The organism is Rudaea sp. (assembly GCF_047601565.1).
Taxonomy (GTDB): Bacteria; Pseudomonadota; Gammaproteobacteria; order Xanthomonadales; family Rhodanobacteraceae; genus Rudaea.
The window spans coordinates 3,496,705-3,727,390 of the sequence record NZ_JASGIY010000001.1 but is presented as its reverse complement, the minus strand read 5'-3'; the positions used below and the strand labels follow the sequence as shown (position 1 = coordinate 3,727,390).

Genomic DNA, 230,686 nt, shown 5'->3' with positions numbered 1-230,686 from the left:
CCATGCTGGCGCCGCGGCTGCCAGTATTGTCGGAAGAATCCGTCGAACAGGCATCGTGGGGCGAGCGCCGTGGCTGGACGCGCTACTGGCTGGTCGATCCGCTCGACGGCACGCGCGAATTCATCAAGCACAACGGCGAATTCACGGTCAATATCGCGCTGATCGAAGAAGGCGAGCCGATGCTCGGCGTGGTCTACGCGCCCGCGCTCGGCGAGATGTACACTGCCTGGCGCGGCGGCGGCGCCCACGCCGAAACGCCGCAAGGTGGAAGCGTGGCGATTTCCACTCGCGCACACGCGACCCCCCTCGTCGTCGCCGGCAGCCGCTCGCATGCCGATCCGCGCATGTCGGCGGCGCTGGAGAAAGTCGGCGCCCACGAACTGATTGCCCTTGGTTCCTCGCTGAAGTTCTGCCGCACGGCGCAGGGGCGCGCCGACCTCTACGTGCGCTACGGCCCGACGAGCGAATGGGACACCGCTGCCGGCCAATGCGTGCTCGAACAGGCCGGCGGCGGCGTGACCCGGCTCGACGGCACGCGCCTCGCGTACAACACGAAGGAATCGCTGCTCAATCCCGACTTTCTTGCCTTCGGCGACGTGTCCGTGGATTGGGCGCAGCTACTGCGCGCCGAATAATTTTTTCTACCGTCATTCCCGCTTTCGTGGGAATGACGAGCAAAAGCACAGAGAAAAGAAATGGCGAACACGATCGACGACCTGCTGCGCATCATGGCTACGCTGCGCGACCCCGAGCGCGGCTGCCCGTGGGACGTGAAGCAGAACTTCGCCACGATCGCGCCATACACGATCGAGGAAGCCTACGAAGTGGCCGATGCGATCGACCGCAAGGACTACGCCGACCTAAGCGACGAACTCGGCGACCTGCTGCTGCAAGTCGTGTTCCATGCGCGCATGGCCGAGGAAGCGGGACACTTCGCGTTCGCCGACGTGGTCGAGGCGATCTGCGCGAAGATGGTGCGCCGCCATCCGCATGTGTTTCCCGACGCGGACGGCAAGCTGCTCGGCGTCGAGGACGCCGATGCGCAGACCGCCGCGTGGGAAGAACTGAAGCGTCGCGAGCGCGCGGGCAAGGGCGAAGCGGATACGAGCGTTCTCGCCGGCATCGCGCGCGGACTGCCCGAATGGCAGCGCGCGCACAAGTTGCAGAAACGCGCCGCGACGATCGGCTTCGACTGGACCGATCCCGGCCCCGTGCTCGACAAGCTGGAAGAGGAAATCGGCGAGGTGCGCAGCGAACTCGCGGCCGCCGCTCGAATCGCGGCCGACGATGCCGCGGCGCTGGCCGACAACCGCGCGCGGCTCGTGGACGAGGTCGGCGACGTGCTGTTCGTCGCGGTCAATCTGGCGCGGCTGACCAAGATCGATTATTCGCAGGCGCTGCGCGCGGCGAACGCGAAGTTCGAGCGCCGCTTCCGCCGCATGGAGGCGCTGGCGGCGGCGGAAAACACGCAACTCGACGGCAAGTCGCTCGCCGAGCAGGATGCGTACTGGAATCGCGCCAAGGCCGAGGACAAGGCGGGGTTGCTGTAACCTGCGACCGCACTGCCGTGGAAGCCGTTTCGCCCCGCTTATCGAGACTTTCGTAAACAAGTGACGTCATTCCGGCAGTCCCTGCCGGAATGACGAAAAATTCAATCGTCACTCGTTTACGAAAACCTCAATAAACCCTTTCGCTGTCCGTCGCATCCAAGCGTCGGCAATCCATCCGGAGAACACCGATGCGCCCGATTCTGGTTTCACTTCTGCTGCTTTCCTCCCCGTTCGCGCTGGCCGGCGAATGCCGGTTCACTGCCGAGCGCCATCTCGACATCGACCCGGCTGGCGTGCAGGCGCTGCGCATGGAACTCGGCGCAAGCGACCTCGACGTGCGCGGCGACGCCGCGGCGACGCGCATCGAAGTGCGCGCGAAGGCCTGCGCGTCCGAACAGGCGTGGCTCGACGAGCTGCAAATCCAACAGAGCCGCGAGGGCGGCAAGGCGGTGGTGAAGCCCGCGCCGCGCCCCTCGCACGACGGCCTGTTCGGCAAGCAGTACGCCTACCTCGATTTCGTCGTGCGCGTGCCGGCGAATCTCGCGATCGAAGTGGACAGCGGCTCGGGCGACACGCACGCGGCCAACCTCGCCTCGCTCGACTACCATGCGGGCTCGGGCGACCTCAATCTCGATCGCGCCGTGGGTGCGGTCGCCGTCACGATCGGCTCGGGCGACGTCGTCGCCAGCCACGTCGGCGGCTTCAAGGTCGTCAGCGCGGGCTCGGGCGATCTGCGCGTCGAGGACGTGCAGGGCGACGTCGCGATCGGCCACGTCGGTTCGGGCGACCTGTCGTTCTCCGACGTACGCGGCAGCGTGCGCGCGGAGTCGATCGGCTCGGGCGATTTCAGTGCCGAGAAGGTCGGCGGCGATGTCGCCATCGGCACGATCGGCTCGGGCGACGTCAGCGCGAAGACGGTCGGCGGCAATCTCATCGTGCGTTCGGCAGGCAGCGGCGACATCCACCACAGCGGCGTCGTCGGCAAGGTCGAGGTGCCGAAGCGGCACGAGGACGATTGATTCGTTCGAGCGAAGAGCCTTGCCGCAGGTTCCGGCGCATTGCAGAATGTTCGCCTGCATGCCGGCCAAAGTCGCATTGCGACCGCGGCGGCCGTTCCTGCGAGGAAAAGCGTCATGCCCTGGATCGACCTCGTCACCCTGCTCGCCGTGCTCGAATTCCTCGGCATGGTCGTGCTCGTCGGCCGCGCGCGCGTGCGCTACCAGGTGCGCGCGCCGGCGACGACCGGCAACGAGCACTTCGAACGCTGGTTCCGCGTGCAGCAGAACACGCTGGAAACGCTGATCATGTTCCTGCCCGCGTTCTGGATCGCCGCGCACTACTGGCCGGCGATGTGGATCGCGCCGATCGGCCTCGTCTATCTCGTCGGTCGCGTGCTGTATCTCGTCGGCTACGTGCGCGATCCGCGTTCGCGCACGCTCGGCTACCTGCTGAGCGCCCTGCCGGTCGTCGTGCTCGTTGCGCTCGGTCTCGCTGGCGCGATCCGCAGCATGCTCTGACGTTGCCATCCCGATGCAACTCGTTCATCGTTCCGGCGCAGGCGGGGATCGCCTCTGCTCGTCATTCCCGCGAAAGCGGGAATCCAGCTCTTGCTTTTGCTCTTTGCCTTTTCAAAAGCCAAAGCTTCCACTCGCCTTCGGCGAGCGGGTGACTTTTCTTTGCACGTGCAAAGAAAAGTCACCAAAAGAAACACACCCCGGCGCATTGCGCCCTTCGCGCATTCTGCGCTGCGGGTCCGCGCCAGCGGCCGGGTTCCGTTGATGGCACATCCGTGTGCCACAACGGAATGCGCGCGATCCTCGCGCGCACCCCTGCGGGGCCTTGTCGTCCGCTGCCGCCGCAATGCGATGGGGACCCCGGAAGATCAACAGCAGCGCGCTCCTGCGCGCTTTTTCTTCCCTTCTCCCACCGGGAGAAGGTGCCCCGAAGGGGATTTCGAATATGGTTGACAGGTGGTCAAATCGGGTGTTTGCTTACCGCGACGATCTGTTCATAAACGCTTACACGAGAGCCGTGACCAGCGTGGCCAAAGGGATAAACCGGATAGACGGAGGGTTACAGGCTCGAGGTCTTGCGGGCTCATCTCTATACAACCCGAAGGTCCGCGCTGGGATAGCGACGAAGGCTCAGGTGCTCAATGTCGATCGCGAACGGATTGCTTTATTGAATTCACGACGGCTATGACCGACCGCAAGCTCGACACGTGCGATCTATCCAGCGCGCCATCAAGTGAACCGCCCCGGGAACGTCGGAGGCTGGTTGGTGTGAGTCAAGCCGCCATCGGCATCTCACGGTGTTGCTGTTGCTGATGATATATCGCTTCGGCTTCCGCCGGCGGTCGGTGTCCGATCGAGGAGAGTAGGCGGTGGTGGTTGAACCAGTTCACCCACGCCAGCGTCGCCATTTCCACGGCTTCCAGGTTCGGCCAGGATCGGCGGTGGATGACCTCGGCCTTGTACAGCCCGTTGATCGTCTCGGCCAGCGCGTTGTCGTAGGAGTCGCCCACGCGGCCGACCGACGGTTCGATGCCGGCCAGCGCCAGCCGCTCGGTGTAGCGGATCGACACGTACTGCACGCCGCGGTCGGAGTGGTGGATCAGGGCTTGCTGCACCGGTCGTCGATCGTGCAGCGCCTGCTCCAGCGCGTCGAGCACGAAGTCCGTGCGCGCCGATCGCGACACCTTCCAGCCGACGATGCGGCGCGCGAACACGTCGATCACGAAGGCCACGTAGACGAAGCCCGCCCACGTCGACACGTAGGTGAAGTCGCTGACCCACAGCGCGTTCGGACGGTCGGCGTGGAACTGCCGGTTGACGCGATCCAGCGGGCACGGCGTGGCCTTGTCGCTGACTGTGGTCTTCACCGGCTTGCCGCGGATCACGCCTTGCAGGCCCAGCCTGCGCATCAGCCGCTCGACCGTGCAGCGCGCCACGCGCACGCCCTCACGCAGTAATTGCCGCCATACCTTGCGCGCGCCGTACACCTGCAGGTTCTCGGCGTAGACGCGCCGGATCGCCTGACACAGGTCGTCGTCACGACGCGCCCGCGCCGAACGTCGATCCGGATGGCGACGTTCCCGCGCGTGGCGGCGGTACGTCGACGGAGCGATCGGCAGCACGCGGCAGATCGGCTCGACTCCATGGATGGCTCGGTGATCGTCGATGAACGCGATCATGGCTTGAACCGGCGGTCGAGCTCCGCCTGGGCAAAATACGCCGACGCCTTGCGCAAGATCTCGTTCGCTTGGCGCAGTTCGCGAATCTCTCGCTCCTGCGCCTTGAGCCGATCACGCTCGGACGTACTCAACCCCTCGCGCCGGCCTTCATCGACCTGCGCCTGCCGCACCCAGCGCCGCAACGTCTCCGACGTGCAGCCCAGCTTGCCGGCCACCGAGGCGATCGTCGCCCATTCCGAGCCGTATTCGGCTTGGTGCTCGCGCACCATCCGCACCGCTCGCTCTCTCACTTCCGCAGAATACTTCGTGTTTGTCATTGCTCCATCCTCTCAAGAGTGGGAGCCTCCGACAAACCCGGGGCGGTTCAAGTTGGATCGGCCCGCATTCGTGCGAGGCTCCTCCCTCATCCGCCCTTCGGGCACCTTCTCCAGGGGGGGAAGGGATAAAGAATGGGCGCGCGGCTTTTGATCTTCCGGTGCCCGTTTGCCGCGGCGAGGGCAGGACGGAAATGTCCGTAAGGATCGCGCGCACGATGCGCGCGAGTTCGTTGTGCGCACACGGATGTGCGTTCAACGAACCCCGTCCTGACCTCGCGCACCGCCGCAGGCGGCGCGGCATCCGGGGTGTGTTCTCTTTGGTCACTTTCTCTTGCACAAGCAAGAGAAAGTGACCCGCGCGCGGGATGCGCGCGGAAAGGCGAAGGGACGCGATGGCAGACTGCAACGACATTCGTTCAATGGCATCCGTGCAGTCTGGATTGACTCGCAACATCCTGTTGCTCGGCCTTCGGCCCGGCTTCGCCGTTCGCGATTGCTCCTGCAATCGCAGTCGGCAATCCATGCCGGAATGACGAGCAAAAAAAGCGATGGGGCTATTCGAGGAAGATGAAGAACGCCGCCGCGACGATCAGCGCGAATCCGACCATGTGGTTCCACTTGATCGTCGCACCCAGGTACATCGTCGAGAAGGCGACGAAGACGACCAGCGTGATGATCTCCTGGATCGTCTTCAACTGCGCCGGGTTGTAGACGCGATAGCCGATGCGGTTGCCCGGCACCTGCAGGCAGTATTCGAAAAAGGCGATGCCCCAGCTCGCGAGCACCACGATCCACAGCGGCTGGTCGGTGAACTTCAGGTGGCCGTACCAGGCGAACGTCATGAACACGTTCGAGGCGAGCAGCAGCGCAAGCGGGGCGAGATAGTTCGTCATTTCGGAATTCCGGGTCGGCTTCGTCGCATATACTGATGTTTCTTTCCGGACTGCGCCATGCCGTCGTTCTGTTTCCTGGAGTCGTTTCGATGAATCACGCCGCCGCGCCCGTTCTCGTCATCCACGGTGGCGCCGGCGTGGTGAAAAAGGAAATGAGGCCGGAGAAGGAAAAGGCGGCGCGCGCCGGGCTCGAACGCGCGTTGCAGGCCGGCTACGCCGTGTTGCAGGCGGGTGGCAGCAGCCTCGACGCGGTGGAAAAGGCGATCGTGGCACTCGAGGACGATCCGAACTTCAACGCCGGCCGCGGCGCGGTGTTCAACCACGACGGCAGGAACGAACTCGACGCCTCGATCATGGACGGCGCGACGTTGCGTGCCGGCGCGGTCGCCAATGTGCACCGCATCCGCAATCCGATCGAACTGGCGCGCGCGGTGATGGAGAAATCCGAACACGTCATGCTGATCGACGACGGCGCGGAACAGTTCGCGCAATCGATCGGCATGCCACTGGTCGATCCGGAATACTTCTACACCGAGGAACGCTGGCAGGCGTTGCAGCGGGCATTGGAAGAAGAAAAGACGAACACCGCCGAGCCCGGCAAGACGCCGCACCACGGCACGGTCGGCGCGGTCGCGCTCGACGCGCGCGGCAATCTCGCCGCGGGCACCTCGACCGGCGGCATGACCAACAAGCGCTTCGGCCGCGTCGGCGACTCGCCGATCATCGGCGCGGGCACCTACGCCGATGCGCGCTGCGCCGTGTCGGCGACGGGGTGGGGTGAGTTCTACCTCCGCGCCACCGTCGCGCGCGACATCTGCGCGCGCGTCGAATACCGCGGCGATGCCGTGAGCAAGGCGGCCGGCGACGTCGTCCTCGGCGTCATTCCCGAACTCGGCGGCGACGGCGGCGTGATCGCGCTCGACAAGGACGGCAACATCGCCATGCCGTTCAACACCGACGGCATGTTCCGCGGCTGGATCGGCCGCGACGGCAAGGCGCACGTGGCGATCTACGCGGGCGAATGAGTGTTGCATCGCGCCATCGATATGGCTTGCGGGCCTAGCACATCCTCTGTTAGTTTCGCCTGAAATTCTGTCGGCGTTGCGGCATCGGCGCTCGACGGGCGATTTCACCCACCGGCGAAGGATCACCCCGTGAAAATGTCCCGCTCCCGCAATCCCGGTTGGATACTGGCCACTGCTCTCGTGCTGTTGTCGTGCGACGGGGCGTTCGCGGCGGAAGACGATCCCATTCCCAATCCGTACCACAGTGGCGTGTTCGCCCGCACTGCGCCCTCGGACGAGGACTTGGCGGCCTACGCCAAGTCGCTGGAAACCTATGCGCGCAGGCCGCGCCGCGCGGCGGGCGTAGGCGAGCTTCTCACCGACAAGGAAGGCCGCAGCAACGAACTGATCCTGCTGGCCGACGACGACAACGCGGCCTTGCGTGCGCTGGTGCCGGCGCTGGCCGAGTCGAAACCGGGCGAAATCCACGCCGAGGACGCGATCGTGCTCGGCATCGAAAACGGCGACAAGTCCGTCATTGCCAATTTCGCCAACCCGATCGACGCACGCTACGTCGTCGACAACGACCGCGCCGACGAGGCGACGCGCGAGTTGTTCAAGTACGACGATCCCTACCGTGCGCCTGCTGCGCTACGCCGTGCTGCGCTATGCCTCGATCGACGAGGCCTTGAAGGCGTTCGATACGCTGAGCAGGCAATTGGGCAACGGCGTGGTCGGCCTGAATTCCGTCGGCCGGTTTTCGGCGCGGCAAAGTTACGAGCCGGGCGATGCTTATTATGCGTTCGACTCCCTCAACCCGAACTACAACTATCAAGGCCATACTACACCCACCAATGAGGCGCAGTACCAGTGGGGCCTGCAGGCGATGAAATTCCCGTTGGCCTGGCGCACCACGCGCGGGCACGGCTACATCGGCACGCTCGACAGCGGCGTCGAGGAAATTCCAGATCCCGTGCGCTGGGATACGAGCAAGCAGAAATGGCCGCTGGCCAAGCATGCCGACTTGCGCGCGAATTATCGGCCGCAGTTTTCGAATTACGACGTGCCCATTCCACCCGGTAGCGAAACGATTCCCGGTTTCAGCTTCGCTGCGCACGGTACGCATGTCAGCGGCATATTGGCGGCGACGACCAATGGTTCGGGCGTGGCCGGCGCGTGCCCAGATTGCAGTCTTGCGATGATCCGGAGAGATGGGGATTTAGGCGACGACGCGAGTGGAGTTCACAAATTCGCCGAACGTGGAGTGCAAGCGTTCAACATGAGTTTTGAATGGGACGACGATTTAGGAGACGGATACGACAGATGGGATTGCCCTGTAGCAATAAATACCCATCCAGTGTATTCAGTGGGTGTGCAGGCTTTCTGCGACGGGCTGACATTGGCTGCGAACTACGATTCGCTTCCTCTTGCAGCAGCGGGGAATTTTGCCCAGACTGGTCCCGCTTTCCCCGCCCGCGTCGATTCCGTACTTGCGGTGGCTGGTGCGCAATATGAGCCGGCCAATTCCTACGGCTGGCTGCCTTGGGCTTACACGCCCATCCCTCATGCTTATTCGGTCTCCCTGGACGACGGTACCAACTATGGCGGAAAATATGCCGTCACCGCGCCGGCAAAGCGCATCGTTTCGACCTTTCCGTTGGCCGTCGAATGGAGCTCGGAATCCTGGATAAAGTGTTCCGATATCTATCCGACTGACGAATCCGGGCCGCCGCGTACTTCAAACGAGGCCTCGGACGGCTACGGCAGTTGCACCGGTACCTCGATGGCCGCACCGCACGTCACCGCGCTGGCCGGCATCCTGCGCTCGGTCAATCCGCTGCTCAACGCCGGGCAGATCAAGGACATCCTCCGTGCGAGCAGCGACCATTACCACGCCGACCCCAATCAGAACGATCCGGTGATCGGCAGCGGCATGCCCGACGCGAACCTCGCCGTCGCCAAGACGCTGCAGACCAATGCGGACCGGCTGACGCCGCTGTTCGCGTTCTACAGCACCAACCGCCGCGACCGCTTCTACACCACCGTGCCGCAGATGGGCAGCGCCGCGGCAATGGGCACGCTGGAGCCGAGGGGCAGCGGCGCCGCATCCACGATCCGTTATGGCTCGCAGGGCACCACCATCGCCACCTATGGGGGGTTCCCCGGCCTGTCGCAGTTTTCCCCGACGATATTGCCCAAGGCCGAGGCTTGGGTGTTCACCACGCCGCAGAATCCGGTCAACCCGACCGACCCGCTGCTGCCGCTGTATCGCCTGTCGTGGAAATGCGGCGACGACACGCCCGTGCCGCCGACGTCGGTCTGCAACGCCTCGAACCAGCAGCACATCGACGTGGCGTATACCACCAGCGCCGTTGCGCTCGATGCGTTCAAGAGCATCGGCTACGCGCTTGACGGCATCGAAGGCTATGTCTTCCCCAAGACCAGCCCGCAGCCGCCCGGCACGGTGAAGCTGCTGAGCCGCTACAACCCCACTCTCGACGACAACGCGATCTTTCCCGAAACGCTTGCCGCCTCGATGACGGGCTACACGGACAGTTCCGAACCCGACGGCTGGCTCGGCTACGTCTATGTCAATACCGGCACGAAGCCGGTACCGGTCGCACAACCGCACTACGTCAAGCGCACGCTGGCGTTCGCGCCGCAATGGGCCACCGCGGCGCGCGTGGTCTGCAACGATGCGCTCAACAGTTACTGTCGCCTGACCGAGGTCGAGGTACGCGACGACCGCAACTGGGCCGCGGCGGCGAATGACGCCACGGCCAGCGCCTCGAGCACCTACAGCGCCAACTACCCGGCGGCCGCGGCGATCGACGGCGACCGCCTCGGCGCGAACTGGTCCCACGGCGGCGGCTGGAACGATGCGAACGCCGGGGTGTTTCCCGACTGGCTGCAGGTGAGTTTCGCCGCTTCGCACGTCATCGATACCGTGACCGTGTACACCCTGCAGGACAATTTCCCCAATCCGGCCGAGCCCGACGATACGCTGACGTTCAGCGCCTACGGCCTGACCGCGTTCGACGTGCAGGTCTGGAATGGATCGGCCTGGGCCACCGTGGCCTCCGTCACCGGCAACAACCTGGTCAAGCGCAAGGTGGGTTTCGCGCCGGTGTCGACCAGCGCGATCCGCATCGTCTGCAATGCGGGCCAGGCGACCGCCGGCGCGTACAGCCGCATCGTCGAAGTCGAGGCGCGCGACGGCCGCAACTGGGCCGCCGCGGCCAACGGCGCCACGGCCAGCGCATCGAGCGTCTACAACGCCAACTATCCGGTGGCGGCGATCATCGACGGCGATCGCAAGGGCCTGAACTGGGCCCGCGGCGGCGGCTGGAACGACGCCACCGCGGACGTGTTTCCCGACTGGGCGCGCATCGACTTCAATACCACGCACTGGTTCAGCCAGGTCAGCGTCTACACATTGCAGGACAACTACGCGAACCCGGTCGAACCGACCGATACGACGCGGTTCACCCTGTTCGGCATCACGGCGTTCGATGTGCAGGTCTGGAACGGCGCGAACTGGATCAGCCTGGGCACGGTGAGCAATTGAATCGCGGCGCGGGAGAGAATCCGATGTTCACCTTGAGAAAGGTTCTTGCTGCGTGCGCCTTGTTGCTGGCAACCGGTCTGCCGACTGCGGTATTCGCCTTCGATGAAACGCTGACGTTTCGGCTCAATGCGCAGGGCGAGATCGAGGCAATAGTTACAGGGTTGACTCGAGGTTTTGGCTGTAATGGGCAAGGTGCCAGTGTAGAGTTCGATCCACCATCATCGATAGCGGTTTCTGGCAACGAAATACTTATCGTATCGGTATACAAAGGTGGGCTTTGCTCCATACCAAGAGATCCACAGGTATATCAGCAGGTGGCCAACCTCGGATACCTTGAGGGCAGTACCTATCATATAGTCTGGAACGAAGGCTCGCCGCTGCCGATCCGCTTCTTGGAGGCGACGTTGAACACGTCCGACCCATACTCCGTAACCGCACCGGCATTGTCGCCGTGGGGGTTGTGCATGTTGTTGCTGTCGATGGCGGGCGTTTCGCTGTTCGCGTTGCACAGAAGGGTCTCACGGTAGAGCGGCCGGCGAGATCATCGGTGCTTGTTCGTACGTTGCCATCCGTGGCACTGAAATCCCCTCAGCCCGCTGTCGCGGGCTTCGACCCTGCCGGAATGACGACGCTCGTTTACGAAAGGGCGATAACATGGGCGCGGTGAACGATTCGTTGGCGAATCGCCGTCTGGAATTGCTTCACGGAATCCAGTAGCCTCGGACGCCGATTCGTCGGTTGATTTGCGGAAGCGGGACGCGTCCGGCGCAGTGACGGCTACGGTTTGGGGTGGCCCGCCTGCGAGCCGCGACGCGGCGGCGGTTTTTCAATCTGGGGCGGCGGGTGGATTGGCGAAGCGGCAAGTGGTCGGCTGTGGCGAAGGCCCTGGTCACTGCATTGGCTTTGGACCTCGCGGCGCGCGCGGTCATCGTGCTGGCCACTCCAGCGAATCCCTATGCCTTGCTTTGGCCGATCAGCGGCGTCGCCCTCGCGTTCGTCTACTACTGGGGCTGGCCGGCCCTGCTCGGCGTCGCGCTCGGCTCGCTGGCCCACAATCTGCTGTCCGACTGGCAATGGTTCAGCCTGCCGCAGGGCGGGGACGCGGGCGAATCCGCTTTCGCCTCCGCCGCCACGCTGGTGACGATCTGCTTCGCCGGCGTGATCCAGTCGTGGCTGTCGGCGCACGTTCTGCGCTCGCGCATGCCGGCGTTGCGCGAGGGCTCGCTGTCCGTGTCCGGATGGCTGTGGATGTTCGTGCTGGCCGGGCCCGTGGCCTGCCTGCTGAGAGCGGCGATGCTCGGTTTGGCGTTGGGCTGGATCGCGCTGCCGCTGCATGCGGAGAGCCTCGCGTTCGCGAGCGTCATGTGGGTGGCGGGCACGCTGGGGATCTGGATGGCGATGCCGCTCATCGTGTTGCGCGAGCTGCGCGTCGATGCGGCCCACCTGGCGCGGGAGCGGCTGCGCAATCCGTGGATCGTGCTTGCGCTCGTCGCCATTCCGGCCTGGGCGCTGGCGGCCTACATCGGCGCGCAACAGGCGGCGCGCGAGCAGCAGCGTTTCGCCCAGCTCGCCAATGCGCACCGCGGCGAGATGCAGGCGAGCCTGGACCTCGCCGGGCAGAAACTGAGCGCGTTGCGCGCCTACTACCGCGCGACCGGCGAGGTGACGCCCGACCGTTTCGTCCAGTTCGCCGACGAACTGCTCGAGCGCACGCCGTTGTTGCTCGGCATCGGCTGGGCCGCGCGCATCGCCGAGCGCGAACGTGCCGCGGCCGAGGCCACGTTGGCGGAACAGTCGCTGCGTCCGGCGACGTTGACCGAGCTCGATGCCGCGGGCGATTTCGTGCCGGCGGCGCGGCGCGCGGAGTACTGGCCGTTGCTGCGCATCGCGCCCGCCGAACGCATGCCGCTTTTGGGTCTGGACCTCGCCGCCGAACCGCGCGGCCGCGAGGCGCTGCGCGCCGCGCAGGGGAGCGGCCTGACCGCGTCATCCGGGCGCGCGATCCTCGCAGGTTCCGACGGTGCACGCGTGCCGGCGCTGTTCCTGTATCTGGCCACGCTGCGCCCGCCGGGCGCCGTGGTCGCGGCGCTCGAGGTGCAGACGCTGCTCTGCAGCCAGCCGATGGGCCAGCGCCTGCTGGCCGAGGGGCACGGGTTGGCGCTCGACGATGCCGGCGGCGAGGTGGTCGCGCAGATGGAGCCGCAGCCCGGCGTGCTGCACGACGCCGATCCGGCGCTGGCGCAGCGGTTCGACCTGCGGATCGGCGCCGAAGTCTGGCGCCTTCGCGTGACCACGGCGAAGGCCGCGCTGCCGTACCTGAGCGCGCCGTTGTGGTGGTTCGGGCAGACCCTGCCGCAACTCCTGTGCGCGCTGGTCGGCCTGTTCCTCGCGCTGCTCGCGAGCAACGAGCGGCAGGTGGCCGAACTCGAGCGCCACTACTCGGGCTACATCGAGGGGCACCGCCGCGAGGCCGCGCGGCGCACGCGCGCCGCGACGGCGGCCGACGCGGCGATCGCGGCGGCGTGGGATGCGCGCGCGTTCGAGCCGCGATTCCAGCCCATCGTCGACGTGCGCAGCGGCGAGATCCGCGGCATCGAGGCGCTGTTGCGCTGGCACGGCGCGCCGGCGGACATGGCCACGAGCGACGTCATCGACTGGGCGGAGCGGCACGGCCTCATCGGCGAACTCGACCACGACATGTTCGCGGCGACGTTGCGCGCCGCCGCCGACTGGCCGCTCGCGCGCCTGCCGGGGTTCACCATCTCGGTCAACGTCTCCGCCAGCGACATGCAGCATCCGCTCTGGGCCGAGCAGATGCTGGGCGAACTCGCGAGCTGCGGCATCGCCGGGCGCAACCTGTGCGTGGAGATCACCGAGGGCGTGCTGATCCGCGCCGAAAGCGGGCTGCTCGCCCAACTCGGCGCGCTGCGCGCCGCCGGCGTGCGCATCGCGCTCGACGACTTCGGCACGGGCTATTCCTCGATCGCCTACCTGCGCCAGTTGCCGGTGGACCGCATCAAGCTCGATCGCGTCTTCGTCTCCGATCTGCCGGACGACGAGAAGGCGCGGCGCATCGTCGCGAGCATCCTCGCGCTCGGGCATACGCTCGACATCGACCTCGTCGCCGAAGGAGTGGAGGACGCGCGCACCGCACAGGTGCTCGTGGCGCTCGGCTGCCGCCTCGTCCAGGGGCGGTTCTACTACGCCGACGCGCTCGACGCGCGGTCCATGCGCGCATTGCTCGTGCGCCAGGCGGGAACGCAGCCGCAGCGCGCGCGCGCTTGAGTACGACCCTTCAACGCGATTCGCGCACCGGATGCTTGGCCAGCTTGCGTTGCAGCGTGCGCCGGTGCAGTCCGAGGCGGCGCGCGGTTTCCGAGACGTTGCCGTCGCATTCGGCGAGCACGCGGTGGATGTGCTCCCATTCCAGCCGCTTCAGCGGCGGCGGCGCGTGCGGCAGCGCGACTTCGGCCGCGCCCGCGCCGTGCGCCTCGCCGGATCGCGGCGTCGCCAGCAGCGCGGCGACGATGGCGTCGGCATCGACCGGCTTGGCCAGGTAGTCGTCGGCGCCGCGCTTGATCGCCTCGACCGCGGTTGCGATCGAAGCGTAGCCGGTCAGCAGCAGGATGGGCAGTTCCGGGTGCAGCGCCTTCAATTCGGGAATCAGCGCGAGGCCGTTGTCGGCGCCGAGCTTGAGGTCGAGCACCGCGAACTGGAACGGCTGCGTGCGCAGCAGCGTGCGCGCCTGCGCGGCGTCGTGGGCGACGGCGGCTTCGAATCCGCGCGCGGCCAGCGCGCGCGCGAGCACGCGCGTGAATACTTCGTCGTCGTCGACGAGCAGTACGCGTTTGGTGTCGGTCGGATCGGAGGTCATGGCGGGATCGCGAAGGCGGCCCGTACGATTTTAGCGCGCTGCCGCGCGCAGCGCCGCCAGCGGCAGACTCAAGCGCGTTATCGTGCCGCCGCCGGGAGCCGGGTCGGCGCGCAGGTTGCCGTGGAAGCGTTCGATCGTCGCGTTGGTCAGCGCCAGGCCGAGACCGAGGCCGTCGCGCTTGCCGCTGACGAAGCGCATGCCCGCGGCCTGGCGTACGGCCTGCGGCAGGCCGTGGCCGTAGTCGCGCACTTCGACGGCGATGCCGGATTCGGTATATTTTGCGAAAAATTCCACTTTTGCGCTGCCGGCCTGGGCCGAGGCGTCGGCGGCGTTGTTGAGCAGGTTGAGGATGGCGTGGCGCAGCGCGGGCACGATGCGCAGCGGCGTCGCCTGCGCGGGCGGCGCCAGCGTGATTTCGAGATCGGTTGCGGGCCGCAGCAGGCGCAAGCGCGCGGCGCAGTCGGCGACGAAGTCGGCGAGGGTCTGTTCCTGCGCCTGTTCGTTCAATTGCGCGCTGCCGACCTGGACGAGTTCGCGCAGGATGTCGCGGCAGCGTTCGGCCTGGCCTGCGAGCAGGGCGAGATCCTCGGCCAGCGGCGTGCCGGCCGGATGTTCGCGGCGCAGTTCGCCGACCAGCGTGCGGATCGTCGACAGCGGCGTGTTGAGTTCGTGCGCCGCGCCTGCGGCCTGGGTCGCGATCGCGAGGATGCCCTCGTCGCGCAGCGCGCGCTCGCGCTCGCGCTGCGCGGCCGCCGCGCGTTCGCGCAGGTCGCGCGCGAGGCGCCAGATGAAGAAGCCGAGCAGCACGGCGCTGATCGCGAAATTCACCGCCATGCCGAACACGTGCAGGTTGAAATCGCGCGCCGCCTCGGCTTGCGTGCCGTATATGGCGTGGTTGGCGATGTCGGGCAGCGGTTCGTGGCGGAACAGCACGGCGAGATAGGCGAAGCAGGCGATCAGCACGGCGGCCGCGAGATGGCGCGGCGACAACGTCATCGCCGCGAGCGCGATCGGCACGATGTAGAGTGAGACGAACGGGTTGGTCGCGCCGCCGGTGAGGTATAGGAGATAGCCGAGCACGCACGTATCGACGGCGAGATGGGCGACGACTTCGGTTTCGCCGACCGGCCAGGGTTGGCGCAGCCGCCACCATACGAAAACGTCGAACGCGCCCAGCGCGGCGATGCCGGCGAGCAGGGGCCCTTCCGCGATGGGCAGCCTCAGCAGACGCGCGACGGCGAGCACGGTGGCGAGCTGGCCGACCACGGCGCAGACGCGCAGCCATGCCAGCGTTACGGCGAGGGTGCGCGGGCTGTACGGTGCGGGCGCTCGGATCGAAATCGGACTGTGCATGGTCGGATGGCGGTGCGGATGCGTATTTTGCCGCATCCGCGGCGGCAGCCGTGGAAACCGGTTCCGGCGATCCTTTCGCCGGGGAGTGACGATCGGCACTGCGATACCCATCAAATTTGTAGTGCAATCCCACGTTTCGAGGCCGGACTCGGCAAATGCGGCCGCAACCGGTTACATACGTTTACAGGCTTTTGTCCGGACAGCGATGGCGCATTCATGCGCCGCGCGGTAACGTGGCGGCCGTTTTGCTGTCCATAGCCAAAACTTTCGATCCGGCCCAGACTCTTCGATGAAACCGATCACTCCGAACAAACGTCCCCGGCGCAAATGGCTGCCTTATCTGATCGTGCTCGGCGTCGTCGTCGCGGTCGCCGCGGCCGGCTATTTCCTGGCGATGCGCACGCAGTACGCGCAGATGGCGCAGATGATGCAAATGCGCGGCGGCGCGCGTGGCGGCCGCACTGGCGCGTCGGGCGCGCGTCCGACGGGGGCAGGCGGGTTCCAGCCGGCGCCGATGCCGGTGGGCACGGCGACCGCGGTCGTCGGCGACATCAAGATCACCCTGAGCGGGCTCGGCTCGGTCACGCCGCTGCGCACCGTCGCGGTCGGCGCGCAGGTCGCGGGCCAGCTGCTCAGCGTCAAGTTCGACGAAGGGCAGATGGTCAAGCAGGGCGACCTGCTCGCCGAGATCGATCCGCGCCCCTACCAGGCCGCGCTCGAGCAGGCGCAGGGCGCGCTCGCGCGCGACCAGGCGACGCTGGCGAACGCGAAGACCGACCTCGCGCGCTACCAGACCCTGTTCGAGCAGGATTCGATCGCGCGCCAGCAGCTCGATTCGCAGAAGTCGCTCGTGCACCAGTACGAGGGCACGCTGAGCGCCGACCAGGGCGCGGTCGCGGCGGCCAAGGTCAATCTCGTCTACACGAAGATCACCGCGCCGATCGGCGGCCGCGTCGGCCTGCGCGCGGTCGATCCGGGCAACAACGTGTCGAACGGCACGGCGATCGTCACGATCACGCAGTTGAAGCCGGTCAACGTGCTGTTCACGATCACCGAGGACAGCCTGCCCGCCGTGGTCAAGCAGCTGCACGCCGGCAACAAGCTGCCCGTCGACGCCTGGGACCGCGGCCTGAAGAACAAGCTCGCCGACGGCGTGCTCGCGAGCCTCGACAACCAGATCGACACGAACACCGGCACGGTCAAGGTCAAGGCCGAGTTCGCCAACGACGACGAAAGCCTGTTCGCCAACCAGTTCGTCAACGTGCGCGTGCTGCTCGACACGCTGCGCGGCGCCACGGTGATCCCGACCTCGGCGCTGCAGCACGCGTCCAACGGCCTGTTCGTCTACGTGGTCAACCCGGCCGACAAGACCGTCGCGCAGCGCCCGGTGACGACCGGCCCGACCGAAGGCGAGCGCGTCGCGATCACCGACGGGGTCAAGCCCGGCGAGATCGTCGTCACCGACGGCATCGACAAGCTGCGCGAAGGCAGCGTCGTCGAGCTGCCCGCGACCAACGCGTCCGGCGACGCCGGCGCACCGGCGCACGCCGCGGCGCCGGCGCCGAGTCCCGACGCGCAGAAGCGCCAGTGGAGCGGGACAGGGCAGGGCCAGCATCGCCGCAACGCCAATGCCGACGGCACGGCGCAGAACAAGCCGGACGACACGAAGCCGGCTGATGCCAAACCTGCGGAGGCAAAGCCGGCGGAAGAGAAGAAGCAATGAACGACCGAGCGCAAACGCTCTTGCCTCGGCTTTTGATTCTGCCTTTGATTTCGGGCCCCCGTTCGACGCGGCGAGGGCATGACGAAAAGGCCTGCAAGGTCGCGCGCACGATGCGCGCGAGTTCGTTGCTTGGACAGGGACGTTCAATCAACGAACCCCGGCATGACCTCGCGTACCGCAGCGAAGCTGCGGCGCGGCGTCCGGGGCGGCGTCTTTTGGGTTACTTTTTCTTCGCTGGAGAAGAAAAAGTGCCCCGCGCGCTGGACGCGCGCGGAAAGGCGAATGGACGCGGTCAAGAAGAATCAAGAGCAAGATCAAAAGCCCCCCTCACCCTAACCCTCTCCCCCAACGATAGAGCCGTTGGGGGAGAGGGGACAAAGCGAGGCGTGAGATGAATCCGTCGCGCCCCTTCATCCTGCGCCCCGTCGCCACCACGCTGCTGATGGCGGCGATCCTGCTCGTCGGCATCCTCGCCTACCGCTACCTGCCTCTGTCCGCGCTGCCGGAAGTCGACTACCCGACGATCCAGATCACGACGCTCTATCCCGGCGCGAGCGCCGAAGTGATGACCTCGATGGTCACCGCGCCGCTCGAGCGCCAGATCGGCCAGATGCCCGGACTCAACCAGATGTCGTCGACGAGTTCGGCGGGCGCCTCGGTCGTGACCTTGCAGTTCAGCCTGGACCTGAGCCTCGACATCGCCGAGCAGCAGGTGCAGGCGGCGATCAACGCCTCGGGCAACCTGCTGCCGAGCGACCTGCCGCAGCCGCCGGTGTACAGCAAGGTCAATCCGGCCGACACCGCGGTGCTGACGATCGCGCTGATGTCGAAGTCGCTGCCGCTGACCCAGGTGCAGGACCTGGCCGATACGCGCCTGGCGCAGAAGATCTCGCAGATCGACGGCGTCGGCCTCGTCACCCTGTCGGGCGGCCAGCGCCCTGCGGTGCGCATCCAGGCGAATCCGGCTTCGCTTGCATCGTTAGGCATGAGCCTGGAGGACCTGCGCACCGCGATCACCGGCGCCAACGTCAACGGGCCGAAAGGTTCGTTCGACGGGCCGACGCGCTCGTACACGATCGATGGCAACGACCAGATCAAGTCCGTGGCCGAGTACGCCAACATCGTCATCGCCTACAAGAGCGGCGCGCCGGTCTACCTGCGCGACGTCGCCGACGTGGTCGAGGGCGCCGAGAACGACAAGCTCGCGGCGTGGAAGGACGCGACGCCGGCGATCATCATGAACATCCAGCGCCAGCCCGGCGCCAACGTGATCGAAGTCGTCGATCGGGTGAAGGCGATGCTGCCGACGCTGACCGCGTCGATGCCGGCCGCGGTCGACGTGGCCGTGCTGACCGACCGCACCGTGACCGTGCGCGCCTCGGTCGAGGACGTGCAGTTCGAGCTGCTGCTCTCGGTCGTGCTCGTCGTGCTCGTGATTTTCCTGTTCCTGCGCAACCTGCCGGCGACGATCATCCCGAGCTTCTCGGTGCCGCTGTCGCTGATCGGCACGTTCGCGGTCATGTACCTCGCCGGCTTCAGCCTCAACAACCTGACGATGATGGCGCTGACGATCGCGACCGGCTTCGTCGTCGACGACGCGATCGTGATGATCGAGAACATCGCGCGCTATCTCGAGGAAGGCGACACGCCGTTCGAGGCCGCGCTCAAGGGCTCGGGCCAGATCGGCTTCACGATCGTGTCGCTGACGATCTCGCTGATCGCGGTGCTGATCCCGCTGCTGTTCATGGGCGACGTGGTCGGTCGGCTGTTCCGCGAATTCGCGATCACGCTCGCGGTGACGATCCTGATCTCGGCCGTGGTCTCGCTGACCCTCGTGCCGATGCTGTGCGCGAAGATCCTGAAACACCACAAGCCCGAGGACGAGTCGCGTTTCGCGCGCAAGTCGCACGAGTTGATCGATCGCACGATCGAGGTCTACGGGCGCTGGCTCAACTGGGTGCTCGACCGCCAGCGCGCGACGCTGATCGTCGCCGTCGCCACGCTCGTGCTGACGGTGATCCTCTACGTCGTCGTGCCCAAGGGCTTCTTCCCGGTGCAGGACACCGGCGTGATCCAGGGCATTTCCGAGGCGCCGCAATCGGTTTCGTTCGCGGCGATGGCCGAGCGCCAGCAGCAGCTCGCGGCGCTGATCCTCAAGGACCCCGCGGTCGAATCGCTGTCCTCGTTCATCGGCGTCGACGGCACCAACACGACGCTCAACAGCGGGCGCCTGCTGATCAACCTCAAGCCGCACGGCGAGCGCGACGGCGCGGAAGCCGTGATCCGCCGCCTGCAGGACGACGCGGCCCAACTCGCCGGCATCTCGCTCTACCTGCAGCCGGTGCAGGACCTGACGATCGAGGATCGCGTCAGCCGCACCCAGTACCAGTTCACGCTCGCCTCGCCCGACATCGGGGATCTCAATACCTGGGTGCCGAAACTGGTCGAGAAGCTGCGCGCGCAGCCCGAACTCGCCGACGTCGCCAGCGACCTGCAGTCGCAGGGCCTGCAGGCCTATCTCGACATCGACCGCGACACCGCGGGTCGCCTCGGCATCACTCCGGCGGCGATCGACAACATCCTCTACGACGCGTTCGGCCAGCGCCTGGTCTCGACGATCTTCACCGAGTCGAACCAGTACCGCGTCGTGCTCGAAGCGAAGCCCGAATTCCAGAACGGTCCGGACGCGCTCAACAAGATGTACATCCCGGGGTTGTCGGGTGCGAACAACGTTTCGCAAACCTCCTCCAGTTCGTTGTCGACGTCGAGTTCCAGCGCCACCTCCACCACGAGCACGGCGACCACCTCGGGCAGCACGATCAGCACGGCCACGGCCAGCACGAGCACGAACGGGCAGGTGCCGATCACGACCGTGGCCAGGCTCAGCGAGCGCGCCGCGCCGCTCGTCATCAACCATCTCGCCCAGTTCCCGGCGGCCACGGTGTCGTTCAACCTCGCGCCGGGCGCCTCGCTCGGCGCCGCGGTCGAGCGCATCCGGCAGATCGAGCAGGAGCTCGGCATGCCGGCGAGCATCGAGACCAAGTTCCAAGGCGCGGCGGCGGCGTTCCAAGCCTCGCTGACCAACACGGTGCTGCTGATCCTCGCCGCGGTCGTGACGATGTACATCGTGCTCGGCGTGCTCTACGAAAGCTTCATCCATCCGATCACGATCCTGTCGACGCTGCCGTCGGCCGGCATCGGCGCGCTGCTCGCGCTGCTGCTCGCGCGCAGCGACCTCGGCATCGTCGGCATCATCGGCATCATCCTGCTGATCGGCATCGTCAAGAAGAACGCGATCATGATGGTCGACTTCGCCCTCGACGCCGAGCGCGAGCAGGGCCTGGCGCCGCGCGAGGCGATCTACCAGGCCTGCCTGCTGCGCTTCCGCCCGATCCTGATGACCACGCTCGCGGCGCTGTTCGGCGCGCTGCCGCTGATGCTCGGCACGGGCGTCGGCTCGGAGCTGCGCCATCCGCTCGGCGTGACCATCGTCGGCGGCCTGATCGTTTCGCAGGTGCTGACCTTGTTCACGACGCCGGTGATCTATCTCGCGTTCGATCGCGTGCAGCAGCGCCTCGGGCGGCGCCTTGCGCCGCCGGACGAGGCAGCGCATGGCGGCGCGGCGGGCGAGGGGGAGGCGCACGCATGACCGCGCGCGCTTATCTTCTTTGCTCGTTATTCCCGCTAAAGCAGGAATCCAGTGACTTTGCTCTTGATTTGGATGTTGGCGCGTCCGTTCGGTTTTCCGCGCGCGTCCGGCGCGCGGGTCACTTTCTCTTGCTTGTGCAAGAGAAAGTGACCAAAGAGAACACACCCCGGAAGCCGCGCCCTCCGCGCTTCGCGCTGCGGGTGCGCGAGGACAGGCCGGGGTTCGTTGAACGCACGTCCGTGTGCGTACAACGAATTCGCGCGCATCGTGCGCGCGACCCTTCGGGCATTTCCGTCCTGCCCTCGCCGCGGCTAACGGGGGCCCGAGATCAAGAGCCCAAGCAAAAACAGCCCTGCTCCTGCGCTGTTGCTTCTGCGCGCAGGATGCGCGCCGCTCTTGCTCTTCCGGGTCCCCATTGCATTGCGGCGGCAGCGGACGGAAGAGCCCGCAGGGGCGGCGCGAGGGATCGCGCCGATTCGGCTGTCTGCACAGGGATGTGCAGTCAGCCGGACCCGGCCGCTGACGCGGACTTTTCGGGCAGGATGCCCGAAAAGCGCAATGCTTTGGGGCGTGTCTCTTTGGTCACTTTCTCTGCACGAGCAGAGAAAGTGACCCGCTCGTCCGAAGGACGAGTGGAAGCTCTTGCTTTTGAAACAACACAAAGTCAAAAGCAGAAACTGAATTCCCGCCTACGCGGGAATGACGAGCAAAGGGCGAAGCGGGCAGGCGGGCCGGTGACATGAAACTCACGAGCCTGTCCGAACCGTTCATCAGGCGCCCGGTCGCGACGACGCTGCTGACGTTCGGCGTCGCGCTCGCCGGCTTGGTCGCGTTCGCGCTGCTGCCGGTATCGCCGCTGCCACAGGTGGACATTCCGACGATCATGGTATCGGCCTCGCTGCCCGGCGCGAGTCCAGAGACGATGGCGACGTCGGTGGCGACGCCGCTCGAGCGCCAGCTCGGACGCATCGCCGGCGTGACCGAGATGACCTCGTCGAGTTCGGTCGGATCGACGCGCGTGGTATTGCAGTTCGAGTTGTCGCGCGACATCGAAGGTGCGGCGCGCGAGGTGCAGGCGGCGATCAGCGCAGCGCGCGCGCAGTTGCCGAGCGGCATGCCGAGCAATCCGACCTACCGCAAGGTCAATCCGGCCGACCAGCCGATCATGGTGCTGGCGATGACCTCGAAGACGCGCGGCATCGGCCAGATCTACGATGCAGCGTCGACGATCGTGGCGCAGAAGATCTCGCAGGTGCAGGGCGTTGGCCAGGCCAATGTCGGCGGCGGCTCGCTGCCGGCGGTGCGCGTCGACCTCAACCTCAACGCGCTGAACAAGTACGGGATCTCGATGGACACCGTGCGCAACGCGCTGGCCAATGCGAATGCGAACCGGCCCAAGGGTTCGGTCGAACTCGGCGACACGCACTGGCAGATCTACACCAACGATCAGGCGCGCGAGGCGAAGGAGTACCGCAGCCTCATCGTCGCCTGGAAGGACGGCGCGGCGGTGCGCCTGTCCGACGTCGCCGAAGTCACGGAGTCGGTCGAGAACGTGCGCAACCTCGGCCTCGCAGACGGCCTGCAGGCCGTGCTGGTCCAGGTGCTCAAGCAGCCGAACGCGAACATCCTCGACACGGTCGACCGCGTCAACGCGATGCTGCCGCAACTGCGCGCCTCGATCCCGGCCGACATCGACATCACGACGGTGCTCGAACGCACGACGACGATCCGCGCCTCGCTGCACGACGTCGAACGCACGCTCGTCTTCGCGATCGTGCTCGTCGTGCTCGTCGTGTTCGTGTTCCTGCGTTCGTGGCGCGCGACGCTGGTGCCTGCGATCGCGGTGCCGGTGTCGCTGGTCGGCACGTTCGCGGCGATGTACTTGGCCGGTTTCAGCCTCGACAACCTCTCGCTGATGGCGCTGACGATCGCGACCGGGTTCGTCGTCGACGACGCCGTGGTCGTGCTCGAGAACATCTCGCGCCACATGGAGGCGGGCATGCCGCGCCTGCAGGCCGTGCTGACCGGGGCGCGCGAGGTCGGCTTCACCGTGCTGTCGATGAGCCTGTCGCTGATCGCCGTGTTCGTGCCGATCCTGCTGATGGGCGGCATCGTCGGCCGCTACTTCCGCGAGTTCTCGGTGACCCTGTCGGTGGCGATCCTGATCTCGCTCGCGATCTCGTTGACGACGACGCCAATGATGTGCGCCTGGATCCTGCGTCACACGCCGGCGAAGCACGAGGGGCCGGGCTGGCGCGAGCGCCTGTTCGGCGCGAGCGAACGCGCGTTCGCGTGGCTGCTCGCGCGTTACGAGGCGACGCTGCGCTGGGCATTGTCGCGCCCGCTGCTGATGATGTGGACGCTGCTGCTGACCGTGCTGCTCAATGTGTACTTGTATACCGTGATCCCGAAGGGCTTCTTCCCGCAGCAGGACATCGGTATGCTGGTCGGCGGCTTCCGCGCCGACCAGAGTTCGTCGTTCCAGGCCACGTCGGCGAAGATGAAAGAGCTGATGGAGATCGTCAAGGCCGATCCCGCGGTGCAGTCGCTGGCGGGCTTCACCGGCGGCGGCGACAGCAACGGCGGCTTCATGTTCGTCTCGCTCAAGCCGCTTGCCGAGCGCCGGCTCTCGGTGATGGAGGTGATCGGGCGCCTGCGTCCCAGGCTCGCCGCGATCACCGGCGTGAGCCTGTTCCTCGCGCCCGCGCAGGACATCCGCATCGGCGGCCGCCAGTCGAATTCGACCTACCAGTACACCTTGCAGAGCGACAGCCTCGAGGACCTACGCAAGTGGGGGCCGAAGATCGCCGATGCGCTCAAGCTTGCGCCCGAACTCGCCGACGTCGACAGCGACCAGCAGGATCGCGGCCTCGAGACCCTGTTGCAGTTCGACCGCACGACGATGGCGCGCCTCGGCGTGACGATGAGCGCGGTCGACAGCGCGCTCAACAACGCGTTCGGCCAGCGTCAGGTGTCGACGATCTACAACGCGCTCAACCAGTACCACGTGGTCATGGAAGTGGCGGAGCAGTTCGTGCAGAACCCCGACACGCTGCGCGACATCTACGTCGCCAGCACGCGCGGCAAGACGGTGCCGCTGAGCGCGTTCGCCACCTACGGGCCGGGTTCGGCGCCGCTCGAGGTCAACCACCAGGGCCAGTTCGTCGCGGCCACGGTCTCGTTCAACCTCGCCGACGGCTTCAGCCTGTCGGATGCGACCGCCGCGATCAACCGCGAGATGGCGCGCGTCGGCGCGCCGGTGTCGATCCACGGCGGCTTCGCGGGGACGGCGAGCGCGTTCCAGAAGTCGCTCGACAACCAGCCGTTCCTGATCCTCGCCGCGCTGCTCGCGGTCTACATCGTGCTCGGCATGCTTTACGAAAGCTACGTGCATCCGCTGACGATCCTGTCGACGCTGCCGTCGGCCGGCGTCGGCGCGCTGCTCGCGCTGCTCGCCTGCGGCACCGAGTTCAGCGTGATCGCGCTGATCGGCGTGATCCTCCTGATCGGCATCGTCAAGAAGAACGCGATCATGATGATCGATTTCGCGCTCGATGCCGAGCGCAACCAGGGTCTCGACGCGCGCGAGGCGGTGTTCCGCGCCTGCTTGCTGCGCTTCCGTCCGATCATGATGACCACGCTCGCGGCGATGCTCGGCGCGCTGCCGCTCGCGCTCGGCTTCGGCGAGGGCAGCGAGATGCGCCGACCGCTCGGCATCTCGATCTTCGGCGGCCTGCTCGTCAGCCAGTTGCTTACGCTGTACACGACGCCGGTCGTGTATCTGTATCTCGACCGCTTCCGCCTGTGGGCGAAGCGGAAATGGGCGCGTTACTACTCCGCACCGCCCGGAGCGGCGCCGCCGGCGGTCGTATGAGTTCGCATGCCAGGGAGCCTCGAAAAAAACCCGTCATTCCAGCGAAAGCTGGAATCCAGCTTTTGCAACCCTTTGAAAAAGAAAAAGGCTGGATCCCAGCTTTCGCTGGGATGACGAGCAAATGGCGGTTTTTCGAGGTGCCCGCTTGTCATTCCGGCAGTCCCTGCCGGAATGACGGGGACAAGACGATGAGTATCGGTCATGAATGACGCACTGAAAAAAACTGTACTTTTATCATTTGCTGCATCGCTCTGCGCCTGCGCGGCCGGTCCCGACTACAAACGTCCGGACGTGCCCGGCGCCTCGACCTACGCGAACGATGCGTACAAGGAACAGGCCGGCTGGAAGCCCGCGCAGCCGGGCGACGCGATCGCGCGCGGCGCTTGGTGGGAAATCTTCGGCGATCCCGTGCTGAACGATCTGGAACAGCAGGTCGAGGCTGCGAACCAGAGCCTCAAGCAGGCCGAGGCGCAGTACCGTCAGACCGCCGCGCTCGTCTCCAGCGCGCGCGCGAGTTTCTGGCCGATCGTTTCGGCGAGCCTCTCCGCGACGCGCTCGGCAAGCTACGCCACGTCGAGCGGCGGAAATTCCGGCGCGACGATCAGCAAGTCGTACCAGTTGCCGATCGCGGCGACGTGGGAGCCCGATCTCTGGGGCAGCGTACGCCGCGAGGTCGAGGGCGACATCGCCAGCGCGCAGGCCAGCGCGTCCACGCTCGCGAACACGCGCCTGTCGCTGCAGGCGACGCTGGCGCAGACCTATTTCCAACTGCGCATCGTCGACGAGCAGAAGCGCCTGCTCGACGACACCGTAGCCGCGTACTCGAAGGCGCTGCAATTGACCGAGAACCAGTACAAGGTCGGTGTCGCCGCGCGCGCGGATGTGGTCCAGGCGCAGACCCAGCTCAAGAGCGCGCAGGCGCAGGCGATCGACCTCGGCGTCGCGCGTGCGCAGTACGAGCACGCGCTGGCCGTGCTCGTCGGCAAGACGCCGGCGGAATTCTCTCTTGCGCCGGCCAAGACGTTCGCGATCGCGCCGCCGGGCATTCCGCTCGATCTGCCCTCGCATCTGCTCGAACGCCGCCCCGATGTCGCGGTCGCCGAGCGCCAGGCCGCCGAGGCGAACGCCCAGGTCGGCGTCGCGACGGCGGCCTGGTTCCCGTCGCTGACCTTGTCCGCGAGTGGCGGTTATTCCAATTCGGTGTGGTCGCAGCTGCTCGACGCGCCGAGTCGCTACTGGTCGATCGGCCCGAAGATCGCCGAGACGCTGTTCGACGGCGGCGCGCGGCGCGCGCAAACTGCGCAGGCGCGCGCGGCGTGGGACGCGGCGGTCGCGAACTACCGCCAGGTTTCGCTCGCGGCATTCCAGAACGTCGAGGACCAGATCGCCGCATTGCGCATCCTCGAACAGGAAGCGCAGGCGCAGGACGAGGCGGTCAGGTTGTCCGAGCAGTCGCTCAAGATCACCACCAACCAGTACCGCGCCGGCATCGTCAGCTACCTCAACGTCATCACCGCGCAGAACACCGCCTACGGCAACGAGCGCAGCGCGATCACGCTGCTCGGTACGCGCCTCAACGACAGCGTCGGCCTGGTCAAGGCGCTCGGCGGCGGATGGCAGGCGAAGGACTTGCCGGAGGCGGGCGCGATCAACCTGCATTCGCAGGCGCCTGCACCGGAAGCGTCTGCGAAGGAATCGCCGTAAGGCGCGTCGATACGACCGCGCCCGACCTTCGCTCGTCATTCCCGCGAAAGCGGGAATCCAGCTCTTGCTTTTGCTCTTTGCCTTTTCAAAAGCCAAAGCTTCCACTCGCCTTCGGCGAGCGGGTGACTTTTCTTTGCACGTGCAAAGAAAAGTCACCAAAAGAAACACACCCCGGCGCATTGCGCCCTTCGCGCATTCTGCGCTGCGGGTCCGCGCCAGCGGCCGGGTTCCGTTGATGGCACATCCGTGTGCCACAACGGAATGCGCGCGATCCTCGCGCGCACCCCTGCGGGGCCTTGTCGTCCGCTGCCGCCGCAATGCGATGGGGACCCCGGAAGATCAACAGCAGCGCGCTCCTGCGCGCTTTTTCTTCCCTTCTCCCGCCGGGAGAAGGTGGCGCGGCAGCGCCGGATGAGGGAAGAGCCTCGCACGAATGAAGGCCGATCCAATCTGCAAAGCCTTTCCCTCATCCGCCCCTTCGGGGCACCTTCTCCCGGTGGGAGAAGGGAAAGAAACGGCGCTTTTGATCTTCGGGTCCCCGTTTGCCGCGGCGAGGGCAGGACGGAAATGTCCGTAAGGATCGCGCGCACGATGCGCGCGAGTTCGTTGCACGCACAGGGACGTGCGTTCAACGAACCCCGGCATGACCTCGCGCACCGCCGCAGGCGGCGCGGCATCCGGGGTGTGTTCTCTTTGGTCACTTTCTCTTGCACAAGCAAGAGAAAGTGACCCGCGCGCGGGATGCGCGCGGAAAGGCGAAGGGACGCGACCACAAGCTGAACGGCATTCATCGAATGGCATCCGTGCCGTCTGGATTCCGGCAGTCCCTGCCGGAATGACGGCATAGGGCAAGAACGGAGTTCCCGGCAGAAGCACGCGGGAATGACGAGCGAGGCGGATCAAGAGGACCCAATCACACCCCGATATCCTCGTTCCACAATTCCGGTCGCGCGGCGATGAACTTGCGCATCAGTTCGATGCAGCGCGCGTCGTTGACGACGTCGATCATCACGCCCTTGCCGCGCAGCCAGTCCTCTTCGCCGAGGAAGGTCACGTTCTCGCCGACGACCACGCGCGGGATGCCGTAGAGCGCGATCGCGCCCGAGCACATCGAGCACGGCGACAGCGTCGTGTAGATCGTCGAATTGCGATAGACCCTGGCCGGATGGCGGCCGGCGTTCTCGAGCGCGTCCATCTCGCCGTGCAATGTCGCACTGCCTTTCTGCACGCGCCGGTTGTGGCCGCGGCCGAGGATGCGGCCTTCGTATACAAGTACACTCCCGATCGGGATGCCGCCTTCGGCGAGGCCGAGTTCGGCTTCTTCAATCGCCGCGTCGAGAAAAAGGTCCATGTGGGATCCCCGCTAGAATAGGAAATCGCTCGCTGCGATCATTGCAGGCGACGCGCGCGCGGCATCGCGTCGCGCATACTACCGCAGCAAAGGGAGCAGGGTTGAGCGGAGCCATTTCCATGAATGTGCGAATACTGCGGGGGGGCTGGCATAGCGGCGTGATTGCCGCGCTCATGTTGGTGCAAGTCGCCTGCGCGATTTTTTCGTCCACGGCCAGCACGGATACCAACCGCGACATCTATTTCGCGCAGCAGATCGCCTCGGCACGCGAATTCCCGCTGCTCGGGCCGCAGATCAACGGCATGCTGCATCTGGGGCCGGTCTGGTTCTACGTGTTGGCGCCCGCGGCGTGGCTGGTTCCCAATGCGGCCGCGGTGACGGCCTGCATGGCATTCATCGGTGCGCTGCAATTTCCACTAGCCTATCGCCTCGGCATCCGCTTCGGCAGTCCGCGGGAGGGATTGCTGTTTGTCCTGGCGCTCGCCTCGCCGGGGTTCATGGCCGTGTCGCTGGTTTCGCTCACCCACACCATCGCGGTGATTCCGTGCCTGTTGCTCGGAGTCTTCGCGGCAATGGCCTATCGGGCGCGGCCCGATTGGAAACGGGCGTCATGGCTCGGGGTCGTCAGTGCGCTCGCATTGAATGCGCATCCGACCACGTCGATTGCGGTCGCTGCATGGCTGCTCTGGAGCGCGGCCGAGGCAGGGCGCCTGCGCCACGTGCTGCTCCACGGCGCGATCGTCGCCGCGGCGATCGCGCTGTCGTTCGCGCCGATGCTGTACGCGCAATGGCGGGACGGATTCGCCGACGCCGCGACGACGGTGCGATACGCCCGCGCCACGCTGGCATTTCCGTCGCTGTCGAAGGGGCTGTTCCTCGTCTACGCCATTCTCGACTACGGACCGAAGTACATGGCGCGGTTCTGGCTCGACATGCCGGCGGTCGGCGCGCGCCGGCTGTTGGCCGTCTGGGCAGGCGTTGTGGTCGCAGCGGGTATCGGGCTGGTGGCGCGTTTCCTCCGCGAGCCGCACGCGAGGCGGTTGATCGCGCTGCTGCTCGGTTTGCTGGCGTTGCAATCGACGTTCGTCTGCGCCATCCGCACGGACATGCCGCCGTGGATGATCTATGCGCAATGGCCGTTGATCGCGGCCCTGTTGGCGTTGGGGCTCGACTGGTTTTGCAGCAAGGGGCGATACGGCAGAGCCGCCGTCGCCGCGGGGCTGATCGTGACGACAGGCTGGTCGTTCGCCATCTGGGTGCACATGGCCATAGGCGGGTCCGATTTCGTCGAGATGAAACCTGCGCCGGGAAAAATGCCGCTCATGGCGGACATTCGCGAGTACGACAAGGGCCGCGGGTTCTTGCGCATGCCGCGCATGCCGTTCCGGCAGATTTTCGCGATCGGAGCGCCGCTGTGCGAGCCGACGACGCTGTTCGGGCATTACGCCTATTTCGTCGACATCTCCTATGGCATCGGCGCGCTTCAGGCATGCGGCGATCGCGGCAACATCCGGCTCGGCGGACCCGTGCAACCCGGACAAAACGCCGTGTTCGGATTGCGCGACCTGGCCTGGCAACGGCTCGGAATGAAGCCGGCACGCTGGATCGGCGTGCTCGGCCTGGGCACGCCGACGGCGGTCTGGCATAGCACGGTGCCGCTTCGCCCGGAGACGCCGCATCTGTCCACGTTGCCACATCAGTTGACCGCAGTGGCGAAGCGATTCCGCATCGACGGCGAGGCGGCCCCCGATCAGGCCGTTCTGGTCGCCCACAGGGCGCATCGATATCTTCCGTTTTCCATCATCGGTGCGACGGCAAACGGAATCGAGGTCGAGCCCGTCTACGAGGATGCGATGACCGCGGCATACCGATTGCCCGCCGATTTTTCGGCCGACGAGGTGCATTGGCGGTTCGAAATCGATGGCGCGGCCGACTACGTGGACGTGCTGACGTTCGCGTCGGGCGAATGACCCTACAACCGGAACTTCTCGCCGAGATACACCTCGCGCACCTGCTTGTTGGCGAGCACGTCCTCGGGCGAGCCTTTGGCGAGCACGGCGCCGTCGCTCATGATGTAGGCGCGGTCGCAGATGCCGAGCGTTTCGCGCACGTTGTGGTCGGTGATGAGGATGCCGATGCCGCGCTGCTTGAGCTGGAGCACGATGCGCTGGATGCCGTCGACCGAGATCGGGTCGATGCCGGCGAACGGTTCGTCGAGCAGCATGAAGCGCGGTTTCGCCGCGAGCGCGCGCGTGATCTCGACGCGGCGGCGCTCGCCGCCCGACAGCGACTGGCCCTTGGACGTGGCGATGTGCGCGATCTGCAGTTCGTCGAGCAGCGCCTCGAGCTCGCGGCGGCGGCCGTCGGCGTCGAGATCGTCGCGCAATTCGAGAATCGCGAGCACGTTCTCCTCGACCGTGAGGCGGCGGAACACCGAGGGCTCCTGCGGCAGGTAGCCGACGCCGAGGCGCGCGCGCACATGCATCGGCATCGCGGTGATGTCGTGTTCGTCGAGCGTGATGCGGCCGGCGTCGGCGCCGACCAGGCCGACGACCATGTAGAACGTCGTCGTCTTGCCGGCGCCGTTCGGGCCGAGCAGGCCGACGATCTCGCCCTGTTCGAGGGTGAAGTCGAAGTCGCGCACCACGGCGCGACCCTTGTAGCTTTTCTGCAAACCTATGGCGTTGAGCATGCGTGGAGCGGCGAAGTTTCTATCGAGCGGTTTGCAAACCGGGCATCCTGCCGCGGTCTGCAAAAATGGATTCCCGCTTTCGCGGGAACGACGGCATTGGCGTGGTCGGTCAGGGTTTGGCCGGTGCGGCGGGTTTGGCCGCGCCGGCCGGAAAACTGCAGTTGTTCGCGCTCGGCGGCGGCGGGGCTTTCGGCTCCATGACCAGGTGCACGCGGCCGGCCGGGTCGGCCTTGTTGCCCGATTCCATGTCGCCCGTGTCGGTGTTGTAGATCATGTGTTCGCTGCGCGAATCGCCGTGGCCCTGCTGGGTGACGACCACGCCGCCGGTCAGTTCGGCGAGGTTGGTCAGCGGGTTGTAGTCGATCCGGTCGGCGTTCGCGGTCATCAGCGCGCAGTCGCCGTCGTGCACCTGCTGCATGTGCGCCTGCTTGCCGGTGAGGATGACGCGCGAGATCTGGCCCGCGTTGGGGCCGCCTGCGGCGGAAGGAATCCGGTAGACGGTCGCGTGCGCCGAGGTCATCTTGATCGAACCGCGGGTGACGACGACGTTGCCGTCGAGGTCGTAGACGTCGGGATCGTTCGCTGCGCCGGTCTTGCTCTGCGTCGATTTGGAATAGTTCGCGTCGATGTGCGCGGGCTGATTCTTGTCGCTCTTCAGGGCGAATGCCTGGGTTGCGAGCAGCAGCGCGGCGATGCCGCAGGCGACGATGGTTTTCCCCGTTTTCATCAGCGTTTCCCCGGTAGCGAAGTCATGTGCACGTCGGACAGCAGTTCCAAGGTCTTCAGGTTCATGTCGGCCTTCATGCCGATTCCGTAGACCACGTTGTTCGTTTCGATGATCGTCGCCGGTGCGGCGGTTTCCATGCGCTTGTCGCGCAGCGGTGCGTCGGGAACGGGGTGGCCCAGTGCGTCCTTGAGCTTGGGGTCGGTCGTGATGGTCAGGTCGTGCGTGTTGAGGTCGACGCGTTCCACGTTTTCATGCGGCTCGCGATGCATCGCAACGGCGCCTTCGAGCTTCATCACGTTGCCGTCCTTGTCGACCCAGGCCGATTCCGACGTGCCTTTCCAGGTGTTGCTGCTGTTGTCGACGATTTCGTAGGCCGGCGAGGTGACGTAGATCGAACCGTCGTCGCCGCGGCGTGCCATGCGCGGGCCGCTCACGGTGAACGAATGCGCGCCGTCGTTGTCGAGCGCATCGAGAGTGAAGTTGTCGAGCGTGTAGTCCGAGCGTGGCGGCCCGACGAATTCGTCGCCGCCGTTGCGCGCACGCATCAGCCACACCTCCATCCACGCGGCGAGCGCGATGACGGCGAGAACGACGATGACGAGCCAGGTGCGGCGTTCGATCATGGCGCCGCCGGACGATCGAGCTTGCCCTGTGCGGCGAGCAGCAGGTCGCAGACCTCGCGCGCCGCGCCGTTGCCCCCGGTCAGGCGCGTGCGCCACAGCGCGCGCTCCCGCACGCACGGATGTGCGTTCGCCGGCGCGACCGACAGGCCGGCGCGTTCCATCGCGGGCAAATCGACCACGTCGTCGCCGGTGTAGCACGCCTGCTCGGGCGCGAGTTGCAGTGCCCTGAGCAGGTGTTCGAAGCAGGCCAGCTTGTCGGCACGTCCCTGGTGGACGTGGACGATGCCGAGTTCGGCCATGCGCACCGAGACCACGTGGCTCGTGCGCGCGGTGATCACCGCGATCTCGACGCCGGCCGCGGCGAGGCGCTTCATGCCGGCGCCGTCGTGCGCGTGGAACGCCTTCAGCTCGCTGCCGTCGGGGGCATACCACAGCCTGCCGTCGGTGAGCACGCCGTCGACGTCGAACACGGCGAGCCGGATGCGTGCGGCGCGCTGGAGGATGTCGGCGGGAAGGTCGGTGGGCAGCATGCGGGGTCGGGAAGAATCGCAGGGCGCAATTCTACAGCCTGCGCCCGTTAACGCGGGCTGAGGCGCAGCGCGCATTTTTTCTTCCCTTCTCCCGGTGGGAGAAGGGAAAAAAGGCGGTACTTCGATGCGAATCCAGCGCGGGAATGACGGGCGTTCAGACGACGCGCGCGCGAAACAGATCGTGGATGTTGAGCGCGCCGACGAGATCGCCGCCGGCATCGACGACGAGCAGGGCGTGGATCTTGTGCGTCTCCATGAGCTGCGCCGCCTCGACCGCGAGCTTGTCGGCGCGGACCGTCTTCGGCTGCGTGCTCATCAGTTCGGTGACGCGGGTGCGGCGCAGGTCGATGCCGTCGTCGGCGATCGCGCGGCGCAGGTCGCCGTCGGTGAACACGCCGGCGAGCGTGCCGTCCGCGTCGACCACGGCGGTCATGCCGAGACCCTTGCGTGTCATCTCGGCCATCGCTTCGTGGATCGTCGCGTCGAGGCCGATCCTGGGCAGGCGCTCGCCGCTGTGCATGATGTCGCCGACGTGCACGAACAGGCGCCGGCCGAGCGCGCCGGCGGGATGCGAGCGGGCGAAGTCCTCCTCGGTAAAGCCGCGCGCCTCGAGCAGGGCGATCGCGAGCGCGTCGCCCATGACCAGCGCGGCGGTCGTGCTGGCGGTCGGCGCGAGGCCGAGCGGGCAGGCCTCCTCGGGCACGCTGACGTCGAGGTGCACGTTGGCCATCGCCGCGAGCGTGGAATCGGGATTGCCGGTCATCAGCACCAGCGGCACGCCCTGGCGCTTGATCAGCGGCAGGATCGCGAGCAGTTCGTCGGTCTCGCCCGAGTTCGACAGCGCGAGCACGACGTCCTTCTGCGTGATCATGCCGAGGTCGCCATGGCTGGCCTCGCCCGGATGGACGAAGAACGCCGGCGTGCCGGTCGAGGCCAGCGTCGCGGCGATCTTGCGCGCGACGTGGCCGGACTTGCCCATGCCGGAGACGACGACGCGGCCTTCGCAGGCGAGCATCAGTTCGCAGGCGCGCAGGAACCCGCCGTCGATGCGCGCGGCGAGCAGGCCGATCGCGCGCGCCTCGGTTTCGATCACCGTGATCGCGCTGTGCTTGAGGGCGGCGGGGTCGAGTTGCGCCGGTGCCGGATTCGGTGGCGGAATCTTTGCGTTCATCAGCAGGGGATGGAGCAGGGAAATCGGGGGATGCGCAGGTTCCGGGTTTCTGTGCCCGAGGTAATTCGCTACCATACGCAGGTCTCCATTGTAGCCGTCACCCCTGTACCAGCCCAAGCGTCCTCGAGTCGGACCGCGAGAGGCTCTTCGCGGTTCCCCGCCCGCTGTCGCCAGCGCGAACGGGACGCCGGTCAAGACGAGACAACGCAATAGCCGTCGCGCCGATGACACGATCGCGCGCTGCCCGCGATTCGCCATATGGGTTGCCTCGCATGGACACCGAAACGATCAAGAATCTCATCGAACGCGGCCTTCCGGGCGCCAAAGTCGAGGTGCAAGGCGCCGACGGCGTGCACTTCGAGGCCGTCGTGATCGCCGATGCCTTCGCGGGCAGGTTGCCGCTGGCCCGGCACAGGCTCGTTTACGCGGCCCTGGGCGAACTGATGGGCGGTGAAATCCACGCGTTGTCGCTGAAGACGTTGACGCCGCAAGAGGTTGGAAATGCGGAATCGGGAATCGGCGAACGCAGAAGCGGATAGGTGCGCTCCCGATTCTTCCGATTCTCCATTCCCGATTCCCGATTCCCGAAAAATCATGGCCAAAATCGTCATCTCCGGCGGCGAGCCGCTCAACGGCGAAGTACAGATCTCCGGCGCCAAGAACGCCGTGCTGCCCATCCTCGCCTCGACCCTGCTCGCCGACGGCCCAATGTCGATCACCAACGTGCCGCACCTGCACGACGTGACCACGACGATGGAACTGCTCGGCCAGATGGGCGTGAGCCTGGAGATCGACGAGCGCATGCGCATCAACATCGATCCGCGCACGGCCAACCGCTATTTCGCGCCGTACGACCTGGTCAAGACCATGCGCGCCTCGATCCTCGTGCTCGGTCCGCTCGTCGCGCGCTTCGGCGAGGCCGAGGTATCGCTGCCGGGCGGCTGCGCGATCGGCTCGCGGCCGGTCGACCTGCACATCAAGGGCCTGCAGGCGCTTGGCGCCGAGGTCGTGGTCGAGAACGGCTACATCAAGGCACGCGCGAAACGGCTCAAGGGCGCGCGCGTGCATTTCGACATCGTCACCGTGACCGGCACCGAGAACATCATGATGGCCGCCGTGCTCGCCAAGGGCAGCACGGTGCTCGAGAACGCCGCGCAGGAACCCGAGGTGGTCGATCTTGCCCACTGCCTCAACGCGATGGGCGCGAAGATTTCCGGTGCCGGCACCGAGACCGTCGTCATCGAAGGCGTGGAGCGCCTGAACGGCACGCACTACGACGTGCTGCCCGACCGCATCGAAACCGGCACCTTTCTCGTCGCCGGCGCGATCTCGGGCGGACGCGTGCTGGCCAAGCGCGCGCGTCCGGACACGCTCGACGTCGTGCTGCAGAAGCTCGAGGAGACCGGCGCCGAAATCAGCACCGGAGAGGACTGGATCCAGCTCGACATGCGCGGCAGGAAACCGAAGGCGGTCGACATCGTCACCGCGCCGTACCCCGCGTTCCCGACCGACATGCAGGCGCAGTTCACCGCGCTCAACGCGGTGGCCGAAGGCACCGGCGTCATCACCGAGACGGTGTTCGAGAACCGCTTCATGCACGTGCAGGAACTGCAACGCCTCGGCGCCGACATCCGCGTCGACGGCAACACCGCGACGATTCGCGGCGTCACGGCGATGACCGGCGCGCCGATCATGGCGACCGACCTGCGGGCGTCGGCGTGCCTGGTTCTGGCGGGCCTAGCGGCCAAGGGCGACACGACGGTCGATCGCGTCTATCACATCGACCGCGGCTACGAGAACATCGAGGAGAAGCTCGGCAGCCTCGGCGCCCATATCCGGCGGTTGCCGACCTAGCCCGCATTTCTCGCAGCCCTCCTGCTGCGGCTGCCGGCCGTTGCGCGCTCAGGTGCGGGAACGGGAGCGGAGCAGGACCGGGAGTCCGCGCGTCCAGTACCAGTAGACCGGAATGCCTGCCAGCGTGATCAGCACGCCCATGCCGGCGTCGTGCGGGTTCTCCCATACGGTCGTGGCGACGACCCAGGCGACGACGAACAGGAACAGGATCGGCAGCAGCGGATAGAGCGGCACGCGGAACGTTGGCGCGGTTTCGCCGGCGCGCCGGTACCAGAACAGCGTGGCGATGACGGCGGCGATGCCGATCCAGTCGCCGACGGTCGAGTAGTTCAGCAGTTGGTCGAACGTGCCGGTCAGCGCGAGTATGCAGGCCCATCCCGCGAGCATCAGCAGCGCCGCGTTCGGCGAATGCCAGCGCGGATGCAGCGCCGCGGCGAAGCGGAAGAACACGCCGTCCGCCGCCATGACCTGGAACACGCGCGCCGCGCCGATCAGCGAGATGTTGACGAAGCCCAGCGTCGAGACCGCGATGCCGAGCGCGATCAGGCGCGCGCCGGGTTCGCCGAGCACCGCTCGCATCACGTCGGCCGCGGGCGCGGCGCTCGCGGCGAGGCCGGCGTGGCCGAGCACGGCGAGGTAGGCCGCATTCGCGAGCACGTAGCAGGCGGCGACGAGCAGCATGCCGAGCAACAACGAGCGCGGCAGGTTGCGCTGAGGATCGCGGATTTCGCCGGCGATGTCGTTGACGTAGTACCAGCCGCCGTAGGAAAACAGCACCGGCATCAGCGCAACGACGAACGCGAACGGCCGAAACGCGGGCGGCGGTGCGGCGGGCGCGGGCGCGCCGCCCGCGGCGAGGCCGGCTGCGATCAGCAGCGCGAGCGCAAACAGCTTGAGCACGGTCAGCACGTTCTGCGTCCACGAGCCCGCGCGGATGCCGTACCAGTTGACGCCGGCCAGGAACACGATTGTGCCGACCGCCCACGGCGCCGGATTGGCCACCTTGATGCCGAACGCGGCGCCGAGGTATTCGACGAACACCGTCGATACCGCGGCGATCGAACCGGAATGGTTGACGACGAGCAGGTTCCAGCCGTAGACGAAGGCGACGAGGAGGCCGAAGGCCTCGCGCAGGTAGACGTAGCCGCCGCCCGCGTTCGGTCGCCGTGTGCCGAGTTCGGCGTAGGACAATGCGCCGATCAGCGCGATGACGCCGCCGATCGCCCATGCGATCAACTGCTCGGTCGCGGAGCCGGTCTGTTTCGCGACCGCCGCCGGCACGCGGAAGATGCCCGAGCCGATCACGCCGCCGACTACGATCATGCTCGCGTCCCAGACGCCGAGGCGGCGCAGGTAGCCCGGCATCGGTGCGGGCTCGGAGGAGGTCGCGGGCTGGTCGGACATGCGCAGGCTTCCCAATGGACCGGGCGAGCATGGCGAACTTGCGGGCGGCTGTCGAGTGTCGCGCCCGCGCAGGGCGGGAAGCGGACGCTGCGCGCCGGTCAGAACAGCAGCGACGACATCCTGCGCCGGTACGTGCCGACGAGGTCCTCGTCGTCGAGCACGTCGAACGCGGAGATGAGGCGCTTCTTCGCACGGCCCTCGTTCCAGTCGCGCGCGGTGCGCAGCAGGGTGAGGAATTCGTCGAGGCCCTGCGCGGGTTCATCGCCGAGCAGCAGATGCACGCCGAGCAGGTCGCGCGCGTCGTGGTCGGCGGGGTTTTGCGCGAGCCGCGCGCGCAGTGCGGCGACGTCGGGCGCGCCGTTCAGCGCGCGCGAAAGATCGAGTTGCGCGGCGACGCGCCTGGCCTTCGCATCGCTGGCGAGATTCGGCGGCAGCGCGTCGAGTTGCGCTTGTGCGGCGTCGGCCTCGTCCGCGCGCACGAGTGCCAGCGCGAGGTCGAGCCGCAGTTCGGGCTTGTCGGCGTTCGCGGCGATTTCATCCTGCAGGCGCGCGATGGTCTGGCGCGGCGTTTCGTTCGCGGGAGCTTTCGCGGCTTCGGCGGCCGCGGCGGACGCTTGCGGCTTGCCGACGTGTTTTTCGACGAAGGCGCGCACTCCCGATTCCGGCAGAGCGCCCATGAAGCCGTCGACCATCTGGCCGTCCTTCACGAGCACGACGGTCGGCAGGCTGCGGATGCCGAACACGGCCGCGAGCTGTTGCTGCTTGTCGGTGTCGACCTTGGCGAGCCTGAGCTTGCCGCCGTAGCTCTCGACGACTTTTTCGAGAATCGGCGCCAGCGACTTGCACGGCCCGCACCATTCGGCCCAGAAATCGACGAGCACGGGAACGGTCAGCGAGGCCTGGATGACTTCGGTTTCGAAGTTCTGCTCAATCGCGTCGAATGCGTGGGAGGGGTCGGTCATGGGGCAAGCCGGCTTCATTGGAAACGACAAAGTATGATGCAATTCGCGCTTTGCAAGCCCGCCGGCGCGTTTCGCCCAACGCATCCTTCTGGGTCGCGGGGGGCATTCGCCGCGGTTCGATGCTAAGCTGCGGCGCAGGGAATGAGCGGCGATCGTCGCACGACGCAGACGGTCCCGAGCTCATTTGGAGCCCGTGCCATGACCCATGCGACTCTCTCTCCCCAGCCGGCGCAGGAAACCCTGTTCGCGCTGGTATATCAGGAATTGCGCCGCATCGCGCGCGGCCAGCGCCGCATTTCGGGCGCGCCCATGACGCTCGACACGACCGGTCTCGTGCATGAAGTCTATCTCAAGCTGCATGCGGCGCCGGAGATCGAGTCGATCGATCGCGTGCATTTTCTTTCCCTGGCGACGCGCGCGATGCGGCAGATACTCGTGGACAACGCGCGCAGCCGCGGCCGCATCAAGCACGGCGCGGAGTATCGTGCGATCACGCTGCGCTCGGACGCGGGTCTCACCGGCGACACGGTGGACCTGGTGGCGCTCGACGATCTGCTCGAGCGTCTCGCACGCATCGATCCGCGCGCGGCGGAACTGGTCGAATGGCGCGCCTTCGGCGGCCTGGAGTTCGCCGAGATCGCGCAGTTGCAGGGGCTGACCGAGCGCTCGGTGTTTCGCGCCTGGCGGCGTGCGCGCGCATTCCTGATCCGCGAGTTGAACCTCGTGGACAAGGCCCGCGCGTAAGCATTCGTGGGCCGGTCGCCGGCGTAGGCGGACGCGCCGCACATCGCGGCCGGATCGGTGTAAGGTGGCGTGTGGTCACGGAATCGGATACGCAACGCTGGCAGCGCATCTTCGCGGTGTTCGAGGAAATCCTCGACGCGCCGCCCGGAGTGCGCGACGAACTGCTCGCGCGGCTGTGCGCAGGCGACGAGGACCTGCGCCGCGAAGTCGTCACGCTGATCGCAGCCGACGATACCGCACCACAATTCGAAGCGGCGCTCGACGAAGCGCGGCGCGTCGCAGCGACGGATTCCACCAGCGATCGCGGCGTCGGCGCGATGCATGCGGGGGACCGCATCGGGCCCTGGCGCCTGCTGCGCGAACTCGGCGCGGGCGGCATGGGCGTGGTCTGGCTCGCCGAGCGCGCAGACGGACAGTTCGAGCAGCGCGTCGCGCTCAAGCTGATCCGAACCGGCCTCGATTCCGACGCCGTGCACCGGCGCTTCCTGCGCGAGCGCCAGATTCTCGCGCACCTGCACCACCCGCACATCGCCCACCTGGTCGACGGCGGCATCACCGCGAACGGCAGTCCGTACTTCGCGATGGAATACGTCGAGGGCCAGCCGCTGCTGGACTATTGTCGTGGCCGCGAAGTCGGCCTCGAAGGCCGCATCCGCATCTTCCTCGACGTCTGCGCCGCGGTGCAGTTCGCGCACGAGCATCGAATCGTGCATCGCGACCTGAAGCCATCGAACGTACTGGTGACCGCCGACGCCGGCGTCAAGTTGCTCGACTTCGGCATAGCCAAGCTGCTCGGCGACGGCGCCGCCGACGATACGATCACCCATTTGCAACGCGAGCAGCCGATGACGCCGCTCTACGCGGCGCCGGAACAGCTGCGCGGCGGCGAGGCCACCCCGGCCAGCGATGTTTACGCGCTAGGCTGCGTGCTCTACGAACTGCTGACCGGCCGGCATAGCCACGATTTCAGCGGTGCCGTCGGCCGGCGCGACGTGCTCGGCGCGATCGAAAGCGACGATCCGTGCGCGCCGAGCCGTGCCGACCCTGCCGGCGCTCCGGTACCGGCGCGGCAATTGCGCGGCAATCTCGACATGATCGTGTTGACCGCGTTGCGCCGCGAGCCCGAGCGCCGCTATGCGAGCGTCGCGGCGCTCGCCGCCGACCTGCAGAACCATCTTGCCGGCAAGGCGGTCACGGCGCGGCGGGAACATCTTTCGCACCGTGCCGCCGTGTTCGTGCGCCGGCATCGCGCCGGCGCGGCGGCGGCGCTCGCGGTTGCGCTGACCGTCGCGGTCGTCGCCGTCGCCGGCTTGCTGACGCGCGCGTTCGCGCCGGCGCAACCCGCGAATGCGGCACTTGCGATCGTCGACTTCCACAATCTCGCGGCGGACAAGGACGCGGACTGGATCGCTCCCGCGCTCGCCGAAATGCTCGCCACCGAACTGGCCCACGGCGCGCGCATGCACGCGCTGCCCGACGAACTCGTGCGCCCCGCGCGCAGCGATCTCGCCGCGCCGATGGCCGGAGGTTACGCGGAGCAAAGCCTCGCCACGCTGCGCAAACGGCTTGTCGTCGACTACGTGCTCAGCGGCAGCTATCTGGTTTCGGGCACGCCCGGCAATGGCCGGTTGCGCTTCGATCTCGCGCTGCAGGATGCGCGCAGCGGCGCGGCGGTCGCCAACATCGCGCAGAGCGGCGCGCTGTCCGACCTGCCCGAAATGGTCGAGAAGGCCGGCGCGCGCCTGCGCGAACAGGCCGGCTATCCGAGCCTGGCGCCGAACGAAGTGAGCGAGGCGGTCGAGGCGCGGCCGCCGAACACCGAAGTCGCGCGCGCGATGGGCATTGCGCTCGAAGCCCTGCACAAGTTCGACCTCGTGCGCGCCAAGGACGAGCTGCTCGACGTCGTCGCGATGGCGCCGGGTTACGCGCCGGCGCATCTCTATCTCGCCCAGGCGTGGAAGCAGCTCGGCTACGACGCGAAGGCGCTGGCCGCCGCGCAGCAGGCCGCGGCCTATGGCGAAGGGCTGCCGCCCGAACTGCGCATGCGCATCGCGCGCGAAGTCGCGGTGCAGAAAGCCGACTGGGCACACGCGATCGAACTCGACCGGCAATCGCTGGCCGCCGATCCGAACAACGCCGAACTGCACCTCGCGCTGATCGACGATCTCACCCATGCGGGCATGTGGAGCGACGTCGACGCGGCGCTCGCGGAACTGCGCGCACTGCCGGACAGCGCCGACGATCCGCGCATCGACATCGCCGCCGCGACCGCCGCGATGCGGCGCAGCGATCCGGGCGCGCAGGCCGCGTTCGCCGAGGCCGCGCTGAAGCAGGCGCAGGCGCGCGACGAGGGCGCCCTCGCCGCGACGGCGAGGTTCCGTCTCGCCCAGGCGCTCGAAACGCAAGGCGCGCTCGACGCAGCCGAGGCGGCATTCCGCCACCTCGTCGAGGAGAATCGGCGCCTCGGCAACGCGCGCGGCGAAGCCAATGCGCACGTCGAGCTCGCGATCCTCCACGACAAGCGCAATCAGGCCGGCGCGGCGCGCGGCGAATACGAAACGGCGCTGGAAATCTACCGCCGCATCGGCGACGAGCGCGGCCGCGCGCTGGTCTACTACAACCTGATGCTGATGCTCTGGCACGTCGGCGATCGCGACGGTGCGATCGCCGCGGCGAATCAGTCGCAGCGGATCAGGCGCGAGATCGGCGACCTTGCCGGCGAAGGCAAGGTCCTGGTCTGGGCAGCCGGTTTCGCAATGGACGAAACGGCGGACGACGAGACACTCGAGCAGTTCCGCCATGCGCTGAGCGTCAACGAATTGGCCGGAGCGAAATCGCAGCATGTCTACGCGCTCAAGACCTACAGCGAAGCGCTGCGTCTGCGCGGAGATCTGGCGGCCGCCAGATCGGCTTGCGATCAGGCGCGCGATGAGGCGCAGGCGCTCGGCGATCGATCGCTGCGCATGGTCGCGGACCGCCAGTGCGCACAGATCGCGGCCGACAGCGGCGATCTCGACGGCGCCGCGGCGGGTTTCGGCAGCGCGCTCGCGGTCGCGCGCGAAACGAGTGACGACAAGAGCGCGAGCGCGATCGAAACCGAACTCGCGCGCATCGACATGGCGCGTGGAGACCCGGCGAAAGGCCGCGACCGTTTGCTGCGCGCCGTGGAAAAATCGGGCTCGGGCGAATTCGTCACCGGGGAAGCGATCGCGCAGTCGCTGCTTGCGTTGTGCGAGGCGGCGCTGGGCGAACCCGCACGGCGCGACGAGGCGGCGGCGCGCGCGCGCGAATTGCGCAGCCGCATCACGGCGCGCGGCGAAGTCATCGTCGTCGATATCGCACTGGCCGAGGTACAGGGCCTGCGCGGCGAGCGCGAGGCCGCGGTGGCGGCGCTGCGCGCCGCGGCGAAGGACGCGGAAAAGCGGCGCTGGCTGGTGCACTCGTTGGAAGCGCAACTCGCGGAGTTGCGCCTGCTCGAGCGTGCGCCCGTTGCGCCCGGCACAGCAGAACTGCGCCGGCGCATCGCGGCTGTCGCACAACAGCACGGTTTCGGCGGAATCAGCATGCGGCTTGCCGCCGGGCCGCCTTGACGCTCACTTCGACTTGCGCGGTTCCAGCACGTGGCGCGCGCTGTCGGCAAGCAGCTTGAACGCGGCCTTTTCGAGTGCGGCACGCAACTCGAGCGGCTTGTGCGGATCGCGCGCCGCGCTCAGGAACGTTTCGCCGGCGAGCAGCAGCGCCGTCGCGTGCGAATTCAACTGGCCGGGGTCGGCGAGCGCGTCCGGATCGAGCGTCAGGTTCGTCGGGCACGGGCAGTGCGGCTTCAGCATCAATGAGTAGGGGTGATCGTGGTCACCAAAATCGCCAGGCATGATCGTTCTCCAGTTGGTTGATCGACAGGGAACCCAGCAGCATCGAGCGATTTCGTCCCGGCCCGCCTGGGCTACGGACCGGACAAGGCAAATCAAGTTGAAGATACGACAAACAGCCGGCGCGACTGCCATCGCGTGTTTCGCCGATTCCGGATGAACCGGCATATCCCCAAGCGCGCGCACACGGATGTTGCGCAGGTTACATTGCGCGAATCCGGAAAAAAACACCGCCCGCCCGGCCGCAGCCGGAGGGGCGGTGCCTCGTGCGAGTGCCGTCCTGCCCGCACGAATCCGGGTGTGGCCTGATGGGCCGCGTCGCTATCCATGTCGATTTCAGCGAATGGTCGCGGTAATCGAGTAGCGCCGCTGCGGGGCGGCGCTTTCCCAGTTGCGACGCAGCACGAGATCGATGCGTGCCGCGCCGGTCGCGGTGGCCTTGAAACGCAAGGCGCGTTCGCCACCTCGTCCCGTGCCGCTGGCGGGCGCGCCGGTGAAATCGTCCGCTTCGTGCTCGAATCCCCGGGCCTCGACGACTTCCCAGCGATAGCCGGTGGTCGGGTTTTCCGCGAGGCGCAGCACGACCACGTCGCCCGCGCGCAGGTCGAGCGCGGTTCCGTCCTGCGAATCGATCAGCGTATATAGCGACATGGCCCGGCTCCAGCGTGTTTACCAGACGTAGGTCTCGTGGATCATCCCGTCCGCTTCGTCGCGATAGTTGTACACGCCCTGCGATTGTTTCGCATTGGCCGCGAGCACGGTCAGGGCGACGACGGCGCTGTCGGAGTTGTTCGCCAGCTTCTTCCAGCCGACGCCGGCGACGTAGACCCAGGAGTTGCGGTTCTGGTTGATGCTCCACAGCGCCGTGGCTTTCTTGTCGTTGTTCCAGACGGTCTGGCCGCCGTCGCTCAGCGCGGCCGCGTTGGGTTCGAGGGATGGCGCGGCGGTGCCGCTCGCCGCCGTGTTGTCGCTGCCGCCGACGCCGGTACTCGCGGCGCCGGGAATCAAGGTGGGAATGCTGTCGTTCATGGCGCTGTCTCCATTCGTTGCGGTGGTGGTGCCGGTCGGCAGCAGGCTGGGCGCCTGCGCGGCGGACGCGGCGCCGGAGGTCTTGTGGCAATTGCAGTCTTTGTCCTGGCTCATGGTCGTTTCTCCTAGAACACGTAGACTTGTTTGATCACGGCGTTTTCCTGGTAGACGTTCACCGGGCTCTTGCCGAGCTTCGCGCAGGCGAGGTGGGCGAGCAGGTCGAGGAAGACGTTGTCGTTGTCGAACGCGATCCGCCGCCAGCCGATGCCGCCGTCGAGGTAGGCCCAGGCGTTGCGGTCCTGATCGATCGACCACAGGCCGACGACCTTGCCGCCGTTGAGCCAGCCGGTTTCGGCGACGCCGTCGACCGCCCACATCTGCGCATCGATGCCGCATTCGCCGTAGCCGATGCAGAAGAAACCGTTCTCGCCCCAGGCGGCGCCCCAACTGTTCTTGCAAATCCAGAACTTGCCGGCGTCGTCGTAGCCGACGCACGAGACGCAGTGGCCGCCGGCCAACGCGCCCGAGACGTGGCGATAGACGCCGCTCTTGTACGAGAAGAAGTCGTTGTAGACGTTGAATGCGCACGACAGCGGGCCGCGCGTGGAGATCCACGCCTTCATGTCCGCGGTCGAGTCGATCTGGTGCCAGTTGGTGATCTTCGTCAACCGGTTCTGCCAGTCGGCGCAGCGGTTGCTGCAGTTCTGGTCGCCCGCGGTGTACGGATAGCAGGCTTCGTCGACGACGCCGTCGGTCTTGAACGCGTCGAGGCCCTTGTCGCACCACCAGCCGTTGCCGCAGTTGCGGCCTTGCGCGCGCGCGATGCAGTAGAACAGTTCCGCTTCGGACAGATCGACCGCAAGGTTAGGATCGTTGCGCTGGCGGCGGAACGTGCCTTCCACCGTCGCCACGCTGCCGAATGCGACGCAGGAGCCGCAGCCGCCCTGGTCGCGGATCGGCGTGATGAAGTTCTGGCCGCCGACGTTGCGCAGGTCGTACGCTGCCGGCGCGCCGGCAGCGGCCAGCGCCGCGGTCTGCCGGTTCGCCGCGGCCGCGCTCTCGCGCGCCTGCAGCCCTGCTTCGCCGTCGGGCGGCACGGCGCCGAGGCGCAGCCGCTTGTCCTGATCGGAAAGTTCCGAAAGCGCCGTCGCTCCGGCGACCCAGTTTTCTCCGGCCTGTTGCACCGCATTGCGCAGCGCGACCGGATCCATTTTTTCCAGTGCCATGTGATGTCTCCCAATCGATGTGTGATGGACGGCATCCACGGCTACGTCATCGCAGCGGCAGGACTGACATCGGATCGAATCCGTCCGTCGGGCCGCGGCGCGAATGCGGACAAACCGGTGGATTCGGCGAGATGCACGCCGCCATGTCAGTTGCGCGCCCCGAATTGCGTAGCAAGGGGTACACGGGAAATCGCGCCGCGCGGTTCGTGCGGACATGCGGCGACCCGCAACCCCAACGAGAGAGGAACGGTCATGTCTCCGGATCACGTACACGCCTTGGACAAGAAGATCTCCGCGCTCAGCGACGCGCTCGCCAGGCTCGGCCGCGGCACCACGCTGGCGGAACTGCTCAAGATCATCCGCCAGCCCGGCTGGACCACGCCGGCCGAGTTCTCGTTCGCGGTGGCGTTGATCAACGCCCTGCACGCGCACATCGCCGAGATCGAGACGTTGCAGGGCGAACTTCTGGCTGCGAGCAAGTCCGTCGGAATGCGCGGATGACGCGATGCAGGGGCCCCGCGGCCATGGATGGCCGCCGCCGTGGGTTCAGCGTCCGGCCGTGCTGCGACCGGGGGCCGGATCTCGCGTGAAGCAGCCGCGCAGGGTATTCGTGCGTTCCGCCCGTTGCGGGCGGCGCGTTCTACTCGTACCGCTCGCCGGCCTTCATCACGAAGCGGACTTTCTGCAGCAGCGTGACATCGTCGAGCGGATTGCCTTCGACCGCGATTACGTCGGCGAACTTGCCCGGCGCGAGGCTGCCGAGGTCCTTTTCCTTCTTCAACAGTTGCGCGGCGTGCGTGGTCGCCGCCTGGATGACGAACATCGGCGGCATGCCGGCTTCGACCATGTACTTGAACTCTTTCGCGTTCTCGCCGTGCGGGTAGACAGCCGCATCGGTGCCGAACGCGATCTTGACGCCGGCCTTGTAGGCCTTGCCCGCGGTGGCCTGGATGATCGGGCCGACCTGCTTGGCCTTCGCCGCGACCTGCGGCGGGTAGTAGCCCGGCACGTTCGCCTTCTCCTCGACGTACTTGCCGGCGATGATGGTCGGCACGTACCAGGTGCCGTGCTCCTTCATCAGTTTCATGTCCTCGTCGTTCATGAAGGTGCCATGCTCGATCGAGTCGACCCCGCCGATCACCGCGCGCCGGATCGCCTCGGCGCCGTGCGCGTGCGCGGCGACGATGAAGCCGTAGTCGTGCGCGGCGGCGACGACGGCCTTGATCTCCTCGATCGTCATCTGCGCGTTGTCGACGCTCGAGCTTTCGTCGAGCACGCCGCCGGACGGCATGATCTTGATCACGTCGGCGCCGTCCTTGTAGTGCTGGCGCACCGCCTTCCACGCGTCGTCGACGCCGTTGATGATGCCGACCTTCGGGCCGGGGTCGCCGGCGAGATCCTTGCGGTAGCCGTCGGTGCCGTCGGCGTGGCCGCCGGTCGAGCCGATCGCCTGGGCGGCGGTGAAAATGCGCGGGCCGGGTACGATGCCGGCGTTGATCGCATTGCGCAGCGCGATCGATTCGCCGTCGTTGTCGCCGAGATTGCGCACGGTGGTGAAGCCGGCGTCGAGCGTGCGTTTGGCGTAGACCGTCGAGCGGATCGCGTAGTCGGCGACGTTCCAGCGGAACTGGTCGGTGTAGCCGGTCGGGCTCGTTTCGCCGGTCAGGTGGGTGTGGCTGTCGATCAGCCCCGGCAGGCAGGTGCTGGTCGCAAGATCGATGTTCTGCTGCGCACCAGCCACGTCGGCCTTGCCGGAGCGCACTTCCCTGATGCGCGCACCTTCGATCACGATGGTCGATTCGCCGAGCAGCTTGCCCGCCTCGGTGTCGATCAGGTGGCCGCAATGGATCGTCTTGATTTCGGCCGACGTGGACAGTTTGTCGGCTTCGGCGCCGAGGGCGGGCAGCGTGAGCGCGAACGCGACGGCGGCGGCGATGGGCAACGGGCGCATGGGTTTCTCCGGTGGAATTGCCGAATGCTAGTCGTTATGCGCAGCGGAATCCATGGCAGTGGAATCCATGCCCGCCAGGGCGGGCGCTTGTTGCCGCCGTGGCCGGCTTCTATAGTGACTCGTGGCTGCGTCGAGCGTGCGCGGCGCGGTTCGAGGTGAAACGGTTCGCGATGAACAACGAAGCCCACACGCAGGGAACGGATCCCGCAAGCGACTTGTTTCCGCTCGTTTACGAGGAATTGCGGCGCATGGCGCGCAGCCAGCGCCGCGGCGCCGGCAGCCCGGCGACGCTGGATACGACCGCGTTGGTGCACGAGGCCTATCTCAAGCTCAATGCGGTCGAGGCGGCGCGCGGAATCGACCGCGCGCACCTGCTTTCGCTCGCCGCCCGTGCCATGCGCCAGATTCTCGTCGACCATGCGCGCAGCCGCTCGCGCCTCAAGCGCGGCGGCGACTGCGCGATCACCGGGCTGCGCGACGATGCCGCCGCGTCGGGCGAGGTCGTCGACCTCGTCGCGCTCGACGCGGCGCTGTCAGAATCTGGCCGAGTTCGATCCGCGCGCCGGCCGCATCGTCGAGCTGCGCATCTTTTCGGGCCTCGACATCGCCGAGATCGCGCGCCTGCACGATCTCACCGAGCGCACGGTGTTCCGCGACTGGCGCCGTGCGCGTGCGTTCCTCGTGCAGCAGCTCGGCCTCGCAGGCGCCGCCGGATGATCGCGGACGGCCAACATTGGCGGCGCGTCGCCGAGGTGTTCGACTGCGTCGCCGATCTCGCGCCGGAACAGCGCGGCGCGAGGCTGGCCGAACTCTGCGCGGACGATGCGACGCTGCACGCGGAAGTCGAGGCGCTACTGCGAGCCGATGCCGTCGCCGCACGATTCGACCGCGACGTCGACTGCGCGCGCTGCGCGGCGGCGAGCGCCTGGCAGGGCGATGTGCAAACCGAAGCCGCTGGACAACGCATCGGTCCGTGGCGCGTCGTGCGCGAACTCGGGCGCGGCGGCATGGGCGTGGTGCTGCTCGCCGAGCGTGCCGACGGGCAGTACGAACAACAGGCCGCGCTCAAGCTGGTCAAGCGCGGCATGGACAGCGAAGCGATCCTCGCGCGCTTCCTGCGCGAGCGCCAGATTCTCGCGCGGCTCGAACACCCGAACATCGCGCGCCTGCTCGATGGCGGCGTCAACGCGGACGGGCGGCCGTACTTCGCGATGGAATACGTGCAGGGCCGACCGATCCTCGACTGGTGCGCGGAGCGGAATGCGAAGCTCGACCAGCGCGTCGAACTGTTTCTCGCCGTGTGCTCGGCGGTGCAGTTCGCGCACAGCCAGCTCGTCGTCCATCGCGACATCAAGCCGTCGAACATCCTCGTCACGCCGGCGGGCGAGGCCACGCTGCTCGACTTCGGCATCGCCAAGGCGATCGGCCAGGGCGACGCCGGCACGGCCACCGCCTTGTGGCAGGATCGCCCGCTGACGCCGGCCTACGCCGCGCCGGAGCAACTGCGCGGCGAACCGGTCACGGTCGCCACCGACATCCACGGGCTCGGCTGCGTGTTGTACGAACTGCTCGCCGGGCGGCGCGCGTTCGACGTCGGCGACACGCCGACGCTCGATGAACTGCAAAAACTGCTTACCGCGACCGCGCCGCGCGCGCCGAGCGCGGTCGCCGCGGCGGACGCGCCGGTGCCGGCGAAGGCCTTGCGTGGCGATCTCGACACGATCGCGCTCAAGGCGCTGCATCGCGATCCGGTACGGCGCTACGCGACCGTCGACGCGTTCGCGTCGGATTTGCAACGGTATCTCCATGGACTTCCCATTTCCGCGCGGCGCGACAACACGGCCTACCGCGTCGGCAAATTCATCGGCCGGCATCGCGCCGGCGTCGCCGCATCCGCCGCGGTGATTGCGCTGCTGATCGCGAGCGCGGCGTTCGCGTTCTGGCAGGCGCGGCTGAAGTCGCGCGAGGCGCAGGCGGCGCAGCAGGTGACGAACTTTCTCGTCGGCCTGTTCGCCGGGGCCGATCCCGAGCTGACCCAGGGCGCCAAGCTGACGGCCGCGGACCTGCTCGACCAGGGTACGGAAAAGTTGAATGCGCAAACCGACATCGGCCCGACCGTGCGCGCACGCCTGCTGCACACGATCGCGCACACGTACTCGTCGCTGGGACTTTACGAGCGCGCCGCGCCGCTGGAAGAACAGGCGCTTGCCCTGCGCCGTGCGCAGTTCGGCGACGCCGGCCTGGAGACGGCGGAAAGCGCGGACGAGTTCGGGCTGATCCAACTGAAAAAAGGCGCGTTCGACAAGGCCGATCCGCTGCTGCGCGAAGCCTTGCAAACGCGCCGGGCGAAGCTGGGTAAGGATGATCCGGCAATCATTTCGAGCCTCGGGAATGTCGCGTCGTTGCTGCAGGAGCGCGGAGATTTCACCGGTGCCGACGCGCTGCATCGCGAAGCTTTGGCGGCAAGCGGGCGACGGTTCGGCGAGGATTCCGCCGAAACGGCCGAGCGTCTGGATGCCTACGGCGCCAATCTCGACAATCTCGGCAAACGTCCCGACGCCGACGCCGCCTTCCGCCGCGCGCTTGCGATCCGCGAACGCAAGTTCGGCAAGGACTCGGCCGAAGCCGCCGTGTCGTTGCAGAACCTCGGCGTGCATCTGGACGACAAGGGCGAATATGCCGCGGCCGTGGACCTGCTCGAGCATGCGGTCGCGATCCGCACCCGCGTCTACGGCGACGGCCACCCGCTGACCGCGGCGAGCATGCTCGCCTTGTCGCAGGCATACAACGACAACAATCTCGCGGCAAACAAGGCGGCGGCCGTGAAGCTGGCCGAACAGGCGCTGGCGGTATTCCGCCGCACGCTTCCCGAGGATCATCCGAAGATCGACGAGGCGCTCAACGATCTCGCCGTGCTGAAATATTCGCGGCGCGATTTCGCCGGCGCCGCGGAGTTGCTGCGCGACGCGCTGGCGCGATCCCGGCGGAAATTGGGCAACGACCATCCGCAAACGCTGGGCGAGCAGAACGATCTGGCGGCGGTGATCATGCACGATGGCCAATATGCACAGGCCGAACGGCTGCTGCGCGACGTGCTCCAGCGCCCGCAGGCGGACGACGGCCGGATTTCCGTGGTCCAGTCCGAGCAGAACCTAGCGACGACCCTGCAGATGCAGGGCAAAACCGCCGAAGCGGTGGCCTGGACGCGCAAGGCGGTGGGGCTGCTGGCGATGCAGGAAGGCGCATCGGCCAATCTCGCGATCGCGCTGCGCCAACTCGCCACCGCCGAAGAACTGGACGGCCAGACCGCTGCGGCGGAATCGGATTTCCGCGCGATGCTTGCGCTGGGCGAGTATTTCTCGGCGACCAAGGGCATCGATCATTTCAACTGGCAACTGGCCTGGGCCGATTTCCTCGTCGGTCAACATCGATGCGCCGAGGCGATGCCGGCCATCGAAATGTCGTGGAAGGAGCTGGCCCACGCGAATGAGAGCAACGACGTCCGCAAATGGCAGGCGGTATTGCTCAAAGGCTTGTGCCAAACCTCGATGGCGGACATCGCCGGCAAGCGCGACGGCGAGAAATCGGTCGGCGAGGCGCTGAAGAAATTGCACGAGTTGCCGGGCAGCGAAGTCGACGCCGATGCGGTCACGGCGAAATATCTGCTCGACAAGCGCCGGTGACGCGCGCGGCCGAATCTCCGCGCGCTACGTCGGGTTGCCAGCCGGCGGCGCGGCAAGCGAAGGCGTTGCGGCATCGGCTGTCTTGGCCGGTGCGATGAACTCGCGCGCCTTCTGCGTCAGTTCGCGGAACTTGGCCGACATCGATTCGAGCCGGGCGCTCCATTCCGGATTCGGCGTCTGGCCCTGCGTGATCTTGTCGTAGACCTGGATCAGCGCGACGGTCGCGAACGGATCGATCAGCGCGGCCTTCAGGCTCAGCGCCGCGACCACGGCGAGCAGCAGGGTGACGAATCCGGCGTGCACGTGGAACAGGCCGACCGCGGCGGCGATCGGCGCGGCGACGAGGAACAGGATCAGCAAGGTCAGGCCCCAGACCAGGAAGGTCAGGAACACCGCGTTCTTCAGCGCGCCCTTCGCGTTCTGCGCGTAGAGCACGGTGCAGTCGCGCGCGACCGCCCACGGGTTGTCGCCTTGCACGCGCAGGATTCTGCGCGAGGATGACCTGGTCGAGATGGCTCAAGCCCGTATTGACGATCGCATCGACCAGTTTGACGATGGCGTCGAGTCCGGGAATCGGCAGCATAGATGCGATGCTCAGCGTAAGGCGGTTGAACGCTTTCAAAATTCCGCGGATCAGCTGGTTCAGGCCGAATAGCATCGACGAGGTCGCGAAATGTTCCTTGACGATGCCGCTCGCATAGTCGATCTGGCCCTTGCCACCTGGCACGGGCTTGCCGTCCATCAATTCGACCAGCACGGCGATATGGCCGGCCTTGACCATGTAGAGCAGGTATTCGCGCGCCCACCACAGCAGGCCGCTGACGACGCCGAAGCCGATCAGGCCGCCGAACGCCGCGCCGCCTCCGCCGCTGCCACCGATCTTGCCGAACAGCGCGCCGAGGCCGCCACCGACGCCGACGGCGAGGATGTAGGCGAGCGTGATGCCGACGTAGACGACGAGGCGCAGCAGCAGGAACGGCGTCGTGCGCGCGAGCAGGCTCAGGATTTGTCCGGTTTTGAAGTCGACCATGGGAGTCACCGATGGGTTGGGGTTGTGGGCAGGGGATACAGGAAAAGACCGACAGTCCGATAGCTTCGGCGCGTGATTCCCGCTTTCGCGGGAACGACGTCACGAACAAAGGCTCCCGATGTTCGATCAGGTTTCATTGCGGGAAGAATCGGGGATTGCACGGCGTCGGTTTGCCGGAACTGTAGCAACGGTACTTGTCCCGCGCGCAGATGTTGCACGGGCTTTTGGGCATCTCGAACGTCGCCGCATCGGCATCGCGGATCACTCCGAAGGTCGACGAGTACGCCTGTACATCGTCCTTCGCGTATTCGTAGCCGAGGACGCGGAACGACCTCGGATGCGCGCCCGGAAGTCTGACGCCGCGTACATAGGCGCACTGGTTGTCGATGGCCCAATTCCTCGAATCCAGTTCGTCCGCAACCCGGTGAAACGAGGACGCATCGCAAACATGCATCGGCTCGCCTTGCATATAGACGTCGTTCCTGTCGCGGGCGTAGTTCGGATCGATGACGACGAACGAAGCCGGGTCGGCATGCGCGATCGGTTTGTGGCTGTAGTACACCTGCGCGTCGTCCTTGGCATAGTCCGGCGCGATCACGACGAAGCTCGCGGCGTGCGCGCCGGAGATGGCTCCGGATCCTCGATACGCGCGGTTCTTGTCCACGGCGTAATAATTGCCCAGGTCGCGGAAGCTGGCGATGTCCGCGCCCTGAACGAGGGTCTTCACGGTTCCCTGTCCTTCGTTCGCCGTCACGAAAACGATGTGGCCGTCCTCTTGCTGATAATCGCCGCCGCAGGCGCAGACGAGCAGGCAAAGCAGGATGACGATGCAGGGTTTCATGTCACTTGAGCGAGTAGATCAGGCAGTCCGCGGCGCTCATTGCTGCGGCCCTTGGAAATGCCAAAGCGAATCGAAGCCGCGACGGAAGTACCACGCGAGCGCAATCAGCCAGGCCAGATTGAGCGAACCCCAAAGCCAGTCGTGCGTGATGACCAGATGGAAGAAGAAAATGATGATCACCAACGGCGCCAGCACGACGATGCCCAACGGCGCCGTGCGTCGAATGAACAGTGCGCCGCCGCCGGCCAGACACGCCAGGCAAAGCAGGGGATCCATGAACCCGGTTTCCGACAAGGCGCGCTCGAACGGCGTGGCCGCATTGGCAATGTCTTTTGCCCAGTCGCCGAGTATCAACCCAAGCGCACCGACGCCGAAGTAATACAGCGCGAAGATCAGTCGGGCGGCAACGGCAAGATGGGTCATGGACGAAACCATGCTGATACGATCTGCTGACAAAAGCTCTTGAGCCTGGTTCGATTCATCGATCTGCAAAAGCGCCCCCTTCAGTCGCTTCGCGACAGCTTCCCCCGCAAGCGGAGGAAGCGAAGATTTTCCTTCCCCTGCGCGCAGCGCGGGGGGGGGGCGGAAGGGGGCGCTTGCCTGCTCTTCTTCGTGTCGGCGTCTTTCGATCTGCTTTGTCGACCGATCGTATAAGCACGGCCGAAGCCCCGGTGCGCAAGCCGGCGTTGAGGCGACTGCAACGGCTGCGAGAGGATTTTTCATGCGACCTCCGCGAGAGAACGAAGAAATCAGCTCACCAGCGAGCGGGCGAACTGCATCCATACCTGCGTCTTGGCGAACAGATAAGTCAGGTGTTCGGAAAGCAGGAAGATCGGCACGCCCCAGGCGAAGGCCGGGTGCAGGCGCCGATGCCGGATCGTGTCGATGACCGGGCCGGCGAGCACGCAGGCGTCCCAGGCCAGAAACACGCTTGTCGCGTCGGGCAGGAAATCGAAGCGCGAGATCGGCGGGCCGAGCAGGCACAGCGTCGCGAGCAGCATCAGGCGCTTGTGCCAGTCGCCGCGCTTGCGCAGCGCGATCGCTGCGGCGACGAGGCCGCCGAATACCAGCAGAATGACCGGGTCGAAGACGAGCAGAACCAAGTAGAATTGCGCCGTGCGCGAGTCCGGGTCCGCGTGCACTTCGCGCACGGTGCCCGTGAACGTGGTGCACAGGCCGACGACGACGATCAGCACGGCGAGCACGGCGCCGAACAAGCCGAGCCGGCGATGCAGGCCGATGCGGCCCGTTGCGGCGAGCAAGGTCTGGGTCAGGAACAGCGCGATCCACGCGGTCATGATCAGGCCGTGCGCATGCACGAGCAGGGACAGCGGCGGCGTGCCGAACCAGGCTTTCAGATAGTAGGTCGGCGCGAAGCCCGCGAACACGATCGCGGCCACGGCGACGGCGGCGGCGAGGAAAAATCGGCGATCCTCCGAACCGTGCCGGGACATCGAGGGAGGACGTGCGGCGGATGTGGCGGTGTTCATGGCCGGTCTCGCGGTGCTCGACCGATGCAGGTTGCGCGCGGCACAATGCCGGCGGCCGCTTGTCGACAAGAACCGTCGCGAGCGCAGACGAGCCTGCCCGGCAGCATGACGATGCGCGATTTCATGGCGTTCTCCCCGGCGAGGCCAAGCGGCTTTTCATTCGATGGTCCAGTCCGCGGCGTCCGCACCCGACTGGTTGAAGCGGATGTCGATCGGATACGTCTTGCCGGCGCAGGTGACCAGCCATTTCTCGCGCCAGACTTGCGCGCCGGCCGGGCCCTGTGGCTTGGCGACGACGTAGGGCTGACGGGAGTCGATCTTTTCGCAGCCCAGCGTCGCGGCTTTTCCGGCAACGCCCTGCATCGCGTCGCTGATCAGCTTCGGGTTCGCCAGCGAGCCTTTCTGGATCGTTCCGGGCGGCAGCGCGTCGGCGGGAGCCTGCGCGGCAGCCGGGGTGGTCGGCATCATCGACGACGCATCGAGCTGCATGAGCTTCTGCTCGACATCGGCGCCGTTCTTGTCGAGCCAGCGGCTCATCTCATTGCCGACGGCGTTGCCGTGGATGGTGTGCATGTAGATCATCTCGACGCCTTCGCCGCCGACCAGGACGTAGCGCGACGCGCCGAATTGCAAGGCGTCGGGACTCGGTATCACGACGGCCATGAAATGCTCGGCCGGCTTCTGCGCCGAAGCGGGAACCGAGTTCGTGCGCACGATCGTGGCCTTGGTGTCCTTGAGTTTGCTCAACGTCCGGTTGGCGAGATCGGCGAGGGCTTCACCATCCTTGATCCTGGACAAGACGAGCAGCGTCAGCACGTCGGCCGACGGCGGCGTCTGTTCGGCGGGCGTGAAGTCGTATTCATTCCCGCTCGTCCGCGACAGGCGATACGTGGTGCCGCGGAATGTCACCGTCGGCGCAGGCGAATCGGCGACGGCGCTCGTGGACGCCAGAGCCAGCGCAACGAAGATCGCGAAATTTTTCATGCTCGTTGCTCCCAAAAAAAACGCAGGTTCATCGTCTCTTGAAGGCCGCATCGCAGGTCTGCCGGAGGCGGCTATTTCCCGGCGCAGCCCTCCGGAATCTGCTGGCGCAGGTCGACCAGCGGAATCATGTCCTTGAGGCGAACGATAAAGCCCGACGCGGGCACCGGATCGACGTGGACGAGGCCGAGGAAGAAGTTGATCACCTTGGCGACGACCTTCGGAATCGCGTAGCCGATGCCGCCGCCGAGCTGCATGCCGAACGTGCCCTGGCGGCAGTCGACCGCCTGCGAGGCCTGCTTCAGCGCGGTGATGCTGGAGATCAGGTTGACGTAGGGCCCGGCCGCGAAGCCGAGCGCGCCGACGCCGACGAGCAGGCGCTGGTCGATCGCGAACACGAGCGAGTTGATGCCGACCGAGACGCCGCTGACCGCGGCGGCGAGGTTGTTCTTCAGCGTCATCTGCAGCGGCGGGATGTTCCAGCGGCCGTTGACGTAGTCCATCAGGATCGCGCCGTTCGCGCTGAAGTCGCCGACCGCGTGCAGCACGGAGGTCTTCGCGCTGAAGCCGCTGCTCAGGTTGAGGCTCTGCTGGAACATCGCGGTCAGCGGCACGCCCATGCCGCCGAGCGGGATCGTGAGGTCGACCGGGACGACGCCGATCTCCTTGAGGTTGGCCTGCATGTCCTGCGCGGCCAGCGCGTCGAAGCCGAGCGAGAAGCCCACGCCGCCGCGCAATTCGACGTGCGCGTTGACCGAGCCCGAGTTGATGCTCAGATGAAAAACCAGCGTCGGGTTCTGCAGATGGAAGATCGCGTTGATCCATACCTGCACGCCGTTCTTCTTCTGGTACAGCTTCAGGCCGAGGCCGCCGCAATCGAACGAACACGCGTACATCTGCATGCCGTTGACCATGTCGACCGTCGGCGGCGGCGCCTGCGCGGCGATGTCGCCGAAGCCGGGCGGCGCGCCCGGAAAGGCCGCGCCCGGCACACCGGGCACAGGTACGTCGGTGTGGATGAAGCGCGGCGCGGTGCCGTCTCGTCCGATCGCCGGCAACGGCGTCCAGGTGCCGTTCGGTTCGACCACGTAGTAGTCGGCATGCCGCCACATGCCGACGTCGCCGATCGCGGCTTGTCCGTCCTGAGGCATCTGGTTGGCCGTGGCCGAATTCGGCGCGCCGGGATAATCCGGCACGGAATAGACCACGAGCGAATGCAGGTCGAGCGGCTGCTCGTAGCTGAAGTTGCCCTGCTTGACGAGGTCGGTGATTTGCACCGGTCCGAGCAGCAATTTCACTTCGTTGTCTTCGCGCGCGACCGACAGTACGCGGCCGACACAGCGGCTCGTGGCGAAGACGATGTCGCCGGTCTTGAGCGCGGCGACGTGCGCATCGCTCGCGTCGAGCGCCCAGCCGATGCCGTCGTTCGCGGCGGCGCGCACGAGCTTGTCGCCGTTCTCAAGCAGGACGATGCCGTCTTGATAGACGACGCCGGGCGCGCGTTTCGGCGCGATGCCGTATTTCAACTCGGTCGGCGAAAGATCGCCAGGCTTGAGCGCCTGTCCGACGACGACCGGCGCGCCCGCGACAAAGCCGTCCCATGTGGCCGCGGCCTGCGCTGCCTGCGTAGCTGCGCCCGGCGGCGCAGGCGCGTGCGAGCCGCATCCCGTCAGCACGCACAGCGTCGCCGCGAATGCACCGGCGATTCGCACAACGCGCTGTGCCCGGCGCCGTTGCGGCGACACGCCGGCGTTCACGCCTGCGTCGCCTTCTTCATGATGACCACGGCGGTCTTGCCGGTTTTCTGATCGCGCAGGATCAGGATCATGCGCGGGTCGTGCGCGCGGTCGGTCGGCTGGAACATCGTCAGATGCGCTTCGCGCATCCTGTTCAAACCTTCCTGCGCGCCGCGCAACTGCATGTTGGCGATCTTGCCGAACATGCTGTCGAGCGGCGTGCCCTGGATGCCGGCATCGCCGTTCGCACTATGCTGGCCGGCCATCATGCCTTTCATCAGGATTGCCATTGCCGCGGCCTGGCCGCCGCCGCCGGGTTGTTGGGTCTTCTCCATGTCTTTCGCGAGCTGGTCGAAGTCGGCGGCGGGCTTGTCGGTCTGCGCGATGTTCTGATCGACTTCCGCCGCGGACGGCGCGGCCTGCATCTGCCACTTGTCCTGCGGAAGTTGAGTGCGATACCACGCGGCGACCGCGTCGGGCGCGTCGTTGGTCACGATCTCGGCGACGGTCGCATTGCCGTCGGCGACCGCGCCGCCGGGCGGTATCGTCATCGCGCTCGCGACCTTGTCGACGCCGCCCGCGTAGTGCGGCAGACCGCTGCGGTCGTAGCGGAAATCGCGCGCGGCGACGATGCGGCTGCCGGGCGTGTCGGGCCGGAGCTTCATGTCGGGCATGTCGTCCGCGATGCCGTCGTCTCCCGCGCCGCCCGGCGGCACGCCGCCGCCGCCGGAAACGGGTGGCGCATTCGCCTCGACCGGCGCGGAACTGCCCTGTCCCGGCGGAAGTTTCAGCTTGCCGTCGCCGCCGCCGCCGCCGTCGAGATCGTTTTCGCCTGCGCCGCCGCTGGCGTTGCCGTCGCCGCCGCTCGAAATCGTTTTGCCGCTCGCGCTGAAGTCGCCGCCGCCGGAAATCTCGCCGTTGCCGCTGCCGCCGCCGTTGAGCGTCGCCGGAGCGCCGCTGCCGTTGATGCTGCCGCCCGCGCCGACCACGCTGCCGTCACCGCTGCCCTTTGCGCCGATTTGCGCGGGCGCACCGGACGCGGCCGGACTGCCGCCGCCGCCCCCGGCACCGCCGCCTGCGCCGCCGCTGCCCGCAGGCGATGCCGTCGCTGCCGGCGGCGGACATGCCGGCGGCGTGAGCGGCGGCCGCATCAGCAGCGCGACCAGATAACCGAGCAGGAAGGCGAGCACGAGCGCGATCAGCCAGACCAGGTCGCGCTTGAGGGTCGAAGGCGGCCGCGAAGCCGGTGCGGGCGCGGCGGTGTTCATGGGATGGTCTCGCGTTGGCTGTTCGCGCAGTTGGGTGCGATCGATCGCTGCGGACGAATGTCGATTTGGACCATGCCGGCTCTCGCTTGTCGTAAGTGGGTGGAACTGGATTTTCAGAACACGATCAGGTCGAACTCGCCGTCGTCGCGGCCGATGTTGTCGATGGAGCACGTCGTCTTCGGCGGATACTTGCTGTAGTCGGTGGTGCAATTGAGCACGTAATGGCTGAAGGACAGGCCGATCACGTTGGTCGATTGCGGGCCTACCGCGACCGAGTAGTCCAGCGTCATCGGGGTGGCCGCATAGAACCGGTCGTCGACGCGGAAGCCGAAGTCGATGGTGACGAGTCCGGTGGTCGGCTCGCCGTAAGTGAAACCGCAAGGCGGGACGCTGGCCTGGTCTGCCGGCAACTGCGAATTGAAACAGCTGATGATGCCGCTGCCGCCGAGATTGACCGGTTTTGCGTGCACCATCGCCTTGACCCAGCCGTTCTGGCTGCGCGCCTGCTGCACCGGGCCGTCCGTCGCCATGCCGTAGCCGGAGTCGCTGTGCCCGTAAATGCCGGGTCCGGTCTGGGTCGTGCCGAATACCCCGTTGCCGTTCGCGCTGATGCCGGCGATGCCGTTGTTGTAGCCGTCGCCGAATCCGGCCACGCCGCTGGTGTTGCCGGTGGGATTGCTGGTGTGGCCGTGGATGGCGTCGTAGCCGGTGCTCTCGCCCCAGATGCCGGCGCCGGCGCTGGTGCCGAATACGCCGCTGCCGCTCGTGCTGATGCCGGCGACGCCGTTGTTCTTGCCGTCGCCGAACCCGGCCACGCCGCTGGTGGTGCCGGTGGGATTGCTGGTATGGCCGTGGATGGCGTCGTAGTTTTTGCTTTCGCCCCACACGCCCGCGCCGGTGTTGCTGCCACCGAACACGCCGGACTGCGAATCGCTGTCGCCGTGCACGCCGTGGTAGGTTGCACTCGTACCCCATACGCCGTAGTAGTCGTGGCTGTCGCCCCACACGCCGGCGGCGCCCGATTGCCCGCTCCTGCCGGCCGCGACGCCCTTCACGCCGCTGCCGCTCGTGCTGGCGCCTTCGACGCCGTTGCCGGAGTTGCCGACGCCGAACACGCCCTTGCCGCCGCCGGTGTTGAGGCCATACACGCCGCTGTTGTGCAGCTGGCTGGTGAAGCCGTCGAGCGCATCGCCGCCGTCATTCGTGATCGCGAAGGCTGCCGCGCCGTCGCTGATCGTTGCCGCGTAGGGCAACGTGAATGCGCTTCCCGCGCCCGGCAGCGCGACGCAACCCCAAGCGGTGCCGCTCCACTGGGGCACCTGGTTCGTCGCGCAGGTCTGGGGTAACTGGTAGGTCGGTGCGACGGAGAACGTGGAGCCCGACAACGCCAGCCCCGTGCCGGCGGAATAGCCCGCGGGCGAACCGCCGCCGCCGCATGGCCCGAGCAAACCGGCGCCGTTCATGCACAGCGCCGAGGATTGCGTGGTCGCGCCGGGTACGCCCGGCAACGCGACCGCACCGGACTCCTGCACGCGCAGGCGTTCGTTCGTACCGCTCGCGTCGGTGACGACGAAGCCGCTGCCGGCGGCGGGTTGCACGATCACATCGGCGGCAAGCGCGAGCGTTGCGCCTGCGGCGAGAAACGCGGCGATGGCGAACGCGAATGGACGGGTGCGCAAGATCATGGGATTTTCCTGTCGTCGATGTCGAGCGGATCGGCGACGCGGCGATACGCTCGCCGATCGCGGTTCGTTGTGGGCTGGGCGAGGCGCCGCCGGGCGCCGAATGCGGCCAGCAACGCGGCGAGCAGCAGCAGGGCGCAGCGGCCGAGCGCGGGTGCGGGCACGGCGGTGTCGCCCGCCGCTCCGCCGCTGCCGACAGCGTCGAACCAGTGCGTGAGGTCGCCGCCGTCGATTGACTGGTACAGCGACGGCGCGCCCGGCGCGATCGGCGTCGCGCTGGCGAGGTTGTCGCGCGCATCGACATAGGCGACGGTCTGCGTCGCGCCCGTGGCGAGCGCGAGCACGCCTTGCCGGCCGGCGGCGCTGCTGGCGATGCGCAGCAACCGGCCGGCGGCGCCTTGCAGGGTCACGGCGTGGGCGACGCTTTGCGCGAGGCCGACCGGAAAGACCACCTGCTTGCCGGCGCTCGTCGCGATCGACAGCGCGTAGAACGCGTTCGCGCCGCCGAAGGTCGAGGTGCCGCTACCGCAAGCGTCGCCGACCGCGACGCCGCCGGTGCCCGGCGCGAACGCGCCGGCATTGGAAAAATCGCCGCCGAGCGAGAGCGTGCCGGCGCCGAGCGCGAATGCGCCGCCCGCGAGCGAGAAATCCGCCAGGTTGGAAAGCGTCGCTGCGGTGGCGTCGGCCGTGCCGTTCACGTCGAGATTGCCGCAGCCGAAATCGACCTTGGCGTCCGCGAAGTGCACGCTGGAACCGCTGCCGACGATCACGCCGGCATGGACGATCGGCGACAGCAGCGCGGCGACGATGATCGCAATGCGAAGCATCGGAGGATGCGTGACCGTGTTCATGGCCGCGAAATTTTCGGCCATGCCCGCCGGCGCAGGCCGGCGAGCGCCAGCAGCAGTGCGAGCAGCAGCGTGGCGAAGGCGCCGAGTGCCGGGGCGGGGGATGCCGATCCGACCGACGCGGCATTGACGGCAAGGTCGAGCGTGGCGTTCGAGGCCGCGTAGATGCCGTCGCCGGAGTAGGTCGCGGTCACCGAATAGCTGCCGCTGCCGGCGAAGGTGATCGCGCATGCGCCCGTGCTCGTGGTCGCGCTGGCTGCGGCGAGCGCTGCCGTGCAATTCAGCGCGCCGGCGCTGACGACGACCGTGCCGGTCGGCGCCGGAGCGCTCGATGGATCGACGCTGACATTGAACGTCACCGGCTTGCCGACGATGGCCGGATTCGGTGCGGCGGCGAGCGTGGTCGTGCTGGCCAGCAATGGCGCGGGATTCACGAGCAGCGTGGCGCTCGCCGCGACGGTGTTGTCGTCTTCCCCGCCGATGATGGAGGAATCCGGCGGCGAGGTCGTTTGCGTGTGCAGCGCGCCGGCCGCGATCGTATCGATGTAGCTGCCGGCCGCTGCCGCCGTGACCGCGACGCTGGCGGTGCAACTGCCGTCGGCCGGAATGGTCGAGGTGACGCTGCCCGATGAGGCGTTGGACACATCGATCGAGCTGCCGCCCGGCGCGGCGGTCACGGCGGCGTCGGGGCAGTTCGTCGTCGCGGCGGACGGATTGGCGACGACGAGGCCGGCCGGCAGCGTGTCGGTCAGGCCCGCGAGCAGCAGCGGCGTGGCGTTGGCGTTGGCGAGCGTCAGCGTCAGCGTGCTCGTGCCGCCCGCCGCGATCGTCGACGGTGCGAAGGCCGCCGCCACCGTCGGCGGCACCGGTGCGACCACGGTCAGGTCGGAATCCGATTCGGTGACGTTGTTGCCGGCCGACGTCTGCAAATCGTTTTCATCGATGATGAAGCTGTACGGCCCGCCGATCCCCGCGGTCGCGTAGAACGTCACCGTGCAACTGCCCGACGCGGGGATGGAACCGCCGGTCAGGATCAGGTCGCCGGCCAGCGTGCTCGCGCTGCCGCAGGTATTGCCGACATATTCGAATGCGCCGCCGGCCGACATCACTTCCGTGGGAATCTCGATCGTCAACTGGTCGATCGTGGCCGCCGTCGCTGTGGCATTGCTCAGCGTTGCCGTGACCACGTCGCTTGCGCCCTTGGGAATCGTCGCTGCATCTGGCGAGAGCGTCGCACCGACGACGCCGACGCTGATCGGGATCGCGGTTGCGTCCGACGGGTCGTAGACCGTGTCACCGCTATACGTCGCGGTGACGTTGCACGTCGCCGCGCCGCAGTCGGAGATCGGCAACGAACAACTGCCGCTGTTCCTGCGCGCGGCGGGCGCGTCCAGCGTTGCCGTGCAACTCGACGTGCCTTCGCTGACGAGCACGGTGCCGGTCGGCGGGACACTGGGCCCGCCGAGGGAGGCCGTCGGCGAGGTGACGACGACGCTCGCCGTCACCATTTGTCCGATCACGCCGCCGTTGGCGTCGAGCGACAGCGAGGTCGCGCTCGGTGCGCGCGGCGGCGGCGCGGCGCCGATCGCGATCCGGCTTGGGTACGCGCCCGCGGCCAGGGTCGCCGTCACCTTGAAGCTCGCGAGATCGACGACCGAGACCGAACCGTGCGTGGCGCCGGAAACCGGATCGGTGTTGACGACGTAGGCCGTGCTGCCGTCGGCGCTGAGGGTCACGCCGAACGGATTGGGGCCGACGTCGATCGGCGTGCCGACCGCGGCCGGGGTTTTCGAGAAGTCGATCGCGACGAAGCCGCCGATCGTGTTCATGCCGCGGAACAGGCTCGCATACACGGTGCTGCCCGACGGCGCGGCGGCGAGGCTTTCCGGGCCGGTCGGCACGCTGGCGGTCGTCGTACCGCCCGAATTCATCGCCAGGATCTGCGTAGTCCCCGTATTGTTGATGTAAAGGGTATTGCCGTCCGCCGACAACGCGATCTGGTCCGGCGACGCCGCGACCGGAATGGTCGTCACCGACGGCCCTGCCGTGCCGACGATGCCGATCGCGTTCGCATTGCGGCAGGCGACGTAGAGGACGCTTCCGTCCGCGCTCAGGGCGACGCCGCTGGCGCCCTCGCACAGGGAGACGTCCGCCGTGACCTGCGGCGCCGTGCTCGAGCCGACGTCGACGATGTAAACCGAACCCTCGCCGAAGTTCGCGACGTATGCCGTCTTGCCGTCGGGCGACAGCGCCATGCCGCCGAACGGCGCGGAGCCGATGGCGACCTTGCCGAGCACGGCCTGCGGCGGATTCGGGTTCGCGTCGGTCGCATCCGGGTCGAGCACGAGCAGGTAGCCCGCGTTGGCCTGGGCGCCGACGGCGTAGAGCCGGCTGCCGTCCGGCGCGACGGCGAGGTCGGCGACGAGGTAGACGCTGTCGATGTTGCCGAGCGGCGCCGGCGTGGCGCCGGACACGTCATAGGCGACGACCGGTTGGCCGGTGACGTAGGCGCGCTGCGCCACGGCCGCCGACGACGCGGCGAGCAGCAGACCGCAACACGCAAACCGGCGCGCGGCGCGCCGTTGCCTCGATGCCAACGCCATGAACCGCCTCCTCGTCGAGCGCGCCGTTTGCGGCGCTGTCGCAAGGGTTACGTCGTTCGGCGGCGTTTACTGACGCGTCTTCGGAAAAAATGCCGCGCTTTGCTTCGCTCAGCCGCCGCGCGCGGCGAACGACTTGTTGCACAGTGCGCCGAGCTTCTTCGCCAGTTCCTCGCCGCGCGCGGGCGTGATCGCCTTGTCGCCGTCCGCGCCTTTCTTGAAGTGCAGGTCTGCCAGGCACAGCGTTTCGCCCTTGATCGCGATCGTGTCGAACTCGTTCATGCCGGGCACGTTGGAGTCGTGCACGTCGAACCACATCGCCTTGTCGCCGACGCCGGACAACGGCGCGCCCTTGGGGTCGTGCAAGCTCGTCAGAGTCTGGTACGTCTGCTTGTTGTCGCCCTGCATCGGCGGCTTTGCGTGGATCGAAAAGTCGATGAAGGCGTCGCTGCCACCCAGTCCGCACCCGTTCTCATCCTCGCCGAGCGCGGCGTTCATCGCAGAGCGGTTCAATGTCGCCGGGCCGGTAAAGATGTCGGCGGCGTCGCGCGCGGAGAAGTCCGTTTCGCACGGCGTCGGCGGCGCGTTCTTGTCCTTGTTCGTCAGTGCGGTGGCGAGCGCGGACGCGGTGGCGGCATCCTTGGCGTTGGTCGCCGCCGACGCGGCGACGTCGGCGGGCGTGTTCTTCGAGCAGCCGGCCACGAGCAGCAGCGCGGCGATCAGGACTTTCGCTTTCATATGGCCTCCGTGGGATCGAGGTGCGTGGTTCAGCGGCCGAACATTCCGCCCATCGAGGCGATGTACGTGATCAGCGTCTTGCCGTCGTGCGGAGTGATCATGATGTTCTTGTCGGGGCAGGCGTACTTCGCGCTGCCTTGCGCCGTCTGGTGCGCGCAATTCTTCGGCAGGCGTTCGCCGTACCAGGCATCCACCCTGGCCACGGGGTCGGCGGTTTCCAGTTGCGACAAAGGGCCGCCTGCGGGTACGCCCGGCGTCTTGTTCGCAGCGCCAGGATAGACCGGGACGCTTTCGCCCGCGGCGAGCAGCGGTGTCGCGGCGCTGCCGATCAACAGGACGAGAATCGACGAAAGGATCGGGGTTCGGTTCATGTCGGGTCTCCCGGAAGTCACGGTGCGGGCGGCTGCACGTTGGCGTAGTCGTAGCGGATCTCGCGATGGCTCTTGCCGAGCTTGCCGCCGACGTCCATGTCGACGGTCTGGCGCAGCGGCAGGCCGCTGCCGCTCGCGATCCAGATTTGCGTATCCACGGTAGCGGCGTCGCTGGTCTGGTGGACGCGGTAGAGCGCGGCCGGCTGGCCGTCGACGGCTTCGTCGCCGGTGCGCGTGCAGGTCATCTTGACGTTCTCCTCCTTCCACGCCTGCGCGGTATCGGCCGCTTCCTGCTTGCCGTCGTAGGGGTATGAGCTCCACTTGCCGCCGACCTGCAGATAGCGCATGCCGGCCGTCTCGATCGCCTCGCTGTGCGTGATCCGATGGTTCTTGTAGGCGGCGGTTTCGGTGATGTACATATGTTTCGGCGTTGTGGCGGCTTTCGTCTGCGCGTCGATCAGGGCATCGCAATTTGCGCCGCCGGCGGCATGGGCAACGCAAATGGGCGCGCCGAAAAGCAGCGGAAGTGTCGCGAGCATCGGTATCGGCAATGGGCGAAGCATGCTGGGTTCCTCGATATGGGCATTTGCGCAAGCCCCGCTCCGGGGGCGCGGCGGTTCAATGGCCCTCGGCTTTCTCGATCGGCGAGCCCGGGTGCGGCGTCGGCGACAGCGTGCGTCCCGGCGGAATCGGCTGCGGATTCAGTGCTGCCCTTCCGGGCGGAACCGGCTGCGAATTGATCGCGTTCTTACCGCCGACGAAGATGATCCCGTGCGTATTCGATGCGCTGCTCGCATGCTCGATCGGAAGGCCGGGTTGGGGCTTGAGCTTGCTGCGGTCCTGCTGCATCGGCGTTTGGGAATGCGGCTGGGCGGCATGTTCGATATTCGGATTGATCGGGCCGTTGTACCTGGCCACAGACGGTTTCGGTGCCGGGACGCACCGTTGCGGATGCGCTCTCGCGGCCGGGATCGAAGGATCGTATTTCGGATCGGGCATCGTGCCGGGCGGGCAGGCGTGGGTCACCGAAGCGGCGAGCGCGATGCAGAACAGGACCGACGACGCAGTGGCGTATGCCGGGCAGGAACGGAAAGAAAGCGACGACTTCATGACGAACTCCGGTGCGCAAGGACCCTGCACAGGGGTTACGTCATTTCATGCCGATCACTGACAGATTATTTCAAGGTCGGCGCGTGAGCGCGCGGCGCCCGAGCGCGGGATCGTCGGTGAAGAAACCGTCGATGCCGGCGTCGAGGTAGGCGCGGATTTCCGCGACGGCGCCGACGTCGTTGCGCGTGGCCGGCGTACCCGGTGTGTGCAGATCGCCGGGCAGGAATTCATTTTCGGGGCGAAACGTCCACGGGTGCACGAGCAATTTCACTGCGTGCGCGTCGGCGACGAGTGCGGTCGGTGCCGCGAGCTTGCCGTCGGCCGTGCGCGGAATCACCGAAAGCTTGTTCGGGCCGATCGCGTCGGCGTACTTCGCGATTGCGGCAAGCCCCTGCGGCTGCATCATTTGCGCGTAGTCCAGCGGCTGCTTGCCGGCGACGCAATCGTAAGGCCGTTCTTTCGATTCGCCGAGCAACTGGATCAGCTTCACGCGCGGCGCGAGGTCGCCGAGTTTGCTGCGTAGGTATTCCAGGTTGCCGATCTCGAACGACTGGATGAACAGCGGCGCCGTCTTCGCGGTGTAGTCGTGCCTGCGGATCGTAGCGAGCACGACGTCCTCCATCGGCAGGCCGATGCCCTTGAACCAGGTCGAGTGCTTGATTTCGGGATAGATGCCGATGACGCGGCCGCGCTTTTTCGATTCCGCGGCGACGAAGCCGATGATCTCGTCGAAGGTCGGCAAGGCGAACTCGCCGTCGAATTTCGTATTGCCGGGGCGCAATTCGGGCAGGCGTTCGCGCGCGCGCAGGGTTTTCAGCTCGGCAAGGGTGAAATCCTCGGTGAACCAGCCGGCGACCGGCCGGCCGTCGATCGTCCTGGTCGTTTTGCGCGCGGCGAATTCGGGATGCCTGGCCACGTCGGTCGTGCCCGAGATTTCGTTCTCGTGCCGTGCGACGAGCACGCCGTCCTTCGTCATGACCAGATCGGGCTCGACGAAGTCGGCGCCGTCCTCGATGGCCTTGCCGTACGAGGCGAGCGTGTGTTCCGGGCGCAAGGCGCTGGCGCCGCGATGGCCGAGCACGAGGACTTTGTCCGCCAGCGGTTTGGCGGGGGATGCGGCGTCGGCGGTGGCTGCGGTCATGCAGGCGAGGGCGATCAGAATGGCGAGTCGTGGGCTAAGCATACGGATAGATATAGTGCCGGTGCATGAAAGGAATGCGTCATCCCGGCAGGGATTGCCGGGATCCAGTGCCAAGGATGGTACGTTGCAATACATCGAAACGTTCACCTCCCTGTGACTGGATTCCGGCAGTCCCTGCCGGAATGACGAGCCAGGAAATTGGCGCCGAACGCCCTGCTGCGCTACCCTGCGCGGCCAGCCAACGGCGCGCGGACGCGCTTTTTTCGATTCTTCCCATGCAAGAACAAGAACACATCTACGAGCCAGCCGCCGTCGAAGCCGCGGCGCAGAAATTCTGGAACGACACGCGCGCCTTCGCGGTGAAGGAGGATGCGGCGAAGCCGAAGTACTACTGCCTGTCGATGCTGCCGTACCCGTCCGGCGCGCTGCACATGGGCCACGTGCGCAACTACACGATCGGCGACGTCATCAGCCGCTACCAGCGCATGCTCGGCAAGAACGTCTTGCAGCCGATGGGCTGGGACGCGTTCGGCCTGCCCGCGGAGAACGCGGCGATCAAGAACGACACCGCGCCGGCGAAGTGGACCTACGCCAACATCGACCACATGCGCGCGCAGTTGCAGACGATGGGCTACGCGATCGACTGGTCGCGCGAGTTCGCGACCTGCCGGCCGGACTACTACGTGCACGAGCAGCGCATGTTCGTGCGCCTGTTCAAGAAGGGGTTGGCCTACCGCAAGAATTCGGTCGTCAACTGGGACCCGGTCGACCAGACCGTGCTCGCCAACGAGCAGGTCATCGACGGGCGCGGCTGGCGCACGGGCGCGCTGGTCGAGCGGCGCGAGATTCCGCAGTGGTTCTTGAAGATCACCGATTACGCCGATCAATTGCTCGACGGTTTGGACAAGCTGCCCGGTTGGCCCGACGCGGTCAAGACGATGCAGCGCAATTGGATCGGCCGTTCGGAGGGCCTCGAAATCCATTTCGGCGTCGAGGGCGAAAGCGAACCGTTGACCGTGTTCACGACGCGGCCCGACACGCTGATGGGCGTCAGCTTCGTTTCGATCGCGCCCGAGCATCCGCTCGCGCTGAAGGCCGCAAAGAACCATCCGGAGCTGGCCGCGTTCATCGAGGAATGCCGTCACGTCGCTGCGTCCGAAGCTGCGGTCGAAACCGCCGAGAAGAAGGGCGTCGACACGGGCCTGCACGCGATCCATCCGATCAGCGGCGAGAAGCTGCCGATCTGGGCGGCGAACTTCGTGCTGATGGGCTACGGCACCGGCGCGGTGATGGCCGTGCCGGGCCACGACGAGCGCGACTGGGAATTCGCGACCCAGTACGACCTGCTGATCAAGATGGTGATCGTCAGCGATGCGGTGCGCGACGCGATCACCGAACTCGGGCGCGAGGCCGAAGGCAACCAGGATGCGATGTCCGCCGCGCTCGGCCAGAGCCGCGCGATCGACGTGGTCGAGGCGCCGAGCGCGCTGAGCATCGTCGAGGAATTCGAGAACCGGATCATCACCGAAGGCGCGTACACCGAATACGGCACCGTGGTGAACTCGGGCGAGCTCGACGGCAAGAACTACCGCGAGGCGTTCGACTATCTCGCCGAGAAACTACAGCGTGAAGGCAAGGGCGCGAAGCGGATCAACTACCGCCTGCGCGACTGGGGCGTCTCGCGCCAGCGCTACTGGGGCTGCCCGATTCCGATCGTCTATTGCGCGAAGTGCGGTGCGGTGCCGGTGCCCGAGGATCAGCTTCCGGTCGTGCTGCCCGAGGACGTGCAGTTCATGGGCGTTCAATCTCCGATCAAAGCGGATCCCAATTGGAGAAAGACCACGTGCCCGCAATGCGGCGGCCCGGCCGAACGCGAGACCGACACGTTCGACACGTTCATGGAATCGAGCTGGTATTACGCGCGCTACACCTCGCCGGGCGCGGCGACACAGGTCGACGAGCGCGCCGACTACTGGCTGCCGGTCGACCAGTACATCGGCGGCATTGAGCACGCGATCCTGCATCTGTTGTACTTCCGCTTCTATCACAAGCTGATGCGCGACGCGGGCCTCGTGCATAGCGACGAGCCGGCGACGAACCTGCTCTGCCAGGGCATGGTGATCGCGGAGACGTTCTACCGCGAAGACGCGAACGGCAACCGCGACTGGATCAATCCGGCCGACGTCGAGATCCAGCGCGACGACAAGGCGCGCATCGTCGGCGCGATCTTGAAGAGCGACGGCAAGCCGGTGTCGATCGGCGGCATCGAGAAGATGTCGAAATCGAAGAACAACGGCGTCGATCCGCAGGCGATGGTGGCCAAGCACGGCGCCGACACGGTGCGCCTGTTCTCGATGTTCGCCGCGCCCCCCGAGCATTCGCTCGACTGGCGCGAGGCCGGCGTCGAAGGCATGGCGCGTTTCCTGCGCCGCCTGTGGCGCGACCTGCATGCGCATGTCGCGCAGCCCGATCATCCAGCTGTTGATCCGTCCGCGCTCAGTGCGGCGCAGAAGACGTTGCGCCGGCAGATTCACGAGACGATCGCCAAGGTCAGCGACGATTTCGGCCGCCGCCTGTCGTTCAACACCGCGATCGCGGCGGTGATGGAACTGCTCAACGCCGTCGGCAAGTTCGACAACGATCCCGATCAGAGCCGGAGCGACCAGGGCCGCGCCGTGCGCCACGAGGCGTTCGAGGCGATCGTGCTGTTGCTCAATCCGATCACGCCGCATGTCAGTCACGCATTGTGGATCGCGCTCGGCCACAAGGACGCGGTCATCAATGCGCCTTGGCCAAAGGCCGATCCCGCTGCACTGGCGAAGGACGCTGTGACGCTCGCCGTGCAGGTCAACGGCAAATTGCGCGCGCAGATCGACGTCGCGGTCAACGCGGCGCGCGAAGAGATCGAGAAGACGGCGCTCGCCGACGAAACCGTCGCCAGGTTCGTCGCCGGGCAGGCGGTGAAGAAAATCATCGTCGTGCCGGGCAAGATCGTGAATATTGTCGTAGGATGAAGCGCATGCAGACGATCGTTCGTTTCCTCACCGTGTTCGCCGCGCTGTCGCTCGCCGCGTGCGGTTTTCACTTGCGTGGCGAAGTGAAGCTCACGCCGAGCCTGCAGCGCGTGATCGTGACCAGTTCCGATCCGGCCGGTCCGCTCAGGCGCAGCGTCGAGGACGCGATGAAGCGCGCAGGCGCCACGATCGCGCCCGCAGCGGGCGAAGGCGTCGCCGAGATCCGCCTGACCGGGGTCGGCATCCAGACGCTGGTCGGTTCGGTCGGCGGCAACGCGCGCGTGAACGAATTCAACATGGTCTATCACGTCGAACTCGAAGTCGTCGACGGCAGCGGCAAGACCGCGCTGCAAAAGCAGCCGATCGAGCAGATGCGCAGCTTCACCTTCGACCAGACCCAGGCAATCGGCACGGGCGCGGAACAGGACGTGATCCGCCGCGAAATGGAGCGCGACATGGCCCAGGCCGTGATGCGCAAGATCGACGTGCTCGAACGCCGCCTCGCAAAGTGATGGCAAGGCGAAGAAGAAATCCAGCCGCAAAGAGCGCAGATGGCACAAAGAGGATTCCAGCTGCATTTGTGCGTTTTGCGCTCCGTGCGACCCACGACTTCGCTGCTTTTCGTGTTTCCTAGCCAATAATGCCGACACCGTTGCCCGCGCTGCGCAAGCAACTCGCAGCGGGCGAGCTGAAGCCCGTCTACCTGCTCGCGGGCGAAGAACACCTGCTGCTGCTCGAGGCCGCCGACGCGCTGCGCGCGCGTGCGCGCGAGCTCGGCTACGTCGAGCGCGAAGTGTTCGACGCGGAAGCGAATTTCGACTGGAACCAGCTTGCGCAGAGCGCAAGCGCGATGAGCCTGTTCGCGACGCGCAAACTGATCGATCTGCGCCTGCCGAGCGGCAAGCCCGGCAAGGAGGGCAGCGCGGCGATCGTCGAGTATTGCGAGAATCCGCCGCCCGACACGGTGCTGCTGATCACCGCGACGCAATGGTCGAAGGCGCACGAAACGAGCTGGGTCGCCGCGGTCGAGAAGGCCGGCACATTCGTGCCGCTGTGGCCGCTCAAGCCGAACGAACTGCCCGACTGGATCGTGCAGCGCATGGCTATGCGCGGGCTCAAGCCGACGCGCGACGCGATCGATGCGCTGGTCGAACGCATCGAAGGCAATCTGCTCGCGGCCGCGCAGGAGATCGACAAGCTCGCGCTGCTGCAGGGAGACAAACCGCTCGATGCGGCGACGCTCGAAGACCTCGTCGCCGACAGTGCGCGCTTCGACGTGTTCAAGCTCGCCGATGCGGCGCTCGCGGGCGACTGCGCACGCGCGTTGCGCATCCTCGCCGGCCTGCGCGCCGAGGGCGAGCAGCCCGTCGCGCTGCTCGGCTGGCTGCTGAATCAATTGCAATTGCTGGCTCGCCTGTCCAACGCGCGGGTCAATCTCGCCGCCGCGTTCAAGGCCGAGCGCATCTGGCCGGCGCGCGAGGCGGTCTACAGAAAGGCGCTCGCGCGCGCCGATCGTACGCACTGGGACGCCTGTCTGGTCCAGGCCGGCCGCGTCGACCGCATCGGCAAGGGCCGCGGTGCGGGCAATGCCTGGCTCGAACTCGAACGCCTGCTCGTCGCGGTCGCGCAGCCGCGCGCGCGGCTGCTGACTGCGCAGGATTGAAAGGCGAGAGGCGAGGGAGCAGCACAGTCATGCGCACTATTTCCACCGCTGCCGTTCGTCCCTCGCCCCGCGTTCCGCATCCTTTGCCGAAGCCGATCGCGATACTCGGCGGCACGTTCGATCCCGTGCACAACGGCCACCTGCGCGTCGCCTGGGAGGCGGCCGAGGCGCTCGACGCGCAGGTGCGCCTGATGCCCGCGCACGTGCCGCCGCACAAGCCCGTGCCGCTGGCTAGCGCGGCGCAGCGCGTGGACATGCTCGAGCGCGCGCTCGCCGGGCAGTCGCGCCTCGTCGTCGACACGCGCGAGCTGCGCCGCGAAGGCGCCTCGTACACGGTGGATACGCTGCGCGGCCTGCGCGCCGAATTCGGCGAGGCGCAGCCCTTGATCCTGCTCGTCGGCGCAGATGCGTTCGGTTCGCTGCCGACCTGGCGCGAATGGCGGCAGCTGTTCCGCCTCGCCCACATCGTCATGCTGACCCGGCCCGGCCGCACCGAGCCCTGGTCGGGCGAACTGGTCGGCGAAGCGGTGCCGCGCCGCGCGCGCTCGCCGCGCGAACTGCAGGATGCGCCGTCCGGCAAGGTTCTCAGCATTCCGGTCACGCCGCTCGACATCTCGGCGAGCCAGGTGCGCGCGCTGCTCGCCGCGGGCCGCGAGCCGCGCTGGCTGATTCCCGAGGCGTTGCTCGCCGAGCCGGCCATCCTCGCGCCGTATCGGCGTGCGCCGGGATGACGAAACGAATCTTCCCTTCTCCCGGTGGGAGAAGGTGGCGCGAAGCGCCGGATGAGGGAAGAACGTCCAATTTCCAATGGCACTGCATCGTGGGAGGCTTCTCCCTCATCCGCCCTTCGGGCACCTTCTCCCGGTGGGAGAAGGGAAGTAAAAGCGTTCGAACGACACTTCCTTCGTCGCCAAATCGGCGTATATTCTGGCCGCGCGGACCCAGGCTCCGCCCGTGCATTCGACCAAGGTGACAAGTTTTTGCCTATTTCGACCAAAACCCCGTCCGCCCGTGCGCCGCGCAAGGCGGCTGGCGCGAAGCCCGCAGCGAAACGCGCTGCCTCCCAGTCCGCCGCGAAAAAGGCGGCCGTGAAAACGGCGGCCAAGGCAGCGAAGAAGCCCGCGAAGAAAATCGCTGCGACGAAGCCTAAGAAAGTTTCGGCACCGAAACCGAAAAAGACCCAGTTCCCTCCCGATCCCGTCGAACTGCTGCGCGTGCGCGTGCTCGACGCGCTCGACAATCTCAAGGCGCAGAACGTGCAGGAGATCGACGTGCGCGGCAAGACCTCGATCGCCGACCTGCTGATCGTCGCGAGCGGCACCTCGACGCGCCACGTCAAATCGCTCGCCGACGAAGTCGTCCGCTTCGCCAAGCAGGCCGGCATGGCGCCGCTCGGCGTCGAGGGCCAGCGCGAAGCCGAATGGGTGCTCGTCGATCTCGGCGACATCGTCGTCCATGTCATGCTGCCGCGCGTGCGCGAGTTCTACGGGTTGGAGCGGCTGTGGACGGTGGGAGACGATGTGATGCAGGCAGCGAATCGCGCGTAGGAGAATTGCCGTGTGGCACTCGGCTGATTTTTTCTTTTTGTTCGTCGCCCTATATTCGGGATTGCTGATCGTTGCCTGGCGCCGTCGTGACGCGAAAAATGTCCAGTTGATGGCCGCTTGGCTGATTTGGAGTGTGTGCCAGGTATTGGTTCACGCAATTCCGCAGTGGGACACTGTCTTTATGTCAGTGGGCTTGGTTGCGATGCTGGCAGGAACATTTTGCTACTTCCGGAATATCCAGCTTTTCTGGTTTCAGCATGATCGCAAGTAGCTGCTCACCCTTGTGCGCGCCAGCCTGATCGCCGTCGGCGAGAAGATGCCTTCGTGGGTGACCGAAGGCTACAACGAATACGCCAAGCGCCTGTCGCACGAGTTGCCGCTGCAACTCGTCGAGATCACGAGCAAATTGCGCGGGCGCAGCAACGACGCCGCGCGCGTGATTGCCGACGAGGGCGCGCTGATGCTCGCGGCGGTTGCGAAGGGCGCGAACGCGATCGCGCTCGACGGCCGCGGAAAAACGTGCAGCAGCGAACAACTCGCCGAACAGCTCGCGCGCTGGCGCATGGATGGGCGCGACCTCGCTTTCCTCATCGGCGGCCCCGAGGGCCTCGCGCCGGCGGTGCTGGAACGTGCGAACCAGACCTGGTCGCTCGGTCCGGCGACGCTGCCGCATCCGCTCGTGCGCATCCTGGTCGCCGAACAGCTCTACCGCGCGGTGAGCTTGCTCGGCAATCATCCGTACCATCGTGGCTGAATCGATGCATCGATGGCGTCGGCTAGAATCGACGCCATGCTCTATCTCGCTTCCCAATCCCCGCGTCGCCGCGAACTGCTCGGGCAGATCGGCGTGCGCTTCGGCACCGTGCAGCTCGATCTGCCCGAAGTGCGCGTGCCGGGCGAGCCTCCCGAGGACTACGTCAGCCGCGTTGCGCGCGAGAAGGCCGGGGCGGGGCTGTTGAAACTGTCCGGCGTCCGCGACGCCATCGTGCTCGGTGGCGACACCGAGGTCGTGCTCGACGACGAAGTGTTCGGCAAACCGTCCGACGGCGACCATGCGGCCGCGATGCTGCGCAGGCTGTCGGGCCGCACGCACGAGGTCGTCTCGGTGGTCTGGCTGGTCGGCGCGGGGCGCGAGGAGCACGCCATCTCGCGCACTGCGGTCACGTTCGCCGCGCTCGACGAGGCCACGATCGCCGCCTACGTCGCCGGCGGCGAGCCGATGGGCCGTGCCGGCGCCTATGCGATCCAGGGCCGTGCCGCGGCTTTTGTCCGCCGCATCGAAGGCAGCTATTCGGGCGTGATGGGCTTGCCGTTGTTCGAAACCGCGATGTTGCTGCGCCGCTTTGGCATCGTCGCGGGTTCCGCCGGCGAGGAATGAAGCGGTTCGCGATCCCGTGTTTGTAAGGGTTCGATGAGAATCGTCCGCGCGTGCTGGACAGACGCGGCACGCTGCGCAACGCTTGGCTTCCCTCCGACGGAGCCGCCGATGGACACCTCACGAATCGATACCGAAGCACTGGTTGCACTGGGCCGCACGTTGCGCGGCGCGGTGTTGCTGCGCGACTCCGACGAATACGCCGAACGGCGGCGTGTTTGGAATGGCGCGATCGACCGGCGACCGTCGGCGATCGCGCGCTGCGCCGATGCCGACGACGTCGTGCGCGTCGTGCGTTTCGCGGCCGAACGCGCGCTGCCGCTGACCGTGCGCGGCGGCGGCCACAACGTCGCCGGGCTGTCGGTGCGCGACGACGTGCTGCTGCTCGATCTCGGCGAACTCCGCGCGGTCGAGCTGGCACCGGATTCGCGCAGCGTGCGCGTCGGCGGCGGCGCGCTCTGGCGCGAGGTCGACAACGCGCTGCAAGTCCACGGCCTGGCAACGCCGGGCGGCATGATCTCCACCACGGGCGTGGGCGGCCTGACCCTCGGCGGCGGCGTCGGCTGGCTGATGCGCAAGCACGGCCTGACGATCGACAATCTGCTCGAAGCGGAAGTCGTACTGGCCGACGGCCGGCGCCTGCGCGCGAATGCGGCGACGGAACCGGATCTGTTTTGGGCCTTGCGCGGCGGTGGCGGTGGCATCGCCGCGGTCACCGAATACGTGTACCGCGTGCATGCCGTCGGCGAGGTGCTGGCCGGCGCGGTATTTCATCCGGTCGAAGCTGCGCCGGCATTGCTGCGCCGCTTCCGCGACTATGCGTTCGAAGCATCCGATGCGATGACGACGATGATCGCGTTCGTCACCGCGCCGCCCGCGCCGTTTCTGCCGCCCGAGGTGCATGGCCAGCGTGCGGTGATAGTGGGCTATTGTTGGAGCGGCGAGCCCGACGCAGGCCGCAGTGAATTGGCCAGGCTGGTCGATTCCGGCGGGGCGCTGGGCCAGGTCGGCGGCGCGATGCCGTACGCGCAATGGCAGCAGACGCTCGATTCGCATGCGCCGGCCGGCGATCGTTATTACTGGACGACCGCGCATTTCGACATGCTCGACGACGCGCTGATCGACGTGCTCGTCGAGGCGGCGGCACAGTTCGGCGACGCTCTCGGCGTTCGCCAGCGTCAACTCCGGCGGCGCAGCGAGCGCGCGAGCGCGCGCGATCAGGAGCTGGATCGAAGCGACGGACGAGAGCTCGGCCAGCGCCTGCGCGCTGTTCCACACGCGCGTGCCGGGCATGGCGAGCGCGGGCAGCGGATAGATGCGTTCGCCGGGACAATCCAGCCGCCGCTGGCTGGTGACGAGCGCGTGCACGCCGTTGCAGGCCGCGAGCAGGCGGGAGACGAAGCCGCCGAGTTCGGGCGCGATGCGCTCGCAGTTGTCGAGCAGAAGCAGGACGCGGCGCGCCTGCAACAGCGTGATCAGGCGCTGCTCATCGCGCGCGTCGGCGGTGCCGTGCACGCCGAACGCGGCGGCGATCGCGTGTACGGCACCGTCGCCGTCGAGCACGTTGGATAGGTCGACGAACCAGACGCCGTCCGCGAACTTCGCCTGGCGTGCGCGCGCCACTTCGAAAGCCACCGTGGTCTTGCCCATGCCGCCCGCGCCGACGATGCTGAGCAGGCGTGAGGTTTCGATCGCGTCGCCCAATTCGGCGATTTCCCGGTCGCGGCCGATGATTTCGGTCATGCGCGCGGGCAGGCGTGCGTGTTGCGGCGGGGCGAAACGCAGCACCGGTGGCGCGGACGCTTCCGGTTCGGCACCGTCGGGGATGACGAAACGATAGCCTTTGCCGCGAACCGTTTCGATGTAGCGCGGCGCTTCCGGGTCGTCGCCGAGGGCGCGCCGCAGCAGCACAATGATGCGGTTGAGCGTGGCCGGGGTGACGTAGCGGTGTCCCCATACTGCGTCGAGCAGTGCGTCGCGTGTGAGTATCTCGCCCGCGTGCGCGATGAATTCGAGCAGCACGGCGAACGCTTTCGGCTCGAGCGGAATCTCCTCGGCGCCCCGCGTGAGCCGGTACGCACGCGCGTCGACGCGGACGTCTGCGAATTCGAATACCTCGGCATGCGCGAGCATGATGGCTCCCCCCGCGGGCGTGCCGACATATTACGGAATCGGCAGCCGGAAATGACCGGCTGCCGGACGGTTCGGGAGTGCACATCCTTGTGCCGGACCGGATTCCCCCCGCGTTCGCCTCACTCGTCGGCGAAGACGCGGCTGCCGACCAGGTTGCCGACGACCTGCGCCAGCACGGTCGTGCCGTCGGTTGCGTACTGGACGAGGGTGAAGGTGCCGGTGAGCAGCGTGGCGTTGTGGCTGAGCGAGACCGTTTCGTGGATGCTCGTGGGGCCGAGGAAGGCCGACCCGTCGTCGGTCCACGACATCGCCAGATGATTGAGTATGTAGGTGTTCGTGGCGGTGCGCTCCCACACGCCCTGGCAGAAACTCTGCGTCTTCGGTGCCCGGCTGGAATTCATCAGCTCGGTGCCGTCGGCATGCCAGGTGGCGATGGCGGCGTCGAGGACGACGCCGTTCGGGATGTCGGCGTTGCCGTAGGCGAGCATGTTGATCTTCCACAACCCGGTGATGGGGTCGTTGGCAAACAGGCCGTGCGCGAAATTCGTTGTGGAAGACGTTGTCTGTGCGGCGTCCGCCTGCGCCGTGCCGGCGGAAGGTTCGGGGCCGAACGAGGGAATGGGCCAGGCCTGGACCGGGGTTTTGCCGTCGGGAACGGAGCATGCGTGCGCGCCGGGCGCGATCAGGCTGGCGCCGAGCAGGCCGGCCAGCGCGGCGGCGTGCAGGGACTTCGTGCGGAACATCGGATTTGCGGGACGATCGACCATGACATTCTCCTTTCGTTCGCGGGAATGGACGCAACGGCACCATTTCATCGATGCCGGTTCTTGCGGCGGGCGATCCCGTGTGTCGCCGGCCGGCACAGCTTCGCCTCGGGCTTGCGCGTTTGCATGAGGAAGATGTTTGGTTTTGATGAGGGAAAAAATCGGCGGCGCGCGGACGCCAATCGACAGGGCGCCCTTGCGCAAGCTATAAACGCAGGGACGAAAATTGCGGAAGCCGCGGCCGTGTCTGAGGAAATCCTGATCAACGTCACCCCGCGCGAGACCCGCGTCGGAGTGGTGGAAAACGGCGTGCTGCAGGAAGTGCACGTCGAGCGCGCGCTCAGGCGCGGCTACGTGGGCAACATCTATCGCGGCCGCGTCAGCCGGGTGATGCCGGGCATGCAGGCGGCGTTCGTCGAGGTCGGGCTCGAGCGCGCGGCGTTCCTGCACGCCAACGACATCGTGCGCGCTGCGCAACCGGCCGAGGTCGAGAACGGCGAGGCGGCGACGCTGCCGACGCCGCCGATCAGCGAGCTCGTGCACGAGGGCCGGGACATCGTCGTGCAGGTGGTCAAGGACCCGATCGGCAGCAAGGGCGCGCGCCTGACCACGCACCTGTCGATTCCTTCGCGCTACCTCGTGCTGCTGCCGTACGCGAAGATGATCGGCGTGTCGGTGCGCATCGAGGACGAGGCCGAGCGCGCGCGCCTGAAGGAGATCATGCAGGAGTTGACCGTGCCGCCGCCGACGGATTCCGGCCCTCCGCCTGCGCCGTTGGGCTACATCGTGCGCACCAACGCCGAGGGCGCCTCGCGCGAGGCGCTGGCCGACGACGTCGCCTATCTCGGCCGCGTCTGGCGCGTGGTGCAGGAGAACATGCGCCGGGGCGAGCCGCGCACGCGCATCTACGAGGAGCTTGCCCTGCCGCTGCGCGCGCTGCGCGACCTGATGCGCGAGGACGTCGAGAAGGTGCGCGTCGATTCGCGCGAGACCTACGAGAAAACCCTGACGTTCACTCACAAGTTCATGCCGGAACTTGCCGAACGTATCGAATTGTATTCGGGCGAGCGGCCGATCTTCGATCTGTACGGCGTCGAGGACGAAATTCAGCGTGCGCTCAAGAAAGAAGTGCCATTGAAGTCGGGCGGATATCTCATCATCGACCAAACCGAGGCCATGACCACGATCGACGTCAACACCGGCGCGTTCCTCGGCCATCGCAATCTCGAGGAAACGGTCTACAAGACCAACCTCGAAGCGGCGCAGGCGGCCGCGCGCCAGTTGCGCCTGCGCAATCTCGGCGGCATCGTCATCATCGACTTCATCGACATGACCGATGCCGAGCACAAGCGCCAGGTGCTGCGCATGCTCGAAAAATCACTCGCGCACGATCATGCGAAGACGACGGTTTACGAAATGTCGAACCTCGGTCTCGTCGAGATGACGCGCAAGCGCACCACCGAAAGCCTCGAGCGCCAGCTGTGCGAGCCGTGCCCGGCCTGCGACGGACGCGGCAGCGTCAAGACCGCCGAGACGGTGACCTACGAGATCTTCCGCGAGATCACGCGTGCGGTGCGCCAGTTCGAGGCCTCGAGCCTGCTCGTGCTCGCCGCGCAGAGAGTCGTCACCCGCATCCTCGACGAGGAATCGGCAGCGGTCGCGGAACTCGAGGAATTCACAGGAAAAACCATCCGCTTCCAGGCAGAGGAGCACTACGCGCAGGAGCAGTACGATGTGGTGCTGCTGTAAGAGCCGGGATTCGCCATGACCCCCTGGCGCCGCCATCTTCACCGTGCGCAGTGGTGGCTAATCCGACTGCTCGCGGCATTCGCGATCCTGATGGCGATCGTCAGCAGCGTGACCCAGCTCGTCGTGCTGCCGTGGGTGACGAACCATCCCGAGGCGGTCAGCGCTCGGCTTGGCGAGATGCTGCATCGTCCGGTTGCTATCGACCGGCTCGACGCGCACTGGGAACGCACGGGACCGCTGTTCCATCTCGCCGGCGTGCACCTCGGCGTGCCGGCCGGGCAGGCGCCGGGGCAGGCGCTAGATCTCGCCAGCGCGGGGCTCAAGCTCAACTTCTTCGCTTGGGCGCGGCCTGGCGCGAACTGGACCGAGATCCGCCTGTCGGGCATCGAACTCGCTCTCGTGCGCGATGCGCAGGGACAGTGGAAAGTCGCCGGATTCGACACCGGCGCGAACGACGCCGGCGAACAAAGCCTCGACGACAACGCGCTGTTCGGCCTCGGTACGCTGGTCATCCGCGAAGCGAAGCTGAGCATCGACGACTTGCCGAACGACAAGCATTTCCGCCTCGGCGCGGACGAACTGCGCCTCAAGGTGAGCGGCGATTTCCTGCGTGCGCTCGGGCGCGTGCGCAACCTCGACGTGCCCGACGCGGCCTCGGCGGCGCCGGTCGATGCGGTGGTCGAATACGATCGCGGCAAGCGCGATGGCCGCGCCTATTTCGGCGGCACCCGCATCGATCTCGCCGCGGTGCTGCGCAATTATCCGCTCAAGGGCCTCATCGTCGAGCACGGCGGCGGCAAACTGCAGGTCTGGGCGTCGCTGCGCGGCGGCGAGATCGGCGAGGTGCGCGCCGAGGTCGATTTGTCCGATCTCGTGCTGGCCACGAACGCATCGATCAAGCTCGACGACAAGCACGATTTCCTGCCGCACGTCGGCATCGAGCGCCTCGCGTTCGGCGCGCGCTGGCGGCGCAGCGACGACGGTTGGAGCGCCGACGTCGCCGATCTCGCGATCACGCGCCAGGGCGAATCCGCGCTGCCGGCGCAATTGCATTTGCAGCGGCGCAATCCGGCGGCGGATGCGCAGGCGGACGTCGCGCCGGAATACATCGCTAGCGCCGGCGGCATCGATCTCGGCACCGTCGCGAGTGTGGCGATGCTCGTCGAGACGCTGCCCGCCGACCTGCGCCGCTGGCTTTACGCGGGCAATCCCTCGGGCACGCTGGTGCGCGCGACGCTGCGTTTTGCCGATGCGGCGAATTTCGACGCCGCCGCGCAACTCGACGCTCTCGCCGCGCATCCTTTCGGCAAGATTCCGGGTGCGACCGGCCTGTCGGGCGTGTTGTTGGCCGACCAGGACGCGCTTACGTTCGACCTGCCGCAGCACAATGCGTTCGCGTTGCTGCTGCCGAAGGTGTTTCGCGAGCCGCTGAGCTTCGCCGAATTCCATGGCAGCGTCGCGGCGTACCGCACGGAAGGCGCCTGGCGCATCGAGACCGATGCGTTGCATTTCGAGAGCGCGACGCCGGGCAGGAGCTTCGCCGGCGAAGCGCGCGGGGCGGCGGAAATTTTCGATGCGGGCGGCAAGCCGTCGCTCGACTTGTCCGCGGCCGTGACCAGTACCGACGTCGTCGCCGCGAAGCAGTTCTGGCCGGTCAACGTGATTCCACCGCACGGCGTCGAATGGCTCGACCAGGCGTTCGAGTCGGGGCGCGTGGTGGGCGGGCGCGCGGCGTTCCGCGGCAATATCGCCGACTGGCCGTTCCGCAATCATGCCGGGCGCTTCGATGCGGTTGCCGAAGTCGCCGACGTGCGCTTCAGGTATCTCGCCGACTGGCCCGTGATCGAGCATGCGCACGGGATCGTCGAGTTCGTCAATGCGGGCCTGCATGCGGACGTGGACGGGGCGAGTATACAAAATTCAAAAGTGAACAAGGGCAGCGTCGATATCACGGACTACGGCGAAGGTACGCTCGACATTGCCGCCGATGCGCAAGGCGCGGGCAAGGACATGCTCGCTTTCGTCAAGGCCTCGCCGCTGGGCAGGCAGTTCGCGGGGCCGCTGCAGGGCGTCGACGTCGGTGGCCAGGGCAAGGTCGATTTCGCCCTGCGCGCGCCGATGAAGCCGATCGAGAATTTCCAGATCGACGGCAAGGTGCGACTCGACGACGCCGATATCGCCGACGCGCAGTTCGGCCAGAAGCTCGACAACGCCTCGGGGCCGCTGCGCTTCAACCGCACGGGCTTTTCCGCCGATTCGCTCGTGGGCACGTTGCGCGGCAAGCCGGCGAAATTCTCGCTCGCGGTCGGCGGCTATGTGGGCGATGCGCAGCATGTCGTCGAAGGCCGCGTCGATACGCGCCTGCCAGTGAACGAGGTGATTGATGTCTACGCCTCGCCGTTCAAGGGCTACAAGAAATATCTGTCCGGCGAGGCGAACTGGAGCGCGCAGTTCAGCGTCGATCGCGACGATGCCAAGGATAAAACTAGCAGCGGCCAGCGCCTGAGCGTGACCTCGGACCTGCGCGGCGTCGCCATCGACTTGCCCGCGCCGTTGAAGAAATCCGCCGAGGCTGCGCTGCCGCTTAAGCTCGTGCTCGGCCTGCCGTTCCTCGGCGCGAGCATCGACGCAAGCCTGGGCGACGTGCTCAACCTGCGCGGCAGGCTGCCGTCGCCGACCGCGCCGTTCGCCGCGAACGTGATCTTCGGCGGCGAGGCAACCGGCGTGCTGCCCAAATCCGGCATCGCGATCGGCGGCGCGGCACGCGAGGTGGACCTGTCCGGCTGGATGAACTTCGCCGCCGACGGCATGGACGGCGACGGTGGCGGCGACGTGCTCCAGGGCGTCGACATTCGCGCGACGTCTCTCGTCGCCTGGGAGCGCGATTTCGGCGAAGCCAAGGTGCGCGTCGGCCTCGGTGCGGACGCCGTGCGCGTCGACTTCGACGGTGCGCGCATCGACGGCAGCCTGAGCGTACCGCGGACGAATCCGCGCACCAGTCCGATCGCGGCGGATTTCCAGCGCCTGTACTGGCCCGAGTCGCCCGAAGCGCCCGCGAACGCCGCGCCGGTCGGCGAAGTGCGCGACGACACGCTCAATCCGGCGGCGATTCCGCCGCTGCGCATCCGCATCGGCGATTTCCGTCTCGGCAAAGCCAGCTACGGCGCGGCGGAAGTCGTGACTACGCCGACCGTCGACGGCATGAATCTCGAAAAGGTCAACGCGCACTCGAAGGAAATCGACATGCGCGCGCACGGCATCTGGACGCGCCGCAACGGCTTCCATCGTTCGACCTTCGGCATCGAATTGAAGGCGGGCAACTTCGGCGCGATGCTCGATGCGCTCGGCTACGGCGACAAGCTGGCCGGCGGCGAAATCACGGCCTCGATCGACGCGAGCTGGGCCGGCACGCCGTCGGCGTTCGCGCTCAACCGGATCAACGGCGGCGCACTGCACATGAAGATCGCCGACGGCCGCATTCCCGAACTCGATCCCGGCGCCGGACGCCTCGCCGGCCTGCTCAACCTCGCCGCGCTGCCACGCCGCCTCGCCTTCGACTTCGGCGACCTGTTCAACAAGGGTTTCAGTTTCGATTCGGCCACGGGCAGCTTCACGATGACCGACGGCTACGCCTACACCGACGGTTTCGAAGTGAAAAGCCCCGCCGCCGACATGCGCGTCCACGGCGCCATCGGCCTCAAGACCAGCGAATGGAACCTGCGCGTCGAAGTCACGCCGCATGTCGGCGCAACCGTGTTCGCCGGTGCCGGCGCGCTGGTCGGCGGCCCGGTCGGCGCTGCGGCCGGAGCCCTCGTCGGCGGCGTGCTCGGCAAGGCGATCAACCAGGCCACGCAATCCGAATACAAGGTCGCCGGTACCTGGGACAAGCCCGAGATCGTCAAGGTGGCAAGCCGGCGCGTGGCGCCGCCGCCGAAACCGGCGGGCGACAAGACGAAGCCGAAGTCGAACTGAAAGGCGTTGTGATTACCTTGACCAGTGCCACCTTTTCGGGCTGGTTGTTGAGCGAAAAGGGAACAACCTGAAATTCTGGTCATTCCATGGCGCTCTTGATGACACCGGCTAGGATTGTCAGCGGTTACTGTTGAGTTCCATCCAGTAGTGTCCCAACGTTATTCGAACAAAAACAGCTGTTTGCGCAGTTCCTCCGCAAATTCGTCCTCGACGGCTCCGGCAAGCAGTTGATTCAACGACGTTCTCTCGAAAACCGTCAGGCTCAGGATCTGTAGGATTTCGTAGAGGCTGGCGGGAAGCTGCATGCGCTTCTTGACGATAGAGACGATGACGTAGACCGATAGGGCAATCCAGAATCTGCGTCTTGACTGCGTTCTGCGAAGTTCCGAAGAACGCGTTGATCCGAAGATGCTGCTTGATCCACTTGAAGAACCGCTCGACCTGCCACCGGCAGCGATACAGCTGGGTGATGGTCAGTGCGGGCAACGCGAAGTTGTTGGTGATGAACACCAGCGTCTTGTCCGTTTCCGGGTCCTTGAAGCGGATTCTCCGGAGCGGCGCTTGGAAGCCCTTTCGCGAGTAGAAGCCGGTGAGGTGAGCACCACCGTCTGATCGCAGATCAGTCCTGTGGAGCGGTCGACCGGATGCGAATATCGACGTTGAGCCTTGAAGTTCGATTTGGCACGCGTCACGAAGAAACTGTTGGCCTCGTGCAAGTGGAAGAGGCGTTCGAAGTCGATGAATCCGCGATCCATGATGTAAAAGGCACCGGCCTCCGGCAACAACTGGTCGAGCACGTTGACCTCGTGCATCTTGCCGTCGCTGATGTGGATAAACGTCGGGATATTCCCTCGCAAATCCAGCAGCGTGTGCAGCTTCACCGCGGCCTTTGTCGAGCGGAACGGGGCCCACGGAAATACCGAAAGGCACAAGTCGATCGTTGTTGTATCCAGCGCGTAGACCGTCTCCTTCAACTCGACGCCGAACGGCTCGTCGACATACAGCGGCCGCGCGATTGCAATCAGGCTCTGTGCGAAGTCGGCATAGATCTGCCAAGAGCGTACCGCGTTGGCGTTGGCCAGCGTGTTGCGGGAAACCGTCGAGCGCATTCCCAGGGATAGAGCTTGGAGCGCTGTGCGCGCAGGCAGGTTTCGATGTCGCGCAGACTCTCGCGAAAGGTCAGTTGTGCGAACGCCATGCACAGAAACTGATCCAGGCAGGAAAACGACTTGACCTTGCGCTCGCCCGAATAGCGGGCGACGATCCTTCGAAAGCTGTGGAGCGGGAGATGTTCCATGACCTGTGCGAGAACCAGCTTGCCTTCGTACATCGGACGCTCCAGCGATGGGTCTCATCGCAGGGTCGCAAGCCGGGAAGTCGCACCGGCGACATCGTCCATGTGGATGAAGGACCAAACGCCTTTCCCGTCACCTACGACAGGGAACTTGCGGTTATCGAGCCTTACGTAGCTGAAGCACAACAAGCAAGATCGCAACTTCAAACGGCCAAGGGAAGGCCCGAAGAAGTTCTTTCCGGCATGGCGCAACAAACGCTGGACATCCTGACGGCACGACAAAGCGAGCTCCGAATCTTCTGGCGCGATCTGGAGCAATTCCCTAAGCTCCAGTCCAAGGTTCGGCGCGAAATTATGCAGCATTCGTACCGAGTATTGTCGGCGTGGCTGCTCGAACGGTCGCAGCAAGGTGAAATCCGAGAGCATGACAGCGAAGCCGTTGCAGTGGTACTCCTTGGCAGTCTGACAATGTTCAAAGTGTTCGAAGCCCTGTGGGGAGAAAAGACGATGCCAATCAGCGACCGGAGGTTTCACGAGGCGTGGCGTGACATTGTGCTGACCGGTCTCGGTCTGCAAGCATCGACGGCGGTGGATACTGAGGTCTCGCCCATCCCATCTGCCCGAGAGACCGTTAGAGCGAAGAGACGCCGTCAATAGCCCCTTGCATCCAATCGAATTCGGCGCAGGCCTACGTTGCCGCGCGCGACCAGATAGGGTGGGGAGATGTCGTGTGTCCTCGATCTCGATTTGGACTACTTTGTCAGTCCGATAGCCCATTTCGTCTCTGGGTCCCGACGTCTCAAAGACTCGATCTTCGCGCTCGCACGCAGTTCCGCCGACGTGCAGAAAGTCGCGGCGCAGCTCGATGCGGACTACGTGTTCGGCGGCGGCATCACGTTGAAGGACGACCGCTGGAACTTGCATGCTGCGCTATGGCGCCGAGACGCGCTCTCGCCGGTATGGTCGGTCGCGGAGAGCGCGGCGCGCCAAGACCTGGTTCAACTGGAAGCCGCGCTTTCGGAGCGGCTGGGCGCATCCTTCACCACCGAGCCCGAACTTCCGGCCAAACCCGTTTCGGCGGCGGCGCGGAACCTGTACTGGCTCGGCCGCCACGAATGGCAGAAGCGCACGCCCGAGGCGCTGGTGCGCGCCCTGGGTTATTTCCAACGTGCCTGCGGCTGAAGCGCAGACTACGCGCTTGCCTGGTGCGGCGTTTCCGATGCCTACATGCTGCTGTTCGTGTATGCCGACCTGACCCTCGACGAAGCCGCGCGCAAGGCCAGGGCGGCGATCGCGAAGGCGCGCGCGATCGCCCCGAACTGGCCGACATCGACGTTTCGGAAAGCGAAATTCTCGTCGAGACCGACCATGTCGACGAGGCGATCGCGAAACTCGAAAAGGTGCTGCACGCGCATCCGGATCATCCGCTCGCCATGACCTGGTACGGCGATGCGCTCGAGCGCGCGGGCCGCATGCGCGACGCGTTCGAATGGCATGCGAACATCGTCGACCGGGATCCCTACAACATCGCCCTGCGCAACAATTTCGGCACCGCCTGCATGATGACGGGCCAGGCGCAAAAGGCGGCCGAGGAATTCCGGCGCGCGCTCGAGATCAATCCGGATTTTTCCGACGCGCACTGGAGCATTGCGCTGCTGCATCGCCTGCACGGCGAGATCGCTGTTGCGCTCGACGTCTACGGGAAGATGCAGAAGGGATCCGCGGCGAACGGCTGGACGGCGGTCGACCAGGCCTATGCGTGGCTGGAAATGGGCGACGCGCAAAAAACCGTCGACGCGCTGGACCGCATGCCCGGGGCACCGTTGATCGAGAGCATCGCGTCGAGAAGCCGCGCGTTGTGCCTGCTCGACCGCTGCAAGGAGGCATTGCGCCTGATCGAGTCCTACAGTCCGCAGCCGGCCCAACTCAACGACTATCTCGCCGTCCAGGCTGCGACCCTGTTGCTCGAACGGCTAGGCTGAAGCCGCGCGCCGCAGCTACGCCAGGTTGTTCGCGGAAAAGGGCGACAGCGCCGGGCGGTTCATCCGCGTGTGGCTCGCAGACATGAACCTGGCCGTCTATTCCTCCTGGGTGGGCGCGCAGGCCGAGCATTCGAAGGAGCGCGCCGAAGCGCTCGACGTCAGTCGCGCGTTGCTTGCACGCCTGTCGGCTCAGGGCGGCATCGTGCTGCCGTTTCTGACCTATCGCAAGGCCGTGCTTGCCGCGCTGGACGGCGATGCGGCGCAGGCGCAGCAACTACTCACCCTCGCGCTCGACGGCGGCTGGCTCGACGCGTCGGCGCTGGAAAGCGACGTCGCCTGGCGACGCTACCGCGATGCGGCGTGGCTGGAGGCGATCCGCGCGCGGATCGCCGAGCGCACGGCGCAGGAGCGGGAGAAATTGCGCGACGTCGCCACGCCATCGGGCGATTGAGCGCGGGCGCGCGCCGCGGCACACGCGCGGCCTTTTCCGGCTAAACTGCGCGCTGATGAGCGAGCAACTGACCATCCTGTTTGCCGACGTCAGCGGCAGCACCCGGCTGTTCGAAACGCGCGGCAACATCGAAGCGCGGCGCCTCGTCGCGACCATGCTCGGCGCGCTCGGCGAAGTGACGCGCGGCCACGGCGGCCGCGTGGTCAAGAACATCGGCGACGAAATCCTGTGCACGTTCCCCGGCCCGATCCAGGGACTGCTCGCCGCGGTCGACATGCAGAAGCGCATCGCCTCGGACGACGAGTGCGCGCGCGAATTCCTCGCGATCCGCGTCGGCCTGCATCACGGCGAAACGCTGCTCGAGGACAACGACGTCTACGGCGACGCGGTCAACACCGCCGCGCGCATGACCGCGCTGGCCAAGCGCGAGCAGATCATCGCGACCGCCTCGACGGTGATGCTGCTGACCAACGCGGGCATGCTGCGCGTGCGCTCGATGGGGCAGACGCGCGTCGCCGGCAAGCTGCTGCCGATCGATACCGTCGACGTGCTCTGGCAGGAGGATACGTCCGACGTGACGATGGTGCAGCGGGCGATCTCGACCGGAAACTTCAGCGTGCCGCGCGTGCATCTGCAACTGCGCTATCGCGGCCGCGCGATCGATCTCGACGAACTCGCACCGCCGTTCACGCTCGGCCGCGATCCATCGTCGAGCCTCGTGGTCGATGCGGAGTGGGTGTCGCGCAACCACGCGCTGATCGAATACAAGCGCGGCTACTTCGTCGTTTCCGACCGCTCCACGAACGGTTCCTGGGTGAAGTTCGGCGACGACGAGGAACTGCCGTTCCACCGCGACGAGGTGCGCCTGCTGCGCAGCGGCACGCTGAGCCTCGGCCAGACCGCCGCGCGTAATCCGGAGCATCTGCTGTATTTCCAGTGCAGCGATTGAGCTGCGACCACAGCAGGGGGCTGCGGGAAATACGCGGTAAGATGCGCACATGAGCGACACATCGATTCCGACTCGCCCCCGCATCGTCGTCTACGGTGCCGCCGGGCGCATGGGGCAGGCGGTCGTCCGCTGCGTGCTCGAATCCGAGCGGGCCAGGTTGGCCTGTGCGCTCGTGCGACCGGGTTCGGGGCTGGCCGACGAACCGTTGTCGCGCGTCTACGGCGGCGAGGCGCCCGACGAGGACTTCGTCAATTCGCTCGATCCCGACGTCGAGGCCGACGTGCTCGTCGACTTCAGCGGCATCCACGCGTTCGACGCCGCTCTGGCCCTCGCGCTCGAACGCAAGATAGGCTTCGTCAGCGGCACGACCGGACTCGGCGATGCGCAGTTCGACGCGCTGGACCGGGCGGCGCGATCGATTCCGGTGCTGTGGGCGTCCAATTTCAGCCTCGGCGTGGCGATGCTCGCGCGGCTCGTGCGCCGCAGCGCCGCCACGTTTCCGGATTGGGACTGCGAGATCGTCGAGATGCACCATGCGCGCAAGCAGGATGCGCCGTCGGGCACGGCGCTGACCCTGGGCGAGGCCGCTGCGGCCGGCCGCAACGTCGCCCTCGCCGGGCATGCGCGCTACGAGCGCCACGGCGCCATCGGCCCGAGGCCGGCCGGCGAAATCGGTTTTGCGACGTTGCGCGGTGGCGACGTGGTCGGCGAGCACACGGTGGTCTTCGCCGGTCGCGGCGAACGCCTCGAACTGACCCATCGCGCAACCGATCGCGACATCTTCGCGCGCGGCGCGCTCGCCGCGGCGATCTGGCTCGCGCACCGCGCGCCGGGCCGCTACCGTTTCGACGAGATTCTGGCGCCGGTCGAGGCGCAGTGAGCCGGCCAGACGCGAGCGGAATCCGTTCGCCCCGAGCCCTTCGACCACGCTCAGGACAGGCCACCCGCCGAACGCAAAGCCGACATGGCAACGGTGTGTGGGTTTCGCTCGCTGTGCGAGCTGCGTTCAGTGCGGACGGTCAGAAGTCGAGTTGACTGCCTTCGGGCTTCATCAGTCCTGGTACGTGGCATTCTGGTTGGACACCCGCCGAATTTCCGGTCGAGCGCAGCAAACGGTTTCTTGAATGCGCGCGACAGCTTGCCGACGAGTTCGGTTATCGTGCGTCGGGCTTTGGCGCCGCGAGCGGCAAGACCAGCCGCCCCGGATGCCGGCCGTCGTGGAACAGCTTGATGTGCGCCACACGCGCATCGGCGATGTTCTCGTAGCCGATGCGGCCGCCGGTGTTGTAGTTTTTCTGATAGTTCGGCGAGTTCAGCGGCGCGACGACGACGCGCAGGCGCGCACCGGCGGGGATGCGCCGCGCGCTCCAGTAGAACTCGAACGGCAGCGTCGCGATCTGGTCGGGCTTCAGCAGCTCCTGCTTGAACGGGCCGTCGCGGAATCGCGCGCGGCGGATGTCTTCGCCGAGCCGCACGGCGCAGCCGTCGGGCATCACCATCATCACCTGCGCCCACAGGTCGAAGTCCGGCGTGTCCGACTGCACCGGCAATTCAAGCTTCATGTGCCCGGCGATTTCGATGGGCATGTCCAGAGGTGCGGAATGGAACACGACGGCGCGCTTCTGGAACGCGCGGAACTGGCTCGTGAGATTTTCGTCCGCGGCGTAGTCGGCGACGTCGAGTTCGGGCAATTCGTGCGGATCGGACACGATGACGGCGGGTGGTTGTTCGCCGGGCATTTCGCGCGTCAACGCGCCGGAACGGAACGCGCTTTCCGGCGTGCCTTCGGGTACGGAAAGGAAGAAGTCCATGCTGCCGCTCGTCGCCGCTTCCAGCGACGCCGCATGGCGCCATTCGTTCGCGCCGAGCATGAAGTAAGTCACTCTGTCGCTGAGCAGCGTGGGCCGCGCGCCGCGGCCGAGCACCCAGTCGTACCAGTCGGCGTGCAGCTTGTCCATGTCGAGCACGGCCGAGTCCGGAATGGCGAGGCCATCGATCGTCTTTTCCGGCCGCTGCGTGCCGCCGTGGTCCCACGGGCCGATGACGAGAAGGCTTTTGTCCTTCTGCGCCGCCGCTGCGTTGGCGATATAGCCGCGGTAGTAGCGCAATGCGCCCGGCTGGTCGTCGTCGAAGAAGCCGGTCGCGGCGAGGATCGGAAATTTCATCGCCGCGTAGTCCTGCGCCTTCGGCTCGGCGGCGAGATTGAACATCTCGTCGCCGACGTGATCGAGCCAGGTTTTCATGAACGATTTCTTTTTGCCGCGATCGTTCATCCACCAGTCGTCCTGCGCGATGCCGATCGCCTCGTCGAGCGTCGCGAACGAACCGTAGGCCGCGTAGTGTTCGAGCATCTTGCCCTGCCAGTAAGGCGCGTTGGCGATGAAGCCGGTATTGAGCCCGCGGCCGGCCGTATAGCCGAGGATCACCGCCGACCAGGATTGCGGAATGCCGTTGGTGTTCGGCACGTCCCAGCCCGGATAGATCGGTACGTAGGGCGCGATGCCGGCGAGATGCGGCGGATGCTGCGCGGCCGTGCGCCATTGGGTCATGCCGACGAACGAACCACCGTACATGAAGACGCGGCCGTCGCACCATGATTGCCTGGCGATCCATTCGACCAGATCGTAGCCGTCGCGGCCGACCTGCAGGCCGAGGCTGTCGTTCTTGTCGCCGCCGGAGCGGCCGCGGCCTCGCGTCAAGGTTTGCACGAACACATAGCCGCGCGCGACCAATGCGGTCGCTTCGTGACGCCGCGAACCGTCGATGTCGTACTGGGTCAGTTCGAGCACGGCCGGCGCCTTGGCGGCGAGAGGCGAAGGCTTGGTGATCCAGGCTTCGAGCGCCGCGCCGTCGCGCATCGGGATCATGCGGCTCATTTCGATGTCGTAGCCGGGACCGGCGTGCGCGGCCGCGGCGGCGGCGTTCGATCCGGGTTGGGCAATCGCAACGGAAGCCGCGAGCAGGCTTGCGAACATCGTCGAACCAATGCGGATCATATGAGTCAGTCCTTGTGTCAGGAGCACGAATGCAGGATGTCGAGATAGACGCTTTGTGTCGCAGCCGATGGCGTTACCCCCAATTCGTCCGCGATGAGCCTGCGGCAGCGCTCGTAAGCCCACAGCGCTTCCGCACGATTGCCGGCGGCGGCATGGGCGGCGCATCGACCATTGATAGCCCGTTTCGCGAAACGGCTGCGCGGCGATCGCCTGGACGGCAAGATTCGCGGCGATGACCGGCTCGCCATTCCAGACGTAAGTCTCGGCCAGGGATTCGCAGGCCCGCACGAACAACACCGTCAATCGCTCGCGTTCCGTGCTCGCCCGAGAGCCGTTTGCGCCGGAAAGAAACGGCCGTTTGAAGATATGGTAGGCCACCTGCGCGGCGCACCACGCCTCGCGCTGGCGGCCAGCCTGCAACAGACCTCCGGCCTGGTGCAGCGAATCGTATCCAGCCTCCAGGTCTATCCAGGTCTGCCGCGGCAATCTCAACTCGTAGCGGCCCACACTCGCCGCTAGCGCATCGCGCCTGTCCAGGGCCGCCTTCGCCAGCAGCACGCGCAGCTTGCTGGCGAGGGCGTCCAGCGCGGCGTTCCACGCGCGGCGGCGACTGCGGCCACAGCACCGCCGCCAGATCCTCGCGGGCTACTGCGGCGTCGCGCGCGATGGCCAGACGCACGAAGGCCAGTACCGGCTGCTTGCCCGGAAACGCGTTCTGGTCCACCGTGCGCCCGTCCGCCTCGAGAAGCACATGTCCCGTCAGGTAGATTCGCAGCCCCATCGCCACGTTTGTACTCCAGCGCGCCAAGGTTTGTCCAAGGTCATTCCCGGACAACCGGACTACGTTGCAGCCACCGGGAGACAGCCATGATCAAGTTCGTGAAATGCGATTGCGGTTTCATCGTCCGTTCCGACAACGAGGATGTGCTGGTCGCCGGTCTGCAGAAGCATGCGCGGGATCATCATCATATGGATTTTTCGCGCGAGCAGGTGCGGGCGATGGCGCAGGTCGAGCCGGACAGGACGACGCCTGTCCCCACGAATGCTGATCGGCTTCGCCCGCGATTCGTCCACAACGAGGAGCAGGCAATGGCAACCGCGCAGACTGCGGCAACGTTCGATGTCGCCAAGTACAAGCAGACCACACGGGCCCAATGGCAGGACGCCGCACATGCGTGGAACGCGTGGGGAACGTTTCTGCGCCGCTGGCTGGGGCCGGCCTCGGAAATCATGCTGGACATGGCCGGCGTCGGGCCCGGCGCGCGCGTGCTGGACGTGGCCGCGGGCGCGGGCGACCAGACCTTGCAGATAGCCGCTCGCCTCGGCGCGCACGGGCGCGTGCTGGCGACCGACATCGCGCCGGCGATCCTCGAGTTCGCCGCGGCCAACGCGCGAGCGGCGGGCTTCCGCAACGTCGAGACGCGCGCAATGGACGGCGAGGAACTGGACGTGCCTCCGGCAAGTTTCGATGCCGTGGTTTCACGCGTGGGCCTGATCTATTTTCCGGACAAGCAGCGCGCCTTGGCCGGCATGAAACGGGCCCTGAAACCCGGCGGCCGCGTCGCCGCGATCGTCTATTCCACGCCGGAGCGCAACGGGTTCTTTTCCGTTCCGGTGTCGATCATCCGTCGTCGCGCCAATCTGCCGTCGCCCCTGCCAGGCCAGCCGGGACCTTTCAGCCTCGGCGCGCCGGGTGTGCTGGAGGCGGCATTGCGGCAGGCCGGATTCCGCGATGTGCAGGTGCGTGCCGTGGCAGCGCCGCTGGAAATGGAGAGCACGGAAGAATGCCTGCGTTTCGAACGCGAATCGTTCGGCGCGCTGCACCAGATGTTGTCTTCGCTGGACGAGAGCGCCCGGACTGCGGCATGGCAGGAAATCGCCGCGGCGCTGCGGCAATTCGAAAGCGGCGGACGATTCGTCGGCCCTTGCGAGCTGCTGGTCGCGGCGGGTACGCGCTGAAAAATGCGGCTTCCCACATGCTTCAGTTCCGTGCCTGCGACCGCAGCCATTCGATCAGCGTGGCCACCGCATGTCGCGGCGGCCGCGACGACGCCGGTCGCACGATCCAGTAAGCCTGCGGCAAACACACTTGCCGCTCTCCGAATGGCCGCACCAGGCTGCCGGCCGCCACCTGCGGCGCTGCCAGCCGGTGCCGCACCAGCGCCACGCCTTGTCCCTGCTGTGCGGCACGCAGCAACAGGTCGGGCGAATCGAAGCGCGGTCCGGGACTGCAAGGACAGCGAAGTCGGGCCGAAGGCCCGACGCCAGCGGTCCCAGCCGGCTTGCCGATCGCGATCGTGCAACAAACGCATCGTCGCCAGCGCTGCGACGCCCGTCGGGCCGCCGGGCGTCACGTCAGTAGCCCGGGCTCGCCCACCGAATACAAGGCAGCGTCCATCGCCTGCACGCCCGGCCACGGTCCCGCGCCCATGCGCAAGGCCAGGTCGATGCCCGCTGCCGCCTGGAACAGGGTGAGAGCATCCGTCCACGACTACGCTGCCCTCGCGGCTGATCCTACAGACCTTGCCGATGTGCCTGCCGTCCGGTGGGGAGTGATCGCACCAGCCGGATCGCGCGGACCAGTACCGCTGCGGTGCACGCCCGCGCTGCCGGCGGCGGCGTTCGATCCGGGTTGGTCAATCGCAATGGAGGCCGCGAGTGGTCTTGCGAGCATCGCCGAACCCATGCGTTCAGTCCCTGTGCGCCGCGTTCTTGTCGCGCCCCGCGCCGAATTTCCTGTCGAGCGAGCCGAACAGTTTCTTGAACGCGCGCGACAGCTTGCCGCGCTGGGTCTTGCGCAGCTTTTCGTCTTCGCTCGTAAGCCAGGCGATCTGGATCACACGGCGCTCGCCTTCGTGCGGCAGGTGGCCGTGGAACGAGTTTTCGGCGCGGCGGAACACGACGAAGTTGCCGTACACCGGCTTGATCTCGGGCGCGACGAGGTCGTCGATGTCGTCGATGCGGTTGAGAAAGCGCAGGCAGCCGCAGCTAGTGTCGGGCCACGACGGCTCAAGATAGAGCAGGGCAGTGGCGATCTTCGAGCGGCTGTCGGTGTGGATCGTGCCGTGGCGCTTGTTCAGATGCCGGCACAGCGTGATCAGCGTGGGATGTTGGCCGAGATCGTGGATGCCGAGCCTCGCGCCGACCGCGCTCGCGACCGCGGGATCGGTGAGCTGGCGAATAAGCGCGTTGACGCTCGGGCCGCAGTCCTTTTCCTCGTAGGGGAAAAATCCTGCGCTCGGATACTTTGGGAAATCGCGGTCGAGTTCGGCTGCCGCGTCGCCGGGCAATTGCTCGCGCGCGACGAGGAAATGGAACGGCGTCGCGCATACCAGCGTGTCGGCGCGGTCCAGACGCGAAGGGTCGAACAGCGTGGACGATGCGATGGCGGAAGGCGCAGCGGACATGGCAAACACTCGCTTCGGTTCGCCCGATTCTAGCGCCACCGGCGTAAAGATTCCTTCGCGAAACGTTTCGTCGCGATGGACACGAAGACCCTCGCGCCGGTATCATTCGCACTCGCCCGCAACCGCATCCACGGTCCCGAGTCCGCTCAGGCCCGCAGGTCGTTGTGTATCCGAGCGAGCATTCGTGCCCGCGAGAATCGAGAAGCGGCCGCTCATGGCCGCACTTTCCAAAAGCAGGCGACGCAGCACATGACCCCAGCCATCCTCGCCCTCGCAGACGGCACGATCTTCCGCGGCATCGCCATCGGCGCCGAGGGCGAAACCGTCGGCGAAGTCGTGTTCAACACGGCCATGACGGGCTATCAGGAAATCCTGACCGATCCGTCCTACGCGCGGCAAATCGTCACGTTGACCTATCCGCATATCGGCAACACCGGCGTCAACGCGGTCGACGAGGAATCGGACAAGGTTCAGGCGGCGGGACTCGTGATTCGCGACCTGCCGCGTCTCGCCAGCAACTGGCGTTCGAGCGAAAGCCTCGATGCCTACCTGCGCCGCCAGAACATCGTCGCGATCGCCGACCTCGACACGCGCGCGCTGACGCGCCTGTTGCGCGACAAGGGCGCGCAGAGCGGCTGCATCCTTGCCGGCGACGCTATCTCCGACGAGTGCGCGCTTGCCGCTGCGCGTTCGTTTCCCGGGTTGGCGGGCATGGATCTCGCCAGGATCGTCAGTACAAGCACGTCGTATCGCTTCGATGCGGGCAGCTACGACCTCGATCGCACCGCGTTCGCGGCGCCGGTGGCAACGCACCACGTTGTTGCCTACGACTTCGGCGTGAAGAAAAACATCCTGCGCATGCTCGTCGACCGTGGCTGCGCACTCACCGTCGTGCCGGCGCAAACGCCGGTCGCCGAGGTGTTGGCTCTCAAGCCCGACGGCGTTTTCCTCTCCAACGGCCCCGGCGATCCCGAGCCGTGCGACTATGCGATTGCGGTCGCGCGCGAGACGATCAAACGCAAGATGCCGCTGTTCGGCATTTGCCTGGGCCACCAGATCATGGGCCTCGCCGTCGGCGCGAAGACGCTGAAGATGAAGTTCGGCCATCACGGCGCCAACCACCCGGTCAAGGACCACGACGACGGCCGTGTGCTCGTCACCTCGCAGAACCATGGCTTCGCCGTCGATCCGGCCACGCTGCCGGCGAATGCGCGCATCACGCATACCTCGCTGTTCGACGGTTCGCTGCAAGGGTTTGCGCTGACCGACGCACCGGCCTTTTGTTTTCAGGGACACCCCGAGGCGAGCCCCGGACCGCACGATATCGGCTATTTGTTCGACCGATTCGTCAGTTCGATGCAAGCGGCAGCCAAAGCGGCATAACGCACTCTGGTCTCCGCTTTTGGTTTTCGGGCCCCGTTTGCCGCAGCGAGGACATGAAGCAAACGCCCGATGAGTCGCGTGCACGAAGCGCGCGAGTTCGTTGGTACGGACTGGGGGTGCGTTCAACGAACCCCGGCGTGCGGAAAACTGAATGGACGCGCATCGAATTTTGAAGACATTGGCTGCATGGCATCCATGCAGTCTGGATTCTGGCAATCCATGCCCGAATGACGAGCACAGAGCGAAGACATGCCCAAGCGGACCGATATTCAATCCATCCTCGTCATCGGCGCCGGCCCGATCGTCATCGGCCAGGCCTGCGAGTTCGACTACTCGGGCGCGCAGGCGTGCAAGGCGCTCAAGGCCGAAGGTTTCCGCGTCATCCTCGTCAATTCGAATCCGGCGACGATCATGACCGACCCGGAGACGGCCGACGCGGTCTACATCGAGCCGATCAACCGCGCCACGGTCGAGGCGATCATCGCCAAGGAAAAGCCCGACGCGCTGCTGCCGACGATGGGCGGGCAGACCGCGCTCAACTGCGCGCTCGATCTGGCCGATGCGGGCATTCTTGACAAGTACAAAGTGGAACTGATCGGCGCGTCGCGCGAAGCGATCCGCATGGCCGAGGACCGCGAGCTGTTCCGCGTCGCGATGAAGGAGATTGGCCTCGAATGCCCGCGTGCCGAAGTTGCCAGGACCTTCGAACAGGCGCTGGAGATCCAGGCGCGTGTCGGCTATCCGACGATCATCCGTCCGAGCTTCACTCTCGGTGGTTCGGGCGGCGGCATCGCCTACAACCGCGAGGAGTTCGAGGAGATCATCAAGCGCGGCCTCGATCTCTCGCCGGTACACGAAGTCCTTGTCGAGGAGTCGGTGCTCGGCTGGAAAGAGTTCGAGATGGAGGTCGTGCGCGACAAGGCCGACAACTGCATCATCGTCTGTTCGATCGAGAACTTCGACCCGATGGGCGTGCACACGGGCGACTCGATCACCGTCGCGCCGGCGCAGACGCTGACCGACAAGGAGTATCAGCGCCTGCGCGACGCCTCGATCGCGGTGCTGCGCAAGATCGGCGTCGACACGGGCGGCTCGAACGTGCAGTTCGGCATCAATGCCGAGAACGGCCGCGTCGTCGTCATCGAAATGAATCCGCGCGTGTCGCGTTCCTCGGCGCTGGCCTCGAAGGCGACCGGTTTCCCGATCGCCAAGGTCGCGGCCAAGCTTGCCGTCGGCTACACGCTCGACGAATTGCGCAACGACATCACCGGCGGCGCGACGCCGGCTTCGTTCGAGCCGACGATCGACTACGTCGTCACCAAGATCCCGCGCTTCGCGTTCGAGAAGTTTCCGGCGGCCGACGCGCGCCTGACCACGCAGATGAAGTCGGTCGGCGAAGTGATGGCGATCGGGCGCACGTTCCAGGAGTCGCTGCAGAAGGCATTGCGCGGACTGGAGACGGGCAAGGACGGTCTCAATCCGACCGGGCTCGACGCGGCCAATGCCGACGACATGGCGGCGCTCAAGCGCGAGCTGCGCGAGCCGAAGCCGGACCGCATTTTCCACGTCGCCGATGCGTTCCGCGTCGGCATGTCGCTGGAAGACATCTACGCGCTCACGCACATCGACCGCTGGTTCCTCGACCAGATCGGCGAGCTCGTCGAAATCGAAACGGCCGTAAAGGTGTCCGGATTGAACGGCATCAATGCCGCGCAGATGCGCACGCTCAAGCGCAAGGGCTTTTCCGATGCGCGTCTCGCCGCGCTGCTCGGCACCGACGAAACGGCGATGCGCACGCTGCGCCGCGCGTTCGACGTGCGGCCGGTGTACAAGCGCGTCGATTCGTGTGCGGCCGAGTTCGCGACGACGACCGCGTACCTGTACTCGACCTACGAGGAACAGTGCGAGGCCGCGCCGACCGCGCGCGAGAAGATCATGGTGCTCGGCGGCGGCCCGAACCGCATCGGCCAGGGCATCGAGTTCGACTACTGCTGCGTGCACGCCGCGCTCGCGCTGCGCGAGGACGGCTACGAGACGATTATGGTCAACTGCAATCCGGAGACCGTTTCGACCGACTACGACACCTCGGACCGTCTGTATTTCGAGCCGCTCACGCTCGAAGACGTGCTCGAGATCATCGACGTCGAAAAGCCCAAGGGCGTGATCGTGCAGTACGGCGGGCAGACGCCGCTCAAGCTCGCGCGCGCGCTCGAAGCGAACGGCGTGCCGGTGATCGGCACGACGCCCGATTCGATCGACCTCGCTGAGGACCGCGAGCGCTTCCAGCAGATGGTGCAGAAGCTCGGCCTGACCCAGCCGCCGAACCGCACGGCGCGCACGCCCGACGAGGCGCTCGCGCATGCGCGCGACATCGGCTATCCGCTCGTGGTGCGCCCGAGCTACGTGCTCGGCGGGCGCGCGATGGAAGTCGTGCATTCCGACGCGGATCTGAAGCGCTACATCACCGATGCAGTGAAAGTGTCCAACGATTCGCCGGTGCTGCTCGACCGCTTCCTCGACAACGCGGTCGAGGTCGACGTCGACGTCGTCGCCGACGCACAGGGCAACGTGCTGATCGGCGGCATCATGGAACACATCGAGGAAGCCGGCGTGCACTCGGGCGACTCCTCGTGCTCGCTGCCGCCGTATTCGCTGAGCGAAAAGGTGCAGGACGAACTGCGCGCGCAGGTGACGCAGATGGCGCGCGAACTGAAAGTCGTCGGCCTGATGAACACGCAGTTCGCCATTTCCCAGGAAAATGGAACCTCGACGGTCTACATTCTCGAAGTCAACCCGCGCGCCTCGCGCACGGTGCCGTTCGTATGCAAGGCGACCGGCGTGTCGCTGGCCAAGATCGCCGCGCGCTGTATGGCGGGCAAGAGTCTCGCGCAGCAGGGCGCGACGCGCGAAATCGTGCCGGACTACTTCTCGGTCAAGGAGGCGATTTTCCCGTTCGCGAAGTTCCAGAACGTCGATCCGATCCTCGGCCCCGAGATGCGCTCGACCGGCGAGGTCATGGGTGTCGGCCGCAGCTTCGGTGCCGCATTCGCGCGTGCGCACGAGGCAGCGAACATCGCCGCGCCGAAGCTCGGCAAGGTGTTCGTCTCGGTGCGCGACGCGGACAAGCCGCGCCTGCTGCCGGTCGCGCAGGAGCTGCTGCGCCGTGGCTACCGCCTGATCGCCACGGCCGGCACGCATGCCTACCTGACCGGACAGGGCGTCGCCTGCGAGTACATCAACAAGGTGCTCGAAGGCCGGCCGCACATCCTCGACGCAATCAAGAACGGCGAAATCGTCTTCATCGTCAACACTACCGAAGGGCGCCAGGCGATCGCCGATTCGTTCTCGATCCGGCGCGAGGCGCTGCAGCAGCGCATCACCTATTCGACCACGGTTGCGGGCGCGCGTGCGCTCGTGCATTCGCTCGACTTCCGCAATGGCGGTGAGGTATACAGCTTGCAAGAACTGCATAGGGAATTGACCGCATGAAACGTGCCCCGATGACCGCCAAAGGCGCCGAGCGCCTGCGCGGCGAGCTGGAACGTCTGAAGTCCGAAGACCGCCCGCGCATCATCGCGGCGATCGCCGAAGCGCGCGCGCACGGCGACCTGCGCGAGAACGCGGAATACCACGCCGCGCGCGAACAACAGGGCTTCGTCGAGGGCCGCATCAAGGAACTCGAAGCGGGCCTGAGCTTCGCCGAGGTGATCGACGTCTCGCGCCTGAATCCGAACGGCAAGATCGTCTTCGGCGCGACCGTCGATTTGGTCGAGGAAGCGAGCGGCGCCGAAACCACTTACCAGATCGTCGGCGACATGGAAGCCGACATCAAGCTGCGCCTGATCGCGGTCAACTCGCCGCTCGCGCGCGCGCTGATCGGCAAGAGCGAAGGGGACGCCTTCGAATTCCAGGCGCCGAACGGCGTGAAGGCGTACGAGATCGTTGCGGTTCGCTACACGGGCTGAGTCTTGCCGCTGCACCGCGGACGCTGGCGTTTCCCATGCGATTGAGTCTGTTGTTGCCTGCGCGAAAACACGTCGAGAGCGCGACCGCCGTTGCGCGCTGGCTCGCGCGCGGCGATCGCATCGACGACGGCGCGGTAGGGCGCGACGCCGCGTTGCGCGAGTGCTTTTCGACCGGCGCCGCGATTCTGCCGACGGCGGCATTGACGCGCAGCCTCGATGCGAACGACGCGGCCGATGCGCTGTGGCTGCGCGCCGACCCGGCTTTCGTGATGGCCGATGCGGTGACGCTGCGTCTGCTCGCCTGCGGCAAACTCGGCCTCTCGGCCGACGAGACGGCAGCATTCGCGCAGACTTTGAAGCCGCTGTTCGGCGATGCGGGATTCGCGTTCGACGCGCCGCATCCCGAGCGCTGGTATCTGAGCTGCGCGAGCGGCGCGCCGCTGCCGAAATTCTCCGCGCCCGCAGACGCGCTCGGCGACGACCTGGCCAATCATTTGCCCGAAGGCGAACAGGCGCGGCGCTGGCGCGCCCTGCTCAACGAGGCGCAGATCGCGCTGACCCAGCATCCGCTCAATGCGCGGCGCTCGCAGCGCGGCGTACCGCCGGTAAACAGCCTGTGGTTCTGGGGGGCGGGCATGTTGCCGGCGCGGGTGCGAAGCGAGTTTGATCGCGTCGTCAGCGACGATCCCGTCGTCGTTGCGCTTGCCGGTTTGGCCAACGTTCCGTCATCCCAGCTCGAATCGAATTTGCGCTGGGATGACGGGAAAGAGCGCGTTCTGATCGACCTTGCCGACCGGCGCGACATCCCCCGGCTCGATGCCGAATGGCTGCGGCCCATCGATGAAACCTTGAGGCGCCGACGGATCGAGCGACTCGAACTGCGTTTCGAAAGCGGCGAACGCCATGTCGTCAGGCCCGCGCACCGCTGGCGTTTCTGGCGCCGCGCGAAGACGAGCGCGTGAAGGTCCGTCCGCGCATCCAGCGCCGCGCGGCGCCCTCCACCGGCACCGATTGGCCGGCGTCGCTGCATCCGGTCCTGCGCCGGGTCCTTGCCGCGCGCGGCATCGTGTCGGCGGGCGAAATCGAACACCGTCTCGCCTCGCTGCTCGCGCCCGCGCCGTTGGACGGCCTCGTGCGTGCCTGCGAGCTGATCGAGGACGCTCTGCGCAGCGACGCGCCGATCGTGATCGTCGGCGATTTCGACGCGGACGGCGCGACCGGAACCGCCGTCGCCTTGCGCGGCCTGCGCATGCTCGGGGCGAAGCGCGTCGAATACGGCGTGCCGAATCGTTTCACGCACGGCTACGGCTTGAGCCCGGCGCTGGTCGACGAACTCGTCGCGCGCAGCCCGCAACTCGGCGGCGGGTTGCTGATCACGGTCGACAACGGCGTCGCCTCGATCGCAGGCGTCGCCGCGGCAAAGGCCAAGGGGTTGCGCGTGGTCGTGACCGACCATCATTTGCCGGGCGACGCGCTTCCCGAGGCCGATGCGATCGTCAATCCCGCACTCGTCAACACGGCACTGCGCAATCTCGCCGGCGTCGGCGTCATGTTCTATTTGTTGATCGGCTTGCGTGCGCATCTGCGCGAGCGAGGCTGGTTTGCCGAAAAAAGCGTCGCCGAGCCGGACCTTTCCTCGCTGCTCGATCTGGTCGCGCTCGGCACGATAGCCGACCTGGTGCCGCTCGATCGCAACAACCGCATCCTCGTCGACGCAGGGCTCAAGCGCATTCGCGCGGGCCGCGCCTGCGCAGGCATCTGTGCGCTGCTCGAAAGCGGCAAGCGCGACCCGGCGCGGGCGGTGGCAGGCGATCTCGGCTTCGTCGTCGGTCCGCGTATCAACGCGGCCGGACGGCTCGAAGACATCCGCCTCGGCATCGAGTGCCTGCTTACCGACGACCGGACGCGTGCGCGCCGGCTCGCGGAACAATTGTCCGCGATCAACCACGAGCGCCGCGATCTGCAAGCCGGCATGGTCGAGCAGGCCGAAAAGATCGTCGCGCGATTGCTGGAAAACGAACAAATTGAAAAGTGCGGGCCGGGAAGCCCGCTGTTCGATGCTTGCGTGCAGGACGATCGAAAAAGCAACTTGCCGATCGGCATCGTGCTGTTCGAGCCCGACTGGCATCACGGCATTGTCGGGCTGGTCGCTTCCAGGCTCAAGGAACGCTTCAATCGCCCGGTGATCGCCTGCGCGCCCGCGCAGGAAGGCAGCGACGAACTCAAGGCTTCGGGACGGTCGATAGCGGGTTTCCACCTGCGCGACGCGCTCGCCGAAGTCGACGCGCAGGCGCCGGGCCTGCTGCGGCGATACGGCGGCCATGCGATGGCGGCCGGGCTGAGCCTGCGGCGCGCGGACGTCGCCCGCTTCGGCGAACTGTTCGACGCGGTCGCGCGCGAACGCATCGCGCCCGAGCAGCTCGATTCGGTGCTGCTGACCGACGGCGAACTCGGCACCGACGATTTCACCCTGGAACTCGCCGAACAGTTGCGCTACGCCGGGCCGTGGGGACAGGCGTTTCCCGAACCGCTGTTCGACGGCGAGTTCGCCCTGGCCGACTGGCGCGTCGTCGGCGAAACCCATCTGCGCCTGCGCCTGCTCTGCGCCGGTCTCGGCGCGCCGGTCGAAGCGATGTGGTTCGGCGGCCACGACGGCACGCCGCCGCCGTCGCGGCTGCGCGCGGTCTACGCGCTCGACGTCAACGAATGGAACGGGGCGCGCAAACTGCAATTGCTGCTGCGCCATGTCGAGCCGCTTTGAAGGCGCCGCGCCTGGTCAGGATCGACGGCATCCGGTCCGTCCCGCGCGTGAATTTGCTATCCTTGCCGGCCGATATTTTGATTGCCCGGACCATGATCGAAACCAACCCCATCCATGCCCGCATTGCGGACCTGCGGGCGCGCGTCGCCTCGCTTAGGGGGTATCTTTGACTACGAGACGAAAGCCGAGCGTCTCGAAGAGGTAAGTCGCGAACTCGAAAACCCCAACGTCTGGGACGATCCGGAGCGCGCGCAGAATCTCGGCCGCGAGCGCGCTGCGCTGGACAAGATCGTCACCGGCATCCGCGAGCTGACCGAAGGCCTGGGCGGCGCCGACGAACTGCTGCAGCTGGCCGAGGCGGAAAACGACGAAAGCACCGTGCTGGCCGTGTCGGCCGACGTCGACAAGCTGAGCAAGCAAGTCGAAGCGCTCGAATTCCAGCGCATGTTCTCGGGCAAGATGGACTCGCACAACGCCTTCGTCGACATCCAGGCCGGCGCGGGCGGCACCGAGGCGCAGGACTGGGCCGAAATGCTGTTGCGCATGTATCTGCGCTGGGCCGAGCACAAAGGCTGGAAAACCGAGCTGCTCGAAGCCTCCGCGGGCGAAGTCGCCGGCATCAAGAGCGCGACGTTCCGCGTCGAGGGCGAATATGCCTACGGCTGGCTCAAGACCGAGATCGGCGTGCACCGCCTCGTGCGCAAGTCGCCGTTCGACTCGGACAACCGCCGCCACACGAGCTTCACCAGCGTGTTCGTCTCGCCCGAAGTGGACGACGACATCGATATCGAGATCAATCCGGCCGACCTGAAGACCGACGTGTACCGTTCCTCGGGTGCCGGCGGCCAGCACGTCAACAAGACCGAATCGGCCGTGCGCATCACCCATGTGCCGTCGGGCGTCGTCGTCGCCTGCCAGACCGAACGTTCGCAGCACGCCAACCGCGACCGTGCGATGAAGATGCTCAAGGCCAAGCTGTACGAGCTCGAAGTGCAGAAGCGCAACGCCGAGAAGGACAAGCTCGAAGCGACGAAGTCCGACATCGGCTGGGGCAGCCAGATCCGCAACTACGTGCTCGACCAGTCGCGCATCAAGGACCTGCGCACCGGCATCGAGCGCAGCGACACGCAGAAGGTGCTCGACGGCGATATCGACGAATTCATCGAGGGCAGTTTGAAGGCCGGTCTCGAGGCCGGCGCGAAACGCGTGGATGCCTGAAGTTGTAAATGCTGACGGCAGGCACTACGATATGGGTACCCATATCGGATTGGTTTCGCATGAAAACCACGATAGACATTGCAGACGACCTGATTGATCGCGCCAAGCTCATCCAGAAACGCCAGGCCATCACGTTGCGCGCGTTGGTCGAGGAGGGCTTGCGTCTCGTGCTCGATAAGCATGCCAAGCGCGTCAAGCCGTACAAGTTCGAGCCGGTGATAGTGGGGGCGCCTTGTCACGAAGGCATGGCACGGACCGACGTCAACGCCTTGATCGCGGAAGCCTACGCGGAGCGCGATGCAAAAACCTTTGCCGTCGCCGAAGAATCGGCAGCTTACGAAGTCGCCAAATCCCGTATGACGCGGCGCAAGCGCAAATGATTGCGCTCGATACGAATCTGCTCGTGTACGCGCATCGCGCCGACATGCCGCAACATCGCGTGGCGAAAGTGGTGCTGAGCGAACTGGCGGAAGGACCCCGGCCTTGGGCGATCGCATGGCCCTGCATCCACGAATTTTTCGCAGTGATGACCAGCGGCAAATTCAAAACCCTGTCGCCGCCGCACGTCGCATGGTTGGCGATTGAAAGAATCGCAAGCTCGCCAAGCCTGCATTTGATCGGCGAAGGTTCGAATCATCTGCAATGGCTGGCGCGTTTTGTCCGGCGCGGCGACGTATCCGGTGGCGCGATACACGACGCGCGTATTGCGGCGATTTGCCTTGCGCATGGTGTCAACGAATTGTGGACGGCCGATCGCGATTTCGCGCGCTTCCCAGAATTGAAAACGTACAATCCACTGGACTCATGACCGATATCGTCAATCCTTCCATCGATGAAGCTAAGCCCGACGAAAACAAGCTGATCGCGGAGCGCCGCGAAAAGCTGCGTGCGATCCGCGCGCGAGGCGTGGCGTTTCCTAACGACTTCGCGCCGGATTCGTTAGCGGGCGATCTGCATGCGGAATTCGAGGGCAAGACGGCCGAAGATGTCGCTGCTGCCGCGCGCGCGGTGAAGATCGCCGGTCGCATCATGAGCAAACGCGACACCGGCAAGCTCGCGTTCGTCCACATCCAGGACATGAGCGGACGCATCCAGTTGTTCATCCAGATCAACGCGGTCGGCGAGGAAACCTACAAGGCGTTCAAGACATGGGACATCGGCGACATCGTCGCGGCGGAAGGTGCGCTGATGCGCACCAAGACCGGCGAGCTCAGCGTCAAGGTGGAGAAGCTGCGCCTGCTGACCAAGTCGCTGCGCCCGCTGCCGGACAAATGGCACGGCATGGCCGACGTCGAGCAACGCTATCGCCAGCGCTACGTCGACCTGATCGTCACGCCCGAGTCGCGGCGCGTGTTCGAGCTGCGCTCGCGCGTCGTGCGGCATATCCGCAACCTGCTCGATGCGAAACGCTTCCTCGAAGTGGAAACGCCGATGATGCACGTGATCCCCGGCGGCGCGACCGCGCGTCCGTTCGTCACGCACCACAACGCGCTCGACCTCGACTTGTACCTGCGCGTCGCGCCGGAGCTGTACCTCAAACGTTTGACCGTCGGCGGCTTCGAGCGCGTCTACGAGATCAACCGCAATTTCCGCAACGAGGGCGTGTCGACGCGGCACAATCCCGAGTTCACGATGCTCGAGCTGTACCAGGCCTATGCCACGTACAACGAGATCATGGACCTCACCGAAGAGATGATCCGCACCGCGGCGCGCGACGTGGTCGGCAGGACCGCGCTGACCTGGGAAGGGTGCGAGATCGACGTCGGCCCCGCGTTCCGCCGCTGGTCGATGATCGACGCGGTGCTCGAACACAATCCGCAGATCGCGCGCGCGGACGTGCGCGACCGCGCGAAGATCGCCGCGCATGCCGATAAGCTCGGCGTCCACGTCAAGCCCGGCTACGGCTGGGGCAAGATCGTGCTCGAGATTTTCGAGAAGACGGTCGAGCAGACGCTGATCCAGCCGACCTTCATCACCACGCATCCGACCGAAGTCTCGCCGCTCGCGCGCGCGAACGATTACGACCCCGAAGTCACCGACCGCTTCGAGCTGTTCATCGGCGGCAAGGAAATCGCCAACGGTTTTTCCGAGCTCAACGATCCGGAAGACCAGGCCGCGCGCTTCAGGGCGCAGGTCGAGGCCAAGGACTCGGGCGACGACGAAGCGATGCATTTCGACGCCGACTACATCCGCGCGCTCGAAGTCGGCCTGCCGCCGACCGGCGGCCTCGGCGTCGGCATCGACCGCCTCGTGATGCTGCTCGCCGACGTGCCGTCGATCCGCGACGTGCTGCTGTTTCCGTACATGCGTCCGAATCCTCAGTAATACCCCGATCTCCAACGACTCGACTTGGCCGAAGGGTGAATGGCCGAGTTGCGGGACGACGATCGTGGTGTCGATGGTGTCAGTAGTCGTGGACGATGCCGGTGCAACGACATCCGATGTGCCTGCGGCTGATCCCGTGCTCCATGCAATCAAGGCAACGACGAACACGGCAGATCGGGCGAGAGTGCGGGTTCGCCGAATGGTGCCTATGAGGTGCCGCGCCGTGCGAAAAACGTAAGAGCGTAAACCGAACGGGAGAAGATTCATTGTATTCGTCTCTGCAGGAGGCACAAAGTGCCCAACCACCCGCGGCGGCATGGAAAAGTTCAGTGGCACGAGGACATTGACGGACACGAGCGCGAAATGTCAGGCACCGCGGAGGTCGTGCCGCTCATTTGCTCGTGGTACGCGATCCATCGAGCAGCACACCAACGCATGCGCGCGACCGCGGAGGTCGTGCCGCTCATTTGCTCGTGGTACGGGCCAGTCCGTCTCGAACTCGACAGCCGGGGTTCGTTGAGAAGCGAATTTAGCTCGCACACGTTGGAAAGCGTGCGCGGCGATGCGTTGCGCTAGCAGAGAGCGCTGCTCGCCGGTGCTTGAATAGCTCAATTCACCCCAGCACCCTCGACTGAGCGCCACGAATCACCTAATTTACCGACAAACCGCCATCGAATCGCATAAAATACCGACACAATCAGGCACGCGCGCATGGCAATCCAGCAATTTCCCGACAAACCACTGCCGGAGCTGTTGTTCGCATCCGAAGATGATGCGAGCGGTGCCCGCCGAATTCAGCGTCTCGCGCGGGAAGGCCGCGCCCGGCGATTGTATGCCGGCATCTACACCTCGAATCTGCAGAGCCCGATCGAGACGATCGTCCTGCGTCATTGGCGGAGCATCGTCGGCCACCTGCTGCCCGGCGGTGTCGTGTCCTACCGTTCGGCGTTCGATGGAAGTCCCAAGGACGACCAGTTCTTCGTCACGCGCGGCAGAACGCGACGAACGCTGACGCTGCCGGGACTGACGGTAGCGGTCGTACCGGGCGCCGGGCCGGTTCACTCGACGCCCGCGCAAACTGACTCGCCACTCGGCGATCTCTTTCTTGCGAGTGACCCGCGCCGCTTTCTCGAAAACCTGCGACAGGGGCGAGGCTGGCCTGCGCGTGTGTTGCCCCAGACGGAGCTGGAAGCACGGCTCGACCGCATCCTGATGCTGGGCGGCGAGCGACGGCTGAACCAGTTGCGCGATGACGCACGCTCATTGGCTTCGCAGTTGCAAATGGAAGCTGAGTTCCAACGACTGGACGGATTGATCGGCGCGTTGCTCGGCACCCAGGAATCCAAACGTCTGACTGCAGCGCAGGCCTTGGCGCGCGCTGCCGGACGGCCATATGACCCGAATCGCCTCCACCTCTTCGACGCCTTGTTCGAGAAGCTGCACAACACCGAGTTCGCCGACATCCCCGATCCCGCCGCGAGGGGCACGGCACGCGAAGCTTTTGCGTTCTTCGAAAGCTACTTCTCCAATTACATCGAAGGCACCACGTTCACTGTCGAGGAGGCGAAAGACATCGTCTTCCACGGCCGCATCGCGCCGAACCGCAGTGAGGATTCGCACGACGTGCTCGGCACGTTTCAGGCCGCCTTGAATTCGCCGTGGCGTGATCAACCGGCACAGTCGCCGGAAGCGTTTCTCGACTGGCTCCGAAAAGTCCACGCGCTGGTGATGCAAAAGCGCCCCGACAAAAACCCGGGCGAGTGGAAAGACCGCGCCAACCAGGCTGGCAACACGTTGTTCGTGTTACCGGAGCTGGTACCGGGCACGCTACGCGAAGGCTTTGAGCGTCTGCGCTCCCTGCGTCATCCCTTAGCGCGCGCGATCATGGCCATGTTCGTCGTCGCTGAAGTCCATCCCTTCATCGACGGCAATGGGCGCACCGCGCGCTTGGCCATGAATTGCGAGCTGAGCGCGGCCGGACAGTGCCGCATCCTCATCCCGACGGTGTACCGCGAGGATTACCTGCTGCCGCTGAAGGCGTTGAGCCTCAACGCGGACGCCGAGCCGATCATGCGTGCGATGACGCGCATTCAACGATGGTCGGGAGCGTTCGACTACGCGCTTCACTTTGAGGAATTGCGTTTCGCCCTCGAACGCTGTCACGCGTTCGAGGAAGACCTGCGCAATTTCAAGCTCGTGTTTCCCGAGCGGATCGAGCGATCCTGAAGCGCATGGCCAAACATACCGCCGGCAACGCTTGTGGGTCGCCAATGGTTTCCAGCTCCTACGCAAGTCAGAAAAGTGCTTCGACGACCCAAGACTTCGATAACCAACTGATTTTGAAACTTGTTTAACCGGGATGTACTGATAAATCTATTTGACGGTATATTTTCTTCCCTGTCACTGGGCCAACAAAAGTTGCCACAACACTGAGTTTTTTGCCTCAATACTGATGTTCACCAGCCGTATCCCCAGTAGCGGGGCGATTCGTGGTCGCGTGCTCCAGGCGCGCTGCGCCTACTTGCCGGCGGGCAGGAAACGTACCTGCACGCGCTGGCCGATCTTGAGGTCGTTGTTCGGCAGTTCGAGCAGGCATTCCACGTCGCGCGCGTCGGTTGCCTCCTGCGCGCTTTCGTTGAGCTTGCTCGGACCGAACACTTCGCCGATGCGGATGACGCGGGCCGTCTGCGGTTTGCCTGGATCGGTTTCGCTCGAGATTTCGGCGCTCATGCCGACCCCGACCTTGTTGACGAAGCCTTCGTTGAGTTCGGCGCGCACGACGCGCGGCGCGTCTGGCAGCAGTTCGATCAGTTCGCCGGAAGACGGCGACACCACGTCGCCGATGTGCGTAGCGCATGCGATGACGCGCCCGGCCACCGGTGCGCGCAGCGTGCGTGCGTCGATTTCGTATTCGGCCTGACGCACTTTTTGTTTCGCCGTTTCGACATTGGCGTCGGCGACGGCGATCTCGGCGTCGAGTTCCGCCAGCGCCTGCCTTGCATCGTCGGCCGATTGACCCGTTGTGGCGCCGGCGGAGGCAGCCTCGGCGACGCGCGCAGCGCGCAGCTTGAGGCCGGGTTGTTTGGCACGCAACATCATGGCCTGGGCGGTGGCGGCATTGTGCTCGGCGCGGGCGGCGTCGAGCGCGATCTTGGCCTGTTTCGTATCGAGCACGACGAGCGCGTCGCCGGCCTTGACGTCGTCGTCGATCGCTTTCGGCAGTTCGGCGACGATACCGTCGCGTGCGGCGGCGACGTGGACGAGTCCGCCTTGCACGTCGACGCGGCCGCGTGCGATCGCGACGTATGTCGAGACGGATGTTGCTGCAGGCGCCGCACTTGATGGCGTCGGCGTTTTGGAGCAGGCGCCGAGCAACAGCAATATCGTCATTCCAGCGAAAGCTGGAATCCAGTTTTTTCTTTTCATGCTTTTGGAAAAACGTGAAAGCAAAGGCTGGATTACAGCCTGCATCCGCAGGCTGCCCTTGGGGCCATTCGCTACGCGAATGTTCGCTTCGGCATCCTGCCTTCGCAGTCCAGCTTTCGCTGGAATGGCGAAATGAGAGGTGTTCGGGCGGCTCATGATTTTGCTTCCGCAGAAAGTGTACGCGACGGCGCCGACGCGCTGATCTGCTTCACGTCGGACAGGATACGCCCGTCGGCCATGTGGACGATGCGGTCGGCGTCGGCGGCCAGGCGCGTGTCGTGGCTGACGCAGACCACGGTGGCGCCGTAGACGCGCGCGACGCGGTGCAGCGCGTCGATCACGTTCTTGCCGTTGACCGAATCGAGTGCGCTGGTCGGCTCGTCGGCGAACAGGAACTGCGGTTTCTTCGCCAGCGCGCGCGCGATCGCGATGCGCTGCTTCTCGCCGCCGGACAGTTCGAGCGGGCGCAGATGCGCGCGCGAGGCGAGGCCCACTTCCTCGAGCGAGGCCAGCGCCATGTTGCGCACCTTGTGCGCGGGCAGGCCGAGATAGTCCAGCGGCAGCATGACCTGCTCGAGCGCGGTCAGCGCGGGGAACAGGTTGAAGCCCTGGAACACGAAGCCGGTGTGTTCGAGGCGGAATTTCTCCAGGTCCGCGCGCGATTTCTTCCACAGGTCCTCGCCGAGGGCTGCGACGTGGCCGCCGTCCGGCTTGAGCAGGCCGGAGAGGATCGCGAGCAGCGTGCTTTTGCCCGAGCCCGACGGCCCGAGCACGAGGGTCAGATCGCGCTCGTCCAGGGCGATCGACATGCCTTGCAGCACGGGCGTCTCGAGGCGCCCACTCGTGTAGCTTTTCGTGATGTTTTCGGCGACGAGGGCGGTCATGGTCAGCGCAGCAACGTCGCAGGTTCGAGATGATTGATCGCGCCGACCGCGAGGAAGCCGGAGATCAGCGCGATCGCCATGACCAGCGCGCCGCAGGCGATCGCCGCGATGTAGTTGAACGAGATCGGCACGTCCTGCCCGTGCGCGAGCAGCGCCAGCGCGAGGCTGACGAGGCCGCCGACGATCACGCCGATCGTGCCGACCCAGAACGCCTGCTCGAGGATCACGCGGCGCAGCGCGCCGATGCCCGCGCCGAGCGCGTTGAGCATCGCGTACTCGCGCACGGAACTGGCCACGGCGGCGAACAGGGTCTGGCTGGTGATGACGACGCCGACGAGGAAGACGACGAAGGACAGGAAGATGAAGCCCAGACCCGCACCGGTCTCGAACATCCAGTAGGTCGCCGCGTTGTAGGCGAACTCGTCGTGGGTCCACACGGCGAAGCGGTGCGCTGCGGCGACGGGGACGAGGCGGTTGCGCACGGCATCCGGGTCTGCGCCGGGCGCGAGGCGGGCGACGTAGTAGGCGACCTTGTCGCGTTCGGCCGGATCGCCGACCAGCGTGCGCGCGGTCGCGATCGAGGTGACGATGTTGACGCCGCCGAGCGTGCGCAGGCCATTCGCGGCGGCGACGATCCTGACGCGGTGGCCGTTGAGGAAAGCCGTGCCGCCGATGCCAAGGCCGAGTTTGGACAGGTCGGCGGCATCGACAATGACCGCATCCGGCTCGAACAGCAGGGCGCGCTCGGTCGCGCTCAGCACGCGCGAGAACATCAGGCCGTTCGGGTTCGGGTCGATGCCGGAAATGAACACCGAGACGCTGCCGCGCTCGGCCGGTCCGCGCCAGTCGCCGTCGAGCCACTGGAACGGCTCGACCTGGACGACGGCCGGGTCCATGTGCAGCCAGACTTCGGTGTCGCGCGGGATCGGCCGGCCGAGTTCCACCGTCTGCGTGCCCGGGTAGCCGGCCCAGATGTCGCCGCCCGAGCGGCTGACGTAGACGCCGGCGCTCGAGAAGATGCCGAACATCAGCGCCGTCATCATCAGCAGCAACAGGCCCGAGAACGCGACCGCGAGCGCAGCCGGCAGGAATTTGCGCCATTCGTAGATCAGGGTCTTGCGCGCGAGGGCGACCACTACGGCAGCCCTTCGTTCTTCGCATCTTTGGCCAGCGGCGGAATCGTACCGCCGAAAGCCTTGTACAGCGCGATGTAGGCGAGCGAGCGGTCGCGCTCGGCGAGGTTGCGCGCGAGGCGCGCCTGGCTTGCGGCGAGTTCCGCGCTCGCCGTGTCGAGGCCGTCGCCGAGGCCGATGCGCTGCATCGTTTGCGCGGATTTCGCGCTGCGCTGGTTCAATTCCAGCGTCTTCTGCGCGTTCTGCGCGAGCGCGCTTTTCGCATCGAACTGGGCCAGCGCCGTCTGCGCTTCGGCGACGCCTTCGATCACGGCTTCGCGATAGGCGAGCGTGGACGCGTGCAGCGCGCGTTCGCGCGCGTTGGCGATGCTGCGGCGCGCGCCCCAGTCGACGAGGGGAATCGTGATCGACGGGCCCGCGATCGGCACGAAGTCGTTCTGGAACGTGAAATCGCCGGTCAGCGCCGTGGAGGAAATGAACGTGCCGGCCAGGCCGAGCTTCGGCCACAGGTCGGCGCGGGCGATGCCGAGCTCGCCGGCGGCGTGCAGCACGTTCTGCTCGGCGCGGCGGATGTCGGCGCGCGTGCGCACCAGGTCGGCGGGCGTCTGGCGGAAATCGATGGCCGGCAACTGCGGCGACGGCGCGACGTTGCGCAGCGACGGGTCGGGCGTCGTCGTGCCGAGCAGGACGGCGAGCGCCTGCATGGTCTGGGTCACGGTCAGGCCCGGCTCGGCGGCGTCGCCGAGCGCTTGCTGCAGGTCGGCTTGCGCGCGGTCGAGTTCGAGCTGCGTGCCGAGGCGAAGGGCGAGACGCTTCTGCGCGAGTTCGACCTGCCTGCGCCGCGTTGCGACGGTGTCGTCGAGGACCTGCGCGCGCGCCTGCGCCGCACGCAGTTCGATGTAGTTGCGCGCGACTTCGGCGGTGACCGAAACGCGCGCGGCCACCTCGTCGATGATCGCGAGGTTTTCGTCGGCGAGGTTGATGCGATTGTTACCCGTGTCGCGGCCGAAGAGGCCGAATTCCCAGATCGAATCAAGCCCGACTTCGAGATAGCCCGTGCGCGCGTTCGGCGCGGTTTCGACGTAGGTGCGGAAGTTGAGGTTCGGCCAGAACGCGCTGCGCTGGGCATGGCGCACGGCGCGCGCCGCCTGCAAACGCTCGCCGGCGATCCGCACGTTGAGGTTGTCCTTCAGCGCGCGCTCGATCAGCTCGTCGAGAACCGGATCGTTGAACGCGCGCCACCAGCGCTCGAGGTCCGGCGCAAGACCGCCTGCCGCGGCGTTGCGCGCTTGCCAGTCCGTGGGCGTGTCGTGCACAAGATCGGGAACCGTGGTGTGCAGCGGTCCGCAGCCGGCAAGCGCCAGCGCGCACGCCAGCGCACCGGCGCACGACTGCACAACCGTTGGCAAATGTAACGGCGCGCGGCCGAGCAAAAACATCAAGCGCCGGACCGGGCCGCGAGGCATGCCTGCGAAGATCATCCCCTATTGTCGCTTGGAACGCGGCGAATATGCGAGATGCGGTGGAATTGCCGCCGATTGTCCGGCTGTGCAACCGATCCGGTTAGAATCGAGACCTGCATTCGCGTGGAGCCGCCGTGACCCAGCCTCGTATCGCTTTCGTCGCCAGTCGGGCCGAGGAGGCGCAATCCGCGCTGGCGCAGGTTCGCGCGCAGTACGCGGAGGTGCCGTTGGAGCAGGCCGACGTGATCGTCGCGCTCGGCGGCGACGGTTTCATGCTGCGCACCCTGCATCGCCACCTTGCCCTGGAAAAGCCGGTGTACGGCATGAAGCTCGGCACGGTCGGCTTCCTGATGAACCAGTTCCGTCTCGATGGCCTGGCCGAACGCATCGTGCGCGCGCAACCGACCGCGCTCAAACCCCTGGTGATGGAAGCGGTCGGCGAATCGGGCGGCACCGCGACCTCGCTCGCGTTCAACGAAGTCTCGCTGCTGCGCCAGACCAAGCAGGCCGCGCACATCCGCGTCTCGCTCAACGGCGCGGTGAAGATTGACGAGCTGATGTGCGATGGCGTGCTCGTCTCGACGACCGCGGGTTCGACCGCGTACAACCTTTCCGCGCATGGGCCGATCCTGCCGCTCGGCGCCGACGTGCTCGCGTTGACGCCGATCAGCCCGTTCCGTCCACGGCGCTGGCGCGGCGCGATCCTGCGCGCGGCCACGCGGGTCAAGCTCGAAGTGCTCGATCCGTACAAGCGCCCGGTCAGCGCGACGGCCGATTCGAACGAGGTGCGCGACGTGATCGAAGTCACCGTGTACGAATCGCGCGACCGCACCGTCGACCTGTTGTTCGATCCCGAGCACAATCTCGAAGACCGGATATTGAACGAGCAATTCGCCTACTGAGACGGCCTGCATTTTGCCCGTCGTTCCCGCGCAGGCTGCAACGACGGGCGCAGAGCCGGGCGCGAAACTACTTCGGCCTATGACCCGTTTTCGCGGCGGCGGTCGCCGCGCGGGTCTTCGGATAGCCCGGAATGCGCGAGAGCAGCCATGTCAGCGGGTTCTGCGTCCAGGCCTGGGTGACGAAGTCGTTGTGATGGGTCCAGTCCAGTCCGCTGTCGACGAAGGCGACGGTGCCGGAACGAAGCAATTTCGGCGGCTTGGTCGTGTAACGCAGGTTGGCGTCGTCGAGTTCGGCTTGGAGCGCCTCGTTCTGCTCCCGCGTCGATTCGGTGCTGGCGCTGAAGAAGAACGCGGAGCCGTGCATGCGCTCGATCCATGCGGTGAATTTATCGATCTGGCCGTACAGCGCGTCGAGCAGGATCACGCCGTGCAGGCGCGAACCGATCTGGCCGACCGCGAGCGACCAGGACGCGGGCAGATAGCCGCCCGAATAGGCGACGAGCACGACCTTCGACGGCTTGAACGCACTCTCGACGCGCCTGTCGTGGTATTGCTGCGCGAGTTTTTGCGCGGCTTCCTCGACGAATTTCCTGAACACGCCGCGCTGCCAGAAGCGACCCGCACTCGAATCGGCCGCATCGACCGCGAACTGCGGCGCGACGAGCACGGCGTTGAGGCCGCTGGCGGCGAGCTGGGCGGCGACCTGCTGGCGGTCGAGCACGTCGCGCGACAAGGTCGCGCCGTTGCCGTGGAAGAAGACGACGATCAGCGCCGGCTTGCGCACGTCGAAACCCTGCGGCAGGTACAGCAGCACGCGGTTGTCGTTGAACGTTTCGTCTTCCCAGTGCACCGAGTTGTCGCGCGGCGAGACGTGGCCCTTGCGGCTGCCGTCGACCTTGTCGAGGAATTTCTTGCCGGAATCAGGAATCAAGCCGCGGAACGGGAACGGCGCGTAGTCGAACGGCACGAAGGCGGTGATCGGAGTCTTGAGCGGTGCGGTTGGCACCTTGGGCGCGGCCGGCTGCTTGATCGATGCCACGGGTCTGCCATTGCTTGCCGAGGCCAAGGCAGGAACCGATGATGAGAGGAAGCTGACAAGCATCGTCATTCCGGCGAAAGCCGGAATCCAGCGTCTTGGCTTTGCATTGCGATGGCCACAAAAAGAAAAAAAGACGCTCGATTCCGACTTTCGCCGGAATGACGAGCAAATGCTTTCGCGTATCTCCGAGGTCATTCAAGCTGTCGCGATTTTGCGTTCATTGCGCAGCGGCAAAAATATCGCAAAAAACGCCGGCGCGGCGATCAGGTAGGCGATGCCGCTGATCTGCAGCGCGGTGGCGAGGCCGAACGAGGTGGCGATGATCGGCACGAGCGCCGCGCCGATCACCGAGAACGAGCCGTTGATGCCCCAGGCCCAGAGGAACATCGCGTTCTTGCCGAGACGGCCGAGCCAGGTCATCGCGGTCGACATCGGGAAGCCCATCAGGAACGCGGGCGGCGCGATCAGCAGGAAGCAGCAGACCAGGCGCAACGCGTAGGGCAGGCGCCCGATCGCGTCGAGGATCGGATCGATGACGAAGCCGTACGCGATCAGCAGCGCGCCGATCGCGACGAAGATGATCGGCATCGTCACCTTCGCGCGCTCCATGAAGCGTTCCGAGGTGAGGCTGCCGAGACCCGAGAACACGAGCATGCCGGTGATCAGGATCGAGGCGGACACGGTCGGATTGCCGAGCGGCAGCACGAACTTTGCGATCAGTGCGACCTCGACCATGATGTAGCCGAGGCCGAGGCAGGCGAAGTAGGCGATGACGCGCAATTGGCCCGGCGTGCGCGAAAAGATTGTGCGCCAGCCGACCAATACAGGAATCGCGACGAGCACAAGCGCGGCGATCGCGGCGATGCCGAGCGTGGCCCAGAGCAGCAGATAGCCCCATTCGTCCTGGAAGATTTCGAGGCGGTCGGTCGTGCGGGCAAGGTCGCCCGGCTTCACGTACGCGGCGAAGTAGGGGCGGTTGTTGGTCAGCGGCCGCGCGTCGAACACGTAGCTGGCGAGGTCGGTGCCGTTGCCGTGCAGCAGCGAATGCCAGGCGAGCTGGCCCATGACGATCGCGGGAACCGGAGCCGGTGCGGCGTCGGCCACGGTGGTGTTCGCATCCGGCCCGGTGGGGTCGACGGTCGGGCCGGCGGGATCGGATGCCGGTCCGGTGGAATCGGCGCCGGTGGTCGGCGCGGTCGGATCGGCCTGCGCCGCCGCCGTCGGCTCCGTGGCCGGCACGATCGCGGTACTCGCCTTTGGCTTCGCGTCGCCGCTGGCGATGCCGGCCGCGGCGGCGGATTTCGCGGTTTCGTCTTCGCCGAAGATGCTTTCGCGGTAAGACTTGAGACTTTCGGCGATCTGCTTGGTGTCGAACTCGAAGCCCGGATAGGTGAGTTCATCCCAGCTCATCGCATGCGTGTAGGCATGCAGTTTTTCGATGTCGTCGGCGGAGAAGCCGCCGCGCTTGTATAGCACGGTCGCGGTCGAAAGATAGCTGGCGACGGCGTAGAACTCCTTCGATACGTCGGCTTTGGGATCGACGTCGCGCGCCGCGTCGACCATGGTCGCGTAGAGCTTGAGCACCGACTTCGGCGGCTCTTCCTTGTTCCACAGCGTCACCGAGAGCACGCCGCCGTCGGCGAGCGCGCGCATGTAGGCGCGCATCGCTTCGCGCGTGTAGGCGTATTTCTCGACGATCGCGAAGCCGCCGGGACTCGACAGGCCGGCCGAATCGGCGAGCGACAGGTCGATGACGTCGTAGCGCTGGTCGGTGTTGGCGAGGTAGAGGCGCCCGTCGTAGTCGATCACGTCGAGCTTGGGATCGTCGAGGATGTCGCCAGAGAAATCGCGCAGGCCCTTGTCGTTGCGGAACGCGTTGAGGATTTCCGGATTGCCCTCGGCCACGGTCACGTGCTTCGAGTCGTGCAGGGCGACGCGCGTCGAGATGCCGCCGCCGAACTGCACGACGAACGTGACCGGGTCCTTCTTGACGACGTACGGATAGTTCATCGGCAGATAGCGGAAATAGGCGCTTTCCGTGTCGTCGAGCTTGCGCATCACGCCCATCGGGCCTTCGCTGTCGATGTACATGCCGAGGTAGGCGTTCGCCGGCATCTCGGGCAGGTTGAATCCGGCGTTGTCGGACAGGCCCGGCGCGAAGTGCAGGTACGAACTCGAATAGACCTCGAGATAGCCGAATGGCGACGCGTTCTCGTAGACGCGCTGGTTGTCCGGGAACTTGCGCGCGTAGGACACGCCTTTGTAGTCGGATACGGCGAGCTTGGGGATCGCAAGCTGCTGCGGCAGCCAGAAATGACCGGCGATGCAGAGCGCGGCAAGCACGAACAGCGTGATGAGAGAGCCGCTGCGTTTCGCCTGCGCAAGAAACCAGACGATACCCGCCGTGAACCACAGTGCCAGCGGCACGACGACAAGATTTTCCGGACGGAACAGGTACAGGCAGCCGAGCAGCAGCAAGCCGCCCGCGCCCGCGCCGACGAGATCGGCGAAATAGATGCGGCCGAACGTCTCTTTCATGCGCAGGAACACCGCGCCGAGGAAAAACGCGCCGGCGAGGAACGGTGTCAGATACAGCACGAAGTTGCCGAACAGCTTCCACTTCTGCACGGGGTCCGAAATGAGGAAGATCGCGTTGAACGGAATCTGCTGCGCGAGCAGGTTCGCCGCAACGATCAGCGGGCCGAATGCGAGCAGCGAGACGTTGGCGACGCCCTGCCAGTGTTTGTCGAACCAGTCGTTCGCCGCGCACATGACGACGGAAGTGAGGCCGAAACCCATCATCGCGAGGCTGACGACCATCGAGCCGAAATGCGCCCACGAGGCGACACTGAAGATGCGCATGATCGAAATCTGCAGCGCAATCACGGCGCCGGCGATCAGGGCGACGGCGAGGTAGAAAAGGAAGTTGGTTTTGGCGCGGGGCGCGCCCAAAAGAAAAGCCGATCGCGGTGGCGCGGTCGGCGTGGAAAGCGTGGACGTTGTCATGCTGTTGTTTGCTCTGGCTCGTCATTCCCGCGAAGGCGGGAATCCGGTTCTTGATCTTCTTCGTGGCGGAATAGAGCCAAAAAAAGAACTGGATTCCGGGCTCCGCCTGCGGCGGCCCCGGAATGACGAGCGGGAGTGCTTATTTGGTGTCTTTGGCATCACCGTTGTGCGCGCCCTTGATTTCGCCGTCGACGAGCTTGGTGAACGGCACGAACGGCACGACCTTGTTGAAGATGTCGCTGCGCGACACCGTGATGCTGCCGTCGGCGCCCTGGTGCTTGATCACCTTGAGCACGCGCTGCGCGCCCGGCGGGCCGACCGGGATCACCATGACGCCGTTCGGCTTCAACTGCTTGAGCAACGGCGGCGGAATGTGGTCGATGCCGCAGGTGACGACGATCTTGTCGAACGGGCCGTTCTCCTCCCAGCCGTAGTAGCCGTCGGCCTGCTTGCTCGTGATCGCCTTGAACTCGGTGTAGCCGTCGCCGATGAGCTCGTCGTAGACGCTGCGCGTGCGCTCGGCCAGCGGCTTGATGATCTCGATGCTGTAGCACTTGTCGGTCAGGTGCGAGAGAAAGGCCGACTGGTAGCCCGAACCGGTGCCGATTTCGAGCACCTTCTCGCCGGTCTGCACGTTGAGCACCTGGGTCATGCGGCCGACCGCGTGCGGGCCGGAAATCGTCACGCCGTAACCGATGTCGAGGAAGGCGCTTTCGTAGGCGTGCACGCGGTTGACCGGGCGGCAGAAGTCCTCGCGCGGGGTCAGCAGGAACGCGCGCTTGTTGCGCTCGTCGGTCAAGTCCTTGTTCTGCACCATCGCGTACATGCGGTTCCAGCGCTGGGCGAGGAACTTCGCATCCTCGCCGCGGTTCTTCACCGCCCACTCGACGAACGCCTCGCGATTGTCGATCGGCACCTTCATGTCCCAGGTGAACGGCACCGGCACCTTGTTTTCCGCGCCGGAAATGCTGGCGCGGGCGATTCCGGCGAGCGGGGCGGCGGCAACCGCGGCGATCGAACCGAGGACGAATTGGCGTCTATCCACTGGGGCAAGCTCCTGAAAAGAAAGGCGGAAGGTCGATGCCATAGGATACGGGAAATGGATCGCGAATGCCGCTGTCGCCGTGGCCGGAGCGGGTCCGTTCAGAGGCGGTTTGCTGGCAATCGGACACGTCGTCGCGGCAGAATCGAGCTTTTCCGTGGAGCACTCGCACATGAATTCCGTTACGTCCCGCCGCAGCTTTCTTTCTGCCGCAGGAGCAATCAGTGCGGCTGCGATGTTGCCGCTTTCCGGTCGATCCGCGACGGCAACCGCACCGCTGCCCAAGCCCGCTTGGGGCGGATATGACGACGCGATCGTCATCGATTCGCTTGGTACTCCCGGCATCTATGGCAGTGAAGATCTTGCACCGCTGACTTCCACCGCGATCGACGATGTTCGCAAATCGGGCATTAGCGCCGTGAATCTGACCGTTGGCGAGGTTGGCAGCTATAGTCAGAATTACAACGAGACGATAAAAAACATCGCCTATTGGAATGCCGAGATTGCGACTCACGCAGATGCGCTCGTACTCGTGCGCAACTTCAGGGATATTGTCGAAGCCAAGCACAGCAAGAGACTCGGCATCATCTACGGCTTTCAGGATTCGACGTCCCTCGGTGAAGATATCGACCGTGTCGATATGTTCGGCCAGCTTGGCGTGCGCATCTACCAGCTCACCTACAACAAGCGCAATCTCGTCGGCGACGGTTGCCTGGAGCCGGCCAATGCCGGGCTCTCCGTGTTCGGTCGCAAACTCGTCGAGAAATTGAACGAGCGCAAGGCGCTGGTCGACCTCTCGCACGCGGGCCAGCGCACAACGCTCGACGCGGCAGCGGCATCGAAGGCGCCGATCGCGATCACGCACACCGGCTGCGCCGCGATCGCGCCGTTTCCGCGCAACAAGACCGACGAGGAACTGAAGGCGGTTGCCGACAAGGGCGGCTACGTCGGCATCTACCTGATGCCGTTCCTGCGCAGCAAGGGTCAGCCGATGGCCGTCGACCTGATCGCGCACATCGAGCACGCGATCGACGTCTGCGGCGAGGACCATGTCGGCATCGGCAGCGACGGCGTGATTTCACCGGTCGCGGTCACACCCGAATTCAAGAAGAAGTTCGCCGACGAGATCGAGGACCGGCGCAAACGCGGCATTTCGGCGCCTGGCGAGGATCCGAACGTTTATACGTTCATCCCCGACCTCAACTGCGCCAACCGTTTCGAGCGTGTCGCCGAGCTGCTTGCCGCGCGCAAGCACCCGGATGCACGCATCGCGAAAATCCTCGGCGGCAACTTCGCCCGTTTGTTGAACGATGTATGGGGAACCTGAAGATGAATCTTGCGAACACGATGAAATCGGTCGTCCTGAGCGTTTCGATCCTGGCGGCTTCGGTTGCGGCGGCCGTCGAACCCGAATATTTCCCGCGCAAGGCGGCACCGGGACAGAACTATCCGTTCTCCGAAGCGGTGCGCGTCGGCGACATGCTGTATCTGTCCGGCGATATCGCCGTCGGTGCCGATGGCAAGCTCGTCTCCGGCGGCATCAAGGCGGAGGCGAAGCAGGTGATGGACAATATCGGCGCCAACCTCGCGCGCCACGGTTCGTCGTTCGACCGCGTCGTCCAGTGCACGGTCGCGCTGGCGGATATCGCCGACTGGCCGGCATTCAACGAGGTTTACAAGGGTTATTTCGGCAAGCACTTCCCGGCGCGCATGGCATACGCCACGGGTGGCCTCGCGCTTGGCGCGAAGGTCGAGGTGCAGTGCAATGCCGTCGTGAAGTAGGGGCGCGATTCATCGCACCCGCTCCAGCTCGTCATTCCCGCGAAAGCGGGAATCCAGCTTTTGCTCTGGCTTTTGATTCTTACGCGGCCGCGTCCCTTCGCCTTTCCGCGCGCGTCCGGCGCGCGGGTCACTTTTCTTTGCTTGCCCAAAGAAAAGTAACCAAAAGAAATGCACCCCGGATGCCGCGCCGCCTACGGCGGTTCGCGAGGCCATGCCGGGGTTCGTTGATTGTACGTCCGTGTGCGTGCAACGAACTCGCGCGCATCGTGCGCGCGATCCTTGCGGGCATTTCCGTCCTGCCCTCGCCGCGGCAAACGGGGACCCGAAGATCAAAGGCAAGATCACGAGCGCCCCTTTCAGTCGCTTCGCGACAGCTTCCCCCGCAAGCGGGGGAAGCAAAGACTTTTGCTTTTCGCCGTTGCTCTTTGCTCTTGATTTTCCTCCCCTTCACCGCACCGAGCATCGCAGGTGGCGGCGGGGGAAAGGCGCGCATGTCCGAGCGCAGGGATGCGCGAGTTCGCGCCGGCCCGCCGGCGCCGAGAAGCGCAGGGCACCTCGCGGCTCTATCGCGAGGTGCGGTGTCGGGGGTGGCGTCTTTTTGGTTACTTTTTCTTCGCTGTTGAAGAAAAAGTGACCCGCTCGTCCGCAGGACGAGTGGAAGCTTTGGCTCTAAAAACACAACATCAAAAAAGATGCTGGATTACACGCGGCAGCCCTGCCGCGTACCCTCCGGGCCATTCACCCCACGAATGTTCGCTCCGGCATCCCGCCTGCGCAGCCCCGTCAAGAGCATGCGGGAACGACAGGCCATAGCCGCATGGCTACAACTTGTCGTAGTTCAGGATCGCGTTGAACACCAGTCCATAGGTGCCGATCGTCTGCCCGCGCCAGATCGGATTGGTCGCGAACAGGACGACGTGGCCGCGGCCATAATGCGCCTCGACGACAGCCGCGTGCTCGGCGAGCGAGCCTGCGCCTTGCAGCAGGCCGGCGACAAGCAGGTCGTCGGCGTCGCCGAAGCGCACGATGGCGTGCGGGCGCTGGTCCGTGGGGATCACGGTGGACGGGAAGAACGGGTTCGGCCGCGCCTGGTCGACGTTGAGCGGCGTGGCCTCCCATGCCTTCGGCGCGGGCAGTTCGGGGGCTTCCGCGACGATGCGGCCTTCCGGAGCGTCCGCGTCGTGCGGACCGCCGCGGCCGGTCGGGCGCTTGAAATCCTTCGCGGTCGGCAGGCCGTCGTCGCCGGTAAGCAGGTTGCTGAGCTTGAACGAGAGTCCGTCGGCGCTGTACATCGCGAATTCCTTGCCGTAGCCGTAGGTCACCGGATGCGTTTCGTCGACGGCCACGCCCTGCAGGATGCTGCCGACGACCCGGATATCCTTCGCCGGCGCGACCGAGACGCCCGGCGCGAGGCCGACGTCGATCGCGAACTTCGCCGCGTCGCCCGCGACGAGCAGCAGGCCGCCCTGTTCGACGAAACGCTGCAAGTGCGCGAGGCCCGATGCGCCGAGGCCGGGACGGATGTCGTCGGTTTCGTCGATGCCCATGTTCGGCGTCAGCGCGGTCTTCTTCCACGGCATTGGATTGCCCCAGAGCGGAAGGCCGTTGAGCACGAGCTGCGAGTTGTCGGCACCGATCGGCGCGAACAGGATCACGTCGTACTTGCCGCGCAGGTTGTCGCTGCGCGCGGCGGTTTGGGTCGAGATGTAGTCGTAGGGGACGCCGAGCTTGTCGAGCGCCTGGCGCCACCAGCCTTCGGTCTGGGTCGACAACCATGTGTGCATCAGCGCGATGCGCGGCGCGGCCAGCGCGTGCGTCGACACGCCCGGCGCGGAGGCGACGGCCCAGGCGTCGAGACCGAGTTCCTGTAACTTTTTGGAAAACGCCGCATTGTCCACTTTGCGCACGATCCACGCGCCGGCGCCGAAATGGCGGCTGGCGGCGTCGAACGGCTTTTCGGCGACGGCGACGTCGGCGCCCTGGAGCGCGTAGCGCAGCGTCATCAGCGCGGTGTCGGCGTGGTTGTCGATCAGGTAGACGTTGCCGCTGCCTTGCACGCCGCCGCGTGCGGGCACGGGTTCGCGCAGCGTTTCCATCGGCGCCTTGAGAACGGCGTTTTCGGCGACGCGCACGACTTCCGCGCCGAACATGTCGCCGAGCGCCCAGGCCGTGTCGTCGTAGGGATGCTTCTGCGGATCGTCGGGCGACCAGTACTGGCGGTCGAGCAGCGTGTCGGCGATGCGCGAGTAGGGCTGGTCCATGCGCACGACGTAGCTGCCGGCAGGGAAGGTGCGCGCGATCGTCTTCGGTTTGGCGTCCTGCGGTGGCTTGTCGTCTTTCTTCGCCTCGTCCTTGGCGTCGTTCCTCGCCGGCGCCGCCACCTGCACCGTGACCGGCGCCGTCGTGCGGCTCACTTCGGCGTGCTGCAACTGGAGCACGCGCAGCAGTTGGCGTTGCGCGTCGCGGTGCACGTCGTCGGCGGACAACATGTAGGCGGCGGGGCCGGCTGTCTGCGGCTTCTCGATCGAGCGCTTGCCCTTGAGCCAGAAGTTGCGCAGAAACGTCTTTTCGTTGTCGGCGAAATAGTTGAGCGTCGCGAGCAGCGCGCTCTGCTCGTAGTTGTTGTTGTCGCGCTGCGACCAGAGCACCTTCGGCAGCGGCGGATTCGGCCGGTACCAGGTGCGCGCGTACTCGGACGGATCGAGGATGCGCTCGACCGTGTCGGCGCCGGAATTGCCGAAGGTTTCGTAGAGCCGGCTGATGCCGTTGTGCATCGCCGCCATGAACATGAGATAGCCCGGACTCCAGGTGTCGAAGTCGCCATGCGTGAATGCGCCCGGCATGCCGAACTTGGTCAGCTCCTGCACGTTGCTCCAGCCGAGCTGCTGCCACTCGCCGACGAGGATCGGATCGACCCAGGCGTTGTACGGGCCGTCGCCGACCGTGTTGTCGTAGAGGAACGGCACCGACTCGTGCAGGTCGTGCAGCACCTGCGCGTGCCAGCCCAGGTACGTGTCGAGCACGTTGCGGCTGAGGTTGAGCGTGAGGCCCATCGCGTCGCGGTTGTTGTCGTGGGCGACGTAGTGGCCCCAGTACAGGAGCGGTGGCGGCGTCTTGTCGGGATTGGCGCGGTGCCAGTTGTAGAGGTCGACCATGCGGTCGCGGCCGTCGGTCTCGACCACGGGCGTGATCAGCGTGATGACGTGCGAGCGTATTTTCTTGATGTACGGCGCATCGTCGACGGCGAGGCGGTAGGCGAGCTCCATCAGCGCGGTCGGCGCGCCGGTCTCGGGCGAGTGGATCGTGCCGGTGATGTAGTAGACCGGCGCCGTCTGCGCGATCAGCGCGTCGGCTTTGGCGTCGTCCATTTGCATGCTTCGCGGATCGGCGAGCTGGGCGAGGCGCGCGTCGTTGTCCTTGAGGTTGGCGAGCAGCGATTCGTCGGCGACCGCGGCGGCGATCATCTCGCGGCCTTCCTCGCTCTTGCCGATGCGGAACACTTTCACGCGCGGCGTGGATGCGGCGAGCAGGTCGAAATAGCGCGTCACGTCCTTCGTGTAAGGCAGCATGTTCGGCGCGCCGGACACGTCGCCGAGCACCTTGGCCGGCGTCGGCACCGTGCTCGAGGCGGGCAGATAGTCGGTCAGCGGCGAATTGAATTGCGGGGCGGTCGTGTACTCGGCGATTTTCTTTCCGTAGGCCGCGTCGAGCGCCTGCTGCGGATCGCGGCCGTACATGCCGGCATGGGCCGGCGTCGCCACGACGAGCGATGCGGCCAAGGCGAGGGCGAAAACGAAACGGTCGGACATGTTGGATTCCCGGGCGAAGGAGTGCGGAGCATAGCCGGATTGGCTGCGGATGGGAGGGTGCGGTCGGCAAGGTCGTTTGCGTTCGCGCAGGATCGCCGGCATGACTCGATCGCGTTCGTGACGTTTGGCATATGACGAACGGCGCCGACTTTGCGAAGGTTCCACGGATGGCATTCGGCGTCGTGCCGCGCATCCAACCGGGAGAGACGATGGACAGACGAGATTTCCTCAAGATCACCGGCGTGGGCCTCGGCGGCCTGGCGCTGCCTGCGTTCTACGGGCGTGCGATCGCGGCCGAGGAACTGATCGGCACGATCGACGTGGCGACGAAGAAGAAGCTCGCCGACGTCGCGCTCAACGCGGCCAGGTCCGGCGGTGCGACGTACTGCGACGTGCGCATCGGCCGCTATCTGCGCCAGTTCGTCATCACGCGCGAGGACAAGGTGCAGAACGTCGTCAACACCGAATCCTGCGGCATCGGCATCCGCGTGATCGCCAAGGGTTCGTGGGGCTTCGCCGCGACCAGCGATCTGTCCAACGACGCCGTGGCCAAGGCCACCGCGCAGGCGGTGGCGATCGCCAGGGCGAACGGGCGCCTGCGCAGCGAGCCGGTGCAGCTTGCGCCGGTGAAGGGCGCCGGCGAAGTATCGTGGAAGACGCCGATCGTCCGGAACGCGATGGAAGTGCCGATCAAGGACAAGGTCGACCTGCTGCTCGGCGTCAACGCCGAGGCGATCAAGGCCGGCGCGAGTTTCGTCAATTCGATGCTGTTCGCGGTCAACGAGCAGAAGTACTTCGCCTCGACCGACGGCTCCTACATCGACCAGGACGTGCACCGCATCTGGGCGCCGATGCGCGTGACCGCGGTCGACAAGGCCACCGGCAAGTTCCGCGTGCGTGCGGGCCTGTCCGCGCCGCGCGGCATGGGTTACGAATATCTCGACGCGAAGCCGGGCGACAAGGTGGAACTGCCCTGCGGCGCGCTCGTCTACCGCGACTCCTACGACATGAAGGCCGACGCGATCGCGGCGGCGAAGCAGGCGAAGGAAAAGCTCACCGCCACCTCGGTCAAGCCGGGCAAGTACGATCTCATGCTCGATCCTTCGCACCTGTGGCTCACGATCCACGAATCGGTCGGCCACCCGACCGAACTCGACCGCGTGCTCGGCTACGAGGCCAACTTCGCCGGCACCAGCTTCGCCACGCTCGACAAGTGGCGCGACAAGTTCAAGTACGGCAGCGACAAGGTCACGATCACCGCCGACAAGATCGAGAAAGGCACGCTCGGCGCGGTCGGCTACGACGACGAAGGCGTCAAGACGCAGAAGTGGGACCTCATCAAGGACGGCGTGCTCGTCAACTACCAGGCGATCCGCGACCAGGCGCACATCCTCGGCCTCAAGGAATCGCAGGGCTGCTGCTACGCCGACAACTGGTCCAGCGTGCAATTCCAGCGCATGGCCAACGTCTCGCTGCAGCCGGGCAAAACGAAGCTTGCGCCGGCAGAGATGATCAAGGACATCGAGAACGGCATCTACATCGTCGGCGACGGTTCGTTCTCGATCGACCAGCAGCGTTACAACGCCCAGTTCGGCGGCCAGTTGTTCTACGAGATCAAGAACGGCAAAGTCACCCAGCCGATCGAGGACGTCGCCTACCAGATCCGCACGCCGGAGTTCTGGAACTCGTGCGTCGCCGTCTGCGACGGGAGCGATTTCCGCTACGGCGGCTCGTTCTTCGACGGCAAGGGCCAGCCGGGCCAGGTTTCGGCCGTTTCGCACGGCGCGAGCACGGCGCGCTTCAACGGCGTCAACGTCATCAATACCGCGCGCAGCCTCGGCTGAGAAGCGGGGCCGAGCGCTGGGGGCCGGGGGCTGAAAGCCCGCACGCCCATCGCTTTTCGGCCCTCGGCCCCTCGATTCAAGGAGCACCGCACCAATGAGCATCTACACCGAAGAACAGGCCCGCACCATCCTCGACAAGGCGATCAAGGCCTCGAAGGCCGACGAAATCACCGCGGCGCTGTCGGGTTCCAACGGCGGCAACATCCGTTACGCGCTCAACGAGGTTTCGACCAGCGGCTACGTCAGCGACTGCGATCTCGTCGTCGAAGTCGCGTTCGGCAAGCGCGTCGGTACCGCGACGATCAACGCGTTCGACGACAAGTCGATCGAAGCCGTCGTGCGTCGCGCCGAGGAGCTTGCCAGGCTCGCGCCGGAGAATCCCGAATTCGTGCCGGCGATCGAGAGGCAGGCCTACAAGCCCAGCAACACGTTCGCGCAGAAGACCGCCGACGTCACTCCCGAATACCGCGCCGGCGTCGCCGCCGCGTGCATCGAACCGTGCCGGAAGGAAAAGCTCGTCGCGGCCGGATTCTTCACCGACGACCACAGCTTTTCCGCGATCGCCAACAGCAAGGGCAATTTCGGCTACCAGAAATCCGCCTCGATGGATTTCACCTGCACCGTGCGCACCGACGACGGCAAGGGTTCGGGCTGGGTCGCGCGCAACCTCGCCGACGTGTCGAAGTTCGACGCCAGGAGCGAGATCGTCACGGCGATGCAGAAGGCAAAAGGTTCGGTCGGCGCCAAGGCGCTGGAGCCGGGCAAGTACACCGTCATCCTCGAACCCGCCGCCTCGGCGCACCTCATCTCCGACATGATGGAGGGTTTCGACGCGCGCCAGTCCGACGAGGGCCGCAGCTTCCTCTCGAAGAAGGGCGGCGGCAACAAGCTCGGCGAGAAAGTGTTCGACGAGCGCGTGACGATCTACGCCGATCCGTGGGACGAGCAGGTGGCCGTGCTGCCGTGGGACCGCGACGGCCTCGCGCGCGAGAAGACGCCGATCGTCACCAAGGGCAAGGTCGAGTACCTGCACTATTCGCGCTACTGGGCGCAGAAGAAGGGCAAGAAGGCGGTCGGCCTGCCGGGCAACTTCATCATGCTCGGCGGCGACAAGTCGACGATGGATCTGGTCAAGTCCACGAAGAAGGGCATCCTCGTCACGCGCACCTGGTACATCCGCATGGTCGATCCGCAGACCGTGCTGCTGACCGGCCTCACGCGCGACGGCACGTTCTACGTCGAGAACGGCGAGGTCAAGTACCCGATCAAGAACTTCCGTTTCAACGAGTCGCCCGCGATCATGCTCAACAACATCGAGGAGATCGGCAAGCCGGTGCGGGTCACCGACGACGAATCACCGTTCGTGATGCTGGTTCCGCCGCTCAAGGTGCGCGACTTCACCTTCACCTCGTTGTCGGATGCGGTGTAAAGAGAGGAGCGAGCGAGAGGAGTGAGAAACGAGTGAAGCAGGTATTGCAAACTCGTTTCTCACTTCTCTCCACTGTTTTCTCCAAATGACCCGCTCCGAATTCCTCCGTCTGATGTTTGCCGGCGTTGCGTTGGCGCCGTTCGCGCGGCGCGCGCGTGCGGGGGAGCCGGCTTACGACTTCTGGTTCACCCGCCTGATGTACGAATCGGGCGACTGGGACGTCGATGCGCGCATGCCGTCGAACATGATCGACGCACTGATCCAATACACGACCTTGCGCGTCGACACCAAGGAGAACGTGCTGCCGCTGGCCGATCCGCGCATGCTGACGCAGCCGTTCTGCTACATGGCCGGGCACAAGCTGGTCGAGTTCAATCCGGATGAGCGGCGCAACTTCGAACGCTACGTGCGCAACGGCGGCTTCATCCTTGCCGACGACTGCAACCACGACATCGACGGCTTGTTCGCCAAATCGTTCGAGCGCGAGATGGTATCGATTTTCGGCGAGGGCGCGCTGAGGAAACTGCCGAAGAAGCATCCGTTGTTCGACGCGTTCTTCAAGTTCGACGGGCCGCCGAACACCGCGTTCGAGCTCAACGGCTGGGGCGACGACATCGTCCACGAATACTTGAAGGGCATCGAGATCGGCGGCCGCCTCGGCGTGCTCTACAGCAACAAGGATTACGGTTGCGAATGGGATTACGACTGGCACAACAAGCGCTTCCTCGCCGAGGACAACACGAAGTTCGCGGTCAACGTGGTGATCTATGCGCTGACGGCCTAGTTTTCCCCTTCTCCCCTCGGGAGAAGCCGCGTCACCAAAGCGCCGGATGAGGGAAGAGCATTGCGGATTTCCCCGGTGCTGCCAAACTCCAGTGTCTTTCCCTCATCCGCCCTGCGGGCACCTTTTCCCGAGGGGAGAAGGGAAGCGAAGATAAACTCATGAACGATACGATCACCGAACAATCCATCCAGCGGCAGCTCGCCGGACTCAGCGCGCTGCGCGAGGCCATCGCGCAAGTCATCGTCGGCCAGCGCGACGTCGTCGAACAGCTCCTGATCGGCTTGCTCGCCGGCGGGCATTGCCTGCTCGAAGGCGTGCCCGGTCTTGGCAAGACGCTGCTCGTGCGCTCGCTCGGGTCTGCGCTCGCGCTCGACTTCCGCCGCATCCAGTTCACGCCCGACCTGATGCCGAGCGACATCGTCGGCACGGAAATCCTCGAAGAGGACCACGGTACCGGCAAGCGCTACTTCAAGTTCCAGCAGGGACCCGTGTTCACCAATCTGTTGCTCGCCGACGAACTGAACCGCACGCCGCCGAAAACGCAGTCCGCGCTGCTCGAGGCGATGCAGGAGCGCACGATCAGCTACGCCGGCACCACGCACGCGTTGCCGAAGCCGTTCTTCGTCCTCGCCACGCAAAACCCGCTCGAACAGGCCGGCACCTATCCGTTGCCCGAGGCGCAACTCGACCGCTTCCTGCTGCATATCCGCGTCGACTATCCGGACGAGGCCGAGGAGCGTGCGATCCTCGCGCAGACGACCGGCGGCGCCGCTGCCGACCTCACCGCGGTCATGGGCGGCGAGGAAGTGATCGCCCTGCAGAAGCTGACGCGCGAAGTGCATATCGGCGATGACGTGCTGACCTGGATCACGCGCCTCGTGCGCGCCTCGCGCCCGCAGGCGAGCGCGGTGCAGGCGGTGCGCGACTGGGTGCGCTGGGGCGCGGGTCCGCGCGCGGGCCAGTCGCTCGTGCTCGCGGCCAAGGCGCGCGCGCTGATCCACGGCCGCCTCGCCGCCACGCGCGAGGACGTCGCCGCGCTGGCCGCGCCGGTGCTGCGACATCGCCTGCTGCTCTCGTTCGCGGCCGAAGCCGAGCAACGCAGCAGCGACGACGTGGTCGCCGCGTTGCTGAAGTCGGTGCCGTTCGCCGCCTAGGCGCGCGTCGATGGCGCCGCTGATTCCGCCCGAGTTGCGCGCGCACCTGCGCGAGTTGCGTCTCACCGCGCGCCACGGCGCGGGCGGCGACGGTCTTGGCCAGCATGCCAGCCGCAGCCGCGGCGCCGGTCTCGAATTCGCCCAGTATCGCGCCTACGAGCCCGGCGACGAGCTGCGCCGCATCGACTGGAAACTGTACGCGCGTTCGGACCGCTACTTCGTGCGCGAGGCCGAGCGCGACAGCCCTCTGACCGCATGGGCGATCGTCGACGCGAGCGCATCGATGCGCCAGCGTGATAACCCGAGCGCTGGCTCTGATCAGCCACGATTCTCCAAGCTCGGCGCAGCAAAAGCTCTCACTGCCTGCGTGTTCGAACTCGCGCTGCGGCAGGGCGATCGCTTCGGCCTGCTTGCGCTCGCCGGCGCCGCGCCCGCATTCGTGCCCGCCGGCGCCGGGCCGCGCCAGCGCGATCGCTGCCTGCTCGAACTCGCACGCATCGAGGCTGCCGGCGGCTGGCCCGACGCGGCGACGCTGACGCCGCTATGGGAACGCATCCGGCCGCCGGCCGTCGTCGTCATTTTCTCGGATTTCTTCGACGATGCGATCGCCGGGCTTGCGCTGCGCCTAGCCGCCGCGCGCCGCGAAGTGCTGACCGTGCAACTGCTGAGCGCGGAGGAACGCGATTTCCCGTTCGCCGGCGGTCACCGTTTCCGCGATCCCGAATCGGCCGCGGAACGCCGTGTCGAAGCGGCCGCGGTGCGCCGCGACTATCTCGAACGCTTCGCCGCGGCGCGCACCGAACTCGCGCGCCGCTTCGGCGTGGCCGGGATCCGCCACGTGGAATACGTGCTCGATCTCCCGCTCGTCGAGTCGCTGCGCGCGCTGTTCGGGGCCGATGCCGCGCGCGCCGACGGGGCGGGCAGGGCGGCATGAGCCTCGTTCTGCTCGCGCCGCTCGGCCTCGCCGCGCTGGCCGCGCTCGCGCTGCCGCTGCTGATCCATCTGGTGCGCCGGCTCGAATTGACCACGACCGAGTTCGCCGCGCTGCGCTGGATCTCCGAACGCATGCGTCCGCAGCGGCGCCTGCGCTTCGAACGGCCGTGGCTGCTGCTGATCCGTCTCGCGCTGCTGGCGCTGCTCGCCGTATTGCTCGCGCGGCCGGTGTGGCGCGGCGATGCGTTGCCGGCGCGGGCATGGGTCGTCGTTGCACCGGGCGTCGCGCTGGCCGACGCGCGCGCCGCGGCTGGCGTCGTCGACGCCGAATGGCATTGGCTCGCGCCGGATTTTCCGCGCGTCGAGGAAGCGCCGCCCGCGGCGTCGGTCGCGGTCGCCAGCCTGTTGCGCGAACTCGACGCAACCCTGCCGCCCGCCGCCGCGCTGACCGTCGTCGTGCCGGAGCAACTCGCCGGACTCGATGGCGAACGGCCACGCCTGTCGCGCGCGGTGGATTGGCGCATCGTTCCGGGCAGCACGTCCGATACGGTCGCGTCGACGCCGGAACCGGTGCGACTCGCGGTGCGCTACACGCCGGAGTCCGAACCCGCCCTGCGCTATCTGCGCGCCGCCGTCGCCGCCTGGAACCAGCGCGAACGCGGGCACTACGAACTCGACGCGCAACCGGCCGATGTGCCGGTCGCCGATACGACGAGCTGGCTGGTCTGGCTCGCCCCGCCGTCGCCCGCGTTGGCGCGCTGGCTCGACGCCGGCGGAACCGCGCTGGTCTCGCACGATGCCGATACGAACGGCGAACCGCTATGGCGCGACACGGGCGGTCGCGTTCTCGCCCATCGCGTGGCAAACGACAAAGGCTGCCGCATCGCGTTGCATGGCGGCTTCACGCCTGCCGATCTGCCGGAACTGCTCGACGCGGATTTTCCGGATCGCCTGCGCACCGCATTCGATCCCGCGCCGGCTGCGCCGACGCGTGCCGCGGCGGCAACGATGCGTCCGCGCGTCGAAGCGGGGCCTGAGGCGATGTCCTTGCGTTCGCCGACGTCCGCACGCGCCCTCGATGTCTGGCTGGCGTTGCTGATCGCGATCCTGTTCCTGCTCGAGCGCTTCGTCGCGACACGCGTGCGTACGCAGGGTGCGGCATGAACGCCGACGCATGTCTGCGCCGGCTTCGCCTCGCCGCGGTGAGGCGCCGCATGGCGATCGTCGCGGCCGGTGCGGTTCCGATCGCGGTCGCCGGGGTCGTTCTCGCGGCGCGAATCGGCGGAGCGCCCACGGCGTACGCCATCACATTGTCGACGTTGGCAGTTGCCGCCGTGATCGTGTACGTCGCCCGGCGTCGTATCGATGGGGCGTGGCTCGCGCGTCGCCTCGATACGACGGAGCCGGGCATGGAGGACAGCGCGGCACTGCTGTTGCGCGGCGAGGATTCGCTGACCGATCTGCAGCGTCTGCAACGCGCGCGCCTGCAAGCGCGCCTGACGGCATCGGAGTGCGATCTGCGCGAGCCGTGGCCGAAACGGCGTCTGCTCGCGGCATCCGCGGTCGCGCTTGCGTTGCTGGTCGCCGCCGCCTGCTGGCGCGCGCCTGTATCGAACGGGATCGCGGCAGACTCCAATGCTGGATCGCGCAACGCGAACGCCACCGCGCTCACCGGCGCGCGCATCGACATCGAAGCGCCCGCGTACACGCGGCTCGCGCCGCGCAGCGAAGCCGCGCTCGACGCGAAGGCGCCCGAAGGTTCGCGGCTGCGCTGGAGCCTGCGCTTCGATTCCGCGCCGAAGTCGGTGACGCTGGCGTTCCACGACGGCAGTCGGCTCGAGTTGACGCACGACGGCGCCGACTGGCGCGGCGAGCGCGCCCTCGCCGCATCGGCGCTGTACCGCGTCGTACTCGACGGCGTGCCGCCGCTCGCCGACGATCGCCTCCACCGCCTCGACGCGATTCCCGATCGCGCGCCCGAGGTGCGCGTGCTCGAGCCCGAGAAGACGCTGACCCTGCTCGACGCACAACAGAAAACGTGGGACCTCGCGTTCGAGGCCGACGACGACTACGGCATCGCCAGCGCCGAATTGCAGATCACCTTGGCGCAGGGCACCGGCGAGAACATCAAGTTCAAGGAGCAGAGCGTCGCGCTTTCGGGCGAGCCGGTCGGCGCCGAGGGCGCGCGGCATCAGCGTTTCCACCACAGCCTCGACCTCGCCGCGCTCGGCATCGCGCAGGGCGACGACGTGATCGTGCGCGCGGTCGTCGCCGACAACCGCGAACCGCAGGCGAACACGACGCGCAGCGCGAGCTTCATCCTGCGCTGGCCGGCCGAGGCGTCGAACGACAGCAGCGGGCTCGAGGGCATCGCGCAGAAGACGATGCCGGCGTACTTCCGCAGCCAGCGCCAGATCATCATCGACAGCGAGGCGCTGCTGGCCGAGCGTGCGACCCTGGCCGACAAGGTTTATCTCGGCCGCTCCGACGCGATCGGCGTCGACCAGAAGATCCTGCGCTTGCGCTACGGCCAGTTCCTCGGCGAAGAGGCCGAGTCGGCCGCCGCGCACGACGCGTCACAGCCGCACGGGCATGAGCGTGCGGCGCCGGTGCGGTCGTTCAACGAGGCGCTGCACGATCCGGCCGCGGAAGCCCGCGTCGATGCGCTCGCCGAAGCGCACGAGCGGCACGCGCCAAACCAGGCCGCGCCGAAGTTCGGTCAGGAAGGCGACACGGTGGCCGAATACGGCCATGTGCACGACATCGCCGAGGCGGCGACATTGCTCGATCCGGAAACCAAGGCGACACTCAAATCCGCGCTCGCCGAGATGTGGCAGGCCGAACTGCATCTGCGCCAGGGCCGGCCCGACGAGGCGCTGCCGTACGAACATCGCGCGCTCGAGTACATCAAGCAGGTGCAGCAGTCCACGCGCATCTATCTCGCGCGCGTCGGTTTGGAACTTCCGGTGCCCGACGAGACGCGCCGGCTCAGCGGCGAGCGCAAGGGCGTGGACGACCGCATCGGCACGCTGGCCGCGACGACGGCGGACGATGATGCGGCGATCGTTCGGCTGTGGCAGTCCCTGTCCGGCGACACCGCGCCCGACTGGGACGCGGCAGGAGCGTGGCTGCACGCGCGCGAGGCGCGTCTGCCCGATGCGCTGGGCGTGCTCGCGGCGGTCGATCGCGCGCGCCGCGATCCGGCCTGCGTCGCGTGCCGGAACGAGTTGCGCGATCTGCTCTGGCCGCTGCTGCCGGTGCCGGCTGCGGCGAGCGCACCGCGCGCAGCGGCGGATGCGGGCGGCCGCGCCTATCTCGATGCGTTGCAGGCCGGCGAGGGAGCGCAGCGATGAACGCGCCGACCCTCGTCATTCTCGCGCTGGGGTTGGCGGCCGCGTTCGGCGTCTGGCGCACGCACGGCAGGCACCGTGTGCTGCGCGCGGTCCTGCAGCCCGTCGCGGCGTTGCTGCTGTACCTGTGCCTGTTCCCGCCGACCGCGAGCGAGCATTTCGCCGCGGACGAACTCGTCGTGTTGACGCCCGGCGTCACGGCCCGGCAAGTGGCGGCGCTGCCGCTGGCGGCCAACGTCGTCGCGCTGCCCGGCGTCGAGGCGGGCGGGGCGATCGAACGCGCGCCCGATCTTGGCACCGCGCTGCGCCGGCATGCGGATGCGCGCCGCCTGCGCATCGTCGGTGGCGGCCTGCCGGATCGCGATCGCGACGCCGCGCGCGGCCGTGTCGCGCGGTTCAACGCGGCACCGTTGCCGCGCGGCCTGGTCGAACTCGACGCGCCGGCGTTCGTGCTCGCCGGCCATCGCTGGCGCGTCGGCGGTCGTGCCGAAGGCGTCGCGGGCGGCCGCGCCGAACTGCGTGATCCGGCCGGCGCGGTCGTTGCTGCCGGGCCGCTCGACGCGCAGGGTCGCTTCGCCCTCGGGGCGACGGCAAAAGGCGAGGGCGACGCATTGTTCGCGCTGCAGTTGTTCGACCAAAAGGGTACCCGTGTCGAGACGGTCTCGGTGCCGCTGGCGACGCGCGTCGGTGCGCCACTGAGGGTGTTGCTGCTCGCGGGCGCGCCCGATCCGGAATCGAAGTATCTGCGCCGCTGGGCGGTCGATGCCGGCGTCGCGCTGGACAGTCGCATTGCGCTGAGCGAAGGCATCGCCTTGAACGAAGGCGCGGTCGCGTTGGATGTGGATGCACTGCGCAACGCCGATCTCGCGATTCTCGACGAGCGCGCCTGGGCCACGCTCGATGCGTCGCACCGGCTGGCGCTGATCGCCGCCGTGCGCGACGGTCTCGGTCTGTTGTTGCGCGTCAACGGGCCGGTGCCTGCGGCGGTCGCGGCCGATTGGGCGGCATTCGGCCTGCGCGTACAGGCGGCCGAGGCCATGCCGCCGGTCGTGCTCGACAAGACGCTGGGCCTTGGCGATCCGGGCGTCACGTTCGCGCCTCGTGCGTTCGCGGTCGAAGCACCGCGCGCCGCGCCGTTGCTGCGTGCCGACGACGGTTCGCCCGTGGCTTGGAGTGTCGATGCCGGTCGCGGGCGCGTCGTGCTATGGCTGCTCAGCGACAGCTACAAGCTCGTCCTGCACGGCGAGGCGGCCGCGTTCGGCAGCGTGTGGAGCGACACTTTCGCCGCGGTCGCGCGGGCGCGTGGCGAATCGGTGCCAGCGCTGCCGGATACGGCGCGCGTCGACGAACGCGCGGTATTGTGCGGCCTCGCCGCCGATGCGGCCGTCGTGGACGAAACGGGAACGCGCACGCCGCTGCTCGTCGGCGCCGATCGCTGCGCCGGCTACTGGCCATCGGTGTCGGGCTGGCACGTCTTGCTGAACTCGGGCGAGCGCTGGCCATTCCCTGTGCGTACCGATGGCGAAGCCGCGGGGGTTGCTGCGGCGCACGCCGCGCGCGCGACGCGCGGGTTGCTCGGTGCGGCCGCATCGCCGGCGGGCATGGCGACGCGCGGCGTGCCGCTGCCGCGCTGGCCGTTCTTCCTCGCCTGGTTGGCCGCGGCCGCGACGCTGTGGTGGTTCGAACGCAGAGCTATCGCGGACGACGGCGCAACCGGCGGGTAGGGTAGCGCTGCGTCAGAACCGGTAGTTGCCCTCGACGCCCCACGTGCGCGGCGCGGTGATGCCCGCACTGGTCACGCCGAGCACGTTGGTCACGATCTGGTTGAGGCCGCCGACGTACTGCACGTCGAACACGTTGTTGACGAATAATGCGACGCTCCACGGCACGCCGGGCGAGGACCAGCCGACGCGGAAATCCACGCGCGTCTGGCTGCCGCCGAGCTTGAACGGCGTGGCGAGGATGCACGTGCCTTGCAGCTCGGAATCCGCATTGCAACGCGGCTTGCCGGTGTACGCGCCCTGCAGGGTGAAGTCGAGGCTGCCGCCGGCGACGTCGTGCACGACGTAGTCGGCGCCGAGCGTGGCGGACAGATACGGCAGGCCGGTGGCCTGGCCGTCGAGATTCGTGCCGGCCGAGGTCACGTAGTTGCTGTAGGTCTGGTCGATCCAGGCCGCGGCGGCGTTGAGGCGCAGGTTGTCGGTCGCCTGCCAGCGCGCCTCGAATTCGAGGCCCTTGGCTTCCTGGTCGCTAGGCAGGATCTGGTACTGCGGCAGGTCGCCGTTGCCGCCGCCGTTCGAAACCAGGACCAGGTTCGGCAGATTGGAATATTTGTAATAGTATACCGAGGCGTTGAACAGCAACCGGTAGTCGGCGAACCAGCTCTTGATGCCGGCCTCGTAGTTCTGGACGGTCTGCGGTTTGTATACGGTGCCGACTTCGAGCGCGTTGAAGCCTCCGGCCTGGTAGCCCTTGGCCGCGGAGGCGTAGAGCATTACGTCTGGCGTGAGCTTGTAGTCGAGCACGAGGCGAGGACTCGTGTTGTTCCAACTGCGATCGAGGCCGACCGGCTGGCTCTGCGTCTGCGGCGTGGTGAAGTAGATGTTCTGCTGGAAGGTTTCGATCGGCACGCCGAGCGCGTCGAGCAGGCCGAGCGACTGCAGGCCCGCCAGCGTCGCGTCGAGCTCTTTGGCGACGCGCAGCGGCGTGTACCAGCTGAAATCGCGTTCGTCGCGCGTGAAGCGCACGCCGGTGGTGAGGTTGAGGCGGTCGTTGAGGTGCCAGATCACGTCGCCGTAGACCGCGCTCGCCTTGGCGACGTTGCGGTTGATCATGTTCTCCTGCCACGGATCGCCGAGCAGCGAGTACTGGAATCCCGCGGCCTGCAACCCCTGCGTCAGCGGGCCGTAGAGTCCGCCCGGCGCGATGCCGAGGTTGTTGAGCAGGGTGTCGATGCTGTCGGTGAAGAAGTTGATCTGGCTGGTCTGGTGGCCGTCGTCGCGGTACCAGCTTGCGCCGGCGACCCAGTCGGCGAGGTCGGTCTTGCCGGCGAGCTTGAATTCCTGCGACCAGGTCTTGTGCCGCTCGATGTTGACGTCGTCGAAGTAGAGGTCGATGCGGTCGGTGCCTTCCTGCGCTTCGCGGTTGTAGGTGTGGAAGCGTTGGAACGAGGTCAGCGAGGTGAAATCGCCGAACGGCAGCGGGTGCTCGATGCGCAACGCGAACGAATCGTAGGTGCGCGATTCGCCGGCGTCGGTCACTTCGTTGTACAGCGGCGCGTGGCGCGGATCCATGAAACTCGCGTAATCGGGCTCGATCGACGGCAACTCGGGATACGCCGGCAGCGGCGTGACGTCGATCGTCGGACGCGGCGGCTGGTCGAGGCGTTCGTGCTCCCAGGCGAGGTTGACGCTGGTGTCGGCCGGGCCGTTCCAGCGCAACTGCATGCGCGTGCCCCAGTCGTCGTTCTTGTAGAAATGCTGGCCGGTCGCGGCGTCGCGCAGCCAGCCGTCGCTCTGATTGTCGACGAAGCTGAGGCGGAACGCGAGGCTCTCGCCGAGCGGCGCGTTGAGCACGCCGTCGCCGTAGCGCATGCCGTAGTTGCCGAGGCGCAGGCGCGCATTGGCCTCGAACTGGTCGCTCGGCGCATTGGTCGCCACCGAGATCGCGCCGGCCGCGCTGTTGCGGCCGAACAGCGTGCCTTGCGGGCCTTTGAGCACTTCGACGTGGTCGATGTCGTTGAACATCAGCAGCGCGCCGCCGGTCTTGCCCTGGTAGATGCCGTTCTCGTAGACGCCCACGGGTGCGTCGGTACCGATGCCGAAATCGCCCGTGCCGATGCCGCGCAGGCTGAAGTAGGGCTGGGTCGGCTGATCGCCGCTGACCGAGAGGCCGGGCACGTACTTGTCCATCTTCGACAGGTCGGTCGCGGCGAGCGTGTCGATCTGCGTCGAGGTGATGACCTGCATCGCGATCGGCACTTCCTGCACCTGCTGCGTGCGGCTCTGCGCGGTGACGGTGACGTTGCCGAGCTGCATCGCGGCGTCGTCGGTTTTCGCCGGAGCGGCGGGTGCGTCCTGCGCGTCCGCTGCGGCGAACGCGACCGGGCCGGCGAGCAGGGCCGTTGCGCCGGCGAACAGCGCCAAGCGCACGTGGTTGGTCAGTCGTGTCGTTTGAAATGTTTTCACTGCATCCTCCCATGCCGAAAGTTCGTCACTCCGGCAGGGACTGCCGGAGTCCAGTTCCATGGACGGAAACGTTTCGTTTTCGTATCGGTCCACGTCCGTGTGACTGGATTCCGGCAGTCCCTGCCGGAATGACATTAGCAAGAAAAACCGGGTGTCGCTTCAACCTATGCCCCGCATGTTCCCTGCATCGCGGCGATCCAATCGCGGATCAATTCGACGCCCTCCCTGTGCGTGGTGCTGCGCCCCATCTCGGGCATCATCACGCCGGGCTCATGCGAGGTGATGCGGTAGAGCAGGATCGATTCGTCGGGCTTGCCGGGAACGATGTCGAACAGGCGGTCGCCGGTGCCGCGGCCGGCCGCGACCGGCGGCTTGCATTCGCCGAGCAGGCGCAGGTTGGCGTTGGCGCTGCGCAGGTCGAGCGCGGTCGTGTTGGCCGGGCCGGTCGGACTGTGGCACATACTGCAATTGACGTCGAGATACGCCCGCGCGCGGTCGGCGACGGGCGCTTTCGCATCGTGCCAGTCGGCGTCGCGCGGCGCCTGCGCGGGTTCGGGCGCGCCGGCGAGAGTGCCGAGCTTCGTCCAATGCGCGAGTTGGTTTTCCGTGCCGCCGGCGTAGGAATAGTCCTTGTTGAGATGGCGTGCGCGCGGGCCCAGCGGTTCGATCTGTTTCGCACTGACGTTGGTGACATGGCAGCCTGCGCATTGGGCTTCGTTCGGCACGACATAGGTGAACGCTTCGCGTGCGTTCTTGTCGTCGACGAGTTCGAGCGGGATCGCATCGCCCGTGCGTGCGAGCTCGGCGTCGGTCTGCGCGGCGTTCCAGACGTAGGGGATCGCCTCCCATCCGTGTTCGCGGCGCACGAGGATGCGCGTTTCGATCAGGCGCACGTTGGCGAGATCCAGCGCTTCATCTGCCGAGCCCGCGGCGAAGTCGCGCGAAACGTCGTAATTGCGGGCGACGGCCTTCGCATCGCTCGCCGCGCTCGCCGCATGCGGATAAAAGAACGTCTTGGTCAGCACCGTGCCGACCGGGAAATCGAACGGCCCTTCGGCGTCGTACTTCGCCGCCGCGCCGTTCGGCATCCAGACGGTGCGGAACTTGTGCGCGTAATCGCTGAACAGAGGCGTGTTCAGATCGTAAGGCACAACACCGGCATTGGCGACGAGCTTGCCGCCGCGCGCTTCGACGAGGTGCCAGTCGCTGAGCTTCTCCGGCTTGCCCTCGGCGAAAAAATGCACGTCCTTCGGCGCTTGCGTGCAGCCCACGAGCGAGGCGAAGGCAAGTAGCAGGCTGGCAAAAACAAGAGCGCCCTCTTCCGCCTTCGGCACCTTCCCCCGCTTCGCAGGGGAAGGGAAAGAGGAAAGCGATGCAGCCTGAAACCCTTCCCCTGCGAAGCGGGGGAAGGTGGCGGCAGCCGGAAGGGGGCGCTTTTTCAACGACGGCCGATACGGAAACTCGCACATCGCGATTTACGCCTTGCCCTTCAACTCGACCGCCGCGAGTGGCGGCAGCTCGCAATGGAATTCGTCCTTGAACACCTTCGGGTTGGAAAATTTGTTCGGCCCGTCGACGTCGAGCACTTCGGCATCGCCGTTCTTCACGCAGATGCGCTGCTCGGCGGGATATTGGCCGTTGACCTGTGCCTTGGTATCGACGAAGCCGTCCCAGAGCACATCGGGAAAGTGGCCGCCGATGCCGAACATTGACACCTTGAGCGCCTTCCAGTCGAGGCCGTCGGGCGAGTCGCCGCCGCCCGAGAAGCGGTTGTCGTGGATGTAGATGGTCTTCGGATACGGATCGTAGCCTTCGCTCGGCTTCTTGTCGGCGAAGTTGGTGATGTAGTAGCTGGCGATGATCACGTTCGCGGTGCGGTTGTCGGCGATGTCGTTGTCGAACAGTTCGACCTTAGGGTTCGAGGTGACGATGAAGCCGGAGCCGGCCGGCACGCTCGCGACCGCGGTGCCCTTGGCGGCGAAGTTGCCGAGGTTGTTCGCGACGATCCTGTTCTTGAACACGCGCGCATGCTCGCCGTGCTGGGTCAGGTCGGGCATGTTGAAGACGAGGATGCCGCCGGAGTTGTTCGTCGCGGTGTTCTCGTAGACGTCGGCGCGCACCGAATTCTCGATCTCGATGCCGGCGACGTTCTTCTCGGCGCGGTTGCGGCGCACGACGATGTCCTGCGACTGGCCGACGTAGATGCCGGCGTCGCGCGAGCCGATCGCGACCGAATCCTCGACCAGCACGTTCTTGCACTTGACCGGATAGATCGCGTAGGCGCCGTTGTCCAGCGAGGGGCCGCCGGTCCATTCCACGCGCACATCGCGGATGGTGACGTTCTCGCCGTCGTTGATCTTGAGGCCGTCGCCCTTCGAGTCCTCGATCGCGAGATGCTCGATCGTGAAATCGTTGGCGTAGACGAGCATGCCTTCCGGGCCGGAAATCTGGTTCTTGAACGAAAGGATGCTTTTGTCCGAGCCCGCGCCGCGGATCGTCACGCCGTTCGCGCGCAGCGTCAGCACGCGTTGCAGCGGGTGCTTGCCGGCGGGAATCTCGATGATGTCGCCGGGCTTGGCGTCGAGAAACTGCTGCTGGATTTTTTTCTCGAACGCGAGGTCGGCTTCGCCCGGCGGCGGTGGCGGCGCCTTGCCGCAGCCGGCGACGAGGGCGCACAAGGCGGCGATGGCGAGTCTGCGCATGGAGCTTTCTCCCTCAACGTATAACGCGCAATGTACTCTCGAACGAACGTTTGAGGGAGGGGCCGCCGGCTGCGCTTGGGGGGCAATTCGGCCATCGTGCAATGGCCGGTTATGCCACGGGCCCGGCCTATGGCGTGCGCATCGCGGTCGGCGGCTTGCCCGTCCAGCGTTTGAATGCGCGGCGGAATTCGCGGGCGTCGGAATAGCCGACCTCGTTGCCGATGTCGGCGATGCTCAGCGCGCCGGCGCTGAGCAGTTCCAGCGCGCGTTCGGTGCGCAGTTGGTCGTGGATGTCGCGATAGACACGTCCGGCTGTAGCCAGATGGCGGCGCAGCGTGCGCTCGGAGAGATTGAGGTGCGCGGCGACCTCGCCCAACGTCGGATGTTCGGCGAGATGGCGGCGCAGGATGCGCTCGACCGAGGCGACGATCTCGCTCTGGCGCTTGATGTGCGCAGCCTGCTCGCGGCAGATCGCGAGCGCCTGCTGCGCGCTGACCGGATGGTGCGTCGGCAGGCGCACGTCGAGCCAGCGCGAGGCGACGACGAGGCGGTTGCGGTTCGTGCCGAAACGGATCTCGCAATCGAACAGCCGGCGATAGTCGGCCGCGTGCGACGGAGCGGGGTAGGTGAGTTCAAGCCGTTCCGGTTTGAACGAAGCTCCGACCAGGCCGCGCGCGAGCTGCAAGGTGCTCGCGAACAATTCCTCGCAGAGAAAGACGAGGATTTCCTCGTCGGCGAAGCGTGGCCGCGCGACCAGCGCGACTTCGCGCGCGTTCAGCGTCTCCAGTTCGACATCCATCAGGGCGCCGGTGATGTCGGCATGCTCGACGCCGATGTTCACCGCGTCGCCGAACGTGCGTGCGGTCATCATCGCAAGCCCCATGATGCCGAACGTGCCGTTGGACTGGTGCGCGCCGACTTCGAGGCCGAAGCCGCTGCGCGGAATCGCGCGCAGCGCGCGCTTGATGATGAGACTGGCCTGCCGGTACGAGACGCGCACCGAGGCGTCGTCGATCTGCGCACGCGTGATGCCGAGCCCGGCGAGCCAGGGCTCGATCGCGACGCCTTCGGCATCGGCGATCTGCGCGAGCACGGCGAGGATCGTCGTCGGGATCACCGCCGCCGTATAGCGGGGGTCGGCCGGCGCGTGCCGCGCGAGCGTTTTCGCGTTGCCTGGCTTGCGTCGCGCAGTGGCGGTTTTATCGGCTGGCGTCATGCGCGCGATGGTAGCGGCTTGCCGGCGGCAAGTCGCGGCGCGCTGCGCAATCAATGCCTGGCATCGGTTGTCCAGTTCACGTAGACCGGATTGCCGACCACCACGAGCTTGCCTTCGGCGTTGCGCACGTTCGCGCGCAGCCAGTGGCGCCGCCCGTCCGAGGTCCAGGCGAAGGCAAAGGCTTGAGCGGCGCTACCGATCTTCGGCGAATCGATCACGTTGGCGAGCTTGCCGTCGATGACGATTTCGACGCTGCCGCCGGCGACGTTGCCGGTTTTGACCGAAAAATCCACCTTGGCGTCTTCCGGCGCGGCGATCTTGTCGCCCATCTCGGCGTCGATGCCATCGCCTTTCGCGGTGAATTCGAAGTGGCGGTCCTTGCTGCCGAAGACGTCGACGAAGACGTGGCCTGCGCGCAGCGCGTCGAGCAACGCGCGCTGCGAAAGTTCGGCCGCATGCACGACCGTCGTCGGCGTGCCGATGCCGACGTGGCCGCGGCTTTCGCTCCACTGCTTGGCGTTGTGGTCGTCGCTGCCGCCGATCGCGGTGAGGCGGAATCCCTTGTCGAGCTGCGCCTGCCAGAACGGAATGCCGGAGATCACCGTGTCGGCGTCGTTGCCGTTGACGACTTCGATCGCCTGCACGAGACGCATGTCGACGGCGGGCGTGGCCGTCCAGCCGCAGCCCATGCAGATTTCGCCCGAGAGGCGGATCGGATGGTTGATCGAGACGAAACCGCCCAGTCTGGCGGCGTTGCGGAAGAGGGTGCTCCAGTCCGGCACATCGGCCGAGCCGACGCGGAAATCGAGCGGCGCCCAGGTGCCGATCAGATTGGCATGGCCGGTGAACGTGGTCAGCTCGCGCCCCGCAATCAGCAGCAGGCGGTCGAAATACGGCTGCAGCTCGCGCACCGCGTCGGCTTGCGACACCGTGTTGTGATCGGAGAGGGCGATGAAGTCGAGGCCGCGGTCCGCAGCGGCCTGCGCGCTGAGGAACAGCGGGCATGGCATCTTGCCCTTGCCGCTCTGCGGCGTGCACGAGCCGTCGCTGTGCGCGCCGTGCATGTGCAGGTCGCCGCGGTACCAGCCGGGCCCGGCGCGCAGCGGCTCGTCGAGCAGATCGGGAATTTTTCCATTCCTGGAGAAGTACACCTTTGCCGTGTACTCCGCGTGCGCTCTTTCGCGGATGTTCGGGATGCCGAGCAGCAGGTTCCAGCGGCCCGGCGCGATCGGGCCGGGCAGGTAGGATGGCGTCGCGTCGGTCGCCGACACGGTGAAGCGGCTCTTGTTGCCGCCGCTCCAGCCGCGGAACGCGTTGTTCCTGAAGCCGCCGGGGCCGAGCAGGCCGAGGTCGATCGTGGTCTTCTCGTCGCGGCCGGTGTAGGCGAAGTCGACGGTGATGCGGTCGACGCCGGCCGGCACGTCGAACGGCACGAGCTTGTAGGTCTGATCGTCCTTGCCGGAAAGCTTGCCCGTCAGGGTCAGGTCGGGCTTGTCGGCGGCGAGCGCGTCGCCAAGGATAAATGCGAAAGCCACAAATGCCAGAAGGCGAACGGTCACGGCCGGATCTCCACGTTGGCGTCATTCCCGCCTTCGCGGGAATGACGGGCAAAAAATCATTCGATGGGCGTGCCGGCGCATTTTCCCGCCGCGCGCACGGGATTGCAGTGCGCGATCGCGCCGTCGTCGAAGCGTACGCGATACGGGCCGAAGCGCGGGTCAGGTTCGAAATAGTCGGTCGAGACGAATTGCGCGCCGCTCGCGAACGCGGCCTCGCGGCGCGCCGTGTCGTTGCGCCGCGCTTCGAACGTGTCGGCGTCAGCGCGCGTGCGCACGAGCAGGCCGGCGGCGACGTCGGCGCGGATGCGCGCCTGGTCGGCGATCGGCTCGTTGAGCGTGAGGTAAGCCGCCGCCGGGGAATCCTCCTTGATCGTGGCGAACATCGCGCGGCCTTCGAGCGAACGACGCGCGCCGCGGTAGATGGCGATCTTGTCGTCGCTTTCGTCGAGCACGAACAGCGCGCGTCCGCGCGCCCGCCCGAGCGTGGGCCAGTTGTCCGCGCGCGCCGCCTCGCGCAGCGTCGCGTATCGGCCTTGCACTTCGTCGGGCGTGATCAGCCGCGGGGGCGGGAACACGCTGCGGATCTCCGCGTCGAGGCGGTCGAACGCGGCCGCGTCGAACTTGAGCGCAGCTACCGAATCGGGGCCGAGTTTCCCGTCCTTGGCGTTGATCAGGATCATGATCGGCGCGTGCTGCGGATGCGCCGCGGACCAGTCGCGCACGATCGTCAGGCAGGCGACGAAGGTCGCACAGATCGAGCGGAAATCGATGTCGGCCAGGTGCATGACCTTGAACCCCGGTTTCGCCATCTGCGCGGCGGCTGCGCGCGGCCAAGGCGGCGACGCAAAGCCTTTGCGCAGAGCGCCCGGCGGGTGCAGCCAGCGGCCGCCCTGCGGATCGTCCCAGACGTCGAGTTCGAGCTCGCGCATGCCCGCGTCGAGCTGCTCGTCGAGCGGACGATGGCCGTAGTCGAGGCCGTCGGCGCCGTGCGCGTCCACGGCGTGGTGCGCGGCAAATTCTTCGGGCGGCATGCGCCGCTTGTAGCTGTTGTGCGTGCCGATCACCTGGATGTCGTCGAGGCGCAGGTTGGCATCGATCCAGGCGCGCGCGCAGTCCTTGCCGCCGGCCTCTGCGGCGTTCTTCGCGGAAAGACTGCAGTTCGTTTGCGCCGCTGCGAAGCAGAGCGAACACATGCCGACGGAGAACAGCGCAGCAGCAAGCCTGCGGGCGGGTCGACGCGGAGGGCGCATGCTGCGGAAGAGCGTTTCGGAAACCCCTCCTCCGATGTCGGCCGGGGGAGAGGGCACTTGCGGGCGCATGTTATTGGCTCGGGGCGTCGATCGCAGGGCACGATCAGAACTTGTACATGAACGACAGACGATAGGCGCGGCCGAGCAGCGGGCGGGCGAGGAACACGGTCTTGCCCGCGTCGGTCGAGATCACGTCGCCGGAGCGCGGATTGCCTTCGGTCAGGCCGACGGAGTTGGTGAGGTTGTCGACGTAGCCGAAGACGCTCATGCGCTCGTTGATGTCGTATTCCGCACTCGCGTTGATGACGTGGTACTGGGGCAGCACCGACAGATTGGCCGTGTCGGAATAGCGCTTGCCTTCGTATTCGTACGACAACTGCAACTGCAGCTTGTTGTCGAGCAGCATGAGACGCGGCGCCAGGCGATAGCTCACCTTCGGCACGCGGATTAGTTGATTGCCGCTGAAGTCGGAAATCGTCGGAACCAGATTGCCGCTGGAATCCTTGCTGTAGCTCACCGCGCGCAGATTCCGGTACTTCGGATCTTCGAGCGTCGCCGAGAAATGCAGGTCGAACCAGGCGGTCGGGGTGATGTCGCCTTCGAGTTCGAAGCCGGTGGTCTTGGTCTGGGCGACCGCGGTCTGGGTGAGCAGGGTCACGTTGTCGGAAGCGAGTATCTGGCTGCTGAAGGTGACGTTGTCGTATTTGGTGTAGAACCAGGTCGCGTACAACGTCGCCCATTCGCTGCCCCACTTGGCGCCGACCTCGCCGAGGTCCATCGTCTGCGTGATCGGCAATGCGAGCGAGTTGGCGATGAACGTGCTGAAATTCGGCAGGCGATACGTCGAGGTGTAGCGTGCGAACAGGCCCGCGCGATCGGTCAACTGGTAGTTCGCGCCGACTGTCCAGCCGCTCTTGCTGAAGGAGTGGTCGGTCGTGGTGAACGGATTGCTCGGGTTCGCGCACGCGACCTGGGTATCGGCGAACAGGCCGTCGTTGAGGTTGCAAAGATAGTTGCCGCCCTGGTTGTAGTAGGTCACTCCGTTGTAGACGAAGCTGCTCGTCGCCGGCAGGCGCGTCGTGTTGGTGTTGTGCATTTCGTTCCTGTCCCAGCGCCAGCCGAAATCCAGGCGGAAATCGTGCGTGATCTGCCATTCGTCGCCGAGATAGAACGCGTAGCTGTCCTGCTTGCCGGTATCGCGCTCGAACTCCGAGCCGTTGCGCAGGATGCCGTTGTAGGTCAGGTTGCCAAGCGCGTTGCCGTTCGCATCGACCGCGACCACGTCGAGCAGGCGCGCATTGCCGCGCACATCGGTCAGGACGAGCGATGACACGCGGTTGAAGTCCATGTTCTGATGCGAGTAGTAGACGCCGGCCGTGAAGTCGTGCGCGCCGAGGAAATCGAACTTGGTCGACACGTGCGCGTCGTTGCCGTATTCGTACTCGGGCATCCACAGCGCGCGCAGTTGGTTGACGAGGACGAGACCATTGCCGTTCTGGCCGTTGAGCGTGCCCGATCCCGACAACGCGAGCGAACCGAGATCGAAAACCTGGTTCGGGTTGTCGGTATAGCGCAACTGGAAGCCGGCCGCTCCTGGGAACAAGGCGAGGTTTGCGGCCGTGCTGAGCGAAGCGAGTTCGGCAATGCCCGACAGCACCGAGTTCGAAAACGTGCCGTTGCGCTTGGTATTGGTCGTGCTGTAGCGGAAACTGTCGGAGAATTTCCAGTCGTCGCCGAACTTCTGCTCGAACTTGGCCGTCACCTGGGTGCGGTTGACGTAGGTGCCTTGGGTGCCGTCCCAGTCGTACGCGCCTTCGCTGGTGTGGAACGTCATGTGCGCGGTTTCCGGGCCGGCGACGGTATCGTAATTGCCGTCGAAGCCCGGTACCGCGACGATGTCGCCCGAAGAGTCGCGATGCAGCGGAACCGGCACGAAGAAATCGACATGGTCGTTCAGATGCTTCAAGTCGACGCTGAACTTGCCGTCATCCCATTCTTTGAAGAGTGTGCCGCGCAGCTGTCCGCCCTTGTCGCCGGTGTAGCCCGGATCGCGCACGCCCTCGGCCTGGCGAAAAAAGCCGCCGACTGAATACTTCCAGCCGCTGTTGCCGATCGGCGCGCCGTACCAGAAGTCGGTGCGGTTGTAGCCGTAGTCGCCCCACGTGTATTTGAACAATCCCGAGGCTTCCTCGCCGACCTTGCGCGGGATGTAGTTGACCGCAGCCGCAGGCGCGTTCGGATAGAACAGGAACGACGGGCCGCCGCGCACGACTTCGACGCCGTCGATCGTCTCGTCGAGGCGGAACACTTGGTCGACGTTGTACCAGGTCAAGCCCGGATCGTGCTGGATCGGTACGCCGTCCTCGAGCAAAGTGATCGAGCCAAAGCCGTCCACCGGAATACCTCGCGCGCGGACATTTCCGCTGGCCTCGCCGCCCGACGCTTCGACCCAGAACCCAGGCACGGATTTCAAGGATTCGGTCACGCTCGTCGGTGCCTGCAGGCGCAGTGCTTCCTCTCCGATCTGCGTGATCGAGTAGCTGGTCTGTTCCTTCGTGCGCGCATCAACGCCGGCGCGGCCGGTGACGACAACCGACTCCAAGTTTTGCGTCGTCTTCGCTGCATCGTTCGTCGTCGCGTCGGACGGCGAGGCTTGCCAGTCAGGATCATCTGTTGATGCCGCGACCTTCGGATCGGCCGGTGCCGGAGTGGCTTCGGCCGCGCGGCTCGTCGGCATCAGGGAACACGATAGCGCGAGCACGCTGCACAGAGTGAAAATACGAGGATGGCACATGGACGAATCTCCGCAAGTAGAAAGACTTCGCAACGGGGAAGGAGATGAGTGCGTGGTGCACGCCGGCTTGCGACGCCAGGCGAGCATAGGCACCTAGAAACTCTATTGCAATTTGCATTGCAACATTGTGGCAATTAGAAAAAAAATTCCATTCGTGCGCGTAAACCCGCTTCCGGCACCGCCGTGGCGGGGCGTGCGGAACGCAAATCTAGCCCGGGTTTGTGTCGCGGGAATGTCAGCGACGCGGCTGCCGCCGAACGCAATCGGCTCAGGCGATTTCGAGGTCGAAACGAAAGCGCAGCGTGCCTTCGCACCACATCGGGAAGTTCGTGCCCCACTTGTTGTTGTGCAGGTTGAAGCGGATGCCGGCGGAGAAATCCGGCGCTGCGCCCGCAAACGTCATGAAGGGCGCGTCCGCGGGTGCGACCAGCGGCGCGTCGAGCGGCTCGATCCGCAGCGCCACGCCCGCATCGAGCTTCGCGCGCACGCACGACGCGGCCTGCAGCGCGCCGCCGCCGTTGCGCACGATGTCCGTCGCGCGCAGCCACAGGCCGAGCTTGTGCAGTTCCCAGTCGCTTGCGCCGGCGGGGGCGAAGGCGAGGAAACCCGCTTCCGGCATGCGGTTGGCCGGTTTGTCGCGCAGCACGAGTTCGATTCGCAGTCGGGTCGCGTCCACGGCGCGCAGCGACAATAGGACGCAGGCCGGCGCGCCGAGCTGCGCATGCGCGCGCTCCGGCATTCGCCAGTGCAGCAGCACGCGATCGGCGTGCGATTCGACGCCGGCGAACTGCGTGGCGAAGCGCGCCGACTGCGCCGTGCGCGCGTTTTCGAGGCCGGGCTTGCCGTGGTCGAGCAACGCCCAGCGCACGCGATCGGTCAGGTAGGTGCGCATGTGCGTCGCCACGTCGTTCGCGTCGTAGCTCTCGTGCGTGTACGCGATCAGCGGATCCCCGGCGATGCGGGCGCCGTTCGGTGCGACGAGCGCCGTCGGTGCGCCCGATGCGCGATCCAGCGCAACGCGCCAGCCGTCGAATTCGATCTGCGCCGGCGGGTCTGCCGGCGCGTGTCCGCTGGCGTCGAGGATGCGCGGCGTCGCATCGGCAAGGGGGGCGAGCGCGACTGTCCGGTCTTCGCCGTCGAGCGCCTCCACGGCGGCATCGAGATAGGCGCTTTGCTCGCTCCACGACGATTCGCAGAACGCGAAGCGGGGATCGTCGCGGCGCGCGCGCTCGAAATCGGCGCGGTCCCAATGCGTCTCGTCGCGCAGGTAGGTTTTGATGTCGACGCCCCAGGTGTGTTCCGGCACGAGGCAGAGGCGGCGGCCGAATGCGGCGCGCGACGGCGTGAGGCCTTCTTCGTCGAACCGGTCGTAGAGCCGCTGCAGCTCGAGGAAGCGCGACAGCTTGGCCGGATCGGTGCCGACGCCGTGGATCCACGAATCGCCGATCTCGCGTTCGAGCAGCGGGAAGCGCTCGCGCAGCGGCCAGATCGCTTCGGCGAACGCGTCGAGCGTGGAGGCGCGGATTTCCGCGTCGGGATATTCGTCGCGCAGGTCGCGGTGGCAGTCGATCGTCTGGCCGACATTCTGCGGGCCGAGGTTGTCGTTCGTGTGCGCGAAGCTCAGGGCGACGTTGGCGCCTTCGACGAAATGCGTCGAACCGTAATTCTTCTGATAGGCGACGAGGATTTCCTCGCCGCCGGGCGCGCGCCAGCGGAACAGGTCGGGCACGTCGGGCGGCGTCGACGCCGAGTTCACGCCGATGTGCAGGAACTTCACGCCGGCGCGCGCGAGCAGCGGCACGATGCCGAGCGTGTGGCCCGGCACGTCGGTCATCTTCGCCGCGATCGTCTTCACGCCGAAGCGGCGGTCGAGTTCCTGCGCGTAGAACAGGCCGGCACGAAACAGCGACGGCGACATCAATTCGGTATGGGTGGTGAACGGCAGTGCGTGCCAGCGGATCAGGCCGTGTTCGATCGCGCGTTCGAGGCGGCGCACGCGCTCCGGCGATTGCGTTTCGAGGTGGTCCCGGATCAGCCAGGCGCCCGTGGTCCAGACGAACAGACGCTGCCGCGGATCCTCGCGCAGGAGATGTTCACCGGTATCGATCGCGCCGGGAATGAAGATATCGTGATACTGCCGCCGCACGCGTTCGGCGAGCTGGGTGAAGCCGATATCGAGATGCGTCTTGAAGACGAGATGGATGATGGGCGAGGGCATGGCCGTTCGATATATGGAATTAATTTTCCAAATGTTTAAATTTTGCAATGCAAATTGCAATAGCGTTGCGGCATGCTTAAGCTCGGCTTCCCCGATCCCGTTCTACGCCTGGAGCCAAGAATAGCAATGCCGGCGAGGCCGCACATCCGCTTGACGCGCCGCGCCCCGATCGTGCGCGCCTGCGCGCGCGTCGCGGTGCTGTTGCTCGTGGCGGCGTGCGCGGTCGCGCAGGCCGCTGCGGTCGAAGTGTCGATCGCCTGCCGCTGCGTCGAGGGCGGTGTGAACGGTTCCGAGGCGCGCTGGATCAAGCAATACGTGATCCCGGAATATGCCGCCGCGGCCAGGGCGCAGGGCCGCGACGTCGCGGTCAGGCTGCGCGAATTCGCCGGCAGCGCCGAACAGATGTCGCAGCAGCTCGCGCTCGATTTCGCCACGGGGCAGGGCGCCGATCTCGCCGAGTTCGACGGCTTCCAGATTCCGGGTTTCGTCGACGCGGGCCTGCTCAAGCCGCTTGCCGAGGTCGCGGGGCCCGAAGCCGACGCGTGGGAGGGCTGGTCGCACATTCCCGACGGCGCGCAGGCGCTCGTGCGTTTCCGCGGCAAGCGCTACGGTGTGCCCGAGCAGACCGATGTGCGCATGATCTTCTACCGCCGCGATCTGTTCCGTGCCGCGGGGCTCGATGCCGATCATTGGCAGCCGCGCTCGTGGGACGACATTCTCGCCGCCGCGCGCGCGTTGAAACGTGCCAATCCGGCGGGTTTCCCGCTGCAGATCAACGCCGGCGTCGCGATGGGTGAGGCGACGACGATGCAAGGCTGGCTGATGCTGCTCGCCGGCACGGGCGAGGAGCTGCAGGATGCGCAAGGCCGCTGGATCGTGCGCAGTCCCGGCATGCTCGCCGCGCTCGACTTCTACAAGACCGTTTATATCGACGAGAAGCTCGGCGAGGCGCGCACGCAGCGCCTGGTCAGCGGGCGCAATCGCAGCTTCACCGATTTCCAGCGCGGCCGCAGCGCGATCCTGATCGAGAGCAACTGGTTCTACTACGCCGCGATCGATCCGCAGGGCGATTTTCCGATCGCCGATCGCGATCAACTCGTCGGCTGGGCGAAGATGCCCGCGCGCGTGCCCGGTGGCGCAGTGCGCGGGCAGGACTTCGTCAGCGTCTCGGGCGGCAACGGCTTCGTACTCAATCCGCATTCCAGGAATCCGCATGAGGCATGGACGCTGCTCGCGTTCATGAACTCGGCGCCGGCGCTGCGCCGCTACCAGGAGTACAACGAGCATCTGTGCGTGCGCGACGACGTGCTGCCGCCGCACTCGCAGTTCCTGCGCGACAGCGGGCGCGAACTGCTGCCGTTGACGACGATCCGGCCGATCGACGCCGACTACGAGAAAGTCTCGGCCGAGATCCAGCGTATGACCGAGAGCGTGATCGCCGGCAAGCTGCCGCCGCGCGCGGCGATGGCCGAATACGCGGCCGCGGTGAAGCAGATCGTCGGCGCCGACAAGATTGTCGCGCTGGGCACTTCCGCCATCCCTGGAGTCTGGGTCCCGGCAATCCCTGCCGGGATGACGAGCGTGGACCGTCATGCGAAATAGAAGCGCCTTTTCATCCCGAATCGGCATCGCCTTCATGACGCCTGCTGGTGCGCTCGTCACCTTGTTCGTCGTGTTCCCGTTCTTCTGGATCATTGCGATCAGCTTCACCGACCGCAGCCTGCTCGGCGCGAGCGCGCTGCATCCGCAGTTCGTCGGTCTGAAGAACTACCTCGACCTGTTCGATCCGGCGACGTTCCGCAGCCTGGGCGGCTTCGGCCCCTCGCTGTGGCTGACGATCCAGTTCGTCGTGCTCTCGGCGCTGTGCGGACAGGTGCTGCTCGGCCTCGTGCTCGCCTGGATTTCGCGCGAGCTTTCGCCACGCATGAAGTCGGTGCTGCAAGGCATCGTCATGCTTGCCTGGATCCTGCCCGACGTCGTCGTCGGCTTCGCCTGGTTCGCCTATCTCGACCGCGACGCGGGCACGCTCAACCAGTTGCTGCGCGGGCTCCACGTTCCGGCCGCCGATTTCCTGATCGAGCATCCGTTCCTGACCATCTGCGCGTTCAACGCCTGGCGCGGCGCGGCGTTCTCGATGATGCTGTTCGACGCGGCGCTGCAGTCGATCCCGCCGAGCTATCTCGAGACCGCCGACGTCGTCGGCGCGTCGGGCTGGCAGAAGCTGCGCGACATCGTCCTGCCGCTGATCCGCGGCCATATCGTCACCGACCTGATCCTGATCACGATGTGGACGTTCAACGTGTTCACGCCGTTCCTGCTGACCGCGGGCGGGCCGTCGTTCGAGACCGACATCCTGCCGATCTACACCTACCGCATCGCGTTCAAGAGCTTCGAGTTCGGCAAGGGCGCGGCGATCGGCGTGATCGTGATGCTGATCAATCTGGCCTTTTCGCTGGTTTATCTGCGGCTCGCGCAGCGCGGCTTGCGCAAGAAGGGGAAGGCCGCATGAACCGCCGTACGCTGGTTTCGCGAATCGTCTTCAGCGTCTGCGCGGCGCTGCTCGGCGTCGCATTCGCTTTGCCGCTGATCTGGTTCGTGTTCGCGCCGTTCAACGCGCAGGCCGATCTCGATCTGGCATTACCGGCGCCGCCGACCTTGGCAAACTTCGCGCGCGTGTTCGCCAACGGCGCGGCTGTCGGCGCGCTGCTCAACTCGCTGCTGCAGGCGTTCGGCACCGTGCTGCTCGTCGCGACGACGGCCACGCTTGCCGCCTACGCGCTCGCGCGCACGACGCTGCGTGGCAAGCGCGCGATCGAATACGTGCTGCTGCTGTTTTCGTCGGTCGTATCGGGCTCGGCGGCGATGGTGCCGATCTTCCTGATCGTCAACGCGCTCGGCCTGATCGACACGCAGCTCGCGGTGATCCTCGTGTTCGCGGGCGGCCTGCTGCCGACGGCGATGTTCATCCTGCGCGACTTCATCGCGAGCATCCCGCGCGGCTACGAGGAATCGGCGCTCGTCGCCGGCGCCTCGCCGTGGCGCGCCTTCGTCGACGTCGTCGTGCCCGTGCTGCGGCCGGGAGTGACGATCGCGGCGGTGTGGGCCTTCGTCCAGGTCTGGGGCGGTTTCCTGATCCCGTTCGTGCTCCTGCGCAGCGAGCAGCGCATGCCGGCGTCGGTCGAGATCTATTCGTTCTACTCGCAGGCCGGCACGCCGATCGTGCCGCTGCTCGCCGCGTACTCGGTGCTGTATTCGCTGCCGGTGATCGCGCTGTACTGGTACGTCAACCGCAAATACGGATTCCGCTTCTTCGGCGGGATCAAGTCCTAGGGTTCTCCATGGCATCGATCCGACTCGACAAGATCGGCAAGAGTTTCGGCGCGGTCGACACGATTTGCGAGATCGACCTCGCGATCGGCGACGGCGAATTCGTCTGCCTGCTCGGCCCGTCGGGCTGCGGCAAAACGACGACGCTGCGCATGATCGCCGGGCTCGAACAGCCGACGCGCGGCAACATCCGCATCGGCGGGCGCGACGTCACGCGCGCGCAGCCGAAGGACCGCAACGTCGGCATGGTGTTCCAGGACTATGCACTCTATCCGCACATGACGATCGCCGACAACATCGCCTATCCGCTCAAGGTGCGCGGCATGGCCGAGGCGCCGCGCCTCGAAAAGGCGCGCGAGATCGCGAACGTGCTGCATATCGGCGAGCTGCTCGATCGCCTGCCGGCGCAGATCTCGGGCGGCCAGCAGCAGCGCACCTCGCTCGCGCGCGCGCTCGTGCATCCGGCCGATGCGTTCCTGTTCGACGAGCCGTTGTCGAATCTCGATGCGCGCATGCGCGTGGAGGCGCGGGCGTTCCTGTACCACCTTCAGCGCAGCCGCGGCATGACCGCGGTCTATGTGACCCACGACCAGGCCGAGGCGATGGCGCTGTCGACGCGCATCGCGGTGATGTGCGCGGGCGACATCGTGCAGTACGCGCCGCCGCTCGAAATCTATCGCCGGCCGGCGACGACGTTCGTCGCCGGTTTCGTCGGCGATCCGCCGATGAATCTGGTTGCGGCGCAGGCGACGCGGCACGGGCAGTGCGTGGCGCTGCATGGGGCCGGACTGGAGGTGTCGCCGTTCGCGAGTTGGCCCGCGCTCGATCAGGCGCTCGAGCGCGGCGATCGCGTCACCGTCGGCATGCGCCCCGAGCATCTGCGTATCGCGACCGGCGATGCCGGGCCGAACCGTCTGTACGGCAAGCTGTTCGCCAACGAGGCGATGGGGCCGGAAAGTCTCGTCACTCTCGACCTCGACGGAGGTGCGCGCGTCACCGCGCGCCTGTTCGGCGATGCGCCGGTGCGCATCCACGGCGACGCCGCGTTCGCGTTCGACCCGGCGCAGATCACCTTGTTCGACTCGTCAGGAAACAGAATCGACAAGCCGGAATGACGAGCGGGGACAGTTTCCGCAATTTTCGGACTCAACTACTACTTAAAGGCAACATCATGCTATCGATCGGCAACGCCCCTTGTTCCTGGGGCATCTACTACCCGAAGGACAACCGCTATACGCCAGACCAGTACCTCGACCAGGTGCGCGAGGCGGGCTATGCGACGACCGAGCTCGGCCCGCTCGGCTTCCTGCCGACCGACGCGGCGCAGCTCAAGGATGCTCTCGCAGCGCGCGGCCTGGCGCTGACCGGCGCGACGCATGTGCACACGCTCGCCGATTCGTCCACGCGCGGTGCGCTGCTCGCGATGATCGACCAGCTCGGCAGGCTCGTCAGCGATGCCGGTTCCCGCCACGTCGTCATCATGGACGAGGGCAACTGGTATCCGCCCGGCAAGCGCGGTGTCGTCGACGAGGCCGGCTGGAAGACCGTCGTCGGCATGGTGCGCGACGCGCAGGAGCGGCTGGCCGGGGAATACGGCATTGCGATGACGTTCCACCCGCATCTCGGCACCTGCGTCGAGCGCGAGGCGCAGATCGATCGCCTGCTGCAGGACACCGCGGTCAATCTTTGCTTCGACACCGGCCATCACGCGGCCTGGGGACAGGATCCGGCGGCGTACATGCGCAAGGTGTGGACGCGCATCGGCTATGTGCATTTCAAGAGCGTCGACGCGAAGGTGCGCGAGCGCCTCGTGCGCGGCGAGATCGACACGACGCAGGCGTCTGAGGCCGGGATCTTCGCTCCACTGACCGACGGCGTGGTGGACATGGCCGCCGTCATGGCGCTGCTTGCCGAAAAGCACTACGCGGGGCCGTGCATCATCGAGCAGGACTGGAGCCCGACCCAGACCGAAGAGCCGGTCGTGCTTGCGCGCAAGAACCTTGTCTATCTGCAAAGCCTGCAGTGAACATCAACGTCGTCTTGAATCGAAGGAAGTTCGCATGACCATGAGAGTTGGATTGATCGGCCTGGGCGAAGTCGCCCAGCTCATGCACCTGCCGCTGCTCGCGGACGATGCGCGCTACAGGATCGCGGCGGTGAGCGACGTCTCGCCGAGCCTGACCGCGCACGTCGCGCAACGCTACGACGCGCGCGCGCATGCCGACGCCGAGGCGCTGCTCGGCGACAACGAGGTCGACGCGGTATTCATCCTCACGCCCGACCACCTGCATGCCGATCTGCTCGCGCGCGCGATGGATGCGGGCAAGCACGTCTTCATCGAAAAGCCGGTGTGCCTGAACGTCGAGCAGTTGCTGCCGCTGATCGAACGCGCGCGCGGCTACGACAAGACGATCTTCGTCGGCTATATGCGCCGCTTCGCGCGGCCGTTCCTCGAACTCAAGAAGCGTCTGCCGGCGTCGAGCGAAGTCCAGCATGTGCGCGTGCGCGATCTGATCTGCGAGGCGCCGTTCTTCGTCGCGCAGACGCGGCCCGTGTTCAAGCCGATCGACGTGCCGCAGGCCGTGATCGAGGAGGGCAGGGCGCGCACGCAGGCGATGCTGCGCAGCGTCGTCGGCGCCGACGCGCCCGCGGCGGCCGTGCGCGGCTACCAGGTGCTGACCGGCCTTTCCTCGCACAGTTTCTCGGCGATGCGCGAGCTGTTCGGCGTGCCGCGCGTGTTCGCCGCGCGCCAGCGCAACGGTGGCGAGGCGATCGCCGTGCTGTTCGACTACGGCCACTTCACCGCGGTATACGAAGCGGTGACCAACCATATCGCGCGCTTCGATTCGGGTATCGACGTGCTCTGCGACCGCGCGATGTTCCGCATCAACTACGACACGCCGTACATCCGCCACTTGCCGACGCGGCTCGAGATCACGCGCTCGGGCGATCGCGAAACCGTCACCGAGATCGTCGGGCCGTTCCACGAGGATCCGTTCCGCGGCGAACTCGATGCGTTCTTCGATGCCGTCGTCAATGGCGGGCCGGTCAAGACCACGCTCGAAGACTCGCTGGCCGATCTCGAGCTGTTCGCGCAGGTCGGCAAGCTGTTCGCGCAGGAGGCGCGGTCGGCGTAGCGGTCGAGGCGTCCCAGCCGGTATCCTCTGGCGCGCGGAGGAGCTCTGTCGCCGGTTCCTCGATCGCGCCCATTCCAGGAGTCCCGCCCTTGGCCGTCAGCAATGCAGTGGACCAGTTCATGCAGCGCGTCGCCGACGAGTTCGAGTCGTTGCCGCGCCAGTTGCAGGGCGTTGCGCGTTACCTGGAGCAGCATCGTTCGAGCATCATGCTGCAGAAGGTCAACGACGTCGCGTCCGGCTCCAGCGTGCATCCTTCCGCGGTGGTGCGCTTCGCCCAGCGTTTCGGCTACTCCGGCTTCAGCGAGATGCAGGCGGTGTTCCGCGACGCCTACCGCGAGCGCGCCGAACCGTCGGGCAGCTACCAGCACCGCATCCGGCGCGTCATTGCCGAGCGGCCCGAGAAGCTCGACGAGACGCAGATCGCGCGCAGTTTCATCGACGCGTGCCGGGTCGGCCTTGACGAACTGGTCGAACGCTTCGATCCGGTGCGTTTTCGCGCCGCGGTCGATCTGCTCGCCCAGGCCGAGCACATCTACATCGTCGCCGTGCGCCGGTCGTTCGCGATCGCGAGCTACATCGCCTATGCGCTCGGCCATACGCAGAAACGCGTGCATCTGGTCGACGGGCTCGGCGGCATGCATCGCGAGCAGATCCACAGCATCGGCAAGGGCGACGCGCTGATCGCGATCAGCTTTCCGCCCTACGGCAAGGAAACGCTGTTCTGCACGCGCCTGGCGCGCCAGCGCAAGGCCAAGGTGATCGCGATCGGCGAGTCCGACCTCGGGCCGTTGGGCGCGCTCGCCAACGTCCTGCTCAAAGTCGACGAAGGCAGCGTGTTCGCGTTTCGCGCGCTGACCAGCACGATCTGTCTGTGCCAGGCGCTGTTCGTCGCGCTCGCCTACCGGCTGGAGCTCAAACCGAACGAGGCCGCCCACAGCGGCGACTACGACGCGTGATCCCGCATGGGGTCGCGAATAGCGTCCGTTCACAGTAGCCGATCCCGGATTTCGAAGCTGCCGCGGCACTGCCGGCCAAACTTGCATCGAAAAGCGGCATGGGTCCCTCCGGTTCTCGCCGGGAGATTTTTTCGTCGCAAACGGCGTTCTTGTGCGGTTGCCGGCTCTAGGGTAGGCTTTGCCGCATCAGTCGAATGAAGGCGGCGTGCGGGCAACCGGCAGCCGAGTGTGCGACATGAGCACTAGCGCGATTCACACTTGAAAACTCCTTGGCTGGGGCCACCTTTCTGACAGGCGCTCGGCGCCTTTTTTGTTGGATTGTTTTTGCCGCCGTAGGTAGCGGCGGAAGCCGAAAGGCGGCCGTTCATCGCCGCATTTTTCACGAAGAACCATCATGATCAACATCACTCTCCCCGACGGCAGCCAGCGCCAGTTCGAGCACGCCGTGTCCGTGGCCGATGTCGCCGCGTCGATCGGCGCCGGTCTGGCCAAGGCCGCGCTGGCCGGCAAGGTCGACGGCCGCCTCGTCGATACGAGTTATCCGATCGAGTACGACGCCAATCTCGCGATCGTCACCGACAAGAGCCCCGAGGCGCTCGACATACTGCGCCATTCGACCGCGCACCTGCTCGCGCAGGCGACGCAGCGCCTGTTCCCGGACACGCAGGTCACGATCGGCCCGGTGATCGACAACGGCTTCTACTACGACTTCGCGCGCAAGACGCCGTTCACGCCGGAAGACCTCGAAAAAATCGAGGCCGAGATGAAGAAGATCGTCGCCGAGAATTTGCCGGTTTCTCGCAGCGTGATGTCGCGCGACGACGCGGTGAAGTTCTTCCGCGGCAAGAACGAGGAATACAAGGCGCAGATCATCGAGTCGATTCCGGCGAACGAGGAGCTGTCGCTGTATTCGCAGGGCGAGTTCGTCGACCTGTGCCGCGGCCCGCACGTGCCGAACACGAACAAGCTGCGCGCGTTCAAGCTCATGAAGGTCGCCGGCGCGTACTGGCGCGGCGACTCGAACAACGAGATGCTCCAGCGCGTCTACGGCACGGCGTGGCTCAACGACAAGGATCTCAAAGCCTACCTGACCCAGATCGAGGAAGCGGAGAAGCGCGACCATCGCAAGATCGGCAAGCAGCTCGACCTGTTCCACGTGCAGGAAGAGGGGCCGGGCCTCGTGTTCTGGCATCCGAAGGGCTGGTCGATCTGGCAGGTCGTCGAGCAGTACATGCGCCGCGTGTACCGCGAATCGGGCTATCAGGAAGTGCGCTGTCCGCAGGTGCTCGACGTATCGCTGTGGCAGAAGTCCGGCCACTGGGACAACTACAAGGAGAACATGTTCTTCACCGAATCGGAGAAGCGCACCTACGCCTTGAAGCCGATGAACTGCCCGGGCCACGTGCAGATCTTCAACCACGGCCTGCACAGCTATCGCGACCTGCCGATCCGCTACGGCGAATTCGGCGCCTGCCATCGCAACGAGCCGTCCGGCGCGCTGCACGGCATCCTGCGCGTTCGCGGCTTCACCCAGGACGACGGCCACATCTTCTGCACGGAAGACCAGATCGAGTCGGAAGTGACGGCATTCCACAGGCAGGCGCTCCAGGTCTATTCGGATTTCGGCTTTACCGATATTTCGGTGAAACTCGCCCTGCGCCCGGAAAAGCGCTTGGGTTCCGATGAGTTCTGGGACCGTACCGAGGAAATGCTGCGTCGCGCACTGCGCGCGACAGGCGTGGCGTGGGAGGAGCTTCCGGGCGAGGGCGCGTTCTACGCGCCGAAGATCGAATACCACCTGCGCGATTCCATCGGCCGCTCTTGGCAGTTGGGCACGATGCAGGTCGATTTCTTCATGCCAGAACGACTTGGCGCCGAATACGTGGACGAACGTTCGCAACGCCGCACGCCGGCGATGCTGCACCGGGCCATCGTCGGTTCGCTGGAACGCTTCATCGGCATCCTGATCGAGCATCACGCCGGCCAGTTCCCGGCCTGGCTCGCGCCGGTGCAGGCGGTGGTGATGAACATTACCGACGCGCAGGCCGGTTTCGTCGAGGAAACGGCGCAAGCCCTTGTCCGGCAAGGTTTCCGCATCGAGGCGGATTTGCGCAACGAGAAAATCGGCTATAAAATACGCGAACACACGTTGCAGAAGATTCCGTACCTTCTCGTGGTCGGCGATCGCGAAAAGGAACTCGGGCTCGTCGCCGTGCGTGCGCGGTCGGGCGAGGACTTGGGATCGATGACGATTTCCGGGTTCGCCGACAGACTGCGAAACGAATTCAAGAATTCTTGATATCTCTTTGAATTCCTTTAATTAATTACCGGAGACACATTTATAGCCACTGAAAAAGCTAACCGCAAGAACACGGAGATTCGTGTTCCGCGGGTGCGCGTCATCGGCGCCGAAGGAGAGCAGGTAGGCATCCTGTCGCGCGACGAAGCGCTGACGATGGCTTCCGATCTGGGTCTGGATCTGGTCGAAATCCAACCGACCGCCGATCCGCCCGTTTGCCGCATCATGGACTACGGCAAGTTCAAGTTCGAGCAGCAGAAGAAGGCGCACGCGGCCAAGCGCAAGACTAAGCAGGTCGAGATCAAGGAGCTGAAGTTCCGCCCCTCGACCGAGGACGGCGACTACAACGTGAAGCTGCGCAACATGAAGCGCTTCCTCGAAGAAGGCGACAAGGTCAAGGTCGTCGTCCGCTTCAAGGGCCGCGAAATGGCGCACACGGAGTTGGGCGAGCAGATGGTCAAGCGCATCCAGGCGGACGTTGCCGAGGAAGCGGTGGTCGAAAGCTTCCCGCGCTTCGAAGGCCGACAGATGGTGATGATGGTGGCGCCGAAGAAGAAGCAGTAGCTTTTCTTCCCTTCTCCCGGTGGGAGAAGGTGCCCGAAGGGCGGATGAGGGAAGCGCCTTTCAGGTTGTCGTGGAATAGCGAGCGTGCGAAGCTTTTCCCTCATCCGGCGCTTCGCGCCACCTTCTCCCGGTGGGAGAAGGGAAGCAAAAAGATTGGAACCCGCCTGCGGCGACGCAGGCTTAAACAAGCTAAGCCGGAGCAGGATGGAAAGTGCAGCGACGCTGCCGCTCGGGCGAGTATACAAATCAACCCAAGGAGACTGGGCCATGCCCAAGATCAAGACCAATCGGGCCGCCGCCAAGCGGTTCCGCAAGACGGCGTCCGGCAAGTACAAGGCCGGCCATGCCTTCAAGAGCCACATCCTGACCAAGAAGTCGACCAAGCGCAAACGCGGTCTGCGCGGTCCCAACATCGTGCGCAAAGAAGACTCCGGTCGCATCGCGCGCATGCTTCCCTACGTGTAAGGAGACGAAACCATGGCACGAGTCAAACGTGGTGTCGTCGCCCGCCGTCGACACAAGAAGATCATTTCCCGCGCGAAGGGCTACTACAACGCCCGCCGCAAGGTTTTCCGCGCCGCCAAGCAGGCGGTCATCAAGGCCGGCCAGTACGCCTACATCGGCCGCAAGCAGAAGAAGCGCCAGTTCCGCGCGCTGTGGATCGTGCGCATCAACGCCGGCGCGCGCCAGTTCGGCCTGTCCTACAGCCGCCTGATGAACGGCCTGAAGAAGGCCAACATCACGGTCGACCGCAAGGTGCTCGCCGACATCGCCGTGCACGACATCGCGGCATTCGGCGCGCTGGCTGAAAAAGCGAAAGCCAGCCTCGCGGCGTAATCAGCCACGCAGCATCCGCAGCGCTTCCGCGTGCTGCGATGATTACTCGGGAGCGGGCCTTCAGGCTACGCTCCCTTGTTTTTTGCAAACGGGAAAAACGTGAGCGAACTCGATATCCAAGTCGATCGGGCATTAGGCCAGATCAAAGACGCCGCTTCACTCGACGCGCTCGACGCATTGCGCGTTTCGCTGCTCGGCAAGACGGGCCTCGTCACCGAGCAGTTGAAGTCGCTCGGCAAGCTGCCGCCGGACCAGCGCAAGGCGCATGGCGAGAGGGTCAATCGCGCGAAAGAAAGCCTCAACGACGCCATTCTCGTGCGTCGCGAAATGCTGGAGCAGGCTGCACTGGATGCGCGCCTCGCGTCGGAATCGATCGACGTCACCCTGCCGGGCCGCAACGGCCAACGCGGCACGCTGCACCCGATCACGCGCACGTTCGAGCGCATGATCGACATCTTCTCGCGCCTTGGCTACGAGGTCGCCGACGGCCCCGAGATCGAGGACGACTGGCACAACTTCGAAGCGCTGAATTTCCCGCCGCACCATCCGGCGCGCGCGATGCACGACACATTTTATTTCCCCGACGGCCGGCTCCTGCGCACGCATACGTCGCCCGTGCAGATCCGCGCGATGACCGGCCGTACGCCGCCGCTGCGCGTGATTGCGCCAGGCAAGGTCTATCGCTCCGATTCCGACCAGACCCATAGCCCGATGTTCCATCAGCTCGAGGGCCTGCTCGTCGACGAGACCTCGACGTTCGCCGACCTGAAAGGCACGCTCGCCGAGTTCGTGCGCGCGTTCTTCGAGCGCGATTTCGAGATGCGTTTCCGACCGAGCTACTTCCCGTTCGTCGAACCGGGCGCCGAGGTCGACATCCGCTGGAACCGCGAGGACGGCTCGACCGCATGGCTCGAAGTGCTCGGCTGCGGCATGGTCCATCCGAACGTGCTGCGCGCCTGCCGGATCGATCCGGAGAAATACACCGGCTTCGCCTTCGGCATGGGCGTCGAGCGCTTCGCGATGCTGCGCTACGGCGTCGACGACCTGCGCGCGTTCTTCGAGAACGACGTGCGGTTTCTCAAGCAGTTTGGATAACACCACAGACATCGTCATTCCCGCCTGCGCGGGAATGACGATCAAAAGAAACGGCGAGCCCCAATGAAATTCTCCGAAAACTGGCTGCGCGAACTCGTCTCCGTCGATGCGACGCGCGACGAGTTGTGCCACAAGCTGACGATGGCCGGCCTCGAAGTCGAGGGTGTCGAAGCGATCGGTTCCGCGCTCGAAGGCGTGGTCGTCGCCGAGATCGTCGAATGCACGCAGCATCCGAATGCGGACAAATTGCGCGTGTGCAAAGTGGCGATCGGCGAGGAAGTCGTGCAGATCGTCTGCGGCGCGCCGAATGCGCGGGCGGGGTTGAAAGCGCCGCTGGCGACCGTCGGCACGACGATGCCGAACGGCATGCCGATCAAGAAGGCCGCGCTGCGCGGCGTCGATTCGTTCGGCATGCTCTGTTCGGCGAAGGAGCTCGGCATCGACGCGGACGCTTCCGGCCTGCTCGAACTGCCCGGCGATGCGCCGGTCGGCAAGCCGCTCGCGGAATATCTGCAACTGCCCGATGCGGCGATCGAAATCAAGCTGACGCCCAATCGCCCCGACTGCCTGTCCGTGCAGGGCGTCGCGCGCGATGTGGCGGCGATCTTCGGCGTGGCTGTCGCCGCGCCCGCGATCGCGACTACCGCCGCGACGACAACGCACGAGCGCAAGGTCGAACTGCAGGCCGGCGCCGACTGCCCGCGCTACTGCGGCCGCCTGATCGAAGGCATCGATGCGAACGCGCGCACGCCATTCTGGATGGCCGAGCGCCTGCGCCGTAGCGGCTCACGGCCGATCAGCCTGCTCGTCGACGTGACCAACTACGTGCTGCTCGAAATGGGCCAGCCGCTGCACGCGTTCGATGCGGCGACGCTGACCGGCGCGATCGGCGTGCGCCGCGCGCGCGGGGGCGAGAGCCTGAAACTGCTCGACGAGTCCGAAGCCAAGCTCGATCCCGAATTCCTCGTCATCACCGACGCCGACAAGCCGGTCGCGCTCGCCGGCATCATGGGCGGCTACGAGACGCGCGTGACCGACGCGACGCGCGACGTGTTCCTCGAAGCCGCGCATTTCGCGCCGACCGCGATCAGCGGCCGCGCGCGCAAGCTCGGCATGCACACCGACGCCTCGCACCGTTTCGAGCGCGGCGTCGATCCCGAATTGCCTCGCCGCGCGCTCGAACGCGCGACGCAGCTGATCGTGGAGTTCGGCGGCGGCAAGGCGGGGCCGATCACCGAGGCGATGCTGCCGCAGTTCCTGGTTCCGCCGGCGGCCGTGACACTGCGTCGCGCGCGCCTGAAGCGTGTGCTCGGCATCGACGTCGCCGATGCGGACGTGGCGCGTATCCTGACCGCGCTCGGCATGCAGATCGAAGCGGTGGCGGAAGGTTGGCTCGCCACGTCGCCGACCTGGCGTTTCGATATCGCGATCGAGGAGGATCTGATCGAGGAAGTCGCGCGTATCCACGGCTACGAAAAAATCCCGACGACGACGCCGGCTGGCGAGATCCGCGTCGCCGAGCCATCGGAAACGCGCGTCGACGAGGCTGCGCTGCGCCGTCAGCTCGCCGCTCGCGATTATCGCGAAGCGGTCACCTACGCGTTCCTCGATGCGGAGTTGCTCAAGCGCTGGCGGCTCGACGTCGGTGCGATCGCGCTCGCCAATCCGCTTGCCGCCGACCTCGGCACGATGCGCACCTCGCTGCTGCCGGGCTTGGTCTCGGCGCTGATCGCCAATCGCCGTCGTCAGCAGGAGCGGGTGCGGCTGTTCGAGGTCGGCAAAGTGTTCAGGCACGGCACTGAGGGAGCGGTCGAAACCGTCCGCATCGCCGGCGTCGTCTGTGGCAACGCACACGAATTGCAGTGGGCCTCGGACCGGCGCGCGGTCGATTTCTACGACGTGAAGGGCGACGTGGAGTCGCTGTTCGCGCTGAGCGGCGATGCGGGCGCGTTCCTTACCACGGCATCCGCGGCATGTTGGTTGCACCCCGGGCGTTCCGCGGACGTGCTGCGCGGCGGCGCGGTCGTCGGCAGTTTCGGTTCCTTGCATCCCCGACTGTTGAAGACGCTGGATTTCGATGTCGACGTCTACGCCTTCGAGTTCGACATGGAACCGCTCGTCGCGCGTGCGCTGCCGCGCTGTGCGGCGGTGCCTAGATTCCCTCTGGTGCGCCGCGATTTGTCGTTCGAGCTACAGGAAAATGTGAGCTACGCCACAGTCGAGGCAGCCGTGCGCCGCGCCGTCGGCAGGATTCTGCGCGAAGTTTTCGTATTCGACCGTTATGCCGGGCCAAATCTCGCACAAGGACTAAAAAGTGTCGCCATCGGCTTGATTTTGCAGGATGATTCGCGCACTCTTACCGATGCCGATGCGGATCATGGCGTCGGTTTGGCAGTCGCGGCGCTGGAACGCGACTGCCAGGCGAGATTGAGGGGGTAGGATGACGGCACTCACCAAAGCGGAAATGGCCGAACGTCTGTTCACGGACGTCGGCCTGAACAAGCGCGAGGCGAAGGAATTCGTCGACGCGTTTTTCGACGTCGTGCGCGAGGCGCTCGAACGCGGCGAACAGGTCAAGCTCTCCGGCTTTGGCAATTTCGATCTGCGCAAGAAGAACCAGCGACCCGGACGCAACCCGAAGACCGGCGAGGAGATCCCGATCTCCGCGCGCCGAGTGGTAACGTTCCGCCCCGGACAGAAGCTCAAGCTCAAAGTCGAGTCCTATGCTGGATCAAGGCAGTAACAACGAACTGCCGGTCATTCCGGCCAAGCGCTACTTCACGATCGGTGAAGTCAGCGAGCTGTGCGCGGTCAAGCCGCACGTGCTGCGTTACTGGGAGCAGGAATTCTCGAACCTCAAGCCAGTCAAGCGCCGCGGCAACCGCCGTTACTACCAGCGCCACGACGTGCTGATGATCCGCCAGATCCGCGCGCTGCTCTACGACCAGGGCTTCACCATCACCGGCGCGCGCCAGCGCCTCGAAGGCCAGCAGGCGCGCGCGGAGACGAGCATCTCCAACCAGATCGTGCGCCAGGTGCGCATGGAACTGGAAGAAGTGCTGCATATCCTCAAGCATTGATCCATCGACATCTGTTAGAATTCGGCTGTTATTGAAAAGTGCGGCCCAAGGATGGCCGCTTCGTGATTTTCGCGATCAGGGACGATTGCAAAAACAACGTCGGGGCGTAGCGCAGCCTGGTAGCGCATCTGCCTGGGGGGCAGGGGGTCGTGGGTTCGAATCCCGCCGCCCCGACCAACGATCCAAATAAAAAGCCACCGCGTGCGGTGGCTTTTTTCATTTCATCTTCGTGCTATCAAGGATCCGCGACGGAACGTCGCCGAGAGTCAAACGAACCCGAGATTCCGCATCGTGAAATTGGCGAGATTGGGAAACAGCAGCGCGATATCGCTGGCACCGAGGCCGAACCAGCTCGCAAGGGTCGCCGAGTATTGGTCCACCGACGTGGTCGGAATCATCTGGCCGTAGCCGGCGTCGTTCGGATTGGACGCCGACAGCGCCAGGCTCGGCATCGCCGCGGTGCCGGTACCCGCGAGGTTGTCGCCGTAGAACTTGCCGCCCTTGACCGCGCCGCCGACGACGAGATGGTGTGAGGCCCAGCCGTGATCGGTGCCGTCTTCGTTGCAGGACAGCGTGCGGCCGAAATCCGAGGCGGTGAACGCGGTCGCGGTCGATGCGAGACCGTACTTGTTCAGCGCGTTGTAGAAACCGGCGAGCGATTTCGACAGCACGCCGAACAATCCCTGCTGCACCGGCAACTCGTTGTCGTGCGTATCGAAGCCGCCGGTGGAAACGAAAAACACCTGCCGCTTCTGCCCGGTGTAGCCGGTGACGTTGTTGTTTGCCGCCCAGATCAGCTTGGCCACGGTGCACAGCTGGCGGTCGAGATCGCCGTCGCTGATGTTCGGGAAGAACGATTCGAACGGCGGCTTGGCCGGGGGACTGGTCGCAGCGCTGGTCGCAGCATTGATCGCCGCATTGATCTGCGCGGCCGTTTCGATCGAGTGGTTCATCTGCGCGGCGTAGGTGCGCTCGAGCGCATTGGCCTGCGTGCCCGAGGCGCGCAGCGCATCGAAGGCGCTCTGCAGATTGTTGGCATTGTCGTCCCACGAGTCGGGCGCGTCGATCGTCGCCGCGCTGTCGGGGTTCATGATGTAGTTGTTGCCGCTGTCGCCGCGAATGAACGCGTCTTCGCCGGCCAGCGAATTGAGCATCGGCAGCGCCGAAGTATTCACGCTGGCGAGCAGGTCGCAGATGCGTCCGCCCCAGCCCGTGCTCGGCGCGTTCGACGGCGGCGAGGATTGCCAATAGGCCTGCTGGTCGTTGTGCGAGAACAATTGCGGTGGCAGGGCGACGCTGCCGCCCTGATATTGCGCCTTGGTCACCGGCCGCACGAGCGTGCCGACGTTGGCGACGATGCCGACCGGGCTGTTCGCCTGGTTGAACAGCGCCTGCAGTTCGGGCATCGAGGAATGGAACCCGTAGCTGCCGCCGTCGCCCGGCGAGCCGGCACCCGACGCGGGCGCGTTGAGCGCGAGCAGCGTGTTCTTTGCCAACGCGATTGTCGGCCGCACGGCCTGGTATTGCGCGTAGTGCGTGGCATCGGTCGGCACGACCAGGTTGAAGGCGTCGTTGCCGCCGTAGAGGAAGACGCAGACCAGCGCCTTGTAGTCGCCGAAGCTGTAGTTCGCCTGCGCGGCGGCGCGCACGAGCTGCAGGTTGCCGAAGGCGGAATAGACGCTGGCGCCGAGCGCGGCCTGCACGGTCCGGTTGAGGAATTTGCGACGGTCAAAGTTCATGGGTCACTTCTGGATCGCGTATTCGGGGGAGGTGAAGATCAGATACAGCGCGCGCTGGATGCGCGCGATGCGCCAGTCCTGGGTGCCGTTGTTGTCCCACCAGTGGTCGATGCGGTTGAGGTAGTTGATCAGCGTCGTGCGCATGTACGCGGACATCTGCCCGCCCAGGAAGCGGACGTTGTAGGCGTCGACGAGCCGGTCGGCGGGGTCGGAGGGGCCGCCCTGGCCGCTGCCGGCGAGCGCGAGGTCGCGCGCGTGGTCGATCGCGACGTTGCCGTAATCGTCGTCCGCGTCGCAGGTGTCGTTGACGTCGAGCCACATCGCGCGCGGCAGCACGTCGTTGGTGACTTCGGCGACCTGCGAATCGGTCGTGATCTGGAATTCCGGTCCGTACAGCTTCTTCGTCGTCATCTCGCCGGGCGGCACGAATCCCGGCGTGAAGAAGTTGAACACGGAATTGGCGTACAGCGGCTGCTGGTTGAACAGGTAGTTGGTCGCCCAGGCCGAATACCAGCCGGCGTAGCGATACGGGCGGTTGGCGTAGTGCTCGGTATACGAGCCGCTGTCGGTCTGCCGCAGCGTGTCATGGCCGCAGCGATGCTGCGCGCCCATCGCCCGCCAGATGTGCGAGAGGCGCAGCAGCGGCTCGCGCAATTTGCCGAAGGTATCCGGATATTTCCTCGCGCCGTTGCGCGCCTCGTCGTCGAGCAAGATCGCGCTGACCACAGCCTTGAGGTCGCCGCGCACGCCCGAACCGTTGTCGTTGAACGCCGCGGCGACGCGCTGCGCATAGGCCGGCGAAGGATTGCTCGTGACCAGACGCTGGATCAACTGCCGTGCGATGAATGGCCCGACGTTCGGATGATTGAAGATGTTGTCGAGCGCGAACTTGAGATCGCTCTGCGGCGTGCCGCCGTCGACGAGCAGACCGCCGTTCGCCGCGCCGGCGTAGTTCAGCAGTTGCTTGCCGGAGAGGTCGTCCGGCGCGCGCGTGCCGTTGTCGTGATAGTCGGCGAACGCGGCCATCGGCTGTTGCATGTTCGCGCCGGTGTCCCAGTCGACCTCGCAGTCGCTGAAATTGTCGTGATCGGCCGGCACGCAGTCGGACCAGTTCCAGCCGGTGAACACGTGGGCGAAGGCCTTGACCGTGTCCTGCGTATAGGTCGGCACCGGCTGTCCGTCGACGAGTTGCTCGCTACCGTCCTGGTTGAGCATGGTCAGTCCCACGCTGAACAACTGGTTGGATTCGCGTGCGTAGTTCTCGTCCGGATGGATGTTCTTGGTCGAGTCGGCGCGCTGGTTGCTCAGCATGTTGAGGTAGACGCCCATCGCCGGGCTCAGAGTCACGTCTTCGAGCAATTGGCGATAGTTGGCGAACGCATCGTTGACGAGAACGTCGTAGAAGTAGGCCTGGCCGTTGGGAAACTCGTCGATCAGGGTGTTCTTGGTCGAGACGACGAAGATTTCCGACAGCGCGAAAGCGACGCGCTGGCGCAACTGGTCGCGGTGGATCACGCCGGGATCGGCCGGATCGGGGCCTCCTAGCGCGCCCAGCCACCAGGCCTCGAGCATGTGGTCGGTGGTGAAGGGCTCGTGCAGCGTGTTTTCGACCCAGTTGCGGTAATCCATGCGCCGCGTGGCTGGCGCGGTGAACTGGTCGGCGAGCCATGCCGTATAACCCATCGCCTGCAACTGCGTTATGTCGGCGTCGGTGGGGCCGAACGTCACCTGCGCGAGGAAACGCGAGGCTTCGGCGGCACTCGGCGCCGCGGCCTGCTGCGGCGGACGCGGCAGGACGGGACGGCCGGGAGTGGGCGAAACCCGCGGCGGCCCGGCCGCGGATGCAACGCAACCGAGGGCGAGCCCCATGCCGAGCGCCAGCGCACGCAGAAAACACGGGATTGCCGCGCTGGATGGAGAAATTCGCATGAACTGCCTTGCTGCCCCAATTCGAACAGCATAGCGCAGCGACGCGACGGAAAATGTGCGCGATTAGGCGGGATCAGTACAGTACGCGCGTACGCAGCGTGCCGGGGATGGCCGCCAGCGCGCTCCGCAACTTGTCCGCATCCGCCGCCGTGGTCGACACGTCGATGACCACATAGCCCAGCTTTGCGTCGGTCTGCAGGTACTGCGCGTCGATGTTGATGTTGTCGCGCGAGAACACCTCGTTGAGGCGCGAAAGGATGCCCGGCGTGTTGCGATGGATGTGCAGCAGGCGCTGGCTTTTCGGATGCTCGGGCAGCGACACCTCGGGAAAATTGACCGCTGACAGCGTCGAGCCGTTGTCGCTGTAGCGCACCAGCTTGGCGGCGACTTCGATGCCGATGTTGTCCTGCGCCTCGAGCGTCGAACCGCCGACGTGCGGGGTGAGGATCACGTTGTCCATGCCGCGCAGCGGCGAGGTGAACTCGTCGCCGTTGCCTTTCGGCTCGACCGGGAACACGTCGATCGCGGCGCCGCCGATATGGCCGGATTTGAGCGCGGCGGCGAGCGCGTCGATGTCGACGACGGTGCCGCGCGCGGCATTGATCAGCAGCGCGCCGGGCTTCATCCTGGCGAGCTCTTTCGCGCCGATCATCCATTTCGTCGACGGCGTTTCCGGCACGTGCAGGGTGACAACGTCGGCGCGCGCGAGCAGGTCGTCGAGGCCCTGCGATGCGCGTGCGTTGCCGAGCGCGAGCTTGGCCTCGATGTCGTGGTAGACGACGTGCATGCCGAGGCTCTCGGCGAGCACGCCGATCTGCGTGCCGATGTGGCCGTAGCCGATCACGCCGAGCGTCTTGCCGCGCACCTCGACGCTGCCAAGCGCCGATTTCGACCAGCCGCCGCGGTGGCATTCGGCGTTCTTCTGCGGAATGCCGCGCGCGAGCATGATGGCCTCCGCTATCACCAGTTCGGCCACGCTGCGCGTGTTCGAATACGGCGCGTTGAACACCGGAATGCCGAGCGATTCCGCAGTCTCGACGTCGACCTGGTTCGTGCCGATGCAGAAGCAGCCGACCGCGATGAGCTTTCTCGCCTGGGCGAACACGTCGGCGGTCAGGTTCGTGCGCGAGCGGAGGCCGACGATGTGCGCATCGGCGATCGATTTCTTCAATTCGTCCGTCGGGATCGACTTCTTGTGGTATTCGATGTTCGTGTAACCGGCCGCCTCGAACGTATCGAGCGCCGTCTGGCTGACGCCTTCGAGCAGCAGCACCTTGATGTCTTGCTTGGGGAACGAAGTCTTGATCATGGGGCGTGGCGGCGGTGCGGAGGTGGGCGAAGACCCGTCACTATGCCAGAAATCGCCGCGCCGTGTTGCGGTGCGACACACTGCCTCGGCCTTGCTAAAATGCGTGCGAAACCACTGGGAAACGGCATGTCGGAGAGCACCACGAGCATCGCGGCGCCAGTCATTGCGGCATTGGACGAGTTGCGGCGCACTCAGTCCGATGTGAGGCTGCTGACCGATCCTGCCGATCTCGAACACTACGGTAGAGACTGGACGCGGCGCTGGACGCCCGCGCCGCTCGCGATCGCGCTGCCCGCGTCGATCGAAGAGGTGCAGACCATTGCGCGTTGGGCCAGCGCGCACGCCGTCGCACTCGTGCCTTCGGGCGGGCGCACGGGCCTGTCGGGCGGCGCGGTCGCCGCGCGCGGCGAACTCGTCGTCAGCTTCGAGCGCATGAATCGCGTGCTCGAGTTCAACGCGGTCGATCGCACATTGACCGTGCAGCCCGGCATCGCCCTCGAGACGGTGCACAAGGCCGCCGCAGAGCACGGCCTGATCTATCCGGTCGACTTCGCCGCGCGCGGCTCGTGCTCGATCGGCGGCAACATCGCGACGAACGCAGGCGGCATTCGCGTGATCCGCTACGGCAATACGCGCGAGTGGGTCGCGGGCCTCAAGCTCGTCGCCGCGAACGGCGACCTGCTCGAACTCAACCGCGGCCTGATCAAGAACTCGTCGGGCTACGACCTGCGCCAGCTCGTCATCGGCGCGGAGGGCACGCTCGGCCTTGTCGTCGAGGCGACGCTGCGCCTGACCGATCCGCCGCCGGCGTCGCAGGTGATGCTGTTCGCCGTGGCGGAGATGGCGGCGCTGATGCGCGTGTTCGCAGTCTGCCGCAGGCGCCTGAACCTGTCGGCATTCGAGTTCTTCACCGACCGCGCACTGCATCACGTGCTCGCGCACGGCGCGCAAAAGCCGTTCGACGACGTCTCGCCGTACTACGTCGTCACCGAATTCGACGCCGCGGACGAGGCGCAGCAGCAGGCCGCGCTCGAGGTGTTCGAGCAGTGCCTCAACCAAGGCCTCGTCAACGACGGCGTGCTGAGCCAGAGCGAAGCGCAGGCCGCGGCGCTGTGGCGTTTGCGGGAGGGCATCACCGAATCGCTTGCTTCACACAGGCCGTACAAGAATGATATTTCGGTACGCATCTCCGCCGTGCCGGCGTTCCTCGACGAAATGCAGGCGTTGCTGGCGCGCGAATACCCGCAGTTCGACATGGTCTGGTTCGGCCATATCGGCGACGGCAACCTGCACATCAACGTGCTCAAGCCCGCCGAGCTGGGCGACGCCGAATTCGTCGCGCAGTGCGAGCGTGTGACCAAGCTGCTGAGCGGAGTTCTGGCGCGACACGGCGGCAGCATTTCCGCCGAGCACGGCATCGGCCTGGTCAAGAAGCCATACCTGTCCGGCACGCGCAGCGCGGCGGAAATCGACCTGATGCGCGGCGTGCGCCGGGTCTTCGATCCGCAGGGACTGATGAATCCCGGCAAGCTGTTCGATTGATGCGGCTCGAGTAGAGGGCTACTGCGCGAACCAGCCGACCACGTCGACCACGAGGTGGGTGCTGCCGGACGAATTGAACAGCGAAACCTTGCCGCCGGTGCCGACGCGCGCGATCACCGCGTTCGGCACCACCTGGCCCGCCACGAAGTTGAGGCTCGAGGCGAGCGGCTTCGTCGATCCGGTCGGCCATACCGTGATGTAGCCCGGTGCGCTGGCGCCGGCCACGGTCACGTTGAGCACGACCGCGCCGACGCCGCTTGCCGGCACGCCGCCGCGGTTCAACACGGTCAGGTTGACGCTGCCGCCGGCCGCCAGCGCGCCGGTGCCGGCGAACGTGCCGTCGACCGTCGTCGCGCCCGATCGCGTGTCCATCAATCGCGCCGGCACCAGCGAGGCCAATTCGGAGCTGGCCGGGAACCAGCCTTCGAGATCGGCGATCACCTCGGTGCTCCCGGCGGAGTTGTATACCGCGACCTTTCCGTCCGTGCCGACCTTGCCGATGACGAGATTCGGCACGGTCAGGCCGGCGACGAAATTCAGGTTCGAGGTCGGCGGCTGCGCGCTCGTGTTTGGCCAGACGGTGAGATAGCCCGGCGCGGTCGGGCTGGCCACCGTGAAATTGAGGATGGCGGCACCGAGTCCGCTGGCCTGGGGCATGCCGGCGCGGCCGGCGAGGGACAGGCCGAGCGTGGCGCCGGCGGTCATCGCACCGCCGCCTTGGAACTGGCCATCGACCGTGGCCGCGCCCGCGCGCGTGTCGAGCAGACGCGCGGGCGTCGTCGCGGTCAGGCTCGAGGTGGCGCCGAAATAGCCGACGACGTCGGCGATTAGATCGGTCAGCCCGGCCGAATTGAACAACGAAACCAGCCCGTTCGCGCCGACCTTGACGACGACGAGATTCGGCGTGGTCCTGCCGGTCGTGAAGTTGAGATTCGATGCGAGCGGGCGCGACGCGTCGCCCGGCCAGACGGTGACATATCCCGGCGCACTCGGATTGGTCGCCGTCACGTTCAGCGCGACCGCGCCGACGCCCGCCGCGGGCAGGCCGCCGCGGCCGAGCACGGCGAGATCGATCTGGTTGTCGGCGTAGAGCGCGCCGGTGCCGGCGTACTGGGCATCGACCGTCTGCGCGCCGCCGCGCGTGTCGAGCAGGCGTGCCGGGTTGAGCGCGACGAACGGACTGGTCGTCGGCGTGGTCGTGGCATCGCAGGAGGGCAGCACGGTGCTGTTCCAGTCCGGACAGGTCGCGCTGCCGTTGCCGATTCCCAGCGATCCGGCACTCGGATACAACACGCTGTTGCCGCTGCTGTCCTTGAACGCGAACTGGTAGCGGTGGCAGCCGCTGCCGACGCCGCTGACGCTCGCGTGCCAGGCGCCGTTGGTCGAGCTGCCGCGACTCAGCGTCATGTTGCTGCATACGCCGTCCACGTTGATCTTCGCGCTGCTCGGCCCCGCGCTGTCGTACCAGTTCGCCCAGGCGTCGACCGTCGCCGCCTGCTGCGGGTAGTGCGAACCGGAAGGAATCTTGTGGCCGTCCGATGCCGTGCCGGCGAAATCCATCACCGCGAAGTTCCCGGTGCTCGTGTAGCCCGCGCCCGCCGCCGGACCGTATTCGCCGGTCAGGATCAGGAAGCGATGCCCGTTCCCATTGTTCTGGTCGGGATCGCAACTTGAATTGGCAGCCGGCTCGTATAGCCAAGCGTAGAAACTCGCATTCGGGCCGGAGTAACCGGCGGCGATGATTTCGCCTGCAGAGCTTACGGTGGCCCCGAACATTTGCATACGCGAGTCCCACTTGGTCCAGGCAGTTTGATCGCTACTCAGCGCACCTTGCGTACAGGAACAGGAGGCGGCGCCGGAGCAGGTGTTCGGATACAGGGCCGCAACATTGGAAACCAGCGTGCAGTGCGAGGAATGGTCGAAATAACCGTTGATCCGCATGTGGTCGCCGTGGAAGCGCGCGGAACGTTCGAGATTGAAATCGAGATGGCGCGGCGCCGCGGGCGAACCGTAGCAGGAGGATTCCAGGCAACTGCCGCTCGGGCAGGCAGCCAGATCGGCCTGCGGATCCGAGCGCGCCCGGTTCATCCACTCCAGCAGCACGCGCTCGGCCCAGTTCGGGTAACCGTTGACGGCTTCCCCTTCCGCAGCGGCGCGATCGAGCGGAATCGACAGGGCGGTGAAGTACACGAGAAATGCCAAGGCGCGACGTATCGGGAATCCCGTTAAAATGATCACGGATTCTTCATCCTGTGGCCGAAATGGCCGTGATTGCCCCTTGGCGTCAATTTAGCCTGATGGCGACGATGGAATTGTGTGATGCGGATCACGTCGCGAGCTGCGGGTTTCGCGAATTGCCGCCTGTTCAGGGAAACTCAAGCCAATGTCGGAACTGCGTACGCTGTACCCGGAAATCGAACCCTACGAGAGCGGCATGCTGCCGGTGTCGTCGCTGCACACGATTTACTACGAGCAGTGCGGCAACCCGGACGGCAAGCCGGTCGTCTTTCTGCACGGTGGACCGGGTGCCGGTTGCAATGCGCGTTCGCGCCGCTTCTTCGATCCGAAGCATTACCGCATCGTGCTGTTCGACCAGCGCGGCTGCGGGCGCTCGACGCCGCATGCCGAGTTGGTCGACAACACCACCTGGGATCTCGTGCAGGACATCGAAACGCTGCGTGCGCACCTCGGCATCGGCACTTGGCAGGTGTTCGGCGGCTCGTGGGGCTCGACGCTCGCGCTGGCGTATGCGCAGACGCACCCCGCGCGCGTCACCGAACTGGTGCTGCGTGGCATCTTCATGCTGCGTCGCTGGGAGCTCGAATGGTTCTACCAGCACGGCTGTGATGCGCTCTACCCCGATGCCTGGGAGCATTTCCTCGCGCCGATTCCGCCGGTAGAACGCCACGATCTGATGAGTGCCTACTATCGCAGGCTGACCTCGGACGACCTGAGGATCCGGCTCGAAGCGGCCAAGGCCTGGTCGATCTGGGAAGGTTCGACGAGCTATCTCGCGCCGAGCGTCGACTACGTGAATTCCACCGGCGCGGACCGCTTCGCGCTCGCGTTCGCGCGAATCGAGTGCCACTATTTCGTGCACGGCGGTTTCTTCGAGCGCGACGACCAGATTTTATACAATGCGCACAAGTTGAAAAAGATACCATCCGTGATCGTGCAGGGTCGCTACGACGTGGTCTGCCCGATGCGCAGCGCCTGGGATCTGCACCGCGCCTGGCCCGAGGCCGACCTGCGCATCGTCGGCGACGCGGGCCATTCGGCGTTCGAGCCGGGTATCACGCATGAGCTGGTCGGCGCGACGGATCGGTTTCGCTGAAGTCCATGCTCGTCATTTCAGCTTTTTCTGGAATGACGATACAGAGATTACTGCTTGGTTTCAGCCGAATGCGCGGCCTTGGCTTTGGCGATCGCGTCGGCGACTTCCTTCGGCATGTAGCTCTCGTCGTGTTTGGCCAGCACTTCGCGTGCGACGAAGCGGTCGCCCTGCATCTCGCCGGTCGCGACCACGCTCTGGCCCTCGCGGAACAGGTCGGGCAGGATGCCGGTGTACTCGACCGGCACCTGCTTGAAGCGGTCGGTGACGACGAAATCGACCTTGAGCGATTCCGGATCGCGCCGGATCGAATGTTCGAGCACGACGCCGCCCAGCTTGAAGCTCGCGCCGGCCGGCGCCTTGCCGGCCAGCGTTTCGCTCGGCGAAAACAGATAGGTCATGTTCTGGCTCAGCGCGGTCACGGTCAGCGCCGCGGCGACGCCGACGGCGAGCAGGATCAGGCCGACCGCGATCAGGCGTCGTTTGCGGGTGGGGGTCATTGGCTGGATTGCCTCCTCGTTTCGCGGCGCAGGCGCGCGGCGAGCGCGCGCAGCGTGGCGCGGCGTTGCCAAAGAGGCGCCAGCGCGTCCGCGAGCAGCACGACGGCGAACACCGCGTAGGCCGCCCAGACGTAGGCGCCATAGCCGCCCATGCGCAAGAACTCAGCCATGCGCGCGGGCCTCCCGCGCGGGGTGCGCGAGCGCGATCTCGCGCACCCATTCCTTGCCCGATTCGAGCGCGAGCAGTGCCGCACGCGAACGCGCGAGCAGGCTGGCGAAAAAGTATACGTGCGTGGCGAAGGCCATCGTCAGCAACGGCCAGAGCATGCTCGACGAAATCTTGGACTGCCCCACCAGGCTCACGGTCGTGCCCTGGTGCAGCGTGTTCCACCACACCACCGAATAGTGCACGATCGGCAGGTTGACGATGCCGATCAGGACGAGGAAGGCGGCCGCGCGCGCGGCCTGGCGCGCGTCCTCGATCGCGTGATGGAGGCCGATCACGCCGAGGTAGAGAAACAGCAGAGACGAGTTCGCTGGTCAGGCGCGCGTCCCAGGTCCACCACGTGCCCCACATCGGCTTGCCCCAGAGCGAGCCAGTGACCAGGGTGATGAGCGTGAACGCCGCACCGACCGGCGCGCTCGCCATCGCCAGCGTTTCCGACAGCTTGATGCGCCACACCAGGGCGATGAACGCGTTCGCCGCCATGAACGCGTAGGCGAACAGGCTCATCCATGCGCAAGGCACGTGCACGTAGATCATTCGGAACGAATCGCCCTGCTGGTAGTCGGCCGGCGCGATCGCGAGACCGCCATAGAGGCCGACCGCGGCGGCGGCGAGCGCGATCGCATACAGCCACGGCAGACAGCGCCCGGCAAGCCGGTAGAAGTAGGGCGGCGAGCTGCATTTGTGGAACCAGAGCACGAGCGGATTCATGGCTTCTCGAAGGCCGTCGTTCCGGCATGGGCCGGAATGGCGCGCAGAGCGCCTGGCGTGCGGGCCGCCGACGCCAGCGGGGCGTGAGCATAGCAGAGCGCCGCCGCTGCGATGTGCGGCGCACTGCCGCGGGCGAGGGTTGTCATGGTCTCGGTTGCGCCCATTGCTTCAACCACGCGACGAGTTCGGGCGTGAGTGGGCCGAGCACGCCGCGCCGCCCGGGCGGGATGTGTGTGACCGGATCTTCGCTGCCGAACACGTAGTGGTCGAGCAGCGTTCTCCACGCGGCGCGTTCGGCAGCGGGCATCGACTTGTACGCGAGCAGGCAGTGCATCAGTGCGTGCAGGCCGGATTCGGTGACGCCGTCCGTGCGCCACCAGAAATTGACCAGCGCGTTGAGCCGTTCGAGCGAGGCGACGTGGTGCCACCACACCGGCGGGATGTAGATCGCGTCGCCCGGGCGCAACTCCGCGCTTTGCGCATGGGCGAGGGCAGTATGCAGGCGTGGCCAGCGCGGGTCGTCCGCCGCGTTGAGCGGCGCCATGCCGATCGCGGCCGCGGTCGGAGCGGAATCGAGCGGGCCGACGTAGAGGTTGCCGACCTGGTCGGGTGGAAACAGCGTGAAGCGGCGCCGGCCGCAGGCGACCACGGCGATGTTGTGCGTGCTGTCGAAATGCGCGGGCGTGGTCACGCGGTTGCCAAGCCAGAGCCGCGGCTGCACCGAGGCATCGAGAAATGGCACGCGATGCGTGGCGACGAGTCCGGGCACGCATTGCGCCAGCGGCGCGCTTTGCAGGGCGACCCCGCGTGGCGACGATTCCTCCCGGGCATAGGCGGCGAGGCGTTTGAGCGCATCGGTGACCGACACGCGGAAGTGTTCGTAATTGAAGCCGTCCAGCGCCGCGTCGTAGCCGATCGCGCCGTTCGCTTCGGGAGCGAGCAGCAGCACGTCGACCGGTGTGCCGTTGTCGTGGCGCGCAAGTTCCTGCGCGAAGGCGGTGTCCGACTGCTTTGCCAGCGCGACCAGCGGCCAGTCGCGGCACAGGCCGCGCAGCACGAGCGGCTGCGCGCGCTGCGTGATCTCGCGCAGGTCGAGCGTATCATCTTCGACGCGGATTTCCTCGATGGCGGTGGACATGGTTCGATCAGGTCAACGAAATCTTCAGCGCCGCTGCCGTCGCCAGCGGCGCGAGCACGAGCGCGAGCGCGAGCCACGCGGCCAGCCACAGCAGCGGTGCGCCGTAGGGCAGTCCGGCCTGCGCCGCATTGCAGGCGCCGGCGCCGAAGATCAGCACCGGCACGATCAGCGGCAGCACGAGCAGCGTCAGCAGCATACCGGAACGGCGCAGCGCGACCGTCAGCGCGACGCAGATCGCACCGATCAGGCTCAGCAGCGGCGTCGCCAGCGCGAGCGCGGCGAGCAGCACGGGCAGCACCTTGTCGGGCAGGTGCAGGAAGATCGCCAGCAGCGGCGCGACGACGATCAGCGGCAGCGCCGTGGTCAGCCAGTGGATCGCGATCTTGCACGCGAGCAGCAGCGACAGCGGATGCGGCGAGAGCACGAGTTGTTCGAGCGAACCGTCGTCGAGATCGCTGCGGAACAAGCCGTCGAGCGAGAGCAGCGCGGCGAGCAGCACCGCGACGAACACCGTGCCCGCGGCGATGCGTTCGAGCACCTGCGCCTCGGGGCCGAGCGCGAACGGAAACAAGGCGACGACGATGACCGCGAACAGCAGCGGATTGAGCGCATCGCCGCGCCGGCGCCAGGTCAGGGCGAGGTCGCGCCTGAGCAGGGCGGCGCAGGCGGCGGAAGTGGTGCCGGGTTTCATGTTTGCGCCCCGGCAGTGGTGGCCGTGCGCAATGCGATCCGGCGCGGCGTGCCCGACGTGTACGCATACGCGCCATGCGAAGTGATCAGCGCTGCGCCGCCGCGCTGCGCATGGGTCGTGAGCAAACGATTCACGAGTTCGATGCCTTCGCGATCGAGGTTCGCGTAAGGCTCGTCGAGCAGCCACAGTGCCGCCGGCACGAGCAGCAGACGCGCGAGCGCGACGCGCTTCTTCTGTCCCGCCGAAAGCAGGCGCAAAGGCTGGTCCTCGTAGCCGGCGAGGCCGACGCCGGCTAGAGCGATCGATGGCGTGATGCCGGGCCGGATGCCGCCGAGGCCGACCGCGAAACGCAGGTTCTGCAGCGCGGTCAATTCGAGCTTCATGCCGGGCAGATGGCCGAGCAGCGCAACTTGGTGCGAGAGCCGCGCGAGGGTCAGGTGCACGCCATTGAGCAGCACCTCGCCCGCAGTCGGTTCGAGCAGGCCCGACAGCACCTTGAGCAACGTCGTCTTGCCGCTGCCGTTGTCGCCCTCGATGAGCACGACTTCGCCCGCGGCGAGGGAAAAGTCGAGCGGCCCGAAGATCGGCTCTTCGTTGCGCGCATAGGCGAGCTCGCGCGCTTCGAGCAACGGCGGTTTTTCGTGAAGGTCGGCGTTCATCGGCCGCGCATGCTACCGCATCCGTGGGAGTCGATGCGCGAAGTCAGGGCGCTTGCTCGCGCATTGCGCCGGATTGCCGAAGAAACCGCAGCAGACCGACAGGATCGGCAAAGTGATGACTGCGGATGCCGAGCTGTGCGGCCGCGTCGATGTTGGGCAGCGAGTCGTCCACGTACAGTGCTTCGCCCGGCTCCACAGCGGCTAGCTTCAACGCACTGGCGTAGAACTCCGCCTGCGGCTTCATGACCCGAAACTCGCTTGAGTTGGCGACCGCGTGGAAGCGGTCATCAAGCCTGAGTGCTCGCAAATCAGCAGGAAGGCGCGATGTCGCATTCGTCGCCAGGATCACGCGCAAATCGGGTCGGCATTGTGCGATGACATCGAGCACTTCGCGATTTGTTTCGCCGTGCGAAGCCGACCACTTCGCCACCGCTTCGTCGACATTCGACGCTGGGTGCAAGCGGCGGAGTTCCGTCAGTATGTTTGCCCGCCACACTTCATCCGGGATAACGCCGCAGACGGCAGGCAACAGAAACTCCGGCGCGAACGCAATGCGCCGTATCGCACCAGGAGGCAGGTCGCATGCTGCCTCGATGTGCGAGTCGTCGTTGCTCCAGAAGCGAATGACGCCGTCCAGATCGATAAGGAGCGCGGAAGGGTGCACGAAATGTCAGGTATTGCGCAGCGCCGGATCGTCCCAGCCCGCCTTCGGCGCGAAGCGCGCGCCGTACTTCGCCGCGAGCGCGTCGAGTTGCGCCTTGAGCTTGTCGGCGCCTTCGCTCTTGATGTGCTCGATCGGGCCGCCGCGGAACGGGGCGAAGCCAGTGCCGAAGATGACGCCCGCGTCGAGCAGGTCGGCATCGTCGGTGACGCCGTCGTGCAGACAAGCGACCGATTCGTTGAGCAGCGGCAGGATCATGCGGTCGGTGATGTCGTCGGGCGCTACGTATTTCGGATCGACCTCGGGTTTGACCGGCTTGCCGTTCTCCCACTTGTACAGGCCTTCGCCGGTTTTCTTGCCTTTCTTGCCCGCGGCGAGATAGGCGTCGAGGCTGTCGGGGATGTCGAGGTGGAGGAATTCGCCGACTTCCTTGCCGACCGAGACGCAGACGTCGAGGCCGACCGTGTCGGCCAGCTCGATCGGCCCCATCGGCATGCCGAATTTCTTTGCCGCCTTGTCGAGTACCGGACCCGGCACGCCTTCCTTGAACATGCGCAGCGCTTCGAGCAGATACGGAAAAAGTATGCGGTTGACGAGAAAACCCGGCGTGCCCTTGACCGGTACCGGCAGCTTGTCGATCTTCTTGCAGAACGCGAACGCGCGCGCCTCGTTCGCCGCATCGAGATGATTCTGGCGCACGATCTCGACCAGCGGCATCTGCGCGACCGGGTTGAAGTAGTGCAGGCCGAGGAAGCGGCCCTGCGCGCTGACTGCCTGGCGCAGTTCGTCGAGCGGGATGCTCGAGGTGTTGGTCGCGAGCAGCGCGTCGGCCTTCATCGCCGGCTCGGTCTTGCGGTACAGATCTTCCTTGGCGTCGAGGTTCTCGAAGATCGCCTCGATGACGAGGTCGGCGTTCGCGATGCCCGAGCCTTCGACGTCGGCCTTGAGCCGCGCCGTCGCCGGCGCGATCGCCTCGGGCGTTTTCAGGCGCTTGGCGAAGAGGTCCTGCGCGCGGTCGATCGCGGGCTGGACGTATTTCATCTCGCGGTCCTGCAGCGTGACCTCGAAGCCACGCAGCGCGCACCACGCAGCGATGTCGCCGCCCATGACGCCGGCGCCGACGACGTGCACGCGCTGGACGCCGGAATCGCCGCTGCCGAGCTTCTTCAGCCGTTCCTGCAGGAAGTAGACGCGCACGAGATTGTGGCAGGTCGGCGACGTCGCGAGCTTGGCGACCGCGCGCGCTTCGAGTTTGAGGCGCTGCGCGATGCTCGAACCGCCGCGCCGCCACACCTCGATCAGCGCAAACGGCGCGGGATAGTGCGACGGATTCGCCTTGGCTGCGGTCTGCTTGGCGACGATCGGCGCGAGGATTCTGCCGCACGGGCCAGAGATTCGTCGCCCACGCGGTCGCGCGCTGCGCGAATGGGCGCGGGCGCGGATGCGCGATCAGCTCCTTCGCCTCGGCGACGAGCAGTTCGGGCGAGGTGAGCCGGTCGACCACGCCGAGCGATTTAGCCGCTTCGGCCGACAGCGACTTGCCGGTCAGCATGACCGGCAGCGCCTCGGGCGCGCCGATCAGGCGCGGCAGCCGCGCCGTGCCGCCCCAGCCGGGGATGATGCCGAGCAGAACCTCGGGGAAGGCGAGACGCGTCTTCGCATCGCGCGAGGCGACGCGGTGGCGGCAGGCCAGCGCCAGTTCGAAACCGCCGCCCATGCAGGCGCCGTGGATCGCGGCGACGGTCGGGCAGCGCAGGCGCGCGATGCTCTGGAACACGCGCTGGCCGTTTTCGATGCTGGCGAGCACGCGACCTTCCTTTTCGTATTGCTCGAATTCGGTGATGTCGGCGCCGGCGATGAAGCTGTCGGGCTTGCCCGAGCGGATCACCAGGCCCTTCGGTGGCTCGAACGACAGACGCTCGGCGATCTGGCCGAGTTCGTCCATCGCCGCGCGGTCGAACGTGTTGACCTTGGCGTCGGCGTGGTCGAAGGTCAGCACGAGGATGCCGTCGGCGCCGAGGTCGGTTTTCCAGTGGGCGAAGCGCAGGCCTTCGAACATGACGGTTCCGGGTCGTATCGGGGAAGACGGTTATAATCGACGCTAGCCGGCTCTGGGGTCAATCGGCGTGCGATGCACATCGACGGCGAGGCGGAACTTTCATCGCGAATCCCGGTCTAGCAACGTCATGCTCGATCGGGTCGAATACAAACGGAGTATGGCCCGGATGGGTGAGGCGGACACCGACCGCGAGCTGGTCGAACGTGTACAGAAAGGAGACAAGCGCGCTTTCGACCTGCTGATACGCAAGTACCAGCACAAGATCGTGAGCGTGATCTCGCGCTATGTCTCCGACTGGAGCGAATGCCAGGACGTGGCCCAGGAAGCCTTCATCCGCGCGTATCGCGCGATCGGGAACTTCCGCGGCGACGCGCAGTTCTACACGTGGATCTACAAGATCGCGATCAACACGGCCAAGAACTATCTGGTCTCGCAGGGGCGGCGGCCGCCGAAGGACGATATCGCGGTCGAGGACGCCATGCTGCTCGACGGCGGCGCCTGGCTCAAGGACCGCGCCACGCCCGAGCACGAACTTTTGCGTCAGGAAATTGAACAAACGGTCTTCGATACGGTCGAACAGTTGCCGGAAGAATTGAAGACGGCAATCACGTTGCGCGAGGTGGACGGTTTGAGCTACGAGGAAATCGCCGAACGCATGGGTTGCCCGATCGGCACGGTCCGCTCGCGCATCTTCCGCGCGCGCGATGCGATCGACCAGAAGCTGCGTCCGTTGCTGGGGCAGGATCAGGATCCAGATACCGACAATGAGTGAACAACCGTTTTTCCAATCCATGAATCCGAACCAGGCCATTGCCGATTCGCTCGGCGAACAGTTGTCCGCGCTGATGGACGGCGAGCTCGCGCGCGACCAGGTGCGCTTCCTGCTGCGCGGCGTCGAGGCGCAGACCAGCCTCGCCCGACGCTGGTCTAGCTACCAGATCATCGGCGCGAGCCTCCGGCGCGAATACGTGGCCGTCGCCTTGCCGGCGGATTTCGCCCATAGCGTGATCGGACGGCTCGACGGCGGGACTTCCGTCGCGGTTCCGGTCCCGTCGCGGCGCATCGGCATCGGCGCGCTGCGCTGGATCGGCGGCGGCGCGATCGCCGCGGCGGTCGCCGTGGTCGCGCTGACCGTGACGCGGCCGGTGAACGAGGCCGCCGCGCCGGCCGTCGCGCTGGCAGAACAGACCTCGGTGCTGCGCCCGTCGTCGCAGCCATACCTGCCACTGGCGCGACCGTTGCCCGGCACGAATTCGCCCGTATTCGGCTCCGATGCGATGCGCCCGGCCAGTTTCGAGCAGGTGCTGCCGAGCTACTACCTGCCGGGCGGTGTCGAGCCGCTGCCGAATCGCATCGAAACCGGACGTTCGCCTTACCTGCTGCGTCTGCCGGTGCAGGATCCCACCGTTCCCGCGCAGCGTTGAGCGCGCCCGTCTTAACGCGGGCTGACCCGCTGCGTGCGCGACGCCCGTCCGGCCGGAACCCGGGCGGGCGTCTTCCGTTCCAAACCCTCGTTCGTTCCATAGCGTTTCCCGTATCCCAGGAAATTGTATAAAGGTATATATATGATCAAGGTATACAAAATCGGCGCGTTCGCCGCGCTGTTCGCCCTTGCGGCCGCGGCGCATGCCGATCTGCCCGATTTCACCCAGCTCGTCGAAAAGAACGGGCCCTCGGTGGTCAACGTCATGGCCATGAAGGGCGACGGCAACGCCGCGCAGAGCGACGACGCCGACGATCAGGACGACGACGGCGGCCCGCAGAACGTGCCGCCCGGCATGCAGGATTTCCTGCGCCGCTTCTTCGGGCCGAACGGTCCGCACGGCGGGCATCCGCAGGGGGGCGGCGAATCGCTCGGCTCGGGCTTCATCATTTCCGGCGACGGCTACGTGCTGACCAACAATCATGTGGTCGAAGGCGCGGAAAAGGTGATCGTGCGCCTCACCGACCGCCGCGAACTCGATGCGAAGGTGGTGGGCACGGACAAGACCTCCGACGTTGCGTTGTTGAAGGTCAACGCGACCGGCCTGCCGGCGGTGAACATCGGCGATTCGTCCAAGCTCAAGCCCGGCCAGTGGGTGGTCGCAATCGGTTCGCCGTTCGCGATGGATCACACCGTCACGCATGGCGTGGTCAGCTACGTCGGCCGCGGCGGCCGCGGTTCGGAACAGTACGTGCCGTTCATCCAGACCGACGTGCCGATCAATCCGGGCAACTCGGGCGGCCCGCTGTTCAACCTCGACGGCCAGGTGGTCGGCATCAATTCGCAGATCTACTCGAACTCGGGCGGCTACATGGGCGTCTCGTTCGCCGTGCCGATCAACATGGCGATGAACACGGTCGAGCAGCTCAAGACCACGGGCAAGGTCAGCCGCGGCATGATCGGCGTGCAGGTCCGCAGCATCGGCCGCGACGACGCCAAGGCGCTCGGTTTGAGCCAGGTCGGCGGTGCGCTGGTCAACGATGTCACCTCCGGCGGCGGCGCCGAGAAAGCGGGTGTCCAGCCGGGCGACGTCATCGTCGCTTACGACGGCAAGCCGATCGATCAGTCTTCCGACCTGCCGCTGCTCGTCGGCAACACCAAGCCCGGTACGACGGCCAATCTGAAAGTGTTCCGCGATGGCAAGACGATCGACCTGCCGGTTACGGTCGGCGAACTGCCGGCGGACAAAGGCGGCAAGCTCGCCAGCCTCGGCGGTCCGGCGAAGCCGAACAGCAATCCGCTCGGCATCACGGTCGAGAATATCTCGGCCGAGGATCGCAAGGCGCTCGGTCTCAAGGATCAGAACGGCGTGTTGATTTCGCAGGCCGGCCCGATCGCGCAGCGCAGCAGCCTGCAGCGTGGCGATGTCGTGCTCAAGGTTGGGCGCAGCTACGTCAAGAACGCCGCCGAGTTCCAGAGCGCGGCGAAGGACCTGAAGCCCGGCGACTCGGTCATGCTGCTGGTCAAGCGCGGCGACGATGCGCAGTTCGTGACGTTGACGGTGCCGAAGAAGGGTTAGTCCGGCGCGGTCGCGCCAGACCAACTGCCGCCGTTGAGCTGCCTTTGGCAGCTCAACGGCGGCGATGAAGGCCCGCCGCTTGGCGGGCCTTTTTGCTTTCCAGACAGCCGAATTTCCTTTCGATTCATGCGATAATCCCCGTTTTGCCGGCGCGCCTCGCGCCGGTTTGTTTATCGACATCGCATGGAACTCATCCGCAACTTCTCCATCATCGCCCACGTCGACCACGGCAAGTCGACGCTGGCCGACCGCATCATCCAGATCTGCGGCGGTTTGGCCGAGCGCGAGATGGAAGCGCAGGTGCTCGACTCGAACCCGATCGAGCGCGAGCGCGGCATCACGATCAAGGCGCAGTCCGTCTCGCTGCCGTACACGGCGCGCGACGGCAAGACCTACCAGTTCAACTTCATCGACACGCCGGGCCATGTCGACTTCAGCTACGAAGTCAGCCGTTCGCTGTCGGCCTGCGAGGGCGCGTTGCTCGTGGTCGACGCGGCGCAGGGCGTCGAGGCGCAGTCGGTCGCGAACTGCTACACCGCGGTCGAGCTCGGCCTCGAAGTCGTGCCCGTGCTCAACAAGATCGACCTGCCGACCGCCGACGTCGAAAAAGTGAAAGAAGAAATCGAGGCCGTGATCGGCATCGACGCGACCGACGCGGTCGCGATCAGCGCGAAGACCGGCCTCAACGTCGTCGACGTGCTCGAGGCCATCGTCGCGCGCATTCCGCCGCCGAAGCCGCGCGCCACCGACCGCCTGCAGGCGCTGATCATCGATTCGTGGTTCGACAACTACCTCGGCGTCGTCTCGCTGGTGCGCGTGATGCAGGGCGAGATCAAGCCGCGCGACAAGCTGCTCGTGATGTCGACCGGGCGCACGCACGAAGTCGATCAGGTCGGCGTGTTCACGCCGAAACGCTTGGTCAAGGACGCGCTGCGCGCGGGCGAGGTCGGCTGGGTCACCGCGTCGATCAAGGACGTGCACGGCGCACCGGTCGGCGACACGCTGACGCTCGCGGGCAAGCCGGCCGAGAAACCGCTGCCGGGCTTCCAGCAGATGCAGCCGCGCGTGTTCGCCGGCCTGTTTCCGGTCTCGGCCGACGACTATCCGGCGCTGCGCGAAGCGCTGGAGAAACTCAAGCTCAACGACGCCGCGCTCGTGTTCGAGCCGGAATCGTCCGAGGCGATGGGATTCGGCTTCCGCTGCGGCTTCCTCGGCCTGTTGCACATGGAAATCATCCAGGAGCGGCTCGAGCGCGAATACGACCTCGACCTGATCACGACCGCGCCGACCGTGATCTACGAAATCCTGCGCACCGACGGCAGGGTCGAGCCGCTCGACAACCCGGCCAAGATGCCGGCGGTGAACTACATCGAGGAAATCCGCGAGCCGATCATCGTCGCCAACATCCTCACGCCGCCCGACTATATCGGCAACGTCATCAAGCTGTGCGAGGAAAAGCGCGGCGTGCAGCGCTCGATCCATTACATGGCGAGCCAGGTGCAGATCAGCTACGAGTTGCCATTGGCCGAGGTCGTGCTCGATTTCTTCGACAAGCTCAAGTCGGTGTCGCGCGGCTACGCCTCGATGGAATACCATCTCGAACGCTTTCAGGCCGCGCCGCTCGTGCGCGTCGACGTGCTCGTCAACGGCGACCGCGTCGATGCGCTGAGCCTGATCCTGCACCGCTCGAACGCCGACCGCCGCGGCCGCGAACTGGTCGAGAAGATGAAGGAGCTGATTCCGCGCCAACAGTTCGACGTCGCGATCCAGGCGGCGATCGGCGCGCAGATCATCGCGCGTTCGAGCGTCAAGGCGCTGCGCAAGAACGTGCTCGCCAAGTGCTACGGCGGCGACGCCACGCGCAAGCGCAAGCTGCTCGAGAAGCAGAAGGAAGGCAAGAAGCGCATGAAGCAGGTTGGCAGCGTCGACATTCCGCAGGAAGCGTTTCTGGCGGTGTTGCAGATGGACAAGTAGGTTTTTCTCGTCATTCCGGCGAAGGCCGGGATGCCGGATGCTAAAGAAGAGTTTTCGCAGGGAACAACGATGGATTTCGATTTCGCATTGCTGCTGGTCATCCTCACCGCCGTCACCGGCGTGACCTGGCTGTTCGACCGGCTGTTCCTGTACAAGGGCCGCGCAGCGCGCGCGCAAGCATTGGACAAGGTCGGCGGCACGCCCGAGGAACGCTCGCATCGCAACGCGGAAGCCTTGCGCGAGCCGGCGATTGTCGAATACGCGCGCTCGTTCTTCCCGGTGATCCTGATCGTGCTGCTGTTCCGTTCGTTCATCGCCGAGCCGTTCAAGATTCCGTCCGGTTCGATGATCCCGACGCTGCAGATCGGCGATTTCATTCTCGTCAACAAGTTCGCCTACGGCCTCCGCCTGCCGGTGCTCAACACCAAGATCATCGAGACCGGCTCGCCCAAGCGCGGCGACGTGTTCGTCTTCGTCTACCCGGGCTTCAAGTGCGTGGTCGACGGCAAGGAAGTGCGCATGCAGCGCTCCTGCGGCTCGTACGGCAACACGCCCGTGCAGAAGATGAACTACATCAAGCGCGTGATCGGCCTGCCGGGCGACACGATCACGTATCGCAACAAGACGCTCTACGTCAACGACAGGGAAGTGCCGCAGACCGATGTCGGCCCGTTCGGCGGCCCTTTCAGCCAGGATCCGCACACCTGCAATCTCGCCGGGGCCGATATCCGCGAGGAGGCGCTTGCCGCGGCGGACCACCGCATCCTGCACATGCCGAATCAGAACGGCGCCGAGGGCACTTATGTCGTTCCGGTTGGCCAGTATTTCGCGATGGGCGACGACCGCGACTGCAGTGAGGACAGCCGCTACTGGGGCTTCGTGCCCGAACAGAATCTGGTCGGCCGCGCCTTCGTGATCTGGATGAACTGGGACGGCGGCATCGATTTCAAGCGGCTCGGGACGCTGATAAAGTAGCCGCTACGTTTTCCTCAATTGGGGGCGAATCATGCGAGTGCGCAACCGGCAACAAGGTCTCAGCATCATCGGGTTCCTCATCGTCCTGGCCGTGGTCGGCTTCTTCGCCTATGCGGCGATGCTGCTGATTCCGGCGTATACCGAGTATTTCGGCGTGGTCAAGGCGATGAAGGCGCTCGCCGAGGACGCGGGCGCAGCCAACATGCCGATCGAGCAGATCCGCAGCAAGCTCGGTTTCAACATGAACCTGCAGTACGTCGGCGACAACACGGTTCCGCCGAACGCGATCAAGCTCAACACCCAGGGCGGCGCGCGCATCCTGCAGGTCGTGTACGACAAGCAGATTCCGTTCCTGTACAACGTTTCCCTGCTAGTGCATTTCGGGCACGAGGAAAGTCTGGGCGGCCCGAACACGGGATACTAGGGCCGCCCGCCGTTGACCCGCATCGCCTACCGCTTCACCGACGCCGCGCTGCGCGAGCGCGCGCTGACCCACCGCAGCGCCGGCGCGGACAATAACGAGCGGCTCGAATTCTTCGGCGACGCGCTGGTCAACGCCGTCGTCGCCGAACTTCTGTTCGAGGAATTCCCCAAGGCGGCCGAAGGCGAGCTGACGCGCCTGCGCGCACGCCTCGTCAGCGAGCCTGCGCTCGCGGCTATCGCTCGCGGACTCGATCTAGGCGACGCGCTGCACCTCGGACCCGGAGAGCTGAAAAGCGGCGGATTCCGTCGTGACTCGATTCTCGCCGACGCGTTCGAGGCGATCGTCGGCGCGGTCTACCTCGACGGCGGTTGGGCCGTGTGCCGCGGATTCGTGCGCGCGCTCGTTGCGCCGCGCATCGAGGCCGCGGCGACAATGGACGACAAGGACGCGAAGACGCGCCTGCAGGAGTGGCTGCAATCGCGCGGCGAGCCGTTGCCGGCGTATGAACTCGTGGCGACGAGTGGTGCCGACCATGCGCGCGTGTTCGACGTCGAATGCCGCATCGACTCGTACGCCGTGCGCGCCGCCGGTCGCGGCAGCAGCCGCCGCGCCGCCGAACAGGCGGCGGCCGGCGCGGCGCTTGCTCTGCTGCAGCCGGACTGAAACATGGCCGAAATCACCATGGAAAACGACGTGCACCGCTGCGGTACGGCGGCGATCGTCGGCCGGCCCAATGTGGGTAAATCGACTCTCGTCAATGCGCTGGTCGGCGTGCGGCTTTCGATCATCGGGCCCAAGCCGCAGACGACGCGTCATCGCATTCTCGGCATCGTCACCCGACCCGCCGGCCAGATCCTGCTGCTCGACACACCGGGCCTGCACGCGGGCGGTGCGCGCGCGATCAACCGCCAGCTCAACCGCGCCGCGCGCAGCGCGGTTGCCGAGGCCGACGTCTGCGTGCACCTGATCGAGGCGGGGCGCTGGACCGACGAGGATCAGCTCGTGCGCAACGTGCTGACGGACTCGCCGCGGCCGCGCCTGCTCGCACTCAACAAGGTCGATGTACGAAAGGATAAAAAGCAGCTTTTGCCCTTCCTGCAGAAAGTCGGCGGCGACGGTTTCTACGCCGCGGTGCTGGTGATTTCCGCGCGGCGGAGCGACGGCATCGATGCGCTCGAACACGCGATCATCGAGCACCTGCCGCCGGGGCCGGCGCAATTCGGCGAGGACGAGTTCACCGACCGCAGCGAACGCTTCCTCGCCGCCGAACTGATCCGCGAGCAATTGATGCTCCGGCTCGGGCAGGAGCTGCCGTACGCGGCGACCGTCGAGATCGAAAGCTTCGCCGACAACGAAAACGGCATGAGCGAAATCCATGCCGTGATCTGGGTCGAGCGCGAAGGCCAGAAGGCGATCGTGATCGGCAAGGGCGGCGAGCAATTGAAGGCGATCGGCAGCGCCGCGCGCTTGGCCATGAACCGCCTGTTCGGGCGCCGCGTGCATCTCAAGCTTTGGGTCAAGGTGCGCGAGAACTGGTCGGACGACGAGGCTGCCCTGCAGCGCTTCGGCTATGGCGAATAGGCTGTTGCCTTCCTTCTCCCTTCGGGAGAAGGTGCCCGAAGGGCGGATGAGGGGAAGACGCGACAGTTTCCGACACTGTTGGGTCGTGTGAGGCTTTTCCCTCATCCGGCGCTTTAGTGACGCGGCTTCTCCCGGTGGGAGAAGGGAAGAAAATTGTTCTCCATTCTTGACGATTCCCGATTCCCCATTCCCGCACAATGCGCATCGAGCAACAGCCTGCCTTCGTCCTGCACGCGCGCGCCTACCGCGAAACCTCGCTGCTGCTCGAATGCCTGACGCGCGATCATGGCCGCGTCGGCCTCGTCGCGCGCGGCGTGCGTCGCGAACGCGGGCGCACGCCACGCGCGTTGCTGCAGCCGTTGCTGCCGATCCGCCTCGGCTGGAGCGGACGCGGCGAGTTGGCGACGTTGACGCAAGTGGAAGCCACGGCGCCCGGAATCGGATTGGCCGGCGACGCGCTGCTCTGTGCGCTTTACCTGAATGAGCTGGTGTTGCGCATGACGCCGCGCCTGGATCCGCATCCGCACCTGTTCGACGACTATGCCGAAACCCTCGTCCGGCTGGCGCGCGGCGAGACGCAGACGTGGACGCTGCGCCGCTTCGAGCGCGACCTGCTCGCCCATCTCGGCTATGCGCTCGTGCTCGACGTCGACGGCGACGACGGCGCGCCGCTGGATGCCGAGCGCGATTATGCCTATCGCCACGAACACGGCCCCGTGCCGTGGCGCGATGCGCGCGACGGCGTGCGCGTGCGCGGCGCCGCGCTGCTCGCGCTTGCGCGCGACGAGATGCCGGCGAGCGAGCATCTTCCTTCGTTGCGACGGCTGATGCGCGCGGCGATCGCGGCGCACATCGACGGCGAACTGCGGTCGTGGAGCATGCTCGTCTGACGAGTGCGGCGAGGAATCACGCCTTGCCCAAGGCCGAAATCGTGGCGGATACGGCTGCGAGCAACTCGTCGCGCCCGGCATCGCCCGATCGCTTCAATTCGCTTTCGAGCCGTTCCGCCACATCGAGCAGGCGCATGGCGCCGCAGTAGCGGCACGAGGCGCGCAGGCGGTGCAGCCAGTCGCCGAGTTCGGGCGCGGGCAGTACGGCGATGCGCGCTGACACGCTTTCGAGTTCCTGCGCAAGCAGGCTGCGCAACGCACGCAAGGTCTGCCCGTCGCCGCCGACGCTGGCGAGGGCAGGGCCGTCTTCGAGCAGTGCGGGCTCCGCGGATGCCGCCAATGCGGCCGCCGATACATTCGCGCCGCTGCCATGCCGTCGCCCGCGCCATTGCGGCAAGTGCGTGGCGAGCAGCATGGCGAGTCGTTCCATGCCGATCGGCTTGGTTACCGCATCGACGTAGCCGGCCGCGGCGAGTTCCGCGCGCGCCGGCGCATCAAGCTCGGCGCTGGTGGCGACAGCGGGCGCCGTGCAGCCGGCACGGTGCAGTTCGCGCAGCAGCGGCGCACCGCCCAAGCCGGGCATGCGCCGGTCGAGCAACAACAAGTCACAGGCCGATTGTGCGCAGGCGGCGAGCGTGGCACGGCCGCTCGCCGCGCCGACGACCGCACAGCCGAGTTCACGCAGGGCCGAGGTGAGGAACTCGAGGCTGACCGGATCGTCGTCGGCGACGAGTACGCGTGGCGTGGGGCGTTCATCCATGTTTGGACAAGGAGCAGGTGGCGTTTCGGCCCCGGATCAGGTCCGGAGCAGGCTTCGCCCGCTGCGCGGGCTGCGCTCGGCGCGAACGATGTGGAATCCATGCGGATTTCCCGGACTATAGCAGCAGACAGCGCCGGCTCCGCGCAGACTGTTATCCTATGCGGCCCATTTTTCCGTGCGCGCATGACCTCGATCGAAGCCGACATCACCGACCTGGGCCACGACGGCCGCGGCGTGACGCACGTTGCCGGCAAGGCCGTGTTCGTTGCTGGCGCGCTGGCGGGCGAGCGCGTGGGCCTGCGCTACACGGGCAAGCACCGGCATTACGACGAGGCGACCGTGGAAGAAGTGCTGCGCGCATCGCCCGACCGCGTCGTGCCGCGCTGTGCGCATTTCGGCGTCTGCGGCGGCTGCGCGTTGCAGCACCTGATGCCCGAGGCGCAGATCGCGGCGAAGCAGCGCGTGCTGCTCGAGAATTTCGAACGCATCGGCAAAGTGCGGCCCGAGGAAATCCTGCCGCCGCTGACCGGCTCGCCTTGGGGCTATCGACGCCGCGGCCGGCTCAGCGCGAAGTTCGTCGAGAAGAAGGGGCGCATGCTCGTCGGCTTCCGCGAAACGAACGGCCGTTACGTCGCTGACATCGAGCGCTGCGAAATACTGCATCCCGCGGTCGGCGAGCGCATCGGCGCGATCACGGCTCTGCTCGAATCGCTCGAAGGCAAGCGCGAGATTGCGCAGATCGAAATCGCCGCGGGCGACAATCTCGTCGCGCTCGTGTTCCGCCATCTCAAGCCGTTGTCGGGACCCGATACGCAAGCGTTGATCGCGTTCGGGCAGGCGAACGATTTCGCGATCTTCCTGCAACCCGGCGGCATCGACAGCGTGGCGCCGCTGTGGCCGGCGCATGCGCAATTGAGCTTCGTGCTGCCGGAATACGACGTGACGCTCGATTTCCGCCCGCTCGATTTCATTCAGGTCAACGGCGGCATGAACCGGCGCATGATCGACCACGCGCTCACGCTGCTCGCTCCGCGGCCCGGCGACCGCGTACTCGACCTGTTCTGCGGTCTCGGCAACTTCACCTTGCCGCTGGCGCGCCGCGCCGCCCAGGTCGTCGGCGTCGAGGGCGAGGCTGGCCTCGTCCAGCGCGCACGCGACAACGCGGCGAAGAACGGCATCGCCAACGCGACGTTCCACAGCGCCGACCTTTCCGCCGACCAGCGCGCGACGGTTTGGGCGAAAGCCGCCTACGAACTGCTGCTGCTCGATCCGCCGCGCTCCGGCGCGGATGCGGTACTCGACTATTTGCCGCGCAAGACGACGCGCCGCGTGGTCTACGTTTCGTGCCATCCAGCTTCGCTCGCTCGCGACGCCGGCATCCTCGTCGAGAAACATGGATTCAAGCTGAGAAGCGCGGGCGTGATGGACATGTTTCCGCACACCGCGCATGTGGAATCCATTGCTTTGTTCGAGAAAGATTGAATGAAAGGCGGAAGACTGAACCACGAAGAACGCGAAGGAAGCGAAAAAAGTTTCTTCCGGCCTTTTCTTCGTGTACTTCGTGGTTCGATCTCTTGACCTCGAGGTTTCGCATGGGCGTCGAAATCGAAAGAAAATTCCTGGTGGCGAGCGATGCGTGGCGTGCGCGCGCGACGAAGTCGGTGCGCATGGTGCAGGGCTATCTGATCGACGCGGGCCTCGTCCAGGCGCAGGCCGGCACGCGCTGCTCGCTGCGTGTGCGTGTCGGCGGCAATGCGGCGTGGCTCAACATCAAGTCGGCGACGCTCGGCGTCGAACGGCAGGAATACGACTATCCGATTCCGGTCGCCGATGCCGAGCGCATGCTGCGCGAGTTTTGCAATGGCGTTGTCGAAAAAGTGCGCCACTATGTGCCGCATGCGGGACTCACCTTCGAGGTCGACGAGTTTCTCGGCGACAACGCAGGGTTGGTCGTGGCGGAGGTCGAGTTGCAGTCTGCCGATCAGGCCATAGCGAAACCGGAATGGCTGGGGCGCGAAGTGACCGACCATTCGCGCTACTACAATCTCAATCTGCTGCAATACCCGTACTCGCGCTGGAGCGAGCGCGAACGGGCCGGAGAATGATGTGCTGATCGTCGGCTTGTCCGGACTGGAATTGAGCGCCGCCGAGCGCGAGCAGCTTGCCGCGCCGCAGGTCAGCGGCGTGATCCTGTTCAAGCGCAATTTCGTCTCGCGCGCGCAAGTGACGGCGTTGATCGATACGCTGCGTGCGCTGCGCGGCGACGATTTCCTCGTCTGCGTCGACCAGGAAGGCGGCGCGGTGCAACGTTTCCGCGAAGGGTTCACCGAACTGCCGGCGCTGGCGAAGATCGGCGCGTTGTACGACGCGGACCCGCAACAGGCGCTGGCGCGCGCCGAGGAACATGCCTGGTTGATGGCGAGCGAGATGCGCGCGATCGGCGTGGACCTGAGCTTCGCGCCGGTATTGGATCTCGCGCGGGGCAACCGCGCGATCGGCACGCGCGCGTTCAACGCAAGGCCCGACGTGGTCTGCGAATTGGGCTTGGCCTACATGCGGGGCATGCGCCTGGCCGGCATGGCGGCGACGCTCAAGCATTTTCCGGGGCACGGCTCGGTGGCCGAGGACACGCACGTCGATCGTGCCGTTGATGATCGCTCTGCGGCGACGATCCGCGCCGACGATCTCGTGCCGTTCGCCGACGCGATCGCCGCCGGCGCGGAAGCGGTGATGATGGCGCACGTGGTCTATCCGCAGGTCGATATGAAGCCCGCCGGTTATTCGCGCGTCTGGATTGCCGACGTTCTGCGCGGCGAACTCGGTTTCAAGGGCGTGGTTTTCAGCGACGACATCAGCATGGCGGCGGGAGCGGGCGAGGGCGGCATTGCCGAACGCATCGAAGCGCACCGCGCGGCTGGCTGCGAGCTGATCCTGGCCTGCCAGCCCGACATCGTCGGCGAAGCGCTGGTGGCGACGCGCGGGGCGGGGGCGTTCGATCCGCGGCGCTTGAAGAACCTGTTCGGCGGCGTCGCGCAAAACTGGGGCGAAATGACCGACAATCCGCAATATCGGAAGTTCGTCGGCAATCTTCCCTGACCGCGAAGACCAAGAAGCATCCGTCCCTGGAATGGAGTTGAGATCGTGACTGACAGACCCGCGCTCGCCGAGGCGATGAAGACCGCCGAGCTGCTGTTTTCCGGCGACGAGCTCGCCGCGCGCATCAAGACGATGGGCAAGGAGATCGAGGACGCGCTCGAAGGCGAAGTGCCGATCTTCATGACGGTGATGAACGGCGGCCTGATCTTCGGCGGCGTGCTTGCGCTGGCGATTCCGGCCGATCTGGAATTCGACTACGTGCACGCGACGCGCTACCGCGGCGGCACGCGCGGCCACGACCTGCTCTGGGTCAAGCAGCCGCGCGTGGCGCTGACCGGGCGCACCGTGCTGCTCGTCGACGACATCCTCGACGAGGGCCATACGCTCAAGGCGATCCGCGATTTCTGCATCGACGAAGGCGCAAGGCAGGTATTGATCGCCGTGCTCTGCGAGAAACGTCATGACCGCGCGACACCCGGCTTGCGCGCCGATTTCTGCGGCGTGCGCGTACCGGATCGCTACGTGTTCGGCTACGGCATGGATTTCCACGAGCAGGGCCGCAACCTTCCCGGCATCTACGCCCTGTAAGGCGGTTCCGCTCGTCATTCCGGCGAAAGCCGGAATCCGGCTTTTGGCTCCTTGCGCCTGCGCGCCTTCGGTTTTCCGCGCGCGTCCGGCGCGCGGCGCTGTCCCGCGTAAAGGAGGAAGACATATGAAACTTGATTTGGCGATCATCGGCGGCACGGGCTTGTATGATTTTCCGGGCCTGGAAAAGGTGGAGAAGCGCGTCGTCGAGACGCCGTACGGCCTGGCTTCGGACGCGGTCACGCTCGGCGAACTCGGCGGCAAGCGCGTCGCGTTCCTCGCGCGCCATGCGAGCGGGCATTCGATTCCGCCGCATAGGATCAATTACCGCGCCAACGTGTGGGCGCTGCACAGCCTCGGCGCTCCGCGCGCGCTCGGCATCAATGCGGTCGGTGGCATCCGCGCCGACTTGGGGCCGCGCGTGCTCGCCGTGCCGGACCAGATCATCGACTATACGCACGGCCGCATCACGAGCTTCTGCGACGCCGAAGGCGCCAAGGTCGAACATGTCGATTTCACCGAGCCGTACAGCGCAAGCCTGCGCGCGGACGTGCTTGCGGCGGCGAAGCGCGCGGGCATCGCGGTCGTCGACGGCGGCTGCTACGGGGCTACGCAAGGGCCGCGTCTGGAGACGTGCGCCGAGATCGCGCGCATGCGCCGCGACGGCTGCGATCTCGTCGGCATGACCGGCATGCCCGAAGCGGCGCTCGCGCGCGAGCTGAAGATGGACTACGCCTGCGTTGCTCTCGTCGCGAACTGGGCCGCCGGCTGTCCGCTGGGTGATGCCGCGCCCGAAATCAGTCTGCCGGAGATTTTTGCCCATCTCCAGGCGGCGACAGCCAATATTCCCCCGCTCTTGTCGGCTTTGCTCGCCTGATCGTCGCGAATTGTCCGTGCCTGGAGGCAGGAAACGGCATCGTTCTTGCTTGTCGAGTCTCCATAGTTGCGAAAATTTGTAAAATTGGCGTTATACTTTCGTTGTGCCGGGTTCGCGCAGGGGAAAGGGGGGGAGCGACCCGGTATCTGTTATCCATCCATGCGGCGAGGTCGTATGCGTACCGGTACTGTGAAGTGGTTCAACGATGCCAAGGGATTCGGGTTCATTGCGCCCGAAGACGGCGGCGAAGACGTGTTCGTGCACTATTCGGCAATCAATACCCAAGGCTTCCGCAGTTTGCAGCAAGGTCAGAGAGTCAGTTTTGAAGTGATAGAGGGTCCGAAGGGTTCGCAAGCGGCAGCGGTGCAGCCGGTCAAGTGAGCCTTCGACAAACGTTGCGATTGAACCCGCCGCCAGGCGGGTTTTTTTTATGCTCAAGGTACGGCACGGTCGGCGTAGGTTTGCCGAAATGGCCGTCTATCCGTATAGATGGAAGATCGGCGAACGGAGCGGGTGATCCTTCGGACCCGCCCGAAAAGAATCGCGGCGGTGTTGACACGCTCGCGCATATCGTTTACGTTCGCAAAGTGATGCAGCGCAGCGACCAACGCACTTCCGCTTCCAGCCTCCTCGCCGAGGTTGCCGGCGTGCGCGGCGCGTTCGTCCTTCTCGTCCTCGTACTTATTAGCACCGGAGGTGCGGGCTAGGGCGCGTCTGAACGATGGAACCAGGCGAAGAATCCGAAACCCCGTACCCGGCGACGAGTGCGGGGTTTCTCGTTTTCCGGCGGCAAAAAGTTTCGATTGCAACGAACTGCGCGCGGCGCGGTGTTTACGATGAATGGCTTTTGAGGTATGGCTATGAACAAATCGAATGATCCGGTCGCAACGCCTGCGCGCGAACGCGTGCGCATCTTCGACACCACCTTGCGCGACGGCGAGCAGTCGCCCGGCTTCTCGATGAGCCGTCCGCAGAAACTGCGCATGGCGCACGCGCTCGCCGAACTCGGCGTCGACGTGCTTGAAGCCGGTTTTCCGCAAGCTTCCGAAGGCGACTTCGAGGCGGTGCAGGCGATCGCCAGGGAACTGCGCGGCCCGGTCATCGCCGGTCTCGCGCGCGCCCAGTTCGGCGACATCGAGGCTTGCGCACGCGCGCTGGAGCCCGCGCAGAAAAAGCGCATTCACATCTTCCTCGCGACGAGCCCGCTGCATCGCCGGCACAAGCTCAACATGAGCCGCGAGCAGGTGATCGAAACCGGCATCAAAGCCGTGAGCCATGCGAAGAAATTCTGCGACGACATCGAATTCTCGGCCGAGGACGCGATCCGCACCGAGCCCGACTACCTGATCGCAGTGCTCTCGGCGATGATCGAGGCCGGCGCGACCACGGTGAACGTGCCCGATACCGTCGGCTACGCGACGCCCGAGGAAATCTTCGCGCTGTTCTCGCGCCTGAAGAAGGAGGTGCGCGGCATCGACAAGGTGATCCTGTCCTCGCACTGCCACAACGACCTCGGCCTCGCCGTCGCCAACAGCGTCGCCGCCGTCGCTGCGGGCGCGCGCCAGGTCGAGTGCACGATCAACGGCATCGGCGAACGCGCGGGCAATGCGGCGCTCGAGGAAATCGTCATGGCGCTGCGCACGCGCGCCGACCGGTTCAGCGTCGAGACCGGCATCCGCACGCGGCTGCTGTATCCGACCGCGCGTCTGCTCGCCAACGTTACCGGCGCGACGATCGCGCGCAACAAGGCCATCGTCGGCGACAACGCGTTCGCGCACGAGTCGGGCATCCACCAGCACGGCATGCTGAAGAACCGCGAGACCTACGAGATCATGCGGCCCGAGGACGTCGGCGTCGAAAAGACCCAGCTCGTGCTCGGCAAGCATTCGGGCAAGCACGCGCTGCGCGACCGCCTCAAATCGCTCGGCTACGACGTCGGCGATGCCGAGGTCGAGAAAATCTTTCCGCGCTTCAAGGCGCTCGCCGACAAGAAGAAGGAAGTGTTCGACAGCGACCTCGACGCGCTCGTACTTGGCCAGGACCCGGCCACGCTCGGCCCGTGGCATCTGCACGATCTCGTCGCGACCTCGCGCCAGGACGTCGGCGCCTCGGCGTCGGTGAAGCTGCGCCACGACGACGGCCGCATCGTCGGCGGCGGCGAGGGCGCGATCGGCGACGGCCCGGTGCATGCGGCGATCCGCGCCATCGAGCTGGGGTCGGGCATCCGGCTCGACATCGCCGATTTCCAGATCCGCAGCCTCAGTCCGAGCGCCGATGCGCAGGCGCGCGCGACTCTGACCGTGCGCCACGGCGATCGCGATCTGACCGGCCGCGGCGTGTCGACCGACATCGTCGAGGCCGGCGCGCTGGCCGCGCTGGAAGTGGTCAACCGGATCGAGCGCATCAAGGCGGGCCAGGCGCTGCCGCTGGTAGCCAAGTCCGCGTGAGGAATGGGGATAGGAGCGGAGATCGGAGTAAAATTTCACCATGGCGATCCGATCGCCACCACCCGTATCGACCGACGTCTGAATCGCCCCACAAATTGGAAGAAACGACATGAAATCGACCGAATTCATCTGGCACAACGGCAAGCTCAAACCGTGGAACGAAGCGACCGTGCACGTCACCGCACACGCGCTGCACTACGGCTCTTCGGTGTTCGAGGGCCAGCGCGTCTACGCGACGCCGCAGGGCCCGCAGCATTTTCGTCTTGCCGACCACACGCGCCGGCTGTTCGAGTCCGCGAAGATCTACGAGATACCGATCGGCTACACCCAGGACGAGATCAACGCCGCGGCCAGCGAAGTCGTGATCGCGAACAAGATGAAGTCGGCCTACATGCGCCCGCTGGTGTTCCGCGGCGCGGGCCCGCTCGGCGTGATCCCCAAGGAAGGCACCAGCGTCGACGTCTGCATCATCGCGATGGAGTGGGGCGCGTACCTGGGCGATGCGATCGAGAACGGAGCGGACGTGTGCGTCTCCTCGTGGCATCGCGCCGCGCCGAACACGTTTCCGTCGTGGGCCAAGGCCGGCGGCAACTATTTGTCTTCGCAGCTGATCGGCTACGAGGCCAAGCGCCACGGCTACCACGAAGGCATCGCGCTCGGCTACAACGGCCTGCTCAGCGAGGGCGCCGGCGAAAACCTGTTCCTCATCCGCAACGGAAAGATCACCACACCCTCGACCAGCGCCAGCATCCTCGCCGGCATCACGCGCGACACGGTGATCACGCTCGCGGCCAAGCTCGGTTACGAAGTCGCCGAGCGCGACCTGCCGCGCGAGGCGCTGTACACGGCCGACGAAGTGTTCATGGTCGGCACGGCGGCCGAAGTCACGCCGGTGCGCTCGGTCGACCGCAAACCGGTCGGCGAGGGCAAGCCCGGACCGATCACGAAGGCGATCCAGAAATCCTTCTTCGGCCTGTTCGACGGCACGACCAGGGACGAATGGGGCTGGCTGACGCCGGTAACGACCGAGACCAAGAAAGCGGCTGCGTAAAGAACTATCGTCATTCCGGCCATGGATTGGCCGGAATCCAGTACCAGGGAAGGGTGCGGCTTTTGGCAAGAAGCACAACTGGGTTTCCGCGCTGGCGGGAATGGCAAGCAAATAAAAGACACTGGATTCCGGCCTTCACCGGAATGACGAGAAAAAAGCCATGGCAAAAACACTGCTCGACAAAATCTGGGACGCGCACCAGGTCGCCGCCGAGACCGCGGCGACGCCGGCGATCCTCTACATCGACCTGCACCTGGTGCACGAAGTCACCTCGCCGCAGGCGTTCGCGGAACTGCGTGCGCGCGGGCTCAAGGTGCGCCGTCCCGACCGCATCGTCGCGACGATGGACCATTCGACGCCGACACTGCCGGCCGACGCGAACGGCAAGCGCCCGTACCTCGACAAGGCGACCGAAGCGCAGGTCGCCCAACTCGAAGCGAACACGAAAGAGTTCGGCGTCGAGCTGTACGGCTGGAGCAGTTCCAATCGCGGCATCGTGCACGTGATGGGGCCGGAACTCGGCGCGACCCAGCCGGGCATGACCATCGTCTGCGGCGACAGTCACACCTCCACGCACGGCGCGTTCGGCGCGCTCGCGTTCGGCATCGGCACGACCGAGGTCGGCCACGTGCTGGCGACGCAGTGCCTGTTGCAGCGCAAGCCGAAGTCGCTCGCGATCACGGTGAACGGCAAGCTTCGGCCCGGCGTCACCGCGAAGGATTTGATCCTGCACATCATCGGCCGCATCGGCATGAACGGCGGTACCGGCCACGTCATCGAATACCGCGGCAGCGCGATCGAAGCGCTGACGATGGAAGAGCGCATGACCGTGTGCAACATGTCGATCGAGGCCGGCGCCAAGGCCGGTTTGATCGCGGCGGACGCGACCACGTTCGAGTTCCTGCGCGGGCGCGAGCGCGTGCCGAAAGGCGCGGACTGGGACGCGGCCGTTGCGCGCTGGAGCGAATTCAAGTCCGATCCGGGAGCGGCGTTCGACCGCGAAGTCGTCATCGACGCGGCCGCGATCGGGCCCAGCGTCACCTACGGCACAAATCCGGGCATGGTCATCGCGCTCGGCGCGAACGTGCCGGCGGCGAAGGACGCGCTCGAACAGCGCGCGCTCGACTACATGCACCTGAAGGGCGGTCAGGCGCTGCTCGGCGAAAAGGTCGATCTCGTTTTCGTCGGCAGTTGCACGAACGGGCGCCTGTCCGACCTGCGCGCCGCGGCGAGCGTGCTGCGCGGGAACAAGGTCGCCGCCGGCGTGCGCATGCTCGTCGTGCCGGGCTCCGAGCAGGTCAAGCGCGACGCGGAGAAGGAAGGACTGCATGAAATCGTTCGCGCCGCGGGCGCCGAATGGCGCGAACCGGGTTGTTCGATGTGCCTTGGCATGAACGGCGACATCGGCAAGCCGGGGCAACTGGTCGTCTCGACCAGCAACCGCAACTTCGAGGGCCGCCAGGGACCGGGTGTGCGCACCGTACTTGCAAGCCCGCTCGTCGCCGCGGCGTCGGCGATTGCCGGTGTCGTCGCCGATCCTTCCCAATACATTTCGGAGGCTGCATGAAAGTTTTCCTTCTCCCTCCGGGAGAAGGAAATCAAGAGAACCCAATGAAACCACTGACCCATATCCACTCCCGCACCGCCGTGCTGCCGTTCGAGAACATCGACACCGACCGCATCATCCCGGCGCGCTTCCTGACGACGACCGAACGCACGGGTCTCGGCAAGTCGCTGTTCAACGACTGGCGCTATCTCGACGACGGCAGCGAGAACCCGGACTTCGTCCTGAACCAGCCGCAGGCGCGCGGCTGCGAGATCCTCGTCGCCGGGCGCAACTTCGGCTGCGGCTCCTCGCGCGAGCACGCGCCGTGGGCGCTGACCGACTACGGCATCCGCGCGGTGTTCTCGAACGAGATCGCCGACATCTTCCGCGGCAACGCGTTGAAGAACGGCCTGCTCGCGGTCGTGCTCGCCGATGCCGACCACAAGTACCTGCTCGATCATCCGGGCATTGAGCTCGAGGTCGACATCGCCGCGCAGACGATCGCGCTGCCCGATGGACGCAAGATCGAATTCCCGCTCGAGCCGTTCGCCAAGCATTGCCTGCTCGCGGGCGTCGATCAGCTCGGCTTCCTGCTCCAGCACGAGGCGCAGATCGCGGCGTTCGAGCAGGCGAGGGCGGCGTAGTCTTTTTCCTTCTCCCTCCGGGAGAAGGTGCCCGAAGGGCGGATGAGGGAAGAGCATTTCAATTTTTCAAAGGAGTGAAGTTTCCGGATGCCTTTCCCTCATCCGGCGCTTCGCGCCACCTTCTCCCGAGGGGAGAAGGGAAGACAAGAGAGAAGCATGAAAGCAAAAATCACCCTGTTACCCGGCGATGGAATCGGCCCCGAAGTCGTCGCTTCCGCGGTCGAAGTGTTGAAGGCTGTTGCGGCAAAACACGGCCACGAATTCACGTTCGACGAGCAGTTGATCGGCGGCGCGGCGATCGACGCGTACGGCGATCCGTTGTCGCCGGCGACGATTGCCTCGTGCAAGTCCGCCGACGCGGTGCTGCTCGGCGCGGTCGGCGGGCCGAAGTGGTCGGACCCGAATGCGAAGGTACGTCCCGAACAGGGGTTGCTCGCGCTGCGCGCGACGCTCGGCGTGTATGCGAACCTGCGTCCAGTGCGCGTGCATCCACAGCTCGCGAATCTTTCGCCGCTGAAAAACGAGAAGCTGCAAGGCGTCGATCTGCTGTTCGTGCGCGAGCTGACCGGCGGCGCCTACTTCGGCGCGAAGACGCGTACGGCCGACGCGGCGACCGACGAATGCAAGTACACCGTCGCCGAGATCGAGCGCGCCACGCGGCGCGCATTCGAGTTCGCGCGCGGGCGCAAGAAGCACGTCACCCACGTCGACAAGGCCAACGTGCTCGAAACCTCGCGCCTGTGGCGCTCGACGGTCGAGCGCGTCGCCAAGGACTATGTCGACGTCAAGCTCGAACACCAACTCGTCGATTCGATGGCGATGCTGTTGCTTTCGCGTCCAAGCGCCTACGACGTGATCGTCACCGAAAACCTGTTCGGCGACATCCTCACCGACGAAGCCGCGGCGCTGGCCGGTTCGCTCGGACTGCTGCCTTCGGCCTCGCTCGGCGACGGCAAGGCCGGCCTGTACGAGCCGATCCACGGCTCCGCGCCCGATATCGCCGGCAAGGGATTGGCAAATCCGCTCGGCACGATCCTGTCCGCCGCGCTGCTGCTGCGCTATTCGCTCGGCCTCGAGGCCGAAGCGAAGGAGATCGAGGCCGCGGTCGATGCGGTGATCGAGCAGGGCACGCTGACGCGCGATCTCGGTGGCAGTGCGAATACGAACGAAGTCGGTGCTGCGGTGCTCGCCCAGCTCGGCGCGAAGCGAAAGGAAGCTGCATGATGTCGAACGACAACGAGTTCAACGAAGTCGGGAAACTGCGCAGCGACGTGATGAAGTCCGGCCCGGACCGCGCGCCGGCGCGCGCGATGCTCTATGCGACCGGCCTCGACGAGGCCGCGATCCGCAAGCCGCTCGTCGCCGTCGTGCATACCTGGTCGAACGTGTCGCCGTGCAACCTCAACCTGCGCGAGCTCGCCGAGCACGTCGCCGACGGCGTGCGCGCGGCCGGCGGCACGCCGATCGAGTTCAACACGATCGCGGTGACCGACGGCATCGCGATGGGCACGCCGGGCATGCGCGCCTCGCTGATCAGCCGCGAGGTGATCACCGATTCGATCGAGCTCGCGGTCGACGGCCACTCGCTCGACGCGATGGTCGTGCTCTGCGGCTGCGACAAGACGATTCCGGCCGCGGCGATGGCGCTCGCGCGCCTCAACATCCCCGGCGTCGCGCTGTACGGCGGCAGCATCGACCACGGCACGCTCGACGGCAAGTCGATCACGATCCAGCAGGTGTTCGAGGCGGTCGGCGCGCACGGCGCGGGCAAGATCGACGATGCGCGCCTGCACGACGTCGAGAGCCGCGCCTGTCCCGGCGCCGGCGCTTGCGGCGGCCAGTTCACCGCGAACACGATGGCGATGATGCTGACGACGCTCGGCCTGTCGCCGCTCGGCTTCAACGACGTCGCCGCGACCGATCCGCACAAGCGCGAAGTCGCGCGCCGCTGCGGCGAGATCGCGGTCGAAGCGTTGAAGCAGAATCGCCGGCCGCGCGACGTGCTCAGCCTGACCGCGTTCCGCAACGCGGCGCGCGTCGCCAATGCCACCGCGGGTTCGACCAACGCGGTGCTGCACCTGCTCGCGATCGCGGGCGAGGCCGACGTGCCGCTGACGATCGAGGATTTCGAAGCCGCCTCGAAGACGACGCCCGTGATCGCCGACCTGATGCCGGGCGGCAAGTACACCGCGATCGAGATGACCGCGGCGGGCGGCCTCACCCAGGTGCTGCGCGAGCTGCGCGCGGCGAAGCTGATCGAGGACGCGCCGACGATGACCGGCAGGACGCTGTTCGAGGAAATCGACGCGGCGGCGCCGGGGCCGGCCGGTCAGCAGGTCGTGGTGCCGGTGGAGAAGGCGTTCAAGCCGCGCGGCGGCTATTCGATCCTCTACGGCAACCTCGCGACCGAAGGCTGCGTGCTCAAGCTCGCCGGCAAGGGCCGGCTCAAGTTCAGCGGCCCGGCGCGCGTGTTCGAAAGCGAGGAGGACACGTTCAAGGCCGTGCAGGCCGGTGCGATCAAGGCCGGCGACGTGGTCGTGATCCGCAACGAAGGCCCGGCCGGCGGCCCGGGCATGCGCGAAATGCTTGCGGTCACCGCGGCGCTGGTCGGGCGCGGGCTCGGCGACGACGTGGCCTTGATCACCGACGGCCGCTTCAGCGGTGCGACGCACGGCTTCATGGTCGGCCATATCGCGCCGGAAGCAGTGAAGGGCGGCGGCATCGGCCTGCTGCGCGACGGCGACACGATCGTGATCGACGGCGAGCGCCGCGTGATCGAGACCGACGCCGACCTCGATGCGCGGCGCAAGGCCTGGGTCGCGCCCGAGCCCAAGGTCAAGCGCGGCATTCTGGCGAAGTACGCGAAAAGCGTCGGCTCCGCTTCGCGCGGTGCCGTGATGGAGATTTGAGATTCTTCACTCCCTCCGGGAGAGGTCGGCGCGCGCAGCGCGCCGGGTGAGGGAAAAGCGCAGCAATTTTGCATTGACGCTGCAGGTTGCGACGCCTTTCCCTCATCCGCCCCGTCTTTTATCAAAGCCGGGGCACCTTCTCCCGGTGGGAGAAGGGAAGAAATGTGTTTTTTTACTTTTACCTTTGTGGAGAAATAGAAAATGTCTACCGCTACCCCCACCGTCACCACCGCCGCGCTCGAGAAGTCGAAGATCGCCATCCTCGGCTACGGCAGCCAGGGCCGTTCGCACGCGCTGAACCTGCGCGATTCGGGGCTCGACGTGATCGTCGGCCTGCGCGCGGGCGGCGCCACCGCGGCGACGGCGAAGGCCGACGGCTTCACCGTGGTCGAGCCGGCCGAGGCCGTGAAGCAGGCCGACCTCGTCGCCGTGCTGACGCCCGACATGGTCCAGCCCGACCTCTACGTCAACGCGATCGAGAAGAACCTCAAGCCGAATGCGGCGCTGCTGTTCGCGCACGGCTTCAACGTGCACTTCAAGACGATCGCGCCGCGCAAGGACATCGACGTGATCCTCGTCGCGCCGAAGGGCCCGGGCCATCTCGTGCGCACCGAATACGAAATCGGCCGCGGCGTGCCGTGCCTGTACGCGGTCTACCAGGACGTCACCGGCCACGCCAAGGACAAGGCGATGGCCTACGCGGCCGGCCTCGGCGGCGCGCGCGCGCTGCTGATCGAAACCGACTTCAAGGAAGAGACCGAAACCGACCTGTTCGGCGAACAGGCCGTGCTCTGCGGCGGCGCGAGCGAACTGGTGCAGAAGGGCTTCGAGACGCTGGTCGAGGCCGGCTATCGCCCCGAGATCGCCTACTACGAAGTGCTGCACGAACTGAAGCTCATCGTCGACCTGCTCTATCAGGGCGGCATCACCAAGATGCTGACCTTCATCTCCGAGACGGCGCAGTACGGCGACTACGTCAGCGGCCCGCGCATCGTCGACGCGGCGACCAAGGAGCGCATGAAGGCGGTGCTCAAGGACATCCAGGACGGCACCTTCGCGAAGAACTGGACGGCCGAATACAAGGCCGGCCTGCCGAACTACAAGAAGTTCAAGCAGGCCGACCTCGATCATCCGATCGAGAAGATCGGCGCGCAGCTGCGCGAGAAGATGGTGTGGCTCAATCAGCAGAAATAGTCGCTTTTCCTTCTCCCACCGGGAGAAGGTGCCCGAAGGGCGGATGAGGGGAAAGCGCTGCATTTCGAAGCGGCGCCGGACTCTGCAACGCTCTTCCCTCATCCGGCGCTTCGCGCCACCTTCTCCCGGTGGGAGAAGGGAAGAAAAGAGCAAAGACCGTGAACGCACAACTCAAACCGACTCAGACATCGAACACGCCGGCATCGGGAAAGCACCCGCTCGCCGGCAAGAACCTCACCGGCGCCGACATCGTCGTGCAGGTGCTCGCCGACGAGGGCGTCGATGTCGTATTCGGCTATTCGGGCGGCGCGATCCTGCCGGTCTACGACGCGGTGTTCCGCTTCAACCACGAGCACAGGCGCGCCGACGGCAGCGAGCCGCTGCCGCTGATCGTGCCGGCCAACGAACAGGGCGCCGGCTTCATGGCGCAGGGCTATGCGCGCGCGTCGGGCAAGGTCGGCGTGGCGATCGTCACCTCGGGGCCCGGCGCGACGAATACGGTCACGCCGGTGCGCGATGCGATGGCCGATTCGATCCCGATCGTCGTCATTTGCGGCCAGGTGCCGACCGCGGCGATCGGCAGCGACGGCTTCCAGGAAGCGCCGATCAGCAACATCATGGCGGCCTGCGCGAAGCACGTGTTCCTCGTCACCGACGCATCGAAACTGGAAGCGACGCTGCGTTCGGCGTTCGAGATCGCGCGCACGGGCCGCCCCGGGCCGGTCGTCGTCGACGTTCCGAAGGACGTGCAGAACACGAACCTGGTCTTCGATGGCGCGTCGCGTTTGCCGCTGCCGGGATATCGCGCGCGCCTCGACGACATCGCACGCTCCGTGCTCGACGATGCCGCGTGCAAGACGTTCTTCGATGCCCTGGCCGGGGCGAAGCGGCCGCTGATCTATGCGGGCGGCGGCGTGATCGCGGCCGAGGCGGCGGGCTCGCTGCGCGAATTCGCCGATGCGTTCGGCATTCCGGTCGTGACGACGCTGATGGGCATCGGCGCCGCCGACACGACACGGCCGCTGTCGCTGCACATGCTCGGCATGCACGGCACCGCGTTCGCGAACTACGCGACCGAGGACTGCGATTTCCTGATCGCGGTCGGCAGCCGCTTCGACGACCGCGTCGCCGGCGTGCCGGACAAGTTCGCGGCCGGCGCGAAGTTCATCGCCCACCTCGACGTCGATCCGGCCGAGATCGACAAGGTCAAGCGCGTCGACTGGCATCATCTCGGCGACCTGCGCCAGGCGCTCGATGCGCTGCGTGCGTTCGGCGTGAAGGCGGAGTTTGACCCGAAAAGCAGCGGTGCCTATCAACCCTGGCATGCGCACGTCGCCGAACTGAAAAAAGTGTATGCGATGAACTACGACCGTGCGTCGGCGATGATCCAGCCCTACGCGGTGATCGAGGAGATCAACCGGCACACGAAAGGGAACGCGGTCATCGCCACCGGCGTCGGCCAGCACCAGATGTGGGCGGCGCAGTATTTCGATTTCGCCGAGCCGCGCCTGTGGCTCACCTCGGGTTCGATGGGCACGATGGGTTTCGGCCTGCCGGCTGCGATCGGCGCGGCGTTCGCGCGCCGCGATGCGATCGTCGTCGACATCGACGGCGATGCATCGATCCGCATGAACCTCGGCGAACTGGAAACCGTGACGACGTACAATTTGCCGGTCAAGATCGTCGTGCTCAACAACTTCGGCGACGGCATGGTGCGGCAGTGGCAGAAGCTTTTCTTCAAGGGACGCTTTTCCGGTAGCGACAAGAGCCTGCACAAGAAGGATTTCGTCAAGGCGGCGCAGGCCGACGGCTTCGCTTACGCCGTGCGCCTCGACAAGCCGGAGGACCTGCCGCGCGTGATCGCCGAGTTCGTCGCGTTCGACGGCCCGGCGTTCCTCGAAGTCATCATCGATCCGGATGCCGGCGTCTATCCGATGGTCGGCCCGGGCATGGCTTATTCCGAAATGATCACCGGAGATTTCATCCCTTCACGACAGAAACCAACGGGGCAGGAAGTCGGCCCGGCGGAGATGTTCTAATGCGCAGAATCATTTCCATCCTGTTGCAGAACGAAGCCGGCGCGCTCGCGCGCGTGGCTGGCATGTTTTCCGCGCGCGGCTACAACATCGAATCGCTTACCGTCGCGCCGACGCACGACGAGGCGGTGTCGCGCCTGACGCTCGTTACCGTAGGCAGCGATGCAGTGATCGACCAGATCATCAAGCAGTCGCGCAAGCTGATCGACGTGCTCGAAATCGCCGACCTGACCCGCCTCGATCACATCGAAACCGAACTGCTGATCCTCAAGCTCGACGTGCGCGCCGATGCGCTCGGCGCCTTCGTCGGCGCGCTGCGCAAGTATCCGCGCGCGCAGGTCATCGACATCACCGGCAGCGTGCGCACGATCGAGTTCACCGGCAGCGGTGCCGAGGTCGGCGAATTCCTCGCCGCGTTCGCGAAGATCGGCGACATCGTCGAACTGGCGCGCAGCGGCACGGCTGCGGTGGAGCGCGGCCCGTCCGTGCTTTCGCACGCATCGCCGCGGCCGCGATTGCAGTCGGCATGACGATTTGCCCTCGTCGAGCCGCCGCTTTCGCGCACGAATGCGGTGGCTTCTTCAGCGATCGTCCGCCCCCAAAACGACCCTCTCCGGCTGCATTTTTCCATTCTTGCTGCGGCGCGGCGTGAAAGAAACGCCGCAATTGGGCAAGTTTGCCACCGTGGCATGTGATCGGTACCACGCCGTCGTAGCCGCCCCGATCATCGTCGGTGAAGTCATTGGGTGGGCTTGGGCAATTCGGTAGCGGAAAAAAAGCATGTCGCTGGATACGAAGGGCAGCAACCGGCGCGCAGCGTTGGGCGCAATCGCAGCGCTCTCCGCCGCGGGAGTCGCTTCTGCGCTGCGCGCTGCCCGAAGCGCGGAGAACGCGCCGACGACGAGGGCACCGGGCAAGCTCAAGCAATCCCTTTGTCGCTGGACGTCGAAGGCGCCGCTTCCCGAGTTGTGCCGGCGCTTGAGAGCCATCGGATTCGCCGGCGTCGACTTGGTCTACCCGGACGAGTGGCAGGTCGTGACCGACGCCGGCCTCGCCGTGTCGATGGGCTACGCGAGCCGGCGCGAGAAGTTCATCGCGACCGGCTTCAACGATCCGGCCAACCACGCGATGCTGATCGGGGAACTGGAAGCGGCCATTCCGCTCGCGAAGAAATCCGGAGTGAAGAACCTGATCGCGATGTTCGGCAACCGCAACCCGGCGATCGCCGACGGCAAGGCCGCCGAGAATTGCGTAGCGGGACTGGCGAAGATCGCGCCGCTCGCGGCCGAGTCGGGCGTCACCATTTGCGTCGAGTTGCTCAACAGCAAGGTCGACCATCCCGGTTACCAGGGCGACCACACGGCGTTCGGCGTCGCGGTGGCGAAGGGAGTCGGCTCGCCTGCCGTGAAGCTGCTCTACGACATCTATCACATGCAGATCATGGAAGGCGACGTGATCCGCACGATCCGCGACAACATCGAATGGATAGGGCATTTCCACACGGGAGGCGTTCCGGGGCGGCATGAAATCGGCGGTACGCAGGAACTCAACTACCACGCCATCGCGAATGCGATCGCCGATCTGAACTACAACGGCTTTGTCGCACACGAATTCAACGCGACGCGGTCCGATCCTTATGCCTCGTTCGCCGAGGCGCTTGAAATATGCACCGTCTGATTCCGTGAATGGAGTGAAGCAATGACGCATCGATTTGCCGGTTCTTCCGTCTCGACGATTGCCGCGGCTTTCGTCCTCACCGCAGTATGCGGCGCGTTCGCGCAGGCCCAGGCGCCGGCCGCGAGTGGGGCCGAGCCGACCGACCCGAAGGCGACCGAGCAATGGGAGCCGGTGCCGGCGATCGTCACGCTCGGCAATACCGATGCCGCGCCGCCGTCGGATGCGATCGTGCTGTTCGACGGCAAGAATCTCGACTCGTGGGAAACCGCGAAGGACCATTCGCCCGCGCGCTGGAAGGTGCACGACGGCGTGGCCACGGTCGACAAGTCCACGGGCAACATCCAGACCAAACGGCGTTTCAGGAACTATCAACTGCACGTGGAATGGCGCGTGCCGGCGAACATCACCGGTGAAGGCCAGTTCCGCGGCAACAGCGGCGTGTTTCTCGCTTCGACCGGCGGCGGCGACGAAGGCTATGAGCTCCAGGTCCTTGATTCGTACGACAACAAGACCTACGTCAACGGGCAGGCGGCCAGCCTGTACAAGCAGACGCCGCCGCTCGTCAACGCGATGCGCCCGTCCGGCCAGTGGCAGACCTACGACATCGTCTGGACCGCCCCGGTGTTCGCCGCCGACGGCAAGGTCACGAGTCCCGCTTATGCGACCGTCTTCCACAACGGCGTGCTCGTGCAGAACCACACGCAGTTGAAGGGTGAAACGACCTACACCGGCTGGCCGAAATACAAGCCGTACACCGATGCGCCGATCAAGCTGCAGGCGCATGGCGATCCGTCGCCGCCGGTGGACTTCCGCAACATCTGGGTGCGCAAACTGGATTGATGCCGTCGACTTGAGGGCGTCCGCAAGAACAAACTCGCTGGCATGAAAAATGCCTTACACTCGAAGATTGATTGATTGATGGGATAGGGGTCGCGTGAGCCTTCGTATGCAAGTGCGCCTCAGCGCGATGATGTTCCTGGAGTTCTTCATCTGGGGCGGCTGGTTCGTCACGCTGGGCACCTATATGGCAACCACGTTGTCGGCAAACGGCGCGCAGACGGCCGCGGCATACTCGACCCAGTCGTGGGGCGCGATCATTGCCCCCTTCATCGTCGGCCTGGTCGCGGACCGGTATTTCAATGCCGAACGATTGCTCGGCATCATTCATCTCATCGGCGGCGTGTTGATGTTTCTGTTGTGGAAGGCGCAGGGATTTGCCGACTTCTATCCGTACCTTTTGGGTTACATGATCCTGTACATGCCGACCTTGGCACTGGTCAATTCGGTTGCCTTCCGGCAATTGGACCAGCCCGCGGCGCAGTTCGGGCGGATCCGTGTGTGGGGAACCCTCGGCTGGATCATCGCGGGTCTCGTGATCAGCTACGTGTTCGCCTGGGATTCGGCGGATTCCTTGAAGGCCGGCTTCATCAAGAACACCTTCCTGATGTGCTCCATCGCTTCGTTCGTCATGGGCTTCTACAGCTTCACCCTGCCGGCGACGCCGCCACGGACCGTGCCCGGACAACGCACGGGTTTGCGCGAGATCGTGGGCCTGGACGCTTTGGCCTTGCTCAAGGACAGGAACTTCGCGATCTTCTTCGTCGCATCCATCCTGATCTGCATCCCGCTCGCGTTCTACTACCAGTACGCCAACCCATTCCTGACCGAGAGCCACGTCGCCAACGCAACGGGCAAACAGACGCTTGGACAGGTCTCCGAAGTGCTGTTCATGCTTCTCATACCCGTCTTCCTTGCGCGCGCGGGCATGAAAGGCATCCTTTTGACCGGCATGCTGGCATGGGCGGCGCGCTACGTGCTGTTCGCCTACGGCGACGCCGGCGAGCGGGTGTGGATGTTGATCCTCGGTATCGCCTTGCACGGGGCTTGCTATGACTTTTTCTTCGTCTCGGGGCAAATCTTCACGGATTCAAAAGCCGGCGAACGCTTCAAGAGTTCGGCGCAGGGCCTCATCACCCTGGCGACTTACGGCGTTGGCATGCTGGTCGGTTTCTGGGCTGCCGGCGCGGTGGCGGACATGTACACGTCCGCGCAAGGGCATGCCTGGCATTCGATCTGGCTGGTGCCCGCCGCTTTCGCCATCGTCGTGTCGGTCCTGTTCGCGCTGAGCTTCCGCAACGAACACCTGGGTTCACGTGATGCCGGGTAGAGGCTAGCGCAGCCTCTCCAGAGCGCGAAGTGCGTTGTTGCGTGGCTGAAACATTCGTCGCGGAAATCATGGGAGGATCCAATCGCATGCAAAAAAAATCACGTAGACAGTTTCTCATCCACGCCGCCGGACTCGGCGCGGCGCTGACCACGTCCGGGTTGCCACGCCGCCTGTTTGCCAATCCGCTCGGCAAGCCCGTCGGCATCCAGTTGTACACGGTCAACGACGACATGAAACGCGATCCGGCCGGCACGTTGAAGACGCTGGCGAAGATCGGCTATCGCGAGGTCGAATCCGCGGGCTTCGCCGGCGTCGAGCCGAAGACGTTTCGCCGCATGATCGACGACGCCGGCCTGCATTGCCCGAGCGCGCATCTGGAATTCGACATCGACAACCTCGACAAGGCTTTCGAAGAAGCGCACATTTTCGGCGCAACTTACGCGGCCGCCTCGTCGTTGATCGCGAATGCGGCCAAGGCCATGTCGACGAAGCTGGAATGGGGTTCTGCGATGAGCCGCGAGGAAGCCAAACACACGGTCGACATCGCCAACCGCATCGGCGCGGCGGCGAAGAAGGCCGGCTTGCAGTTCATCCTGCACAACCACGATCGCGAATTCGTCGACCTCGGCAACGGCGAGACGGGTTACGACATCGTCTGGCGTGATACCGATCCGGCGCTCGTGCAATTCGAGATCGACTGCGGCTGGATGGCGTTCGCCGGCCGCGATCCGGTGGAGTATTTCAGGAAATATCCGGGCCGCATCCCGGCGATCCATGTCAAGGATTTCCTGCCCAAGCGGGACAAGAACGGCAAGCCGATGGCCGAGAAGATGCGCGGCGCGGAAATCGGGCGCGGCACGGTCGATTACCGGCCGATCTTCGCCGCAGCCCAGGCCGGCGGCCTCAAGTATTATTTCGTCGAGCAGGAAGGGCCGTTCTCGCGCATGCCGCCGCTCGACGCGGCGAAGGTCGACTACGATTATCTGCACGCGATCATCATTTGATGCAGCTCGTCATTCCCGCGCGCTTCTGGCGGGAATCCAGCGACTTTGCATTTCACGAATCGTGCAGGGCAGAAGGCACTGGATTCCCGCCAGAAGCATGCGGGAATGACAAACAAAGGCAATGGTGCAAGAGATACGAGATGGACAAAAACACCTATGATGCGATCGTGGTGGGCACCGGCATCAGCGGCGGCTGGGCGGCGAAGGAACTGACCGAGAAGGGATTGAAGACCCTCGTGCTCGACCGAGGCCGCATGGTGCGCCATGGCGAGTACCCGACGACGACGAAAGATCCGTGGCAACTGCCGGACGGCAACCGGCCCTCGCAGCACGACCTCGAGCGCCAAGCCAAGCAGGCGCGCACGGGCTACGTCGTCACGCAGGCGTCGAAACACTGGTTCGTCGACGATGTCGACAATCCCTACGAGGAGGATTACCGCTTCGACTGGATCCGCGGCTATCACGTCGGCGGCCGCTCGATCATGTGGGGCAGGCAGAGCTACCGCTGGGGCGACATCGATTTCGAGGCCAATGCGAAGGACGGCGTCGCCGTCGACTGGCCGATCCGCTATGCCGACATCGCGCCTTGGTACGACCATGTCGAGACTTTCATCGGCGTCAGCGGCCAGGCGGAGAACCTGCCGCAGTTGCCGGACGGAAAATTCCTGCCGCCTATGGAACTCAACTGCGTCGAGCGCGAGTTCCAGGGCAAGCTCAAGGGCAAGTTCGGCCGCGCGATGACGATCGGCCGCGCCGCGCACCTGACCGCGCCGCTGACGCACAACGAAAGCCCGCAGCGCAGCACCTGCCGCTATCGCAATTTGTGCATCCGCGGCTGCCCGTTCGGCGCGTACTTCAGCAGCAACGCGAGCACGCTGCCGGCGGCGCAGAAGACCGGCAACATGACGCTCGTGCCGAACGCGATCGTGCACGAGCTGATCCACGACGAAAGGAAAGGCCGCGCGACCGGCGTGCGCGTGCTCGATGCGGAAACCGGCGCGCAGACCGAGTATTTCGCGCGCGTGATCTTCCTCTGCGCGTCGACGTTCGGCTCGACCCACATCCTGCTGAATTCGGTATCGAAGCGTTTTCCGAACGGCTTCGGCAACGACAGCGGCGAACTCGGCTGCAACATCATGGACCATCATCTCGGCGCCGGCGCGAGCGCCGCGGTCGACGGTTTCGAGGACCGCTACTATTCCGGCCGCCGCCCGAACGGCTTCTACATCCCGCGCTATCGCAACCTCGGCAGCGACAAGCGTGCATACTTGCGCGGGTTCGGCTACCAGGGCGGCGCATCGCGCGCGGGATGGAGCAGCCTGCAGCACGCGGAAGAAATCGGCGCGGATACTGAAGAAGAAGGCGCAAGCGCCGGGGCCGTGGACGATCGGCATGGGCGGCTTCGGCGAAATCCTGCCGTACCACGACAACCGCGTCACGCTCGATCGCGGCAGGAAGGACAAGTTCGGCCTGCCGATCCTGAGGTTCGACGCGCGCCTGCGCGACAACGAGCTGCGCATGCGCCGCGACATGGTCAACGACGCGGCCGAAATGCTCGAGGCGGCGGGATACCGCAACGTGCGCATCGAAGACGAGGACTACGGCATCGGCCTGGGCATCCACGAAATGGGCACGGCGCGCATGGGCCGCGATCCCAGGACCTCGGTGCTCAACGGCTGGAATCAGGTGCATGCCTGCACCAACGTCTATGTCACCGATGGTTCCTTCATGGTGTCGTCCGCCTGCCAGAACCCATCGCTGACCTACATGGCGATGACCGCGCGCGCGGCGAACCATGCTGTGGAAGAACTCAAGCGCATGAACATCTGAGGATCGAACCATGGATCGTCGCGAAGCGATACAACGCATTGCATGGCTGATGGGAAGTGCGGCCGCGGCGCCGGCCGTACTCGGCGCGCTCGAAGCATGGGCCGGCGAGCCACCGGGGGGGGACTGGAAGCCTGCCGTGCTCGGCGCGGCCGAACTCGCGGTGGTCTCGCGCATCGTCGATATCCTGCTGCCGCGCACCGATACGCCCGGTGCGCTCGACGCCGGCGTTCCCGCGTTCATCGACACGATGCTGAAGGACGTCAGTCCGCCGGATGCGCGTGCGCGCTATCTCAAACAATTGCACGAGTTCGACGAAAGCGCGCGCAAGGGACACGGCAAACCGTTCCTCGAGCTCGATGCGCAGAAACAGAAGGCGTGGTTGCAGCAAACCCAGAATGCGGCGATCGCGAACGAGCGTGCCGCGATCGTGCGGGAGCAGAAAGCGCTGCACGATGAAGTCCGTGCCGCGACAACGCGGCAGCAGCGCACCCAGACGTCGTTCGAGGAGCGTCCGCGCTCGTTCATCATGAAAACGAAGGAACTGGCCCTTCTCGGCTTCTTCACGTCGCAGCCCGGCGCGACCCAGGTGCTGCAATACGTCGCGATTCCCGGTGCCTTTCACGGCTGCCTGCCGGTAAGTGAGGCGGGCAATGGTAAGCGCTGGGCGACCTAGAATCCGAGATAATCGGCGGCGTCGACGCGGTCGTGCATCTGCCGACGATTTTCCAGCGTCATTTGCCGGATCGTGCGCGGCGGGCCTTGAGCGCCGACAAGAGCCGGTTCGGCGCGCGTGACGGTTTGAATTCACGCTTGCAGGGTTCGGCGCACTATTCCCGCGGCGAATACTTGAACCCGCTTTTTCTATTATCCAGGCGATACGCAGGTAGCTAGACTTCCACGATAACAGCCGTCGTAGAAGCCTTCGTGCCGCCTGCCTTGCCACTGTTGCGCCACTATATCGACGGCGAATTCGTCGTCGGCGAAAAGCGCTTCGCGAACGTGTCGCCGGTCGACGGCCGCGTGCTCGGCGACGTCTGCGAGGCCGACCGCGACACGGTGGATCGCGCGGTCGCCGCGGCGAAGGCCGCCCAGTTCGGCGCATGGGGCCGCACCAGCGCGAACGAGCGCGCCGAGGCATTGCTGCGCATCGCAAACGGCATCGAGCGCCGCTTCGAGGAATTCGTCGCCGCCGAAGTCGCCGACACGGGGCGTTCGGTAAAGCAGGCGAGGGCGCTGGACATCGCGCGCGGCGTGCAGAACTTCCGCACGTTCGCCGAATTGATCCGCCAGGCCGGCGGCGAGTTCTACGAAATGCGCGCTGCCGACGGCAGCGACGTCTTCAGCTACACCGTGCGCAAGCCGCACGGCGTCGTCGCGGTGATCTCGCCGTGGAACCTGCCGCTGCTGCTGTTGACCTGGAAGGTCGCGCCGGCGCTCGCCTGCGGCAATTCGGTCGTCGCCAAGCCGTCGGAGGAAACGCCGGCTAGCGCGACCTTGCTCGCCGAGGTGATCCACGATGCCGGGCTGCCGGCCGGCGCATTCAATCTCGTGCACGGCTTCGGCCCCGGCTCGGCCGGCGAATTCCTCACGCGCCATCCCGGCGTCGATGCGATCACGTTCACCGGCGAGTCGCGCACGGGCGAGGCGATCATGAAGGCCGCCGCCACGGGCGTGCGCGAGGTGTCGTTCGAACTCGGCGGCAAGAATGCCGCCGTCGTCTTCGCCGACGCCGATTTCGACAAGGCCGTTGCCGGCGTATTGCGTTCGAGCTTCGCGAATTCGGGCCAAGTCTGTCTGTGTTCCGAGCGCGTCTACGTCGAGCGGCCGATCTTCGAGCGCTTCGTCACCGCGCTGAAGGCGGGCGCCGAGAAGTTGAAGATCGGCTACCCGGACGAGGACGGCGTCGACATGGGGCCGTTGATCTCGCATGCGCACCGCGACAAGGTGCTCGATTACTTCGCGCTCGCGCGCGCCGAGGGCGCGACGGTCGTCAGCGGCGGCGGCATGCCGCGCTTCGGCGATGCGCGCGACGGCGGCGCCTGGGTGCAGCCGACGATCTGGAGCGGGCTCGGCGACGACGCGCGCTGCGTGCGCGAGGAAGTGTTCGGCCCGGTCTGCCACGTCGCGCCGTTCGACGCCGACGACGAAGTCGTACGCCGCGTGAACGATTCGGCCTACGGCCTCTGCGCCGCGCTGTGGACGCGCGACCTGAAGCGCGCGCACGGCGTTTCGCGGCGTCTGCGCGTCGGCATGGTCTGGGTCAACACCTGGTTCCTGCGCGACCTGCGCACGCCGTTCGGCGGCGTGGGGTTGTCGGGCATTGGCCGCGAAGGCGGCCGGCATTCGCTCGATTTCTATTCCGAGCTGACGACGGTATGCGTCAATCCTTGAGGCGAGCCATGAGCGACAACGATATACGAGCCACTGTGGTGCCAGGCAAGGCCAAGCCGCGCGGGCGCTTTCCGCACGTGAAGCGCGCCGGCGATTTCCTGTTCGTCTCGGGCACGAGCTCGCGCCGTGCCGACAACTCGATCGCCGGCGCGCAGGTCGATGCGATGGGCACGACCGCGTTCGACATCCGCGAACAGACGCGCGCGGTGATCGAGAACATCCGCGACATCCTCGCCAGCGAGAATGCGATGCTCGGCGATGTCGTCGAGATCACCACCTTCCTCGTCGACATGAACGACTTCGGCGGCTACAACGAAGTGTATGCCGAGTATTTCGACGAGAGCGGTCCCGCGCGCACGACGGTCGCCGTGCACCAGTTGCCCCATCCGCTGCTGCGCATCGAGATCAAGGCGATCGCATTCGCTGCGGAATCGCCATGAAGATCGACATCCACTCGCATTTCTTTCCGCGCATCGACCGGCGCGAAGCCGCCAGGCTATGCCCGCAGCGCGCGCCGTGGCTGCACACCGAAGGCCGCAGCGGGCAGATCATGGTCGGCGAGAAGGCGTTTCGTCCGGTCGACGACGTGCTCTGGGATTCCGCGCATCGCGTCGACTATCTCGACGAGCAGGGCGTCGACGTGCAGGTGATGTGCGCGACGCCGGTGATGTTCGGCTACGAGCACCCGGTCGAGCGCGCGCTGCCGTGGGCGCAGCGCATGAACGATCGCGCGATCGAGATGACCCATACCGCGCCGAAACGGCTCAAGGTGCTGGCGCAAGTACCGCTGCAGGACATCGACGCCGCCTGCCGCGAGGCAAGCCGCGCCAAGGCCTGCGGCCATGTCGGTGTGCAGATCGGCAACCACGTCGGCGCGCTCGATCTCGACCACGACGCGCTCGTCGCGTTCCTCGCGCACTGCGCGCACGAAGACATCCCCGTGCTCGTGCATCCATGGGACATGATGGGCAACGGCCGCATGAAGAAATGGATGCTGCCGTGGCTCGTGGCGATGCCGGCGGAAACCCAGCTCGGCATCCTGTCGCTGATCCTGTCGGGCGCGTTCGAGCGCCTGCCGCCCAACCTGCGCCTCTGCTTCGCCCACGGTGGCGGCAGCTTCGCCTTCCTGCTCGGCCGCGTCGACAACGCCTGGCGCCACCGCGACATCGTGCGCGAGGACTGCCCGCAACTGCCGTCGAGCTACGTCAAGCGCTTCTACGTCGATTCGGCCGTGTTCGACCCGCGCGCGCTGCAACTGCTCGTCGACGTGATGGGCGCCGACCGCGTGATGCTCGGCTCCGATGCCCCGTTCCCGCTCGGCGAACAGGACATCGGCGCGGGTGTGCTCGCCCACGCCGCGCTCGCGGACGCCGACAAGCGCCGCATCTGTGCGGACAACGCGCGCGCGTTCTTCGGCATCTGAAAAGGGATCCGTCATTCCGGCAGGGACTGCCGGAATCCAGTCACAGGGACGTGAGCCATCATCATGTCGACGCGTTGCCATCCATGGCACTGGATTCCAGCAGTCCCTGCTGGAATGACGCGCAAAAGCCTCTTCGTTGAATTTGAGTGGGTTCTGTCCAGGAATAATTTTCGCACGGGGGTATAAATGCACCCCTGAACCGCCCCGGGTATGTCGGAGGCTCCCACTCTTGAGAGGATGGAGCAATGACAAACACGAAGTATTCTGCGGAAGTGAGAGAGCGAGCGATGCGGATGGTGCGCGAGCACCAAGCCGAATACGGCTCGGAATGGGCGACGATCGCCTCGGTGGCCGGCAAGCTGGGCTGCACGTCGGAGACGTTGCGGCGCTGGGTGCGGCAGGCGCAGGTCGATGAAGGCCGGCGCGAGGGGTTGAGTACGTCCGAGCGTGATCGGCTCAAGGCGCAGGAGCGAGAGATTCGCGAACTGCGCCAAGCGAACGAGATCTTGCGCAAGGCGTCGGCGTATTTTGCACAGGCGGAGCTCGACCGCCGGTTCAAGCCATGATCGCGTTCATCGACGATCACCGAGCCATCCATGGAGTCGAGCCGATCTGCCGCGTGCTGCCGATCGCTCCGTCGACGTATCGCCGCCATACGCGGGAACGTCGCCATCCGGATCGACGTTCGGCGCGGGCGCGTCGTGACGACGACCTGTGTCAGGCGATCCGGCGCGTCTACGCCGAGAACCTGCAGGTGTACGGCGCGCGCAAGGTATGGCGGCAATTACTGCGTGAGGGCGTGCGCGTGGCGCGCTGCACGGTCGAGCGGCTGATGCGCAGGCTGGGCCTGCAAGGCGTGATCCGCGGCAAGCCGGTGAAGACCACAGTCAGCGACAAGGCCACGCCGTGCCCGCTGGATCGCGTCAACCGGCAGTTCCACGCCGACCGTCCGAACGCGCTGTGGGTCAGCGACTTCACCTACGTGTCGACGTGGGCGGGCTTCGTCTACGTGGCCTTCGTGATCGACGTGTTCGCGCGCCGCATCGTCGGCTGGAAGGTGTCGCGATCGGCGCGCACGGACTTCGTGCTCGACGCGCTGGAGCAGGCGCTGCACGACCGCCGGCCGGTGCAGCAAGCCCTGATCCACCACTCCGACCGCGGCGTGCAGTACGTGTCGATCCGCTACACCGAGCGGCTGGCGCTGGCCGGCATCGAACCGTCGGTCGGCCGCGTGGGCGACTCCTACGACAACGCGCTGGCCGAGACGATCAACGGGCTGTACAAGGCCGAGGTCATCCACCGCCGATCCTGGCCGAACCTGGAAGCCGTGGAAATGGCGACGCTGGCGTGGGTGAACTGGTTCAACCACCACCGCCTACTCTCCTCGATCGGACACCGACCGCCGGCGGAAGCCGAAGCGATATATCATCAGCAACAGCAACACCGTGAGATGCCGATGGCGGCTTGACTCACACCAACCAGCCTCCGACGTTCCCGGGGCGGTTCAACCACGATTTCTTCAAACTGAGCTGGCTTCGTTTGCGAGGCCGATTCGGAGTTTTCTTTCCCTACGGCAGAAGGCTCCGCAGAAGCTCCTTGAACCTCTTGAGCCAGCCGAAACGAGTTGGAAGTGTCTTTCTTCCCCTCCTTTGCGTCGTCGGCTCCTGCTACTTCTGGGGAGTTCGGTTCTGTGCGTGCCTGGGGCGCGGTTTTGGCGTTTGCAGGAAGAATACTGATGGTCTTGTCGTCGAGGCGGTGATACGTCAGGCCGGTTCCACTCAGGATCTGCGTCAATGCTTCATCGGCGGTGAGCTCGCCCACTGTGCCGTGTGTGCGAAGCGAGGAAACGTCCTTGGTCGCAAACACGATTTGAAAGTTGCGATCCCTGGCGAGAGCGCGCAAAGCAGGGCCGAGTTCCTGCGCCGGTATGTTCGTAGGCGCGCGATTCGTCGTAGTGGGAACTTGTGCCGTTGCTGACAGGCTGACGATAGACAAGGCGAGTGCCGCGACCGCCACAGTGATCCGCATGAGTTGCCTCCCCGCAAGTTTTTATGTGGATATTGAGCCCGGCCGCCGAAGTGGCGGGCTCATGCGAGTAAAGAGCGCTGGCGGGTATCGGTTTATACCACCCCGGTCAAAAAATTTTGGATCAGCGCGGGGGCTTAGTCTTGGCCAGCTCCACCTGCTGCATCATCAGTTCGGGTAGGAATGGACGCAGCGATATAGATATTCGGAAGTGTTAAGTGCTCAGATTGGAATGGATCCATTGCTGCGCGTCTTTGTCGGTTTCGAGAGCGGCCTGGGCTTGAAAGGCCAATAAAGGCTCCAGATTCAGTCACCGGATTTCTTGACATCACACGAGAGCGACGCCGGCTTTCGACGCCACTGATTTCATCGCCTTGTCCTGCTTGGCGGGCGGGAGGTCGCGCCGCAACGCCCGGGGACTGGGGTCTTTGCTTTTGAATCTCCTTGGAAGAGCGTGATCCCCGAATCTGTACGCTCAAGATTCAGCGACTGCCGGGCGAGAACTGCCGGGCGAGAAGTGATATCCGGCGTGGGCCCTCACGGGGGACGCCTGCGGTGCGGGCGCTTGGTGAAAAGCTGCTGGTGCGTGCCTGCACGTACCAGAATCACTTCGCGCCGTCGCGGTTTCAACAGGTAAAACCAAGTCGTCACCTGCAAGGTGAAACTCGCGGCGATGCGCCCAATCATCCATCAAGGCATGGTCGCTGAAGTCGACGGGCAGCGGCTGGCCGTCGGCCAGAAAGGTCAGCGCGTATTTCAGGCCTTCCAGATCGAACGCTGCACCACGCAAATCGTGCAAGCGCTCGAGATCGCGGTCGAAGCGCTTGCGAAAGACGAGCTTCCAGCTCATCGGGGGCATCTCACTTGCGCTTGAACTTGGCGTCTAGATAGCGGCCTGTGGCTGCAGCGTCGGCAAACACTTTGTCGCCGTTGCGCAAGGTGTATTCGTGTTCGCGAGCGATTTCCAGGATGGCGGCGCGGGCGGAGCGCTTGCCGGTAGCGGCTTTCAACTGGGCGACGACGCGGGCAGGTAATTCCACGGTTGTGGTTTGCATAGTTTTGGCTCCCTGCTGCGAGGTCGAGGCTATTATAGCGCCGCAAGCCCGGTAGGGGGCAGTGCCTCAGTCTGAATTTCAAACCGTTCGCGTTGAGCGTAGCTCGCGTACGCTTCGATCGGGTTGCGCAGCTCGGCTGCAAAACTGCGTGCGCGCGCCGGGTTCTCGCGGGCGATGTATTGCGCGATCGCACGCAAGTCCCGCCGCGCTCGTGCAGTAAGCCGAACGCGATGCGCGGCCGTCATGCGGAGCGGCCGGCGTCGTGCGAGTCCTCGCCGCTCAAGCGTGTTTCCTCTTGCGAACCGTCGCGGCCTCGATCGCGGCAATGTCGGCTTCGACTTCGGCGAATACCTGCTCGGTCGTGTAGCTCGGCCCCGGCTCGTCGATTGCCTCTTGCACCTGCTGGCGCACCCACGCGTCATGCTTGGCGGCCGCGTGCGCGCGTTTGAGCATGGCCGCGCTGTCCGGCCGACGCCGCGCCGCGAGGTCGCCAGGATCGTAGCCCGCCGCATCGAGTTTGTGTTCATCTTTGCCCGTCAACCACGGCGTACAAAATTTTTGACGCAGTGTCGTGAATTTTGTATACTTCCGGCATGCAGACAATCATCTTCATGGGCAACAGCCGAGAGGATATCAGCGCGTTTCCCGAAGGCGCGCGCCGCATGATGGGGCGGCAATTGTTGCGCATACAAAGCGGACTCGATCCACTGGACTGGAAGCCGGTGAAGACGGTCGGCCCAGGTGTGCGCGAGGTGCGCATACATGTCGACGACGCATTCCGTGCGTTCTACGTGACGAACATTGGCAACGCGATTTACGTCCTGCACGCCTTCCAGAAGAAGACACAGGAGACAAGTCCCAAGGACATCGCGATGGGACGGCAACGGTTCAAGCAGATTGGAGGTTGATATGAGCGAGAAAATGACAGTCAGTTGCGGCAATGTGTTCGAGGACTTGGGCTTTCCTCCCGACGAGGCGGCCGCCATGCTCGCGCGCGAAACCCTGCTCATCGCGCTGGAGAAGGAACTGCGCAAACGTGGGAAGAAGCAGCAGGAGCTCGCCGACGAACTCGGCGTGCCCCGCACACGCATTTCCGAAGTCATGCACCGCAAGACGGATCGATTCAGCGTGGACAAGCTCGTCGGCCTGCTGCACCGAGCTGGAAAGCGCGTAGAACTGCGGGTGCGGTAAGCAAACGAAGGAGGAGCCTTCATGCCTGACCTGGCAGGATCGCAAGCGCGACACGAATCACCAGCGCGCTCAATGCCGCTGTGGATGGACGCTACGGCATCGCACACATCGCATTCAACTCGCTGGGCGGATTTATCGCGTCGGGTATCTACCAAATAAAGATTCCAGGTTCAGTTGCCGGATTCGCTACGCCGCCTCGAGCGTGAAATCCACGGGTACCGCGTCGTACGGGAACGACAGCTTGCCGTCTTCGGTCTTGTCGACCACGCCAGCGACCGCCAGGGCTTGCGCGTCGGTATGCACGGCCTTCACATCGCACTTTACGCGGCGAGCCAACTCGCGCACGCCCAGCGGCTCGGTGCCGGTGAGTGCCTTGAGCAGTTCCCATCGCTTGGGCGTCAGGGTGCGCACAACATTCGCGCAACGAATGGCCTGCACGGCGAACAGAAGATTGGGGACGGATATCGAAAGCAGTGCGTCTGCATGGAAAACGCACGCGTTCTTCGGGATTTGATAAGGACATGTCATTCCGGCAGGGACTGCCGGAATCCAGTCACAGGGATGTGAACCTCTCAGAACCTTAGCGTTGCCATCCATGGCACTGGATTCCAGCAGTCCCTGCTGGAATGACGGTTATCTGCGTGGTTTGGCTTCGTCAGAGTCGCGCACGTGCTCGCGGCTGGCGGCACGCAGGCATTCACGCAGCATCAATGCGGCCGGGGTCGGTTCGCGCGTGGCCGAGTAGAAGCAGCCGATGTCGCCGAAGTGGAGCAGGGCGCCGAGGTCGAATTCCCTGAGCAGGCCCGCTTCGGCGAAGTTGCGGATCGCCTCGCGCGGCATCAGCGCGATCGTGCGCTGGTCCTGCATCAGGGTGATGTTGGTCAGGATCGACAGCGATTCCACCACGTTCTCGGGAATCGGCAGCTGGCTTTCCGCGAACAGCGCGTCGGCGGTGCGGCGCAGGAACGAGTCGCGCGTCGGCAGTACCCATGGATATTCGCGCAGGTCGGCGAACTCGACGCGCTTTTTCCTGTGCATGGGGTGGCGCGCGCCGGCGACGACGCTGAGCGCTTCGCGGTACAGCGGTTCGACCTTGAGCAGGGGCGATTCTGTGCGCCAGTTCCAATCGTCCGGTATGCGGCCGACGACGAGGTCGAGCTCGCCGTCGGCGAGCGCGGGGAACAATTGATCCATCTGGCCCACGCGCAGCGAGAGCAGCACCTTGGGCGCCTTCTGTTTGAGCAGTTGCGTCGCGCGCGGCAGCAGCCAAGCGGACGCCGAGATCAGCGTGCCGACGATGACGTGGCCCGCGCTGCCTTCGAGGAAGGAGTTCACTTCGTCGGTCAGCAGGCGCAGGTCGGCGATGAACGATTTCGAGCGCTGCAGGATGCGCTCGCCGAGCGGCGTCGCGGTCACGCCGCGGTTGCCGCGCACGAGCAGCGCAGCGCCGAAATACGACTCCAGTTCGTGGATGACCTTGGTCACCGAAGGCTGGGTCAGGTTCAGCGCCTGCGCCGCGCGCAGGATCGAGCCGCTTTCGAGCACCTGCGCGTAGACAATGAGCTGATAGAACTTCAGCTTGCGCGCGATCGAGAGCGTGGTGAATTTCATTTGCGCTTTTCGTTCGTCAGTTCTTTTTGCTCGTCATTCCCGCGAAAGCGAGACTGCGCAGGCAGGATGCCGAAGCGAACATTCGCGCAGCGAATGGCTCGAAGGGCAAACTGCGGACGCAGTTTGTAATCCATTTTGACCTTGTTCTTACGCGAACTGCATTAAAAGAAGAAACTGGATTCCCGCCTTCGCGGGAATGACGGCTGAGGGCGGATCACTGGCGTTATCGCGCATCGGCCAGCGGTGCCAGATGCGTGGCGACGTCGGCGTTCACGGCGGCCCAATCGATCTGATCGAGCGAATCCTTCCCCTGCGTGGCGCGCACGAGGATGCCGTGCTGGACTTCGCTGCGCTCGAGCGCGACGGAATAGGGCACGCGCATGAAGCTGACCATCGCATAGTGCGGCACGAACACGCCCGGATGGCGCCGCTGCAGGCGCAGTTCGAGTTCGCGTTGCAGTCGGTAGTCGGCGTCGTCGACGCGGTCGCGCATTTCGTGGTAGTTGTCGAGCGCCATGCGTTGGATCGCACGTGCATTTGGCTTGCGCTCGGCTTCAAACGCGGCGAAGGCGTCGCCGAGGTCGGCGTGAGCGTCGAGCACGTCGGCGAGCGCGGCGCAGTCCTCGAACGCGCAGTTCATGCCCTGGCCGTGGAACGGCACCATCGCGTGCGCGGCGTCGCCGATCACGAGCGCGCGGCGGTCGAGATGCCAGCGTTCGAGATGCAGCGTCGCGAGCGTGCTCGCGGGATTGCGCGTCCAGTCGCGTTCGAGTTCGGGGATCAGCGGCAGCGCGTCGGGAAAGTCGCGCTCGAACAGTGCGCGCGCTTGCTGCGGCGTGCGAATCGTGTCGAAGCCCGGATTCTCGACGCCGGCGCCGCCGTGATTCGGCATGAACAGCGTGACGGTAAACGTCTTCTCGTCGTTCGGCAGCGCGATGCACATGTAGTTGCCGCGCGGCCAGATGTGCAGCGCGTTCGGCTCCATGCGAAAAGCCCCGTCGTCGGCCGGCGGAATCTCGAGTTCCTTGTAGCCGTGGTCGAGGAATTCGACGCGCTCGCCGGTGTCGACGACCTTGCCCATCGCGGTGCGCAAGGCGGAGCCCGCGCCGTCGCTGCCGATCAGCGCGCGGAACGGCATTTCGTGCGAGCGCCCGTCGCGATCGTCGATGAGTTGCGCGGTCTGCCGCTCGAAGTCGACGCGGTCGAGGCGGCGGTCGAAATGCATTTTCGCGCCGGCCTGTTCGGCGAGATTGAGCAAGGTGATGTTGAGTTCGCCGCGGTGCACCGACCAGATCACTTCCGAGTCGTCGCGGCCGTAGCGCTGCAGGTTCACTTCGCCGCGCAGCGGATGCACCATGCGTCCGCGCATCATCACGGCTTGCGCCATCACGGGCGCTTCGGCCTCGGCGAGGCGCAGCGGATAACGGCCGCGTTCGGCGAGCGCGAGATTGATCGAGCGCCCGCCCTGGTAGCCGGCGATGCGCGGATCGCCGCGCTTTTCGTAGACATCTACCCGCCAGCCGCGCAGCGCGAGCAGGCGCGCGAGCAGGGCGCCGGCGAGGCCGGCGCCGATCAGGCTGATACTGCGCGCAGAAGTTGTTTTCAAATCGTAGCGAGCGAAGGTAGTTTGGCCGCGCGCGGAGCGCAGGAACCGGAGTTTACTCGGATGTAAATGAGGATTCCGAGCACCGCACGCGGCCAAAATACCGAGCGCAGTAGATTTGAACGCAACTTCTCAGCGGCCATCGCGCCATGCCTCCACAGCTTCGACGAAGCCGGCCACGTCGCCGTAGGTGTTGTACGAAGGCGTGGGCGAGATGCGGATCACGTCGGGCTCGCGCCAGTCGCCGATGACGCCCCGTGCGGAAAGCGCGTCGAACAGCTCGCGCCCGCGCGTGCGGCCGCCGCGCACGCGCAGCGAGAGCTGGCAGCCGCGCCGTTCGGGTTCGGCCGGCGTCACCATCGACAGCACATCGGCCAGCCGTTCGCGGATCAGGGTGTCGAGAAATCCGGTGAGCTTCAGCGATTTCTCGCGCAGCGCCGCCATGCCGACGGCGTCGAACAGGGCTAGCGAAGCGCGCAGCGGCGCGAGGCCGAGGATAGTCGGGTTGCTGAGCTGCCAGCCGTCCGCGCCGGCGGTCGGCACGAACTGCGGGCCCATGCGGAAGCGCGTTTCCTTCTCGTGGCCCCACCAGCCGGCGAAGCGCGGCCGCTCGGTATGCGCATGGCGCGCGTGGACGAACGCGCCGGCCACCGCGCCGGGGCCGGCGTTCATGTATTTGTAGTGGCACCAGACGGCGAAGTCGGCGTCGCCGTCGTGCAGGCGCAGCGGCAGGTTGCCGGCGGCGTGGGCGAGGTCGAAGCCGGCGATCGCGCCCTGCGCGTGCGCGAGCCGCGCGATCTCGGCGAGGTCGAACGCCTGTCCGCTGCGATACTGCACGCCAGGCCAGAGCACGAGCGCGAGGCGCGGTCCGTAGCGCTCGATCACATCGGCAATGGCGGCCATCGAGAACGTGCCGTCGGCTTCGTCGGGTTCGAGTTCGATCAGGTCGGTGGCCGGATCGAAGCCGTGGAAGCGCACCTGCGATTCGAGCGCGTAACGGTCGGACGGGAACGCGCCGGCTTCCATCAGGATCGCCGGGCGCTCGCGCGTCGGCCGGTAGAAGCTGACCATGAGCAGGTGCAGGTTCGCGGTCAGCGAATTCATCGCGACGACTTCGCTTGGTTCCGCGCCGACCACACGCGCGAGCGGATCGCGCACGAGTTCGTGGTAGGGCATCCACTGCGCCTGCCCGGTGAAATGGCCTTCGACGGCTTCTTGCGCCCATTTGTCGAGCACTTCCTCGACATGCGCACGCGCGCCGACCGGCTGCAGGCCGAGCGAGTTGCCGCAGAAATAAAGCTGGTCGTGGCCGTCGTGCCGCGGGATCAGGAATTTCGCGCGCAGGGCGCGCAGAGGATCGGCGGCGTCGAGCGTTTCGGCGTGGCGTCGTGCGTCGGAATTCTGCATCGCGAAGAGAGGTGGCGACAGGTCCGGCAATGATAATGTCTGCGCTGGCTTTTGCTTCAGGAATTCGGCAAGGCGGTATTCCGTTCGGGAATACCGCGAACTGGATTGAGGGGAGTCCACAAGGGAAACATGCTCGCCGCCCTCCGCCGCCTGCCGCGCACCGTCTGGTCGTCGGCTATACGATCGCGATGCTCGTGCACAGCGTCGCGCCAGATCAGCGCGACCTCGCGTTCGGCCGCTACAACCTCGTCGTCGGCCTCGCCTTGCTGCCGGCATCGGCTGGTTATGGTCGGAAGCTCCGCCGTCGGATGCTGCATGACGGCTTGCGGTGCGGCCTTGCGCGGCGTAGCGTCGCGGCTTCATCGACAAGGGAGGGCGACATGCGTTACGTGATCGCGGCGCTGCTCGGCGCCATCGTGATTTTCCTTTGGGGATTCGTCGCGCACATGCTGCTGCCGATCGGCGAAATGGGCGTGCGCAAGCCGGCGAGTGAAGATGCCGTGCTGCAGGCGGCGGCAGCGGCATTGCCGGAGCAGGGCATCTATCTGCTGCCGCACATCGATCCGGAAAAGATGGGCGACAAGGCGACGGTCGATGCGTGGGAAGCCAAGGCCGGCCAGAACCGCTTCGTATTCGTGGCGGTCGGGCCGACGATCGCGCATCCCACCGACATGAGCGGCAATCTGGCCAAGCAATTCATCGGCAGCTACCTCGCCGCGCTGATCGTCGCGATCGTGCTGGCCGCCACGAACTGGAGCTTCGGCGCGCGCGTGCTCGGCAGCCTCGGTTTCGGCGTGTTCGGTTGGCTGACGAACATCGTGCCGTTGTGGAACTGGTACCGCTTCCCGGACGATTTCAACGTCGGCAATCTGATCGAACAGGGCGTCGGCTGGCTGCTCGCCGGAGTCGCCATCGCGTGGTGGCTCGGGCGGCGCAAGTAGACACTGCAGGAGCTTTTGCGTTGCGGCAAAATCGGGGGCGCGGGATAATCCGCGCCCTTTTGTCGTTTGCGAAACACGCCATGCTCGATCCCGCCTTGCTGCGCGGCCAGCTCGAAACCGTCGCCGAACGCCTCGCCGCGCGCGGCTATGAGTTGCCCAAATCGCAGATCGAAACGCTCGAAGCGCAGCGCAAGGCCGTGCAGGTGCAGACGCAGGAGCTGCAGAACAAGCGCAATACCTTGTCGAAGTCGATCGGCATGGCCAAGGCCAAGGGCGAGGACGCCGCCGCGGTGATGGCCGAGGTCGCCGGCATCGGCGATCAGCTCAAGGCGAACGAGGCCAGGCTTGCCGAGGTGCAGGCGGCACTGGCGGAGATCACGCTCGGCATTCCGAACCTGCCCGACGTGTCGGTGCCGGTAGGCAAGGACGAGACGGACAACGCGGAGGTCAAGAAGTGGGGCACGCCGCGCACGTTCGATTTCGCGGTGAAGGATCACGTCGACCTCGGCGCGCGCCACGGCTGGCTCGACGGCGATGCGGGCGCGAAGCTTTCCGGCGCGCGCTTCACCGTGCTGCGCGGCGATCTCGCGCGCCTGCATCGCGCACTCGCGCAGTTCATGCTCGATCTGCACGCGGGCGAGCACGGCTACCTCGAGTGCAACGTACCGCTGCTGGTCAAGCCGGAAACGATGCAGGGCACCGGGCAGTTGCCGAAATTCGCCGAAGACCTGTTTCTGGTGGAAGGCGAGCCGAAGCGCTATCTGATTCCGACCGCCGAAGTGTCGTTGACGAACATCGTCGCCGACGAAATCGTCGATGCCGAAAGATTGCCGCTGCGCCTGACCGCGCATTCGCAATGTTTCCGCGCCGAAGCGGGATCCGCGGGCCGCGACACGCGCGGCTACATCCGCCAGCATCAGTTCGAGAAGGTGGAGCTCGTGACGATCGCCTCGCCCGCGCAGAGCGCCGAAGAGCATGAACGCATGACGCGCTGTGCCGAAGTCGTGCTGGAAAAACTCGAACTGCCGTATCGCAAGGTGCTGCTGTGCACGGGCGACATGGGCTTCTCGGCGACCAAGACCTACGACCTCGAAGTCTGGCTGCCGTCGCAGAACACGTATCGCGAGATCTCGTCGTGCTCGAACTGCGGCGACTTCCAGGCGCGGCGCATGCAGGCGCGCTGGCGCAATCCGGAAACCGGCAAGCCCGAACTCGTGCATACGCTCAACGGCTCGGGCGTGGCGGTGGGCCGCGCGCTGGTCGCGGTGATGGAGAACTACCAGAACGCCGACGGTTCGATCACGGTGCCCGAGGTGCTGCGGCCGTACATGCGTGGCGCGACGGTGATTTCGTAGGGGCTCGATTCGTCGAGCCCGCATTTGATTTTCGTGATGGGAAAAGCCGGGCGCGAAACGAATCAATTCACTTTCGCGTGCGGCGCGCGAAAGTCGCGCCCCTACGCCGCAACGCGTGTGTCTGCGCTGGCCGTGCCGAACACCCGGAAGCGCTGCGCATCGTCCATGAACGCCTTTTCGCCGAACGGCTTTTCGTTCGAGCCGAACGGCATCTGCGCGCGCAGCTTCCACGAAGCCGGGATATTCCAGCGCGCGGCGACTTCCGCGTCGACCAGCGGGTTGTAGTGCTGCAGGCTCGCGCCGACGTTGGCGTTGGCGAGCGCCGTCCACACGGCGAACTGGGCCATGCCGCTGGCCTGCTCCGACCAGACGGGGAAGTTGTCGGCGTAGAGCGCGAACTTCTCCTCCAGGCCCTCGACCACGTCCTGGTCTTCGTAGAACAGCACGGTGCCGGCACCGGCGGCGAAGCCGTCGATCTTGGCCTGGGTCGCGGCGAACGCCTCCGCCGGGACGATCTTGCGCAGGGCCGATTCGACGATCCCCCAGAATTCGAGGCTCTGGTCGCCGTACAGGATCACGGCGCGCGAACTCTGCGAGTTGAACGAGGAAGGCGCGAGACGGATCGAAGCTTCGATCAACGCCGTCGTTTCCTGTTCGGAAATCGGCAGGGCGGGGCCGAGCGCATACTGGGTGCGGCGTCTCTTGATCGACTGGATCAGCGGATTGTTCATGGCTTTCTCCGGATTTCTTTGCAGGGCATCGGTCCGGTCGGGATGGCGCGGATGGGCGATGCGACGGAGAAAATGTAATACCACACACAGAAGATGATAAGCTGGCTAAAAATGGCCACAGCGTTCCGTTTTCAGAACGATAGGGGTGGGATATGCAGGACCTCAACGACCTCTACTATTTCTCGATCGTGGTCGAGAAAGGCGGCTTCGCCGCGGCCGGGCGCGCGCTTGACATCCCCAAGTCGCGGCTGAGCCGGCGCATCGCGCAGCTCGAGGACCGGCTCGGCGTGCGCCTGCTGCAGCGCTCGACGCGGCGCTTCGCCGTGACCGAAGCCGGTCAGCGTTTCTACCATCACTGCCAGACCGTGATCGCCGAGGCGCAGGCGGCCGAGGACGCCGTCGCGCAGCTTACGACCGAGCCGCGCGGACTCGTGCGCATCAGCTGCCCGGTGTCGATCACGCAGAACGTGATGACCGGGATCCTGCCCGAGTTCTGCGAGAAGTATCCGCAGGTGCGCATCCTGCTGATGTCGACCAACCGGCGCATCGACCTGATCAACGAGGGCGTCGACATCGCGATCCGCGTGCGCTTCAAGCTCGACACCGACGCCGATCTCGTGCTGCGCACGTTCGGGCGCAGTTCCTCGTTCCTCGTCGCGAGCCCGAGCTATCTGCGCGAGATGGGCAGGCCGCAGCATCCGCAGGACCTGGCCGACTACGACACGATCAGCATTTCCGAGCTGGAGAACCAGTCGTGGGAGTTTTCCAAAGGCGATGGCGCGAGCTATCGGCTGGATCATTCCCCGCGCGTGATGTGCGGCGACTTCCCGCTCGTGCTCGCCGCGGCCGCGCGCGGGCTTGGCGTGGCGCTGCTGCCGGAAAGCGTCTGCACGCGCGCCGTCGCCGCCGGCGAACTCGAAGTCGTGATGCCCGAATGGAGCCCGCCGGAGGGCATCGTGCATTGCGTCTTCCCGTCGCGCCGCGGACTGTTGCCGGCCGTGCGTGCGTTCATCGACTGGCTGGCGGAGAAGATGCCGTGCGCGATGGAGGCCAACGTGCCGGGGATTTGATCCCGTATAATCCGCATGGATCGGAGAGGTGGCCGAGCGGTTTAAGGCAGCAGTCTTGAAAACTGCCGTGGATGCAAGTCCACCGTGGGTTCGAATCCCACCCTCTCCGCCAGTTTCGTGGAAACTTGCGGCGCGCAATGACGACGGAAGCGGTTGACGACGACAACCTGATCTGGATCGATCTGGAGATGACCGGCCTCGATACGGAGCGGGATT

At 65.9% G+C, this 230,686-nt stretch carries 195 protein-coding genes, 2 tRNA genes, 7 pseudogenes and 2 other annotated features (2 of these 206 running past the window's edge); of the genes and pseudogenes, 123 read left to right on the top strand and 81 right to left on the bottom strand.

The annotated features are described in order from the left end of the window. The 4 genes from cysQ to QM741_RS16520 all read left to right on the top strand — a co-directional run. Positions 1–635, top strand: partial view of a 3'(2'),5'-bisphosphate nucleotidase CysQ gene (cysQ, locus tag QM741_RS16535; RefSeq protein WP_415208732.1) — the 3' portion only. Its footprint begins 172 nt before the window's first position; only the last 635 of its 807 coding nucleotides appear in the window; its start codon lies off the left edge, out of view; it ends in the stop codon at positions 633–635. 60 nt (positions 636–695) lie between these two features. Continuing rightward, positions 696–1,550: a nucleoside triphosphate pyrophosphohydrolase gene (mazG, locus tag QM741_RS16530; RefSeq protein ID WP_415208731.1), complete on the top strand. Its 855-nt coding sequence runs from the start codon at positions 696–698 to the stop codon at positions 1,548–1,550. Between the two features lie 188 nt (positions 1,551–1,738). Continuing rightward, a complete protein-coding gene (locus tag QM741_RS16525) occupies positions 1,739–2,569 on the top strand; it encodes a hypothetical protein (protein WP_415208730.1) in 831 nt (276 codons plus the stop codon). A gap of 114 nt (positions 2,570–2,683) precedes the next feature. Further along, positions 2,684–3,067: an MAPEG family protein gene (locus QM741_RS16520; protein WP_415208729.1), complete on the top strand. Its 384-nt coding sequence runs from the start codon at positions 2,684–2,686 to the stop codon at positions 3,065–3,067. A gap of 770 nt (positions 3,068–3,837) precedes the next feature. Here the strand turns inward: QM741_RS16520 and QM741_RS16515 are convergent. Further along, positions 3,838–5,060 (bottom strand): IS3 family transposase gene (locus QM741_RS16515; protein ID WP_415206723.1). Its coding sequence is split into 2 segments (ribosomal slippage): positions 3,838–4,778 and positions 4,778–5,060, totalling 1,224 coding nucleotides; the frame shifts between segments, so codons are not numbered across the junction. After that, positions 4,669–4,785, bottom strand: a sequence feature (AL1L pseudoknot). Its footprint overlaps the gene before it by 117 nt. Before the next feature lie 554 nt (positions 5,061–5,614). Further along, positions 5,615–5,953 (bottom strand): DMT family protein, encoded by a 339-nt coding sequence (locus tag QM741_RS16510; protein ID WP_415208728.1) that lies wholly within the window; start codon positions 5,951–5,953, stop codon positions 5,615–5,617. Between the two features lie 89 nt (positions 5,954–6,042). On the opposite strand from QM741_RS16510, the gene QM741_RS16505 reads away from it, so the two are divergent. The 5 genes from QM741_RS16505 to QM741_RS16485 all read left to right on the top strand — a co-directional run bounded on the left by QM741_RS16505 (position 6,043) and on the right by QM741_RS16485 (position 13,810). Continuing rightward, positions 6,043–6,978 (top strand): isoaspartyl peptidase/L-asparaginase family protein, encoded by a 936-nt coding sequence (locus QM741_RS16505; protein WP_415208727.1) that lies wholly within the window; start codon positions 6,043–6,045, stop codon positions 6,976–6,978. 135 nt (positions 6,979–7,113) lie between these two features. Then, positions 7,114–7,815, top strand: coding sequence for a hypothetical protein (locus QM741_RS16500; protein ID WP_415208726.1), 702 nt, complete (start codon positions 7,114–7,116; stop codon positions 7,813–7,815). A gap of 28 nt (positions 7,816–7,843) precedes the next feature. Next, positions 7,844–10,525, top strand: a complete 2,682-nt coding sequence (locus QM741_RS16495; RefSeq protein WP_415209152.1) for a S8 family serine peptidase — start codon at positions 7,844–7,846, stop codon at positions 10,523–10,525. A 23-nt stretch (positions 10,526–10,548) separates the two neighbouring features. Next, positions 10,549–11,052 (top strand): hypothetical protein, encoded by a 504-nt coding sequence (locus tag QM741_RS16490; RefSeq protein WP_415208725.1) that lies wholly within the window; start codon positions 10,549–10,551, stop codon positions 11,050–11,052. A 316-nt stretch (positions 11,053–11,368) separates the two neighbouring features. Beyond that, positions 11,369–13,810: an EAL domain-containing protein gene (locus QM741_RS16485; protein WP_415208724.1), complete on the top strand. Its 2,442-nt coding sequence runs from the start codon at positions 11,369–11,371 to the stop codon at positions 13,808–13,810. A 10-nt stretch (positions 13,811–13,820) separates the two neighbouring features. Here the strand turns inward: QM741_RS16485 and QM741_RS16480 are convergent, their stop codons facing one another. Beyond that, positions 13,821–14,399, bottom strand: a complete 579-nt coding sequence (locus tag QM741_RS16480) for a response regulator transcription factor (RefSeq protein WP_415208723.1) — start codon at positions 14,397–14,399, stop codon at positions 13,821–13,823. Positions 14,400–14,429: 30 nt separating this feature from the next. Further along, positions 14,430–15,752, bottom strand: coding sequence for an ATP-binding protein (locus QM741_RS16475; protein ID WP_415208722.1), 1,323 nt, complete (start codon positions 15,750–15,752; stop codon positions 14,430–14,432). A 289-nt stretch (positions 15,753–16,041) separates the two neighbouring features. Here QM741_RS16475 and QM741_RS16470 point away from each other — a divergent pair, with 289 nt between their 5' ends. From QM741_RS16470 to QM741_RS16450, 5 genes are all read left to right on the top strand, one after another. Next, positions 16,042–17,475, top strand: coding sequence for an MdtA/MuxA family multidrug efflux RND transporter periplasmic adaptor subunit (locus QM741_RS16470; protein WP_415208721.1), 1,434 nt, complete (start codon positions 16,042–16,044; stop codon positions 17,473–17,475). A 162-nt stretch (positions 17,476–17,637) separates the two neighbouring features. After that, positions 17,638–17,811, top strand: coding sequence for a hypothetical protein (locus QM741_RS16465; RefSeq protein ID WP_415208720.1), 174 nt, complete (start codon positions 17,638–17,640; stop codon positions 17,809–17,811). A gap of 55 nt (positions 17,812–17,866) precedes the next feature. Then, positions 17,867–21,124 carry an efflux RND transporter permease subunit gene (locus tag QM741_RS16460; protein ID WP_415208719.1) on the top strand — a complete coding sequence of 1,086 codons (3,258 nt, stop codon included), beginning with the start codon at positions 17,867–17,869 and terminating at the stop codon, positions 21,122–21,124. 739 nt (positions 21,125–21,863) lie between these two features. Continuing rightward, positions 21,864–24,998: a multidrug efflux RND transporter permease subunit gene (locus tag QM741_RS16455; RefSeq protein ID WP_415208718.1), complete on the top strand. Its 3,135-nt coding sequence runs from the start codon at positions 21,864–21,866 to the stop codon at positions 24,996–24,998. A gap of 201 nt (positions 24,999–25,199) precedes the next feature. Next, the gene (locus tag QM741_RS16450) at positions 25,200–26,702 is read left to right on the top strand and encodes an efflux transporter outer membrane subunit (RefSeq protein ID WP_415208717.1); all 1,503 of its coding nucleotides are present in this window, start codon (positions 25,200–25,202) and stop codon (positions 26,700–26,702) included. Positions 26,703–27,615: 913 nt separating this feature from the next. On the opposite strand, the gene QM741_RS16445 is transcribed toward QM741_RS16450, so the two are convergent. Further along, positions 27,616–28,053 (bottom strand): nucleoside deaminase, encoded by a 438-nt coding sequence (locus tag QM741_RS16445; RefSeq protein ID WP_415208716.1) that lies wholly within the window; start codon positions 28,051–28,053, stop codon positions 27,616–27,618. A gap of 41 nt (positions 28,054–28,094) precedes the next feature. On the opposite strand from QM741_RS16445, the gene QM741_RS16440 reads away from it, so the two are divergent. Beyond that, positions 28,095–30,023 carry a hypothetical protein gene (locus tag QM741_RS16440; RefSeq protein ID WP_415208715.1) on the top strand — a complete coding sequence of 643 codons (1,929 nt, stop codon included), beginning with the start codon at positions 28,095–28,097 and terminating at the stop codon, positions 30,021–30,023. 2 nt (positions 30,024–30,025) lie between these two features. Here the strand turns inward: QM741_RS16440 and lptB are convergent, their stop codons facing one another. The 5 genes from lptB to QM741_RS16415 form a co-directional block, all read right to left on the bottom strand. Further along, complete coding sequence (lptB, locus tag QM741_RS16435) at positions 30,026–30,745, bottom strand: LPS export ABC transporter ATP-binding protein (RefSeq protein ID WP_415208714.1); 720 nt, start codon at positions 30,743–30,745, stop codon at positions 30,026–30,028. Between the two features lie 109 nt (positions 30,746–30,854). Next, positions 30,855–31,472 carry a lipopolysaccharide transport periplasmic protein LptA gene (lptA, locus tag QM741_RS16430; RefSeq protein ID WP_415208713.1) on the bottom strand — a complete coding sequence of 206 codons (618 nt, stop codon included), beginning with the start codon at positions 31,470–31,472 and terminating at the stop codon, positions 30,855–30,857. Continuing rightward, complete coding sequence (gene lptC / locus QM741_RS16425) at positions 31,472–32,095, bottom strand: LPS export ABC transporter periplasmic protein LptC (protein ID WP_415208712.1); 624 nt, start codon at positions 32,093–32,095, stop codon at positions 31,472–31,474. The genes lptA and lptC overlap by 1 nt, the downstream gene beginning before the upstream one ends. Further along, the gene (locus QM741_RS16420; RefSeq protein ID WP_415208711.1) at positions 32,092–32,625 is read right to left on the bottom strand and encodes a KdsC family phosphatase; all 534 of its coding nucleotides are present in this window, start codon (positions 32,623–32,625) and stop codon (positions 32,092–32,094) included. Before QM741_RS16420 ends, lptC begins: the two co-directional genes overlap by 4 nt. Before the next feature lie 154 nt (positions 32,626–32,779). Next, a complete protein-coding gene (locus tag QM741_RS16415) occupies positions 32,780–33,796 on the bottom strand; it encodes a KpsF/GutQ family sugar-phosphate isomerase (RefSeq protein ID WP_415208710.1) in 1,017 nt (338 codons plus the stop codon). A 272-nt stretch (positions 33,797–34,068) separates the two neighbouring features. On the opposite strand from QM741_RS16415, the gene QM741_RS16410 reads away from it, so the two are divergent. Then, positions 34,069–34,335, top strand: coding sequence for a BolA family protein (locus tag QM741_RS16410; protein ID WP_415208709.1), 267 nt, complete (start codon positions 34,069–34,071; stop codon positions 34,333–34,335). A gap of 55 nt (positions 34,336–34,390) precedes the next feature. Continuing rightward, entirely contained in the window at positions 34,391–35,650 is a 1,260-nt protein-coding gene (murA, locus tag QM741_RS16405) for a UDP-N-acetylglucosamine 1-carboxyvinyltransferase (protein ID WP_415208708.1), read from the top strand. A 48-nt stretch (positions 35,651–35,698) separates the two neighbouring features. Here murA and QM741_RS16400 read toward each other — a convergent pair whose 3' ends face one another. Together QM741_RS16400 and trxA are read right to left on the bottom strand one after the other, a co-directional pair. After that, positions 35,699–37,054 (bottom strand): APC family permease, encoded by a 1,356-nt coding sequence (locus QM741_RS16400; RefSeq protein WP_415208707.1) that lies wholly within the window; start codon positions 37,052–37,054, stop codon positions 35,699–35,701. 98 nt (positions 37,055–37,152) lie between these two features. Next, complete coding sequence (trxA, locus tag QM741_RS16395; RefSeq protein ID WP_415208706.1) at positions 37,153–38,016, bottom strand: thioredoxin; 864 nt, start codon at positions 38,014–38,016, stop codon at positions 37,153–37,155. 198 nt (positions 38,017–38,214) lie between these two features. Here trxA and QM741_RS16390 point away from each other — a divergent pair, with 198 nt between their 5' ends. Together QM741_RS16390 and QM741_RS16385 are read left to right on the top strand one after the other, a co-directional pair. Beyond that, a complete protein-coding gene (locus QM741_RS16390) occupies positions 38,215–38,760 on the top strand; it encodes an ECF-type sigma factor (protein WP_415208705.1) in 546 nt (181 codons plus the stop codon). Between the two features lie 71 nt (positions 38,761–38,831). Continuing rightward, positions 38,832–42,350 carry a protein kinase domain-containing protein gene (locus QM741_RS16385; RefSeq protein WP_415208704.1) on the top strand — a complete coding sequence of 1,173 codons (3,519 nt, stop codon included), beginning with the start codon at positions 38,832–38,834 and terminating at the stop codon, positions 42,348–42,350. 3 nt (positions 42,351–42,353) lie between these two features. Here the strand turns inward: QM741_RS16385 and QM741_RS16380 are convergent, their stop codons facing one another. From QM741_RS16380 to QM741_RS16365, 4 genes are all read right to left on the bottom strand, one after another. After that, a complete protein-coding gene (locus QM741_RS16380) occupies positions 42,354–42,632 on the bottom strand; it encodes a hypothetical protein (protein WP_415208703.1) in 279 nt (92 codons plus the stop codon). 333 nt (positions 42,633–42,965) lie between these two features. Next, complete coding sequence (locus QM741_RS16375) at positions 42,966–43,280, bottom strand: protease inhibitor I42 family protein (RefSeq protein ID WP_415208702.1); 315 nt, start codon at positions 43,278–43,280, stop codon at positions 42,966–42,968. 18 nt (positions 43,281–43,298) lie between these two features. Next, positions 43,299–43,772, bottom strand: coding sequence for a hypothetical protein (locus QM741_RS16370; RefSeq protein WP_415208701.1), 474 nt, complete (start codon positions 43,770–43,772; stop codon positions 43,299–43,301). An 11-nt stretch (positions 43,773–43,783) separates the two neighbouring features. After that, positions 43,784–44,884 (bottom strand): C1 family peptidase, encoded by a 1,101-nt coding sequence (locus QM741_RS16365; protein WP_415208700.1) that lies wholly within the window; start codon positions 44,882–44,884, stop codon positions 43,784–43,786. Between the two features lie 252 nt (positions 44,885–45,136). Here QM741_RS16365 and QM741_RS16360 point away from each other — a divergent pair, with 252 nt between their 5' ends. Then, positions 45,137–45,385 (top strand): hypothetical protein, encoded by a 249-nt coding sequence (locus QM741_RS16360; RefSeq protein WP_415208699.1) that lies wholly within the window; start codon positions 45,137–45,139, stop codon positions 45,383–45,385. Positions 45,386–45,524: 139 nt separating this feature from the next. Here QM741_RS16360 and QM741_RS16355 read toward each other — a convergent pair whose 3' ends face one another. Beyond that, positions 45,525–46,835 carry an amidohydrolase family protein gene (locus QM741_RS16355; protein WP_415208698.1) on the bottom strand — a complete coding sequence of 437 codons (1,311 nt, stop codon included), beginning with the start codon at positions 46,833–46,835 and terminating at the stop codon, positions 45,525–45,527. Positions 46,836–47,005: 170 nt separating this feature from the next. Between QM741_RS16355 and QM741_RS16350 the strand changes: the two are divergent. From QM741_RS16350 to QM741_RS16340, 3 genes and pseudogenes are all read left to right on the top strand, one after another. Then, positions 47,006–47,311: pseudogene (locus QM741_RS16350) on the top strand (ECF-type sigma factor); the annotation flags it as partial. A gap of 4 nt (positions 47,312–47,315) precedes the next feature. Then, positions 47,316–47,552 (top strand): ECF-type sigma factor, encoded by a 237-nt coding sequence (locus QM741_RS16345; protein ID WP_415209151.1) that lies wholly within the window; start codon positions 47,316–47,318, stop codon positions 47,550–47,552. Beyond that, on the top strand, positions 47,549–50,518 hold the full coding sequence (locus QM741_RS16340) for a tetratricopeptide repeat protein (protein WP_415209150.1): 2,970 nt from the start codon (positions 47,549–47,551) through the stop codon (positions 50,516–50,518). Before QM741_RS16345 ends, QM741_RS16340 begins: the two co-directional genes overlap by 4 nt. 24 nt (positions 50,519–50,542) lie before the next feature. Here QM741_RS16340 and QM741_RS16335 read toward each other — a convergent pair whose 3' ends face one another. Beyond that, positions 50,543–50,995 (bottom strand): hypothetical protein, encoded by a 453-nt coding sequence (locus QM741_RS16335; RefSeq protein ID WP_415208697.1) that lies wholly within the window; start codon positions 50,993–50,995, stop codon positions 50,543–50,545. 196 nt (positions 50,996–51,191) lie between these two features. Between QM741_RS16335 and QM741_RS16330 the strand changes: the two genes are divergently transcribed. Continuing rightward, positions 51,192–51,611, top strand: coding sequence for a hypothetical protein (locus QM741_RS16330; protein WP_415208696.1), 420 nt, complete (start codon positions 51,192–51,194; stop codon positions 51,609–51,611). A gap of 70 nt (positions 51,612–51,681) precedes the next feature. On the opposite strand, the gene QM741_RS16325 is transcribed toward QM741_RS16330, so the two are convergent. The 14 genes from QM741_RS16325 to QM741_RS16260 form a co-directional block, all read right to left on the bottom strand. Then, complete coding sequence (locus QM741_RS16325) at positions 51,682–52,389, bottom strand: DKNYY domain-containing protein (protein WP_415208695.1); 708 nt, start codon at positions 52,387–52,389, stop codon at positions 51,682–51,684. A gap of 36 nt (positions 52,390–52,425) precedes the next feature. Continuing rightward, positions 52,426–53,112, bottom strand: coding sequence for a hypothetical protein (locus tag QM741_RS16320; RefSeq protein ID WP_415208694.1), 687 nt, complete (start codon positions 53,110–53,112; stop codon positions 52,426–52,428). 26 nt (positions 53,113–53,138) lie between these two features. Beyond that, positions 53,139–53,879 carry a hypothetical protein gene (locus QM741_RS16315; protein WP_415208693.1) on the bottom strand — a complete coding sequence of 247 codons (741 nt, stop codon included), beginning with the start codon at positions 53,877–53,879 and terminating at the stop codon, positions 53,139–53,141. Positions 53,880–54,035: 156 nt separating this feature from the next. Further along, the gene (locus tag QM741_RS16310; protein ID WP_415208692.1) at positions 54,036–54,863 is read right to left on the bottom strand and encodes a hypothetical protein; all 828 of its coding nucleotides are present in this window, start codon (positions 54,861–54,863) and stop codon (positions 54,036–54,038) included. 71 nt (positions 54,864–54,934) lie between these two features. Then, entirely contained in the window at positions 54,935–56,572 is a 1,638-nt protein-coding gene (locus QM741_RS16305; protein WP_415208691.1) for a hypothetical protein, read from the bottom strand. Positions 56,573–56,613: 41 nt separating this feature from the next. Next, positions 56,614–57,864 (bottom strand): hypothetical protein, encoded by a 1,251-nt coding sequence (locus QM741_RS16300; protein ID WP_415208690.1) that lies wholly within the window; start codon positions 57,862–57,864, stop codon positions 56,614–56,616. 113 nt (positions 57,865–57,977) lie between these two features. Beyond that, on the bottom strand, positions 57,978–59,549 hold the full coding sequence (locus QM741_RS16295; protein WP_415208689.1) for a hypothetical protein: 1,572 nt from the start codon (positions 59,547–59,549) through the stop codon (positions 57,978–57,980). Beyond that, a complete protein-coding gene (locus QM741_RS16290; RefSeq protein WP_415208688.1) occupies positions 59,546–60,373 on the bottom strand; it encodes a hypothetical protein in 828 nt (275 codons plus the stop codon). Before QM741_RS16290 ends, QM741_RS16295 begins: the two co-directional genes overlap by 4 nt. 20 nt (positions 60,374–60,393) lie before the next feature. Beyond that, the gene (locus tag QM741_RS16285) at positions 60,394–62,997 is read right to left on the bottom strand and encodes an Ig-like domain repeat protein (RefSeq protein ID WP_415208687.1); all 2,604 of its coding nucleotides are present in this window, start codon (positions 62,995–62,997) and stop codon (positions 60,394–60,396) included. 108 nt (positions 62,998–63,105) lie between these two features. Further along, a complete protein-coding gene (locus QM741_RS16280) occupies positions 63,106–63,732 on the bottom strand; it encodes a hypothetical protein (RefSeq protein ID WP_415208686.1) in 627 nt (208 codons plus the stop codon). Positions 63,733–63,761: 29 nt separating this feature from the next. Beyond that, positions 63,762–64,103 carry a hypothetical protein gene (locus QM741_RS16275; protein WP_415208685.1) on the bottom strand — a complete coding sequence of 114 codons (342 nt, stop codon included), beginning with the start codon at positions 64,101–64,103 and terminating at the stop codon, positions 63,762–63,764. A 17-nt stretch (positions 64,104–64,120) separates the two neighbouring features. Further along, on the bottom strand, positions 64,121–64,666 hold the full coding sequence (locus QM741_RS16270; RefSeq protein WP_415208684.1) for a hypothetical protein: 546 nt from the start codon (positions 64,664–64,666) through the stop codon (positions 64,121–64,123). 55 nt (positions 64,667–64,721) lie between these two features. Continuing rightward, positions 64,722–65,213, bottom strand: coding sequence for a hypothetical protein (locus QM741_RS16265; protein ID WP_415208683.1), 492 nt, complete (start codon positions 65,211–65,213; stop codon positions 64,722–64,724). Between the two features lie 70 nt (positions 65,214–65,283). Continuing rightward, entirely contained in the window at positions 65,284–66,354 is a 1,071-nt protein-coding gene (locus QM741_RS16260) for a glycerophosphodiester phosphodiesterase (protein WP_415208682.1), read from the bottom strand. A gap of 275 nt (positions 66,355–66,629) precedes the next feature. Here QM741_RS16260 and leuS point away from each other — a divergent pair, with 275 nt between their 5' ends. The 9 genes from leuS (at position 66,630) to QM741_RS16215 (ending at position 75,525) form a co-directional block, all read left to right on the top strand. Continuing rightward, positions 66,630–69,368: a leucine--tRNA ligase gene (gene leuS / locus QM741_RS16255; protein ID WP_415208681.1), complete on the top strand. Its 2,739-nt coding sequence runs from the start codon at positions 66,630–66,632 to the stop codon at positions 69,366–69,368. Between the two features lie 5 nt (positions 69,369–69,373). Beyond that, entirely contained in the window at positions 69,374–69,880 is a 507-nt protein-coding gene (gene lptE, locus QM741_RS16250) for an LPS assembly lipoprotein LptE (RefSeq protein WP_415208680.1), read from the top strand. 128 nt (positions 69,881–70,008) lie between these two features. Then, complete coding sequence (gene holA, locus QM741_RS16245; protein WP_415208679.1) at positions 70,009–71,031, top strand: DNA polymerase III subunit delta; 1,023 nt, start codon at positions 70,009–70,011, stop codon at positions 71,029–71,031. Between the two features lie 29 nt (positions 71,032–71,060). Then, positions 71,061–71,762, top strand: coding sequence for a nicotinate-nucleotide adenylyltransferase (nadD, locus tag QM741_RS16240; protein ID WP_415208678.1), 702 nt, complete (start codon positions 71,061–71,063; stop codon positions 71,760–71,762). 399 nt (positions 71,763–72,161) lie between these two features. Then, positions 72,162–72,578 (top strand): ribosome silencing factor, encoded by a 417-nt coding sequence (rsfS, locus tag QM741_RS16235; RefSeq protein WP_415209149.1) that lies wholly within the window; start codon positions 72,162–72,164, stop codon positions 72,576–72,578. A 10-nt stretch (positions 72,579–72,588) separates the two neighbouring features. Further along, positions 72,589–72,849, top strand: a complete 261-nt coding sequence (locus tag QM741_RS16230) for a hypothetical protein (RefSeq protein WP_415208677.1) — start codon at positions 72,589–72,591, stop codon at positions 72,847–72,849. Between the two features lie 12 nt (positions 72,850–72,861). Beyond that, complete coding sequence (rlmH, locus tag QM741_RS16225; protein ID WP_415208676.1) at positions 72,862–73,332, top strand: 23S rRNA (pseudouridine(1915)-N(3))-methyltransferase RlmH; 471 nt, start codon at positions 72,862–72,864, stop codon at positions 73,330–73,332. 36 nt (positions 73,333–73,368) lie between these two features. Then, a complete protein-coding gene (locus QM741_RS16220; RefSeq protein WP_415209148.1) occupies positions 73,369–73,956 on the top strand; it encodes a Maf family protein in 588 nt (195 codons plus the stop codon). A gap of 33 nt (positions 73,957–73,989) precedes the next feature. Further along, complete coding sequence (locus QM741_RS16215; RefSeq protein ID WP_415208675.1) at positions 73,990–75,525, top strand: FAD-binding oxidoreductase; 1,536 nt, start codon at positions 73,990–73,992, stop codon at positions 75,523–75,525. On the opposite strand, the pseudogene QM741_RS16210 reads toward QM741_RS16215, so the two are convergent. Together QM741_RS16210 and QM741_RS16205 are read right to left on the bottom strand one after the other, a co-directional pair. After that, positions 75,445–76,086 (bottom strand): annotated as a pseudogene (locus QM741_RS16210) (winged helix-turn-helix domain-containing protein); the annotation flags it as partial. The gene QM741_RS16215 and the pseudogene QM741_RS16210 sit on opposite strands and share 81 nt — an antisense overlap. A gap of 119 nt (positions 76,087–76,205) precedes the next feature. Then, entirely contained in the window at positions 76,206–76,853 is a 648-nt protein-coding gene (locus tag QM741_RS16205; protein ID WP_415208674.1) for a hypothetical protein, read from the bottom strand. Positions 76,854–77,093: 240 nt separating this feature from the next. On the opposite strand from QM741_RS16205, the gene rng reads away from it, so the two are divergent. Together rng and QM741_RS16195 are read left to right on the top strand one after the other, a co-directional pair. Then, positions 77,094–78,599 carry a ribonuclease G gene (rng, locus tag QM741_RS16200; protein ID WP_415208673.1) on the top strand — a complete coding sequence of 502 codons (1,506 nt, stop codon included), beginning with the start codon at positions 77,094–77,096 and terminating at the stop codon, positions 78,597–78,599. A 15-nt stretch (positions 78,600–78,614) separates the two neighbouring features. Continuing rightward, entirely contained in the window at positions 78,615–82,571 is a 3,957-nt protein-coding gene (locus QM741_RS16195) for a YhdP family protein (protein ID WP_415208672.1), read from the top strand. Between the two features lie 158 nt (positions 82,572–82,729). On the opposite strand, the pseudogene QM741_RS16190 reads toward QM741_RS16195, so the two are convergent. After that, positions 82,730–83,868 (bottom strand): annotated as a pseudogene (locus QM741_RS16190) (IS4 family transposase). Between QM741_RS16190 and QM741_RS16185 the strand changes: the two are divergent. The 6 genes from QM741_RS16185 to dapB all read left to right on the top strand — a co-directional run bounded on the left by QM741_RS16185 (position 83,755) and on the right by dapB (position 88,127). Further along, positions 83,755–84,522, top strand: a complete 768-nt coding sequence (locus tag QM741_RS16185) for a TetR/AcrR family transcriptional regulator C-terminal domain-containing protein (RefSeq protein ID WP_415209165.1) — start codon at positions 83,755–83,757, stop codon at positions 84,520–84,522. The pseudogene QM741_RS16190 and the gene QM741_RS16185 overlap by 114 nt on opposite strands. A 66-nt stretch (positions 84,523–84,588) precedes the next feature. After that, on the top strand, positions 84,589–85,047 hold the full coding sequence (locus QM741_RS16180; protein ID WP_415208671.1) for a hypothetical protein: 459 nt from the start codon (positions 84,589–84,591) through the stop codon (positions 85,045–85,047). A 23-nt stretch (positions 85,048–85,070) separates the two neighbouring features. After that, entirely contained in the window at positions 85,071–85,847 is a 777-nt protein-coding gene (locus tag QM741_RS16175; RefSeq protein WP_415208670.1) for a tetratricopeptide repeat protein, read from the top strand. 82 nt (positions 85,848–85,929) lie between these two features. Further along, entirely contained in the window at positions 85,930–86,298 is a 369-nt protein-coding gene (locus QM741_RS16170) for a hypothetical protein (protein WP_415208669.1), read from the top strand. Between the two features lie 55 nt (positions 86,299–86,353). After that, positions 86,354–87,247 carry an adenylate/guanylate cyclase domain-containing protein gene (locus QM741_RS16165; RefSeq protein ID WP_415208668.1) on the top strand — a complete coding sequence of 298 codons (894 nt, stop codon included), beginning with the start codon at positions 86,354–86,356 and terminating at the stop codon, positions 87,245–87,247. A gap of 49 nt (positions 87,248–87,296) precedes the next feature. After that, positions 87,297–88,127 carry a 4-hydroxy-tetrahydrodipicolinate reductase gene (gene dapB, locus QM741_RS16160; protein WP_415208667.1) on the top strand — a complete coding sequence of 277 codons (831 nt, stop codon included), beginning with the start codon at positions 87,297–87,299 and terminating at the stop codon, positions 88,125–88,127. Positions 88,128–88,401: 274 nt separating this feature from the next. On the opposite strand, the gene QM741_RS16155 is transcribed toward dapB, so the two are convergent. The 3 genes and pseudogenes from QM741_RS16155 to QM741_RS16145 all read right to left on the bottom strand — a co-directional run. After that, positions 88,402–90,222: a CocE/NonD family hydrolase gene (locus tag QM741_RS16155; RefSeq protein WP_415209147.1), complete on the bottom strand. Its 1,821-nt coding sequence runs from the start codon at positions 90,220–90,222 to the stop codon at positions 88,402–88,404. A gap of 38 nt (positions 90,223–90,260) precedes the next feature. Continuing rightward, a complete protein-coding gene (locus tag QM741_RS16150) occupies positions 90,261–90,491 on the bottom strand; it encodes a BTAD domain-containing putative transcriptional regulator (RefSeq protein WP_415209146.1) in 231 nt (76 codons plus the stop codon). Beyond that, positions 90,418–90,750, bottom strand: a pseudogene (locus tag QM741_RS16145) (BTAD domain-containing putative transcriptional regulator); the annotation flags it as partial. The gene QM741_RS16150 and the pseudogene QM741_RS16145, both read right to left, overlap by 74 nt. A gap of 282 nt (positions 90,751–91,032) precedes the next feature. Between QM741_RS16145 and QM741_RS16140 the strand changes: the two are divergent. Then, a complete protein-coding gene (locus tag QM741_RS16140; protein ID WP_415208666.1) occupies positions 91,033–92,202 on the top strand; it encodes a methyltransferase domain-containing protein in 1,170 nt (389 codons plus the stop codon). A gap of 22 nt (positions 92,203–92,224) precedes the next feature. Here QM741_RS16140 and QM741_RS16135 read toward each other — a convergent pair whose 3' ends face one another. Together QM741_RS16135 and QM741_RS16130 are read right to left on the bottom strand one after the other, a co-directional pair. Continuing rightward, the gene (locus QM741_RS16135; RefSeq protein WP_415208665.1) at positions 92,225–92,440 is read right to left on the bottom strand and encodes a LysR substrate-binding domain-containing protein; all 216 of its coding nucleotides are present in this window, start codon (positions 92,438–92,440) and stop codon (positions 92,225–92,227) included. Positions 92,441–92,933: 493 nt separating this feature from the next. Then, positions 92,934–93,650, bottom strand: a complete 717-nt coding sequence (locus QM741_RS16130; protein WP_415208664.1) for a 2OG-Fe(II) oxygenase — start codon at positions 93,648–93,650, stop codon at positions 92,934–92,936. Between the two features lie 249 nt (positions 93,651–93,899). On the opposite strand from QM741_RS16130, the gene carA reads away from it, so the two are divergent. From carA to QM741_RS16080, 10 genes are all read left to right on the top strand, one after another. Further along, positions 93,900–95,033 carry a glutamine-hydrolyzing carbamoyl-phosphate synthase small subunit gene (gene carA / locus QM741_RS16125; RefSeq protein WP_415208663.1) on the top strand — a complete coding sequence of 378 codons (1,134 nt, stop codon included), beginning with the start codon at positions 93,900–93,902 and terminating at the stop codon, positions 95,031–95,033. Between the two features lie 249 nt (positions 95,034–95,282). Continuing rightward, positions 95,283–98,522, top strand: a complete 3,240-nt coding sequence (gene carB, locus QM741_RS16120; RefSeq protein WP_415208662.1) for a carbamoyl-phosphate synthase large subunit — start codon at positions 95,283–95,285, stop codon at positions 98,520–98,522. After that, on the top strand, positions 98,519–98,998 hold the full coding sequence (gene greA / locus QM741_RS16115) for a transcription elongation factor GreA (protein WP_415208661.1): 480 nt from the start codon (positions 98,519–98,521) through the stop codon (positions 98,996–98,998). Before carB ends, greA begins: the two co-directional genes overlap by 4 nt. A 35-nt stretch (positions 98,999–99,033) precedes the next feature. Continuing rightward, the gene (locus QM741_RS16110) at positions 99,034–99,960 is read left to right on the top strand and encodes a phosphoglycerate mutase (protein ID WP_415208660.1); all 927 of its coding nucleotides are present in this window, start codon (positions 99,034–99,036) and stop codon (positions 99,958–99,960) included. Continuing rightward, a complete protein-coding gene (gene recJ / locus QM741_RS16105) occupies positions 99,957–101,759 on the top strand; it encodes a single-stranded-DNA-specific exonuclease RecJ (RefSeq protein ID WP_415208659.1) in 1,803 nt (600 codons plus the stop codon). The genes QM741_RS16110 and recJ overlap by 4 nt, the downstream gene beginning before the upstream one ends. Before the next feature lie 92 nt (positions 101,760–101,851). Continuing rightward, positions 101,852–102,977, top strand: a protein-coding gene (gene prfB, locus QM741_RS16100) for a peptide chain release factor 2 (RefSeq protein WP_415208658.1) whose coding sequence is annotated in 2 segments (ribosomal slippage) — positions 101,852–101,926 and positions 101,928–102,977 — 1,125 coding nt in all. Because the reading frame shifts where the segments join, the coding sequence is not laid out codon by codon here. 59 nt (positions 102,978–103,036) lie between these two features. Next, positions 103,037–103,357: a hypothetical protein gene (locus QM741_RS16095; RefSeq protein WP_415208657.1), complete on the top strand. Its 321-nt coding sequence runs from the start codon at positions 103,037–103,039 to the stop codon at positions 103,355–103,357. Continuing rightward, complete coding sequence (locus QM741_RS16090; protein ID WP_415208656.1) at positions 103,354–103,785, top strand: type II toxin-antitoxin system VapC family toxin; 432 nt, start codon at positions 103,354–103,356, stop codon at positions 103,783–103,785. Before QM741_RS16095 ends, QM741_RS16090 begins: the two co-directional genes overlap by 4 nt. Continuing rightward, positions 103,782–105,302, top strand: a complete 1,521-nt coding sequence (gene lysS, locus QM741_RS16085; protein ID WP_415208655.1) for a lysine--tRNA ligase — start codon at positions 103,782–103,784, stop codon at positions 105,300–105,302. The genes QM741_RS16090 and lysS overlap by 4 nt, the downstream gene beginning before the upstream one ends. A 711-nt stretch (positions 105,303–106,013) precedes the next feature. Continuing rightward, entirely contained in the window at positions 106,014–107,528 is a 1,515-nt protein-coding gene (locus tag QM741_RS16080) for a Fic family protein (protein WP_415208654.1), read from the top strand. A 291-nt stretch (positions 107,529–107,819) separates the two neighbouring features. Here the strand turns inward: QM741_RS16080 and QM741_RS16075 are convergent, their stop codons facing one another. From QM741_RS16075 to QM741_RS16060, 4 genes are all read right to left on the bottom strand, one after another. After that, complete coding sequence (locus QM741_RS16075) at positions 107,820–108,692, bottom strand: HlyD family secretion protein (RefSeq protein WP_415208653.1); 873 nt, start codon at positions 108,690–108,692, stop codon at positions 107,820–107,822. 188 nt (positions 108,693–108,880) lie between these two features. Then, complete coding sequence (locus QM741_RS16070; protein ID WP_415208652.1) at positions 108,881–109,612, bottom strand: ABC transporter ATP-binding protein; 732 nt, start codon at positions 109,610–109,612, stop codon at positions 108,881–108,883. A 2-nt stretch (positions 109,613–109,614) separates the two neighbouring features. After that, positions 109,615–110,748 carry an ABC transporter permease gene (locus tag QM741_RS16065; RefSeq protein WP_415208651.1) on the bottom strand — a complete coding sequence of 378 codons (1,134 nt, stop codon included), beginning with the start codon at positions 110,746–110,748 and terminating at the stop codon, positions 109,615–109,617. Next, a complete protein-coding gene (locus tag QM741_RS16060) occupies positions 110,748–112,142 on the bottom strand; it encodes a TolC family protein (protein ID WP_415208650.1) in 1,395 nt (464 codons plus the stop codon). The genes QM741_RS16065 and QM741_RS16060 overlap by 1 nt, the downstream gene beginning before the upstream one ends. Positions 112,143–112,342: 200 nt before the next feature. On the opposite strand from QM741_RS16060, the gene QM741_RS16055 reads away from it, so the two are divergent. Next, positions 112,343–113,110 (top strand): NAD kinase, encoded by a 768-nt coding sequence (locus QM741_RS16055; protein ID WP_415208649.1) that lies wholly within the window; start codon positions 112,343–112,345, stop codon positions 113,108–113,110. A gap of 67 nt (positions 113,111–113,177) precedes the next feature. Here QM741_RS16055 and QM741_RS16050 read toward each other — a convergent pair whose 3' ends face one another. Continuing rightward, a complete protein-coding gene (locus tag QM741_RS16050; protein ID WP_415208648.1) occupies positions 113,178–114,149 on the bottom strand; it encodes a hypothetical protein in 972 nt (323 codons plus the stop codon). Here QM741_RS16050 and QM741_RS16045 point away from each other — a divergent pair. Continuing rightward, positions 114,136–114,420, top strand: a complete 285-nt coding sequence (locus tag QM741_RS16045; RefSeq protein WP_415208647.1) for a hypothetical protein — start codon at positions 114,136–114,138, stop codon at positions 114,418–114,420. The two genes, QM741_RS16050 and QM741_RS16045, sit on opposite strands and share 14 nt — an antisense overlap. Here the strand turns inward: QM741_RS16045 and QM741_RS16040 are convergent. After that, positions 114,345–117,155: a hypothetical protein gene (locus tag QM741_RS16040; protein ID WP_415208646.1), complete on the bottom strand. Its 2,811-nt coding sequence runs from the start codon at positions 117,153–117,155 to the stop codon at positions 114,345–114,347. The two genes, QM741_RS16045 and QM741_RS16040, sit on opposite strands and share 76 nt — an antisense overlap. Before the next feature lie 139 nt (positions 117,156–117,294). Continuing rightward, the gene (locus tag QM741_RS16035) at positions 117,295–118,200 is read right to left on the bottom strand and encodes a protein-L-isoaspartate O-methyltransferase family protein (protein ID WP_415208645.1); all 906 of its coding nucleotides are present in this window, start codon (positions 118,198–118,200) and stop codon (positions 117,295–117,297) included. 169 nt (positions 118,201–118,369) lie between these two features. Between QM741_RS16035 and QM741_RS16030 the strand changes: the two genes are divergently transcribed. Beyond that, positions 118,370–119,524, top strand: a complete 1,155-nt coding sequence (locus QM741_RS16030; protein ID WP_415208644.1) for a dipeptidase — start codon at positions 118,370–118,372, stop codon at positions 119,522–119,524. A 2-nt stretch (positions 119,525–119,526) separates the two neighbouring features. Continuing rightward, positions 119,527–119,979, top strand: a complete 453-nt coding sequence (locus tag QM741_RS16025; RefSeq protein ID WP_415208643.1) for a RidA family protein — start codon at positions 119,527–119,529, stop codon at positions 119,977–119,979. Between the two features lie 821 nt (positions 119,980–120,800). Here the strand turns inward: QM741_RS16025 and QM741_RS16020 are convergent. Then, positions 120,801–123,788: a M14 family zinc carboxypeptidase gene (locus QM741_RS16020; RefSeq protein ID WP_415208642.1), complete on the bottom strand. Its 2,988-nt coding sequence runs from the start codon at positions 123,786–123,788 to the stop codon at positions 120,801–120,803. 209 nt (positions 123,789–123,997) lie between these two features. Here QM741_RS16020 and QM741_RS16015 point away from each other — a divergent pair, with 209 nt between their 5' ends. The 8 genes from QM741_RS16015 (at position 123,998) to QM741_RS15980 (ending at position 135,006) form a co-directional block, all read left to right on the top strand. Then, positions 123,998–125,632: a TldD/PmbA family protein gene (locus QM741_RS16015; protein WP_415208641.1), complete on the top strand. Its 1,635-nt coding sequence runs from the start codon at positions 123,998–124,000 to the stop codon at positions 125,630–125,632. A 94-nt stretch (positions 125,633–125,726) separates the two neighbouring features. After that, the gene (locus QM741_RS16010) at positions 125,727–127,061 is read left to right on the top strand and encodes a TldD/PmbA family protein (RefSeq protein WP_415208640.1); all 1,335 of its coding nucleotides are present in this window, start codon (positions 125,727–125,729) and stop codon (positions 127,059–127,061) included. An 85-nt stretch (positions 127,062–127,146) separates the two neighbouring features. Next, complete coding sequence (locus QM741_RS16005) at positions 127,147–127,845, top strand: DUF4159 domain-containing protein (protein WP_415208639.1); 699 nt, start codon at positions 127,147–127,149, stop codon at positions 127,843–127,845. A gap of 158 nt (positions 127,846–128,003) precedes the next feature. Further along, complete coding sequence (locus QM741_RS16000) at positions 128,004–128,999, top strand: AAA family ATPase (RefSeq protein ID WP_415208638.1); 996 nt, start codon at positions 128,004–128,006, stop codon at positions 128,997–128,999. A gap of 10 nt (positions 129,000–129,009) precedes the next feature. After that, positions 129,010–129,933 (top strand): DUF58 domain-containing protein, encoded by a 924-nt coding sequence (locus tag QM741_RS15995; RefSeq protein WP_415208637.1) that lies wholly within the window; start codon positions 129,010–129,012, stop codon positions 129,931–129,933. Then, on the top strand, positions 129,930–131,096 hold the full coding sequence (locus tag QM741_RS15990) for a BatA domain-containing protein (RefSeq protein WP_415208636.1): 1,167 nt from the start codon (positions 129,930–129,932) through the stop codon (positions 131,094–131,096). Before QM741_RS15995 ends, QM741_RS15990 begins: the two co-directional genes overlap by 4 nt. Next, positions 131,093–133,285 carry a hypothetical protein gene (locus QM741_RS15985; protein ID WP_415208635.1) on the top strand — a complete coding sequence of 731 codons (2,193 nt, stop codon included), beginning with the start codon at positions 131,093–131,095 and terminating at the stop codon, positions 133,283–133,285. Before QM741_RS15990 ends, QM741_RS15985 begins: the two co-directional genes overlap by 4 nt. Beyond that, the gene (locus tag QM741_RS15980; protein WP_415208634.1) at positions 133,282–135,006 is read left to right on the top strand and encodes a carboxypeptidase regulatory-like domain-containing protein; all 1,725 of its coding nucleotides are present in this window, start codon (positions 133,282–133,284) and stop codon (positions 135,004–135,006) included. The genes QM741_RS15985 and QM741_RS15980 overlap by 4 nt, the downstream gene beginning before the upstream one ends. A 12-nt stretch (positions 135,007–135,018) precedes the next feature. On the opposite strand, the gene QM741_RS15975 is transcribed toward QM741_RS15980, so the two are convergent. The 8 genes from QM741_RS15975 to QM741_RS15940 all read right to left on the bottom strand — a co-directional run bounded on the left by QM741_RS15975 (position 135,019) and on the right by QM741_RS15940 (position 149,208). After that, a complete protein-coding gene (locus QM741_RS15975; RefSeq protein WP_415208633.1) occupies positions 135,019–137,469 on the bottom strand; it encodes a TonB-dependent receptor in 2,451 nt (816 codons plus the stop codon). Positions 137,470–137,633: 164 nt separating this feature from the next. Further along, entirely contained in the window at positions 137,634–138,803 is a 1,170-nt protein-coding gene (locus QM741_RS15970) for an SO2930 family diheme c-type cytochrome (protein ID WP_415208632.1), read from the bottom strand. Positions 138,804–138,944: 141 nt separating this feature from the next. After that, a complete protein-coding gene (locus QM741_RS15965; protein WP_415208631.1) occupies positions 138,945–140,171 on the bottom strand; it encodes a parallel beta-helix domain-containing protein in 1,227 nt (408 codons plus the stop codon). A gap of 127 nt (positions 140,172–140,298) precedes the next feature. Then, a complete protein-coding gene (locus tag QM741_RS15960) occupies positions 140,299–141,387 on the bottom strand; it encodes an AraC family transcriptional regulator ligand-binding domain-containing protein (RefSeq protein WP_415208630.1) in 1,089 nt (362 codons plus the stop codon). Between the two features lie 50 nt (positions 141,388–141,437). Then, entirely contained in the window at positions 141,438–142,946 is a 1,509-nt protein-coding gene (locus QM741_RS15955; RefSeq protein WP_415208629.1) for a CehA/McbA family metallohydrolase, read from the bottom strand. A gap of 56 nt (positions 142,947–143,002) precedes the next feature. Then, positions 143,003–144,196 carry a phosphatidylinositol-specific phospholipase C1-like protein gene (locus tag QM741_RS15950; RefSeq protein ID WP_415208628.1) on the bottom strand — a complete coding sequence of 398 codons (1,194 nt, stop codon included), beginning with the start codon at positions 144,194–144,196 and terminating at the stop codon, positions 143,003–143,005. A gap of 103 nt (positions 144,197–144,299) precedes the next feature. Then, the gene (locus QM741_RS15945; RefSeq protein WP_415208627.1) at positions 144,300–146,990 is read right to left on the bottom strand and encodes a TonB-dependent receptor; all 2,691 of its coding nucleotides are present in this window, start codon (positions 146,988–146,990) and stop codon (positions 144,300–144,302) included. 268 nt (positions 146,991–147,258) lie between these two features. Continuing rightward, the gene (locus QM741_RS15940; protein WP_415208626.1) at positions 147,259–149,208 is read right to left on the bottom strand and encodes a DUF5054 domain-containing protein; all 1,950 of its coding nucleotides are present in this window, start codon (positions 149,206–149,208) and stop codon (positions 147,259–147,261) included. A gap of 150 nt (positions 149,209–149,358) precedes the next feature. Between QM741_RS15940 and QM741_RS15935 the strand changes: the two genes are divergently transcribed. The 16 genes from QM741_RS15935 (at position 149,359) to QM741_RS15860 (ending at position 164,680) form a co-directional block, all read left to right on the top strand. Beyond that, complete coding sequence (locus QM741_RS15935; RefSeq protein WP_415208625.1) at positions 149,359–150,810, top strand: extracellular solute-binding protein; 1,452 nt, start codon at positions 149,359–149,361, stop codon at positions 150,808–150,810. A gap of 34 nt (positions 150,811–150,844) precedes the next feature. Then, a complete protein-coding gene (locus QM741_RS15930) occupies positions 150,845–151,717 on the top strand; it encodes a carbohydrate ABC transporter permease (RefSeq protein WP_415208624.1) in 873 nt (290 codons plus the stop codon). Continuing rightward, positions 151,714–152,538 (top strand): carbohydrate ABC transporter permease, encoded by an 825-nt coding sequence (locus QM741_RS15925; RefSeq protein ID WP_415208623.1) that lies wholly within the window; start codon positions 151,714–151,716, stop codon positions 152,536–152,538. Before QM741_RS15930 ends, QM741_RS15925 begins: the two co-directional genes overlap by 4 nt. An 8-nt stretch (positions 152,539–152,546) precedes the next feature. Next, positions 152,547–153,650, top strand: coding sequence for an ABC transporter ATP-binding protein (locus QM741_RS15920; protein ID WP_415208622.1), 1,104 nt, complete (start codon positions 152,547–152,549; stop codon positions 153,648–153,650). A 56-nt stretch (positions 153,651–153,706) separates the two neighbouring features. Continuing rightward, positions 153,707–154,561, top strand: coding sequence for a TIM barrel protein (locus QM741_RS15915; RefSeq protein WP_415208621.1), 855 nt, complete (start codon positions 153,707–153,709; stop codon positions 154,559–154,561). Between the two features lie 34 nt (positions 154,562–154,595). Continuing rightward, a complete protein-coding gene (locus QM741_RS15910) occupies positions 154,596–155,672 on the top strand; it encodes a Gfo/Idh/MocA family protein (protein ID WP_415208620.1) in 1,077 nt (358 codons plus the stop codon). Between the two features lie 89 nt (positions 155,673–155,761). Beyond that, entirely contained in the window at positions 155,762–156,628 is an 867-nt protein-coding gene (locus QM741_RS15905) for a MurR/RpiR family transcriptional regulator (RefSeq protein ID WP_415208619.1), read from the top strand. Between the two features lie 394 nt (positions 156,629–157,022). Beyond that, positions 157,023–158,927: a threonine--tRNA ligase gene (gene thrS, locus QM741_RS15900; protein WP_415208618.1), complete on the top strand. Its 1,905-nt coding sequence runs from the start codon at positions 157,023–157,025 to the stop codon at positions 158,925–158,927. A gap of 42 nt (positions 158,928–158,969) precedes the next feature. Beyond that, a complete protein-coding gene (gene infC / locus QM741_RS15895) occupies positions 158,970–159,491 on the top strand; it encodes a translation initiation factor IF-3 (protein ID WP_415209145.1) in 522 nt (173 codons plus the stop codon). A gap of 267 nt (positions 159,492–159,758) precedes the next feature. Next, positions 159,759–159,956, top strand: a complete 198-nt coding sequence (gene rpmI / locus QM741_RS15890) for a 50S ribosomal protein L35 (RefSeq protein WP_018973532.1) — start codon at positions 159,759–159,761, stop codon at positions 159,954–159,956. Positions 159,957–159,968: 12 nt separating this feature from the next. Then, entirely contained in the window at positions 159,969–160,328 is a 360-nt protein-coding gene (gene rplT / locus QM741_RS15885; protein WP_347262556.1) for a 50S ribosomal protein L20, read from the top strand. A 99-nt stretch (positions 160,329–160,427) separates the two neighbouring features. Beyond that, on the top strand, positions 160,428–161,423 hold the full coding sequence (gene pheS / locus QM741_RS15880) for a phenylalanine--tRNA ligase subunit alpha (RefSeq protein ID WP_415208617.1): 996 nt from the start codon (positions 160,428–160,430) through the stop codon (positions 161,421–161,423). Positions 161,424–161,486: 63 nt separating this feature from the next. Further along, complete coding sequence (pheT, locus tag QM741_RS15875; protein WP_415208616.1) at positions 161,487–163,862, top strand: phenylalanine--tRNA ligase subunit beta; 2,376 nt, start codon at positions 161,487–161,489, stop codon at positions 163,860–163,862. Between the two features lies 1 nt (position 163,863). Next, on the top strand, positions 163,864–164,166 hold the full coding sequence (locus tag QM741_RS15870) for an integration host factor subunit alpha (protein WP_018973528.1): 303 nt from the start codon (positions 163,864–163,866) through the stop codon (positions 164,164–164,166). Beyond that, positions 164,147–164,503 (top strand): MerR family transcriptional regulator, encoded by a 357-nt coding sequence (locus QM741_RS15865; RefSeq protein WP_415208615.1) that lies wholly within the window; start codon positions 164,147–164,149, stop codon positions 164,501–164,503. Before QM741_RS15870 ends, QM741_RS15865 begins: the two co-directional genes overlap by 20 nt. Before the next feature lie 100 nt (positions 164,504–164,603). Continuing rightward, positions 164,604–164,680 (top strand) — tRNA-Pro (locus QM741_RS15860). An 89-nt stretch (positions 164,681–164,769) separates the two neighbouring features. Here the strand turns inward: QM741_RS15860 and QM741_RS15855 are convergent. The 3 genes from QM741_RS15855 to serA form a co-directional block, all read right to left on the bottom strand. Next, positions 164,770–166,242 (bottom strand): DUF1501 domain-containing protein, encoded by a 1,473-nt coding sequence (locus QM741_RS15855; RefSeq protein ID WP_415208614.1) that lies wholly within the window; start codon positions 166,240–166,242, stop codon positions 164,770–164,772. Positions 166,243–166,245: 3 nt separating this feature from the next. Further along, positions 166,246–168,171, bottom strand: coding sequence for a DUF1800 domain-containing protein (locus tag QM741_RS15850; protein ID WP_415208613.1), 1,926 nt, complete (start codon positions 168,169–168,171; stop codon positions 166,246–166,248). 73 nt (positions 168,172–168,244) lie between these two features. Beyond that, complete coding sequence (gene serA, locus QM741_RS15845) at positions 168,245–169,480, bottom strand: phosphoglycerate dehydrogenase (RefSeq protein ID WP_415208612.1); 1,236 nt, start codon at positions 169,478–169,480, stop codon at positions 168,245–168,247. Between the two features lie 126 nt (positions 169,481–169,606). Between serA and QM741_RS15840 the strand changes: the two genes are divergently transcribed. Further along, on the top strand, positions 169,607–171,022 hold the full coding sequence (locus QM741_RS15840) for an FAD-binding oxidoreductase (RefSeq protein WP_415208611.1): 1,416 nt from the start codon (positions 169,607–169,609) through the stop codon (positions 171,020–171,022). Positions 171,023–171,040: 18 nt separating this feature from the next. On the opposite strand, the gene QM741_RS15835 is transcribed toward QM741_RS15840, so the two are convergent. Then, entirely contained in the window at positions 171,041–173,224 is a 2,184-nt protein-coding gene (locus QM741_RS15835) for a hypothetical protein (RefSeq protein ID WP_415208610.1), read from the bottom strand. Between the two features lie 181 nt (positions 173,225–173,405). Here QM741_RS15835 and pip point away from each other — a divergent pair, with 181 nt between their 5' ends. Beyond that, entirely contained in the window at positions 173,406–174,356 is a 951-nt protein-coding gene (gene pip, locus QM741_RS15830) for a prolyl aminopeptidase (RefSeq protein ID WP_415208609.1), read from the top strand. A gap of 47 nt (positions 174,357–174,403) precedes the next feature. On the opposite strand, the gene ccmE is transcribed toward pip, so the two are convergent. The 8 genes and pseudogenes from ccmE to QM741_RS15790 all read right to left on the bottom strand — a co-directional run bounded on the left by ccmE (position 174,404) and on the right by QM741_RS15790 (position 180,998). Then, entirely contained in the window at positions 174,404–174,853 is a 450-nt protein-coding gene (gene ccmE, locus QM741_RS15825) for a cytochrome c maturation protein CcmE (protein ID WP_415208608.1), read from the bottom strand. Next, positions 174,850–175,023 carry a heme exporter protein CcmD gene (gene ccmD, locus QM741_RS15820; RefSeq protein ID WP_415208607.1) on the bottom strand — a complete coding sequence of 58 codons (174 nt, stop codon included), beginning with the start codon at positions 175,021–175,023 and terminating at the stop codon, positions 174,850–174,852. The genes ccmE and ccmD overlap by 4 nt, the downstream gene beginning before the upstream one ends. Continuing rightward, a pseudogene (locus tag QM741_RS15815) lies at positions 175,016–175,790 on the bottom strand (heme ABC transporter permease). Before QM741_RS15815 ends, ccmD begins: the two are co-directional and overlap by 8 nt. Positions 175,791–175,932: 142 nt before the next feature. Beyond that, positions 175,933–176,928, bottom strand: a complete 996-nt coding sequence (locus QM741_RS15810; protein ID WP_415208606.1) for a cupin-like domain-containing protein — start codon at positions 176,926–176,928, stop codon at positions 175,933–175,935. Between the two features lie 7 nt (positions 176,929–176,935). Then, positions 176,936–177,619 carry a heme exporter protein CcmB gene (gene ccmB / locus QM741_RS15805; protein ID WP_415208605.1) on the bottom strand — a complete coding sequence of 228 codons (684 nt, stop codon included), beginning with the start codon at positions 177,617–177,619 and terminating at the stop codon, positions 176,936–176,938. Beyond that, positions 177,616–178,278: a heme ABC exporter ATP-binding protein CcmA gene (gene ccmA, locus QM741_RS15800; RefSeq protein ID WP_415208604.1), complete on the bottom strand. Its 663-nt coding sequence runs from the start codon at positions 178,276–178,278 to the stop codon at positions 177,616–177,618. The genes ccmB and ccmA overlap by 4 nt, the downstream gene beginning before the upstream one ends. 43 nt (positions 178,279–178,321) lie before the next feature. Next, entirely contained in the window at positions 178,322–178,942 is a 621-nt protein-coding gene (locus QM741_RS15795; protein ID WP_415208603.1) for an HAD-IA family hydrolase, read from the bottom strand. 6 nt (positions 178,943–178,948) lie between these two features. Next, positions 178,949–180,998 (bottom strand): annotated as a pseudogene (locus QM741_RS15790) (3-hydroxyacyl-CoA dehydrogenase NAD-binding domain-containing protein). A gap of 166 nt (positions 180,999–181,164) precedes the next feature. On the opposite strand from QM741_RS15790, the gene rpoE reads away from it, so the two are divergent. The 9 genes from rpoE to recO all read left to right on the top strand — a co-directional run bounded on the left by rpoE (position 181,165) and on the right by recO (position 189,844). Further along, entirely contained in the window at positions 181,165–181,770 is a 606-nt protein-coding gene (gene rpoE / locus QM741_RS15785) for an RNA polymerase sigma factor RpoE (RefSeq protein ID WP_415209144.1), read from the top strand. Then, positions 181,763–182,422 carry a sigma-E factor negative regulatory protein gene (locus tag QM741_RS15780; protein WP_415208602.1) on the top strand — a complete coding sequence of 220 codons (660 nt, stop codon included), beginning with the start codon at positions 181,763–181,765 and terminating at the stop codon, positions 182,420–182,422. Before rpoE ends, QM741_RS15780 begins: the two co-directional genes overlap by 8 nt. A gap of 141 nt (positions 182,423–182,563) precedes the next feature. Further along, on the top strand, positions 182,564–184,000 hold the full coding sequence (locus QM741_RS15775) for a Do family serine endopeptidase (RefSeq protein ID WP_415208601.1): 1,437 nt from the start codon (positions 182,564–182,566) through the stop codon (positions 183,998–184,000). 183 nt (positions 184,001–184,183) lie between these two features. Continuing rightward, entirely contained in the window at positions 184,184–185,974 is a 1,791-nt protein-coding gene (lepA, locus tag QM741_RS15770) for a translation elongation factor 4 (protein WP_415208600.1), read from the top strand. A 69-nt stretch (positions 185,975–186,043) separates the two neighbouring features. After that, positions 186,044–186,949 carry a signal peptidase I gene (gene lepB, locus QM741_RS15765; protein WP_415208599.1) on the top strand — a complete coding sequence of 302 codons (906 nt, stop codon included), beginning with the start codon at positions 186,044–186,046 and terminating at the stop codon, positions 186,947–186,949. 31 nt (positions 186,950–186,980) lie between these two features. Continuing rightward, positions 186,981–187,373, top strand: a complete 393-nt coding sequence (locus QM741_RS15760) for a DUF4845 domain-containing protein (protein ID WP_415208598.1) — start codon at positions 186,981–186,983, stop codon at positions 187,371–187,373. 12 nt (positions 187,374–187,385) lie between these two features. After that, positions 187,386–188,036, top strand: a complete 651-nt coding sequence (gene rnc / locus QM741_RS15755) for a ribonuclease III (RefSeq protein WP_415208597.1) — start codon at positions 187,386–187,388, stop codon at positions 188,034–188,036. A gap of 3 nt (positions 188,037–188,039) precedes the next feature. After that, the gene (era, locus tag QM741_RS15750) at positions 188,040–188,954 is read left to right on the top strand and encodes a GTPase Era (protein ID WP_415208596.1); all 915 of its coding nucleotides are present in this window, start codon (positions 188,040–188,042) and stop codon (positions 188,952–188,954) included. Positions 188,955–189,151: 197 nt separating this feature from the next. Next, complete coding sequence (gene recO, locus QM741_RS15745) at positions 189,152–189,844, top strand: DNA repair protein RecO (RefSeq protein WP_415208595.1); 693 nt, start codon at positions 189,152–189,154, stop codon at positions 189,842–189,844. Positions 189,845–189,860: 16 nt separating this feature from the next. Here recO and QM741_RS15740 read toward each other — a convergent pair whose 3' ends face one another. After that, complete coding sequence (locus QM741_RS15740; RefSeq protein WP_415208594.1) at positions 189,861–190,604, bottom strand: response regulator; 744 nt, start codon at positions 190,602–190,604, stop codon at positions 189,861–189,863. A gap of 183 nt (positions 190,605–190,787) precedes the next feature. Here QM741_RS15740 and rlmD point away from each other — a divergent pair, with 183 nt between their 5' ends. From rlmD to QM741_RS15615, 25 genes and pseudogenes are all read left to right on the top strand, one after another. Next, positions 190,788–192,086 carry a 23S rRNA (uracil(1939)-C(5))-methyltransferase RlmD gene (rlmD, locus tag QM741_RS15735; protein ID WP_415208593.1) on the top strand — a complete coding sequence of 433 codons (1,299 nt, stop codon included), beginning with the start codon at positions 190,788–190,790 and terminating at the stop codon, positions 192,084–192,086. A gap of 110 nt (positions 192,087–192,196) precedes the next feature. Then, on the top strand, positions 192,197–192,709 hold the full coding sequence (locus QM741_RS15730; RefSeq protein WP_415208592.1) for a CYTH domain-containing protein: 513 nt from the start codon (positions 192,197–192,199) through the stop codon (positions 192,707–192,709). Between the two features lies 1 nt (position 192,710). After that, the gene (nagZ, locus tag QM741_RS15725; protein WP_415208591.1) at positions 192,711–193,700 is read left to right on the top strand and encodes a beta-N-acetylhexosaminidase; all 990 of its coding nucleotides are present in this window, start codon (positions 192,711–192,713) and stop codon (positions 193,698–193,700) included. Between the two features lie 75 nt (positions 193,701–193,775). Further along, positions 193,776–194,288 (top strand): hypoxanthine-guanine phosphoribosyltransferase, encoded by a 513-nt coding sequence (locus QM741_RS15720; RefSeq protein ID WP_415209143.1) that lies wholly within the window; start codon positions 193,776–193,778, stop codon positions 194,286–194,288. Between the two features lie 124 nt (positions 194,289–194,412). Then, positions 194,413–195,162 (top strand): S-methyl-5'-thioinosine phosphorylase, encoded by a 750-nt coding sequence (locus QM741_RS15715; RefSeq protein ID WP_415208590.1) that lies wholly within the window; start codon positions 194,413–194,415, stop codon positions 195,160–195,162. A gap of 174 nt (positions 195,163–195,336) precedes the next feature. Beyond that, on the top strand, positions 195,337–195,543 hold the full coding sequence (locus QM741_RS15710; protein ID WP_415208589.1) for a cold-shock protein: 207 nt from the start codon (positions 195,337–195,339) through the stop codon (positions 195,541–195,543). A 479-nt stretch (positions 195,544–196,022) separates the two neighbouring features. Then, entirely contained in the window at positions 196,023–197,609 is a 1,587-nt protein-coding gene (locus QM741_RS15705) for a 2-isopropylmalate synthase (RefSeq protein WP_415208588.1), read from the top strand. A gap of 109 nt (positions 197,610–197,718) precedes the next feature. Beyond that, positions 197,719–198,660 (top strand): branched-chain amino acid transaminase, encoded by a 942-nt coding sequence (locus QM741_RS15700; protein WP_415208587.1) that lies wholly within the window; start codon positions 197,719–197,721, stop codon positions 198,658–198,660. A gap of 160 nt (positions 198,661–198,820) precedes the next feature. Then, positions 198,821–200,227 (top strand): 3-isopropylmalate dehydratase large subunit, encoded by a 1,407-nt coding sequence (gene leuC / locus QM741_RS15695; protein WP_415208586.1) that lies wholly within the window; start codon positions 198,821–198,823, stop codon positions 200,225–200,227. 44 nt (positions 200,228–200,271) lie between these two features. Continuing rightward, positions 200,272–200,850, top strand: a complete 579-nt coding sequence (gene leuD, locus QM741_RS15690; RefSeq protein ID WP_415208585.1) for a 3-isopropylmalate dehydratase small subunit — start codon at positions 200,272–200,274, stop codon at positions 200,848–200,850. 156 nt (positions 200,851–201,006) lie between these two features. Further along, positions 201,007–202,074, top strand: a complete 1,068-nt coding sequence (gene leuB, locus QM741_RS15685; RefSeq protein WP_415208584.1) for a 3-isopropylmalate dehydrogenase — start codon at positions 201,007–201,009, stop codon at positions 202,072–202,074. Beyond that, positions 202,074–203,759 (top strand): dihydroxy-acid dehydratase, encoded by a 1,686-nt coding sequence (gene ilvD, locus QM741_RS15680; protein WP_415208583.1) that lies wholly within the window; start codon positions 202,074–202,076, stop codon positions 203,757–203,759. The genes leuB and ilvD overlap by 1 nt, the downstream gene beginning before the upstream one ends. A gap of 201 nt (positions 203,760–203,960) precedes the next feature. After that, positions 203,961–204,953, top strand: a complete 993-nt coding sequence (gene ilvC, locus QM741_RS15675) for a ketol-acid reductoisomerase (protein WP_415208582.1) — start codon at positions 203,961–203,963, stop codon at positions 204,951–204,953. Between the two features lie 158 nt (positions 204,954–205,111). Further along, positions 205,112–206,992 (top strand): biosynthetic-type acetolactate synthase large subunit, encoded by a 1,881-nt coding sequence (ilvB, locus tag QM741_RS15670; RefSeq protein WP_415208581.1) that lies wholly within the window; start codon positions 205,112–205,114, stop codon positions 206,990–206,992. Then, positions 206,992–207,519, top strand: coding sequence for an acetolactate synthase small subunit (gene ilvN / locus QM741_RS15665; protein WP_415208580.1), 528 nt, complete (start codon positions 206,992–206,994; stop codon positions 207,517–207,519). Before ilvB ends, ilvN begins: the two co-directional genes overlap by 1 nt. A 250-nt stretch (positions 207,520–207,769) precedes the next feature. Continuing rightward, complete coding sequence (locus tag QM741_RS15660; RefSeq protein ID WP_415208579.1) at positions 207,770–208,666, top strand: hydroxypyruvate isomerase family protein; 897 nt, start codon at positions 207,770–207,772, stop codon at positions 208,664–208,666. Between the two features lie 21 nt (positions 208,667–208,687). Continuing rightward, the gene (locus QM741_RS15655; RefSeq protein WP_415208578.1) at positions 208,688–209,506 is read left to right on the top strand and encodes a DUF1080 domain-containing protein; all 819 of its coding nucleotides are present in this window, start codon (positions 208,688–208,690) and stop codon (positions 209,504–209,506) included. 106 nt (positions 209,507–209,612) lie between these two features. Next, positions 209,613–210,833, top strand: a complete 1,221-nt coding sequence (locus QM741_RS15650) for a nucleoside permease (protein ID WP_415208577.1) — start codon at positions 209,613–209,615, stop codon at positions 210,831–210,833. Positions 210,834–210,919: 86 nt separating this feature from the next. Next, positions 210,920–211,837, top strand: a complete 918-nt coding sequence (locus QM741_RS15645) for a sugar phosphate isomerase/epimerase family protein (RefSeq protein WP_415208576.1) — start codon at positions 210,920–210,922, stop codon at positions 211,835–211,837. Positions 211,838–211,977: 140 nt separating this feature from the next. Further along, a pseudogene (locus QM741_RS15640) lies at positions 211,978–213,667 on the top strand (GMC oxidoreductase). A gap of 10 nt (positions 213,668–213,677) precedes the next feature. Further along, a complete protein-coding gene (locus QM741_RS15635; RefSeq protein ID WP_415208575.1) occupies positions 213,678–214,340 on the top strand; it encodes a gluconate 2-dehydrogenase subunit 3 family protein in 663 nt (220 codons plus the stop codon). 272 nt (positions 214,341–214,612) lie between these two features. Continuing rightward, on the top strand, positions 214,613–216,058 hold the full coding sequence (locus tag QM741_RS15630; RefSeq protein ID WP_415208574.1) for a 2-hydroxymuconic semialdehyde dehydrogenase: 1,446 nt from the start codon (positions 214,613–214,615) through the stop codon (positions 216,056–216,058). Positions 216,059–216,066: 8 nt separating this feature from the next. Beyond that, on the top strand, positions 216,067–216,498 hold the full coding sequence (locus tag QM741_RS15625; protein WP_415208573.1) for a RidA family protein: 432 nt from the start codon (positions 216,067–216,069) through the stop codon (positions 216,496–216,498). Next, positions 216,495–217,481, top strand: coding sequence for an amidohydrolase family protein (locus tag QM741_RS15620; RefSeq protein WP_415208572.1), 987 nt, complete (start codon positions 216,495–216,497; stop codon positions 217,479–217,481). Before QM741_RS15625 ends, QM741_RS15620 begins: the two co-directional genes overlap by 4 nt. A gap of 245 nt (positions 217,482–217,726) precedes the next feature. Further along, positions 217,727–218,949, top strand: a protein-coding gene (locus QM741_RS15615; protein ID WP_415208571.1) for an IS3 family transposase whose coding sequence is annotated in 2 segments (ribosomal slippage) — positions 217,727–218,009 and positions 218,009–218,949 — 1,224 coding nt in all. Because the reading frame shifts where the segments join, the coding sequence is not laid out codon by codon here. Then, positions 218,002–218,118, top strand: a sequence feature (AL1L pseudoknot). It overlaps the preceding gene by 117 nt. On the opposite strand, the gene QM741_RS15610 is transcribed toward QM741_RS15615, so the two are convergent. The 5 genes from QM741_RS15610 to QM741_RS15590 all read right to left on the bottom strand — a co-directional run bounded on the left by QM741_RS15610 (position 218,910) and on the right by QM741_RS15590 (position 221,101). After that, positions 218,910–219,509 (bottom strand): STN domain-containing protein, encoded by a 600-nt coding sequence (locus QM741_RS15610; RefSeq protein ID WP_415208570.1) that lies wholly within the window; start codon positions 219,507–219,509, stop codon positions 218,910–218,912. The genes QM741_RS15615 and QM741_RS15610 overlap by 40 nt on opposite strands. Positions 219,510–219,981: 472 nt before the next feature. Continuing rightward, positions 219,982–220,356: a type II toxin-antitoxin system YafQ family toxin gene (locus QM741_RS15605; RefSeq protein WP_415208569.1), complete on the bottom strand. Its 375-nt coding sequence runs from the start codon at positions 220,354–220,356 to the stop codon at positions 219,982–219,984. Positions 220,357–220,366: 10 nt separating this feature from the next. Beyond that, positions 220,367–220,561 carry a hypothetical protein gene (locus QM741_RS15600; RefSeq protein WP_415208568.1) on the bottom strand — a complete coding sequence of 65 codons (195 nt, stop codon included), beginning with the start codon at positions 220,559–220,561 and terminating at the stop codon, positions 220,367–220,369. A gap of 32 nt (positions 220,562–220,593) precedes the next feature. Further along, complete coding sequence (locus QM741_RS15595; protein WP_415208567.1) at positions 220,594–220,806, bottom strand: type II toxin-antitoxin system RelE/ParE family toxin; 213 nt, start codon at positions 220,804–220,806, stop codon at positions 220,594–220,596. A gap of 34 nt (positions 220,807–220,840) precedes the next feature. Then, on the bottom strand, positions 220,841–221,101 hold the full coding sequence (locus tag QM741_RS15590) for a hypothetical protein (RefSeq protein ID WP_415208566.1): 261 nt from the start codon (positions 221,099–221,101) through the stop codon (positions 220,841–220,843). A 53-nt stretch (positions 221,102–221,154) separates the two neighbouring features. Between QM741_RS15590 and QM741_RS15585 the strand changes: the two genes are divergently transcribed. Together QM741_RS15585 and QM741_RS15580 are read left to right on the top strand one after the other, a co-directional pair. Continuing rightward, entirely contained in the window at positions 221,155–221,469 is a 315-nt protein-coding gene (locus QM741_RS15585) for a type II toxin-antitoxin system RelE/ParE family toxin (RefSeq protein ID WP_415208565.1), read from the top strand. A 1-nt stretch (position 221,470) separates the two neighbouring features. Further along, complete coding sequence (locus QM741_RS15580) at positions 221,471–221,752, top strand: helix-turn-helix domain-containing protein (protein ID WP_415208564.1); 282 nt, start codon at positions 221,471–221,473, stop codon at positions 221,750–221,752. Between the two features lie 186 nt (positions 221,753–221,938). On the opposite strand, the gene QM741_RS15575 is transcribed toward QM741_RS15580, so the two are convergent. From QM741_RS15575 to QM741_RS15550, 6 genes are all read right to left on the bottom strand, one after another. Further along, positions 221,939–222,349: a hypothetical protein gene (locus QM741_RS15575; protein WP_415208563.1), complete on the bottom strand. Its 411-nt coding sequence runs from the start codon at positions 222,347–222,349 to the stop codon at positions 221,939–221,941. A gap of 36 nt (positions 222,350–222,385) precedes the next feature. Then, a complete protein-coding gene (locus tag QM741_RS15570; protein WP_415208562.1) occupies positions 222,386–223,363 on the bottom strand; it encodes a LysR substrate-binding domain-containing protein in 978 nt (325 codons plus the stop codon). Beyond that, positions 223,360–223,497, bottom strand: a complete 138-nt coding sequence (locus QM741_RS15565) for a hypothetical protein (RefSeq protein ID WP_415208561.1) — start codon at positions 223,495–223,497, stop codon at positions 223,360–223,362. Before QM741_RS15565 ends, QM741_RS15570 begins: the two co-directional genes overlap by 4 nt. A gap of 89 nt (positions 223,498–223,586) precedes the next feature. Continuing rightward, positions 223,587–224,969, bottom strand: coding sequence for an FAD-dependent oxidoreductase (locus QM741_RS15560; protein WP_415208560.1), 1,383 nt, complete (start codon positions 224,967–224,969; stop codon positions 223,587–223,589). Positions 224,970–225,098: 129 nt separating this feature from the next. Then, positions 225,099–226,373 (bottom strand): kynureninase, encoded by a 1,275-nt coding sequence (gene kynU / locus QM741_RS15555; protein WP_415208559.1) that lies wholly within the window; start codon positions 226,371–226,373, stop codon positions 225,099–225,101. 56 nt (positions 226,374–226,429) lie between these two features. Next, positions 226,430–226,690 (bottom strand): hypothetical protein, encoded by a 261-nt coding sequence (locus tag QM741_RS15550; RefSeq protein WP_415208558.1) that lies wholly within the window; start codon positions 226,688–226,690, stop codon positions 226,430–226,432. Between the two features lie 63 nt (positions 226,691–226,753). Here QM741_RS15550 and QM741_RS15545 point away from each other — a divergent pair, with 63 nt between their 5' ends. After that, entirely contained in the window at positions 226,754–227,314 is a 561-nt protein-coding gene (locus QM741_RS15545; protein WP_415208557.1) for a hypothetical protein, read from the top strand. An 80-nt stretch (positions 227,315–227,394) separates the two neighbouring features. Continuing rightward, positions 227,395–228,669 carry a serine--tRNA ligase gene (gene serS / locus QM741_RS15540; protein ID WP_415208556.1) on the top strand — a complete coding sequence of 425 codons (1,275 nt, stop codon included), beginning with the start codon at positions 227,395–227,397 and terminating at the stop codon, positions 228,667–228,669. A 101-nt stretch (positions 228,670–228,770) separates the two neighbouring features. On the opposite strand, the gene QM741_RS15535 is transcribed toward serS, so the two are convergent. Further along, positions 228,771–229,400: a nitroreductase family protein gene (locus QM741_RS15535; RefSeq protein ID WP_415208555.1), complete on the bottom strand. Its 630-nt coding sequence runs from the start codon at positions 229,398–229,400 to the stop codon at positions 228,771–228,773. Positions 229,401–229,552: 152 nt separating this feature from the next. On the opposite strand from QM741_RS15535, the gene QM741_RS15530 reads away from it, so the two are divergent. The 3 genes from QM741_RS15530 to orn all read left to right on the top strand — a co-directional run. After that, positions 229,553–230,470, top strand: a complete 918-nt coding sequence (locus QM741_RS15530; RefSeq protein WP_415208554.1) for a LysR substrate-binding domain-containing protein — start codon at positions 229,553–229,555, stop codon at positions 230,468–230,470. A gap of 22 nt (positions 230,471–230,492) precedes the next feature. Beyond that, positions 230,493–230,582, top strand: a tRNA-Ser gene (locus tag QM741_RS15525). Between the two features lie 25 nt (positions 230,583–230,607). After that, positions 230,608–230,686: the beginning of an oligoribonuclease gene (gene orn / locus QM741_RS15520; RefSeq protein WP_415208553.1), read on the top strand. 491 nt of this gene lie beyond the right edge of the window; the window shows 79 of its 570 coding nt (coding positions 1–79); its start codon is at positions 230,608–230,610; its stop codon lies off the right edge, out of view.

Coding starts and splice junctions, on each gene's coding strand:
- mazG (WP_415208731.1), top strand. CDS start 696: ATGGCGAACACGATCGACGACCTGCTGCGCATCATGGCTACGCTGCGC.
- QM741_RS16525 (WP_415208730.1), top strand. CDS start 1,739: ATGCGCCCGATTCTGGTTTCACTTCTGCTGCTTTCCTCCCCGTTCGCG.
- QM741_RS16520 (WP_415208729.1), top strand. CDS start 2,684: ATGCCCTGGATCGACCTCGTCACCCTGCTCGCCGTGCTCGAATTCCTC.
- QM741_RS16510 (WP_415208728.1), bottom strand. CDS start 5,953: ATGACGAACTATCTCGCCCCGCTTGCGCTGCTGCTCGCCTCGAACGTG.
- QM741_RS16505 (WP_415208727.1), top strand. CDS start 6,043: ATGAATCACGCCGCCGCGCCCGTTCTCGTCATCCACGGTGGCGCCGGC.
- QM741_RS16500 (WP_415208726.1), top strand. CDS start 7,114: ATGTCCCGCTCCCGCAATCCCGGTTGGATACTGGCCACTGCTCTCGTG.
- QM741_RS16495 (WP_415209152.1), top strand. CDS start 7,844: ATGAAATTCCCGTTGGCCTGGCGCACCACGCGCGGGCACGGCTACATC.
- QM741_RS16490 (WP_415208725.1), top strand. CDS start 10,549: ATGTTCACCTTGAGAAAGGTTCTTGCTGCGTGCGCCTTGTTGCTGGCA.
- QM741_RS16480 (WP_415208723.1), bottom strand. CDS start 14,399: ATGACCTCCGATCCGACCGACACCAAACGCGTACTGCTCGTCGACGAC.
- QM741_RS16475 (WP_415208722.1), bottom strand. CDS start 15,752: ATGCACAGTCCGATTTCGATCCGAGCGCCCGCACCGTACAGCCCGCGC.
- QM741_RS16470 (WP_415208721.1), top strand. CDS start 16,042: ATGAAACCGATCACTCCGAACAAACGTCCCCGGCGCAAATGGCTGCCT.
- QM741_RS16465 (WP_415208720.1), top strand. CDS start 17,638: ATGACCTCGCGTACCGCAGCGAAGCTGCGGCGCGGCGTCCGGGGCGGC.
- QM741_RS16460 (WP_415208719.1), top strand. CDS start 17,867: ATGAATCCGTCGCGCCCCTTCATCCTGCGCCCCGTCGCCACCACGCTG.
- QM741_RS16455 (WP_415208718.1), top strand. CDS start 21,864: ATGAAACTCACGAGCCTGTCCGAACCGTTCATCAGGCGCCCGGTCGCG.
- QM741_RS16450 (WP_415208717.1), top strand. CDS start 25,200: ATGAATGACGCACTGAAAAAAACTGTACTTTTATCATTTGCTGCATCG.
- QM741_RS16445 (WP_415208716.1), bottom strand. CDS start 28,053: ATGGACCTTTTTCTCGACGCGGCGATTGAAGAAGCCGAACTCGGCCTC.
- lptB (WP_415208714.1), bottom strand. CDS start 30,745: ATGCTCAACGCCATAGGTTTGCAGAAAAGCTACAAGGGTCGCGCCGTG.
- lptA (WP_415208713.1), bottom strand. CDS start 31,472: ATGAAAACGGGGAAAACCATCGTCGCCTGCGGCATCGCCGCGCTGCTG.
- lptC (WP_415208712.1), bottom strand. CDS start 32,095: ATGATCGAACGCCGCACCTGGCTCGTCATCGTCGTTCTCGCCGTCATC.
- QM741_RS16420 (WP_415208711.1), bottom strand. CDS start 32,625: ATGCTGCCCACCGACCTTCCCGCCGACATCCTCCAGCGCGCCGCACGC.
- QM741_RS16415 (WP_415208710.1), bottom strand. CDS start 33,796: ATGAACGCAAAGATTCCGCCACCGAATCCGGCACCGGCGCAACTCGAC.
- QM741_RS16410 (WP_415208709.1), top strand. CDS start 34,069: ATGGACACCGAAACGATCAAGAATCTCATCGAACGCGGCCTTCCGGGC.
- murA (WP_415208708.1), top strand. CDS start 34,391: ATGGCCAAAATCGTCATCTCCGGCGGCGAGCCGCTCAACGGCGAAGTA.
- QM741_RS16400 (WP_415208707.1), bottom strand. CDS start 37,054: ATGTCCGACCAGCCCGCGACCTCCTCCGAGCCCGCACCGATGCCGGGC.
- trxA (WP_415208706.1), bottom strand. CDS start 38,016: ATGACCGACCCCTCCCACGCATTCGACGCGATTGAGCAGAACTTCGAA.
- QM741_RS16390 (WP_415208705.1), top strand. CDS start 38,215: ATGACCCATGCGACTCTCTCTCCCCAGCCGGCGCAGGAAACCCTGTTC.
- QM741_RS16380 (WP_415208703.1), bottom strand. CDS start 42,632: ATGCCTGGCGATTTTGGTGACCACGATCACCCCTACTCATTGATGCTG.
- QM741_RS16375 (WP_415208702.1), bottom strand. CDS start 43,280: ATGTCGCTATATACGCTGATCGATTCGCAGGACGGAACCGCGCTCGAC.
- QM741_RS16370 (WP_415208701.1), bottom strand. CDS start 43,772: ATGAGCCAGGACAAAGACTGCAATTGCCACAAGACCTCCGGCGCCGCG.
- QM741_RS16365 (WP_415208700.1), bottom strand. CDS start 44,884: ATGGCACTGGAAAAAATGGATCCGGTCGCGCTGCGCAATGCGGTGCAA.
- QM741_RS16360 (WP_415208699.1), top strand. CDS start 45,137: ATGTCTCCGGATCACGTACACGCCTTGGACAAGAAGATCTCCGCGCTC.
- QM741_RS16355 (WP_415208698.1), bottom strand. CDS start 46,835: ATGCGCCCGTTGCCCATCGCCGCCGCCGTCGCGTTCGCGCTCACGCTG.
- QM741_RS16345 (WP_415209151.1), top strand. CDS start 47,316: ATGCCGCCGCGTCGGGCGAGGTCGTCGACCTCGTCGCGCTCGACGCGG.
- QM741_RS16340 (WP_415209150.1), top strand. CDS start 47,549: ATGATCGCGGACGGCCAACATTGGCGGCGCGTCGCCGAGGTGTTCGAC.
- QM741_RS16330 (WP_415208696.1), top strand. CDS start 51,192: ATGTTCCTTGACGATGCCGCTCGCATAGTCGATCTGGCCCTTGCCACC.
- QM741_RS16325 (WP_415208695.1), bottom strand. CDS start 52,389: ATGAAACCCTGCATCGTCATCCTGCTTTGCCTGCTCGTCTGCGCCTGC.
- QM741_RS16320 (WP_415208694.1), bottom strand. CDS start 53,112: ATGAAAAATCCTCTCGCAGCCGTTGCAGTCGCCTCAACGCCGGCTTGC.
- QM741_RS16315 (WP_415208693.1), bottom strand. CDS start 53,879: ATGAACACCGCCACATCCGCCGCACGTCCTCCCTCGATGTCCCGGCAC.
- QM741_RS16310 (WP_415208692.1), bottom strand. CDS start 54,863: ATGAAAAATTTCGCGATCTTCGTTGCGCTGGCTCTGGCGTCCACGAGC.
- QM741_RS16300 (WP_415208690.1), bottom strand. CDS start 57,864: ATGAACACCGCCGCGCCCGCACCGGCTTCGCGGCCGCCTTCGACCCTC.
- QM741_RS16295 (WP_415208689.1), bottom strand. CDS start 59,549: ATGATCTTGCGCACCCGTCCATTCGCGTTCGCCATCGCCGCGTTTCTC.
- QM741_RS16290 (WP_415208688.1), bottom strand. CDS start 60,373: ATGCTTCGCATTGCGATCATCGTCGCCGCGCTGCTGTCGCCGATCGTC.
- QM741_RS16285 (WP_415208687.1), bottom strand. CDS start 62,997: ATGGCGTTGGCATCGAGGCAACGGCGCGCCGCGCGCCGGTTTGCGTGT.
- QM741_RS16280 (WP_415208686.1), bottom strand. CDS start 63,732: ATGAAAGCGAAAGTCCTGATCGCCGCGCTGCTGCTCGTGGCCGGCTGC.
- QM741_RS16275 (WP_415208685.1), bottom strand. CDS start 64,103: ATGAACCGAACCCCGATCCTTTCGTCGATTCTCGTCCTGTTGATCGGC.
- QM741_RS16270 (WP_415208684.1), bottom strand. CDS start 64,666: ATGCTTCGCCCATTGCCGATACCGATGCTCGCGACACTTCCGCTGCTT.
- QM741_RS16265 (WP_415208683.1), bottom strand. CDS start 65,213: ATGAAGTCGTCGCTTTCTTTCCGTTCCTGCCCGGCATACGCCACTGCG.
- QM741_RS16260 (WP_415208682.1), bottom strand. CDS start 66,354: ATGACCGCAGCCACCGCCGACGCCGCATCCCCCGCCAAACCGCTGGCG.
- leuS (WP_415208681.1), top strand. CDS start 66,630: ATGCAAGAACAAGAACACATCTACGAGCCAGCCGCCGTCGAAGCCGCG.
- lptE (WP_415208680.1), top strand. CDS start 69,374: ATGCAGACGATCGTTCGTTTCCTCACCGTGTTCGCCGCGCTGTCGCTC.
- holA (WP_415208679.1), top strand. CDS start 70,009: ATGCCGACACCGTTGCCCGCGCTGCGCAAGCAACTCGCAGCGGGCGAG.
- nadD (WP_415208678.1), top strand. CDS start 71,061: ATGCGCACTATTTCCACCGCTGCCGTTCGTCCCTCGCCCCGCGTTCCG.
- QM741_RS16220 (WP_415209148.1), top strand. CDS start 73,369: ATGCTCTATCTCGCTTCCCAATCCCCGCGTCGCCGCGAACTGCTCGGG.
- QM741_RS16215 (WP_415208675.1), top strand. CDS start 73,990: ATGAGAATCGTCCGCGCGTGCTGGACAGACGCGGCACGCTGCGCAACG.
- QM741_RS16205 (WP_415208674.1), bottom strand. CDS start 76,853: ATGGTCGATCGTCCCGCAAATCCGATGTTCCGCACGAAGTCCCTGCAC.
- QM741_RS16195 (WP_415208672.1), top strand. CDS start 78,615: ATGACCCCCTGGCGCCGCCATCTTCACCGTGCGCAGTGGTGGCTAATC.
- QM741_RS16180 (WP_415208671.1), top strand. CDS start 84,589: ATGTCGTGTGTCCTCGATCTCGATTTGGACTACTTTGTCAGTCCGATA.
- QM741_RS16170 (WP_415208669.1), top strand. CDS start 85,930: ATGAACCTGGCCGTCTATTCCTCCTGGGTGGGCGCGCAGGCCGAGCAT.
- QM741_RS16165 (WP_415208668.1), top strand. CDS start 86,354: ATGAGCGAGCAACTGACCATCCTGTTTGCCGACGTCAGCGGCAGCACC.
- dapB (WP_415208667.1), top strand. CDS start 87,297: ATGAGCGACACATCGATTCCGACTCGCCCCCGCATCGTCGTCTACGGT.
- QM741_RS16155 (WP_415209147.1), bottom strand. CDS start 90,222: ATGTTCGCAAGCCTGCTCGCGGCTTCCGTTGCGATTGCCCAACCCGGA.
- QM741_RS16150 (WP_415209146.1), bottom strand. CDS start 90,491: ATGGCGAGCCGGTCATCGCCGCGAATCTTGCCGTCCAGGCGATCGCCG.
- QM741_RS16130 (WP_415208664.1), bottom strand. CDS start 93,650: ATGTCCGCTGCGCCTTCCGCCATCGCATCGTCCACGCTGTTCGACCCT.
- carA (WP_415208663.1), top strand. CDS start 93,900: ATGACCCCAGCCATCCTCGCCCTCGCAGACGGCACGATCTTCCGCGGC.
- carB (WP_415208662.1), top strand. CDS start 95,283: ATGCCCAAGCGGACCGATATTCAATCCATCCTCGTCATCGGCGCCGGC.
- greA (WP_415208661.1), top strand. CDS start 98,519: ATGAAACGTGCCCCGATGACCGCCAAAGGCGCCGAGCGCCTGCGCGGC.
- QM741_RS16110 (WP_415208660.1), top strand. CDS start 99,034: ATGCGATTGAGTCTGTTGTTGCCTGCGCGAAAACACGTCGAGAGCGCG.
- QM741_RS16095 (WP_415208657.1), top strand. CDS start 103,037: ATGAAAACCACGATAGACATTGCAGACGACCTGATTGATCGCGCCAAG.
- QM741_RS16090 (WP_415208656.1), top strand. CDS start 103,354: ATGATTGCGCTCGATACGAATCTGCTCGTGTACGCGCATCGCGCCGAC.
- lysS (WP_415208655.1), top strand. CDS start 103,782: ATGACCGATATCGTCAATCCTTCCATCGATGAAGCTAAGCCCGACGAA.
- QM741_RS16080 (WP_415208654.1), top strand. CDS start 106,014: ATGGCAATCCAGCAATTTCCCGACAAACCACTGCCGGAGCTGTTGTTC.
- QM741_RS16075 (WP_415208653.1), bottom strand. CDS start 108,692: ATGACGATATTGCTGTTGCTCGGCGCCTGCTCCAAAACGCCGACGCCA.
- QM741_RS16070 (WP_415208652.1), bottom strand. CDS start 109,612: ATGACCGCCCTCGTCGCCGAAAACATCACGAAAAGCTACACGAGTGGG.
- QM741_RS16040 (WP_415208646.1), bottom strand. CDS start 117,155: ATGACAACGTCCACGCTTTCCACGCCGACCGCGCCACCGCGATCGGCT.
- QM741_RS16030 (WP_415208644.1), top strand. CDS start 118,370: ATGAATTCCGTTACGTCCCGCCGCAGCTTTCTTTCTGCCGCAGGAGCA.
- QM741_RS16025 (WP_415208643.1), top strand. CDS start 119,527: ATGAATCTTGCGAACACGATGAAATCGGTCGTCCTGAGCGTTTCGATC.
- QM741_RS16020 (WP_415208642.1), bottom strand. CDS start 123,788: ATGTCCGACCGTTTCGTTTTCGCCCTCGCCTTGGCCGCATCGCTCGTC.
- QM741_RS16015 (WP_415208641.1), top strand. CDS start 123,998: ATGGACAGACGAGATTTCCTCAAGATCACCGGCGTGGGCCTCGGCGGC.
- QM741_RS16010 (WP_415208640.1), top strand. CDS start 125,727: ATGAGCATCTACACCGAAGAACAGGCCCGCACCATCCTCGACAAGGCG.
- QM741_RS16005 (WP_415208639.1), top strand. CDS start 127,147: ATGACCCGCTCCGAATTCCTCCGTCTGATGTTTGCCGGCGTTGCGTTG.
- QM741_RS16000 (WP_415208638.1), top strand. CDS start 128,004: ATGAACGATACGATCACCGAACAATCCATCCAGCGGCAGCTCGCCGGA.
- QM741_RS15995 (WP_415208637.1), top strand. CDS start 129,010: ATGGCGCCGCTGATTCCGCCCGAGTTGCGCGCGCACCTGCGCGAGTTG.
- QM741_RS15990 (WP_415208636.1), top strand. CDS start 129,930: ATGAGCCTCGTTCTGCTCGCGCCGCTCGGCCTCGCCGCGCTGGCCGCG.
- QM741_RS15985 (WP_415208635.1), top strand. CDS start 131,093: ATGAACGCCGACGCATGTCTGCGCCGGCTTCGCCTCGCCGCGGTGAGG.
- QM741_RS15980 (WP_415208634.1), top strand. CDS start 133,282: ATGAACGCGCCGACCCTCGTCATTCTCGCGCTGGGGTTGGCGGCCGCG.
- QM741_RS15965 (WP_415208631.1), bottom strand. CDS start 140,171: ATGCGCAGACTCGCCATCGCCGCCTTGTGCGCCCTCGTCGCCGGCTGC.
- QM741_RS15960 (WP_415208630.1), bottom strand. CDS start 141,387: ATGACGCCAGCCGATAAAACCGCCACTGCGCGACGCAAGCCAGGCAAC.
- QM741_RS15950 (WP_415208628.1), bottom strand. CDS start 144,196: ATGCGCCCTCCGCGTCGACCCGCCCGCAGGCTTGCTGCTGCGCTGTTC.
- QM741_RS15945 (WP_415208627.1), bottom strand. CDS start 146,990: ATGTGCCATCCTCGTATTTTCACTCTGTGCAGCGTGCTCGCGCTATCG.
- QM741_RS15940 (WP_415208626.1), bottom strand. CDS start 149,208: ATGCCCTCGCCCATCATCCATCTCGTCTTCAAGACGCATCTCGATATC.
- QM741_RS15930 (WP_415208624.1), top strand. CDS start 150,845: ATGACGCCTGCTGGTGCGCTCGTCACCTTGTTCGTCGTGTTCCCGTTC.
- QM741_RS15925 (WP_415208623.1), top strand. CDS start 151,714: ATGAACCGCCGTACGCTGGTTTCGCGAATCGTCTTCAGCGTCTGCGCG.
- QM741_RS15920 (WP_415208622.1), top strand. CDS start 152,547: ATGGCATCGATCCGACTCGACAAGATCGGCAAGAGTTTCGGCGCGGTC.
- QM741_RS15915 (WP_415208621.1), top strand. CDS start 153,707: ATGCTATCGATCGGCAACGCCCCTTGTTCCTGGGGCATCTACTACCCG.
- QM741_RS15910 (WP_415208620.1), top strand. CDS start 154,596: ATGACCATGAGAGTTGGATTGATCGGCCTGGGCGAAGTCGCCCAGCTC.
- thrS (WP_415208618.1), top strand. CDS start 157,023: ATGATCAACATCACTCTCCCCGACGGCAGCCAGCGCCAGTTCGAGCAC.
- rpmI (WP_018973532.1), top strand. CDS start 159,759: ATGCCCAAGATCAAGACCAATCGGGCCGCCGCCAAGCGGTTCCGCAAG.
- rplT (WP_347262556.1), top strand. CDS start 159,969: ATGGCACGAGTCAAACGTGGTGTCGTCGCCCGCCGTCGACACAAGAAG.
- pheT (WP_415208616.1), top strand. CDS start 161,487: ATGAAATTCTCCGAAAACTGGCTGCGCGAACTCGTCTCCGTCGATGCG.
- QM741_RS15870 (WP_018973528.1), top strand. CDS start 163,864: ATGACGGCACTCACCAAAGCGGAAATGGCCGAACGTCTGTTCACGGAC.
- QM741_RS15865 (WP_415208615.1), top strand. CDS start 164,147: ATGCTGGATCAAGGCAGTAACAACGAACTGCCGGTCATTCCGGCCAAG.
- QM741_RS15855 (WP_415208614.1), bottom strand. CDS start 166,242: ATGAACTTTGACCGTCGCAAATTCCTCAACCGGACCGTGCAGGCCGCG.
- QM741_RS15850 (WP_415208613.1), bottom strand. CDS start 168,171: ATGCGAATTTCTCCATCCAGCGCGGCAATCCCGTGTTTTCTGCGTGCG.
- serA (WP_415208612.1), bottom strand. CDS start 169,480: ATGATCAAGACTTCGTTCCCCAAGCAAGACATCAAGGTGCTGCTGCTC.
- QM741_RS15840 (WP_415208611.1), top strand. CDS start 169,607: ATGTCGGAGAGCACCACGAGCATCGCGGCGCCAGTCATTGCGGCATTG.
- pip (WP_415208609.1), top strand. CDS start 173,406: ATGTCGGAACTGCGTACGCTGTACCCGGAAATCGAACCCTACGAGAGC.
- ccmE (WP_415208608.1), bottom strand. CDS start 174,853: ATGACCCCCACCCGCAAACGACGCCTGATCGCGGTCGGCCTGATCCTG.
- ccmD (WP_415208607.1), bottom strand. CDS start 175,023: ATGGCTGAGTTCTTGCGCATGGGCGGCTATGGCGCCTACGTCTGGGCG.
- QM741_RS15810 (WP_415208606.1), bottom strand. CDS start 176,928: ATGTCCACCGCCATCGAGGAAATCCGCGTCGAAGATGATACGCTCGAC.
- ccmB (WP_415208605.1), bottom strand. CDS start 177,619: ATGAAACCCGGCACCACTTCCGCCGCCTGCGCCGCCCTGCTCAGGCGC.
- ccmA (WP_415208604.1), bottom strand. CDS start 178,278: ATGAACGCCGACCTTCACGAAAAACCGCCGTTGCTCGAAGCGCGCGAG.
- rpoE (WP_415209144.1), top strand. CDS start 181,165: ATGGGTGAGGCGGACACCGACCGCGAGCTGGTCGAACGTGTACAGAAA.
- QM741_RS15780 (WP_415208602.1), top strand. CDS start 181,763: ATGAGTGAACAACCGTTTTTCCAATCCATGAATCCGAACCAGGCCATT.
- QM741_RS15775 (WP_415208601.1), top strand. CDS start 182,564: ATGATCAAGGTATACAAAATCGGCGCGTTCGCCGCGCTGTTCGCCCTT.
- lepA (WP_415208600.1), top strand. CDS start 184,184: ATGGAACTCATCCGCAACTTCTCCATCATCGCCCACGTCGACCACGGC.
- lepB (WP_415208599.1), top strand. CDS start 186,044: ATGGATTTCGATTTCGCATTGCTGCTGGTCATCCTCACCGCCGTCACC.
- QM741_RS15760 (WP_415208598.1), top strand. CDS start 186,981: ATGCGAGTGCGCAACCGGCAACAAGGTCTCAGCATCATCGGGTTCCTC.
- era (WP_415208596.1), top strand. CDS start 188,040: ATGGCCGAAATCACCATGGAAAACGACGTGCACCGCTGCGGTACGGCG.
- recO (WP_415208595.1), top strand. CDS start 189,152: ATGCGCATCGAGCAACAGCCTGCCTTCGTCCTGCACGCGCGCGCCTAC.
- QM741_RS15740 (WP_415208594.1), bottom strand. CDS start 190,604: ATGGATGAACGCCCCACGCCACGCGTACTCGTCGCCGACGACGATCCG.
- rlmD (WP_415208593.1), top strand. CDS start 190,788: ATGACCTCGATCGAAGCCGACATCACCGACCTGGGCCACGACGGCCGC.
- QM741_RS15730 (WP_415208592.1), top strand. CDS start 192,197: ATGGGCGTCGAAATCGAAAGAAAATTCCTGGTGGCGAGCGATGCGTGG.
- QM741_RS15720 (WP_415209143.1), top strand. CDS start 193,776: ATGAAGACCGCCGAGCTGCTGTTTTCCGGCGACGAGCTCGCCGCGCGC.
- QM741_RS15715 (WP_415208590.1), top strand. CDS start 194,413: ATGAAACTTGATTTGGCGATCATCGGCGGCACGGGCTTGTATGATTTT.
- QM741_RS15710 (WP_415208589.1), top strand. CDS start 195,337: ATGCGTACCGGTACTGTGAAGTGGTTCAACGATGCCAAGGGATTCGGG.
- QM741_RS15705 (WP_415208588.1), top strand. CDS start 196,023: ATGAACAAATCGAATGATCCGGTCGCAACGCCTGCGCGCGAACGCGTG.
- QM741_RS15700 (WP_415208587.1), top strand. CDS start 197,719: ATGAAATCGACCGAATTCATCTGGCACAACGGCAAGCTCAAACCGTGG.
- leuC (WP_415208586.1), top strand. CDS start 198,821: ATGGCAAAAACACTGCTCGACAAAATCTGGGACGCGCACCAGGTCGCC.
- leuD (WP_415208585.1), top strand. CDS start 200,272: ATGAAACCACTGACCCATATCCACTCCCGCACCGCCGTGCTGCCGTTC.
- leuB (WP_415208584.1), top strand. CDS start 201,007: ATGAAAGCAAAAATCACCCTGTTACCCGGCGATGGAATCGGCCCCGAA.
- ilvD (WP_415208583.1), top strand. CDS start 202,074: ATGTCGAACGACAACGAGTTCAACGAAGTCGGGAAACTGCGCAGCGAC.
- ilvC (WP_415208582.1), top strand. CDS start 203,961: ATGTCTACCGCTACCCCCACCGTCACCACCGCCGCGCTCGAGAAGTCG.
- ilvN (WP_415208580.1), top strand. CDS start 206,992: ATGCGCAGAATCATTTCCATCCTGTTGCAGAACGAAGCCGGCGCGCTC.
- QM741_RS15660 (WP_415208579.1), top strand. CDS start 207,770: ATGTCGCTGGATACGAAGGGCAGCAACCGGCGCGCAGCGTTGGGCGCA.
- QM741_RS15655 (WP_415208578.1), top strand. CDS start 208,688: ATGACGCATCGATTTGCCGGTTCTTCCGTCTCGACGATTGCCGCGGCT.
- QM741_RS15650 (WP_415208577.1), top strand. CDS start 209,613: ATGCAAGTGCGCCTCAGCGCGATGATGTTCCTGGAGTTCTTCATCTGG.
- QM741_RS15645 (WP_415208576.1), top strand. CDS start 210,920: ATGCAAAAAAAATCACGTAGACAGTTTCTCATCCACGCCGCCGGACTC.
- QM741_RS15635 (WP_415208575.1), top strand. CDS start 213,678: ATGGATCGTCGCGAAGCGATACAACGCATTGCATGGCTGATGGGAAGT.
- QM741_RS15625 (WP_415208573.1), top strand. CDS start 216,067: ATGAGCGACAACGATATACGAGCCACTGTGGTGCCAGGCAAGGCCAAG.
- QM741_RS15620 (WP_415208572.1), top strand. CDS start 216,495: ATGAAGATCGACATCCACTCGCATTTCTTTCCGCGCATCGACCGGCGC.
- QM741_RS15610 (WP_415208570.1), bottom strand. CDS start 219,509: ATGCGGATCACTGTGGCGGTCGCGGCACTCGCCTTGTCTATCGTCAGC.
- QM741_RS15605 (WP_415208569.1), bottom strand. CDS start 220,356: ATGAGCTGGAAGCTCGTCTTTCGCAAGCGCTTCGACCGCGATCTCGAG.
- QM741_RS15600 (WP_415208568.1), bottom strand. CDS start 220,561: ATGCAAACCACAACCGTGGAATTACCTGCCCGCGTCGTCGCCCAGTTG.
- QM741_RS15595 (WP_415208567.1), bottom strand. CDS start 220,806: ATGACGGCCGCGCATCGCGTTCGGCTTACTGCACGAGCGCGGCGGGAC.
- QM741_RS15585 (WP_415208565.1), top strand. CDS start 221,155: ATGCAGACAATCATCTTCATGGGCAACAGCCGAGAGGATATCAGCGCG.
- QM741_RS15580 (WP_415208564.1), top strand. CDS start 221,471: ATGAGCGAGAAAATGACAGTCAGTTGCGGCAATGTGTTCGAGGACTTG.
- QM741_RS15575 (WP_415208563.1), bottom strand. CDS start 222,349: ATGGATGGCAACGCTAAGGTTCTGAGAGGTTCACATCCCTGTGACTGG.
- QM741_RS15570 (WP_415208562.1), bottom strand. CDS start 223,363: ATGAAATTCACCACGCTCTCGATCGCGCGCAAGCTGAAGTTCTATCAG.
- QM741_RS15565 (WP_415208561.1), bottom strand. CDS start 223,497: ATGGATTACAAACTGCGTCCGCAGTTTGCCCTTCGAGCCATTCGCTGC.
- kynU (WP_415208559.1), bottom strand. CDS start 226,373: ATGCAGAATTCCGACGCACGACGCCACGCCGAAACGCTCGACGCCGCC.
- QM741_RS15550 (WP_415208558.1), bottom strand. CDS start 226,690: ATGCAGCATCCGACGGCGGAGCTTCCGACCATAACCAGCCGATGCCGG.
- QM741_RS15545 (WP_415208557.1), top strand. CDS start 226,754: ATGCGTTACGTGATCGCGGCGCTGCTCGGCGCCATCGTGATTTTCCTT.
- serS (WP_415208556.1), top strand. CDS start 227,395: ATGCTCGATCCCGCCTTGCTGCGCGGCCAGCTCGAAACCGTCGCCGAA.
- QM741_RS15535 (WP_415208555.1), bottom strand. CDS start 229,400: ATGAACAATCCGCTGATCCAGTCGATCAAGAGACGCCGCACCCAGTAT.
- QM741_RS15530 (WP_415208554.1), top strand. CDS start 229,553: ATGCAGGACCTCAACGACCTCTACTATTTCTCGATCGTGGTCGAGAAA.